The organism is Streptomyces sp. NPDC008150, assembly GCF_042956945.1.
Classification (GTDB): Bacteria; Actinomycetota; Actinomycetes; order Streptomycetales; family Streptomycetaceae; genus Streptomyces.
In genome coordinates this window covers 1-226,972 of sequence record NZ_JBIBHJ010000013.1, presented here as the reverse complement: position 1 = coordinate 226,972, position 226,972 = coordinate 1, and the positions used below count along the sequence as shown (strand labels likewise).

The window sequence follows — 226,972 nt, the reverse complement described above, 5'->3', positions numbered from 1 at the left end:
AGGAGCGCCCCGGGCAGCGGGGCGGGCCGGGGCGGTGTCCGGTCCTGGAGGGCCGCCAGGCGTTCGGCGTTGGCGCGGGCGGCGCCGGGGCGCAGGGAGTTGGCGCGGGCGGCCACCCGGTACAGATTCAACAAGGTGTTGGTCGCCGTCAGGGACACACTCAAGGGGCCCGCCTCTCCTGGTCGTACGCGTAACAGGTCCGCCTGCACGGATGTCCCGGAGCGGGCCCCCCACGCTCTGTCGGGGCAGGGATCATTATCGTGATCCGGTCCGGTCCGCGCCGTTCGCACGGGGCCGGGGCACCCCGGTGCCCCGCGCCGCCGTACGCGCCGGGGCGGCCGGGCCGCCGAGAGCCGGCGACGGAGAGAGGGGACCGGAACACCATGCCGACCATGCGCATCGAGGGTCTGGACTTCGCCTACGAGCGGCTGGGGAGCGGGCCCCCGCTGCTGTTCCTCAACGGTTCGGGCACCACGCTGGCCGAGGTGACACCGCTTCTGGGGCTGCTGGCGGAGGACTTCGAGGTGGTGGGATTCGACCAGCGCGGGATCGGCCGGACGGGTCTGCCCGGCGGGCCGTACACCATGGCGGACCTGGCGGCCGACGCGCTCGCCGTCGCGGACGGGCTCGGCTGGCGGCGGTTCCGGCTGCTCGGGGTGAGCTTCGGCGGGATGGTGGCGCAGGAACTCGCGGTCACCGCGCCGGAGCGCGTCGAGCGGCTCGCCCTGCTGTGCACGTCGTCGGGCGGCGCGGGCGGGTCGTCGTATCCGCTGCACACGCTGGCCGACCTGGACGAGGACGAGCGCGAACGGGTCTCCGCGCGCCTGTTCGGCACCCCTCCCGGACACCGGCGGCCCGCCGCCGGGGCTGCCGCCGCCGAAGGTGCCGCACTGCAACTGGCCGCGCGCGCGGGGCACGACGCGTTCGACCGGCTGCCCCGCATCGCCTGCCCGACGTTCGTCGCCTCCGGTTCGCAGGACCTGGTCGCCCCGCCGGAGCGCGGCGCCGCACTCGCGGGACGGATACCGGGAGCCGTTGCGCGGGTGTTCGAGGGCGGCCACCTCTTCCTGATCGAGGACCCGGACGCGCTGCCGGAGCTGCTCCGCTTCCTGCGCGGGGAGGAACACCCCGCGGCAGCAGGGGAGTTGCCGTCGGCCTAGGAGCCGGCACCACGCGCGGGAAGCGACCGGACGGGCCTGCGCGGCGCGACACGCCGTCCGTGCTGGGGCGTTGCGTGCGCGGTCGGCCCGCGACACGCGCGGCGGGGCGGGTGCGTCCGGGGGTGTCACCCCGGGCGCGGCCCGCACCCGGGGTCCCTCCCGTCAGACCGTCACGTGGGGCAGCCGGCGGTCCAGCCACCGCGGGAGCCACCAATTGGCGCCGCCCATCAGGAACATGAGCGAGGGCACCAGCACCAGGCGCACCACGGTGGCGTCGAGGACGACGCTGACGGCGAGGCCGAGCGCGAGCATCTTCACGACGACCGTCGGCGATCCGGTGAAGGAGAGGAACACCGCCGTCATGATCAGGGCCGCGCTGGTGATGACCCGGCCCGTCAGCGACAGTCCCCGGGCGACCGCCCGGGTGTTGTCGAGGGAGGCGTGCCACTCCTCGGCGATGCGGGAGAGCAGGAAGATCTCGTAGTCCATGGAGAGACCGAAGACGATCGCGAACATCATCATCGGCACGTACGACTCGATCGGCACCGGTTCGCCCATGCCCAGCAGGCTGTCGCCCCAGCCCCACTGGAAGACGGCGACGAGGACGCCGTAGGAGGCGCCGGTGGTGAGGAGGTTGAGGACCACCGCCTTGAGCGGGATCACCAGGCTGCGGAAGACCACGGTCAGCAGGACGAACGCCGCGACGAGGACGATGCCGACGATGAGCGGCAGGCGTTCGGTGACGGTGTCGCGGAACTCCAGGTTGCCCGCGGTGCTGCCCGTCAGGTAGCCGGTCGTGCCCGTGCCGCTGAGCGCGTCGGGCAGGGTGTGGTCGGTGAGGGTCGCGAACAGCGTGTCGGTCGCGGCGTCCTGGGGGCCGGAGTCCGGGGTGACCGTGGCGACGAGGACGTCACCGTCCTTGGTCGTCCTGGGAGTTGTGACGCCGGCCACGTCGTGCGTCCCGCGCAGGGCGGTCGCGAGGCCGGAGGCTATTCGGTCGGCGGGCTCGGTGGCGCGGCGGAGGTCCACGACGACGGTGAAGGGGCCGTTGGCGCCCGGACCGAACCCGGGGCCGTCGGCCTCGGCCGTCCAGTCGTACGCGTCGCGGGTGGTGCTGCCCGCCGGGTCGGCGCCGTCGTCGATGTGGCCGAGGCGCAGGGAGAACAGCGGGACGGCGCACAGGGCGACGACGGCCGTGCCCGCCGCCAGGAACCGCCAGGGGTGACGTGCGACGAGCGCGGCGTAGCGGTGCCAGGCGTCGTGGTCGCCGGAGCTCTCGGCCACCGGGCGCCGCCGGACGCGCAGCCGGTCGACGCGCTGTCCGACCAGGCCGCTCGCGGCGGGCACCAGGGTCAGCGCGGCCACCGCGGTCACGGCGACCGCGAGGGTGGCGGCGAGACCGAGGCGTCCGATCATGCTGAGTCCGCACGCGTACAGGCTGAGCAGGGCGACCGCGACGGTGACGGCCGCGACCACCACCGCCTTGCCGCTGGAGGCCGTGGTGCGCGCGACGGCCGACTCGGTGTCGTGGCCGTCGATCACGTCCTGCCGGAACCGGGTGGTGAGGAAGAGCGCGTAGTCGACGCCGACGCCGAGGCCGATCATCGTGGCGAGGGTCGGCGCGGAGGTGGCGAAGGTGAGGACACCGGCGACGCTGCCGACGACGCCCATGCCGACGGCGATGCTCATCAGCGCGGTCACCAGCGGCAGCAGGGCGGCGGCGACGCTGCCGAACGCCACGAGCAGGACCGCGAGCGCGGCGACCACACCGACGGCCTCGCTCACCCTGTCGTTGGCCGGCGCCCGCACGATCTCGTGCAGGTCGCCGCCGTAGCCGACGCCGACTCCGTCCTGCCGTGCGGGAGTTGTCGCACCGTCGAGCCGGTCGGTGTAGGCGTGGCCGAGGGACTTGAGGTCCTCGTCGAAGGTCACGGTGGTGTAGGCGGTGGCACCGTCGTCGCTGGTCACCGGGTCGGAGACACCGGTGACGTGGGGCAGGCCGCGCAGCCGGTCCAGGGTCTCGTCCACGGCGGTGCCGTGGTCGGACACCCTGCCCTTCCCGACGTGGAGGACTATCTTGCCGCTGGGGTCGCCGAGTTGGGGGTCCGAGGCCTGCAGCAGGTCACCCCCCGTCTCGGTCCGGCTGCCGGGCAGGCTCACCTCGTCGCTGTACGTGGCGCCGATCGCCGTGCGCGCGGCGAACGCGGCCACCAGTACCAGCAGCCACGTCGCGATCACCCACACCGGATGCCGGGCGCAGAAGGCACCCGTGCGGTACAGCGCGGATCGGCGGGCGGGGGAAGAGGACACCGGGCCTCCAGGACAGTGGAGTTGGGCGGTGGAGCACCGCGGGACTCCGGAAGTGGCAGGACTGCCACAACATAGCCGAGGAAGTGGCACGACCGTCAAATGGCACCGGTGTCAGGACGTGACCGCGACCGCCGCCCGTCCCGCACACCCGCCTGCCCGCACACGTGTGGACACACGCCGTCGACGTCACACCGCGCGGGACCGGGACCTCACCGCGCGGGACCGGGACCTCAGCCGCTCGCCGGGGGCGCGACCCGCCCGGGACGGGACGCGGTCCACGCCGCCCGCACCGCCCCGGCGCCGACCACCAGCCAGGCGGCCACCGCGATCCACAGCAGGACCTGCCCGAGTACCCGCAGCCACGCCTGGTCGAGTTCCGTGCCGACCGCCAGCGTCGCCACCGCCGTCATCCCCATCGGGAACACCGTGGACCAGCGGCGCACGTCGTAGGAGAGCCGCGGGCGGAGCACCTCCGCCACCGCCAGCACGACGTACACGCTCAGGTCGAGCACGAGCAGGACGACCGTCACGCGCCGCAGCGCGTCCGCGTTGTCGCTGTTCCACAGGTACAGCTCCGGCCCCTGGGCCAGCAGCAGGCGGGCGCCGGCCAGCGCCGAGATCGCGAGCGCTCCCCCGGCCACCCAGTGGTCGCCCGCCCCGGTCAGTACCTGGCGGACGTCGAAGCTGAGCAGCGCCAGCACGTAGAACAGCAGCCCGAGCCAGAACAGCACCATCGCGGCGCGGGCCATCCAGTCCACCGCCAGCGCCCCGGCGAGCGTGGCCGCGAGCACCGCGAGCCCCTGCGTCGCCACGCAGACCAGGAACACCGCGCCGGGCATCCGGCGCCGCCGGTGCCGCGACACGAGCGTCATCAGCAACGGCCACAGCAGGGCGGCCGTCGCGAGCAGCGCCTCCGCCAGGGTCTGCCGGCCGAGCAGTGACAGCCGGGTGCCCAGGACGCAGGTGGCCGCGACCGCCGTGAGCGCGGCCGGGCTCCTGGCCTCCTCCATCCATCGCTCCCGCTCCCGCAGCAGGCGGGCCACGAAGTCGGCGGCCAGGGCCACCCACGCCGCGGCGGCCAGGACCAGGGAGATCCGCGACAGGGTCTCGTAGCCCGTCAGGTGCAGACCGACGGAGACGATCCCGGTCGCCATCACGGCGGCACCGGCCGCCGGGGGACGCCGCGCCCACCAGGCGCGGAGGAGCAGCGAGCGGGAATCGCGCCGGCGCGCGGGCGGGGAGCTGGGCATGGGGCCGATGCTAAGTCCGCGCCTCCGCTTCCCCGCGGACCACGCGCGGGGTCCGTCGACGCGCGGCGGGACTGCGCGCGGGGCCGCGGAGGCGGTCCTTCCGCCCGGTTCCTACAGGGCGCAGGACGCGGCCGCGCCGCCCGTCCGACCCGCGGCGGCGGGCGCCAGCCGGAAGTCCAGGGCGAGGCCGTCGGCCGTGGCGTGGGCGCCGGTGAGTCGCGCACCGGCGGGCAGGGTGCCGATGTCGACGGTGCGGGGCCCGAGTCGGCCGGCGAGCCCGGCGGCCGCCGGGAGTGAGGACAGGTCGTCCACGGACAGGGTCTGCCCGAGGACCGATACCGTGCTGGGCGCGACGGTGACGGCGTGCGCGGTGGTGGTCAGGGTGGTCGTGACCGTGACGGGCAGGCCGAGCGAACCCACCGTGCCGGTCAGGACGAGGTGCTTGCCGTCGGTGCCGGGCGTCAGCCCGTCGGCGCCGGCCGGCAGCCGCTCGGCCAGTTGGCCGTAGGCGACGGTCGCGGTGGCGGTCCCGCCGGAGGTGCGGCCGTCGGTCGAGACGTCGTGCAGCGACGCGGCGACGTCCAGCTCGGTGCCCTGCCTGCGTACGCCGGACGCGTTGATCCGTACGGTGCCGACCGTGCCGGTGAGGGCCCGCAGGCCCGCGAGCCGGCTGTCGAGTCCGACGGACACCGTCTCGTGGGTGTCGAGGCGGCAGGCGGCGGTGCCGGCCACCCGGTGTTCCACCTTGTGCTCCACCACGATGTCGGTCACGGTCGCCGCGGCGGCCACGGCGACCAGGCCGAGGGACGCGGCCAGAAGGGTGCGGCGCTTGTTCACGAGGCCGGGGATCCGATCGTGGAGAGCATCCCGAAGGCGCGGGACAGGACGAGTTGGGGTTCCACCGCGAGGCCCGCCTGCCGGCGATTGCGCAGGGTGCGCAGCACCGCGCGGGCGGCGGACAGCGCGCAGTTGGCGGTCACGGCCGCCTCCAGGTCGGCGTCCGGCGCGTCCGCGGGCAGGCGCTCCCGGATCAGTTCCGCGAACCGCTCCTCGAACTCCGCGAACTGGCGGGACATCCCCGCGCGGGCCTGTTCGCGCACCTCGCCGAGAGGGTGCGCGAGTGCGGTCAGGGTGCTGGCGGCGAAGTGGTCCACGACGTCGTTCAGCGCCCCGCACGCGGACTGGAGGGGGGTCTCGTCCCGGGGGCGGGCGAGGAACGCCTCCTCGATGCGGGCGAAGAGCTCCAGGCCGTCCGGCAGCAGCAACGCCTCCTTGCCGTCGAAGTAACGGAAGAAGGTCCGCTCCGAGACGTTCGCCTCGGCCACGATGTCGGCCACCGTCGTCTGCGCGAAGCCGCGCTCGGCGAACAGCCGGGAGGCGGCGTCGCGCAGGTTGCGCCGCGTCTCGTCCTTCTTGCGGGCGCGCAGCCCGGGGCCCCCGGGAGGGGGCGGTGCGGATGCCGGCGATGGTGAGGGTGACATGCGGCCACCCTCACTTTTCCCGCCGCGTTCTGTCAATTGGCAGTCGTGCCATTTTTCGTCCCGCCGAGTCGACGCCGGACCGGCCACCGTCTCCCCAGGTCGGGGACACCCCGCCTCCCGGCATATGTCGCCGTGCGATATATATAGACGCGTGACTCAATCCACTGTGCAGGGCCCCGCCCTGCTGATCCTCACGGCCCTCGCGGACGCGCCGCGCCACGGCTACGGACTGATCCAGGAGATCGCCGCCCTCTCCGACGGCTCGGTGCGCATGCGGACGGGCACCCTCTACGGCGCGCTGGACCGCCTCCAGCAGCAGGGCCTCATCCGGCCCGAGCGCGAGGAGGTCGTCGACGGCCGGGCCCGCCGCTTCTACGCGCTGACCGAGGAGGGACGCGAGGCACTGGCCGCCGAGGCGGCCCGCCTGCGCACCGTCGTCGCCGAAGCCGAGCGCCGCCTGTCCGTCGGCCGCCGTCCGCGCCTCCAGGGAGGTGCGGCATGAGCGAGCGCCTCCCCCGCGCGACCGGCCCGGCCGGGCCCCCTCCCGTCCGCCCGCGGGCCCTGTCGTTCGCGCTGCGCGTGTACCCCGCGTCCTACCGGCGTGCGCACGGCGCCGAGTTGGCCTCCGTCTACGCGGACGCGACCGAGGGCGCGGGCACGGCCGAGCGGTACCGCGAGGCGGCCAGCGTCGCGGCGCACGCCCTGCGGCTGCGCACCCGGCTCACCGGCGACCGCTCGGCCGTGGGCCTGTCCGCCGTCGCGGCACCGCTCGCCCTCGCGGTCGCCGCGGGCCAGGGGGTGGCGCAGGTGGTGCGCCTGCCGGGATCCGCCCCGGGCAGCACGTTCCCGTGGCTGCACGTCGTCGGCGGCCTCCCGCGGACCTACGCCTGGCTGACCGCGCTGCTGTGGACTGCCTCGCTGGTCTGCGCCCTGGCCGGCAGGTGGCGCGTCGCGCGGATCCTGGCCGTCGCGTCCGCGGCCGTGTTCGTCGGCGTCCGGATCGACTACGTCAGCACGGCCTTCGCGGAGTTCGACGCGCTGCTCGTCCTGCAGAACCTGCTCTGGTTCGGCCTGCCCCAACTCCTGTGGGCGGCGGTGACGGTGGCCGCGCCGAACGATCTCGTGGACCGCTCGTGGCGGACCCGCGCCACGGTCGCCGCGGCGGCCGTGCTCACCTACCTCGCGGCGGGCGTGAGCTGGCAGCCGGGATGGCGGCACGCGGTGCTCGTGGTCGCCGTGGCGGCGGGCACCGGCCTCGCCGCGTACGCCGGTCTGCGGCGCCTCGCCTTCGCCGTTCCGCTGGCGGCGCTGCCGGTGCTGCTGTCGACGTACGGACCCGACCTGTTCGACCGGCTGTCCGAGACCGCCGTGGGCCAGCAGGGCGCGACCCTGGTCTTCACCGTGCCCCTGGCAGCAGTGGTGGTGGCCATGACACTCCTCAACACCCGTCGCACACAGGGTCGTTGACACACGCGGCGCCGCGCCCGGGGCGACACCCGGGCGCGGCGCCGCGCACCTCCCGGGACGGCGGGCGCGCCACCCCCGCCCGCGCCGCGCACTCTTACCTTGCCCGACCGGACGGCTCCCCCCGGTGCCGCGGTACTTAGGCTCCGCGCGGGACGCCGCCCCGGCTCCCCGGCGACGAAGGAGCTGCACGCATGACCGAACCGGCGAACCGTCCCGACCCCGGCGGGCAGGAACCGCGGGCCGAACTCGCCACGGCCACAAGGATTCTGGCCCGGCACGGCATGATCGGCATGTTCGGCCACGTCAGCCTTCTCACGGAGGACCCGGGACAGTACCTGATCTGTCCCGGCGCGGGCAGGCGCAAGGACAGGTGCCGCCCCGAGGACGTCCACGAACTCTCCCTCGACGCCGAGTTCGCGCCCGGCCTGCCGCTGGAGCTGTACATGCACGCAGCGATGCACCGGGCGCACCCGGAGATCCGGTCCCTGGTGCACGTGCACTCGCCGAACCTGACGGCGCTCGCGGCGATGGCGGAGCCGCCCGCCGAACTCCTCATGCTGCACGCCTCGTTCTGGCCGGAACACGTGCCGCTGTGGGAGCGGCCGGAACTGGTGACGGACCACGCGGCGGGCGACGAGCTGGTGAGGCTGACGGGTGACAGCGCCGTCGCGCTGCTGCGCTGGCACGGAGCGGTCGTCACCGGCCGCACGGTGCGCGAGGCGGTGTTCCGCACGGTCCTCGCCGAGTACCACGCGGGCGTGGTGCTGGCCTCGCTCGCCCACGGCCGCCCGCTCGCCCCGGTGCCCGTACCGCGCGACGAGTTGTACGCACGTGTCCTGCCGGCGACGACCCACGACATGAACTGGCGGTTCGAGAGCTCGTACGTGGAGCTGGACGACTGACCCGCCGCGCCGCCCGGCGGCAACGACCGTGCCCGGTCCGTCGGTTCGCGTCTGCGACAGACCGGGCACGGAACGGCGGTACCGCCTAGCGCCCGCCGACCGGCACCGTCAGGGTGCGCCGGACGTCGGCGACCGAGCGACCGACGTGTGCGGTGTACGCGCCGGGCGGGACCTCCCACCCGGCCGTGGCCGGGTTCCACACCTCGAACGCGCGGCGCGCCAGGCGCACTTCGGCCCGTACGGTCGCCCCCGTCCCGGCGCTGACGCGGGCGAAGCCGGCCAGCCAGCGGGCGGGGCGCTCGGGGCCGCCGGACGGGGCGGACAGGTAGACCTGCACCACCTCGGAGCCGTGCCGCGCACCGGAGTTGGTGACGTCGACGGCCACCGTGACCGTGCCGTCCTCCGCGTGCTCCCAACTCGCCCCGCCGTAGGCCCAGTCGGTCCAGCCGAGCCCGTGCCCGAAGGGCGCGGCGGGCTCGCGTCCCGAGCGCAGCCAGCCCCGGTAGCCCGGGTGCAGCCCCTCGGTGTAGGCGAGCACTCCCCCGGCGTCCGGGAGGACGGACGGCACCAGCGGGTCGGCGTCCGGGAGCGTCCAGGGCAGCCGCCCGGCCGGTTCGGTACGTCCGGTCAGCACGTCCGCCAGCGCGTGGCCGGCCTCCTGGCCCGGGAACCACGACCACAGCACCGTGGACGCCCGCCGCAGCCACGGGAGTTGGACCGGAGCGCCCGCGTTCACCACCACCACCGCGTCGGGGGCGACGGACAGCACGGCCTCCACCAGGGCGTCCTGGTCCCCCGGCAGGGCCAGCGACGTACGGTCCCAGCCCTCCGACTCGACCTCCTCGGTGGTCCCCACGACGACGACCACGAGGTCCGCGTCCCGCGCCGCGTCGAGCGCGGCGGACAGCAGCCGCTCCCGGCCGGGTGCCGGGGGGCCGTGGCGCAGCACACCGCGGAACATGTCGCCGAACTCCGCGGAGCGCAGGCGCTGGAGCTCCGCCACCACCCGTGCCGTGCGCGGGACGTCACCCACCTGGACGGCGTGGGCCGTTCCGTCGGGGAGGTTGGTGGAGGAGTTCAGCACCGAGGCGGTGCCGTCCGCCTCCTCGTCGCTCGACGAGACCAGGGTGCCGTCCACCTCCACGCGGTGCCGGCCCACGACGCCGACCTCGACGAGGTGCTCGCCGGGCTCCGTCAGGCGCAGTTCGGCGCTCAGCCGCAGTGTCTCGGCGGACGCGGCGTACGGTCCGAAGTCCCGCACCGTGCCCTCCCAGGACGCGAGCGGAAGAGTCCCGAGCACGGCGCCCGTGCCGTCCAGGAGTTCCACCAGCGGTGCGCCGCACAGTACGGCGGGGTCGACGGCCGGGAGTCTGCGCCCCGCGTCGGCCCCCTGTTCCAGGGTCAGGCGGGCGTCGGGGAACGCGGCACGCAGCCCCTCGTCGAAGCCGACCACGTAGGGCGGTTCGACGAACGCGCTGCCGCCGCCCTGGGCGAAGGCGCTGACCGCGTTCGGCCCGATCAGCGCGATCCGCCGGACGTCGGCGGGCGCGGCGACCGGCAGGGCGCCCGCTGCCGGGCGGCGCAGTACGACCATCGCGGAGGCCGCCAGTTCCCGGAGGCCGTCCGCGTATCCGGCGGCGCGGGCCGGGCCGGCGGCGCGCGGTGCGGGGTCCGCGGTCCGCGACCCCAGGGCGTACGCGGTGAATCGGCCCTGCGCGGCGCCCTGTTCACCGGGTGCGCCGAGGGCGCCGACCCGGTCCGCCAGCCGCAGCAGGCGTCGCACCTTGTCGTCGACGACGGTCTCCGGGACGGCGCCGGAGCGGACGGCGTCCGCCAGGTCGCGCGACCAGGGGCTGTCGGGTCCCGGCATGGCGAGGTCGAGGCCGCCGAGGGCGGGGGCGACGGCGGTGGTGGTGGCCGCCCAGTCGCTGACCACGATCCCGTCGAAGCCCCACTCGTCCTTGAGGACGCCGGTCAGCAGCCGGTGGTGGGAGCCCGCGGGGGACGACTCCACGCCGTCGTCGATCCCCGAGTAGGCCGACATGACGGTCCACACCCCGGCCTCCCGGACCACGTACTCGAAGGGGGCGAGGTAGACCTCGCGGAGGGTGCGTTCGTCGACGCGCGCGGTGTACGAAGTGCGGTCGGTCTCCGAGTCGTTGGCGACGAAGTGCTTGGCGCAGGCCGCCACTCCCCCGGACTGGAGGGAGGTCACGAGCGCGGCGGAGAGCCGGGCGGTGAGCAGGGGGTCCTCGGAGAAGTACTCGAAGTGCCGGCCGGCCACCGGCGTCCGCTGGAGGTTGACCAGCGGCGCCAGCAGCACGTCCACCCCGGCCGCGCGTGCCTCGGCGGCGAGGATCCGGCCCGCCCGCCGCAGCGCGTCCTCGTCCCAGGTCGCGGCGAGTGCCGTCGGGGAGGGCAGGGCGGCGGTGGTCCAGCCGGGGATCTCGCCGGTGCCGCGCACCCCGGCGGGGCCGTCGGAGAACACCAGCGGGCGCAACCCGGCCGCGGGCAGCGGGTGCAGGCGCCAGGGGGTGGCACCGGTGAGGAGCCGCACCTTGTCGTCGAGGGGAAGGGCGGCCACCGTGTCCACGGGCGCGGCCGGGTGAGCTGTCACGGCTGCAGGTCCTCCTCGACGGCGTTGGCGCGCGCGACCCCGCCGAGCCAGCCCAGGGACGGCTTGGGGGTGCGTACGAACGTCTCGCGGTCGACGGCTATCAGGCCGAACGTCGGCCGGAACCCGGAGGCCCACTCGTAGTTGTCGAGCAGGCTCCAGTGCAGGTAGCCGGCGACCTCGACGCCGTCTGCCATCGCCGCGTGCAGGCCGTTCAGCGCGCCGCGGGTGTAGTCGATCCGGCGGGCGTCGTCGGCGGTGGCCATGCCGTTCTCGGTGACGAACACCGGCACGCCGCCGGTCTTCTCCCAGGCCGAACGGACGCCCTCCTCAAGGGCCTTGGGGTAGTACTCCCAGCCGGTGAGGGTGGTCTCGACGCCTTCGGGCACCTGGCGCGGGCCGTCGGGGCCGATGACGGTGCGGGTGTACGCCTGGACGCCGACCCAGTCGTCGCCGCGGGCTGCCTCCAGGTACCAGTCGTCGCGCTGGTGACCGTAGTCGCGGGCGGCCTGCTCGCAGCCGGGCTCGGGCTGGAAGGCCTGGGTGGCGACGGTCCAGCCGGAGCGGACGCCGCCGACGCCGGACAGCACCTCGCGGGAGCGGCGGTGGCACTCCAGGAGGGTGTCGGCGACCTTGAGGTCGGGGTCGGGCAGGCCGTAGGCGACCAGGTTCGCCGGGTCCTCGCCGCCGGCGATCATGGCGGCGATGTTCGGCTCGTTGATGGTGCAGACCCACTTGACGTCGTCGCCGAGGACGGGCAGGGCGAGTTCGGTGAAGCGGGCGAACCGGTCGGCGGCGTCGGGCGAGCGCCACATGCCCCGGTCGGCGAACCAGCGCGGCACGGTGAAGTGCATGAGGGTGACCATGGGGGTGATGCCGAGTTCGAGGGCGGTGTCGACCATGCGCCGGTAGTGGTCGATGCCGGCCCGCGAGACGAAGCCCTCCTCGGGCTCGATGCGGCTCCACTCGATGGAGAAGCGGTACGTGTCGAGGCCCGCGTCGCGCAGCAGGGTCATGTCCTCGCGGAAGCGGTGGTAGCTGTCGCAGGCGTCGCCCGAGGGCTCGACGATGGTGGTGCCGGGGGCGTGCTCGCGCGGCCACCAGTCGTTGTTGAAGTTGTTGCCCTCGATCTGGTGGGCGGCGGTGGCGGCGCCCCACAGGAAGCCGTCGGGGAAGTGCAGCACGGAGTCAACCTCGTTCGAAATGTGGCGTGTTGGTGGGGGATGGGGGGGCGGGCGCGGTGGCGCCCCGCGCGGTCAGGACGCGGGCCGCCACCGCCCCCGGGCGGGGAGGGGCCGGTTCAGCGGGCCCAGAAGCCGTGGAGCAGCGCGGCCGTGGCGCCGGGGTTCTCCGCGTTGGGCAGGTGCCCGGCGTCGGGGATCACCTCGTACCGTCCGCCGAGCAGCGTGGCGGAACGGCGTTGCCACTGCTGCGGCCAGGCGGCGTCGTCGACGCCGTGCGCGACGAGCACGGGCAGGCCGGTGGCGGCCAGTGCCCCGGTGTGGTCGGCGGGGTCGGCCAGCACGGCGATGGCGCCGAGGAGTTGGTCGACGGGCGTGCGCAGGGAGCGTTCGCGCAGGAAGCGCTCCAGCGGGTCGAGGAAGCCGGGGTCGGTGTCGGCGCGGACCGCACGGCCGGGGTTGTCCAGGCTCCACAGGTCGACGCGTTTGGCGGCGGCCCGGAGTCTGCCCTCCTCGGCCTCCTTGCGGCCTGGCCAGCCGTGCGGCCCGGAGCACAGCAGCGTCAGGTCGGCGAACAGCCCGGGTTCGGCGATCGCGGCGGCCTGGGCGACGGTTCCGCCGAAGCTGTGGCCGAGCAGGTGCGCGCGCTCGTCGCCGGTCTCGGTGAGGACGAGCCGGGTGACGGCCACCGCGTCGGCGGCGAAGTGCTCCCGGGTGTAGTGCTCCTCGCCCGCCGGGCCGGCCGAGTCGCCCTGACCGCGCTGGCTGAACGCCCAGGCGTCCCAGCCGTGTTGGGCGAGCAGCGGGAGGAGTTCGTAGAAGTCCTCCTTGGAGCCGGTGAAGCCGGGCACGAGGAGCGCCGTGCCCCGGGCGGGGCCGGCGGGGCGGGCCCGCAGGGCGGTCAGGGTGCCGACGGGCAGCGACAGGTTCAGGATGTCGACGCCGTCGGGCACGGGCAGGACGGAGAACGGTGTGCCGGGGGTGGGGCCGGGGGTGCTCACTGGTCGCCTCCCTGACGGGGTGCCGGCGCGGACGCGGCGAAGCGGCGGGCCGGCTGCGGGATCGATTCGAGCAGTCTGGTCGTGTACTCGTCCTCCGGGAACCGCAGCACCCGCGCGGTGTCGCCGGACTCCACCACCCGCCCCTGGTGCAGCACCATGATGCTGTCGGTGACGACGCGTGCGGAGAGCAGGTCGTGGGTGATGTAGAGCAGCGACACCCCGAACCCGGCGCGCAGTTCCTCCAGGAGGGCGAGCACCCCGGCGCGCAGCGAGACGTCCAGCATCGAGACGGGTTCGTCGGCGATGAGCACCTGGGGGTCGCTGGCCAGGGCACGGGCGATGACCACGCGCTGGCGCTGCCCGCCGGACAGTTCGTGCGGGAGTTTCGCGGCGAACTGCTCGACCGGCGACAGGCCGACCACGTCGAGGAGTTCGAGGACGCGGCGCCGCGCGTCGGCGCCCCGGAGCCCGGTGAAGTTCACCACCGGCCTGGTCAGGGTGTACTCGACGGTGTGCAGGGGGTTCAGGGCAGCGTACGGGTCCTGGAACACCATCTGCACGTCGGTGTGCAGCCGCTTGAGCCCGCGGCGGCGCAGGGCGGTGACGTCGAGGTCGCCGAAGCGGATGCCGCCGGCGGTGGGCCGCTCCACCCCGGTGATCATCTTGGCGAGGGTGGACTTGCCGGAGCCGGACTGGCCGACCAGGGCCATGGAGCTGCCGGGCTCCAGGACGAACGACACGTCGCTGACGGCGGTGACGGCGGGCTCGCCCCGGCGGGGCGGCGGGTAGGTCTTGGTGACCTGCTCGACGACGATCGCGTCCTCGGCGGCGCGGCGGATCCGCGCGGACGCGCCGCGGGTGCCGCGGGTGCCGTGCGACGGGACCCCGCCGGTGCTCTCGGCCCCGGTCGCGGGGACGGCCCCGGTGGTGTCGCGGGAGGTCCCCCGCACCGCGAGGCCCGGCAGTTCCACGACCTCGGCGCGCGGGTCGGCGTAGTGCTCCAGCAGCATTCGCGTGTAGGCGTGCCGGGGGTTCTCGAAGATCTGCCGGGACGTGCCGTCCTCGACGATCTCGCCGTCCTTCATCACCATCACCCGGGCGGTGGACTCCAGGACCACCCCGAGGTCGTGGCTGATGAGGACGGCGGTGAAGCCCTCGGCGGCCTGGAGTTCGCGCACGGTGCGCATCACGGCGTGCTGCACCATCACGTCGAGCGCGGTGGTGGGCTCGTCGAACACCATCAGCCGCGGTTCGAGGGACAGGGCCAGCGCGATGGACACCCGCTGGCGCATGCCGCCCGACAGTTCGCCGGGGTAGCGGTCCAGCACGGAGGCGGGCAGTTCCACCTTGTCGAGCAGTTCGGTGGCGCGGGCCCGGCGCCGGGGGCGCGGTACGTGGCCGTGGGCGGCGAAGACGTCGCCGAAGTGCCGGGCGATCGTGCGCACCGGGTTCAGCGCGTTCATGCCGGACTGGAGCACCATGGCGAAGCCGCCGTGGCGCTGGCGGCGCAGGTCCTCCGCGCCGAGACGGGCGATGTCGGTGCCGTCGAAGAGGATCCGGCCGTGCTCGACACGGGCCGGCGGCTTGGCGAGCCGGGTGAGGGCGAAGCCCAGGGTGGACTTGCCGGACCCGGACTCGCCGACCAGGCCGACGAACTCGCCCTGCTCGATGCGGAACGACGCGTTCTTCACCGCGCGGGTCGGTTCGGCGCCCCGCGGTTCGTAGACGACGGTCAGGTCGTCGACCTCCAGCAGGCTCATCGGCCCGCTCCTTCCCTCAGACGCGGGTTGCTCAGGCCGTCGACCCCGAAGTTGACGAGGGTCATCGCGGTGGCCAGCAGGGCGACGCACAGGCCGGGGGCGAAGAGGACCACCCACTGGCCGGTGAGCAGGGCGTTGGAGTTCTGCGCCCAGTAGAGCATCGAGCCCCAGCTCACGGTGTTCGGATCGCCCAGGCCGAGGAACGACAGGCCGGACTCGGAGAGCACGGCGGCGGTCGCCGCGCCGAAGAACGAACCGGCGATCATCGAGGTCATGTTGGGGAGGATCTCCCGGAACACGACCCGGGCCGCGCTCTCGCCGCTGAACAGGGCGGCGGTGACGAAGTCGCGGGAGCGCAGGGACTGCGTCTGGGCGCGGAGCACCCGGGCGCCCCAGGCCCAGCCGGTGACGACGACCACCAGGACGATCATCGCGAGGCCTCCGTTCTGGAGGTAGGCGGCGATGATGATCATCAGGGGCAGGCCGGGCACCACGAGGAACAGGTTGACGACGAAGTTCACGACGTCGGCGAGCCAGCCGCGCAGATAGCCCCAGCTCAGTCCGACGAGGACGGCGACCAGGGTGGACAGTCCGCCCGCCACGAAGCCGACGGTGATGGACACCCGTGCCCCGTAGAGCAGTTGGGACAGGACGTCCTCGCCGGCGCCGGTGGTGCCGAGCAGGTGCGCGCCGCTGCCGCCCATGTTGCGGGCGAAGTCGTTGTCGTGCGGGTCGTAGGGGGCCAGCAGCGGGGCGAAGACGGCGATCAGCACGAACACCGCGAGGATGACCAGGCCGACCCGGGCCTTGCCGTTGCGCCAGACCGTCGCGAACGAACGGCCCGCCACACGAAGGGGGTTGGGGCGCCGGTAGACGGCTTCCTGGGTGTCGGTCATGGTGGTCCGCGTCTTCGGGGGCTGCTGGTCCGGGGCTGAGGTCTGGGCTGCCATGCCGGTCACCGCCTCGTCCGGGGGTCGAGAACGCCGTAGAGCACGTCCACGACGAAGTTGGCGATGAGCACACTGACGGTGATCATCAGGAACAGGGCCTGCATGAGCGGGAAGTCGTGGTTGGTGACCGCGTTGTAGAGGAGGTAGCCGACGCCCGGGTAGTGGTAGACCTGCTCGACCAGCAGCGAGCCGCCGACCACACCGCCCAGCGCCAGGCCGAACCCGGTGAGGTTGGGCAGCAGCGCGTTGCGGGCCGCGTAGCGCAGCGCGACGGTGCGTCCGTGCAGGCCGTTGGCCTCGGCGAAGGTGACGTAGTCCTCGCCCAGTGTGCCGATCATGGTGTTGCGCATGCCGAGGATCCAGCCGCCGACCGAGGTGACCAGGATGGTCAGCGCGGGCAGCCAGGCGTGGTCGAGGGCGTCGGTGACGAAACCGCCGGACCAGTTGGGCACGACGCCGGCGGAGTAGGCCCCCGAGGTGGGGAACCAGCCGAGGACGTAGCCGAGGAAGAACAGCGCGAGCAGGGCGGTCCAGAAGTAGGGGAAGGCCGACAGGAAGCTGCCGGAGAGGGTGGGCAGCGAGTCCATCCAGGTGCCCCGCTTCCAGGCGGCGGCGACCCCGATCAGCGACCCGACGAGGAACGCCAGGACGGTGACCATGCCGACCATCACCAGCGTCCAGGGCAGGGCCCCGGTGACGAGCGAGGAGACGGACTCCGGGAAGTAGCTGTAGGAGACGCCGAACCTGAAGTGGACGGTGTTGTTGAGGTAGTCCGTGTACTGGTGCCACCAACTGCCGCCCGGAACGCCGAGTTGGGCCTCGATGGCGGCCCGGGTCGCGGGGGACACCGGGCCGCTCTGCGAGAGCTTGGCGACGGCCGCGTCCGCGGGGGAACCGGGCATGAGCCGGGGCAGGAGGAAGTTGAGGGTGATCGCAGCCCACAGCGTCAGGAGCAGCAGCCCGAATTTGCGCAGCGCGTACCGCATGGGAACTCCGTGTCGATAGGGATCAGTTGGCGCGCTGGAGATGCGTCAGGACGAGCAGCGAGGTCGAGCCCCAGGTCATCAGCGAGGCGTAGGGGTTCTTGGCGGTGGGCCAGCCGGTGAAGTTCTTGTCGCTGCTCAGGCCCCAGAGACCGCCGTAGAAGAGGGAGATGGCGGGGAGCTGGTCGTGGACGACCTGCTGGAGCCGGTCGACGATCTTCCGCTGCTCGGCCGTGTCGGTGGTCGCCTTGAACTTCGCCAGCAGGGCGTCGGTCGCGGCGTTGCCGTAGCGCTCGAAGTTGGCGGAGGTGCCGGTGCCGACGGCTTTCTTGAAGCCGGAGTTGAGCAGGTTGTTGTAGTCCTGGTAGAGCGAGCCGCTGCCGCCGAAGGACCCCATGATCAGGTCGAAGTCGCCGTTCTGGAGGGACTCTTGATAGGCGGCGGCCTGCGGCTGGTTCAGGTTGACCTTGATGCCGAGGGCGGACAGCTCCTGGCGGACCACCTGCACACCGCGCAGGTAGTCGCTCCAGCCGTTGGCGGTGGTGATGCTCAACGTGAGCTGCTTGCCCGCGGAGTCGACGAGCTTGCCGCCCCGCCGGGTGTAGCCGGCCTTCTTGAACGCGGCGAGCGCCTTGCTCGTGCTCTGCGTGATCTTGCCGTCGTCCGCGATGGAACTGTTCAGCCAGTCCTGGTAGTTGGGCAGCAGCAGCCCGGTCTGCCCGGCGGCCTTCACGTAGCCCTGCTCGGCCTTGTCCGCGATCTTGTCCCGGTCCAGCGCGTAGGACAGGCCCTCGCGGAAGTCGAGGTTGTCGAAGGGTGCCTTGGTGAGGTTCGGCAGCAGGGAGACGGTGCCGCCCGGCGGGTACCAGTAGCTGTTGTGCTTCGCGTCCGCCTTCACCCAGGTGCTGTCGACGTCGCTCATGAACGTGTAGGCCCAGTCGTAGCCGTTGTTCACGATGTCGAGGTTGGAGTTGGCGGCGGGCGCCACGATCTTCTTGACCTGGACCTTGTCGGCCTGCCAGTACGTCGCGTTCTTGGCGAGCGTGTACTGGTTGGGCGTGAAGGTGTCGAGCGTGAAGGGGCCGGTGGCGACCGGGTTGGGGTTGGTCCACGTGGCCGGGTTCTTCACGTCCTTCCATATGTGCTCGGGCACGATCAGCACCTGGTCGAGCACCTGCGCGGCGGGCGCGTCGGCGGTCTTGAGGTGGAAGGTGACCGTGTCGCCGCTCACCGAGAGGGACTTGATGTGCTGCCAGGCGCCGAGTGTGTCGAGCGCCGCGTTCTTCTTCATCAGGTCGAACGTGAAGCGCACGTCCTCGGCGCCGAACGCCTTGCCGTCCGACCACTTGACGCCCTGCCGGACGTGGTAGACGACGGTACTGGTGTCCGGCTGCTCGACGGAGGAGGCCAGGAAGGGGGTGGCCTTGCCGTCCAGGTTGTTCACCACGGCCAGCGGCTCGTACATGTACGTGGTCAGGTTGCGCTTGTTCGCGGAGAACGGGTTGAAGTTCCGCGTGAACGTGGGCGAACCGTTGTCACCGCCGACCAGCAGCGTGCCGGGGACGGTCGAGCCGGACCCCGACGCGGAGACGTCGGCCGAGCAGGCGGTGGTGGCGAACAGGGCCGCCACGCCCAGGGCGGCGGCGAGCTGGGTCCGGGACACCCGGGACCGGGATGCGCGCTTCATCTGATGAAAAACCCTCCTCATTGAGGCCCTCACTACGAGGTGCGGCCGAGCCCGCGGCCCGTGCTGCGGTGGGAGTGTAAGCGCATACATTCACGCGTCACAAGAGGTCCGGACCCCGTAGGGCCGCGAAGTGAGGGGTTCCACATCGCCGTCACGGGCACCCGGGGGCCGCGTCCCGCCCCCTCCGCGCCGGGCGCACCCGGGGTGGACAATCCCCCCCCCCGCCACCTGAACACATGCTTCCACCTGCGACTTCTTCACAGAACCCGCACGCGGCCCAGCCCGTGCCCGCCGACCGCGCAGGTCGCGTGCGGGGGCGAGCAGGCAGGGCGCCGGGAGACCTCCCACCCGGAACCGGAATCGGAGTCCTTCACTCCGGAACAGCCCGTCCGGAAGCCACCCGCTCCACCCGGCACACCCCTGCCCCTCTCCCCCGCTCCGCCGGCACCGCCCGCTGACGCCCCGTCGGCGAATCGCCCCCATTTCCCCCGGCCGACGCCCCTGCCGCAGCACCCTCACCGCACGCGAACCTCCACCGGGAGGCTCCTCCGAACGCCCGGCACACCTGTAACCTGACGGCTGCGCATTTCGGGGAGGCACCCCGGCGTCCGGCCGTCGGGCAACGACGGAACGGCGTCCGGCCTGCGACGATCTGGGGGAAGTTGTGCACACCAAGGGCTCGGCCGCCGGACGGCAGGCCGCGAGAGGGGTGGGCACCGCGCCTCCCGCGCGCGCTAACCTGGACCCGCGCAATGACAGCGCATACATAGGCGGTCGGTCCAGCACGGGACCGCACGCCCGTCCCCTCCGTACGTCGAACAGGAACGGCAGGTGCAGCAGGTGAGCACCCCCACGGTGTACGACGTCGCCGAACAGGCCGGCGTCTCCATCGCCACGGTCTCCCGTGTCTACCGCACCCCCGACACCGTGCGCCCCGAGACCCGGGAGCGGGTCCTGACCGCCGCGCGGGACCTGGGCTACGTGCCCAGCGGCAGCGCGCGCGGGCTCGCCAGCCGGAGCACCGGGGTGCTCGGCCTGTGCTTCCCGGACTACACCGACCCCGAGACGGAGAACGCGGCCGGGGACGACGACGACGCGCAGGTCCTCTACGCGGACCAGGTCATCCGGGGCATGGAACGCGCGGCCCGCAGCGAGGGCTACGCCCTGCTGATCTCGGCCTCACTGCGCGGCGGCCCCTCGGACCTGCTGGGCCGGATGGCCGGGCAGGTCGACGGGTTCGCCATGATGGCCCGCACCGCCGAGGCGGCCGATCTGGAGGTCTACGCCAAGCGCCTTCCGGTGGTGGTCCTCGCGGGCCCTCCGGAGAACGAGCGCCTGGACCACATCGAGGTCGCGAACTTCGACGGCCAGCGCGAACTGACCCGGCACCTCGTCGAGGCGCACGGCCTGACCCGGCTCGCGTTCGTCGGCGGCCCCGCCGACTCCCCGGACGCCGAGGCCCGCTTCCACGGCTACCGGGCCGCCTGCCGGGACGCCGGCCTGCCCGTGCCCGACGAGCCCGACGTGCGGCGCGGGCTGACGAGGCAGGACGGCCGCGAGGCGGTCAAGCGCCTGGCCTTCCGGCCCGGCGGTCTGCCGCGCGGCATGCTCTTCGCCAACGACCAGATGGCGGTGGGCGGCATGGAGGAACTCGCGGCCAACGGTGTACGGGTGCCGCAGGACGTCGCGGTCACCGGTTTCGACGGCATCCCGCTGGGCCGCATGGTCCGCCCGTCGCTGACGACCGTCCGCCAGCCGATGCGCCGCCTGGGCGGTCTCGCGGTCGACCTGCTGATCAGGCGCCTCACCGACCGGGACCGGCCGCCGGAGTCGATCCTGCTGCCGGTGTCCCTGGCGCTGCGCGCCAGTTGCGGGTGCGTGGAGGCGTAGGACCCGCCCGGCGGAACGTGCCCGGGACGCGGCGCCGGTCTGCCCGGATCCGCACGGCCCGGCTCGTCCCACGCCGCCCGTGACATGCCCCGCGTCCCGCGCGGCCCGCCCACCGCCACCCCGCAGGGACTCGGCCCGAGGCACGCCCGTCCGACGCGGCGCGACACGCGAACCTCCGGGTACGCCCCGAGCGTGCGCCCGCCCCCGCGCACCGGACGCTTTCCGCCTCCCACGCCCACCCGGCGGTGGCGGCGACGCATCCGGGATCCGAGCGGCCCACCCCGCGCGCGGAGGACGCGGCGTCGAGGCCACGGCCCGCGACGTCACCGGCACGGCCCGGACTCGCACACGTCTCGGCTCGCACCCGGCGCCTGGCGCTCCCCGACCGCGACCCCGCACTTCCTCGCGCCCGCGCGCTCCACGGCACGCTTCGGGTACGGCGGCCGGACGGTGCCGGCGGCCTAACTCCCGCACGGCGCCCACGCCCAGGCACTCCCCATGACTGCGGCTCCACCCGCCCCCATGCCAAGTGCACGCAACTCCGCACGCCCGCGCCCCACCCGCGCGCCCGTCGCACCCCACGGCACACTCCGGGTACGGCGGCCGGACGGTGTCGACGGCCCAACTCCCGCACGGCGCCCACGCCCAGACGCTCCGCGACCGCAACCGCGCCCACACGCCCGCGCGCCCGTCGCACCCCACGGCACACTGCGGGTAGGGCGGCCGGACGGTGCCGGCGGCCCAACTCCCGCACGGCGCCCACGCCCAGACGCTCCGCGACCGCGACCGCGCCCGCGCGCCCGCGCGCCCGTCACACCTCACGCACGCTCCAGGTACGGCGGCCAGAGGGTGCCGGCGGCCCAACTCTCCACATCCGCGCCCTGCCCGCGCGCCCGTCACACCCCACGGCACCCTCCGGGTACGGCGGCCGGACGGTGTCGTCACGTCCGGCCACCTCTTCTCTCCCCGTCCGCTGCGAGCCCGGCCACGGCCGGGCCGGCGGCGGGCGGGGTGTCTCCGGCGGGCGTCACCCGAACGTACGGGCCGGCGGCGCCCGCCGGGGTCAGGGCTGGATCGGCATGCTCCAGCAGTTCGACACGGCGGCCTTGCCGTTGAGCCGGTCGGTGAGCCACGAGATGGCGTCGCCCTGGTCGGTGAGCAGCGGACCGAAGTGGTTGATCAGCGCGTCGCCCACGTTGGGCAGCACCACCGGCTTGTAGGTGACGTTCGCGCCCTTCTTGCACCAGTTGACGGCGAGGTCGCGCGCCTGCCCATGGGGCACGAGGTTGTCGCTGGTGCCCGTGGCGACACGGACCGGGCCGCTCGGCTTCAGCAGGCCGATGCGCTGGTCGTCGAGGAATGCCTGGATGGCGGGCTCGGCCGCGATGATGTCGCCGAGGGACTCGCCGTCGTTGGTCCACGCCGAGCTCTTGGTGAAGCCGTAGCCGAGCAGGGCGTCACCCACGCACATGGTGGACAGGTCGGCGAGGGCGGCCTTGCCCTTGGCGCTCAGGTGGGCCTCGGCGAGCGGCTTGAGGGCGGGGTCGGACTGGAGGAAGCCGTTGAGGGACCAGCCCAGGGCACCCGCGAGGTCGCTGCCGTCGATGGCCGCGGTGACCTTGGTGAGGTCGGCGGGCGGCGCACCGGCGTAGGTGCCGGAGAGGGTGATCTCCGGGGCGTACGTGGGCTGGAGTTCGGCCGCCGCGGCGGTCGCGCCGCCACCCTGGCTGTAGCCGAACAGGCCCACGCGGGAGGAGGAGTTGATCGACGCGCCGCCGACCGAGTGCGCCGCGCGCACGGCGTCCAGGACGGCGTGCGCCTCGTCGACGCGGTTGACGTAGGTGTGCAGCCGGTCCGTGGCGCCGAGGCCGACGTAGTCGGTGACGACGACGGCGGTGCCCTGGGCGAGCAGCCGGTAGACGGACAGGTCCTCGTAACCGACCGACACCGTCTGCCCGTTGAGCTGGAGGGGGTTTTCGAGGCCCATGGACGCGGCGCACTGGTCGCCCTGTCCCATCGTGCCCGGGGCCACGACGACCAGGGGGCGCGCGCCCGAGCCCTTCCAGGCGGCGGCGGGTTCGATGTAGGCGCCGGTGACGGCGACCGGCTGCCCGTTGGAGTCGGTGGACTTGTACATCAGCCGCGTCGCGGTGCCGGGCAGCGGTCCGCCCAGGCTGGGCAGGCTCAGCGCCAGCGGCAGGCGTTCGCTGCGGATCAACGTGCCGTTGGCGGAGGGCAGTTCGGCCGGCGGGTTGTAGAACGCGGGGATCGTGACTCCGCGGGAGACCTCCGTGTCCGATCCGGTGGCGGCGGCGGCCGGCACCGCCTGCGCGCCGAGGCACGTGGCGGCGGCGGCGATCGCGACGGCGAGCAGGCGTCTGCTGTGGGGCATGCGGAACCTCCTGGGAAGAGGCAGCCGGAACGGCCTTCCGGGCCGGACCGGGCGCGCGGGGGGCACGCCGGACGGCCCCGGGCACGGAGCGGCCGTTCGTCCAACGGCCGCCGCGCACCGCTCCGATGCGGGTTGCGAGGACCGTACCGACGACGTGTTACTCGCGGTAGCTCCCAGGAGATTACGGTTTAGTAATATGACGGCCCGTCAGTTCACGGCGGTCCGCGTGACGTTTCTGCGGTGAACCCTTTGCGCCGACGGGGTGAGCCGGGGCCGTCCGGGACGATTCACCGCGTTCGGTACAGAAATGATCTGTTCCCGGTAAAGGCCCGCCGTGTCGCGGTGCGCCCAGCCACCCTCCATGCCCCCTGAACCACATTTCGAGGAGCCCCCGTTGACCTACGGGAACAGGCTGCGCAAGCAGATCACCGCGCCGGGGACGACACCCCTGATCGGCGTGTACGACATGTACTCCGCGTCCGTCGCCGCACAGCACTACGACGGGATGTTCGTCTCCGGGTTCGGTTTCGCCGCGTCCTACTACGGGCTGCCCGACATCGGCTTCATCGCCTGGCCGGACATGGTGGCCTTCGTCCAGCGGCTGCGCGGGGCCTTCCCCGGGCAGCACCTACTGGTCGACATCGACGACGGGTACGTGGACGTCGAGGTCGCCTGCCACGTCGTGGAGTCCCTGGAGCGCGCCGGTGCCTCCGGCGTGATCCTGGAGGACCAGAAGCGGCCGCGCAGGTGCGGTCACGCCGAGGGCAAGCAGGTGCTGCCGCTCGACGAGTACCTGGACAAGCTGGAGGCGGTGCTGGCGATCCGGCGTGACCTGGTCGTGGTGGCCCGCACCGACGCCACCGACGAGGAGGACGCCCTCCGGCGCGCCAAGGCCGTCGCGGCCACGGCCGCCGACGTCGTCCTCGTCGACGGCGTGCGCAGTGTGGAGTGGATCCGGCGCATCCGTGACGTGATCGGCGACAAGCCGCTGCTGTTCAACCAGATCGCGGGCGGCAAGTCCCCCCGCCTGTCGCTCGGCGAACTGTCCGAGCTCGGCGTGGACGTCGCGATCTACAGCACCCCCTGCCTGTTCGCGGCGCACGAGGCGATGGACGCGGCGCTCAGCGAGCTGAAGGCCGCCGACGGACGGCTGCCGCTGGTGGAGCCCGGAAGCGGGGTCGGTGTGGCCGCGGCCACCCGCCTCCTCGAACGGAACGTCGCCCGCCTGCGCCCGGAGCCCGCGCGGGCCTGACGGCACGGCCCCCGCCCCGCGCCCCCGGCCCCGCCCGGGGCGGGGGCCCTGTCCGGGCCACCCGGTCCCGGTCGAGGTTCGCCGCGGAGCCCTACTACTCTGGCACCGTGACTCACTTCGATGTTCTCGTGCTCGGCGCCGGCCCCGGCGGTTACGTCTCCGCGATTCGCGCGGCCCAGCTCGGCAAGACGGTGGCCGTGGTGGAGGAGAAATACTGGGGCGGTGTCTGCCTCAACGTGGGGTGCATCCCCTCGAAGGCGTTGCTGCGCAACGCCGAGATCGCCCACATCATCACCCACGAGAAGAAGACCTTCGGCATCAGCGGCGACGCCACGATGGACTTCGCCGCCACGCACCAGCGCAGCCGGGGTGTCGCCGACGCCAGCGCCAAGGGCGTCCACTACCTGATGCGCAAGAACAAGATCACCGAGATCAACGGGTGGGGCACGCTCACGGGCCCGAAGTCCGTCGACGTGCGGGACGCCGACGGCAACACCTCCTCGTACACGTGCGACAACCTCGTCATCGCCACGGGCGCGCGCGTGCGCATGCTGCCCGGGATGCGGCAGAGCGCCAATGTCGTCACGTACGAGGAGCAGATCCTCGACGGGGACCTGCCCTCCTCGATCATCATCGGCGGATCGGGCGCCATCGGCGTCGAGTTCGCCTACGTGCTGAAGAACTTCGGCGTCGACGTGACGATCGTGGAGTTCCTCGACCGGATGGTGCCGACCGAGGACGCGGACGTCTCCAAGGAACTGTTCAAGCAGTACAAGAAGCTGGGCGTGAAGGTCCTGCTGTCGACCAAGGTCGAGTCCGTCGAGGACACCGGCTCGGGCGTGCGGGTCACCGTCAGCCCGGCGGCCGGCGGCGACTCCCAGGTGCTGGAGGCGGACCGGATGCTCGCCGCGTTCGGCTTCGCGCCCCGCGTCGAGGGCTACGGGCTCGACGCGGCCGGGGTGCAGCTCACCGAGCGCGGCGCCATCGCCGTCGACGCGCGGGGCCGCACCAACGTCGAGGGCGTGTACGCCATCGGCGACGTCACCGGCAAGCTGATGCTCGCGCACACCGCCGAGGCGATGGGTGTCGTGGCCGCCGAGACGATCGCGGACGCGGAGACCCAGGAGATCGACTTCGACATGATCCCGCGGGCGACGTTCTGCCAGCCGCAGATCGCGTCGTTCGGCTACTCCGAGGCGCAGGCCAAGGAGAAGGGCTACGACGTCAAGGTCTCGCAGTTCCCGTTCTCCGCCAACGGCAAGGCGCGCGGCATGGCCGAGGGCGTCGGCTTCGTGAAGATCGTCGCGGACGCCAAGCACAACGAGCTGCTCGGCGCCCACATGATCGGCCCCGAGGTCACCGAACTGCTGCCCGCGCTCACCCTGGCGCAGATGTGGGACCTCACGGCGGACGAGGTCGCGCGCAACGTGTTCGCCCACCCGACGCTGTCCGAGGCCATGAAGGAAGCGATCGAGGGCATCGCGGGACACATGATCAACCTCTGACCCGCCACGCGGTCGCCCGGCAGGGGCAGGACGGATTCCCGTCCTGCCCCTGCCGTCGTCCTGCCCCTGCCGTCGTCCGGGCCCGTGCGCCCGGCGCGGGGCGCGCCCGTGTCGGCCGACCGGGTGTATTGGCGGGGCGAATCGCGGCTGTCCGGTGGTGGCACACGGGGGACGGGCGCGGCGCGGCGGAAGCATGGGGGAACCGTGGGGAGACGTTTGCTCCCCCGGCTTGCCCAACAGCCGTCAGAGAGCGTGGACCCCCTCCTATGACAGAGATGCAGAACCTCCAGCGGGACACCGCGGAGCCGGAGCGGCGCCCAGCCCGGGGCGGATCCGTGGTGGTGAACTGGCTGACCACCACCGACCACAAGACCATCGGCTCGCTCTACCTCATCACGTCGTTCGTCTTCTTCCTCGTGGGCGGCGTCCTGGCACTCGTGATGCGCGCCGAACTGGCCCGCCCCGGCCTGCAGATCGTGTCGCCCGAGCAGTACAACCAGGCGTTCACGATGCACGGCACGATCATGCTGCTGATGTTCGCCACGCCACTGTTCTCGGGCTTCACCAACTGGATCATGCCGCTCCAGATCGGCGCGCCCGACGTGGCGTTCCCGCGGCTGAACATGTTCGCCTACTGGCTCTACCTGTTCGGCTCGCTGATCGCGGTGGGCGGCTTCCTCACGCCGCAGGGCGCCGCCGACTACGGCTGGTTCGCCTACTCCCCGCTCTCCAGTGCCATCAACTCCCCCGGCTGGGGCGGCGATCTGTGGATCATGGGGCTGGCCTTCTCCGGCTTCGGCACGATCCTCGGCTCGGTCAACTTCATCACCACGATCATCTGCATGCGCGCGCCCGGCATGACGATGTTCCGGATGCCGATCTTCACGTGGAACGTGCTGCTCACCGCGGTGCTGGTGCTCTTCGCCTTCCCGGTGCTGGCGGCGGCGCTGTTCGCCCTGGAGGCGGACCGCAAGTTCGGTGCGCACGTCTTCGACGCGGCCAACGGCGGGCCGCTGCTGTGGCAGCACCTGTTCTGGTTCTTCGGGCATCCGGAGGTGTACATCATCGCGCTGCCGTTCTTCGGCATCGTCAGTGACGTGATCCCGGTCTTCGCCCGGAAGCCGATCTTCGGCTACATGGGCCTGATCGGCGCGACCATCTCCATCGCCGGCCTGTCGATCACCGTGTGGGCGCACCACATGTACGTCACGGGCGGTGTGCTGCTGCCGTTCTTCTCGTTCATGACGTTCCTCATCGCGGTGCCGACCGGTGTGAAGTTCTTCAACTGGATCGGCACGATGTGGAAGGGCAGCCTGTCCTTCGAGACACCGATGCTGTGGTCGGCGGGCTTCCTCGTCACCTTCCTGTTCGGCGGTCTGACCGGTGTGATCCTGGCGTCGCCTCCGATGGACTTCCACGTCTCCGACTCGTACTTCGTGGTGGCGCACTTCCACTACGTGGTCTTCGGCACCGTCGTCTTCGCGATGTTCGCCGGATTCCACTTCTGGTGGCCGAAGTTCACCGGCAAGATGCTCGACGAGCGGCTCGGCAAGATCACCTTCTGGACGCTGTTCGTCGGCTTCCACGGCACCTTCCTGGTGCAGCACTGGCTCGGTGCCGAGGGCATGCCGCGCCGCTACGCGGACTACCTCGCGGCCGACGGCTTCACGGTCCTGAACACGATCTCGACGATCAGCTCGTTCGTGCTCGGCCTGTCGATGCTCCCCTTCATGTACAACGTCTGGAAGACGGCGAAGTACGGCGTGAAGGTCGACGTCGACGACCCGTGGGGCTACGGGCGTTCGCTGGAGTGGGCCACGTCCTGCCCGCCGCCGCGGCACAACTTCGTCACGCTGCCGCACATCCGCAGCGAGTCCCCCGCGTTCGACCTGCACCACCCCGACATCTCGGCGAGGGACGACTCCGGGGACAGGGACATCGTGGACTCGCACGGGTGACGAGGGCTGCGGACCACGTGGACGGTCAGACACACGACATCGCCGATGCGGTCAACCAAATGGAGGGCTACCTGCTGTGGCAGGCCCGGGTCTCGGAGGCGGAGCAGCGCGCCCGCGACTTCACCGAACCCATGGACTGGCTCACCACCTCGCAGCGGGCGGAGATCGAGCAGCGCTACGTCAGCGACTGCCTGGTGCGCGCCAGGAGCGACATCCGGCGCGTCGCGCAGCGGGCGATGTCCCTGCGCGGTGAGTACGAGAAGCGGTACCAGGGACTGCGGGTGCGCTGTGTGGCGCTGGTGGTCCTCACGATGACGGCCGCGGTCCCCGTGACCGTGCTCGCGGCGGCATCGGTGCGCTGAAGCGGCGGGGCCGCGCGGCGGCGTCCCGTACGACGACCGGAACCCCGGCACCCCGCCCTCCCGGGCGCGGCGGCCGGGGTTCTGCCGTGTCCCGGGAATTTCGTTGCCCAGGTTAATGAACTAAGGTAACGAACATGGCAGACGCGGAGATCCTCAGACTGTCCGGCGACCTGCGGGTCGCGTGCGCGCGCATCGCCCGGCGCACCCGCCTCGAAAGCGGCCAGGAGATCCCGCAGCACCTCTACTCGGTGCTGGTGCGGCTGGAGTCGGGGCCGAGCACCGCGCGCCAACTGGCCGACCTGGAAAGGGTTTCGCCGCCCGCGATGACCCGCTCGGTGAGCGCGCTCGACACCCTCGGGCACGTCCGCCGCGAGCCGGACACCGAGGACGGGCGCCGCACGATCGTCCGGATCACACCCTCCGGGCGCCGGGTGCTGGAGCGGGTGCGCGGCAACCGCGACGCGTGGATGGTGGCCCGCATCAGCCAACTGTCGGACCAGGAACGCGAGTTGCTGACCGCGGCGACGGCGGTGCTGCAGAAGATCGAGACGGCGTGAGCGCGGCCGGCACCGCGCGGCAGACACCGCCGGCCACGGGGCGCAGGGAACCCGTCTTCACCCTGCCGTTCGTGAACCTCATGGTGGCCAACGGGCTGCTGCGGGTGTGCACGTACATGCTGATCGCCCTCGTGCCGCTGTACGCGCTGGACCGCGGGGTGTCGACGACGGTCGCGGGGCTGACCACGACCCTCTACATGGGGGCGGCCGTCGTCCTGCGTCCGCTGTCGGGGAAGCTCGTGGACACCCGCGGCCGGTACGCCGTGATGGTGGTCGGCGCCTCCCTCTACTGCGCGGCGACCGGACTGTACGTACTGACGCTGCCCATCTGGGCGTTGCTCGCGGCGCGGGCGCTCCAGGGCTTCGGGTTCGCGCTCAACGGCACCGCCGTGATGACGCTCGCCACGGACCTCATACCCGAGAGCCGGATGTCCGAGGGCATCGGCTACCTGGGGGTGGAGCAGACCGTCGCCCAGCTCTTCGCGCCGTGGCTGGCACTGGAGTTGCGCGGGACGTACGGTTACCGGACCGCGTTCGCCGTGGTGTTCGCGCTCGGTGTGGTCAACCTGTTCATCCGGATCCCGCTGCGGACGGTGGCCCGGCGGCTCGACGCCCGGCGACGCGAGGAGGCGTCGCGGCAGGGGCCGGCCGAAGAGGCGGCGGAGCAAGGCGGCCCGGAAAAGGGCCCGTTGTGGAGCCGGATCGTCGACCGGGACGCCTGGCGGCCCTCGTCCATCATGTTCCTGCTGATGTTCGGCGCGGCCGGCATCAACACGTTCATGGCCGCCTACGCCACCGGCCACGGCATCGCCAACTCCGGCCCGTTCTTCACCGCGAGCGGGCTGATGGTCGCCGTCTCCCGGCTCACGGCGGGACGCCTCGGCCGGCGGTTCGGGACCGTGTGGGTCATCGCGCCCGGCATCGCGCTGATGGCCGCCGGCCAGCTCGGGATCTGGTGGTCGCCCGACCTGTCCGTGCTGATGCTCGCGGGCGCCGCGTACGGGCTCGGCATGGGAGCCGTGCAGCCCGGCCTGAACTCGCTCGCGGTGCTGAGCGCCGGCCGGGAGAGGCGCGGACGGGCCAACTCCACCTTCTTCATGGCGATGGACCTGTCGCAGGCGATCGGCGCGGTCGCCCTGGGCGCGGTGGCGGGCGTCGCGGGCACCGGTGCGGTCTTCCCGATCTCGGCGGGCCTGATGAGCGTGGCCTGCGTCGCGTACGTGGTCCTCCGGCGGCGGGGCTTCGTCGGGTGACGCCGGACCTGCGGGCGGGGAGTGCGCCCGCGTGCGCCCTGCCGCCGGGCTCCGGCCCGCCCTCCGACCCGGCCTCCCACGGCCCTTTTCCGGCGGATGTCCGCTTTCCTCGCAGAGCCCCGGAAAGCGGCCGCGACGCCGCGGTCCCGCTCCCGCCGCGGGCGGGAACACCAGGCCGGGACGGGTCGCCGCCCCGGCCGTCCCCGCCCGCCGACAGCCCAACCCTTCGGCGCAACAGCCCTGTTGGGGACGGCTTTCGGCCAAAAACCCGCCGCTGTCCGCGTCCTGGGGCCACGATCGCCCCGCACCTGCCGCGTTCCCTGGTCAGCCGGTGTCGCCAGGGCATAGGGTCGGCTGCGCCCCCCGAGAACATTCCCACTCCCGGAGGCCAGTAGGTGAGTCAACCGCCACCACAGCCCGCACCGCACGCGACGGCGCCCGCCCCCGGCCACGGGGCCCGCGGGACCGTTCTCCGTCGTCGCCCACGGGGCGGCGCATGACCAGGCAGAGTTCGCCGCGGCAGTTCCTCGCCCGGCTCGTGCGCGACACCGCCCGCACCCTGACCCCGCCGACGGAACCGAAGGCGTTCCTGCACGCCCTGTGCGCCACGCTCAGTCCGGGGCTGGACCGGCCAGTGCGGCTGAAGTTCGTGACCTTCCCGGCGGGCCTCGACGTGTCGGGCATGACCTTCGCCATGGCCGACGAGTACATCGTCGTCGTCGAGGAACGCGCCCGCGACGAGCACAAGTTCGTGATCGCCGGGCACGAACTCGGGCACGTCTACTACCAGACGCTCGGCGTCCACTACCCGGCCGGCGTGCCCGCCGCCGCCCGCCGGCTGCTGTCCCGGGCCGACGCCGACATCCCGTGGGACCGCGTCGTCGCCATGGCCACCCGCTCCGCCGCGGCCACCAGCCCGGAGGCCGAGTGGCAGGCCGAGGAGTGCGGACTGCGCCTCGCCGCGAAGTTCACCAAGGTCGTCGGCCCGCGTGCCGCCGCCTCCCGGCTCACCCAGGACACCCTCACCGACCGCCTCTCGTCGTCCCTGGGCAACGTCGGCGGACCCTGATGCGCTGGGACATCGCCGGCTACTTCTCCGTCTACGCCGTCGCGGCGGTGCTGCTGTGCATCGCCTTCGTGATCAAACTCCCGCTGCTGCGGCGAGCCTGGCAGGACCCGATCCTGCGGGCCACCGCGCTGCTGCTCGCCCTCGCCGTCGTCGTCTTCGTGTCCCTGCCCCCGGCGAACCTGCACCGCATCAACCGGATCACCGGCGTCCCCAACTTCGCCGGGCTGTGGGTGTATTCACTGCTCACCTGCTATTGCGGCGCCTGCCTGTGGCTCATCATCACCTGGCGCGAGCCGCCGTCCGCCGTCCGGCGGCGGCGCACCCGCACGGTGGGGGTCGTCTACGCCGTCATCGTCGTCGGCCTGTGGGTGACGTTCTTCCTCGCGCACACCCGCGTCGAGCGGCTGCGGGACCTGGACACCTACTACGCGAACACGCCGTGGATGCGCGAGAACGTGATGTTGTACCTGGTCGCGCACATGGTGTCCGCGTTCGTGGCGGCGGGCATCCTGTGGACCTGGTTCAAGGAGGTGCACGACACGTGGCTGCGCCGCGCGGTGGTGCTGCTCCAGGCCGCGTACGCGCTCGGGTTCCTCTTCGACGTCGCGAAGGTGACGGCGGTCGTCGCCCGCTGGACCGGACGCGACTGGGACTGGCTCTCCACCTACGTCGCGCCGCCCTTCGCGCTCGCCGAGGCCGTGCTCGTCGCGGTGGGCTTCATCGCCGGCCAGGGCGGCCCCGTCGCACAGGAACGGTGGCACATGCGGCGCACCCATCTCCGCCTCGAACCGCTGTGGCGGCTCATGCAGACGGTCAGCGCGCCTCCGGCCCCGGCGACCGGCCATGTCAGCGGCGTGGCACTCCAGTTGGGCCGGCGCAAGGCCGCCATCAACGACGGGCTGCTCAAGGTCGCGCCCCATCTGAACCCGGCCCGCCGGGCCACCGCCGCGCGGGCCGCCCTGGCCGCGGGGCTCACCGAGGAGACCGCGCGCGGCGTCGCCGGCGCGGTCGACATCCTCGTCGCGGTCGACACCCTCCGGACGGCCGACGGCGCCCGCCCGGACCCGCACGCCCCACCCGACGCACCCGCCCCGCAGGCGCCGGACAGCGAACTCGACTCGATCGCCCGCGCCCTGCGCTCCCACCTGCCCACCGTCGAAGCACTCCGCCGGCAGGCGGCCGCCACAGAAGGTCTCACCACACATGCCTGACAGCTCATTCGTCCGCGGCCGTCGCGCGATCGTCGTCGGCGGCAGCGTCACCGGGATGCTCACGGCGGCCGTCCTCGCCGACCGCTTCGACGAGGTCACCGTCGTCGAGAGCGACCGGCTGCCCGCCGGTCCCGAGCACCGCAGGGGTCTGCCCCAGGCACACCACGCCCACCTGCTGTGGTCCGGCGGCGTCGCGGCATTCGAGGACCTGCTGCCCGGCGTCACCGACGAACTCGTCGCCCGCGGCGCCCGGTTGATCGACATCATGACCGACCTGGTGAGCAAGGCGCCGTCGGGCGAGTGGTTCCGGCGGTTCACCGGGGCACGGCACCGCATGATCGTCTGCGGCCGTCCGCTCCTCGACTCCGTGGTGCGCGAGCGGGTCCTCGCACACCCCCGGATCACCCTGCTCGACGGGACCCGGGTCGCCGGGCTCACCGGCGGCGCGGAACGGGTGACCGGCGTGAGCGTGCCCGCCGCGACGGGCGACGGCGGCGGGACCCCGGCCGCGACCCGCGATCTCCCGGCCGACCTGGTCGTCGACGCGAGCGGTCGCGGCTCGCAGGCGCACCGCTGGCTGGAGGCCCTCGGCCTGCCTCCCGTGCAGGAACGTATCGTCGACGCGGGTGTCGCCTACGCCAGCAGGCTGTACGAGGCTCCGGCCGACACGACGGTGCTGCGCTTCCCCGTCGTCAACGTGCAGGCCGACCCGCGCAACGCGCCGGGACGCGGCGGAGTCGTCGTCCCGGTCGAGGGCGACCGCTGGCTCGTGACGCTGTCCGGCACGCGCGGTGGTCAACCGACCGCCGATCCCGACGAGTTCACCCGGTTCGCGCTCGACGGGCCGCCGCACCCGGTGATCGGTGAGCTGATCTCGCACGCCAAGCCGCTCACCGACCCGGTGACCACCCGCAGCACCGCCAACCGGCGGCGCTACTACGAACGGGCGAGGTCCTGGCCCGAGGGCTTCGCGGTGCTCGGTGACGCCGTCGCCGGCTACAACCCCGTGTACGGGCACGGCCTGTCCGTCGCCGCCCAGAGCGTGGTCGCGCTGCGCGCGGTACTGGACCGGTACGGCGCGGTGCGTCCCGGCAACGGGCGCCGCATCCAGCGGGCGGCGGCGCGGCCGGTCGGCAACGCCTGGAACCTCGCGGTCGGGCAGGACGCGTACTACCCGGACGCGGCGCCGGAACCGCCGAAGGCCGTCGAGCGGCTGCTGTCCGCCTACGTGGACCGGGCGGTCGCGGCCGGCTCGCAGAACCCGCGGGCGCTGCGCGGACTGCTCGACGTGATGAGCCTGAGGACCGCTCCGACCAGGCTCTTCGCCCCCGACATGCTGTGGTCCGTCGCCTTCGGGCCGCGCAAGGGACCGCTGGGCGGGCCCCCGCTGACCGACGCGGAACGCAAGGCCGCCGGGCTGGACTGACGGGCCGGACCGGGGACGGCCTCCGGGGCCGGGGTGCGCTCGACGTGCGGGCGGGTGGGAGCAGACCTAGCGTGGCTGGCGTACCCGCACGGACGACCTAGGGAGCGATCATGGGCGACAGCGCGATGGACAAGGCCAAGGGCAAGGCCAAGGAAATGGTCGGCAAGGCCACCGGCAACGACAAGATGGCCGCCGAGGGCAAGACCGACCAGGCCAAGGGCGGAGTGCGCGGTGCCGCCGACTCCGCCCGCGACAAGGCCGAGGGCGTACGCGACTCCCTCAAGCCCGACGACAAGTAGTGGCATGCGGCCGTGCACCGCACGGCCCGGACGGCGGGTCCCGGCGCTGTGCGCGGGGACCCGCCGTCGTGTCCGGGCGGTGCGCCTCGGGCGAGCCTGAACGGCGGTTCCCGGCAACGCAGTTGAGGGACCCGGCGTACTGCGCACCGCGGGGGTGACCACCGGTCGGCGGTCACCCCCGTGGTGCTGTGCCGCGGTGCTGCTCAGCCGGCGTCGCCGACCGCGCTCACCCCGGCCGGGTGGGTCGCCGCCGCGGCCTCGGCCGCGACGCCGGCGTCCACCGGCCTGCGGTTGCGGACGCCGATGAGGGCGAGAGCGACGACGGCGGCCACCAGCATGCCGATGCCTCCGACGAGCGCGCAGGTGTGGAGCGCGTCGGTGAAGCTCGCACCGTACGCGCTCAGCGCCCTGCCCGTCGCCTCGGGGGTCTTGAGCTGGAGGAAGGCGCCGGCCTGGATGCCGACGTTGTCGACGATGCCGATGACCTGGCCGCCGTCGGCCGCGCTGAGGCCGGACTGGCCGACGTGGGCGGGCAGCGTGTCCAGGGTGCGGTTGGTGAGGATGACACCGAAGATCGCGGGGCCGAGCGCACTGCCGATCTGGCGCAGCGCGCTGTTGGCGGAACCGGCCGTGCCCGCGAGGTTACGGGGCAGGCTGTTCATGGCGATGGTCGTGATGGGAGCCATCGCGAGGGCTATGCCGATACCGAGGACGGCGATGACCAGGGCGGCCTCACCGGTGCCGGTGTCGGCCTTGAAGAGGTTGACGAGCAGGGCGCCGATACCGCCGACGACGAGGCCGGTGACCAGCAGCAGGCCCGGGGAGAACCTGTTCATCAGGCGGCCGACGAGCGGGCTGAGGACGACGGTGAAGCCGTTGAGGGCGATCAGCCGCAGGCCGGTGTCCCACGTCGAGGCGTGGTGCACGAGGCCGAAGTACTCGCTGAGCGAGAAGACCAGGCCGACCTGGGCGAACAGGGTGACGGCCATGACCAGCGCGGCGCCGGAGAACGCGGGGGAACTGAACAGGCGCATGTCGAGCATCGGGCACGGGGACCGCAGCTCCGCCATGACGAAGCCGACGAGCGCGAGCGCCGCGACGACGAAGCCGACGACGACCTTGGGGTCGCCCCAGCCGTCGCTGCCGCCCTCGATGACGCCGTAGACCAGACCCGTGATGGTGAGGATGGCCAGGATCTGGCCGGGGATGTCCAGGTGACGCTCACGCTCGGCGCGGGAGTCCTTCAGGACGACGAACCCGACGGCGGCGACGACCGCGCCGATGACGACGGACGGCAGGAAGATCCAGCGCCAGCTCGCGTGCTCGACGATGAGGCCGTTGAACAGCGGGCCGAGCGTCAGACCCAGCCCCAGGGAGGCGGTCCACAGGGCGATCGCACGGGCCCGCTTGTGGTGGTCCGGGCACACGTGGCTGATGAGGCCGAGGGTCGAGGGCAGCAGGGCGGCGGTGCCGATGCCGGTCAGCGCCTGGCCGACGCACACCTGGACGACACTGTTCGCCGTCAGACACACGAGACAGCCGATGACGGCGAGCGCGAGGCCCGACAGGTAGATCTTCTTGCGGCCGAAGAGGTCACCGAGCATGCCCAGGGTCAGCAGCAGGGCGGCGGTCGGCAGGATGAACGCGTCGGTTATCCACTGGAGTCCGACGGTGGAGGCGTCGAGCGCCTGCTGGATCACCGGCAGGGCGGTGGAGACACCGACCACGGGGAGATACGAGACAAAGACTCCCAGGCAGGCCAGCGTGATGGTGGCCGCCGAGTACCGGGTCGCGGCCGATGACTCGGGCGACTCGGGCGATGCATGGGAAGCGATGGTCGACATGGCACCTCGATACGTCGTGGGTGGCGAGTTGGTTACTGACTGTGCGCGGCAGGGCGACGATCCGTCGAGCTCGGTGGTGCGGGGAAGCGTCGTTCTACAGCGCGGCTGACGGTGCCGACTCGGTCAGCGCTCTCTTGCGGCCGGGGCCGTGACGTCGAGGTGCTCTGCCGCCGAGAGGGGCGGCCGGTGTGACGGAAACCTGTGGGCCGTGCGACGGGCGCGCAGCGGTTTCGGCTTGAATCTCCATTGATGGAAGCCATTTCTGGTAAAGGGGGAAACCGCTTCGGACCGTATACCGGGCAGGGTGTCGGCGAGATGCCCTTGTACCTGCAAACTAAGGTGAACGAGCATGACCGCTCGGCCCCCGGAAGCCCTGTCCCCGGGGCGCCCCGGCCCTGTCCGCGAGACGCCGAAGGCTCGTCGGGCAGTCGTGTTTCCGCTGGTGGGGACCGTGGCACCGAGACACGTCACCAGACCATCGACCGGCGTTGATACGGCCGTCGTCAGCCTGTAACAAGGCACCCGGCAGAGCCCCTCGGTGAGGGCCGTGCCCATCTTTTTGCCCGTCCGCGGGCCTTGTCCGACACCTTCGGAACGCCCCCCGGGCGGTCCGCCCGCTCAACACGGCGCAGACATAAGCGCCTTGGCCGGATCAGCACCGTCGCGGAACACCCGCACGCCGCCCACGGCACGGCGACCGCCCGGGGCGAGGGCGGCGGAGGACGACGGGCACACGCGTCCGCGCGGCCGTGGGCGACGGGGATGCGCGGGGCCGGCGGGACGTCGCGGGGGCGGCCGGACGCCCGGCACAGCAAACACACAGAGTTACCGCGCGGCATGCCGCTCCGGGCTCCGGGCCGTCTCGCGCCGGGGGGCCGGCACGCGGGGCGCGACATGGGTCGCCCCTCGACTCCGGGCGGAGACCGAGGGGCGGGGTGTGCACACGTGCGCACGAGCGAGCGCGTCCGCCGGGGACCGGCTCGTGCCGCAGGCCGGTGAGGAGGTCGGTACCGGCGAGACCGGGGGGCGGGCCGTTTCCCTGCACTGCCGACGGGTGCGGCCGACCAGTCCGGCCGACCGCTCATGCTGGGTCAGTCCTGCTGGCCCGCCGTCTTCTCGGCCTGCTTGGCCTTGATGCGGACCGTCTCCTTGCGGACCTCGGCCTGGGTGGCGCGCTCCTTGGCCAGCCACTCGGGAGACTCCGTCTTGATCTCCTCGATCTGCTCCGTGGTGAGCGGCTCGGTGAGACCGGCGCGGGCGAGGCCGGAGATGGAGACCCCGAGCTTGTTCGCCACGACGGGGCGCGGGTGCGGGCCGTCCCGGCGCAGGTCGTTCAGCCAGGAGGGCGGGTCGGTCTGGAGTGCGGCCAGATCGGCGCGCGAGACGACGCCCTCCCGGAACTCCGCGGGGGTGGCTTCGAGAAGTACACCCAGCTTCTTGGCCGCGGTCGCGGGCTTCATGGTCTGGGGGCTGTGCTGCGACGTCATGGGTCCAGGGTATCGGCCGTTCGGGCCTCCGCCTCCCGCGCCCGGACCTGCCCCGCCCACGGCGGCCCGAGCGGGAAACGCCGAGGTGCCCGCCGGGTAGCCTGAGGGGGTGAGTGGCTCCGAGGTACCCCGTTCGTTCCGCCTCGCCTACGTTCCCGGCGCGACCCCCTCGAAGTGGGTCCGGGTCTGGAACGAGCGCCGCCCGGACACCGCCCTGGAGCTGGTCCCGGTGGCGCCGGGCGAGGCCGCCGGGCTGCTCGGCGGCGGGGAGGTGGACGCCGGGATCGTCCGGCTGCCGGTGGACCGCACGCGGTTCAGCGCGATCCCCCTCTACACGGAGACGACCGTGGTGATCGTCCCGAAGGACCACCTGCTCACCGCCGCCGACGAGGTCACCGTCGAGGACCTGGCCGACGAGGTCGTGCTGCACCCCCTCGACGACACCCTCGGCTGGGACGCCACCCCGCCGGGCGAGCCCGCCTTCGAGCGGCCCGCGACGACGGAGGACGCCGTCGAACTGGTCGCCGCCGGCATCGGCGTCCTGCTCGTCCCGCAGTCCCTGGCCCGGCTCCACCACCGCCGCGACCTGACCTACCGGCCCATGGGCGAGGACGTGCCGCGCTCCTCGGTGGCACTGTGCTGGCCCGAGGACGCCACCACCGACGACGTCGACGACTTCATCGGCATCGTCCGGGGCCGCACCGCCAACAGCACGCGCGGGCGCGACCGGACCTCGGGCACCGCGTCGTCCGACGGCGGGGGCCGAGGCGCCAAGGGAGCGCCGGCGCAGAAGGCGTCCCCGGCACGCTCCGGCGGCAGGTCCGGCGGCGGCAAGGCGGGGAACAGCAAGGCGGGAAGCGGCAGGGCGGGCGGTGGCAAGGCGGGCGGTGCCCGCCGGTCGTCGGGGTCGGGGTCCAGCTCGGGCTCGGGCTCGCGCGGCAAACCGCGTCGCCGCTCGTAGCGCGGCGACGGCCTCCGCCGCCGGTTTCTCCGTGGCGGCACCCTGACTACGTCCGACCGCTCCAGCGGTACTCCTGGTTGGTCGCTACACTTGTCATCCATCGATGACATCTGTTGGTGACATCCGTCGGTGACATGACCGGACGGCACATCCCGTCCGCAGCCGCAGGACCACATGACCGGCCCGTTCGCACCGCGCGGGATCCGTCCGGGAGGACCGAGCCAGATGACCGTGCAGGAACCCGCACCGAGGCCCGCGGGGGCCGCGGCGTCCGCCGACGCGTCCATACCCGGGGAGCACCCGCCCGGCAGGTCCGCACCCGGCAGGGCGCTGCTTCCCTCCCTGATGTTCACCGCCCTGACGGTGTCCGTGATCAGCACGCTCGGGGCGCCGATGGTGCCGACGATCGCGCGTGAGCAGCACGTCAGCCTGAGTGCCGCCCAGTGGATCCTCACCGTGACGCTGCTGGCGGGCGCGGTGGCCGGGCCCGTGCTCGGCCGGCTCGGGGACGGGCCCCGGCGGCGCGGAGCCATCCAGGGCGCGCTCGCCTGTGTGTTCGCGGGCAGTGTGCTCGCCGCCGTCGCGCCCGCGTTCGGTCTGCTGCTCGCGGGACGCGCGTTGCAGGGCATCGGTATGGGACTCATGCCGCTGGCGATCTCCGTGGCGCGGGAGAACCTGCCCGCCGACCGGATGCGGTCCGGAATCTCGTCCCTGTCGATCACGACGTCCGTCGGCGCCGGGCTCGGTTACCCCATCACCGGTGTCATCGCCCAGAACCTCGACTACCGGGCCGGGTTCTGCTTCGCCGCCGTCCTGTCCGCCGCGGCCCTCGTGGTCGTGACGCGGGTGGTGCCGCGCGGCTCCTCGGTCCCGCACCGTCCGCTCGACGTGGTCGGCGCGACGCTGCTGTGCACCGGCCTCGCGGCGGTACTGCTCGCCCTCAGCCAGGGCGTCGCCTGGGGCGCCACGGCTCCCGCCACCCTCACCTGCGTGGTGGTCGGCGTGGTGCTGCTCGCCGCCTGGGCCGTGCACGCGCTGCGGACCCGGCACCCTCTCGTCGACCTGCGCCTCATCCGCAACCGCGCGGTCCTGGCGGCCAACACGACCGCCCTGCTGATGGGCGTCGGCATGTACGCGACCCTGTCGCTGGTGAACCTGTACACCCAGGTTCCCGCCTCGGCCGGGTACGGCTTCAGCCTGTCGCTCACCGCGACCGGCCTGGTCCTCATGCCCCTCTCGCTGGGCAGTCTCACCGCCAACCGCGTCGCCTCCGGCCTCGTGTCCCGCGTCGGGCTCCTCCGGGTCCTGCCGCTGGGCGCGCTCGTGGTCACCGTGGACCTCGCGCTCCTCGCGCTGTGGCGCGGCCACCTCGGTGTGCTGATCCTCGGCACCTTCCTGCTCGGCAACGGCGTGGGGGCCGCGTACGCCGCGATGCCGGTCCTCATCGTGCGCAACGTCCCGGCGTCCGAGACGGGCAGCGCGACCAGCCTCAACCAGGTCCTGCGCACCATCGGCGGGTCCGTCGGCAGCGCCGCCATCTCCGCGATCATGCTGGGGTACACGCCCGCCGGCGGCTCCGTTCCGCGCGAGGGCGCGTACACCGCCGCGTTCCTGCTCACCGCGGGCATCTCCCTGCTCGGCGTCGTCGCGGCCGTCGTGCTGCCCGGCCGTCGCGGCAGGAGCGCGGACGCCGCCGGCACGGCGGCCCCGCGGGCGCACCGGCCGGTGGCGTCCGGCGGGGCGGTCACCGTGGGTGAGGTATCGTCCGGCGGGGCCGGGGCCGTCGTCGGCACCGCCGCCACGGACAGCGGACGCGAGGCTGAGGACGGGTCATGACCGCAGATGCGGAACGCCGGCACGGCAGACGGCGTGACGCGGACGCCACCCGCGCCGCCCTGTTGCGGGCGGCCCGCGACCTCTTCGGCCTGCACGGCTACGAGGCGGTGACCCTGCGGGACATCGGCGAGCGGGCCGGTGCGGACGCGTCCCTGATCGCCCGCTACTTCGGCAACAAGGCGGCGCTGTACCGCTCGGCGGTCGCCGAGGACGGCCGCGAGGTCCCCGCCGCTCCCCCGGTCTTCGACCTGACGGCGTACACCGCGCAGGCGCTGCGCCGCGTCGACGAACGGGGTACGCCCGGACCGCTCGTACAGTCCCTGGTCTCGCAGGGCGGCGCGCCCGAGGCCCGGGAGGCGGCGGCGAACGACGTGCGCACCCGGCTGATCGACCCGCTCGTCGACCACCTGACGGCGGAGGGCGTCCCGGACCCGGACGGTACGGCCGAGACGCTCGTCGCGTGCCTCATGGGCGTGATCGCCATGCGCCCCGGGGGCCTGTTCCCCGCACTGACCCGGGCGGACCCCGAGACCGTCGGCGCGCTCCTGCACGCCGCCGCGCGGTCGGCCGTGCCGTTCCTCACGCGAGGTGCGGCCGAGGACGTCGGCGAGACGCCGGAGACAGAGGGTGACATCGACGTCGCCCCGGAGAGCTGACTGCCGACGGCCGTGCACCTGTGATCGTCCGGCGGTCCGCCCGCGCCCACGGTGGACACTAAAACGGTCAGAAGCGCTTCAAGACCGACATACACGGCCGAACAGGTGCGAGAGACAGCTATGTTGACGCCTTCGTCGCTCAACACGGGGTCGCACCTTGAAAGTTCTCTGGATTCTGCTCGCTCTCCTGCTCTCCTACATCGTCCTCGACGCCGGCGTCGCCTGCGTCCGGGGCCGGACGCTGGAAACCGTGGTCGGCAACCTCCTGCTCATGTGGGTGAGCGGCTGGTACGCCGCGCTCATCTGGCGGCGGCTGCTGCCCCGGAGGTCCGCGCCGGCCGCCGCCCCCGCGGCCGACTGACGGCGCGCCGTCGCGCGGGAGCCGCAACGGCCGCCCGCGCGACGGCACCGGAGGGGGCGAGCAGGTCACGGGGTCCAGGGCGCACCCACGGCCCAACTCACGTCCGCCGCCCAGGAGGTGGCGCTGTCGAAGGCGTTCGTGCCGCCGTTGGACGCGATGTAGAGAGTGTTGTTGTAGTGGCGCAGGAAGCGCGTCGGGAAGTTGTACGACGCGAACGACGTGCCCGTCCCGCTCTTGCCGGTCGTCGGGCAGAACGTGGCGTCGGCGCGGAACAGGGCTGTCCCGTCCATGGGTTGGCGGTAGAGCTGGTAGTTGGAGTGGCGCAGGAAGTCGCCCGGATAGTTCCGCGACTCGAACGACACGCAGGACGAACCGGCCAGTCCGCGGCGGACGATCCACGAGGCGTCGCCCTTGTCCAGGGCGGAACTTGACGCGCCGACCACGCTGGTGACCACGCTGTTGTTCTGGTGCCGGACGTACCGGTCGGTGTACCCGGCGGTGGTCGCCCGCAGGGAGACGGTCGAACCGGGCGTGAGACTCCCGGCGGCGACGGGACTCGCCGCGCCGTAGCCGACCGCGACGACGTTGGCCTGGACGGAGTTGTCCGCCGCGTCGGTGGGCAGACCGCTGGTCATGACGCCCTCGAAGAACGAACCGATGGAACCGTTGGAGTTGTCGCCGCCGGTGCCCAGGACGATCGAACCCTCCTGGTGCATCGGCGAGTAGCCCGACGTCGTGGGCTCCGCGCCCGCGTATCTCGTGGTCAGGGAGCCCGCCTGGGCGTTGCCGTCCTTGAGCGCGAAGTAGTTCTGCCCGTTGTTCTTCAGCAACGCGGTGACGAACGGCGCGGAGTTGCCGGTGTTGGAGGTGTTGGTGCTGTGGCCGAGGTTCGACTGGAAGAGGCCGTTCTCCAGGTCGGCCTGGACCCAGGGGCCGGTGCCGTAGCAGGGCGCGAACCAGCACTCCGTACCGAAGTTGATCGCGTCCATGTGCCCGTTCCCGGTGTCCGCGATCTGCACCTCGGCGTTGCCGTAGTCGAAGCAGCAGGCGCTGTTCACGTGGGTGCCGGAGGTCACCATGTACATCCCCTCGGGCCGGCCGTTCACGGCCACACCCGCGGCCGCCGTGTGCCGGTAGCCCATCCGGCCGGAGAACGAGACGCCGTAGACCTGGTGTCCGCCCGCGGTGACCGGCAACGCGTCCGCCGGGGCACCGGAGTTGGCCGGGCCCGCGGTTCCCGCCGGTTCGATGAAGAGGTCGTTGTCGCGCGGCGACTGGTCGTAGATGACGTTGATGACGCAGGTCGTGCCGGCGCAGAAGCTGTCCTGCGCGGCCGCGTTGGCGTAGCCGCCGGTGGTGAGGAGCCCGACGTCGGCCGTGGCCCCGTCGGAGGCGCGCTTCACCTGGTAGAGCGCACCGCCGTACGAGGCGTAGAGGGCGCGCGTGGTGCTGTGGGCGGCGACGCAGGGGGTGCCCGCCGCCGCGTAGATGTCGCAGGGCAGCGAGGTCGCCGCCCGCGCGGTGCCCGCTCCGCCGCCGAGGGCGGCGACGAGTAACGCGACCGTCGCGAGCAGCGCGAAGAGCGCCTTTCTCAGGTGAGGGAGGGGTGTTCTGTGTGCCATGGATGCCATGTGGACCACTTGCGTCCTTTCGTGACCTGCGCGGGTTGCGGAATGTGCGTGGCACGGCCGGGGGTTCGCGGAGCGTTCGCGCTCCGGGGCCACGGGCCCCGAAGGGCGCTGATGATGACGTGCACCTGACATACATGCGGGGGCATTGCGCACGGACACCGCACGCCCCCGGCAACCGGGGACGCGCCGTTCGACTCCACGGGGCAGTTCGTTCGATATTTCGAATGTGGGTCGGCTCCGCGAACGCAACATAGGGAGGCGGGGAACGGACGTCAATGCTCCGAACGCAAGCGGCGTCAGCGGCCGACGGGCCGAACGAGAAGACCCCGTTGTGGCGCCGCCCGGTCAAGGGCGGTGCCACAACGGGGTCCTGGGCGCGGTCTCAGCCGACGGGGGATTCGGCGGGGGCCGGCTCGGCGGCCGGTTTCCGCCGGCAGTCCACGCACACTCCCCACCAGGTGATCTCGGCCTCGTCGATGGCGAACCCCTTGTCCTCCAAGGGATCCAGGCACGGTGCGGCACCGACCGCGCAGTCGACGTCCTCGACGCGTCCGCAGCCGCGGCAGACCAGGTGGTGGTGGTTGTCACCGACGCGCAGTTCGTAGCGGGCGGGCGAGCCCGCCGGCTCGATGCGGCGGACCAGGTGCACGCCGTCCAGGTCCTCCAGCACGTTGTAGAGACCCTGCCGGGACAGGGCGCCCGCGCCGGGGCCGGCGGCGATCCGCGCCTCCAGTTCGGACGCCGTGGAGTGCGGATGTCCGCGCAGGGCCTCCAGTACGGCACGGCGTTGCGCGGTGCTGCGCAGCCCCTTGCCCCGGAGCAGGTCGTCCACGCTCGGTGCCACGTCCACCACCACCCTCCTTCGGCCGTTCAGCCTACAACCGGCCCGTCGGCCACTGCCGGGGCGCCGGGCGGACCCCGCAGCTCAGTGGACGAGCGCGACCGGGCTGCAACTCGCGCACACCAGGCGGCGCACCGCGCCGCCCGAGGTACGGCCGAGGCCGTTCAGGCGCTGGACGTCCTCGCGGACGATCCGGGCGTGCTCGTCGCAGGCGAACAGACCACAGCGGGTGCAGGCGCCGATTCCGGCGGCGTTCTCGCGGCCCTCCTGGGCGCAGTCGTAGCAGTGCATCAATAACTCCAGATCAGGATGGGGACGGGAACGGACCGCACTGTCCTCCCTGACGTTTCCAGTCCCTCGAACGTAACCGCCACATTTGACACAGTCAAATCTAGCCGGGGGTGTGGGGCGGCGTACGGCCGTACGCTGGCCGACGTGTCCCCCCACGCCGACGCGCACCCCACCGCCGATTCGCCCGACGACTCCCCCGGCGCCGCGACCGCCCGCCTCACCGGGCGTTCGGTGACCGGGACACGACCGCTGCCGGGAGCGCTCACCGAAGTGACACTCGACGACGGGCGCACGGCCGTGGCCAAACGCGGTGCGGGTGCCGGGAGCCACGGAAGCGGGGCGCACGCGGACGCCGTGCGGGCCGAGGCCGCGGGGCTGCGCTGGCTGGCCGGGGCGGCCGCGGTGCGGGTGCCCCGGGTGCTCGGCGAGGACCGCCGGTGGCTGGTGACCGAGCGGGTGCCCGACGGCGCGCCGACCCCCGGCACGGCCGCACGGTTCGGCGCGGACCTGGCCCGGCTGCACGCCGCGGGTGCGGCCGCCTTCGGGGCGCCGCCGCCGGGCGGTCCCGAAGCCGCGTGCATCGGTCTCGCCCCGATGCGGAACGTGCCCGGCGACGACTGGCCCCGCTGGTACGCCGAGCACCGAGTGCTGCCCTACCTGCGCCGCGCGGTGGACGACGGCTCGGTGCGTCCCGCCGAGGCCTCGGTCATCGAGCGGGTCTGCGAGGAACTGCCCCGGCTGGCCGGCCCCGCCGAACCCCCGGCCCGGCTGCACGGCGACCTGTGGAACGGCAACGTCCTGTGGGACACCGGGGGCAACGCCTGGCTCATCGACCCCGCGGCGCACGGCGGCCACCGCGAGACGGATCTCGCCATGCTGCGGCTGTTCGGCTGCCCCCACCTGGACCGCGTACTGGACGGCTACGAGGACACGTCCCCGCTCGCGGAGGGCTGGCGCGACCGGGTCGGGCTGCACCAGCTGTTCCCGCTGCTCGTGCACACGGTGCTGTTCGGCCGCGGTTACGCCGGGCAGGCCCTCGCGGCGGCACGGTCGGCGCTCGGCGCCTGATCCACGCGACGGCCGGTGTTGGCGCGCGCCCGCGTCGCACGGTGCGCCCGGAGCCGGCATCGACATCGACATCGACATCGGCGGGTTCGCGCCCTCGGCCGGTGTCAGTCCTCGTCGCCCGTGACCAGCGCGAGGGTGAAGCCGTCGTACCCCTTGGCGCCGACGGTCTGGAGGGTGGTGGCCGTCAACCGGGGGTGTTCGGCGACGAGTTCGGTGAACCTGCGCACGCCCCGCACCCTGGGGTCGGGGTCGTCCGGGTCGGCGACGGCCCCGTCGCGGACCACGTTGTCGCCCACGATGACGCTGCCGGGGCGGGTGAGTTCGAGGGCCCAGCGCAGGTATTCGGGGTTGGACGGCTTGTCGGCGTCGATGAAGACCAGGTCGAAGGGACCGGCCCCCTCGGCGGCGAGCCGGGGCAGGGTGTCCACGGCCCTGCCGAGCCGGAGGTCCACGACATGGTCAAGTCCCGCTCGGGCCAGGGACGTCGACGCCGTCGCCGCGCAGGTCTCGTCGGCCTCCAGGGTGACCAGGCGGCCGCCCTCCGGCAGCGCGCGGGCCAGCCAGATCGTGCTGTAGCCGCCCAGGGTGCCGATCTCCAGGATCGAACGGGCGCCCCGGATCCGGGCGAGCAGATGCAGCAACTTGCCCTGGTTCGGCGCGACCTGGTGCGCCGGCAGTCCGGCGGCCTCGCTGTCGGCCACGGCCGCGCGCAGGGCGTCGTCCTCCTCGACCAGCAGGCCGTTGAAGTAGTCGTCGACGGCCGTCCAGGTGTGCTGCCCCATGTGAGTTCCCTTTCGATACTTACTTGTCACCGTTGAGACTAGCCGGTCGGGTCGGCCCGGTGGGCACGGCCCCTGAACAGGGGTTCCCCCACACTCGGCCGCATGCGGGAGCCGCCCGCGTGGGACACTCGGATACGAGGCCCTCGCACCTTCCTCCCCTCCCCCACCGCCCGCCTTCCTCGCCTCCCGCTCCCGGCGCGGTCCGCGTGCGCGAACTCGCCGACTTTCTCGGACAACCCGCGAACTTTTCCGCCCTACGCCGCATCGCACCTGATGAAAGGCGCGGCACCGTGGGACGGGCCGCACCGCACGACGCGAGAACGGAGTGTTCGACATGGCTGAGCAGCAGAGCCGGAACAACATCGGTACGGACGCCACTCCCCGGGGCCACGCACGACGGGCGGGCGGGATCGCACTGGCCGTCGCCACCGTCGCGGGGCTCGCCCTGGCGGGCGCGGGAGTCGCCCAGGCAGCGGGCACGAGCGCCGTCCCGACCTGCGCGAACAGCGGGCTGACCGCGTCGTTCGGGCAGCAGCTCGCGGGCGGGATGAACCACGAGGGTGTGGTGCTGAAGCTGACGAACAGCAGCGCTCACACCTGTGCGCTGCGGGGATACCCCGGCCTGGGCCTGGAGGACGCGGGGCACCGTACCCTGCCGTCGTCCGTGCACTGGGGCAGCACCTGGTACGCGGCCGACCCGGGCCGGACCACGCTGACGCTGAAGCCGGGCGCGAGCGTCGAGGCCGTCATAGCGTGGACCCACGCCAACACCGGGACGGCCGACGCCGAACACGCGGCCTACCTCCAGGTGACGCCGCCCGCCTCGACCACGCACAAGACACTGAAGTTCCCGCAGTGGGTCGACAACGGCGACCTGAACGTCACCGCTGTCGCCCCGCACATCACCGTCACTCCGTAACTCCCCTTCTCGGGGCCGGGGTTCGGCCGCCCCGGCCCGCGGGTCGTCCGTGGTGAGCAGCACCGTCGGGCCGATGCCCCACGGTGAGGGCATCGGCCGGCGATCACCAGCACCCGTCGCCCCGCGGCCTCGGCAGGGCGGCGCGTGCTGTACGGGTCGGGTGTCGCCGGGAGTTCGGGGCGGCCGACGACCGGGCCGCTCAGTCCGCGGTCAACGGCCCTCGTCTCGGCCGGACTTGGCGGTGGCTGATCCGCCACCCGGCGGGCCCCCGGACGATCGTGTCCTCGTAGACGACGCTTCCGCACGTCCCGTCGGCGTAGACGCCGATGCCCTTGGAGAGGGCGCTCACCCTGTCGGCCGTCGGGCCGCTCAGCACGATGTTGGTGACGTGGTGGCCCACCGGGTTGCCCTCGCCCAGGGCGAGGGCCGCGTCCCGCAGCGCCCCGACGCCGTGGAGCGGATCCCGGCCGAAGGCGGAGAGGTCGTAGACGACGTCGGCGGCGAACACCTCGTCCAGCCGGTCGAGTTCACCGTTGTCCACCAAGTGGCCGTGCAGTGCGATCAGTTCCGTGACGGTCGTGCGGTCCTCGGTGGTGAAGGCCATGCGTCTCCTCCGTGCTCGACGGGCCCGGCTCGTGCTCGGCGAAATCTACGGCACGTCAAACTGTGTGCACGTGCGCGCAGTTGGGGCGGGCGGGGCCGTCGTGACCTTACGTGCCGGTCCGGCGGAGCCCTTCGGCCAGATCCGTGGCCGAACCTCGTCCAGGGCGGTCCGGAAGGCTCCCGAGCGGGTATGCATGCGGCGCGACGATCCACGCGTGCGTTGGGGGGCTGGCCGTGGTGACGCACCAGTGGGAACCCGCGGCGTCCCGGTCACGGCGTTCGCGCCGCCGCAGGACCGTGGCGCGGCTGCGGGCGCAGGGCCGGTACGGGCCGCAGCTGCGCGAGGTGCTGCCCGCGCTCGTGGGCCTCGTGGTGACGGTGTGCGTCCTGGTGGCGGCGCTGGCGCTGCTGCACCGGTCGCTCGGCGGGAAGGGGCTGCTGCTGGGTCTTGTGCCGCTCGCGGCGGCCGGGGTGCTCGTACGGCGCCGGGCCAGACGTCTCGCGCGGCGCGGACGCGGTTTCTACAGTCGTCAGGAACTGGCCGAACTCGACACGCAGGGGCTGATGCTGGCGGTGTCGCGCATGCTCCGCCGGGACGGCTGGCGGGTGGCGCCGCCCACCTCGTACGGCCGTCCGCAACTGGACGCGCGGGACGCCCGCGGCCGGTCGCTGCACGTCGCCTTCCGTCCGGTGGCGGAGCCGCTGCCGGACGAGGACACGCCGCTGCCCGTGCCGAGCCGGCGCGACGGCCGGGCGCGTCCGCACATCCGGCTCGTGGTGCACCGGGGCTCGTTCACGCACCGGGACCATCTGTGGGCCCGGCACCAGGACGACCTGCACCTCATCGACGGCGACCGGCTCGGGCGCTGGGCACGCGGGACGCCGCTGGCCGAGGTCGACGCGACGGCCGCGCTGCCGCCGGGACGGGCGCCGGACCACGACTGATCGCGACCGGCGACGCACGGGCTCAGACCGGCAACCGCGGCACGCTGTCCAGCAGACGCCGTGTGTACGGGTGTTCCGGTGCGCCCAACACCCTTGCGGTGTCGCCCTGTTCGACCACTCGGCCGCGTTCGAGGACCGCCGTGCGCTCGCACAGGGACGCGACGACCGACAGGTCGTGGGAGACCATGACGAGGGTCAGGCCCTGCTCCTGCTTGAGTTCGGCGAGCAGGTCGACGACCTTGACGCGGGTCGTGACGTCGAGGGCGCTGACGGGTTCGTCGGCGAGCAGGATCCGCGGGTCGCAGACCGTGGCGCGGGCGATGGCGATGCGCTGGCGCTGGCCGCCGGAGAACTCGTGCGGGTAGCGGTCGGCGGTGTCGGCGGGCAGGCCCACCCGTTCCAGGGCGGTGGCCACCTTGGGGGCGGCCCCGGCGCGGCCGTCGATGCCGAGGGAGCGCAGCGGTTCGGCCACGATGGCACCGATCCGGCGGCGCGGGTCCAGGGAGGAGTACGGGTCCTGGAAGACGCACTGCACGCTGCGGCGGAACGCGCGCATCTGGGCGCGGTCGCGCAGGTTCAGTTCGGCTCCGTCGAAGCGGACGCCGCCCTCGGTGGGGCGGGCGAGGCCCAGGAGCAGCCGCAGCAGCGTGGTCTTGCCGGCGCCGGACTCGCCGACGAGGGCGAGGCTCTGTCCGGTCTCGACGGCGAGGGAGACGTCCTCGACGACGTTCGTGGCGCTTCCCCGGTAGCGGAGGGCCGCCCGGTCCAGTTCCAGTACCGGCGTCATGAGGTCCTCCCCAGGTCGAGGGCCGACTCCAGCCGGCGGGCGCTGCCCACCAGGGCCCTGGTGTAGTCCTCGCGCGGCGAGCGGACGATGTCGTGGACGGCGCCCTCCTCGACGGCGCGGCCGTCCTTCATCACGAGGGCGCGGTCGGTGACCTTGGCGACGACGGCGAGGTCGTGGCTGACGAAGAGCACCGACATCTCGCGCTCGCGGACGAGGGAGTCGACGAGGTCGAGCATCTCGGCCTGCACGGACACGTCGAGCGCGGTCGTGGGCTCGTCCGCGATGAGCAGCTTCGGTTCGCAGGCGAGCGCCATCGCGAGGGCGACGCGCTGGCGCTGGCCGCCGGAGATCTCGTGCGGGAACGCCCGGGTGACGCGGTCGGGTTCGGGCAGCCGGACCTGGTCGAGCACCTCCAGGACGGCCTTCTTCAGGGCGGCGCCCTTGATGCCGCGGCGGCGGCCGAGGGGCTCGGCGATCTGCTTGCCGACGCGCATCAGCGGGTCGAGGGCGGTCAGCGGCTCCTGGAAGACGACGGCGGCGTCCCGGCCGCGCACGCCGACGAGGTTCCGCTCACGGGCGCCGACGATCTGGGTGCCGGCGAGTTCGACGCTGCCGGTGACGGTCATGCCCTCGGGGAGCAGGCCGAGCACGGCGAGCGTGGTGAGGGACTTGCCGGAGCCGGACTCGCCGATCAGGCCGAGGCGTTCACCCGCGCCGACGGCGAAGGTGAGGCCGTCGACGAGGGTGCGTCCGTCGGAGCTGCGGACGGTGAGGTCGCGTACGTCGAGGATGGTCACGCGCGCCTCCTGCGGGTCGCCGGGTCGAGGGTGTCGCGCAGGCCGTCGGCGACGAGGTTGACGCCGACGACGAGCAGCACCAGCAGGATGCCGGGGGCGAGCGCGCCGGCCGGGGCGGTGGTGAAGGTCGCCTGTGCCTCCTGGAGCATGCGGCCCCACGAGGCGTTGGGCGGCGGCGCGCCGAGGCCGAGGTAGGAGAGGCCCGCCTCGGCGAGCACGGCGAGGCCGAACTGGAGGGCCAGGTTGACCACGAGGGTGGGCCAGATGTTCGGCAGGACGTGACCGGCGACGATGCGGGGCCAGGACGTGCCGGAGGTGCGCGAGGCGGTGATGTAGTCCTGGGACAGGACGCGCTTGACGAGGATGCGGACCAGCCGGGCGACGACCGCGCTCTGGGCGAGGCCGATCGCGAGGATCGCGGAGCTCAGGGTCGCGGAGCGGGCCGCGACGATCAGCATCGCGAGCAGCAGCGTCGGGAAGGCGATCAGGATGTCGAGGAACGCGGACAGCGTGTCGTCGAGCCAGCCCTGCGCGAACGCGGCGAGCACACCGAGCGTGACCCCGAGCAGGGCGGCGATCAGGACGGACCCGAGGCCGGCCTGCATCGCGATGCGGGCGCCCGTCATGAGCTGGGTGAACAGGTCGCGTCCGAGCTTGTCGGTGCCGAGGAGGTGGCTGGCGCCGGGGCCGTCGAGGCGCCCGCCGGAGGTGTCGTCGGTGGAGTACGGCAGCCAGAAGTACGACACCACGGCCAGCAGCACGATCAGGCCGGTCAGTACGCAGCCGACGACCAGGGTCGCCGACCGGCCGGAGGACGCCTTGGTGCGGCGGGTGCTTCCGGGGGCCGGGACCGCGGTTTCCTTGAGGTCGAGGTCGGTCATCGGCCACCTCCGGAGAGCCTGCCGCGCAGTCGCGGGTCGATGATCCGCTGGACCAGGTCGGCGGCGAAGCCGATCAGCAGGACCGCGAGGGTGGAGACGAACAACACACCCTGGATGACCGGGTAGTCGTGCTGGGAGATGCCGGTGGAGAGCATCGACCCGAGACCCGGCAGCGCGTACACCGACTCGACGACGACGGCGCCGAGGAGGGTGGAGGCGAGTTCGATGCCGAGGATGGAGATCACCGGGACCGACGCGTTGCGCAGGCCGTGGCGCCACATGGCCCGCCCGAAGGACGAGCCCAGCGCGCGGGAGGTGCGCAGGTAGTCGCTGCCCAGCACGTCGAGGGTCGCCGAGCGCACGTAGCGGATCAGGGACGCGCTCATCACGAGGGCGATCGTCACCACGGGCAGGACCAGCGAGCGGAACGCCTCGCCGAAGTCGTCCCAGCCGTCCTGCGGGAAGCCTCCGGCGGGGAGCCAGCCCGCGTTCAGCGCGAACACCGCCACGAGGATCATGCCGAGCCAGAACACCGGTACGGCGATGCCCAGTTGGGACACCCCGCTGAGCAACGCCCCGTACCAGGTGCGCCGCTTGTAGGCGGCGACGAACCCGGCGGGGACGGCGACGATCACGGCGAGGACGAACGCGGCGAGCGTCAGCGGGACGGTGACGTTGAGCCGGGTGACGACCTCGGGGCCCACGGGCAGGGAGCTGACGAACGAGGTACCGAGGTTCCCGCCCGCCAACTGCCCTATCCACGTGGTGAACTGCTGCGGCAGCGGCTTGTCGGAGCCTATGGAGTGCCGGGCCGCCGCGATCTGCTCGGGAGACGCGCCGACCGCGGTGAGCGCGTTGGCGGGGTCCCCGGGCAGCATGCGCAGCAGCACGAACAGCACCACGCTGGCGAGTGCCAGCGACACCACCAGGAAGACCAGACGGCGCGCGAGATAGCGCCCCATCAGTCCTTCTTCTTGATGTCGTAGGCGTAGAACTGCGAGTTGAGGCCGTTGAGCGGGTAGCCCGACAGGTCGGTGTTGGCGACGACGATCTGCGGATACAGGTAGAGCCAGTCGCTGGCCGCGTCCTCGGCGGTCTGGCGGTTGACCTTCTTCAGCAGCTCGGTCTGCTCCGCCGTGGTGGAGGCCGCCTCGGCCTCGTCGACCCACTTGGTGACCTGCTTGTTGTCGTAACCCCAGTAGAAGTCGGGGTTGCCGTACCAGACGAGGTCGCGGTCGTTGACGTGCTCCTGGAGCGTCGCCGTGAAGTCGTGGTTCTGGTAGACCTTCGTGTACCACTCGTCCGCCGTGATCGTGTTGATCTTGACGGTGATACCGACCTTCGCCAGCTCCGACTTCACGAACGTGGCGACCGTGGGGTGCGGGTCGTAGTTCGGGGTGTCGAGGGTGAAGCTGAAGCCGTTCTTGTAACCGGCCTCGGCCAGCAGCTTCTTGGCCTGGGCGGGGTTGTACGGGTTGACGCCCGTCAGGTCCTCGTACCAGGGGTCGGTGGGCGGCACCATCGAGCCGATGAGCTTGCCGTAGCTGCCCCAGATCGACTGGAGGAGCTTCTTGTTGTCGATGGCGGCGTCGACGGCCTTGCGCACCTTGACGTTGTTGAAGGGCTTCGCCTTGTCGTTGAAGGCGAGCAGCAGCTTGGTGGTCGAGTTGCCGTCGTTGACCTTGTAGCTCTGGTTGTTCTTGAACTGGTCGAGGGCGTCGGGCGACTGCTCGCTGGTGACCACGTCGACGGCGTTGGTCAGCAGGGCGTTGTTGAGCGCCGTGGCGTCCTTGTAGTAGTGGAAGACGACTTCCTTGTTCGTGGCGGCGTCGCCCCAGTAGCCGGCGAACCGCTTCAGGCTCAGCGCGGAACCGTGGCTCCACTTGTCCAGCGCGTAGGGGCCGGTGCCGTCCTCGCTCGTCTTCAGGTTCTTCGCCTGGGAGTTGATGATCCAGACGTAGGACAGGTTGTAGACGAAGGAGATCGACTTCTTCGACAGCGTGACCTTGACGGTCTTCGTGTCAGGGGTGGCGACGTCCTTGATGACCGCGAGATTGCTCTTGCGCGCGGACTGCGAGTCCTTGCCGATGACCTTTTCGAGGCTGTACTTGACGTCCGCGCTGGTGAGTTCCTTGCCGCTGTGGAACTTCACGCCGTCGCGCAGGGTGAAGGTGTAGGTGAGGCCGTCGCCGCTGACCTTGTAGTCGGTGGCGAGCTGCTTCTCGACCTTGCCCGCGTCGGTGAGCCTGAACAGGCCCTCGTAGACGTTGCCGTTGAGGGCCTCGGTGACGCCCTGGCCGCCGCCGGCCGTGTTGTCGAGGTTCTGCGGCTCGTACACGGAACCGATGTTGACGGTGGCGTTCTTGTCGTACGTGCCGCCGCTCGCGCCCGAACCGGACCCCCCGCCGCAGGCGGAGAGGGTGACGGCGAGCGCGGCGACGCCGGCTATGGCGTACAGGGACGTCTTCTTTGTACTCATGGCAGAGGGAGCCTTCGTGCTGCGAAGAGAAAAGGGGAGGTGAGCGGTCCGGCGACCGGCACCGCGGCCGGAGTCGCGCTCAGTGCTGCGCGAGGAAGCCGTCGCGGAAGACGGGGAGCTTCTCGCCGGCCTCGACGGGCAGGTGGAAGCGGTTCTGCCGCGGCGGCATCGGACAGTTGTACTGGTCGGAGAAGCCGCAGGGCGGTACGAAGGCCCGGTTGAAGTCGAGCACGACCCGGGCGGGGTCGTCGGTGCGCCGGACGAACAGGAAGCGACCGGCACCGTAGGTGACGGAACCGTTGGTGGGGTCGCCGAAGACGAGCAGCAGCGTGCCGTCGTCGTCGAAGGCGCTGAGGGTGTATTCGCGTCCGTCGACGGTGAGGCTGATGTCACCGGGCACCACGAGGTCGCGGCTGCCGCCGTTGTCGCGGATGTGCTCGAACGAGACCCGGCGCGCACCGGGGACCGCGGTGTACGAGGCCTCCAGCACCCATGCCGGGTCGTACGGGAACGTGTCGGTGCCCTCGAAGTGGCGGATGGCGTCGGACTCGGCGTCCCAGAACCGCAGGCCGTGCTCGGGCTCGCCGGAGACCAGGTCGTTGCGCTCCAGCGTGGTGACCGTCACGGAGCCGGGCAGGCCCGCGCGGGCGGCCTCGACGTCGGGCGTCTCGCCGGCGGGCAGCCAGCGGGTCTCGACGAGGGCGAGGTTGCCGGTGGGGGCCACGAGCGCCTCCCGCCGAGCCGCGCGCCACGCTTCCCAATCCCCCTGGGGATCGGCGGCGGACGGGGCGGTGGTGCTGGTGTGCGACACGGCGGTGCTCATTCGCGTAGGCCGGTGGTGGTCCGGCGGTTGGTCACGCCTCGAATGCGACGCTGCGTGAAGGATGGCCCAAAGCTCATCCTTTATCTTTCATAAGCCCATCTAATGTCAAATACGCCCGCCACATGGTGAGACGCATCCGTCCACTTGGCGGATGGGCCGCTCCGTGGCCCCGGGTTTCCGACCTGCGGCGACGGCGTCCGGCGGGGCCCGCGGACCACGCGGCGCCGTCCGGTACCGGACCCGTTCACCGCCCCGGTGGCGGGCTCGCCCCCGGGGCGGTGCGGGACGGGTCCGGCTCAGCGGGCGGTCGGGCGGCCGAGGTACCAGACCGGTGCCGGGTCGGGCACCGCGAGCTCCTCGAAGCCGAGGCGTTCGTAGAAGGCCCTCGCGGGCTTGTTGGCCCGGGACATGCACAGGTGCACGGCCGGGACGCCCTTGGCGTGCAGGGCGTCGAGGAACTGGTTCATGAGCGCCCTGCCGAACCCGCGGCCCTGCCACTCGGGCAGCAGGTCGATGTGCAAGTGGGCCGGATACACGGCCAGTTCGGGCAGCACCATGCGTTCGGGGCGGTGCAGCAGCACGGCCATCGACTCGCTCGGCGTCGTCGGCTCCCCCGTCGGCGCGGGGAACCTGTCGGCCACCTTCGGCAGCCACCGGGTCCTGAACTCCTCGACGAAACGGGGGGTGTCGGCGGTCCCGAGGACGTAACCCACCGCGTCCCCCCGGCCGTTGTCCAGGACGAAGACGAGGTCCGGCTCCAAGTAGGCGTACGGATGGGCGAAGATCGACGGCAGCAGCTCGTGGTCGGGGACGACGGACGAGGAGTCCTGTCCCTCGTGGCCGGTCCGGACGCAGATGTCGGCGAGTGCCTCGTGGTCGGACGGCCGGTAGGGACGGACATGGGGAAGTGTCGGCATGACGGGATGATCCCAGAAGGAGAGCGCTCTCATAAGGGGCCGCGTCGCCGCGTCACCTCAGCCGCTTCTCGAACCAATGATGGGCGTACGGCTCGTCGTTGAAGGCCGGGACCTCCTCGAAACCGTGCGAGCGGTAGAGCGCGACGGCCGCCGTGAGGGTCCTGTTGGTGTCGAGTCGCAGCAGTTCGCAGCCGTGCGCGCGGGCGCGGTCCTCCAGTTCGCCGAGGAACCGGCGGGCGAGGCCGAGGCCGCGGGCCCCGGGCGCCACCCACATGCGCTTGATCTCGGCGGGCGCGCCCTGCGGCAGCTTCAGCCCGGCGCAGCCGACGGGTTCGCCGTGCAGGCGGGCCAGGACGAACAGACCGTGCGGCGGCCGGAGCGCGCCCGCGTCGGGCAGCAGGCTCCGGGCGGGGTCGAAGCCGGTGTCGAAGGCGTCCTGGAGTTCGGTGAAGTAGGCGCGCAGGCACCACTGGGCGTCGGGGTGGCCGGGATCGACGGCGTCCAGCGTGACGGTGGCCGCGGTGAGCAGCCGGTCGACCTCGGCCATCGCCGTCACCAGGCGGGTGCGCTGGGCCGCGTTGAGCGGGGCGAGGAGCGACGCGGCGAGCTGGTCGCTGCGCCGGTCCAGCAGCGCGCGTTCCGCCCGCCCGGCGTCGGTGAGCCGGACGGTCCGCACGCGGCGGTCGCCGTCGCGCGGTTCCACGGTGACCAGGCCGCCGTCCTCCAGGGACCGCAGCAGGCGGCTGGTGTAACCCGAGTCGAGACCCAGCCGGTCGCGGAGTCCGCGCACGTCGGTGCCGGCGTCGTCGATCTCCCAGAGCAGTCTGGCCTGGCCGAAGGGCCGGTCCCGGCCCAGGTAGTTGTCGTGCAGGACACCCACACGCTCCGTCACGGTGCGGTTGAACCGCCTGACGCCGCCGATCTGCCCCTCGTCCATTCTCTGACTCTAGTCAGAGAATGGACGGAAGGGGAGACGGCTGCCGACTGCCTATTCGTCGTCCGGCTCGGTGGTCAGGTCGACGTCCAGGACGTCCTCGTCGCGGAACAGGTCGGTCGTGAGCTGCGCCGGATCGGCCCGGCCCTCCAGGCGCAGGAAGACCCGGGCGGCGGCGTCGGTGCGGTCCGGCAGCCGGTCCGCCCTGACCTCCAGGATGCGGAAGCCGCGCCGGGTGACCGTCTCCATGAGCTGGGGCAGCAGCGACCGGCCCGTGCGGTAGGTCAGGCGCACCTCGAAGGAGGACATCGCCGTGCCGGGCACCAGCCTGGCGGCGAGCGGGGGGAAGCCCCGGGCGACGAGGAAGTGCAGCGCGGTGACGATCACGGCGAGGATCGGCAGTCCGCCGCCGCAGGCCATGCCCACGGCGGCGGTCAGCCAGATCGTGGCGGCCGTGGTCAGACCGCGCACCGCGTCCCGTCGCACGAAGATCAGGCCGCCGCCGATGAATCCGATCCCGGAGACGATCTGGGCCGCCACCCGCGACGGGTCGAAGGAGACGTTCTCCAGTCCGAGGACGTCACTGAAGCCGTACTGGGAGACCACCATCATCAGCGCGCTCGCGATGCCGACGAGCGTGTGCGTGCGCAGCCCGGCGCTCTTCTGCCGGGCCGCGCGTTCCCAGCCGATGAGGCTCGACAGCACGAGTGCCAGCCCCAGTTCGGACAGTTGTCGCACTCCCTGGCCGTTACCCGGGTCCCACAGCGGGGCCGCAAGCCCTGACATTCCCAGCTCCCCTTTCCCCCCGCGAAGATCGACGGTTCTCGACTCGGACCCCACCCCCGGGTCGGATGGTAGTGATCCGGGGGCGTCCTGGGCCCGCGCCGGGCCACGCTCCGCCGGACCGGTCCGCGCCGGTTCGCGCACGGGCGTCCCCGGGCACGCGCTCCGCCCTGTCCGCGGCTGTCCACGAAACGGACACGGCAGCAGGTCGGTGCAGTGTTCATCTACCGTGCCCGAAGAGGGTCAGACAGGTACGCGGGAGGAGTCCGATGGGCCAGGACACCAAGGGGGACGGGCGCACCGTCGTCGCGCTGGACGACGTCAGCGTGCGCCGGTACACCACCGACCAGGTCATTCTCGACGGCATCGACTGGACGGTCCGCTCGGGCGAGCACTGGGCGCTGCTCGGTGCGAACGGCGCGGGGAAGACGACGCTGCTGCGTCTGGTCGGCGCGCTCATGCATCCGACGACCGGCACCGTGGAGGTGCTCGGCGCCCGGCTCGGCCGGGTGGACGTGCGGGAGCTGCGCGCGCTCATCGGGCTGGTGTCGTCGGCGCAGCGCGTGCCGCAGGACGCGACGGCGTTCGCGGTCGTCCTCACCGGGCACACGGGCACGGTCCAGCCGCTGTGGCGGATGTACGACGACGAGGTCCGCGAGCGGGCCGCCGCGCTGCTGGCCGAGCTGGACATCAAGGACCTCACCGACCGTCCGTACGGGGTGTGTTCGGGCGGTCAGCGCGCGCGGATCCTCATCGCCCGCGCGCTGATGGCCGACCCGGCGCTGCTGCTGCTGGACGAGCCGTTCAACGCGCTGGACCTGCCCTCCCGCGAGGACCTGATCGACGCCCTCGCCCGACTGGCCGCCGGGCGGCCGGAGTTGGCGACGGTCACCGTGACCCACCACCTGGAGGAGCTGTCCCCGGCGATCGGTCACGCGCTGCTGCTGCGCGAGGGCCGGGTGCTCGCCTCCGGTGCCGCCGGGGACGTGCTCACCGAGTCCTGGCTGACGGCCTGCTTCGGGCGGCCGATCGGCGTGAGCCGACGGGACGGCCGCTGGACGGCGTACTCGGTGCAGGGTCGCCCGGCGGAGTAGGCGCCCGTCGGCCACCGGCGCGGCGGACGGCCACGATGCGCCGGCCGGCCCGCCCATGCCGGCCCGCCCATGCCGTCACGCCCCGGCCGGCCCGCGGCCGTCACGCCCCGGCCGTCCGTGCCGCGGTCCGCGGGTCAGCCGGTGCCGGCGGGCGGTCCGTCGGGCGCGGGCCCGCCGGCGCGCAGGGCGGCCAGGCCGGTGTCGAGCGCGGCCTCCAGGTGCGTGATCCGGCCGGTCGACATCAGGATGCTCACGCCGCCCTGCACCCCGGCCAGCAGCGCGGCGGCGGTGCGGTCGGCGTCGAGACCGGGGGCCACGAGGCCGCCCGCCTGCATGCTGCGGACTCCCGCGCGCAGGGCGGCCTCCCACTGTTCGAGGAGACGTCCGGTGACCTCGCGGGCGGCCGGGGTGCTGCGGCCCACCTCGGTGATCAGCATGCCGAGCGGGCAGTTGACGCCCTGCTGTTCGTAGCGCCGGACCACCGCGTCCCGCCAGTCCTGCCACGACTGCCAGCTGTCGAGCCGCCCGAGGTGCGGCTCCTGGTCGGTGAGGACGCGGTCGGCCTCGTGCTCGGCGACCGCGAGCAGCAGTTCGTCCTTGCCGCCGGGGAAGTAGTGGAAGATCTGGCTCTTGCTGGTGGCGGTGCGGGCCCGGATGTCGTCGAGCGTGGCCGCGACCGCGCCGCGCTCGCGGATCTCCGCCGCGGCGCCCTCCACGATCCGGCGGCGCGTGGCGGCGCCCTTCGCGGTCAGCCGGGGCGGCGCCGGTGTGGTGGCCATGGCGGCTCCTCATCCAGTGGACTCGACGGTCCATTCTACGCGCGCCCGCGGCCGGTCCCCGGGGAAGTCCGTGGTTATCGCTCTCGCGCCGCCAGGTGGGCCTGGGACAGCACGCCGCTCATCAGCTCCGCGTCCAGGAAGGACAGATCGCCCTGGCGGGCGGCGCTGCCGTACGCCTGGAGCAGGGTCCGCGTCACGCGGACGGCCGCGGCCGGGCGGCGCAGCACCGGCCTGACCCAGGCCGCCACGGCCTCGTCCAGTTCCCCGGCAGGAACGATTCGCTGGAGTATGGACAGGTCGAACGCCTCGCGCGCCTCGACCGCCCGGCCGCTCAGGACGATCTCCCTGACACGTGCCGGGCCGACCTCGTTGATCAGCCGGGGCAGCAGGCCGCCCCAGGCCACCGGCAGCCCGAGGGCGAGTTCGGGCAGCCGGAACGAGGCGTTCTCCGCCCCGACGCGCAGGTCGCAGGCGAGCGCGAGGGCGAACCCCGCCCCCACCGCGCGGCCCTGCACACGGGCCACCGTGACCGCCGGGTTGTTGGACAGCGCGTCGCAGACCTGCCGGGCGCGGACCCCCGAGGCACGGATGCCGGCGCCCGAGGAGTCGTGGGCGAGGTGGTCGCCGAACTCGGAGCGGTCGCCGCCGAGGCAGAAGTCCTCCCCCGCCCCGGACAGCACCAGGACCCGGACGGAGGGGTCCTGGGTGCGCAGGACCTCGTGGAGCTCGTCGAGGACGTCGTCGGTGACGGCGTTGCCCTCGTCGGGCCGGTTCAGCTCGACGTGCAGCACGGGCCCCTGCTGCACGCATCTCAGGGTCTTCGGCATCGTGCGGAAGGCGGGTATCCCGGTCGGCAGGATGGTCATGTCGTCACTTTCAGGGAGGTCACGCGGCGGAACACCATGCGCGGCGCGTAGACCGGGCCGTCCACCAGCCGCAGGTCGTCGGATCTCTTCATGAGTCCGGTCAGCAGTGCGCGGGCCTCCAGCCGGGCCAGGCCCGCGCCGAGGCAGTAGTGCGCGCCGCCGCCGAAGGTGAGGTGTCCGCCCTTGCGGGACGGGTCGAAGGAGTGCGGGTTCTCGTTGCGGCGGGGGTCGTGGTTGGCGGCGCCGTACAGCACGTGGACCATCTCGTCGCGGGCGACGGGAACGCCCGCGAGGACCGTGTCCCGGCTGGCGACACGGGTGTTGAGGTGGATCGGCGGGTCGTAGCGCAGCACCTCGTCGATGAAGGCGTCGGCCGACTCGGGGCGCTCGCGCAGCAGCGCGGCCTGCTCGGGGTGACGGGCCAGCAGCCAGACCGTGTTGGTGAGCAGGGTCGACGTCGTTTCGAGCGAGGCGATGGTGATGAACATGGTGAGGTCGTAGAGGATCTGGTCGACTGCCGCGCGGTCGCCGGGACTTCGCTCGTCCCAGTGGCGTATCCAGCCGCTGATCGCGTCGTCGCCGGGACGTGCCCGTCTCTCGCGGAGCAACTCGGTGAAGTACTCGCGCATTTCCAGGGTGGCTTGCGCGGAGACCGTCAACTGCGACTTGTTGGGCAGCAGTTCCTGCGCGTAGACCTGTCGGTGGGTGAAGTCGAGTATGCGGTCGTGGTCCTCCCGGGGCAGGCCGAGCCATCCGCCCACCGTGCGGACGGGCAGCCGGTCGGAGACGAGGGACACGACGTCCGCCTCGCCGTGCTCGGCCAGTTCGGCCGCCAGGTCGTCGAGGAGTTCCGTGACGTGCGCCGTGACGGCTGGGGCCATGGCGGCGAGCGTCTCGCGGTCGAACAGGTTGCCCAGCGCGCGCCGTTGGCACGTGTGAGCAGGCGCGTTGAGGCGGGACAGGGTACGGCTCATCTCCCGGGTGGCCGGCGACTGCCAGCGTTCCGGGTTGGGCTGTCTCTCCTGCCAGGCGAAGTCGGGCGCGAGCCAGTCCCTGCCGCGCAGGACCTGGTTGCACACGTCGAACCCGGTGACGAAGTACCCGCCCCAGGGGGCGGGCACGACGTCACCGAGTGCGCGGATCTCGGCCCACACCGGGTGCGGGCTGTTCTGCCCGAGGGGCGAACGCAGGCGGCTGAGAAGCGAGGTGACGGTCCGACGGTCTGTTGGAGTGTCAAGCGGGGCGCCGATGACGGGCACGCGAAGCTCCTTCAGGCTGGGGTTACCAGTACCGGCGGAACCTACCCTTCCTCTCCTGCCTGTCATGCGCCTGTTGATGTTGCTCCCGTCACATGCGGTGCACGCTCAGACACGGAAGACGTCGAGGAAGGTGCTCCAGAAACCCTTCTTCCTGGTGGTCTCCCGCGGCTCGGCGGCCGGGCCGGCGGCCGGGGCCGTGCGCGCCGCGGCCGGCAGGTCCGCCCGGAGGTTCATCCCCGCCGCCATCCGCGTCGCCGGCGTCGGGCTGAACTGCACCGGCAGGGTGTTCAGCGCCCGGTGGAACGGGCCCGGCCGCCACTGGAGTTCGGCCGCAGGCACCGCGAGGGTCAGGTCGGGGAGCGCGTTGAGGATCCGCTCGATCGCGGTGACGGCGATGACCTGCGCGGGGTCCTTCGCGGGGCAGGCGTGCGAGCCGGCACCCCAGGCCAGGTGCGCGCCCTTGCTGCGGGCGCGGCGGGCCTCGGTGAGCGCCGGGTCGGTGTTGGCCGCGGCGAAGCTGATGACGACCGGGGTGTTGGCCTCGGCGCGCACCCCGCCGAGGTCGACGTCCTGCAACGGGTAGTGCGTCGCGTAGTTGGCGATGGGCGGGTTCTCCCACAGCACCTGGTCGATGGCTTCCTCGATCAGCATGCCCGAGCCGCGGCCGGAGGCGTCCCGGGACAGCATCAGCAGCAGGGAGCTGCCGATGAGGTTGCGCTCCGGCTCGACGCCGGCGCCCATCAGCATGACCAACTGGTCCTTCAGCTCACCGTCGTTGAGGCCGGCGGGGTGCTGGATCAGCCAGGACGTGACGTCGTCGCCCGGGGTGCGGCGCTTGATGGCGATGAGCTCCATCAGGCAGGCGGTGAGGTCGTCGTTGGCCCGCATCGCGTCCTTGCCGTCGAAGATGGCGGACATCGAGGTGGTCAGGGTGTCGCCGATGTCGGCCGGGCAGCCGAACAGCTTGTTGAACAGCAACAGCGGCAGCAGCTTGGCGTAGTCGTTGAGCAGGTCGGCACGGCCGCGCTCGCTGAACTGGTCGATCAGGTAGTCGGCGATCGGCTCCACGTCCCGGCGGATCCGGCTGATGTTGAGCCGGGCCAGGCTGTCGGTGACGGCCTTGCGCAGCCGCAGGTGCACCGCGCCGTCCGTGAACAGGCAGTTGGGCCGGTACGCCATCATCGGCAGGACGGGGCTCTCGAGGGAGACGCGCCCCTCGTTCAGCGCGCCCCAGCGGCGGGCGTCGCGGGAGAACAGCGTGGGGTTCTGCAGCACCCGCAGGGCCATCTCGTGCTGCACGACGAGGGTGGCGTCCACACCGGGGGCGAGCTCGACCGGGGCGGCGGGGCCGTTGCCCCGCATCCGGTCGTAGGCCTGCCGCGGGTCCGCGGCGAAGGCGGCGTCGTGCATCGGGCAGGTGGCGCCTGGGGCGGCGGCCGTGTGCTGAGTGTCCATGGGGAGTTCCTTTGTGTTCCCGGGGGTTGGCCGGGCGGGCGCCTGGACGGCGGGTCGGACCGCGTGGCCGTGGGGCGACGGATCAGGCCGCGCGGTCGAGGAGGTGGCGGACCAGGGCGACGAGCGCCGTGGCGGACGATCTCTGGTCACGGGCGTCGCAGTAGACGACGGGGGTGTCCGGAAGCAGGTCGAGGGCTTCGCGGATCTCCTCCTCGCCGTACCGGTCGGCCGTGTCGAAGCTGTTGACGGCGATGGCGTACTCCAGGCCGTACTCGTCGATCAGGTCGATGACGGGGAAGGTCTCCTCCAGCCGCGACGGGTCGACCAGCAGCAGCGCGCCGAGGGCGCCGCGGGCCATGTCCTCCCAGAGCTGCATGAAGCGCTGCTGTCCGGGGGTGCCGAACAGGTACAGCACGAGTTCCTCGCTCAGCGTGAGCCGGCCGAAGTCGAGGGCCACCGTGGTGGTCTTCTTGTCCGTCACCCCCCGCAGGTCGTCCACGTGGGCGGACGCCTGCGTCATCTTCTCCTCGGTGCGCAGCGGGGTGATCTCCGACAGCGAGCCGATGAAGGTCGTCTTGCCCACCGCGAAGTGCCCCACGACGAGGATCTTCGCGGCGGTGGTGACAGCGCTTGAGACGTATATGGAGCCGGTCGACGTCTCAGACGATGAGGGATTCGAGTCCATGCAGAACCTTCTCGAGGGTCGCTCTGTCAACGTTCTGGGCGCGCGGCGGTTCGGCACGGCGCAGGAGGTGTCCCTGCTCGGACAGGTCGGTCAGCAGCAGCCGCGCGACACCGACGGGCAGGGACAGGTGGGCCGCCACCTCGGCGACGGACAGGTAGCCGCCGGCGCACAGTTCCCAGATCGCCCGCACCTCGGGCGAGGACCCGAGCGGGACGGTCTGCTCGGGTGCGACGGTGACCAGGGTGTGCAGGGCCAGTTCGTCCGCTGCGGGCAGCCGTCGCCCGCCGGTGATGACGTACGAGCGGACGAAGTCACTGGTGACCGGCGCTTCCTCGCCGGGCGCCGTCATACGTTGGTACCTGTGTTCTGGCGCGGCGCCGCACTCATCGCCTTGCTGAGGGCGCCCACCGTCTTCTGCATCCGGAACGACATGGTCTCCATGTCGACGTCCAGGGCCGCGGAGACGGCCAGATAGGCACCGCTCCCCGCGGAGATGAGGAAGATCCAGCCGCCGTCGTACTCGATCAGCGTCTGCTTCCACACGCCCCGGCCGAGGCCCACGAAGGGCGCCACCGCCCGGCTCAGCGACTGCATGGAGCTGATGGCGGCCGCGTTGGTCTCGGCGTCGTCGCGCGGGATGTCGTCGGACCTCTGCATCAGCAGGCCGTCGGCGGACACGAGGATCGCGTGGCGGGCCCCGCGCACCTCGAGCACGTCGTTGAGCACCCACGACAGATCGGGATTCACTGGTCCTGAGATCCTTCCGTGTTGTCCGTGTCCCGCCCGAGCTGCGTTCCACGCGCGAACGCCCCGATGCGCAGTGCGGTTACCTGGCTGGTGTCCTTGGAATCGGCGGCGGGCTGGTCCGCCTGCGGTTCCGGTACGGCGGACACGGCCCCACTGCGGCGACGGCGCTTGGGGAGGCCGCCCGCCGTCTTGCCGACGACGAGGGTGGGTCCGGGGACCGAGACCGAGGCGAGGCGCTGCGGCGCCGTCTCCGTCTCGTCGGTGCCGTCCGTCCGGTCGGCGGGTTCGGGCATCTCCGTCGTCAACAGCTCCTCCGGGACACGGATCACCGCGCGGACACCGCCGTACGGGGAGACCGAGTCGGCGGAGACGGAGAACCCGTAGCGTGCGGCGAGCATGCCGCACACCGCGAAACCGAACCTGGGCGGGTCGCCGAGGCCGGTGATGTCCACCGCGCCGTCCGGGGACAGCAGGGCGACCGCACGGTCCTTGGTCTCCTGGCTCATGCCGACACCCGCGTCGTCGATGATCAGGACGATGCCGGTGGGAACGGTCTGGATGTTGACCTCGACCGGTGTTTCCGGGGCGCTGTACTTGGTGGCGTTGTCGAGCAGTTCCGCCAGCACGACGGCGACCGGCTCGACGGCCTTGCTGGTGACGGACACGCTGACCTGGGAGTGCACGCCGACCCGGTCGAAGTCCTTGATCCGGCCCTGCGCGCTGCGGGCGACGTCGTACACGCTGGCGTGCGTGTCACGGCGGCCGAGCCAGCCGCCGCAGAGCACCGAGATGCCCTTCGTGCGCCGGCTGACCTGCGCGCCGGTGTGGTCGACGGACATCAGGTCGGCGAGCACGCCGGTGTCGTTGCCGTACTTCTTCTGCAGCGCGTCGAGGAGGACCTGCTGCTCCTCGGCGAGGGACTGCAGGGTGCCCATCGCGGACTTGAGCACGGCCTTGGTGGCCGCCTCGGCGTCCGCGCGAACGTCAGCGAGCTCCGTGGAGTGCTGGGAGCCGAGCCGGGCGTGGTCCTCGTACAGGCGGCCCAGTTCGTGGCGCGCGGCGTCCTGTTCGCCGCGCAAGGCGCTGTTCTTCCGGCGCAGCGCCATGTTGGTTCTCCGGGCTCGAAGCACTGCGAAGATCGCAGCGACGAGCACAACAAGCAAGATCCACAACAGTGGATCCTGAATCACTGACGTCATGAGACTCTCTTCAAGTCGCCTCGCGAAGGAAGTGCCGACGGTCCGTGGGTCCGGCCGGTCGCCTGACGGCACCCGGTCGCGGACCCTGATGGCGGACCACCACCCACCCCTTCGCGATGGGGCCCTAGAGACTGTCCCCCGTACGCGCACATGACGCGCTTTCAGCCCACTGAAAAGTGGGATGATCTTAACAGTAATCAGGGGGTCAACAGGCCGCCAAGGACGTTCACTTGGCGGCACCTCCACGACCTCTTTCCGAACTCCTTTGGACACCTTGGCCGTTGTCCTTCCAGCACGGTCCGCGGGTCCGCGCCGCGTCCGCCGCCCGTGCCGTACCCGCCGGGGCCCGGTGCGCGGTCCCCGGAGGCGGGCGCGGGTCCGGACGGGCGCAGGGGCACGGCCGCCGGAGGGGGCCGCTGCCCGACGGGTCCGACAGCCGGTGAGCTGGCGCTACGGGCGCGCGGCGGCACCGGCGGCCGGCACCGCGCGGGCACGCAGGGGACACGGACCCGTGCCCGAGGGCGCCGCCGGACGCCCGTGGGCGGGCACCACGGGGACACGTGCCCGGGGCGGCCGGTGTGCGGGATTCGTCCCCGTACGGGAGGAGACGGCGCGAAGAAACGTCGCAGCTCCCGGCGGCCACGGGTCTCGGCCCGTTGTCCGGGACGTCACCGTCCTCCGCACCTGGGGCGAAGATGCCGTCATGGGCAGGGGGCGGAACTTCCATGATCTCCGCAGGACATTTACGTGGCCCACGGCGGTGCCGGGCGCGCGGCGGGCGTTCACACGTCCCAGGCGACCCGGAACCCCGTGTTGCCCGACGAGCTGTCCGGGCTGTTGCCGGTCCTGGCCGCGACGCGGTAGCGGTTGCAGTACGAGTCGTGGCACAGGTAGGAACCCCCGCGCATGACACGGGCCGTGCCGGTGCCGGGTCCGGCCGGATTGACGCACGCGGCGCGCGGTCCGTCGGGACCGGCGGGGGCGTCGGCGCCGTGGTCGGTGGCCCACCAGTCGGCGCACCACTCCCAGACGTTGCCGGCCACGTTGTACAGGCCGTGGCCGTTGGGCCGGTAGGCGGTGACCGGTGCCGTGCCGGTGTGGCCGTCCTCGGCGGTGTTCTGGAAGGGGAAGCGGCCCTGCCAGATGTTGCAGCGGTGCTCCCCGCCCGGGGTCAGCTCGTCGCCCCAGGCGTAACGGGCGCCCTCGAGTCCGCCGCGGGCCGCGTACTCCCACTCGGCCTCCGTCGGCAGCCGGGATCCCTCCCAGCGGCAGAACGCCTGCGCGTCGGCCCACGACACGTGCACCACCGGATGGTCGCCCCGGCCGTCGAGACCGCTGCCGGGGCCTTCGGGGGCGGCCCAGTACGCGCCCCGCACACCGCACCACCAGGGGGTCGCGTCGGGGCGCGGGGAGTCCCGCCGCAGCGGTCCGGGGAGGAACTTGGCGAACACGTACGACCAGCCGAAGACCTCGGCCTCGGTGCGGTGACCGGTGGCCCCGACGAACGCCGCGAACCGGTCGTTGGTCACGCAGTACGCGTCGACGGCGAACGGGCCGACGCTCACCTCGCGCACGGGGCCCTCGCCGTCTCCGGGGTTGGCGTCGGCGTCCTCGCTGCCCATCAGGAAGGTGCCGCCCGGCAGTTCGAGGCGTCGGCCCGCCGCGGCCGAGCCCGGACCCGGGTCCTGCGCGGCCGGCGGTCCGGGCGGGACCGGGGCGGCCGTCAGGTCGAGGGGGCCGCCGGTGCGGCCGGGCGAGCAGCAGTGCGAGGACACGTCCGGTGGTTCCTTTCCGCGGGTCGGACCGCGGCGAACGAGGCACGGGTCCCACGCCACCGAGCCTACTGTCACCCCCGGGACGGCCCTTCGGGCAGGTGGGGACCTCCTCGCCGGACGACCGGCCCGACCACCGCTCCGGGGGCACGGGTGCCCGGCGGCGCGGCCGGAGTCAGGGGCGGTCGGTGAGGGGCCGCTCCATGCAGAGCAGCCGCTCCCGGTCCTCCCACGACGGTGCGGTGCGAAAGCCGAGCCGTTCGTAGAGGGCGACCGCTCCGCCGCGCCAGTCCCACACCGTCAGCGCCACCGTGTGCGCGCCGTCGGCGCGGGCCCGGTCGAGGGCCGCGCCGACGAGACGGCTCGCGACGCCGCGGCCGCGGAACTCCGGCCGCGTCCAGAGGCGTTTGATCTCGGCGCGTCCGTCCACGGGTGCCGTCACCACCAGGCAGCCCGCCGCGGTCCCGGCCGCGGACGCGACGAGCACCGTGGCCCCCTGCGCGGCGAACAGGACCCCCGGGTTCAGCGCCTCGGCACGGTACCGCTCGGGCAGTTCCGACGCCGTCGGCACGGGCTCGCCCTTCTCGGCCTCGGTGCGCAGGTGGTAGTCGGCCAGCAGGGCCGCCACGGCGGCTTCGTCGGCGGGTGTCCCGTCCAGCGGGCGGACGAGGATCTCCTGTTGCGGATCGGACGCGTTCACCGGGCAAGCGTCGCACCGACCGGCACGCGGCTCGTGGCCGGGACCGCGCGTGCCCCGCGTGGCCGGTGCGCGACGATCGGGTAGTACGACCACACGTGTCAGTCACCTGCTCACCGGCCCTCGCGGCCGGTCAACGCCCTACGGAGCACACATGGCCTTCGACGTCGAAGCGATTCGCGCGCGGGTTCCCGCGCTCAAGTCCGGCACCGCCCGGTTCGACGCACCCGGCGGTACCCAGACGCCCCAGCCGGTCATCGACGCCGTGGCGGACGCCCTCGCCCGCCCGCTGGCCAACCGGGGCCGGACCACCGAGGGCGAGCGCAACGCCGAGGACCTGGTCGCCGGCGCGCGCGAGGCGATGTCCGACCTGCTCGGCGTGCCCCCCAACGGCGTCGTCCTCGGGCGCAGTTCCACCCAGCTCGCCTACGACCTGTCGCGCACGCTCGCCAAGGACTGGGGGCCGGGCGACGAGGTGGTGGTCAGCAGGCTCGACCACGACTCCAACATCCGGCCGTGGATCCAGGCGGCCGAGGCCGCCGGAGCGACCGTCCGGTGGGCGGACTTCGACCCGGGAACCGGTGAACTGCTGCCCGAACACGTGGAGTCGGTGCTCTCCGCCCGCACGCGACTGGTCGCGGTGACCGCCGCGTCGAACCTGATCGGCACCCTGCCCGACGTCCGTGCCATCGCCGAACTGGCCCACGGCGTCGGGGCGTTGGTGCACGTCGACGCCGTGCACTTCGCGTCGCACGCGCTCGTGGACCTGGCCGCCCTGGGCGCGGACACCCTGGTGTGCTCGCCGTACAAGTTCCTCGGACCGCACCTGGGTGTGCTGGCGAGCAGGCCCGAACTCCTGGAGACCCTGCACCCCGACAAGCTGCTGCCGTCCAGCGACGCCGTCCCCGAGCGCTTCGAACTCGGCACGCTGCCCTACGAGTTGCTGGCCGGTACCCGGGCCGCCGTCGACTTCCTCGCGGACCTCACGGTGTCCGCGGAGACCGGTCCGGGCGGCGCCGTGCCGGCGGCGGGCTCGCGCCGCGACCGGCTGCGCGCCTCCTTCGACGCCCTCGCGGTCCACGAGGAGGCGCTGCGGGCGCGCCTGGAGGGCGGGCTGGCCGCGCTCGACGGCGTCACCGTCCACTCCAGGGCGGCACGTCGCACCCCGACGCTCCTGTTCACGGTGGCGGGGCACCGCCCGGCGGACGTCTCCCGCCATCTCGCCGAGCACGGTGTCGACGCCCCGGCCGGCTCCTTCTACGCGTGGGAGGCGGCACACCGGCTCGGGCTGGGCGCCGAGGGCGGCGTGCGCGTCGGGCTGGCCCCGTACAGCAACGCCGACGACGCGGAGCGCCTGTTGGCGGCACTGGAGTCGCTGGGTCGGTAACGGGACAACGGGACGCGCCGGTCAACCAGCCCCCGATGCGGAGCGGTTGACCGGCGCTCGACGCCCCCGGCCGCCCGGCCGTCCGGCTGCGGTTCCGCCGTACCGCAGCGCCCGTACTACCCCCGCACGTCGAACTCCGGCCGCACGGTGAGCAGTTCGGAGACGTCCGAGCCGGCCGGCAGTTCCAGCGGAGGCGTGCCGCGGCGGAACAGCCGGGCCTCCCGCGCGCCGTCCACGTGGGCGCGGGTGCCGTCCACCCGCAGCCAGGAGCCCTCGCGCAGGCCGAGCACCGGCACGTCGTTCTCCTCCAGGAACTCCGTCAGCCGCTCCTCGCGGGTCTCCCCCTTGTGGGTGGAGCCGGGGTCGGGGTCCAGGTAGTGCGGGTTGATCTGGAAGGGGACCAGGCCCAGGGCCTCGAAGGAGGGCGGCTGCACGATCGGCATGTCGTTGGTGGTGCGCAGCGTGGGGGCCGCCATGTTGGTGCCCGCGCTGGCGCCCATGTACGGCAGCCCGTCGCGCACCCCGGCCGCGAGCGCGTCGCGCAGGCCGGTGCGGTACAGCGCGGACAGCAGCCGGAAGGAGTTGCCACCGCCGACGAACACCGCGTCCGCCTCCGCGAGCCGGGTGAGCGGGTCGCCGTCCTCGTGCACCCCGCGCACCTGGACGCCGGTCCCGTCGAAGGCTCCGGCCACCTTCGCCGTGTAGGCGTCGTGGTCGGCGAGCGCGTACGGCACGAACGCCAGCCGGGCCTTCGCCGGCAGGAACGCGGTCACGACGTCCAGGGCATGTTCCAGGTAACTCCGGCCGTACTGGGTGGAGTTGGACAACAGCAGCAGGTTCACGGGGTGGCTCCTCACGGTGGGGGTGCGGGTCAGGTGGTGCGCGGGGTGCGCATCCGGCGGGGGCGCTGCGGGGGCTGGGTCAGTCGCTGTTCGAGCAGCCGGGCGGCGCGGCGCAGGGCGTCCAGCCGGTCCTCGGGTCCGTCGGGGAACCGCTCCTTGGCGGCGCCGAGGCTGAGGCTTCCGTAGGGTTCGCGGCCGAGGAAGACCGGGACGGCGACGGTGCCGATCCCCGCGTCGTACTCCCCCACCGTCCAGGCGTACCCCTGGGCGCGCACCTGGAGGAACTCGCGCTCCAGCTCGTCGGGTTCGGTGACCGTGCGGTCGGTGAAGCGGGCCACCGGCCGGTCGCGGAACAGCAGACGGCGCTGCTCGTCGGGGAGGAAGGCGAAGTACGACTTGCTGGTGGCGCCCGCGTGCGCCGGGTACAGCTCGCCGACCAGGGGGTAGTAGCGCAGCGGCCCTTCCTCGCCCTCCACGGCGGCGACGCAGCGCATGTGGAAGTTGTCGGGCAGGCAGAACAGGACCGTGTCGCCGGTGGCGGCGCGCAGTTCCTCCAGGACGGGTCCGGCGAGCAGTTCCAGTGAGCCGGAGCGCTCCCAGAGCCGTCCGAGCCGCAGCACGGCCGGGCCGATGCGGTAGCGGCGGGTCGCCGGGTCGGAGACGAGGAAGCCGCGTCCGGCGAGGGTGGACAGCAGCCGCTGGGCGACGGACGTGTCCCAGCCGAACTCGGCGGCGACCTCGGTGACGCCCCAGTCGGGGCGCGTGCGTTCGAAGGCGAGCAGCACCAGCAGAGCGCGGTCGACGGTCTGCAGTGCGCCGGCCGGTGTCTTCCGGTCGAGCGAGATCTCGGCCACGCCACTCCTCGGGTTCGCGGGGTCCCGCTCCTGCGGTCGGGGTCCGGGGCCCGGTTCGGATTCGGGTCCGGGTCCATGGCCAGGTGCGGGTCCGGCACCAGCCCGGCCACCCGTCTCGACATCCGGATCCTCATTGCAGATAACGGGAAACAGTTGCGGAGAACGCTAACCGATCCCGACTCTGCTGTCAGCACCGCCCCCGGTGCGGATCAGGAGAAACCATCCATGCTCAAGTACGTCCTGGACATCATGGACCTGCTGGACGATCCGGACGCCGACGGCAAGCGCGTCGCCGCGCACCTCGACGGCGTCGCGGGCCCCGCGGGCTCCGGCGCGCAGGTCACCACGGTCAGCGGCGAGCGCGGCTCGACCGACTTCGTGCTCGTCCGCGTCCCCGGCCGGTCCGGCCGCACCGCGGGCGGCACCGCGCGCACCCTCGGCGTGGTCGGCCGGCTGGGCGGTGTGGGAGCGCGCCCCGAGATGACCGGCCTGGTCTCCGACGCGGACGGCGCGGTCGCGGCGCTCGCGACGGCGGCGAAGCTGCTGGACATGCGGCGCCGCGGCGACGTGCTCGACGGCGACGTCGTCGTGGCCACCCACGTCTGCCCCGACGCGCCGACCGCGCCGCACGACCCGGTGCCGTTCATGGACTCGCCGGTCGACATCGCGACGATGAACCGGCACGAGGTGACCGAGGACATGGACGCCGTGCTGTCCATCGACACCACCAAGGGCAACCGGATCATCAACCACCGCGGACTCGCGCTGTCCCCCACCGTCAAGGAGGGGTGGGTGCTCAAGGTCTCCGAGGGGCTGGGCGAACTGCTCGCCGTCGTGACGGGTGAGCCGTTGGTCACGTACCCGGTGACCACGCAGGACATCACCCCGTACGGTAACGGTGTACACCACATCAATTCGATCCTGCAGCCGGCCACGGCGACGGCGGCCCCGGTCGTCGGCCTCGCGGTGACCTCGGCCGCGGCGGTGCCCGGCTGCCAGACCGGCGCGAGCCACGAGACCGACATCGCGGCCGCCGCCCGGTTCGCCGTCGAGACCGCCAAGGGCTTCGGCGGCGGCCGTCTGGACTTCCACGACCGGACGGAGTTCGACCAGTTGCTCGCCCGCTACGGCTCGCTGGCACACCTGCAGACCCTCGGCCGCGAAACCAGGGAGTCGTGACATGGCCACCACCAAGAAGCTGGGCAGCGACGACTACTCGCTGTCCCGGGTCCCGCGCGACGAGCGCCTGGGCTTCGGCACGATGCTGCTCCAGTGGCTCGCCCAGTCCGGGTCCATCTCGCAGTTCACGCTCGGCGCCACCATCGGCGTCGGCATGTCGTTCGGCGGCGCGTTCCTGGCGTTCACCCTCGGTGCGGTGATCCTGGAGGTCGTCATCTTCGCGATCGGCCTGGCCGGCATGCGCGAGGGTCTGGCGACCCCGATGCTGACCCGCTGGGTGGGCTTCGGGCGCAACGGCTCGGCCCTGGTCAGCCTGGTGATCGCGGTCAGCCTCGTCGGCTGGTTCGGCGTGCAGAACACCATCTTCGGCGAAAGCGTCTCCGAACTCGTGGGCGGCCCGTCGTGGATGTGGTGCGTGGTGGCCGGCGCCGCCATCACCGTGCTCGTCATCTTCGGCTTCCGCTACATGGCGGTGTTCGCGAAGATCGTGACGCCCCTGTTCTTCGCGATGGTCGCCTGGTCCGTCGTAGACGCGCTCACCGACCACTCGTTCTCCGAGCTGATCCACTCCCCCGCGCCCGGACAGGCGGTGCCGCTCTCGGTCGCCGCGACGGCCATCGCGGGCGGCTACATGACCGGCGCGATCGTGGCTCCCGAGATGACCCGCTACAACAGGAAGGGCGCGCACGTCTTCCTGCAGAGCGCGTCCTCGATGATCCTCTCCGAGTACATCGTGGGCATGACGGGCGTGCTGCTCGGCCACATGGTCAGGAGCAGCCAGGTCTCGAACATCGTCCTGTCGACGTCCGGCGTCTTCGGCGTCCTGGTCGTCCTGATGTCCACCGCCAAGATCAACGACTGGAACCTGTACGGCTCCTCGCTCGGCGTCGTCAACTTCTTCCAGGTCGTCTTCGGCCGTCGGCTGCACCGGGGCGCGGTCACCATCGTGCTCGGTGTCGCGGGCACCGCCCTGTCCGCGGTCGGCATCATGACCCACTTCACGGACTTCCTGTCCGTGCTGGGCGTCGCCATCCCGCCGGTCGGCGGCATCATCGTCGCCGAGTACTGGATCGTGCGCCGCATGCGCAAGCCGCTCGACGAGACCCGCGAGGCGGGCACCCTGCCGGCCACCTCACCCACCTGGGTGCCGCTGTCCCTGGTCATCTGGGCCGCCGCGTTCTGTGTCGGCAAGTTCTACGACGGCGGCATCCCCGCCCTCAACTCCCTGCTGACGGCGTTCGTCCTGTACTCCGTGCTCGGCCTGGCCGGCTGGATCAGGACCTACGGCACCTCCACCCTCACCGAAGAGGCCGACGGGGCGGAAGCCGCTCCCGCCGTCCCCGGCACGGCCCCCGTAGGAGCGGCATGAGCACCACCGTCCCGTCCGTCGTCCCCGCCTCGGAAGAGGCGCAGCGCGAAGTCGTCGAACTGTGCGCCGAGTTGATCCGGTTCGACACCTCCAACCCGACCAGCGACGAGCGCGCCTGCGCCGACTGGGTGGTCGCGCGCCTCGCCGAGGCCGGCATCGACTCCGAGTTGGTGGAGAGCGCGCCGGGCCGCGCCAACGTGATCGCCCGCATCCCGGGAGCCGACCCCGCCCGCGGGGCGCTCCTGGTCCACGGCCACCTCGACGTCGTGCCCGCCGACGCCGCCGAGTGGCGGGTGCCGCCGTTCTCCGGGGAGATCGTCGACGGCTACCTCTGGGGCCGCGGAGCGATCGACATGAAGGACACGGTGGCCGTGATGCTGGCCACCGCACGCCACTTCGCCCGGACCGGCACCCGGCCGGCGCGGGAGATCGTGCTCGCGTTCCTCGCCGACGAGGAGGCGGGCGGCAGGTTCGGCGCGCACTGGCTGGTGGAGCACCGGCCGGAGCTGTTCGCCGGGGTGACCGAGGCGATCGGCGAGGGCGGCGGCTTCAGCTACGCGCTGGACGACACCCGGCGGCTGTACCCGATCGAGAACGCGCAGCGCGGCATGGCGTGGATGGAACTGACCGCCACCGGCCGCGCCGGACACGGCTCCTCCCCGAACGACGAGAACGCCGTCACGGACCTCGCCGAGTCGCTCACCCGGATCGGCCGGCACACGTTCCCCGTGCGGCTGATCGAGCCGGTACGGGCGCTGCTCACCGAGGCCGCCGGACTGCTGGGGGTCGACGTCGACCTGGACGCCGACGACCTGGACGCCGAACTGGCGAAGCTGGGCCCGGTCGCCGACTTCATGCAGGTGGTGCTCCGCAACTCGGCCAACCCCACCATGTTCTCGGCCGGTTACCAGACCAACGTCATCCCGGGGAAGGCCACCGCCCGGGTGGACGGCAGGTTTCTGCCGGGCCACGAGCAGGAACTGATCGACGCCGTCGACGCGTTGCTGCTCCCGTCGGTGACCCGCGAGTGGGTCAACCACGACATCGCCATGGAGACCACCTTCGACGGACCGCTCGTCGACGCCATGTGCGCGGCGGTGCGGGCGGAGGACCCGGACGGTCACCCCGTGCCGTACTGCAATCCCGGCGGCACGGACGCGAAGGCCTTCACGCACCTGGACATCCGCTGCTTCGGCTTCAAGGGCCTGAAGCTGCCGCACGACCTGGACTACGGGCGGCTGTTCCACGGCGTGGACGAGCGGGTCCCCCTGGAGGGACTGCGGTTCGGGGTACGGGTGATGACCCGCCTGTGGCAGGGCTGCTGACCGACGGCAGCGTCAAGTCCCCTACGGCCGGGGCATGTTGACCGGCCCGGTGGCCGGGAGCGTCGTCCCGGCCACCGCGCGGCGCGTGTCGCCCCCGGCGCCCAGCAGGCGTCCGGCGTTGCGCGCGGTGAGGGACCGCCAGGTGTCGGGCGCCGGCTGGGGTGCCGCGTCGATCGAGGCGACCTGGGCGAGCACTCCGGCGTCGGGCGTCCAGCAGGAGTCGCTGCCGTAGAGAAGCCGCTCGGTGCCGAACAGGGCCGTCAGAGCCGGGACTTGGCGGGGGAACGGCGTTCCCGCGGTGTCGAACCACAGCTCGCGCAACTGCTCGTGGACCGCTACGGACGGCGCGCCGGCCACGATCCCGCCCGCCCGGAACATCTCCATGCGGTCCGCGAGCAGGGGCAGCACGCCGCCGCCGTGCGTGAAGATCCACCGGATGTGCGGGAACCGCAGGAGCACGCCGTTGAAGACGAGGGTGCTCACCGCACGCGCCGTGTCGAAGAGGAACTCCGCCACGGGGCGCGGCAGTCCGCAGGCCACCTCCTCGGCGTGCGGGGGCGAGGTGGGGTGCACGAAGACCGTGGCCCGGCGCCGGTCGAGCTCGCGCCACAACGGTTCGAAGCGCGGGTCCCCGAGGTAGACGCCGTGCGCGTTCGTCTCCACCGCGAGCCCGTCCGCGCCGAGGCGGTCCAGCGCACGGGCCGTCTCCTCGACGCTTCCCCCGACGTCCGGGAGCGGCGGCGAGGCGAAGTGCCCGAAGCGGGTGGGGTGTTCGCGCCGGGTCGCGGCGCCGAAGTCGTTCATCTCCCGGGTGAGCGTGCGGGCCGCACGGTCGTCGCCGAAGTGCGTCCCCGGCGAGGACACCGACAGGTAGGCGCGGGCGATCCCGGCGCGGTCCATGAGGGCGAGCTGCCGCTCGACGCTCCACTCGGGCCAGCCCGGCATCCCGTCCGGACGGACGTGCCCGGCGGCGCGCGCCTCGGCCGCGTAGCGCTCGGTCACGAAGTGGGCGTGCACGTCGACCAGCCCGGGGGCTGCGGCGGCCGGCACTCCGGTGGTCTCCGGGTCCTGGGCTCCTGCGGTCATCTCGGGTTCCTTTCGCGGTCGGGGACGGCCGTGCCGACGGGGGCCGGCTCCACGGCACTCGGGGCGGGGGCGCCCACGGGATACGGGGCATCCGCCGCGCGGGGGCCGGACGGCCCGCCGGTCGTACCGCCCCGGGCCGCGTCCTACGCTAGGCGGAAGCACCACTGACCGGCATCACACGTTCCGCTCAATGGCACGGAGATCCCATGCCCACGGCAGTACCCGAACCGGCCCGGGGCCACCGCCCGCCCTCGGGCGACGGCGTCCTGGACCGGGCGTTCGCGCTGTTGCGCGCCTTCGACGCGGACCACCGGTCGCTGGGGCTCGCGGACCTGTCGCGCCGTACCGGCATTCCCCGCAGTACCGCGCTGCGGCTGGCGCGCACGCTCGTCGGCGTGGGCGCGCTGGAACGGCTCGACGACGGGCGGTTCGTGGTCGGGGTCGGGCTGCTGGGAATCGCCGCGCTCGCGCCGCGCGGCCACGGGCTGCGGGCCGTCGCGATGCCGTACCTGGAGGACCTGTTCCACGTCACGCGTCAGCACGTCCTGCTGGCGGTGCGGGACGGGGACGAGGCGGTGCTGGTGGAGCGGCTGTCCGCGCAGGACGCGGATCCGGTGCGGTTCCGGATCGGCGGCCGGATGCCGCTGGCGGAGAGCGGCGCGGGCCTGGTGCTGCTGGCGTTCGCCCCCGCCGACGTGCGGGAACGGGTCCTGGCGGACTTCAGGCCGGGCGAGGCGCTGGCCGGGGTCCGCGGTACCGAGGACCTGCGCCGCGCCCTGGCCGAGGTGCGGCGCGGCGACTACGCGGTGGGCAGCGGGCGGCTGCCGTGGCCGCGCAGCACGGCAGCCGCGCCGGTACGGGACGCGGACGGGGTGATCGCGGCGCTGTCGGTGGTCGCGCCGACGGACGGCTTCGACCCGGCGCGGTACGTGCCCGCCGTGCGCGCGGCGGCGCGGGCGGTCTCGCGGCAGTTGGCGGGAGCGCCGGGGCCGGGCTGACCCCGGTCACGGGCCGGGCCGGTCCGCCGTCGGCGTCGGCTCCGGCGCGGGCCCGCGCCCCGACGGCGTGGTCGCGTACGAGAACCAGGCGACCGCCGCCACGAGCAGCCAGATCGTCAGGACCGGCCGGCCCGTCTCCCCCACCGCGCCGACGGCCGCGCACACCGCGAGCGCGGGGACCGCCGCGAGCAGCAGGCGGGGGCGGGCGACCGGGCGGGTGAGGGCGCCGAGGGCGGTGGCGACGCACAGGTGGGCGCCGAGCGCGCAGGCCATGATCCAGGCGGTCTGTGCCGGGAGGCGTCCGTCGGCGTGCTCCAGCGCCGAGCCCAGACCGGCCGCGAACGCGGCGAGGGACCCCGCCACGAGGCAGTGCAGGCCCATGAGGGTGCGGGGACTGAGGGTCGTGGCCCCGGCCAACGGCACGCCCCCGAAGCCGCGTTGCAGCGACAGCCACCACAGCAGCACGACGGCGAGGAAGGCGGGGGCCGCCCCGGCGAACAGGGCCTTGCGCCAGTCGGCCTCCGACCCGACCTCCACGAGCTGGTACACGGCCTCGCCGAGCACGATCAGGACGAACAGCCCGAGCCGCTCCGCCAGATGCTCGACGTCGGTGCGCACGATCTCCACCGCCCTCCCCGGACCGCCCCCCGACCGCGAGCGGCGGCCGGGCACCTCGCGCCGGCTCTTCTCGTTCTCGCGCCGCACGTGTTCGTCGACCTGTTCCCGCAGGTGGCGGCCGGAGACCAGGAAGGTCAGTCCCAGGTCGATGGCGACACCCGCCGCCCACAGCCAGTAGCGGGCCGACTCCGGCACCCAGATGGACACCGTCCAGGGCAGGACCCCGGCGCCGATCTGGGCGACCGGCCAGTCCACCAGCGCCTGCCGCCGCGACTCCAGCACCTTGCTGCCCAGGACCCGTACGAAGACGTAGCCGATGGCGAAGGCCCTGGCGTGCTCGCCCTCCTGGACGCCGTGCACGGCCGCGGCCATCACCGTCAGGCCGAACATGCACAGCAGCACCGTGCTGACGTGGACGGTCTCCGCGGCGATGTTGCCGTACAGCGTCGTGCAGGTCCACGCGGACCAGAACGCCAGGAACAGCACCACGTACAGGCCCGCGTCGTGCCAGTCCGGGGCGCCGTGCAGCAGGTGGGCCAGCTGCCCCACCCCGGCGACGGCCACGAGGTCGAAGAACAGCTCCAGCCAGGAGGCGTGACGAGCGGCTTGGGGCGCCGTGAGCGCGTGTTTCGTTTCGGCCACGCGCCGACAGTACGCGGCGCGCGATCACCCGGTCCACGTGACGGCGCGGGCCGGTGGACCACCCGCCGGACACCGCAACCGGCCCTGCTGCCGCCGTCGGTGACGACCCGTCAGGTCGGCCTCGGGTCCCGCCGGAACCCGCTCCCCGGCCGGTGACCCACCCGGCCCGGTCCGGCCTCGTCTGCTCGCGGTCCCCGCCGCCCCGTCGCGGCAGGACGCACCGCTCGCACGGCGGCCCGCCGCCAGGAGGACGGCGGGGGCCGCCAGGACGTCGGTGAGGAGACCAGAAATTAACAAAGTGTCCCTTGTCCGCCTCCTGATCGACGCCTACAGTTCCGGCGTCTCTCAGAGAAGGACAGCGTCATGCATATAGTGACACCCGGGGATGCGGACGACACGTCGCGCCGTACCACCCGTCCACTGAGCACCGCGCTCAAGGTGCTCGCCCTGCTCGACTTCCTCGCCGACTCGGACGAGCCGGTCCGCGTCTCGGCCCTGGCCCGCGCCGTCGGCGCCTCCCGGGCCGAGACCCACCGCCAGCTGGTGACTCTCGAAGCCGCCGGCTGGATGGAGCAACTGCCCGACGGCTCCTACCGGTTGACCCTGCGCCCCGCCCATCTCGGTCACACGGCACTGCGCCAGGCCGGGATCGGGGAACGCACCTCCCCGTTGCTCGCCGAGGCCGCGCGTGCCTGCGGCGAGGTGGTCAGCATCGCGGTCCTCGACGCGGACACCGCGCGGGTGGTGCAGCGGGCCGAGCCCGGCCGGGCCCTGCACGCGACCCTGCTCCTCGGCGACCGGCTCAGCCTGCGCTCCAGCGCCTCCGGACGGCTGCTGTGCGCGCTGGCCGACGACGGCACGGCGGCGTCCCTCGCCCGCACGGGTGTCGCGCTGCCGACGGCGGACGACCTGGCGCTGATCCGCGCCACCGGCTGGGCGACGTCCACCGACGACGCCGAGGACGGCATCGCCGCGCTCGCCGTACCGCTGTGCCGCGAGGACGGCCGCAGCGTCGCCGCGCTGAGCGTGCACGGGCCGCGCGACCGGATCACCTCCGCCGGAGCGCTCGCCGTCCTGCGTCCGCTGACCCGGCGCATCGAACCCCTGCTCCGACTCGACGGCGGCGCCTCCTTCGGCCTGCACGCCTGACCGGCCGCAGCCCGTCCCGCCGGCTCCTCACCCGGCCGGCCCTCCCCCGCCCGCACGCCCCACAGCACCCGGAAAGCACTGATGAGCGCACCCGCAGCCCCCTTCGCCCCGCCCACCGAGACCGTTCCCCGGCCGCCCGGCCGGCTGCTGAGCCCCGAGCGTCTCGCCCTCCTGCCGCCCACCCGGCTGAGCGCCGGACGTGCCCTCGTGCACCGCATGGTCCGCGAGCGGTGGCGCGTGGAGTGTCTGGAGTTCGACGTCGACGCGGAATCGCGCGGCCGGGTCCGCTACCGCGTGCACACCCCGTCCGGCCCGCTGGACTTCGTGGCGTTCTCCTTCACGCCCAAGCTGGAGGGCCGCACCAGCCGCATCGTCGGCACCGACTGGGACATGACCGGCGCCCTCTTCGACGGGACCGCCGACGAGGCCGACCTGGAGCACACCCGGCGCGAGATGCCCAAGCTGTACGGCGGCCGGGCCACCGCGCACACCCTCGTCTGGTGCCGTTCCAACCGCAGCCTGCGGCTGTTCGAGCACGTCGTGGAGAGCCTCGCGGCCGGCGGGCAGCCCGACGCGGGGCGGCTGTGGGACGTCGGTTACCTGATGCGCAACACGGGCCTGGACGGCAACGGCACCTTCGGCACCCGCTCGTTCGCCGCGCTGCCGGACCACCACCCGCTGGCCGCGCCGCTGCACGCGCAGATGCTCGCCGCGTACCTGATGCGGGAGTTCTCCGCCGACCTCGCCGAGCACCTGGCACGGCACCGCAACCCCCAAGCACCCGCGCTCGACACCGAGTTGAGGCGCTGCCTGGGCCTGGGCAACGCGTCGGCGCTGGGCCTGGTGTTCTTCACCAACAACCACCCGCGGCTGGTGGACCGTTGGCTGGCCCTGCGCGAACAGGCCCTGGTCCGGGCGCTGTACGCGCGCCGCGGCACCGCGCACCTGGCCGCGGTGCGCGAGCGCATCGGGCGCACGGCCCGCTTCCACGAACAGGACCCCACCGTCTACGGGGAGTTCGAGCCGCCGGCCGAGCTGGCCGCCGCGCTGCACCGCGCCGCCGGACTGCTCGACACGCTCGACGCGCCCGACACCGACGACGCGCTGCCGCGCCTGTGGACACGGTGGAACCTCGAACTCGGACCGGCCGCCGTGGAGTCGCTGGCCGGCGTGCTGATCGACAGCGTTCCGGACCTCACCGACCCGCTGGTGGACGGGCAGCGCGTGGACGAGACGCTGACCGGCGACCCGGCCGCCTCCACGGCCGCCCTCCTGGCCCTGCTGGAGCGCGACTACGGCTGGGCCCTGGGCACCGACCTGACCGCGCCCTGCGCGCTGCGCCACGTCTGGTACAAGTCCCGGGCCGCCGAGGAACCCCGGCGCGGGCCCCGCGAGGAGGTCACCGAGGGCCTCGACTGGGGCCTCAACGTGCCGCGTTCGGTACAGGACCTCGCCGAGGACCTGCGGGCCGCCGACCCGGGCGAGACCGTGGGCGCCTTCTGCGTGCGCCACCCCGGGCACCGCGACACCGTCGCCCGCGTCCAGGGCCTGGCGGACGGCGCGCTGCACAGCCCGCACATGAACATCGCCGACGACGCGTTCCTGCCGGTGCGTGTCGTGCGGTTCGTCAACTCCGCCGTGCACGGCCTCGACAAGACCGCCGACTCCGCCGGCCGCAACGTCCTGGGCCTGCTGTTCCACGGCGCGCCCACCCGCCACACCCTGCACGACGACGACGCGGACGACTGGGCGCTGCCCGCCCGTCCCGCCGCCGCCCGGACCAGCGAGGAGACCTCGTGAGCACGACCGCCGTACGCACCGCAGCAGTTGGGTCCGCCGAGCGCCCCGGCGCCGTGGACACCGACGCCGACGTCCTCTCCGTGTCGGTCCGCGAGATGCGGCTGATGACCGGCCGGGTGATGCTGACCACGACCGTGCCGTTCGGCAGCGCCGCCGCCGCGCGGGACGTCGTGGTCGCGGCGGAGATACACGGCCTGGGCGGACTCGCGGGTCTGCTCGACGCCCTGCCCGCGCTGCGCGGTCCACACCTGCGCCCCGAACTCCGGTACACAGCAGCCGGGTTCGTCTTCCCCGACGCCCGCGCCCAGCCCCCGCTCGCGACCGCCGCCGACCTGCTCGACCTCGCGGTCGCCGCGGCACCGGCGGACGGTTCGGCACGCCTCGCCGCACCCGGCGGCGACTGGGCGGTACGGGCCCTGGTCCCGCTGGCCGCCCGGCACGGAGTGGAACTGACCGTCTCACGGGACGAGTTGACCGTGCGCCGCGCCACCGCGGGTCCCCGCACCGGGCCCGACGCCGCCGAGCACCGGGCGCTGTCCTACGGCGTGCGCGTGCCGGCCGCGCTGTGGCACCGGGTGGTCGCCGAGGCGGAGTCGGCGCTGACGCCGGACAGCCCGCTGTCCCGCACGCACGCCGGTGACTCCCTGTTCGGTCCCGGCGGGGAGATCCTCGCCGAGGTCGGCGAGGACGAACCGGTGGGGGTGGCCTCGTGACCGCCGCCGCGCCGCTCGTGATCGACGGCCTCCAGTGCGGGCCGTACGACCGGGAGGTGTTCGAGCAGTTGCGCGCGGGCGGCGTGACCTGCGCGACGGCGACCGTGGCCTTCTGGGAGGACGCGGTGGAGACGATGGACGCCCTGGCCGCGTGGCACGACCTGGTCACCGCCAACGCCGACCTGGTGCTGCTCGCGCGGAGCGCCGCCGACATCGGGCGGGCCCGCGCGGAGGGCCGTACCGCGATCCTGCTGGGGGCGCAGAACGCCAGCCCGTTGCAGGGCCGTCTCGGTTTCGTGCGGCTGTTCCACGACATGGGGCTGCGGGTCATGCAGCTCACGTACAACAACAACAACGAGTTCGGCGGCTCCTGTTACGAGGAGTCCGACCCGGGGCTGACCCGTTTCGGCCGCGAGGTCGTGCGGGAGATGAACGCGGCCGGCATGCTCGTCGACCTGTCGCACTCCGGGGACCGCACCCGGCGCGAGGCGATCGCGCACTCGGCGGCGCCGGTGGCGATCACGCACGCCAACCCCCGTTCCCTGTACGGCCATCCGCGCAACGCCGACGACGCCACGCTCAAGGAGCTGGCCGCGCGCGACGGGGTGGTCGGGCTCGCCACGTACCGCTCCATCTCCGGGCGGTACGCGGCGACCCTCGACGACTGGTGCGAGATGGCGGCCCGGACCGTCGAACTCGTCGGCGTCCGCCACGTGGCCATCGGCACCGACCTCAGTCCCAAGGCGGGCCCGGCGGAGTTCGCGTGGATGCGCAAGGGCCGCTGGACCCGCGGCGAGCAGCGCGGCGCCGACCTGGCGGTGCCCGCGGCCGAACCGGCCGAACCGGCCGAGCCGGCCGACGACACCGAGTGGCTCGCCGACGCGTCGGGGCTCGCCCTGGTCGCGGACCGGCTCACCTCGCGGTTCGGGTTCTCCGCGGCCGAGGCGGAGGCCGTCGTCGGGGGCAACTGGCTGCGGCTGTACACGACCGTTCTCGGTTCCGGGACCGGTACCTGAGCGAGGCCGGGCGGACCGCTGCAACGGTCCGCCCGGCCGCGACCCGCCCACCGACGGCGGCCCCCTTCCACGTCACGGACCGGGCCGCCCTCCAACCGAAAGGGCCGACGGGCCATGACATATGAGCACACCGGCAAGGAGCCGCGCACATCGGGCTCGGGCACCGCGACCACCTCCCCGCCCGTCCCGGCCGGCGAGGTGGCGGCACAGGAGCGCGCCGCACGGCTGACGGCGCGCGTCGACCGGCTCCCGATGACCTGGGTGCAGGGCCGGATCCTCTCGCAGGGCGGCCTGAGCACCACCCTCGACGGCCTCGACCTCGGCATCATGTCCTTCCTGCTGCCGCTGATCACCACCGCGTTCGCGCTGACCGGCACCGAACAGGGCCTGGTGGCGAGCGCCACCCTGGCGGGCGCCTTCCTCGGCGACCTGTCGCTGGCGGTGCTGGGCAACCGGGTGGGCCGCAAGCCGCTGCTGCTGTGGTCGCTGGCGCTGTACTGCGGCTGCACGCTGGTGTCGGCCGCGTCCCCCGACTTCGGGATGCTGCTGGCGCTGCGCTTCCTCGCGGGCGTCGGCGTGGGCGTGAACGTCAACATCGTGATCCCCTACCTCGCGGAGTTCGCGCCCCGCAAGGCCCGTGCCACGTACGTCGGTTCGCTGGCCGCGTTCTTCGGGCTCGGCTACGTGCTGGCGGCGCTCATCGGCACGTTCGTGGTGGCCAGGGTCGACAACGGCTGGCGCTGGGGGCTCGTCCTGGTGGGGCTGCCGGTGGCGCTCGCCCTGTGGTGGCGGCGCGGGCTGCCGGAGTCGCCGCGCTACCTGCTGCTGAAAGGGCGCGACGAGGAGGCGGAGGCGGTCGTCGCGGATCTGGAGCGGAAGGTGGCCGCCCGCACCGGCGTACCGCTGCCCGACCCCGAACCGCCGCAGCTCACCGAGCGGGACGAGGACCTGGGTTTCGTACGGCAGTTCACCGCGCTGTGGCAGGGGCCGTACCTGCGGCAGACCGTCGTGGTGTGGAGCATGTTCTTCGTCGCGAGCTTCGCCTACTACGGGTTCCTCACCTTCCTGCCGAGCATGCTGCTCGACCGGGGCATGAGCATCACCGACAGTTTCGGCTACTCGCTGCTGGTGGAGATCGCGCAGGTGCTCGGCTACTACCCGGCGGCGTGGCTGGCCGACCGCACGGACCGCAAGTGGAGCATCGTGGGGTGCCTGGCGGCGTCCACCGTCGTCGCGTTCCTGCTGTCCCAGGCGCACGCGGACGCCGCGGTCCTGGTCCTGAGCATCCTGCTGGGCTTCTTCCTCAACGGCCTGTACGCGCCGCTCTACACGTACCTGCCGGAGGTGTACCCGACCCGCCTGCGTTCGATGGCGGCGGCAACGTCGGACGCGTTCAGCCGGGTGGGCGGCATCGTCTCCCCGATGATCATCGGGAGCATGTACGCGACGCTGAAGTTCGGCGGGGTGTTCACCCTGATCTGCCTGGTGCTGGCGGCCGGCTGCGTACTGACCCTGACGCTGTCGACGGCGACCAGGGGACGTTCGCTGGAGACCCTGTCGGACTGAGACCGCGCACAACAGGAGCCGCCCGGCGAGGAGTTGACGCCGGGCGGTTCGTGCCGTCGGGGCGGGTCAGAGGTCGAGGTGGGCGCCGCCGAGGACGGTCAGCTCCGTCGCGTCGGAGTACCCGGCGATCAGCGGACGCGCCCGTTCGATCGCGGCCCGGGTCTCCTCCGGTTCCAGGGAGGCGTCGTGGGCCGCGCGGTCCGTCCACACCTCGGTGACCCACACCGCGTCGGGTTCGCCGGAGGTGCTCACGACGTACTGGAGACAGCCGGGAACCTTCTCCAGCGCCCCGGCCGCCGCGAGAAGCACTGCGACCAACTCGTCCCGCCTGCCGGGCCGCGCGGAGAACTTGCCGATGAGTCCATATGCCATGGGCACACAGTAGGAGCCAGCCGTGGCCGGGGCGTCCGGTACCCGCGAACGGGGACGGCGGGCGTGCCTACTTCAGGTAGCCCTCGCTGAGGATCCGACGGCCGATCGTCCGTCGTGCGCCCGCCAGTTCGGCCGCGATCAGCCGGTGCCGGCCGTCGTCCGCCACGACGACCGCCCGGAGGGGCCCGCTGCGGAGCAGCAGCTCCTGGCGCAGGGCGGCCGAGGGGTGGGTCAGGTCGAGCGAGTGTCCCCGCCGGAGCTCGACACGTCGGCACCGCTCGTATTCGTGCTCCGGTACCGACGCCGTGTGCGCGACGAACGCCTCCCACAGTTCGTCCGAGCGGGTTTCCGCCTCGCGGGCAGCGCCCGGCCCGCGAAGCGCCGCCCTGTTGGTCTCGCGGTGCAGGAATCCCGTCAGCGACCCGGCGACCAGAACCAGGCCGAGGAGCTGTGCGGCAGCCTCCGTCGAAGCGACACGGGCGGACTCGCGGTCGCCGAAGTACACGGCGCGCTGCACGTCCCGCACCGTCAGGTGGCGCAGCGTCACGAGGACACCGTGGACGAACAGGCAGGGCACCAGGCAGACGAGGTTCTGGAGGACTTCGAGCCAGTCGGACGGCTCCCCGTCCGGGAGCAGGTGACCGCGCCAGACCAGCAGCGTGTGGAAGGCCGACGCCGGCAGCCGGTGGCGGGCGTTCCCCTTCTTGTGGAAGCCGAGTTCGTGGCTGAGCACAGCGATCCGCTGCTGCGGTGTGGTGGCCTCCCACAGGGGCACGCCCAGAAAGAGGACCCGGCGTCCGCGGACACCGAGCGTCCCGATCCCGGCGTTGAACTCGGGGCCGAGAGCGACGGCGTCCACACCACGGCTGCCGACCGCGTCCGCCACCGCGTCGATCAGGGCGAACAACTCGGGTGCCTCGGCACGGCCCAGCACCGGTCTGTCCGTGGGCCACCGGGCGCGCCGCGGCCGGAGCACCCAGGCGAGCGCCAGCAGGAGGACGCCGAACCCGGGGCCGACGACACCCCAGGGGTGCGACACCACGAGCCAGCCTCCCAGGGCGGCCAGTGCCAGCGTCACACCGTGCACGGCGAGCGCGATGGCGTGGGCGAGCGCCAGGGAGGCGTCCCGTCCGGGGCGCAGTGTCCCGCCCGCGAGCGCCTCGGCGAACAGGCTCTCGCCGTGTCTGCGCGCCAGCGCGCGCCGGACCTTCTCCATCCGTCCCGGCCGTTGTTCCGCCGGACCCACCGGGTCCACGTTCCAGTCGCAGGCGGCGCACCAGGCGGTGAACCGAGCATCGGCCCGGATGCCGGCCCCGCACTGCGGACAGTTCCGTACGACTTCCCCGACGCCGGTGCCCACGGCCGCCCCTTCCCCCGCGGCCCCTCCCCAGGAACCGCCTGTTCATGACAGCACGAAGTTGATCATGCCGAGGGAGCCGGGGCAAAGCCGTCGCCCGGTTCGGCCCACGGAGCCCTCCGGAGTCGGGAGCCGCCCGGCCCGGCCCCTCCGCCGTGTCGGCGCAATCCGCGGCGGTGTCCTGCCGTCCGTTCCGCGCCCGGCCCCCGTCGGGTCGCCCCGGACCGGCCTGCGGGCGGCCCGGGGCGGTCGCGTCAGCGGGTTCCGGCTTCCGGGAGGCTGCCGTACGGGCGGGTGATGATCTCCATGCCGTGACCCGCCGGATCGCGGAAGTAGAGGCCCCGGCCGCCGTGGTGGTGGTTGATCTCGCCGGGCAGTGTCAGGTGCGGGTCGGCGTAGAAGGTGATCCCGGCCTCCCGGATGCGGGCGTGGGCGGCGTCGAACTCCTCGTCGGAGAGGAGGAACGCGTAGTGCTGCGGCGACAGGTCCGCGGCCGGGACGGTCGCGAAGTCCAGGGTGACCCCGTTCGCGGTCTCCACCGGGACGAACGGGCCCCACGGGGCGCCGGCCTCCAGGCCGAGGACGCGCGCGAGGAACGCGGCGGACTCCCGGTTGTCACGGGCGTGGACGATCGTGTGGTTCAACTCGACGGACATGGGTGGAATGCCTCCGTGGGCAGACTCACGGCACCTCCATGCCTCACCCGGACGGTGACCGGCACGCGATGCGGTGACCGAGCCTAGGGGCTGTCCGGCGGCAGCGGGCCCCACCGGTGCGCGCGGCCGCCGGTCACGCCCGCCGTCCGGGTGGACACCGGGCACGCTTTCCCGCGCGACAGGGGTGCGAGGGAAAGTCCGGGGAAGGTGCGTTACGAGTTCTGTTCGGGCGGGTTCGTCCGCGCCGGAGCGCCGACCGAGCCAGCCGTCGAGAGGACACGCACGCACATGACTGCGCAGACGCCCGGCGCGGCCGCACCAGGGAGGCGTCCCACGTCCGCCGGCTCGACCGCACGCACCGCGCTCCGCCGCGCGGGCGCCCGTACCCGGGTGCCCTCGGCCTGGTGGCCCGCGCTGCGGCGCACCCCCGTGTCGATGTGGAACGACGACATCACGGACTACGCGGCCGCCCTCACCTACTACGCGATCCTCGCCGTGCTGCCCGCGATGCTCGTCATGGTCATCTCGTTCGGACTGATCAGCCCGGAAACCGCCGAGCAGTTCATCACGCACGTCACCGACTACGCCCCGGCCGAGTCGGGCGCCGAACTCCACGAGGTCCTGACCCGGACCCTGCGCGCCGACTCGACGGCGTGGACGCTGATCGTGGCGGGTTCGGCGAGCGCGCTGTGGTCGGCGTCGAGCTACCTGGCGGTGTTCCGCCGGGCACTGCACCGGATGCACCGCGTGGGCGACCAGCGCTCCACGCTGCGGCGCGCGCACCGGATCGTGCTCACCGCGCTCGCGCTGCTGGGCCTGTTCGTGGTCAGCGTGCTGGTGCTGCTGCTGACGGGGCCGCTGGCCGAGGCCGTGGGACGCGTCCTCGGGCTGGGCGAGACGGCCGCCTGGGCGTGGAGCCTGCTGCGGTGGCCGTTGCTGCTGCTCCTGGTGGCCGTTCTCGTCGTGGTCGTCTTCCACACCGGCCCCGCGGCGGCCTACCGGCGGCGGCACAGCCTGCCCGGCGGGATGCTCGCCGCGGCCCTGTGGCTGACGGTGTCCGCCGGGTTCGCGTTCTACGCCTCCGCGCTGAGCACGTACAGCAGGCTCTACGGTTCGCTGGCCGGTGTGGTGGTGTTCCTGATCTGGCTGTGGCTGTCCAACCTCGCGCTGCTGTCGGGGGCGCAGTTCACCGCGGAGCTGGCGCACCACCCCCGCGCGGAGGCACCGGTGACCGCGGCCGCCGACGGGACCCTGCCGGAGGATGCCGCCGCACCCTCCCGGGGGCCGGCGGCGAACCCCGCCGCGGGCGTCCCGCGCCCCTGAGACCCCCTCCGCCGCAGCCTTCCCTTCTGTGGTGCTTCCGCGGGGAATACGTGGACGGACGGTGATCACCCACCCCGCGCCGGAGGCCCGCCCCGGGGTACGCTGCGTCCGCGTGACGGGACGTCGGGCACCGGCCCACGCGGCACGCGAGGTCACCGCGCGGTCGTCGCGGGAGCCGAACGGTGAATGCGGGTGAATGCGGGTGAATGCTGATGGAGTGGCGTGAGTTCGCCGAGCGGATGGCCGTGTTCTCCCGGCATCTGCTCGCGCAGGAGTCCGTGCAGTCGACCCTCGACGAGATCGCCGCGGCGGCCGTCGAACTGATCGACGGCTGCGAGGCCTCCGGCATCCTGGCCCTGCGGGGTGGACGCTCCATCACGCTGACCGCCACCGGCAAGCTGGTCGAGGAGTCGGACCGGCTCCAGGGCGAGCTGGCGGAGGGCCCCTGTTTCGACGCCGCGCGCCGCACCGACGGCGAGCGGATGTTCCGGATCACCGACCTCACGAAGCCGCAGCCGGACTGGCCGCGCTTCGCGCCCGCGGCGCGGGACCTGGGCGTGGCGAGCATGATGGGCTTCCTGCTGTACACGCAGGAGGAGGACTTCGGCGCGCTGAACTTCTACTCGCACCGCCCGGGGGCCTTCACCAAGGAGAGCGAGACGGCCGGCTGGCTGCTCGCCTCGCACGCGGCGGTCGCCCTCGCCAGCGCCCGTACGGTCGACCAGCTCGAACACGCGTTGGAGACCCGGCACGCGATCGGCGAGGCCATGGGCATCCTGCGGGAACGCCACCGGCTCAGCGAGGACGACGCCTTCGCGGTGCTGCGCCGCATCTCCCAGCACCACAACGTCAAGCTGCGCGAGGTGGCGCAGAACATCCGCGACAAGGCGTCCCCGCAGGGCTGAGACACCGGCCTCCCGGGGCCGGGGACCGATGCGCGGAGAGTCCGGGACCGCCCGCTCCGGAATCGTGCGCGATTTTCTTTCATGGCCGGCGCCAAGGTGGGAACTCGGCCTCTACGCGATCCCAATGCCGCGGAATTGGTCTCGCCAGGAGGCATGGTTCGACATGGAGCCATGACGCCGTTGGACACCGCGGCCGGCCATCGGAGCGTTTGCACGGCCGACCGGGGTGGCCGGGCGATCACCGGGTGGTTCTTCCGCTCCGGTGATCGTCCGGTGTCGGGGCGGGACCGGGCACGGCCGTGTCGTGCCCGGTCCCCTCCGTCACAGGTGACGTCCCGGCACCCGCGCCCCGCCGGGCGGCCGTCCGGCGTGCCGGGCGAGGGTCCGCAGGACGGGGCCGCGTCCCCGGTCCGGAACGGTCCACAGGGTCTGGCCGGCGACCCCCCACCGCTCCAGCAGCGCGTTCGCGGCGAGGAAGCCGCTGGTCGCCGCGCGTTCCATGAGGGCCACCGGCAGGCCGGTGCGCACCAGGTCGCCGGCGACCACCAGGCCCGGTTCGGCGGTCCGCACGGTCGGCCGGTCCTCGTAGCCGCCGACGGGGAAGAGCGGGCAGTCGGCGTGCCACTCGTGGTGGGCGTCGACGACCCCGGCGGTGCGCGTCTCCGGGTACACCCGGTGCAACTGCTCCACCAGCCGCTTCTCCTCGACGTCGCGCACGGCGTCCTCGGGGAGCGCGTAGGCGTGCAGTTCGACGACGGAACCGCCGGTACGCGCGGACCAGCGGGCCGCCTCGCCCTCCCAGCGCTCCAGCACGCTGACGTTGTCGAGGGTGCCGTAGCCGCTGGTGCCGAGGAATCCCGGCCGGGTGGGGTCGACCCGGCGGTCCAGCCACAGCCGGGACACCAGGAACGGCGGGGCGGTGCGCAGCCGCCCGATCCGCTCGCGCCAAGCGGCGTCGCCCAGTCCCGGGGAGGCGGCGACCAGGCCGCTCAGCCCGCGGGTGTCCAGGGCGAGGACGACGCCGTCGTAGCGGTGCTCCCCGTCCGCCGTCGCGACGGCGTACCGCCCGTCCCCCGTCGGTACGACGGCCTCGACCGCGGTCGAGGTGCGCAGTCGGGCGCCGTGGCCGTCGAGGTAGGCGGCGAGGGGGTCCCACAGGGCGGTCGGGAACGGCTCGGTGGGGACGTCGAAGAGGAGGCCCTCGGAGGAGCCGAGGAAGTAGATGTGGAACATCAGCACCATCTCGGCGGCCGACAGCAGCCGGGGGTCCGCGAAGAAACTGCGGGAGAAGACCTCGAAGGCCAGGTGGCGGGCGGCCTCCGGGAAGCGGATGGACTCCAGGAAGTCGTACGCGCTCGTGCGGTCCAGCCGCTCGTACACCTGCGGCACCCGTACGTCGAGCAGCGGCAGGGCGGCGACGGGGTCCATGCGGGCCAGGTCGCGCGCGCCGAAGGACGGGCTGAGGGCGACGAATCCGAGGGCGCTCCACGGCGGGGTGCGCGGCACCCGGCGGAAGCTGTCGCGCAGACCGCCGCTGTGCCGCAGCGGGTAGTCCGGCAGACCCGTCAGGCGCCGCAGGTCCGGGTCGGTGCGGCGCAGCAGGCCGCGCAGGTTGTAGTACTGCCGGAAGAAGGCGTGGAAGCCGCGGCTCATCGTCGCCGTGGAGCCGTCCGCCAGGCCGACAGGTCGGCCGGACAGGCGTCCGCCGAGGCCCGGTGCCCGTTCCAGGACGGTGACGCGGACTCCGCGTTCGGCGAGCGCGGTCGCGGCGGCGAGCCCGGCGATGCCGCCGCCGACCACGGCGACGGCGGGCGCGTCGGGGCCGGTGATCCGCCGGAGGCCGGGCGGCGCCGCGAGCACGCGGGCGCGCCGGTCGCGGCCGTGCCGGGTGCCGTCCGGCTGCCGTGCCGCCCGGCTCACCGGCCGCCTCCCGCGCGGGAAGGGCGCTGGACGGGTCGCGTCGGGCCGGCTCCGGGGAAGGGCCGTCGGGCCCGCTGTCCGGCGAGGCCGGGGACGCCTGGGAGGCCGGCGCCGGGTCCGGTCCGGTCGGGCGGGGCGGTGGGGGTCTGGTCGTGCGGCACGGTCATCCGTTCCTCTCGGACCGCGGCGGGCCCGCGGTGTGCGGGGCGGGGCGGGGCGGTCGGGGGGCGCCCGGCAGCGGGGCGGGGCGCCGGGGCAGGAAGGGCAGTTCGGCGGCGCTCCGCAGCATGGGGAGCACGGGCGTGCGCAGCCCGATGGACAGGTCCTCGTGCAGGCGGGTGCGTCCGTCGAGGAAGCGCAGCAGCCGGGCGGGCGGTACGCGCGCGAAGAGCCGGGTGAAGAAGGCGGCGCCGTCGACCCGGCCGCTGTCCAGGGCGCGCAGCAGCACGGCGTCCATGGCGCGGGAGCGGGCCGAGTGGGCGGGCGGCGGCAGCGGGTGGCGGCCGGCGCGCAGGGCCGCGGCGACGGCCCGGGTCTGGCGCTGCACGGCGGCGAAGGTGTAGCCGGTGGAGGGCCGGGTCGCGCCGCCCGCCGCGCCGATGCGGAAGACACCGGGGCCGGTCCGGCGGGCGAACGGGGCGTCGGTCATGGGGATCACACCGGTCTCGGTCGCCGTGATCGCGAAGTCCCGCTCGCGCAGGCGCAGCACCTCTCCCGTGTAGTGGCGCAGGGCCTTCTCGTAGGCCGGCGCGTCCAGGACGGCGGCGGAGAACTCGGTGTACTCCACGAGGGCCCGGCCGGTCCCCGTCGGCAGGACGTAGGCGAAGGACAGGCCGTGCGCGGGCTGCGGGGTGCGGAAGTCCATGAGGTCGACCACGTCGGGGTCGAACACCGGGCGGTCGTGGTGGACGAACCAGCCGTGGAAGTGCTGGAGGAGCGTCGTGCGGCCGGCCGGGAGACGGGCCGGCGGCCGGGAGTCGAACACCCAGCGGGCGCGGACCTGTCGGGGGCGCCCCTCGGCGGTGCGCGCGTGCACGACGGCACCGCCGTCGACCGCCTCGACCGACTCGGCGGCCGCCTCCAGCCGCCGCACGTCGGGACTGCGCTCCAGGTCGCGGGCGACCAGGCACTCATAGTCGTCGGAACGCAGCATCTTGTAGCGCAGCGGGTCGATGTCGCACTCGACCGCGGTGCCGTCGGGGCCGTGGACGCGCAGCCGCCGCCAGGACGCCGTGAGGGCGGCGTCGGCCGGGCCGGGGCCCGCCTCCCAGTAGCACCAGGTGCGGGGCGGGGGGCGCAGCGGACCGGGGGGCGCCTCGACGAGGACGACGGTGACCCGGCGTTCACCGGGCGCGCGGCGGGCCAGCAGGTGGGCCAGTGAGAGCCCCGCGGCTCCGGCCCCGACCACGGCGACGTCCGCCTCCAGCACCACCGTGTCGCTCCCTTCCGCTCCGCCTGCGTCCGCGCCCGTCCCGCGCACCCTCGCGGGATGCGCGGGCGTGCCCGTGCGTCCGACCGGAAGCATTCCGGTCGGCGGAGCGGGTCGGATGCAGACACGCGCGGGGCGGCGGCCGGGAGATGCGCGGGCGGTCGGGTGTTGTTCCGCCAGGACCCTCCGAACGGCTCAACCCGAGAACGCATCGATTGTGCGTCGTTGGCACGCTGCGTGAGTTCCGGGCGTCGTCGCGCGCTACTCCGCGCCGGAGAGGGCGCCGCCCTCCTCCAGGTGGCGGCCCAGGCGGTGCAGGCCGCGGCGGGCGTGGCTCTTGACCGTGCCGAGGGGCCAGCCCGTCAGCTGGGCGATCTGCGCCTGGGTGAGGTCGTCGTAGAAGGCGAGGCTGAGCACGCGCCGCTGCGGGGCGGGGAGTTTGGCCAGTTCGTGGCTGACGACCAGCCGGTCAAGCACCGCCTCCGGACGGGCGGCCGGGTCCTCCTGCGCCATGGACAGGGACGCCCCGGCGGCGGCGACCAGGTCGGCGCGCCGGGTACGCGCGGAGAGCGCGTCGGCGATCTTGCGCCGGGTGATGCCGACCAGCCACGCCGTCATCGCGCCGCGGTCGGGCGAGAAGCCGCCGCGCCCCCGCCAGGCCGCGAGGAACACCACCTGGACGACGTCCTCCGCCTCCCGGGGGTCCCCCAGGGAGCGCCGGGCCAGCGTGAAGACAAGGGCGCCCCACCGGTGGTAGGCGGCGGCCAGGCAGTCCTCGTCGCCGCGCACGAACCCGGCGGCGAGTTCCTCGTCGGTGAGCCGGGCACCGTCCCGGCCGGCCGCGAGGGGGGCCGGACTCTGCTCGACGGTCTGCTGTGCGGTCATGGCGACTGCTCCTCGTACCGGGCGGTGCCCGCCCCGGTCCCGGGGCGGACCTGCCCTCCTTGCCACTCGGTCGGGGGAACCCGGCGGACTCGGGGGACTCGTGCGGACTCGGTCGGACTTCTGAAGACGGTGCGGTGACACCTGGTCACTCTGAGAACTTCCAGTCCGGTCATCCTGCGAAGCCGGCACGGTCGGCGACAACTTGCATCGAATCTGCACCGTATTCCGGCGGAACCGTTCCGGCATCCGGGGGTGCCGCGGCTGCGGGGACCCCGCACGCGTCCGTACGGGCGCCGCCTTCCGGGGGGCCGGGCGCATCCAGAGCCGCCGTGTCCGCGGAATGCGGGGAGACCGAAACGGCTCCGGGCGCGCGAGAGGACCGCTGGATGCACTCCATGCAGGCGAGGGACCACCTGTCGGGAGAACCGGCGCCCGGCCCGTGCGGCGCGTTCGCGCGGGCCTCCTCCGCGCCCCTGGACGTCCGGGACTCCGCGGCCGCCCCGCACGCCTGGGACACGGCCCCGGACACGGCCCCCCGGGAGCGGGACACCCCGGCCCCCCGCGACGTCGACCGCGACGTCCCCGGCGCCGTCGAGCACCTGCTCCGGCGGCTGCTGGGGGAACGCCTGGCGGAGGCGTCCGCGCTCGACCCCGGGTTCGCCCGGGACCTCGCCGACCGCACCGCGCGGTTCACGCTGCGCGGCGGACGGCGGCTGCGGCCGCAGTTCGTGTGGTGGGCGCTGCGCTGTGCGGGCGAACCGGACGCCGACCGGGTGGAAACGGCCCTGCGGATCGGCGCCGCCCTCGAACTGATCCAGACCTGCGCGCTCGTCCACGACGACGTGATGGACGACGCCCCGCTGCGCCGCGGGCGGCCCGCGCTGCACGCCGCCGTGACCGCCCAGTACGATGCGACCGCCTCCCCCGGCCGGGCCGGGCCGCTCGGTGTCGCCGCCGCGATCCTCGCCGGTGACCTCGCGCTCGTGTGGGCGGACGACGTGGTCGCCGCGAACACGCTGCCGCCGGACACCGACCGCCGGGTGCGCCGGCTGTGGGCCGCGATGCGTACGGAGATGGTGGCCGGCCAGTACCTGGACGTGCACGGGCAGGCCACCGCCTCGCGCTCGGCGAGCGGGGCGCTGCGCGCGGCCCGGCTCAAGAGCGCCCTGTACTCGGTGGAACGGCCCCTCGCCCTCGGCGCGGCCCTCGCCGGCACCGGCCCGGCGGCGACGGAGGCCCTGTGCGCGGCGGGCAGGCACGTCGGCCTCGCGTTCCAGCTGCGCGACGACCTCGACGACGTGTTCGGCGACCCGGGCCGCACCGGCAAACCGTCCGGCGGCGACCTCCGCGAGGGCAAGCCGACCCTGCTGCTGGCCGTCGCCCGCGCCAGGGCGGCGGAGACCGGCGACCGTCACGCGCTCGGGGTGCTGGACGACCTCGTGGGACGCGCGGACCTCGCGGACGCCGGACTCGACCGCGTCCGGGACGTGTTCGAGGCGACCGGGGCCCATGCCGCGGTGGAGGAGCGGATCGGCCTGCTGCTGGCCCGCGGGCTGCGCAGGCTCGACGCGGCCCGACCCGCCCCCGAGGCGCACCGGCGGCTGCGCGCGCTGATGGGGGCGGTCGCCGCCCCGGCCGCCTCCGCGCCCGGGACCCCGCACCCGACGGGCGCCCCGCCGGGCCCGCCGCACGACGACGCCCGACCCCGTTCCGGCGCGACCGGGGGCCCGGCGCCCGCGCCGGCCCCCGTACCGCCCGCTCCCTGCGCGAGCGGCGCCGGTCCTGAGACGACCAGCCGATGACCCGACCGGAGGCGACCAGCCGATGACCCGATCACTGCCGGGGCGCACCGACCATGTCGTGGTCGTCGGCGCCGGCCTGTCCGGACTCGCCGCGACGCTGCACCTGCTGGGTGCCGGCCGTCGCGTCACCGTCGTCGAACGCGACCCGCTGCCGGGCGGGCGGGCCGGACGGCTGGAGCGGAACGGCTACCTGATCGACACCGGGCCCACCGTGCTGACCATGCCGGAGCTGGCGGACGAGGCGTTCGCGGCGGTCGGCGAGAGCCTGTACGACCGCGTCGACCTGGTGCCGCTGCACCCGGCCTACCGCGCGCGGTTCGCGGACGGCTCCTCGCTGGACGTGCACACCGGGGCGGAGGCGATGGAGGCGGAGGTCGAGCGGTTCGCCGGGCCGGGCGAGGCGGCCGGGTACCGGGAGCTGCGGCGGTGGCTGGAGCGGGTGTACCGGGCGCAGATCCGCTCGTTCATCGACACCAACTTCGACTCCCCCCTCCAGCTCGTGCGCCCCGACCTGGCGCGGCTCGCGGTGCTCGGCGGGTTCGGGCGGCTGGACGCGAGGGTCGGCCGGTACCTGCGCGACGAGCGGCTGCGCCGGGTGTTCACGTTCCAGTCGCTGTACGCGGGCGTCCCGCCGGCCCGCGCGCTGGCCGCGTACGCGGTGATCGCGTACATGGACACGGTCGCGGGCGTGTACTTCCCGCGCGGCGGCATGCACGCCCTGCCGACGGCGATGGCCGCCGCCGCCGCGGACGCGGGCGCCGATCTCCGGTTCGGGCAGGAGGTCGTCCGGCTCGAACGGTCCGGCGACCGGGTGACGGCGGTGGTGACCGCGGACGGGCGCATCCCCTGCGACGCGGTCGTGCTCACCCCGGACCTGCCGGTCGCCTACCGGCTGCTCGGCCGCGCGCCGCGCCGCCCGGCCCGGCTGACGCACTCGCCGTCGGCCGTCGTACTGCACCTCGGCGGCGACCGGACCTGGCCCCAACTCGCGCACCACACGCTGATGTTCGGGCAGGCGTGGCGCGGCACGTTCGACGAGCTGACGCGCACCGGCGAGCTGATGAGCGACCCCTCCCTGCTCGTGACGCGGCCGACCACCACCGACCCGGGGCTCGCGCCGTCGGGCCGCCATCTGCACTACGTGCTGGCGCCCTGCCCCAACACCGAGGTCGGCCCCGGCGCGACCGCGTGGGGCGACCTGGCGCCGCGCTACCAGGACACGCTGCTCGGGGAGTTGGAGCGGCGGGGGCTCGACGGGCTCGCCGCCTCCGTCGACGAGCGGTGCCTGGTCACGCCCGCCGACTGGCACGCCCGGGGGCACGCCGCGGGCACCCCGTTCTCCGCCGCCCACACCTTCCGGCAGACCGGCCCGTTCCGGCCCCGCAATCTGGTGCGCGGCACCGAGAACGCCGTGCTGGCGGGCTGCGGCACCACCCCCGGCGTCGGCGTGCCGACGGTCCTGCTGTCGGGGAAGCTCGCCGCGGACCGGGTCACCGGAGGGGGCCGCGGCAAGCCACGGGTGCGCGACGCGGCCCGCTCGCCCCGCACCGCGACCGAGGGGGCCGCCACGTGACGACGCGAGAACTCGACGCGGCGGGCATCACCGACCCGTCGCTGCGCGCCGCGTACACGCACTGCCGGCGGCTCAACGCCCGGCACGGCAGGACGTACTTCCTGGCGACGCGGCTGCTCACCGTGGAGCGGCGCCCGGCCGTGCACGCCCTGTACGGTTTCGCGCGCTGGGCCGACGACATCGTCGACTCCCTCGACGACGTGCCCGCCTCCGAGCGGGCCGGTGAACTGGCGCGCCTCCAGGCCGACATGGAGGCCGGTCTGCGCGACGGGCGGGGCGGCGAGCCGGTGGTCAGGGCGCTGGCGGACACGGCCCGCCGGCACGGGATCGACCACCGGCTGTTCGCCGACTTCATGACGGCGATGCGCAGCGACCTCGACGTCACCGACTACCCGACGTACGCGGACCTGCGGGCGTACATGCACGGTTCGGCGGCGGTGATCGGGCTCCAGATGCTGCCGGTGCTGGGCACGGTGGGGCCGTCCGAGGAGGCGGCCCCGTACGCGGCGGCGCTCGGCGTCGCCTTCCAGCTCACCAACTTCCTGCGGGACGTGGGCGAGGACCTGGACCGCGGCCGGGTGTACCTGCCCGCCGACCTGCTGCGCGCGCACGGCGTCGACCGTGAACTCCTCATCCGCAGCCGGGAGTCGGGCCGTCCGGACGCGCGGATCACCGCGGCGCTGCGCGAGGCGGAGGCGCTCACGCGCGGTGTCTACCGCGAGGCCGCGCCGGGGCTCGCGCTGCTCGACCCGGTGTCGCGGCCGTGCGTGCGCACGGCGTTCGTCCTGTACGGCGGCATCCTCGACGCGATCGCCGCCGACGGGTACACCGTGGTGCACCGCCGGTCGGTGGTCTCCCGTCGGCGCCGCGGGGCGGTCGCGCTCGACGGTCTGGTCCGGGTGGGCGCGGCGCGCCTCGCCCGCCGTGCCGCGCCCCGCCCGGCGGCACCGCCCCCGCCGCCGGCCCGTTCCCCGTCCACCGGCGCGCCGGTCACCGCCGGTACGCGGACGCCCGAGGAGGTCTCGTGAACCCCGCCGCCGACGCCACTCCCCCCGAGCCCGTGCCGCCCGCCCGGGGCCGGGTGCCGCTGCGGCTGCGCAGGCGGCCGGTGCCGTGGGACCGGCAGCGGCCGACGTGGCGCGAGGCCCGCCCGGCGGTCATCGGGGAGGCCCTGAAGCGCGCGTCGGCCCGTCCCTCGGGCAACTGGTACGTCGTCGGCGCCTCCCGCGACGTGCGCGACGACCGGCCGCTGGCGCGCACGGTCGCCGGGCGGGAGATCGTGGTGTGGCGCGACGCCGACGGCGTGCTGGTCGCCGGACCCGGCGTGTGCCCGCACCTGGGCGCGCCGCTCGGCAGGAGCCCCGTGCGCTGCGGCACCCTCGTCTGCCACTGGCACGGACTCGCCCTGGACGGCGGCCCGTTCGCGGGCTGGGAGCCGCTGCCCGCGCACGACGACGGGGTGCTGGTGTGGGTGCGGCTCGACGCGGTCGGCGGCGAGCGGCCGACGGACGCGCCGCTGGTCCCGGTGCGGCCCGAGGCGTCGGGTGCGGTGGCCGCCGTCTACACCGGGTTCGGTGTCTGCGAGCCGGAGGACGTCGTCGCCAACCGGCTCGACCCGTGGCACGGCGCCTGGTTCCACCCGTACTCCTTCGTGGACCTGTCCGTGCTCTCGGCGCCCGGTCCGGGCGCGTCCGGGGCCGACGACGGCTTCGCCGTCGACGTGTCCTTCAAGGTCGCCGGGCGGCTGGTGGTGCCGGTGCGGGCGGTGTTCACCGCGCCGGAGCCGCGCACGGTCGTCATGCACATCACGGACGGGGAGGGCCTCGGGTCGGTGGTGGAGACCCACGCGACCCCGGTCGGCCTCGACGACCGGGGCAGGCCGCGCACCGCCGTCGTCGAGGCGGTCGTGGCCGCCTCGGACCGGCCGGGCTTCGCGGCGGCGCGCTGGGCGGCACCGCTGCTGCGCCCGCTGATGCGGGCCGCCGCCGGGCGCCTGTGGCGCGACGACCTCGCGTACGCGGAGCGCCGCTGGGCGCTGCGCTCCACGGGGCGCTTCCCCGGGTGAGTCGCGGCCGGGGGCGGCGGGGACGCCGGGCGGCGGTTCAGAACCTCGGGACCGGTGCCTGGGCCTCCACCAGTTCCGCCGCCTCCCGGGGCGTCTCGACCGAGGGCGGGGAGCCGTCGAGCGGCTTGCGCGCGGTCTCCTTCATGCAGGCCACGGAGATCACGCCGACGAGCGCGGCGGCCATCGAGTAGTAGGCGGGCATCATGTCGGTCCCGGTGACGGAGATCAGCGCGGTGATCACCAGCGGGGTCGTGCCGCCGAAGAGGGACGCGGAGAGGTTGTAGCCGATGGACAGCGAGCCGTAGCGGACCTGGGTCGGGAAGAGGGCGGGGAGCGCCGCGGACATGGTGCCGAGCAGGCACACCAGGGACAGACCGAGGAGCAGCATGCCGGCCGACACGGCGATCAGGCTGCCCTGCTTGACCAGCAGGAACGACGGCGCCGACAGGACGAGGAAGCCGAGCATGCCGGTCATCAGCAGGGGCTTGCGGCCGAGCCGGTCGGACAGCTTGCCGACCTGGTTGATGATCAGCATGAGCACGACCATGGTGGCGAGCAGGATCAGCAGGCCGTGCGTCTCGCTGTAGCCCATCTCGTCCGACAGGTAGGTCGGCATGTACGACAGGAGCATGTAGTCGGTGATGTTGTAGGCACCGACCAGGCAGATGCACAGCACCAGGGTGGGCCAGTAGTCGCGGAAGATCCGGGCGACGTCGCCCTTCGCGGTGGTCTCCACGGCGGACGCCGCCTCGGACGCCCGGTGTGCGGACTGGTCGTCCAGCTTCCGGAACGCGGGCGTCTCGTCGAGCCGCAGCCGCAGGTAGAGGCCGATCAGGCCGATGGGTCCGGCCACCAGGAACGGGACGCGCCAGCCCCAGGAGTCCATGCCGCCGTCGCCCAGCGCGCCGGTCAGAACGGTGACCAGGCCCGCCGCCCCGACGTACCCGGCGAGGGTGCCGAGTTCGAGGAAGCTGCCGAAGTAGCCGCGCCGCCGGTCGGGGGCGTACTCCGCGATGAAGGTGGAGGCACCGCCGTACTCGCCGCCGGTGGAGAAGCCCTGCACCAGGCGGAAGAGGATCAGCAGGACCGGTGCCCAGAAGCCGATCGTGGCGTAGGAGGGGATCAGGCCGATGGCGAAGGTGCCGACCGCCATCAGGATCATGGTGAGCGCGAGCACCTTCTTGCGGCCGACCTTGTCGCCCATCGGCCCGAAGACCATGCCGCCGACCGGGCGCACGAGGAAGGACACCGCGAACGTCGCGAACGACGACAGGAGCTGAACCGTGTCGTTCCCGGACGGGAAGAACACGTGTCCGATGGTGACCGCGAGATAGCTGTAGATCCCGAAGTCGAACCACTCCATCGCGTTGCCGAGCGAGGCGGCCTTCACCGCGCGCCGCACGGACGCCTCGTCGGTGACAGTGATGTCGGTGCGCCGGAGCGGCGGATTTCTGCGCCTCCTGCCCGCCCTGAACAGGGTGCGGTGCCGTTTGACGGCCTCAGGGCCGGCAGCGGCCTCGACGGGGTCGGTCTCGGTGGCCGCCATGGACGGTTCCTTTCTCGCTGACGTTCCCGCCGGCTGCTCCCGACGGCGCGGAACCGCCTGCTCGGTCATGGCGAACGCAAACGGCCTGATGCCGGAGAGGGACGTTCGTCACTCTACGAACAGCGCGCCGAGGCGGTGGCCGCCGCTGGTCCGTCCGGGTGCGGGGGCGTGACGGCGGGCGCATCCTTGAGTGAGCCCGCGCGGCGGCCCAGGGACGGGGGAACGGAACACGGACCGATGACAGGGAGCGAGGGCGTGGACGGGATGACCGGACGGCTGGCCCCGCTGCTGACGGGGGCCGTGCGCGAGGCGGTCGGGGCGTCCGACGGCCGCGTGTGCGGTGTCTACCTGCGGTCGGGCACCCCCGGCGTGCTGCGCCTCGCGGCGCTCACCGGCCTGCCCGGACCGCTGTTCAGCAACTGGTGGCGCGTGCACGAGGACCGCCCGTTCCCGGTCTCGGACGCCCATCGCAACGGCTGCCGCGTCGTCCTCGCCGACGCCGCCGAGACGATGCGGCGCTACCCCCAGTTCGCGGCGAGTCTGCCGTACCAGTTCGGCTCGGTGTACATCCCGGTCACGTCGGGGGCGTCCGCGTACGGGGTGCTCGTCGTCATCCGTCCCGCCGCCCCGGAGCGCGGCGGGGAGCCGCCGGGGCTCGACCGGATCGGGCGCGCGGCCCGGCTGCTCGGCTCGGAGCTGCACACCCTGGAGGAGGCCGGGACGCCGGTCGTCTGGGACGAGGCCCCCGCGTGCGTGTACCCGCCCGGCTCGGGTGAGGAGGCGGGGCGGATCGGCCGGTTCTTCTGGGACGCGGGGGCCGACGTGGTCACCGCCGAGCCCGACCTGTTCGGCCTGCTCTCGCCGCCCGACGGGCGGGCGCCCACGACCGCGCGGGAGCTGGCGCGCGCGGTGACGGACTCCGAGGCGGACGCCCGGCGGGTGGACAGCGCGCTGAGCCGCACGTCGGCCGGCGGTCCCTCGCCCAAGCCGCTGCACGTGCGCGCGGCGGACGGCACCCTGCGGGTGCTGGAGCTGTGGGCGCCCACCCTCTCCGTCCCCGCCCCGGGCGGCCGGAGCCCGGTGGCCGGGGTGGTGCTGGACCCCGGACGCGGTCCGGCCGGCGACGCGGCGGCGGACCCACTGCCGGAGGGCGTGTTCCGGCTGGACCGCCTCGGTGTCGTGGTCTACGCGAACGCCCGCGCCGCGCAGGCGCTGCGCACGCCCCGCGACCGGCTGCTGGGCCGCCCGCTGTGGGAGGCGGTGCCGTGGCTGGGGCTGCCCGCGTTCGAGGACCAGCTCCGGGGCGCGCTGCTGGCGCCGGAACCGGTGCACTGCCACGTGCCCCGGCCGCCCGCCGCCGCCGGGGAGTCCTTCGAGGGCGACTGGGTGGCCATGTCCGTGTACCCCGGCCCGTCCGTGCTGACCTGCACGGTCGTGCCCTCCAACGCCGCCGCGGAAGCGGCCGCGTCCGGGGCGGCGGACCCCACCGGGCCCACGGTGCGGGCGGAGGGGACGGGGACGGGCGCGGGTGGCCCGCGGGACGAGGAAGCGGCCCCGGCGCACCAGGACGGTGTGACCTCACTGCTGTACCGGCCCATCGTCCTGGCCATCGCGCTCACCGAGGCGGTCACCGCGCGCCAGGTGTCCGCGGTGGTCATGCAGGAGCTGCTGCCCGCGTTCGGCGGCCGCCGGCTCGCCCTCTACCTGCTGCAGGACCGGCACCTCTACCTGGCGTGGGAGTCCGGCTTCCCGGACGGTCTCCTCGCGCCGTACGAGGGAATCGGTCTCGACGCCCGGCTGCCGGCGGTGGAGGCCCTCGCGACCGGCCGTCCGCTCTTCTACGACTCGTCCGAACAACTCGCCGCCGCCTTCCCCGGGGTGCCGCTCGACTCGTCGGTCGGCGCGCGCGCCTTCCTGCCGCTGATCGCGTCGGGGCGGCCGGTGGGCTCCTGCATCCTCGGCTTCGAGGGGACGCGGCGCTTCAGCTCCGAGGAGCGCACGGTGCTGACCGCGCTCGCCGGGCTGATCGCCCACGCGATGGAGAAGGCGCAGCGCTACGACACGGAGGCCGCGCTCGCCCGGGGACTCCAGCAGGCGCTGCTGCCGCGCCGCCTCCCGGCGCACCCGCTGGTGGAGACGGCCGGACGGTACCTGCCCGGCACGCAGGGCATGGACGTCGGCGGCGACTGGTACGACGTCGTCGAGTCGGGCGACGGTCTGGCGCTCGTCATCGGCGACGTCCAGGGCCACGGGGTGCAGGCGGCCGCCACGATGGGTCAACTCCGCAGCGCGGTAAGGGCGTTCGCGCTCGGGGACCGGCCGCCGGACGAGGTGCTCGGCGCCACCAACCATCTGCTGATCGACCTGGACCCCGGCCAGTTCGCGAGCTGCTGCTACGTCCGGCTCGACCCGGCCACCGGGCTGGCCCGCATCGCCCGCGCGGGGCACCCGCCGCCGCTGCTGCTGCGGGCGGACGGGCGCGCCCACCGGGTGGAGACGCCGGGCGGGGTCGTCCTCGGGGTGGACATGCGCGCCGACTACCCGGTGACGGACCTGCACGTGGCACCGGGCGCGGTCCTCGCGCTGTACACGGACGGCCTGGTGGAGCGGCCCGGCGAGGACATCGACGACGGCATCGCCGCGCTCCGCGAGGCGCTGTCCGCCGCCGGGGGTCCGGCGGACCGGCCCGGCGGGCGGGCCCTCGCGGTGGTCGCGGACCGGCTGACCGAGGGCGCCCGGCAGGCGGTGGACCGGCCCGACGACATCGCGCTCCTGCTGGCGACCCGCAGAACCGCGCCGCCGCCCCCACCCGCCTGACGGCCCGGACGGCGGCGGGCGCCCCGGGGGGTGCGGCCGGGTCGGGTCAGGTGGAGGCCTGGTCGCTGTCCTTGAACGCGCCCCAGCCGTGCCAGCGCTCCACCTCGATCCAGGCGTTGACACGGCCGCGGACCCGGTCCGGGTAGGCGTTGCCGGTGTAGTGGCGGGACACCCGGTCGATGCCGGCCAGTCCCTCGTCGTCCTTGATCTCGGTGACCCGCCCGAGGAGGGTGATGTGCGTGTACCAGTCGTCCCCGGCGAGGACGGTGAGGGTGACGCGCGGGTCGTTGCGCAGGTGGCCGAGGCGCTTGCGGCCCTCGTCGAGGTTGACCAGCACGCGGCCGTCGTCCTCCCACAGGTACCAGGTGGGGGTCGAGACGGGTGCGCCGTCGGAGCGCAGGGTGGCGATGACGGACGGGTTGGGCCTGCGCAGCAGGGCGACGGCGTCGGGCGGCAGCGGGGGCTTGGACATGGGGGCTCCTCCGGACGGTTCTGCCGGACCGGCACGCGGCCGGGGCCGGCGGGTACGCCGTAAACCGTACGACCGCGCGGCGGAACCGGCGGGCGCGACCCCGCGGGCCGGGCGGCACGTCGCCGCGAACGGGTGCACGCGGGGCTCCGAGGGCCGGCCGCGGTCGCGCCCGGCGTGCCCCGCCGGCCGCGGAACGCCTCCTGCCGCCCCGCGGTCGCCGCGCATGGGCGGGGCGGGGACGGGCAGAAGGGGTGCGGGCACGATGAGGGAACGGGCGCCGTCGTCCTGGGGAGGTGGACGGCGCCCGTTTCCGCGCCCGGAGTCGCGCGGTCCCCTCCGCCGTGCCGATGCCCGCGAACGCCGCGTGCCGGCCGGTGGAACCGGCCGGCACGATGCGGTGCGCGGAGGTCGCGCGGTCCGGGGACCGCGCGGCGGTCAGCCGCGGGGCGGCTTGACCGCGACGTCGAGGTAGAACGCGTCGATGCTGCGCACCGCCTGCTCGAACTCCGCGAGGTTGACCGGCTTGGTGACGTACGCGTTGGCGTGGTGCTTGTACGCGCCGGTCACGTCGTCGGGGGCGGCGGACGTGGTGAGCACGACGACCGGGATGGTCTGGAGCTCCTCGTCCTCCTTGACGATCGCGAGGAACTCGCGGCCGTTCATGCGCGGCATGTTGAGGTCGAGCACGATCAGGTCGGGGCGCGGGTTCTTGGGGTCCCGGAGGTAGTCCAGAGCGGCGACGCCGTCCTCGACCTGCGTGAGGTTGCGGGCGCCGCGGTCGGTCAGGGCGTCCTGGATGAGCATCGCGTCGGCGATGTCGTCCTCGACCAGCAGCACGTCGTAGGGGCGTACGGGGGCGGAGGCAGTCATGGTTGCGGGCTCCGGGGTGTGGGGTGGGTGGAAAGCTCGGGCGTACTGGCGGTCATGCTGTTGGTGATCAGTCCGGGCCAGCGGCGTCTGGCCCCCTGCCGGCTGAGGTTCGACGCCCTGCCGATCTCGGGGTAGGTGGCACCCGCCTCCGCCGCGGCCTCCGCCGCTCTGCTCTCCAGACGGTGCACCGCCTGTTCGAGATTGACCAGCACGTAGAGGTGTGCCAGGGCGCGGCCGCGGGCCGCGTGCTCGTCGTCCGACTCGTGCGCGGCCCCCACGAGGTCGTGGGCGAGACGGCGGGAGAGTTCGTCCACCGCGTCGGTCACCAGCAGGACGATCTCCCCTTCGGTCATCCGCGACGTGAAGTGGGCGCCAGTCATGGGACCACAGTAGGCGCCCGGCGGGAGCACGACAACAACTGTTGTCGTCCCGGGGGTAGAGTGTGCGTGCCGCGTACGCTTCAATGCGGCTCTGTCAGCCGAAGGAGCACGCGGGACCCCGATGAACAACAAGGTGACCGGCAGCAACGGTGTCATATCCGGGTGGACCACTCGCCGGTGGCTCCGGGTCGGCGTGAGTTCCGCCCTGGTCCTGCTGGCGGTGCTCGGCGCTCTGGGCACCTGGGCGATGGTCCGCACCTCCGACCTGACGACGCAGGTCGTCGACAGCCGCTCCCCCGCGCTGATCAACGCCGTGCGCCTGGAAGCCGCGCTCATCAACCAGGAGACCGGTATCCGCGGCTACGGACTGTCCGGCCGACGGGACTTCCTGGAGCCGTACACCGCGGGTCTCGCCGACGAGAAGGCCGCGCTGAGCGCCCTGCGCCCGCTGATCTCCGGCGACCCCCAGGCCCGCGCCGACCTCGCGGCCGTGACCGGGCTGGCGAACACCTGGCAGCGGCGCATCGCCCGGCCCATCGCCGCCGCGCCCGCGGGCGACCCGGTGCCGATCGCCTCCCAGCGCGCGGACGAGGGCAAGAACACCTTCGACTCGCTGCGCCGCGCGCTGAACAAGGAGCAGAGCCACCTGCGGGCCGCCCGCGAGTCGGCGGGAACCGCACTCGACGAGGCGTCCACCCTGCGGAACTGGACCTTCACGATCATCGCCCTGGTCATCCTGCTGCTGGCCGGCCTCGTCTTCGAGGGCCTGCGCCGGGGCATCACCGGTCCCCTCGACCGGCTCGGCGCCTCGGTGCGCGACGTCACCAAGGGCCGCTTCGACCGGCCCGTCACGCAGACCGGCCCCGCCGACCTGAGGCGGCTGGCGGCCGACGTGGACGCGATGCGCCAACGGCTCGTGGAGGAACTGTCGTTCACCGAGCGCTCGCGCCTGCTGCTCGACGAGCAGGCCGCCGACCTGAAGCGGTCCAACGCGGAGCTGGAGCAGTTCGCGTACGTCGCTTCCCACGACCTCCAGGAACCGCTGCGCAAGGTGTCGAGCTTCACACAGCTCCTGCAGCGGCGTTACGGCGACAAGCTGGACGACCGGGCCGACCAGTACATCTCGTTCGCGGTGGACGGCGCGAACCGGATGCAGGTGCTCATCAACGACCTGCTCGCCTTCTCCCGGGTGGGCCGCGTCCACAACGACCAGCGGACCGTGGACCTGGAGGACGTCCTGGACCGCGCGCTGGACAACCTGAGCGTCGCCATCGAGGAGACCGGCACGGTCGTCGAGCACGACCCGCTGCCCTCCGTCGTGGGTGACGCGACGCAGCTCAACATGCTCTGGCAGAACCTGCTGTCGAACGCCATCAAGTTCCACAGCCCCGACCGGCCGCCCCGGATCAAGGTCGAGGCCCGGCAGGACGGCGACATGTGGGAGTTCGCCGTCACCGACAACGGCATCGGGATCGACCCGGACTTCCGCGACAAGGTCTTCGTGATCTTCCAGCGGCTGCACACGCGCGAGGCGTACCCCGGCACCGGCATCGGTCTGGCGATGTGCAAGAAGGTCGTGGAGTTCCACGGCGGCACGATCGCCATCGACGAGCACAAGACCGACGGGACGCGCGTGGTGTTCACCCTGCCCGTCCAGGTTCCCGCACCGGCGGCCGACGTCCTGGAGCCACAGTCGTGACCACGTCCGGCACGGACCGCGAGACGCACTACCGGATCGTCCTCGTGGAGGACGACGACGGCGACGCGCTCCTGGTCGAGGAGCTGCTGTACGACACGGGCCTGCGGCACACGCTGGTGCGCTGCAAGACGTTCGCCGAGGCGCGCGGCGAGCTGACCGCGCGGCCCGCCGACTGCGTCCTGCTGGACCTGCACCTGCCGGACGCCTCCGGGCTCGGCACGGTCGGGGCCGTGCAGCGGATCGACGCCCACCCGGCGATCATCGTGCTGACCGGTCTCGCCGAGAGTCACGCCGGTGTCACCGCGCTCGCCGCGGGCGCGCAGGACTACCTCGTCAAGGGCAAGGTCGAACCGGACCTGCTGCAACGGGCCGTGCGGTACGCGGTGCAGCGCAAGCAGGCCGAGCGGGCCAGCGCCGACCTCCAGGCCAGCAGGCTGCGCGCACAGGAGAACGCCCGCCTGGAGCGCGGTCTGCTCCCCCAGCCGATCCTCGCGTCCCCGTCGGTGCTGGCAACCAGCCGCTACTACCCGGGCCGCGAACAGGCCCTGCTGGGCGGCGACTTCCTCGACGTCGTGCAGACGGGCGACGGCAAGGTCCACGCGATCATCGGTGACGTCAGCGGGCACGGCCCGGACGCCGCCGCTCTCGGTGTCTGCCTGCGCATCGCCTGGCGCGCGCTGACCCTCGGCGGGCACCGGGGCCACGAACTGCTGCATCTGCTGGAACAGATCCACGTCGCCGAGCGCACCCACAACGACCTGTTCACGACGGCCACCCTGATCACCCTGGACCCGGCCGAGGCGACCGCGACCCTGCATCTGGCGGGCCACCACGAGCCGTTGCTGACCACGCCGACCGGCACCCGGGTGGTGGACGCGGCGCACGGCGTCGCGCTCGGCATCTTCCCCGGGCTGGAGAAGTGGCCGGCGACGACGGTCGCGCTGCCTCCGCGCGGCGGGCTCATCGCGTACACCGACGGTCTGATCGAGGGCTACGAGGGGCAGTTCGACGGGCGGCTCGGCGTCGAGGGGCTGCTGCGCATCCTGGACGCGACACCCGTGTCCGACCCCGGCACGCATCTCGACCAGGTGCTCGCGCAGGTCCGTACGCTCAACGCGGAGCGGCACACCGACGACCTCGCGATCCTGCGGCTGGACTGGCAGCCGTCCGACCGCGGCGGCACCGGCCAGGTACCGCGCCCCGCCGAACGGGGACGGGCCCGCCGCAGCATGTCCTGAGCGGACGGCACGGCGAGGGAGGCACGCCCGCCCCGACGCCGCAGGGTTCGGCCCAACGGGCCTGCGGGGTACGGCTGTTCACGGCCCCCCACCCAACTCGCCTGCCGGGGGCGGCCGTTCACGAGCACCGCCCAACCCACGTACGCCGGGCGGCCGTTCACGAGCGCCCGACAACTCGGCGACCGCGCACGGCCGTTGCCGCACATGCCGTCGCGGCCGGCCTACCGCGCGCCCTCGTCGACGCCCCGCAGCCACCTCTCCGCGTCGGCGGGAGTGCGCAGGCGGATCACCCGGAGCGGGGCGAACCGGGGGTCGGCGGCGCGGCGGGCGATCTCGGCGCGGCGTCCCGCGTACTGGGACCACGCCCACCACACGGGGTGCTCGGCGCTGAACCAGCCGCCGAGGGTCTCCCTGTTCCCGCCGAACACCCGCTCCCGGCGCAGGGTGCGTGCCAGCGATCTGCGCAGGACGCGGAACATGACCACGCGCCGGGGGTGGTCGAGCCACACGACGGTGTCGGCGTGCTCCCACAGCAGGTCGCGGACCTCGGGGTAGCCGAGCGAGTCGAAGATCCAGCCGGGTGCGGCCGCGAGCCCGGCGACGCGTTCGGCGAAGCCGGGGTCGACGGTCCAGCCGGGGCCGGTGAAGTGGAGGGCGTCCATCTCGTGGAACGGCAGCCCGAGCCGCTCCGCCAGACGGGTGGCCAGGGTGGACTTGCCGGCGCCGGTCGAACCGACCACGAGGATGCGTTTCACGCCCGGATCGTACGGGCGGCCCCCGGCCGCCGGTCCTGGCGGGGTCTCAGCCCTGGCCCGCGTGGGTGTGGCTGTGGGAGACCTCCGGCGGGCAGGGGCCGTCCGGCGTACGGTCGCGGCGCCAGTCGACGACCGCCACGACGAAGGCGCACACGATGGCGAGGATGCCCGAGCCGACGGCCGCGGCCACGGCGGTGTGGTAGTCGCCGCCGGTCGAGCCGAGGACCAGGTAGAACAGCCCCGGCAGCGCGGCGGTGCCGACCGCCCCGCCGAGCCGCTGCCCGGTCTGCATGGCGCCGCCCGCGGCGCCCGCCATGTGCACGGGTACCTCGCGCAGGGTCATGGTGACGTTCGGGGAGATGACGCAGCCGCTGCCCAGGCCGCCGACGAACAGGGCGGGCACGGCGAACCAGGCGGCCCGGTCGCCGGGGGCGAACTCCAGGATCAGGGCGGTCGCCCCCAGGCCGGCCACGACGCCGACCAGCCCGATCACCGTCAGCAGCCGCCCGAACCGCTCGACCAGCCGTCCCGCGATCACGGCGGCGGACGCCGAGCCCACGGCGAACGGCGTGACGGCGAGGCCGGACTGGAGGGGGGTGTAGCCGAGGCCGTCCTGGAAGAACAGCGCGAACACCAGCCAGACCCCGCTGAACCCGACGAAGTACAGCGCGGCGAGGCCGGCGCCGGTGGCGTAGCCGCGCGTCTCGGTGAGCAGCCGGGGGTCGAGGAGGGGTTCGCCGTCGCGTGCGGCGACGCGGCGTTCCCAGCGGACGAACAGCACGAGGAGGGCGGCGCCCACGAGGAAGAGCCACCACAGGCGGCGCACCCCGCCCGACTCCGCGAGGACCAGGGGCAGCATCAGGGCGAGGACACCCGTGCCGAGCAGGGCGACTCCGCCGAGGTCGAGGCGGCCCCGGGCGCCGGCCGCCACGCGGGGCAGCAGCCGGCTGCCCAGCAGGAGGGCGACCACGCCGACGGGGACGTTGACGTAGAAGATCCAGCGCCAGCCGGTGGGGCCGGAGGCGAGGGTCAGGATGAGGCCGCCGGTGATGGGCCCGACGGCGCTGGAGATGCCGACGGTGGCGCCGAACAGGCCGAAGGCGCGGCCGCGTTCCTCGCCCCGGAACATCTGCTGGATCAGCGCCGAGTTCTGCGGCGCGAGGCAGCCCGCGGCGACGCCCTGGGCCAGCCGGGCCACGACGAGCCAGGTGATCGAGGGGGCCGCGCCCGCGGCGGCACTGCACACGACGAAGGCGGCGAGGGCGAGCAGGAAGATCCGCCGGCGGCCGGCCGCGTCGCCGATGCGGCCGGCCGTCACCAGCGCGAGCGCGAAGGCGAGGGCGTAGCCGGAGACGACCCACTGGACGGAGGCGGCCGAGGCGTGCAGGTCCCGCTGCATGGAGGGGAGCGCCACCGCGACGATCGTGACGTCGAGCAGGATCATGAACCCGGCCACGAGGGTGACCCACAGGGCCCGCCATCGGTTCGGGTCGGGACCGCCGGACCGCGGTGCCGCCTCCGGGTCGCGTCCTGCGGCCGGCGCAGAGGGTTTCACGCAGCGCTCCTTCCACTTCCGCGCGCCCCCTCGGCGGTTCCCGAGGGCGGCGGGTGTGACTGTCACGCTTCCACGCGTCACCCGTCACCAACACTCCAAACCGACACAAAGGGCACCACCGGAGAGTGACGGAAGGGACGTACGGGGCGGAGGTGCCGTCGGGGGTGAACGGCCGTCAACCGTGCGGGGCGGGGCCACCGGACCGCCACCCCGGCGATCCTCCATAGGAACAGACGTACGAGGATTGTCCCGTTCGGAGACCGACTGGTCCCGGGCCTCGCACGGATGTGAAGATGTCACGCATGCCATGCGATCTTCAGGCCACGGTGCGCGTCAAACACTGTGGTGACGTGTTCGAGATCGGCGTGTGGGGCGAGGTGGACCTCAGCGAGGACGACCTTCTCGCGGCCGCCTGGGACGAGGCCGACGAATGCCGGCTCCGCACGACGCTCGTCGACCTGTCGGGCGTCGTCTTCGCCGACAGCGCCCTGCTCAACTCGCTGATCCTCGCCCACTACCGGCACCAGCGGGACGGGCGCCGGTTCATCCTGGCCGGACCGCTGCACCCGGCCGTGGTGCGACTGCTGCGGGTCAGCGGGACCCAGGACCTCTTCACCATGGCCCGCGACCGGGAACGCGCGCTCGAACTCAGTCGCGAGGGCTGAGCCGGACGGGTGGTGAGGGGTCGCCCCGCGGCCCCGGAAACCACCGCCCGCGGCCGCGGCGGAGGGTCCGCCATGTGGTGAACGCGTGTGCGCCGGGTCCGCACCGGCGTGCTCCCGCACATCACCGGGTAGCCGGAGGGGACGAAAGCCCCCGACAGGATCCGGCACTCCGCACGTAAGGCAGACCCCATGTTCGTCCCGCTCGACCAACAGACCCACGGTGAGCCGGGCGTGGTCGCGGCTTCCGTCCCCGCGTTCAGCACGCGCTGGGCCGGAGCGGACTCGGCGCGCATCGGTGAAGCGCGCCGGGCCGTCGCCGCCTTCCTCGCCGACGCCGCCGCGTCGGGTCACCGCCGCCCAGGCGAACGCCAGCTCCAGGACGCCCAGTTGATCGTCAGCGAACTCGTCACCAATGCGATCCGGCACGCACCCGGCCCGTGCGGACTACGGCTCGAACTGTCTCCCGACGGCGCCCGTCTGCGCATCGCGGTCCGGGACGGCTCGCGGCAGGTCCCCCTCGTCCGCCCGGTCGACGGAAGCCGGGTCGGCGGCCACGGGCTGCGCCTGGTCACGGCACTCGCCGGCGACGTCCGTGTGATCCGCTTCGAGACCGGCAAGGAGGTCGTCGCGGACGTGCCGCTCACCGCCCCCGGGCACTGACCCGGTCACCGCGGGAGAGCCGCCCGGAACGCTCCGTGTCCCCCGGGTCGCGGAACGCGCGCGGAACGGGTTGCGTCCGCCCCTCGGGGTGCGAGACGGTTGCAGCACGGCAACTTTCCCTACGCAGAGAGGTGGTGGGGTGCGCACCATGCGTTCCCCCGCTTGTGGCTCCTTCATCGAGTTCTCCCGCCAGCCCGCGTGGTGCCGCAGTAAGCGTCGGCGCGGCGTGGGGCAACGCTCCCTATCCGGTCCTGGTCGTTGACCGAGACGGCGGTGTGGTCGACGTCAACGACGCCGGCCGCAGCCTGCTCCCGCACGTCTCCAGCGGCGACTGGCTGCACGAGACGGTCCCGGCCTGGCTGGCCGAGGCGCACCGCCGCATCACGGACGGAATGACGCGGCCGAACACCGGCCGGCGCTCCGGCCCCATAGGCGACCGCACCTTCGACGCCCACCCGACGGCCACGGAAGAGGGCGACATCGTCTGGTGGCTGATCGACGACACGGACCGCCGCCTCGCCGAACAGGCCCTCCTCACCGAGCAGGAGCGGACCGGGGTCCTCGCCGAGGTCTCCAGCGCGCTCCTCTCCTCTCTGAACGTCTCCCGATGCATGGAAGTGACCGCGCGCATGGCTGCCGACCATCTCGCGGACGCCGCCGTCGTCATCGCGCCCCCGCGCGGCCGCCGCTACCCCCTCACCCAGGTGCACTCGGGCGGCCCGGTCACCCAGGTCAGCCTCGCGATCGACCCGTCCGAGGTGCCCGGCCTCGCCGAGGCGCTGAAGGGCTTCCCGCCCGTCCCCACCCGGTGGATCAACCCGGACGACATCCCGGAGTGGGCCGTGCCCCCGGGCTTCGTGGGTCCGGTCGGCTCGGTCATCATCACGCCGCTGCCCGGACACGGGGTCCCGGCGGGCGCCCTGATCCTGCTGCGCTCCAGCACCGAGCGGGCCTTCACCGAGGGCGAGGAGGTCTTCGCCCGGCTGTTCGCGGCCCGCGCCGGCGCCGCGCTGTCGGCCGCCCGCATGTACGCGGAGCAGGCGACGATCACCTCCACGCTGATGCGTGAGCTGCTGCCGCCGACGCTCACGCGCGTCCAGGGCGTCGAGTACGCCGGCAGCTACCGCGCCTCGCGCGACACCGAGCGCGTCGGCGGCGACTTCTACGACGTGCACCCCGGCAGCGACAGCTCGCAGGAGACCCTGGTGGTCCTCGGCGACGTCGCGGGCAAGGGCCTGGACGCCGCCGTGCTCACCGGCAAGATCCGCAACACCCTGCACGCGCTGCTGCCGCTGGCCGGTGACCACCAGCGGGTCCTCAACCTGCTCAACAGCGCGCTGCTGACGTCGCACCACACCCGGTTCGCCACACTGGTCCTGGCGTCCGTGCGGCGCCGGGCGGGGCGCGTCAGCCTGCGCGTCACGTGCGCCGGCCATCCGCCGCCGCTGATCGTGCGGCGCGACGGGACCGTCGAGGCGGCGCAGTCGCGGGGCACCCTGGTCGGCGCCATGCCGACGGTGACGGCGAGCACCGCCGACGCGGTCCTCGCCCCGGGCGAGACGTGCTTCCTGTACACGGACGGCATCACCGAGGCACGCGGCGGACCGCTGGGCGACGAACTGTTCGGCGAGCGCAGGCTGCGGCAGGTGCTCTCCGAGTGCGCCGGGCTGCCGGCCGAGGCCGTGGTGGAGCGGGTGCAGATGCTCGCCGTCCAGTGGCTCGGCGGCGGCCGGCACGACGACATGGCCACCCTGGCCGTCAGCGCGCCGAAGTCGGGCGCGCTCCAGATGGTGAACGGCCGGGTACGGGGAAACGAGAGCACCACGTGGCGCGGGAGGAAAGGATGACGGGGACCGACGCGGGCGGGGCGCCGCCGTACGGGGACACGGGACTGCTCCCGTCCGTACGGGAGCGCCTGTGGGCGGCAGCGGTCGAGGGCGACGAGTACGCGGCGGCCGACGTCGTGTACGACGCCCAGGACGCCGGGATCGACAACGAGGCCCTGCTCCTCGACGTGATCGGCGCCGTGCAGGAACGGGTGGGCGTCGAGTGGGCCGCGGACCGGCTCACCGTCGCCCAGGAGCACGCGGTGACGGCGATCAACGAGCGCGTCGTCACGGCACTCGTCGAGCGCAGGCGGCCCCGGCCGGACGGCGTGCACGGCAGGGTCGCGGTGAGCTGCGTGGACGGCGAGTGGCACGCCCTGCCGGCCCGTCTCGTCGCGGAGGTCCTGCGGCTGCGCGGCTGGCAGGTGGACTACCTCGGCGCCCAGGTGCCGACCCCGCACCTGATCGCCCACCTGCACCGGACGAACCCCGAGGCGGTGCTGCTGTCGTCGTCGATCCCGACGCACCTGCCGACGGCGCACTCCGCGATCACGGCGTGCCAGGCGGTGCGCACGCCCGTCCTGGTGGGCGGTGCGGCGTTCGGCCCGCAGGGCAGGTACGCGCGGCTGCTGGGCGCCGACCGGTGGGCGGCGGACGCACGCAGCGCGGCCGACGTCATGGAGGCGGGCCTGGGCCGCGCCAACGCGACGGTGGCCCGGCAGGCCGTCGACGACCTGCCGCACCTGGCCGACCAGGAGTACACGATGGTCGTGCAGACGCGCCGCCAGCTCGTGAAGCAGACCCTGGTCGACCTGGAGGACGCCTTCCCCGCGATGCGCGCCTACGACGACGTGCAGCGCGAGCGCACGGCCGAGGACCTGGTGCACATCGTGGACTTCCTCTCGACCGCCCTCTACCTCGACGACGCGGACCTGTTCCGGCGCTTCCTCACCTGGACCGCCGACATCCTCACCGCCCGGCACGTCCCGGCGCACTCGCTGACCGCCGCCCTCACCGTCCTGGGCAGGCAGCTCCGCGACTTCCCGCGCTGCACCAGCCTGCTCCACCAGGGAACGGCCGCCCTCGCCGGGCACCGTCCCACCGTCCCCGTCCCCGGCCAAGAGACCGACGCATGACCGCCCTGCCTCCCAGAACATTCGACATCGCCGTGACCGAGCCCGCCGTCCTCACCGTGACGGTGGGCGGCGTGCTGGACTACGACACGAGCGACGAGCTCGTCAGTACGGTCACCGAACTCCTCGCCCGTCCGGGCGAGGACGGCGCCCCCTGGCGCGACCTGCGGCTGGACTGCGCCGGCCTCACGTGGCTCGACTCCATGGGGCTCGCCGCGCTGCTGATGATCCGCAGGCGGGCCGGGGCGTCCTCGGTGACGCTGCACCTGGACAACCGGCCCGGCTTCCTCGACCGGATGCTCGAACTCACCGACACGTTCGGCTACTTGACCGAGCAACCGGAGTCGGCCCGTGACGACGTGCCGGAGGTGTCCGACGTGGGCGCCAACTGAACGGTCGCGCGGCCGGACGGCGGTGCCCGCATCCCGGGCACCGGGAGCGCGCCGCCGTCCCCCGCTACCCCGTGACCTCCCGCATGTGCGGGACCGCGCGGGTCAGGCGCAGCACCCCCCACACCAGGAGGGCGACGCCGATCGCCTCGGGGAGCAGCCACCAGCCGGTGCGGATCTCCTCGTCGAACACCACGATGCCCAGGAACAGGCTCACCGTGGCGTCGCCGATGGTCAGCGCGGGCTGCGAGGCGGCGAGCGAACCGGCCTGCAGGGCGTTCTCCAGGAGCAGCACGGCGGCGATCCCGGTGAGGGCGAACCCGTAGGTCTGCCAGGCACCGAGGAACGCCTCCAGGCCGTGGTCCGCGAAGGTGCCGGTGGCGGACTTGAGCAGTGCGGCGGTCAGCGCGTTGGCGACGGCGGACGCGGTGCCGAGGGCCGCGGCACGGAAGAGCGGGGGCCTGCCGCGGCCGGCCAGCAGGGTGGCGGTCACGATCACGCCGAGGCAGACGATCAGGACCGGGATCCAGCGCACCATGGCCGCGTTGTCGTCGGCGCCGCTGGGGGCCGCCGCCGCGAGGACCAGCGCGAGCCCGCCGACCACGCCGAACACCGCCCACCACCCGGCGGGCGGCAGTGTGCGGTGCAGCAGCGGGATGGCGATCAGGAGGGCGAACGGCAGTTCCAGGATGAAGATCGGCTGGACGAGCGCGAGCGGACCGCTCACCAGCGCCAGCGCCTGGAACAGCGCGGCGCCGACCACGCCGCCGATGCCGATCAGCCAGGCGGGTCGCCGGGCCAGGTCGAGCAGCAGGCGCAGGGTGCCGCCGCGGGTGACGGTGGACGCCGCCTTGCGCTGGAACGCCGTGCCCACGGCGTTGCTCGCGGCTCCCAGGACGGCGAACACGACGGCCAGTACGATCACATGTCCACCATGCCCGACATGACCGGACACCGCGCTCGGGGAGCAACCGCCCCGGAGGGCGCACGCGCAGGTCACAGCGGTGCGCGGGGTGGCGGCCTGATCGCCATAAGGCCGCTTTATGATCTGATAGACCGGACCCCGGTACCAGCTTAGGTTTGCCTTAGTTTAGGCTTCCCGTCGAGTCGCCTGTCACCACTCGAAGGGAAGCCGATCATGTCCCGCCCTCTGCGGGTAGCCATCGTCGGAGCCGGTCCTGCCGGTATCTACGCCGCCGATGCACTGCTCAAGTCCGACGTGGCCACCGAGCCCGGGGTGTCCATCGACCTCTTCGAGCGCATGCCGGCCCCGTTCGGACTCATCCGCTACGGAGTCGCCCCCGACCACCCCCGGATCAAGGGCATCGTCAACGCCCTGCACCAGGTGCTCGACAAGCCGCAGATCCGCCTGTTCGGGAACGTCGACTACCCCGGTGACATCAACCTGGACGACCTGCGCTCGTTCTACGACGCCGTGGTCTTCTCCACCGGCGCGACGGCCGACCGCGCGCTGGACATCCCGGGCATCGAGCTGGACGGCTCGTACGGCGCCGCGGACTTCGTCTCCTGGTACGACGGCCACCCCGACGTCCCGCGCACCTGGCCGCTGACGGCCCGCAAGGTCGCGGTCCTCGGTGTCGGCAACGTCGCGCTGGACGTGGCCCGCATCCTGGCCAAGACCGCCGACGAGCTGCTGCCGACCGAGATCCCGCCGAACGTGTACGAGGGCCTGAAGGCGAACGAGGCGCTGGAGGTGCACGTCTTCGGACGGCGCGGCCCGGCCCAGGCGAAGTTCAGCCCGATGGAGCTGCGGGAGCTGGACCACTCCCCCAACATCGAGGTCATCGTCGACCCCGAGGACATCGACTACGACGAGGCGTCCATCACCACCCGGCGTTCCAACAAGCAGGCCGACATGGTCGCCAAGACGCTGGAGAACTGGGCCATCCGCGACGTCGGCGACCGCCCGCACAAGCTGTTCCTGCACCTGTTCGAGTCGCCGGCGGAGATCCTCGGCGAGGACGGCAAGGTCGTGGGCCTGCGCACCGAGCGCACCGCGCTCGACGGCACCGGTGCCGTCAAGGGCACCGGCACCTTCAAGGACTGGGACGTCCAGGCCGTCTACCGCGCCGTCGGCTACCTCTCCGACAAGCTGCCGAAGCTGCCCTGGGACCTCGCCACCGGCACGGTCCCGGACGTCGGCGGCCGGGTCGTCGCGGAGAGCGGCGAGCACCTCGCGTCGACGTACGTCACCGGCTGGATCCGGCGCGGACCGGTGGGCCTCATCGGGCACACCAAGGGCGACGCCAACGAGACGGTCGCCAACCTCCTCGATGACCACGCCAACGGCCGGCTGCCCGAACCGGCGTCGCCCGCGCCGGAGTCGGTGGAGGCCTTCCTGACGGAGCGCAACGTCCGCTTCACCACGTGGGAGGGCTGGCACCGCCTCGACGCCGCGGAGCGCGCGCTGGGCGAGCCGCAGGGCCGCGAGCGCGTGAAGCTGGTCGAGCGCGAGGACATGCTGAAGGCCAGCGGCGCCTGAACCGCGGCCGCCCGCGCGCACCCCGCGCGTCACGGCGGACCGCCCCCGCACCACCCCCGACGGGCCCGGAGCCGCCGCTCCGGGCCCGTTGCCGCGTTCGAACCGCCAACTCCCGTCACACGCAGGCCAGATGCTGTGCGAGACTACGTTGATCGAACGCGGTCGAAGATCAACTGATCGCCGTTCGGCCCGAACTGTTCCCGGTGCGACGGAGCTGCTGCCATGACCACGGACACGCCCGACTCCCCCCAGATCGACACCAGCAAGGCTCACCCCGCGCGGGTGTACGACTGGCTGTTGGGCGGCAAGGACAACTACCCCGTGGACGAGGCGGTCGGCAGCCAGCTGCCGCCCGAGGCGGCCGACGGGGCACGGCAGAACCGGCAGTTCATGCACCGGGCCGCCGCGTGGCTCGCCGCGCAGGGCATCGACCAGTTCCTCGACATCGGCACCGGCATACCGACCGAGCCCAACCTGCACCAGATCGTGCAGGGCATCACGCCCGACGCGAAGATCGTGTACGCGGACAACGACCCGATCGTGCTGCGGCACGCGGAGGCGCTGCTCATCAGCCGCCCCGAGGGCCTGACGGACTACATCCAGGCGGACGTGCGGCGGCCCGCCGAGATCGTCGAACACGCCCGCCACGTACTGGACTTCGACCGTCCCGTCGCCCTGTCGCTGATCGCGCTGATGCACTTCCTGCCGGACTCCATGGACGCGCACGGCATCGTCCGCAACCTGGTGAGCACCCTGCCGTCGGGCAGCTACCTGGTGCTGTCGCACGCCTCGTCGGACATCTTCCCGGAGCTCTCCGACCAGGTGACCGCCGAGTACGCGCGCGGCGGCATCACCCTCGGCTTCCGGGCGCGTCCGGAGGTGCTCCGGTTCTTCGACGGCCTCGAACTGGTCGAGCCCGGCCTGGTGACGGCCACCGAGTGGTACAAGGGGACGCCCGCACCCGAACCGGAGGGCAGCGGCATCTACGCGGCGGTCGCGCGCGTTCCGTAGCCACCGGCCGCGCACTACCGTCCGGGTCCCGGTCACCGCTCGCGCGGGACCGGGACCCGCGCCGTGTCAGGCCTCCGGACCGGGGGGCCGCGCGGCGGTGAGCCGGTCCCGGCCGAGCAGCAGCCGGCCGCTCGCGCCCGCGACGAGCAGACCGGCCACCATGCAGACCAGGCTCAGCCCCGGCCCGGACGTCCAGTCGACGTCACCGGCACGGCAGGCCAGGACGACGGCCAGGGCGAGACCCGTGCCGGGCAGGGCGAGCAGCGCGACGCGGGTGCGGGCCAGGTCGTCCTCCGCCAGGGAGCCGAGGACGCCGACACCGAGCGCGAGGGCCCACACACCGAGGGCCTGGGCGTCCGCGCGGTCGGTGGGCCAGGGGACGAAGTCCGCCCAGAAGCCCGGCCGGACCACCAGCCCCGCACCGATGCCGAGCCACGACGACCCGAGCACGGCCAGCGCGGGCCTGGACCAGGCGGGGAGCGGTGCCGAGCGCGGCGCGGACGGTCCGGCCGCGGTCAGGTACTGCGCCGCCAGGCAGATCACCGCGCTCAGGCACAGGACGCCGAGCACGAAGAGCCACCCGAGGCTGAACAGCACCGGTACGACGGAACCGCCGCGGGCGATGTACAGCCGGTGCACGTTGGCCACCGAGACCGCGAACAGCCCCACGACCACGATCACCGTGGGAAGGACCAGCGTCCGGGCCTCCTGCCAGCTCCGCGCCCGCCCCACCGCGAACAGTCCCGGCGACGTGCCGAGCATCGCCGCGCCGAGCAGCCCGGGGGTCAGGGACACCGGGGACGGCCAGGCCCCGAAGACGTGTCCGGTCACGCCCACCACGGCAAGGAGCCCGCCGACGAGCATGCCGACCACACCGACGGCGGTGGCGAGCATGGCGACACCGGCGGTGAGCGGCCGCCCGCCGGGACCGCCGCCGGGACCGCCATCGGAGGCGCCGGGCGGCGGTGCGGGGGTCACGGCCGGGGCCTGGAGGTGCTGGTCCGGGCGGTCCGGGGCCGGGCGGTCCGGGGCCGGGCGGTCCGGGGCCGGGCGGTCCGGGGTGTTCGGTGTCGGCATGGGCGGCGTCCGTCTCGGGAGAGGGAGGGAGTGCGGGAAGGAGGGCGGGGACGGGTTCCGTCGGGCGGCGCTACACGACGGACGCGCCGACGCGGGCGGGCGGCCTGTCCGCGGCGGGCCCGCCGCGCTTCGTCAGTTCCCGCGCGTACATGAGGCGCAGGCTCACCACGACGGTCGCGGCCACCGCGGTCGTGCCGCAGCCGACCGACACCCCCGCCAGGACGGCGGTGTACCTGCCGAGGTCCAGCGACCGTTCGCAGACCAGCGCCGCGACCACCGACACCACGGGTGCCAGGCACAGGGCGGTCAGATGGATCCGCCACTCCTCGCGGGCCCAGGTGCGGCCCTGCCGTCCGGCCCGGCGTGCGCGCAGCGCCGCCACGGCGTAGGTGACCGCGTAGGGCAGCAGGTAGGCGACGAGGAGGCGGCGCCCGGCGGTGCCGAGGTCGAGCCAGGAGGCAGCGATCCACCAGAGGGCGACGGCACCCGCCAGATGTGCGGCCACCAGGACGGGCAGCGGTGCCCAGGAACCCGACACGCCGCGCACCGCCGTACGCCGGTCCGCGGCGCGGGCCGCGACGAGCGCGCCGAACGCGACGACGGAACCGAGGTGGGTGATGGCCACCCGGTTGATCTCCGCCATGGGCAGCCCCGGCAGCAGCCACGGCAGGGCGCCCCACTCCAGCCGCAGCAGGGGCGCGGTCAGCAGGAAGCCGTAGCAGAGCAGCATCCAGCGGCGGTGCAGGTCGGGAAAGCGGCCGACGGCGGCGAGGATGCCGAAGGTCACGCTCAGCACGGTGCCCACCAGGATGGTGGCGAGCACGATCCAGAACGAGGCCCCGCCGAACGCGTCGCGGGGCGCGGTGCGGGCCAGGTAGGCCCCGGCGCCGGCCATCGAGGCGTACACGGTGACGGCGAAGACGACCCCGAGGACGCGGTGCGGCCGGGTGCGGCGGCGGGCGGCGGTGAGCAGTTGTGCCGGGCCCAGCAGCATGAGCAGGCCGCCCAGCACCGAGTGCAGGATCATCGGGACGAGGGTGTGCCGGTAGGGCCCGACGCGGGTGGCGAGGGCGTCGGAGACGTACCTGGGCGACACCGTGTGGGCCAGCAGCCACTCGCCGGGGGCGGGTGCCCCCGGGTGCGCGTAGGGCCACAGTTCGGTCATGGCGATCGGTGCGTAGGCGACGCACACGACCGTCAGCGCGACGACGGCGGTGCGGCGCCAGGTGCTGTTCGTCGGACGGCGCACGACGGCTCCCTGCTCGGCCCGGCCGGACTCCCGGCCGGGCGCTCGGCGGCCCGGTGCGGGAGTCGGGCACGACGGCCCGGCTCGATAGTCCAGTTAGGACTATCGAGACCGTAGGGGTGTCCGGCGGGCGGGGTCAATGGTCCGTGGGCGAGTTCGTCGCGCGGTCGTCGCGCCGTCCGACCCACTGCCAGAAGTCGACCATCATCGTCTCGTAGCGGATGCCGAACTCCAGCGCCTCGCGCTGGCCGGGGGTGAGCAACTCGCCCACCTCGTCCGCGAGTTCGCGGTACTCCCGCAACGTCCGCTCGTGTTCGCCGAGTTGGGAGGGGGCGAGCCGCTCGGGGCGGCCGCCGAACCAGAGTTTGAGGATGCCGCGCTCACGGGCCTCGACGGGGACGAACTCCGGGTCGTCGAGCCAGCCGCCGAGCGCGGCACGGCCCTCGTCGGTCAGCGCGAGCACCCGGCGCCCCCGTCCGCTCTCCTGCCGGACCTGCCGCAACAGGCCCGCCTCCAGCAGCCGTTCGCACTGCGCGTACACCTGCGCGTGCGGCACCGACCAGAACGGCGCGACCGTACGCGCGGCCTCGACCTTCACGTCGTACGCGCTGGCCTCACCCAGTTTGTCGATGACGCCGAGGACGAGGAAAGAGGAAGTGGTCAACCGAGCGTCCGCCATGGGGCGACCGTACCGTCCCCGGCCGGCCCGCCCGCCCGGCACGGGGGGCGAACGGGATCACTCCCGGGCGGCGCTGACGTCGCCGTTGACGGTCGTGAGCGTCAACGTGCGCCCGTCCGCCGGGTGTTCGGTCGGGACGGAGACGGTGGGCCGGCCGTTGTCGGTGGTCGCCCGCACCCGGTAGGCGGGGGCGTCGCGCGGCACGACCAGGTGGACCGAGCCGTTGGTGGTGGCCGCGGTGACGCTGGTGGGAGTGCCGGCGAAGGTGAGGACGACGTCGCCGTTGACGGTCCCGGCGTGCAGGTCCCCGCCGCGCAGGGACTCCGTGCGGACGGAGCCGTTGCGGGTGACCAGGCGCAGCGCCGCGCCGTCCCGGCCCGAACCGGTCACCGTCACGTCGCCGTTGACGGTGGTCAGGTCGAGGGCGGACGCCAGTCCGGCCACGTCGATGCCGGCGTTGCGCGCGGTCACGGTGACGGAGGCGCCGTCGGGCACGTCGACCTCGGGGGTGCGCGGGCAGTCGGCGTCGTCCTCGTCCGCGTCGTTCGCGCCGTCGGCGTCCTTGTCGCACGTCAGGTCCAGCACCCATGTGTCGTCGTGGTGGGACCAGTGGTGGTCGATCCGGGCGTCGAGTCCGACCTGGTGGCCGTCGGCGGGGCGCAGCCGCACGCCGTTGTCGGTGGTGATGACCAGGTGGGTGCCCGCGGACACCTCGGGCCGCATCGCCGCCGCCTGCGGCCCGCCGTCGTCGCCGTGCCCGCCGCAGGCCGCGACGAGGGGGAGAACGGCCAACAGCGGTGCGAGGCGCCGGACGTGGGCGGTTGTCGATGACTCCATGCCCGGACTGCTTCCCCGTGCGCGGGTGTTGATGGCACGCGGCGGGCCCGGGGGCGGAAGTCGCCCGCCTCCGGGCCCGTTCGGGCCGGCCGCCGCGCTCCCCCGTCGGGCGGCGGCCGGCCGCCCGCGGCCGCGCCGGTGCCGCGCGGCCCCGGCCGGACAGCAGCCCGCCCGCGACCGCGCGACAAGGTTGTCAGCGGGGCGCGGGCGGGGACATCGGCAGAAATACCGATGCCGCCGGCCGGATCCGGGGGCGAACCCGGGCCGGGCGGAGGGACGGTCAGACCGTCTCGTGGTGCTGCTCCTGACGGCTGGCCAGCGCCCAGATCACGAAGACGTCGATGGCCATCACGATCACGGACCAGACGGGCGCGTACGGCAGGAACAGGAACTGCGCGACGAGGCTGAGCACCGCGAGGAGGATGCCGACGAAGCGTGCCCACGCCATGTCCCGCAACAGGCACAGGCCCGTGACGAAGGCGAGCGCCCCGATCACGATGTGGATGACGCCCCAGCTGGTGAGGCTGAACTCGTAGACGTACGTGCCGATGCGCGCGTAGACGTCGTCGGACGCGGTGGCCGCGATGCCCTGGAGCACGGCGAGCGCGCCGGTGCAGATGAGCATCACGCCGGCGAAGACGACTCCGCCGGTCACCCAGCCGCCGCGCCCCGCGGTCCGCTGCTGGTTCTGCTGCCAGGTGCGGTCGGCGCCGCCCTGGGGTTCTCCGGTCGGGTGTGCGGCCTGGCTCATGAGCGGCAGTCCTTCCGTCGGGCCCCCGTGCGCTCCGGTGCCCGAGAGGGGCGCCGGACGTGTGCCCTTCGAGCTAACGGCCGCCGGTGACGGCAGGGCCATTCGAACTAGCCCGAACGAGTGACGCGCGGCCCGGGCGCCCGGCGGCCGGGGCGGGGCGGCGGCGGTCCGCGGCCGGGCGCCGGGTCACGCCCCGGCGGGCTTCACGACATGCGCACGGCGGACCGCGGCCCTTGACTGGTGGCCACGCAACGCGACCGACCGTGGAGGACAGCCATGACAGGAACCCGGCGGCCGACCGCGGCGGCCGTATCGCGGGCCCAGGCCGCGCGGGCCCCGGCCACGCGGGCCCCGGCCACGCCGGCCGCCGACCGGAGCCGGGCCGGGCTTCCGGGCGCACGGTGAGCGCGTCGGCCGGGGCACCTGCCGAGGCCGCGGGGCCGCCGCTGCGGGAGACCCTGCTGAGCGCCGGCTATCTGCGGCTCCTGCTGCTGAGCGTGCTGATCGGCGTCCCGGTGGCGCTCGCGTGCTTCTTCTTCGTCAGCTTCCAGCACGAACTCCAGCACTGGGTGTGGGAGTCGCTGCCGCGGCAGGCCGGCTACTCCGCCGCGCCCTGGTGGTGGCCGCTGCCCGCGCTGGTGCTCGCCGGGCTGATCCTCGCCCCGATCGTGACGCGGATGCCGGGTGCCGGCGGCCACCTGCCGGTGAACGGGCTGGGCGGCGCCCCCATCGGGCCGCGCGCGATGGTGAGCGTGGTGCTCGCGGCGCTGGCCACCCTTCCGCTCGGTGTCGTCCTCGGGCCGGAGGCGCCGCTGATGGCGGTCGGCAGCGGACTGGCCCTGCTCGCGGTACGTGCCCTGCGCCGTCCCATCGGCGCGAAGCCGACCGCGCTGGTGGCGACCGCCGGTTCCACCGCCGCCATCTCCACCATCCTGGGCGGGCCGGTCGTGGCGGCCGTCCTGGTCGTCGAGGCCGCCGCGCTCGGCGGGCCGCAACTGGTGATGCTGCTGCTGCCGTGCCTGCTGGCCAGCTCCGCGGGCGCCCTGGTCTTCACCGGGTTCGGCCACTGGACGGGCCTGAAGATCGGCGCGCTCAGCCTGCCCTCGGTGCCCCCCGACGTGAACCCGGACGCGGGAGACTTCCTGTGGGGGCTGCCGGCGGCGGTGCTGATCGCCGTCCTGATCACGGGCGCCCGGCTGCTGGGGCGGCGCACGGTCGCCTTCACCGCGCGACGCACCGCGACGCGGACCGTGTTGTGCGCGGCCGCGGTCGGGGTACTCCTGTCGGCGTACGGGCTGTCGACGGGCCGCTCGCCCGTCGACGCGGCACTCTCCGGGCAGATCGCGCTGGCCCAACTCGCCGCGCATCCGCACGCGTTGTCGGTCGGCACCCTGGTGCTGCTGGTGCTGTGGAAGGGCCTGGCGTGGGGCGTCGCGCTGGGTTCGCTGCGCGGCGGTCCGATCTTCCCGTCCGTACTGCTGGGCGCGGCGACGGCGTTGGCCTGCGCGGGGCTGCCCGGCTTCGGCGTGACACCGGCTCTGAGCGTCGGCATCGCGGCCGCCGCCGCGTCGGTCACCGGGCTGCCGCTGACCAGTGCCGTGCTCGCGGTGCTGCTGATGGGCAAGGACGCCCACGACCAGATGCCGTTGATCGTCGCCGCGTCGGTCGTGTCGTTCGTGGTGACCCAACTGCTCGGCAGGAAGGGCAGGTTGGCGGCCGAACCGCAGGAGCGGCCGGCCACCTGACGTGCCGGGCCCGGGAGTCCGGCCCGGGAGCGGCCGCTCAGCCCGGCAGCGTCCGCGTGCCGCGTTCGGTCGCCACGGCGTGCACGACGTGGGCCGCGGCGACGTCGAGGGCGGCGTGCCCGGTCGACTTGAACACCGTCAGGCCCGCCGGGTCGCGCCGGCCCGGGTGGTCGCCCGCCAGGACCGAGCCGAGGAGGGTGACGGTCCGGCCGGGCGGCAGCCCCTGGAGTTCGTGCGCGCCGGCGGGCGGCGGCTCGTCGGCGGCGCCGGGCCACTCGGCGAAGAGGTCGGCGTCGCGGATCGTCTCCGGGTCGAGCTCGGGTCCGTGCGAGCCGCCGACGGAGCTGACGTGGGTACCGGGCGCGAACCACTCGCGGCGCACCACGGGGCTGGTCGCGCCGGTGCAGCAGAAGACGGCGGCGGCGCCGCGCACGGCGGCCTGGACGGAGTCGGCGGCACGTCCGGCCGGGTGCAGCGCGGCGGTCGCGCGGACCCGGGCGGCGTCGCGGCCGGCCACGAGGACGGGGGTCGCGGGGTCGAGCGCGGCGAGCAGGCCGACCTGGGCGCGGGCCTGCGTGCCGGTGCCGACGACGGCCACCGGGCCGCTGCCCGCCAGGACGCGGGCGCCGAGGGTGGCGACGGCGGCGGTGCGCAGGGCGGTGAGCGGCTCGGCGTCCATGACGGCGAGCGGGCGGCCGTCCTCGGCGTCGAAGAGGGCGACGACGCCCTGGTGGGCGGAACGGCCGGGGCGTTCGGGGTCGGCGAACACGGATATCAGCTTGGCGGCGAGCCCGAGGCCCGGCACGTAGCCGGGCATGGCGCCGAGCAGGCCGGCCGGCGCGAAGGCGGCGATCCGCGGCGGGGCGGAGGCCTCCTGGCGGGCGACCGCGATCAGGGCGACGGCCAGCGCCTCCAGGAGGCGGTGCGGTTCGAGGGCCGCCTCGGTCCCGTCGCGGTCGAGCACCAGCAATCCGCTCACGCGGACACCTCCGTCTGTCGGTCGGGACCGGCCGCCGGGCCGGCCAGCAGGGAGCAGAGCGCGTCGGCCGCCTCGCGCGTCCGGCGGCACAGCACGGTCATCCGGGCGTCGTCGATCTCGGCGTCCAGGCCGACCAGGGTCAGCGCGCACACCGGGGCGCCCGGCGTGGGGACCACGGCCCGGCTGAGGGACGCGACGGGCTTCTCGTTGCGGCCGTGCTCGACGGCGAAGCCGGCGCGTTCGGTGCGCTCGACGTCCGCGAGCAGGCCGTCGGGGCCCTCCAGCGGGTGCCCGGCCTCCTCGGCGACGCGCAGGTAGGGGGCGCGGGCGGCCGGTTCGAGGGCCGCGACCAGGGCGAGGGGGCCGGCGAAGCGGTGCACGGGCAGCGCGCGGTCCTGGAGGCTGGAGATCATCGCCAGCCGGTCGGGGCGCACGACGTCGACGACGCGGGAGCGGTCGGTCTCCAGCACCTGGAGGTTGACCATCATGCCGGTGTCGGCGGACAGCGCCTCCAGCACCGGACGGGCCAGCGCGGCAAGGGAGTTGTGGGCGGCGGCGGCCGACATCCGCAACACGGCGGTGCCGGGCAGGTAGCGGTCGTCGGCGCGCAGGACCCAGCCGCGGCGGACGAGGTCGACCAGGATCCGGTAGGCGGTCGCCCGGTGCAGGCCGACCTCCTCGGCGAGGTCGGTCAGCCGCGGCGGCCGGGGCGAGCGCGCGACGGCCTCGACCAGGTCCAGGGCCTTGTCGACCGCGGTGCGCGGCGCTTCTGGCATGCCACTCCTCGAAGAGCCGCGGTCGACGGGGCCGCGGACGGAACGGAACGGACGGGGACCGTGGCCGGACGGCCGCGGCACGGGTTACAGTACCGAATGTTTCACGGAACGATACTCATGTTTCATAGAGCGTAACAACTGGTGAGGTGAGCATGGCGGACAACAACTCCGGGGCTCCGCAGCCCTACGCGCCCGCCGCGACGGGCACGGTCGTGGTCTACCGGGGCGCCACGCTGTTCGACGGCACCGGCGACCCGGTGCGTCCGGGCACGTCGATCGTCACGGACGGCGCGCGGATCAGCGCCGTGGGACCGGACGCGGAGATCGCCGCCGCGCTGCCCGCGGGCGCGGAGGTCGTCGACCTCGACGGCGCCCTCGTGGTCCCGGGTCTCGTCGACTCCCACCAGCACATCGCGACGCCGCCCGACCGGCCGCTCGCCGAGGCCGTGCTGCGCCGCCTCGTGTACAGCGGCGTCACCGCGATGCGGGACATGGCCGACGACGTCCGCCAGGTCGGCGACATCGCGCGCGCCACCCTGGTCGGTGAGATCCCGGGTCCGGACGTCCGGTACGCGTCCCTGATGGCGGGCCCCGGCTTCTTCGACGACCCGCGCACCCACCAGGTCACCCAGGGCGAGACGCCCGGCGAGGTGCCGTGGATGCAGGCGGTCACCGCGGACACCGACCTGCCGCTCGCGGTGGCCCTGGCGCGCGGCACGCACGCCGCGGCGATCAAGGTGTACGCGGACCTGGAGGCGCCCCTGGTCGCCGCGATCACCGCGGAGGCGCACCGTCAGGGCATCGCCGTGTGGGCGCACGCCACGGTGTTCCCCGCCTCCCCGGGCGAGGTCGTCGACGCCGGCGTGGACAGCGTGTCGCACGTGACGCTGCTCGGTTTCGAGGGCTGCGAAGAGGCCCTCAAGAGCTACAAGAACAAGCCGAAGGTCGACCACGCGCGGTTCGCCGGCGGCGACGACGCCGGTGTCGCGGCGCTGTTCGCGCGGATGAAGGCGCGGGGCACGGTGCTGGACGCCACCGCGGGCATGTGGGCCTCCGACGAACTGGCCGGCGAGACGCCCGAGGACGCGGAGAAGGCGCGCGCCAACACCGAACTGGCGGCGGTCCTCACCGCCCAGGCGTTCCGGGCGGGCGTGGACCTGTCCACGGGCACCGACTACGAGACCGACCCGAAGGACCCGTTCCCGGCGCTGTTCGACGAGATGGCGTTCCTGGTGCGGCGGTGCGGCGTCCCGGCCGCGCAGGTCCTGCGCTCGGCGACGCTCGTCGGCGCGCGCGCCGCGGGCATCGAGGACGTGGCGGGCACGGTCGCGGCGGGCAAGCTGGCCAACTTCGCGGTGTTCGCGCGGAGCCCGCTCGACGACATCGACAACCTGCGCACCGTCACCCTGACCGTCAAGCGCGGCCACCGTTACGAGCGCGCCGCGTTCGACGCCGCCCGTGAGGAGAACCGATGACCCGCACCCCGTTGATCGTCAACGCGCTCGGGCAGCTCGACAACCCCAACGCCCCGCACTCCGCCGAGGCGGCGAGCGAGCTGAACCAGTCGAGCGAGCAGCTCAGCGTGGACGCCCGCGCCGTCGCGGACGCGCACGCCTCCGGCATGACGGCGGTGAACATCACCCTCGGCTACACGATGGGCGACATGCCCCCGTACGAGCACACGCTGCACGAGCTGGACGTGTGGGACGGGATCATCCGCGACAACCCCGACGACCTGCTTCTCGTGCGCACGGCGGCCGACATCCGCCGGGCCAGGGCCGAGCACCGGATCGGGGTGATCTACGGCTTCCAGAACGCGGTGGCCGTGGGCGAGGACACCGGCCGGATCGCCACCTTCGCCGAGCGGGGCGTGCGGGTCGTCCAGCTCACCTACAACCAGGCCAACCACATCGGCGACGGCTCGATGGCGCCGGAGAACCGGGGGCTGACCCCGTTCGGCCGCGAGGTCGTCGAGGCGCTGAACGAGCAGCACCTCATGGTCGACCTCTCCCACAGCGGCGAGCGGACCTGCCTGGAGGCGACGCGTCTGTCTCGCGAGCCGGCGTCCGTCAACCACACCGGCTGCCGCGCGCTGGCCGACCTCCCACGCAACAAGACCGACGAGGAACTGCGGCTAGTCGCCGAGCGCGGCGGGTTCGTCGGCATCTACTTCATGCCGTTCCTCAACGTCTCCGGCCACGCGAGCGCCACGGACGTCGTGGACCACATCGCGCACGCCGTGAACGTGTGCGGCGAGGACGCCGTCGGCATCGGCACCGACGGCTCGGTGACCTCGATCGACGACCTCGACGCGTACCGGGAGCAGCTCGTCGAGCACGTCGCGCAGCGGCAGGCGGCGGGGGTCTCGGCGGCGGGCGAGCGCGCCGACACGCTGCCGTTCGTGATCGACCTGCGCGGCGTGGACCAGTTCCGGGAGCTGATCCGGCTGCTGGAGAAGCGCGGCTTCGGATCGGAGCGCATCGAGAAGATCATGGGGCGCAACTTCCTGGAGTACGCCGGTCGCGTCTGGGCCGCGTAGTCGATTCGGCGCCATTTCGCCCGCACCCGTGGTGCCGTCCTTCCCGGGCGGCACAACGGGTGCGGGCTTCGCCGTGTCCGTCCCGGAATCGGTCTGACAATGTGCTATGTGCCGATGATCCTTATATTGGTGGTGTGATCAGGCGGCTGGACATACTCGACAGCGCTGACGACAGCATCACCGAGAGCGAGGTGTTCCGGCTCGCCCTTCAGCAGTCAATGGCGGAGCTGGACTGTATCGGTGGATACGTACACCTGCGCGGGCCCATGTCGGCCCTGCGTCTGGTGACCTCGGCCGGTCTTCCGTCGTCGGCCGTCCAGGCGTGGGACATGCTCGCCCAGGACGCCGGGACGGCCACCTCGCGCGCCGTCGACTCCGGTGAACCGCAGTGGGACGCGCCGGACCCCGCCGACGGGTCCCTGCTGTCGGGCACCGGCCGGATCGCCGTGCCCGTGCTCGGCCGGCGCCGCACCATCGGGGTGCTGACGCTCCTGACCGGCAGCCCCGAGCGCCCGCCGCCCGAGCAGTGGGACTTCCTGCGCCGGGTGACCGAGTGGATCATCGAGCGGCTGCGCCGCATCCCCACGCCCGCTCCGCTGCCCGCGAGCGGCCAGGAGACCCCGATGGTGGGGTCGTGGGACTGGAACATCGACACGGCCGAACTGGTGTGGGACGACGCCGCGATGCTCGTCTACGACACCGACCCGGCGGACTTCGGGCACAGCGTCGAGAGCTGGATGAGGATCGTCCACCCCGAGGACATGCCGGGCGCCCTCGCCGCGGCGGAGCGCACCATCCGCACCCACGTGCCGTTCGAGGTCGAGTACCGCGTACGGCGCCGGCTCGGCGGATGGGTGTGGACGCGGGCGGCCGGACACGCGGTGCTGGACGGCGAGGGCAACACCGTCCGGGTGGCCGGCGAGTGCTGGGTGAGCGACGTGTCCCCGACCGCCCGGGACGCCCTGAACCGGGCCCTGCGCCACATGAGCGACGCGTTCCTCGCCGTCGACGACCACTGGGACGTCACGTTCGCCAACCTGAAGGCCGAGCAGCTCCTCGGATCCGACGAGGACGCCCCGCTCCCGGGCCGGCGCCTGTGGGACCTGCCCGCGCTGCGCCAGGTGCCCGACCTGGAGGAGCGGTTCCGCGGCCACGTCACCACCGACCGCGCGGTCGGCTTCGACATCACGCTGGCCGACACCGGCCGCGTCCACCACCTGCGCGTGGTCCCGGTGCCGGGCGGCCTCACGGTCTACCTCACGGACGTCACCGACGAACGCCGCCGGGAGACCGAGAAGGTCGAGACGATCCGCGCCGGCGCCGAACGGGCCACCCGTACGGCCGAACTGACCTCGGCGCTCGCGGCGGCCACCACCACCCAGGACGTCATCGACGCGGTGGCCCGCGGCGTGCTGCCGCCCTTCGACGCGCAGGGCCTGCTCGTGCTCGTCACCGAGGCGGACGACCGCATCGTGCACATCGGGTCCGTCGGCTACCCGCAGGACTTCCTGGACCGCATGAGCGGCAGCGGTGGGATGGAGGTGTCGGACGACAACCCCGTCGGCCGTGCCGTCCTCACCGGCGAACCCGCGTTCTTCCGCGACCGGGCCCAGTGGCTGAGCGCGTATCCGGACATCGACCGGACGGGCACCGAGAAGCACGCCTGGGCGTTCCTGCCGCTGACGACCTCGGGGCGCACCTTCGGGGTCTGCGTCGTCGCCTTCGACTCCGCGCGCAGCCTGGGCGCCGAGGAACGCACCCTGCTCATCACCATCAGCGCGCTGGTCGCCCAGGCCCTGGAGCGGGCCCGCCTCTACGACGCCGAGCTGAACCGCTCCCGCGAGCTCCAGCGCGAGCTGCTGCCCCGCCGGCTGCCCGACCTGGTGGAGACCACCGCGACGGCCCGCTACCTGCCCGCCGGGCAGTCCGCTGACGTCGGCGGCGACTGGTACGACATCATCCCGCTGTCCGCGGGACAGGTCGCGCTCGTCATCGGCGACGTGATGGGGCACGGTCTGCCGGAGGCCGCGACGATGGGCCGGCTGCGCACCGCGCTGCACACCCTCGCGGCACTCGAACTGCCCCCGGACGAGATCATGGGGCACCTCAACGAGATCGTCGCGGGCCTCGGCCCGCACGCGTACGCGACCTGTCTGTACGCGCTCTACGACTCCCCCACCGGCACCTGCACGGTGGTGCGGGCCGGTCACCCGCCGCCGCTGATCGTGCACCCGGACGGCGCCGCGCACTATCCGCACGTCACCTCCAACCCCCCGCTGGGCTGCGCGGAGCCGCCCTTCGAGACGACCGAGCTGACGCTGCCGCCCGAGAGCCTCCTCGTGCTGTACACGGACGGACTCGTCGAGTCGCGGCACCGGGAGATCGACGAGGGGATGGCCCAGCTCGCCGCCCTGGTGCCCGAGGTGGACGGCGAGAGCCTGGAGAAGCTGAGCGACGCCGTGATCGACGGGCTGCTGCCCGACGGGACGACCACGAGCGACGACGCCGCCCTGCTCGTCGCGCGGCTGCACGCCCTGTCCGATCGCCAGGTCGCCTCCTGGCAGCTCCCCGACGGTCCGGAGGCCGCCGGCGAGGCGCGCCGTCACGTGCGCGAGCAGCTGGCCGCCTGGGACCTGGAGGACATGGCCATGACGACCGAGCTGCTGGCCAGCGAACTCGTCGGCAACGGCGTCCGGCACGCCAAGGGGCCCATGCTGCTGCGGCTGCTGCGCACCAACGCCCTCATCTGCGAGGTGTCCGACACCAGCCTGACCATGCCCCGCATCCGCCGCGCCTCGGAGACCGACGAGGGCGGCCGCGGCCTCCAGCTCATCGGTGCCCTCGCCAGCCGCTGGGGCAGCCGCTTCAACCACGCGGGCAAGACCATCTGGACCGAGCAGGCACTGCCGTCGTGCGAGGGGCGGGACAACGGGTTCACCGGCGAGGGCCCGGCCGCCGGTACGGCGGGCGGCGGCGCCCCGGCGTAGGCGCGAGGGTCCGGAACGGTCGGCGTCGCCAGGCACCCCCGTTCGAACACGCGGCTGGCCGACGGCACCGCGGTCGCACTGACGTGCGGAACAAATGCGGGAACTGGGGCGGGACATGCGGTGTCGCAACCGTCCCGGAATCGGACGTCTCCGGCATGCTGATATCCGCCCCGTGCCGGGTAGACCTCCCTCAGCGCGAACTCCGCGCGAACTCACCTCTCCTACGAAGGACTTGTGGTCTTGGCTCTTGCGTACCCTGACGCGCCGTCATCCCGTCGTCCCGGACGCTCCTGGACGGTCCGGGTGACAGGCCACCGCGACCGTAGTGCCTCGGTCAGCTGTTCCTCGCCGTGCGGCATGCCCCCTCGTTCCCGCGACGTCGCCGCCCTGCGGCGCTTCGCCGAAGCCCACGCCCACGCCCACGCCAAGGCGGTGACCGTGCGGCCCGACGCCGCCTGCGGCTGCCGCCAGCAGCGGTGCGCCGCGCACGAGGGGACGCGCACCTACTGCGCCGGTTCCGTGGTGCTCGTCCTGCGCCACGACCCGGCGGTCGGCCAGGTGTGGACCCTCACCGAAGTCTGTTCCGCCTGCGCCCCGCTGATGACGCACGCCCGTGTCGTCGGCCGCGCCGTCCCGCACACCCGGCCCGCCCTCGTGGACGCGCCCGGCACCGACCCCGCGCCGGAGGACGCCGCCGACCGCGCGGCGCCCGCCCAGCAGCCGGTGGCGGTACCGGCCGGCGCCCCCGCCCGATCGGTGCCCGGCGGTTTCAGCGCCTCGGCCGCCGGACCGGAGGCGCCCCGGGAGGGGCGGCGCAGGCCCCGCGACCGCGACAGACCGGGCACCGGGAGCCGCGGCCGGAGCTGAACGGCGGGGGCGACCGCGGGCGGCCGGAACGGACCCGCGTGACACGCCCCCGCGAGGCACACGCCCCTCCGTGGGGCGCGCGGCCGGCCGGTCCCTAGGGTGGCTGTCATGCACGACGACACGAGCCCCCGCGACCTGACCGACCGGCTGACCAGGGACCTGCCGCCCGACCGGGTGCTGACCGACCCGGCCTCGACCGCGGGCTACGCCCACGACGAGGCCGAGTGGGCCCCGTACGGCACCCCCCTCGCGGTCGTCCGGCCGCACACGGCCGAGGAGGTCGCGCTCGCGGTACGGGCCTGTCTCGACCACGGCGTGCCGATCGTCACGCGCGGCGCGGGCACCGGGCTGTCCGGCGGCGCCAACGCGGTCGACGGCGCGGTGGTGCTGTCCACCGAGGCGATGAACGCGATCAAGGAGATCGACCCGCTGGAGCGGCTCGCCGTCGTGGAGCCGGGCGTCGTCAACGAGGACCTGCGCGCCGCCTGCGCCGAGCAGGACCTCTGGTACCCGCCGGACCCGGCCAGCGCCCGCTGGTCCACGATCGGCGGGAACGTCGCGACGAACGCGGGCGGTCTGTGCTGCGTGAAGTACGGCGTCACCCGCGACTACGTGCTCGGCCTCCAGTTCGTCACCGGCACCGGCGAGCTGGTCCGGGTCGGGCGGCGCACCGCGAAGGGCGTCGCCGGGTACGACCTGACGAGCCTGCTGGTCGGCTCGGAGGGCACCCTCGGCGTGATCACCGAAATCACCGTGCGGCTGCGTCCGCGCCGCGAGCCCGAGCACACGGTGGCCGGGTACTTCTCGTCGATCGTGGACGCGGGCCGGGCCGTCGCGGCGGTGGCCGCCGCCGGGGTCACGCCGTCCGCGCTCGAACTCGTCGACCGGCACTGCCTGGCGGCGGTCGACGCCTGGAAGAACATGGGCCTGTCCACCGAGGCGGAGGTCGTGCTCCTCGGCCGCAGCGACGCGCCGGGCGCGGCCGGCGAGGCGGAGGCCGAGGCGATGCGCGCGTGCTTCGCCGGGGCGGGCGCGACGTACGCCGTGCGCTCGACCGACCAGCAGGAGGCGGACGCCCTCTTCGAGGCGCGGCGGCTGGCGTACCCGGCGCTGGAGCGCCTCGGGCCGGTCCTGACCGAGGACATCGTGGTGCCGAAGGCGGCGGTGCCCGAGATGCTGGCCCGCATCCACGCGACCGGCGACCGGCACGACACCCTGATCGCGAACATCGCGCACGCGGGCGACGGCAACCTGCACCCCCTGCTGATCACCCCGGCCGGGGACGAGGCGGCACGGGCACGCGCCCAGGCCGCGTTCCACGACATCATCGCCGACGCCCTGGACCTCGGCGGCACGGTCACCGGCGAGCACGGCGTGGGCCTGCTCAAGCGGGACGGGCTGCGCGCCGAACTGGGTCCGGCGGTGCTGGGCCTGAACCGGGCGGTCAAGGACGCCCTGGACCCGCGCGGCCTGTTCAACCCGGGCAAGGTCGTCGCGACCGACGGCCAGGAGGGCTGACAGCCCCGGACCTGCCGGGCCCGTCCCGCCCGGTCCGGGACCTTCGGCCCCGCGCCGGGGGACCGTCGCCCGGTGCGGCATGCGGGGGCGGGTGGTCGAATGGAAGGGTGTCCAGCGCCAGCAGACGGCCGATCCGTCGCTCCCGGCCGTCCGGGCCCGCCCCGGTGAGCCGGGGCGGGCGCGGACTGCTTCCGGCACCCGTCGGCGGGCGCCTGCGGTCCGTCGAGGAGGTCACGCGCCGCGTCGTCGGAGGCCCCGCCCTGGCGAGGGCGGTGCCCGCCGTCGTGCTCGTCCTCGTGGTCGTGCTGGACTGGTTCACGAGCACCCGCTTCCAGGCGGGCAGCTTCCTGGCCCTCGTCCCCGGTCTCTCGGCGCTGCTGTGCGGCGTCCGGGCCACGGTGGTCTACGCCTTCCTCGCGGTCGCCGTCTACGTGCTGGACGTGAGCGCCTACGCGTCCTCCGAGGTGGACGGCTGGCCGGGTCTGATCCTGGTCGCGGTGTGCGGGCTCGGCGCGGTCGCCGTGTGCGCGGTGCGGATGCGCCAGCAGCGGCACCTGGCGCACGTCAACGAGGTCGCCGAGACGACGCGCGCGACCGTGCTGCGCCCCCTGCCCTACCACTGGGCGGGACTCGAACACGCCGCCGCCTACCTGCCGTCCGACGTGTCGGCGCGGGTGGGCGGCGACTTCTACGACATCCAGCCGTCCCCCTACGGCACCCGGGTCGTGATCGGGGACGTGCAGGGGAAGGGCCTGGACGCGGTGTCGGCGGCGTCGGCGCTGGTGAGCAGCTTCCGCGAGGCGGCCTACCACGAGAGCGAACTGCCCGCCGTCGCCACGATCATGGACATCAGGATGTGCCGACACCGGGAGTACGTCCGGTCGTTGGGCGGTGACGACGGTGACCGGTTCGCGACGGCCGCGCTCATCGGCTTCCCGTCCGCCCCGAGGCCGCCCGGCCCGCGGGGCGGGGGCGCGCCGGAGACGGTGGAGCTGGTCAACTGCGGCCACCTGACACCGCTGGCGGTGAGCCCGCGCGGCACCCGCGAGGTGTCGCCCCCCGCGAACCTGCCGCTCGGCATGTTCCAACTGACCGGTGAGAAGCCCCGGTCGGACCTGGTCACCCTCGCCGGCGACGAGACGCTGCTCCTGGTGTCGGACGGGGTGACGGAGGCGCGCGACCAGGACGGCACGTTCTTCCCGCTGGCCCGTTCCGTGGACGCGGCGGTGCGTGCCGCCCCGTCCGCCGCGGAGCCCCGGCGGCTCGTGGAACTGGTGCGGGACGCCGTGGTGCGCCACTCGGGCCGCAGGCTGGCCGACGACACGACGGTCCTCGCGGTGCGGCGCCTGACGGGCGCCTGACGCGGCGCGCGACGGCCCCCGCGACGCTGGTCGCGGGGGCCGGGCAGCGGCTCGACGGCGTTGCTCAGAGCTCCAGTTCGTTCTCGATGCGGCGCAACTGGTGGCGCGCCATCGCCAGGTTGGCCCGGCTGGAGTCGAGCACCAGGTAGAGGAACAGACCCTTGCCGCCGCGCCCCTTGAGCAGGCGGATCAGGTGGTACTGGGTGTTCAGCGTGATGAGTATGTCCTCGATCTCGCCTTCCAGGCCCAGGTGTTCCATGGTCCGCAGCTTGGAGCGCACGACGTCCGTGTTGCCCGCCGCGGCGACCTCCAGGTCGAAGTCCTTGCCGCCGCCGATCGTGCCGAGGGCCATGCCGCTGGTGTAGTCGACGAGGGCTGCGGCGCTGGCGCCTTCGATGGAACTCAGGCATTCCTTGAGCGAGGTTTCCAGGTTGGCCATGTCGCGTCCTTCCGTGAGGGATGGGGAACGTGCTTGCTGTGCAAGGGAGTTGTCACTGAACGCGGGCGTCCGTCATCGACACCGGGACGCCGCTCGGCGGGCCCGGCGCGGCTCGGCGCCCGGGGCCCCGGTCAGCCGCCGGTCTCGGGCCTGGGGCGTGCCCGGGGGCGGCCGGGGCTGCGCACCGGCAGGGTGCCCAGGGCACGGACCTCCCCCGGTGCGGCGGGCCGGGGTCTCGCGGCGGCCTCCTCGCGGGCGGCCGGGCCGGAGGCGGCCTGTTCGACGACCTCGGCGATGCGGGTGCCGCTGCGCCGGCCCTCCAGGTGCAGCCGGCCCACGTTGGCCCGGTCGTCGGCGAGGAGGGTGAGGACGGTGGTGGGCCCCGCGGAGTACGTCGCGACGTATCCGAGGGAGCCCCGGACCAGCAGTTCGCAGAAGTCCCCGCGGTCGGCGGCCTCCGCCATGCGGTGGGCGACGCCGAGGGCGGCGGCCGTCAGCGCGGCGAGGCCCTCCGGTTCGGCGTCCGGGAGGTCCTGGGCCAGCACGAGACCGTCGACGCTCGCCGCGAGGGATCCCGTCAGCAGGGGGACGCGGGTGCGCAGTCTTTTCAGCTCGTCCAGGACATCGGCCTCGACGGCCATGAGCAGTCTCCTTTCGGCACGCTGACGGCGTGCGCGGATCACAGTGCCTCCAAGGCGTCTCGAAGCCGTCGCAGCAGGGCCGTGTCGGGTTCCTCGGGCGGTCCGGTGCGCTGCTCGGGAACCCGGGCGGCCTCCCGGCCGCCGGGTGCGGCGGTGACGATCCCGTCGGCGGCGAGGCGGCGCAGTTCGACGAGGGTGGGGAAGGTGCGCCAGGCGAGGACGGACGCGATCTCCGCGGCCGTGCGGACGCCGTCGACCTGGGCGAGGGCCCGGCTGCGGCGGCGCGGCAGACAGCGGCCGGGGGCACCCGGCACCTTGACCAGCGGGGCGCTGTCGATGTCGGGCTCCGGCCAGATGCGCTGGAGCTGTTCGCGGCGGCGCTGCGACTCCCGTACGACGACGTCCACCGGGACGGGCCGTACCGCGCCGAGCCAGTGCCCGACGCCGGGGCGGAAGCGCAGCACGCGGTTGGTGTGGGTGAGGGCGAAGTAGGCGGCGTCGAACAGCGCGCCCAGATGGCACAGTTCGAGGGCGCCCGCGGTGAGCCGGCCGCTGTCGACGAGGGCGCGGGCGACGCGTTGCCGCGAGCCCGCCGCGCCGACCGCGTCCCACCAGCCGTCGGCGTCCACGGCACCGCTGCGCAGGAGCAGCAGCCCGAGGTCGGCGGCGACCGGCGACTCGACGTGGGCGACGCGGCCCGCCAGCAGGTAGACCGTGCCCAGTTCCGTGGTGAGGGCGCCGGTGGCGGCGTCCGCGGCGAGACTCACGAGCGAGGGGAGCACCGTCGTGTGCGGGGCGGGCGGCGGCGTCATCCCAGCACCAGACGGTCCGCCATCTCCGCGAGCCTGATGCGGGCCAGTGCGAGGTTGCCGTCGCGGCGGTCCAGCCACAGGTGCACGAAGACGCTGCTGTCGAAGGCGGTGCTGACGAAGCGGAGGACGTGGTAGGCGTCCGGCGAGGTGATGATCATGTCCTGCACGGGTGGCTCCCCGCCGTTTCCGGAACCCGCCGGTTCGCCGTCGGCCGGGGCGAACGTGCGGCTCTCCACCGTGAGGCGGGCGAGTTCCGCGGTCTCGGCGGCCGCCGTCTCGTGGTCACCGCCCGGGGCGTCGCCCACCGCTCCGAGCGCGAGTCCGCTGATCCAGTCGACCACCGAGACGCCTCGCGCCCCCGGCACCCGCATGGCTTCCAGCAAACTCTCGTCGATTCCGGGCACGCCGGATCTCCTCCCCTGCACGCCGCTGCACACCGCACCGCGAACGTGATCCCGACACTACGGAAAGTGTTCCGGGCAGGTGAGCCCTTTGGCATTTTCCTGCGGAACATGCGGAGGACCGGTCAGCCAACGGAACGGAATGCTCCGCAACACCGTCCGCGGCCCGCCCGGGGGTGCGGTCGCGACCGCGACGACGGGGGCCCCGCGGACGGCGCGCGGTCGACCGCGTCCCGGCGGTCAACAGGCGCGCAAACGGGACGTGTTCGCCCCGGGGGACGACGAACGCGGCGCCCGCCGGGCGGCCTTGGCCGACCCGGCGCGACGCCGCGGCCGTCGGTGTCCCCGACTACCGTGTCACCGGGCCGTGTTGCGCCAGTCCTGGTACTCCCGCCACAGCCGCTCGGCCCGCCCGCAGCGGCCCGTCTCCCGCTGGCAGACCCGACAGCTTCCGACGTGCCCGATGTAGGCGTCCTCCGGTGTCTTTCCGTGTTCCTGGCCCGGTTGTCGTCCCGGTCGCGAAGTCGTCATGGTGTCCCGACACCCGTTCTGCCGTGGTGAGCTGGCATCGTTACTTCCGGCGAGGTGCGGGCCACGGATGCACCCGGAACGTGTGATCACCCGTCATGGGCCGTTGTGCGAGGGCGACTTCGCGGCACGGAGGGGCGCGTGGCGACTCCGCACGAGGTGCGCGGGGGCCAGGAGGGTCCGGGAGGTCCAGGAGGATCCAGAAGGGTACGGAGGGGTCTACGGGAGGATCGAGTCGACGTAACCGCCGTCGACACGGACCGCGCCGCCCGTGGTGGCGGAGGCCTGGTCGGAGCTGAGGTACACGACCAGGTTGGCGATCTCCTCCGGCTCGATCAGCCGTTGCAGCAGCGACTGCGGGCGGTGCACGCGCATGAACTCCCGCTGCGCCTCGTCCCACGGCAGGTCGCGGTCGACCAGCTGGTAGACGAAGTCCTCGACCCCGCCGGTGTGCGTCGGCCCGGCGATCACCGAGTTCACGGTGACGCCACTGCCCGCGGCCTCCTTGGCGAACCCGCGGCTCACCGCGAGCAGGGCGGTCTTGGAGACCCCGTAGTGGATCATCTCGGCGGGGACGACCACCGCCGAGTCACTGGCGATGTACTGGACCCGGCCCCAGCCGCGCGCCTTCATCCCCGGCAGGTAGGCACGGGTGAGCCTGATCCCGGCGAGGACGTTGATCTCGAAGTAGCGGCGCCACTCGTCGTCGGGGATCTCCAGCGCCGGCTGGGCGCCGAAGATGCCGAGGTTGTTGACGAGGATGTCGACGTCGGGCAGCGTCGCGACGGCCTGTCCGGCGCCCTCCTCGGTGCCGAGATCGGCGGCCACCGCCACGAACCGGCCGTCCGGCACGTCGGCGCGCAGCCGCCCGATGCTCTCCTCCAGCCGTCCGGCGTCCCTGCCGTTCACGCCCACGCGGGCGCCCGCCCGTGCGAGGCCCGCGGCGATGGCCGCGCCGATGCCCTGCGAGGAGCCGCTCACCAGGGCGGTCCGGCCTTCGAGGTCCACGTTCATCGGGTCGCTCCTTGTCCCGCGGGTCCGCCCCGCGCGTCGTCCTCGGGTCCGCCGCCCTCGCGGCGCGGCGGACGGTGCCCTCCTGCCCACCTTCGCCGACGATCCACGTGGTCGCAGGCCGGATCCGCCCGCCGCGACGGGCCGCGGGCGGATCACGAAGGCGCAAGGGCGGACCGGCGTCCCGCATCGTGGACACCCGGGTGTCCCGGGCACAGGCCCACCGGCTTCCTGCCAGGTGGGAGGGGGTGCGCGGGCCCCAGGTCGAGGATCATGGCCGAAGGCGGTGATACTGGACGGGCACTCCGTCCCCGTTCCCCCTGGATCCATGCCGACCTCCTCCAGCGCCAGCACGACGATCCCTCCCACGGTGTGGCTGGCCCGCGGCCACCACGCGGGCCCCGAAGCGGCGGACGAGGTCGTCCGGACCACGCTGCGGCGCCTCGACGCCGACGGGACCGTCCACAGTTTCCTGGAGCTCCCGGCGGCGGACACGCCCGGACACCGGGTCTTCGAGGCGCGCTGGGAGGTCGCGGACACCGAGACCGTCACCGTGCGGGCCCGCCTCGTGCTCACCGACCGCCTCGCGGCGGAGGAGGCCCAGCGGGACCCGCGGCACGCGGCCCCGCATCCCGGCTGGGACTGGGTCCTGGCGGCGGAGGCCGAGCGTTCCTGGGACCCCCGCTGGCCCTCCCCCGCGGCCTTCTTCTGGCCGGCCGACACCCAGGCCGACTGGGACCACGAACCGGTGACCGGCCTGCGGTACGGGGCCCTCAACGACCTGCCCGGCGAGGACAAGGAACTGCGGCGCGTCCTGCGCAACGCCCGGCGCGACGGCTGGGGCGTGCACGTCGTCGTCCACGAGGCGATGACGCCGGACGCGCGGGGCCGCCGCCCGCTGGCCCCGATGCTGCCGCCGAGCCTGCGCCACCGCGTGGTGGAGCACCGGGCGGCGCCGCAGCAGTTCCGGTCGGTGAACTGGGCGCTGCGCGAGTTCGGCGTCCAGGTGCCGCGCGGCGGCGCGGTGGTGCTGCCGGGCACGCCCGCGCCGCCCGGATACGCCGAGAGCGACTTCTCCGTGCGCAGCGTGTTCCTGGACGGCTCGGAGCCCGTGGAGCTGATCGGGTCGGTCACGGCCTTCGTGTCGCTGTCGAAGCCGCTGCCGGACGGCGCGGCCGAGGTGCTGACCGCGCTGCGGGAGGACTGGCACCTGGTGACCATGGAGGAGGAGCTGAACCGCCAGCGGGAGCTCGTCGCCATGTACTCCCAGGCGCTGGAGGCCATGACGGCCTCGCGCGACCTGTACCGGGAGGCCGCCGAGCGGGCCCACGAGGCGCTGGCTGTCTACCGCGAGGGAGGGGGGGACGCCGCGGACCGGCCGCGGCCCGAGCACGAACGGCCGGCCCGTCCCGCCCTTCCCCCGGCGTCCCCGCGCCAGTCGTTCGCCCGTACCTTCGAGCGTCTGCGGGACACGGCGAAGTCGCTGCGTCCGGGGCCGGTCGACGACAGCACCGGTGCGGCGGGCGCGGCGGACGGCCCGGTGGACGACCCGGCCGCGACCCGCCCGCCCGAGGGGACACCCGGCACGTCCGGCACGCCGGAGCGGTAACAGCCGTGCGGAATACGGAAGTTGTACGGGCGGCTCAGCCGAACAGCGGGAGCCGGTCCGCGTCCGCGCCGAGGAGCGCCCGCTCCCGCTCGGTGGGTGCCGCACGCCCGGTGCCGACCCGCGCATAGCGCTCGTCGCTCCAGTCCGCGGCGGGGCGGTGCCCGAGCAGCCCGTCCAGGGTCGTGGCCACGGCAGCCAGGCAGCGCGCCGTGGGTCCCGGGGCGCCGGGGAGGTCCGTGACCAGGTCGAGGTGGTGCAGGGCGGCCTCGACGGCGAGGGTGGTCATCAGGTCGCCCGCCGTCAGGACGTGCCCCTGTGTGCGGACGGTACCTTCCGGAGCCACACGGGCGGCGGCGTGCGCCGCGGCGGCCAGGGTCTCCAGGTAGAGACCGCGCAACTGCCCGAGGTCGAGGAACATGCTCGCGCCGACCCGCGCCCACCGCCGCCCGTTGGCCGCGCCCGCGGTGCCGGGGGCCCAGTCCCGCCAGTACGTGACGGCGTCCCGGTCGGGCGGTCCCTGCGCGGGCGTGTGCAGGGCGACCAGGGCGCGCTGCGCGTCCTGGAGATGGTGGAACATCAGGTCGCGCACCGACCAGCCCGTGCAGCCGGTGGGCAGCCAGGACTCCTCGTCGCTCAACCCGCCCACCGCACCGGCCAGTTGCTCGTACGCCTCCGCCACCAGCCGTGCGGGCGGTGCGGGTTGGGGCCCGGCGGGGGCAGAGGCGCCGACGTGGTCGGCGGGGTGCGCAGCCATGCCCCGATGATAGGAACCCGCGCCCGGACGGGGACGCCGCCATCGCGTCGCACGGCGAACGTCCGCGCCCGGCAAGGAACGTGAAGGCGGGCGGGTCAGCCGGTGACGGTCTGCTTCGCGCCCCCGGCGGAGGCCACCGCGAGCTTCTTGAACGCGGGCCAGTCCACGTCCGGGCGTTGCAGGTTCCGGCGCTTGAGGTACGCGGCGGTGTCCCGGCGGGCGGTGCGCAGGGTGCGGACCAGGTCCCGGGGCCCGCCGGAGCCCGACGGCTCGACGACCCGGGAGGGCACCAGCAGCATGCCTCCGTCGCCGTGCGGCTTCAACTCGCCCCGGACGAGGGCGTTGTAGAGCCCGGAGAGCTTGTCGTCGTGGCGGTGGACCAGCAGCCCGGCGGGCCCGGCGGCAACGGCGCAGTCGGGTGCCGGGTCGACGAGGAAGCCGTCGGCGGTGGCGACCGTCCGGGTGCGGGACAGCACCGGGGCGCCCGACGCGTCGCGTGCCGCGAGCACGGCGGTCGGGAATCCGGCGAGCACGTCGGCACCGAGCGGGGCGGCCCCGGCCGGCGCCCGCGTCGCGGGCGCGGCGGTCCCGGCCGGTTCCGCGAGGGACGGCCGGGTGTCGACGGCGGTGGGGGTGACGGTGATCAGCAGGCGCAGGTAGTACCAGTCCATGAGCCACCGGGCGGGCGCGTCGACGTAGCGGCGGCTTTCGGGCTGCCGGTCGAAGAGCATGGACCAGTACGCCTCGTCGCCCGCGGGCGACGTGACGATCTCCTCGGGGCACACGGCGGTGCCCCTGACGAAGACCTGGTCGGGGCGGTCGAGACCGCTCGCCGTGGGGTCGGAGAACAGCAGCGCGACGCGGCCGTCGCGGCGGACGTTGAGGGCCTTGCGCGCGAAGGCGAGGGAGGTGGTGACGAGCAGGGTGCCGTCGTCCCTGCGGCCGACGGCGGTCGGCCAGGCCAGCGGTGCGCCGTCCCGCCCGAGCGTGACGAACTCGCAGGTGCGGTAGGCGTCGATGATCTCCCCGAGACGGGGATCAAGAGATATCACGCGCGCAACGTAGCGCGTGGCAGCGGCAGTTGAGAGACGGCGCGCGCGGCGGGGCCCGGCGACGCCGTCGGTGCGGGAGCACCCCGGGCGGGACCCGAGTCGGTCGTCGTGGACGGCGCGCGCCGCGCGCGCCCGGCACACCGACTGCGCGGACATGACGCCTCAACGTCCGGGACAGTGAAGGCACTTGGGCTCGCGGGACGTCTCCCGTACCGGCGGCGACGGTGCGGGCGCCGGGCCCCGCGCCGTCCGGACGCGGGACGCACCGCCGGGACGGCCGCCGCGCACCGCCCGCCCGGACCGTGACCGGTCGGGCGGGCGGTGCGCGGCGGGACGCGCGAGCGGCGACCGGTGCCGCCCGCGGGTCACTCCCGCGACGCCTGCACCTTGGCGCGTTCCGGCGGCGGCGATCCGGGGACCGCCCAGCGCGGCGCCAGGTGCACCAGGAGTGCCACCAGGGCGACGAGCGCGGCGAGTGCCGCGACGGAGCCCGCGGCCCACGACGGTGCCGCCGTGCTGCCGAGGGCGGCCGTCAGGCCCGGTGAACGCAGCCTGCCGTCCAGGAGTTGGGCCGCCGCGAGCGCGGCCGGAACCAGGACCGCCGCCGCCAGCACGACCACGCCGGCCCGCAGGGCCGACAGCACCGCCAGCAGCAGGCACAGGCCGGACGCCACGAGCGCCGCGACGTGGGCCGTGGTGGACACACCGTCGGTGCGGAGCGGGAAGTATGCCGCAGCGCACAGGACGAGCACGACGCACACCACGAGACCGGACCAGCGCGGCCGCAGCCCCGCCGGGGCGGGCGGGCGGCTCCGGTCCCGCGCCTCGGGCCGCTCCCGCGCCCGGGACGGCCGGGACGGGGCGGCCGACCGGGGCGGCGCGGACTCCCGGGGCCGCCGGTGCCCGGCGGCGGGAAGCGGCCCGCGGGTGTCGTCGGCGTCCAGCGCCCGGGAGGGCTCCGTCGGGGCGGCCTCCTCCCGCTCCTCCGCCGGGTCCCGGGTGACCGGGGACGGCGGTGGCCCCGAGCGCTCGGACGGCTCGGGCCCCTCGTCCCGGTCCCGGGCCAACCCGCCTATCAGCTCGGCGAGTTCGTCGACGGGGCGGCCGGCGGCGGCGGCCCGCACCGCCTCCTCGCCGCAGTGGGGCTCCAGTGGCGGCCGGTGCAACTGCGCCAGCAGCAGCGCCACTTCCTCGACGGGCCGGTGCCGGGCCGCGGCGTGGATCGCCGCGTCGGCGCTGTCGGGTTCGGCGGGTGGTTCGGTCAGCAGGGCGACGAGCCTGGTGACGTCCTCGACGGGCCGGTCGATGCCCGCCGCGCGCAGCGCGTCGGCCGTGGCCTCCTCGCAGCGCGGGGACTCCCGGAGGAGGTTGATGAGCTGGACGACCTCCTCCAGCGGCCGGCCGGCGACCGCGGTGTGGACCAGGGAGTCGACCGGGTCGCGGTACGGCTGGTCCGTCTCGTCGTCGGCCGCGGGCCGGCGGTCCGCCGGACCCGCGGGTGGGAGGTCGGTGACCTGTGCCGCGCCGGGTGGCGGTGCGGCGGTGCTCGCCAGGCCGGCGAGGGTCGATCCGGGTTGATTCGAATGTGGCGATGTTGAGCGGGTGGTCATGCTGAGCTCCATGAGATGGTGCGGCCGCTCCAGCGCCCCCGACGTGCGACACGCGACTTGACGTTGCCCATTAGTAGGGTCGGGGCGGACGCGCCGCCACTCGGGCGGACGACCGACGTGTCCCGTTACGCCCCCGTCCGCCCCGTTCCCGCGGTGCGGGCGGCCGGCCCGCGGGGCACAACTCGTCGCCCCGCAGGCGGTATCGGCGCCGTATCCGGGAATCCGTCGGGTACAGGAACCGGCGCACCGAAGGCGCGACACGGTTCGCCGCCGATGGGGTGGCGCACCGCCGCAAAGGAGGGTCCGTGGACTCGACCACCACGCTCATCGTCGTCGCCGCCGTCATCGCGGCGGCCCTGCTCGCCGTGGCCGTCGGCCTGCTGGTGCGGCTCGTCCGGGCGCGGCGCGGTCTGCAGCGCGCCGGACTGCCCACGGGACCGCGCTGGGTCTTCTGGGGCGCCGTCGCCTACCTGATCCTGCCGACCGACCTGCTGCCCGACCCGGTGTACATCGACGACATCGGCGTACTGCTCCTGGCACTGCGCTCGATGCGTCGACCGGCCGTCGCCATGATGGAACAGACAGTGACGAGGCGCGGTGGCCGCCGGGCCCGGAAGTCCGCCTCCTCCGGCACGTGACGCCCCGTCGGGCGGCCTGACAAGCGCCGGACAGAGCGGCCTCAGAATGTGAACAGGCCGCTCCGGTAAGGCGAACAGGTCGCCCGACGGGAATGCTCGGTTCAACCCCCTTGTGCGGCACGTCTCGTGCGGCAACTTCGCCTGCTCCGCGGCCGAACTCCCCGGCAATTACGCAGAGTAAGGAAACCATTCACTCGTTCGATTCGTATAAGTCTCTGGATGCCGTCGGTTCAGCGGCCGAGCGACGACGCCGGGCGGTGGCACCCGCGGGAGAGCAACAGCACCGACGAGGGAGAGACCATGCAACCTTTCGCGCTCAACTACGCACGGCCCGCCCCGGAGTCGGAGGTGACGGCCGCCTACGCGTACGACTCCGGCATGCAGTTGAACGTGCTCGCCGGCGGCGGCATCGCCGCCCGCGACCACGCGCTCCTGCGCGAGCTGGGGACGACCACCTCCACCGCCGGGTCGAAAACCCACTTCGACGACTGACGGCAGGGCGACAGCGATGACCGTGCTGATCCTGACCTGCGCGGAGGACGTCACGGCGGACATGGTGGTGGTCCACCTGAACGCCGGCGGTGTCCCCGTCGTACGGCTCGATCCCGCCGACCTGACGGAGGGGGTCGCGCTCTCGGGCGAGTACGCGCACGGCCGCTTCCGCGGCAGGCTGTCCGCGGCCGGCCGGACGGTGGGCGTCGACGACCTGCGGTCCGTGTGGGTGCGAAGACCCGGTGCGCCCGCCGCCCGCGCGAGCGAGCCGTCCCCGTGGCTGACCGAGGAGTCCTCGCAGGCGCTGTACGGGATGCTGCGCGGCTCGGGCGCCCGGTGGATGAACCACCCCGACGCGGCGGGCCGCGCCCGGCACAAGCCCTGGCAGCTCCGGCTGGCGCAGCGCATCGGGCTGCCCGTCCCGGCCACCCTGATCACGACGTACCCGCAGGACGCCCGCGCGTTCGCCCGGCGCTTCCCCGACCTGGTGGTCAAGCCGGTCTCCGGCGCGCATCCGCAGGACCCGCCGCGGGCGGTGCCGACCAGCAGGGTGGCTCCGGGCACCGACTTCGCCGCGGTCGCGTTCGGCCCGACGCTGCTCCAGCACCGGATCCCCAAGCGGGCCGACATCCGGCTCACGGCGGTCGGCGACCGGCTGCTCGCCGCGCGGATGCAGGCGGACCCGGACGCGCATCCCGACCTGGTCGACGTCCGGTACGCCCCCGCGACGACGCCGTGGCATCCGGTCGAGGTGCCGGCGCGGGTCGCCGCGGGCGTGCGCGCGTACCTGCGGGACGCGCGACTGGCCTACGGCGCCTTCGACTTCGCCGAGGACGCCGAGGGCACCTGGTGGTTCCTCGAGTGCAACCAGTCGGGGCAGTTCGGGTTCGTGGAGATCGACACCGGTCAGCCCATCGCGCGGACGATCGCCGAGTGGCTGGCGGACCCGGCGGGACCGCGGGGCCGGCATCTCAACGGCCGCGGGACGGCGGTTCCCTGACGGCTGCCCGCGCGTGCGAAGGCGAGCGACGCGAGCCGACCGTTCTCCCCCGGTCCGGCCTCCCCGCGTCACCCGCCCGCGGCGGCCCCCGCGCCGCCCGCACAGCAGGACTCAGGCGTGTCCGGTGCCGCTGCCCGGGGCCGCCGAGTGGACCCGCCCGCCGGTCGCCCGCGCCGACAGGGCGGCACCCGCGGCCCGGCGCCGCGCGTGGAGCGACTCCTGCGCGGCCTCCCTGGGGTGACGCCTGCGCCAGTACGGGTTGTCGTGCGGCAGCTTGCTGGAGACCCGGCCGTACATGCCGAAGGTCAGGATCACCAGGCCCATGATGAAACTGAAGATGACGTTGCTCATCCCGAAGTCGAGGAAGTTGGCCGGGCGGTCCAGGACGAACACGTGGGCGAAGCCGCTCAGCAGGAACAGCGTGCCGACGACCATGTTCACGATCGAGGCGATGTTGCCGCCGATGACGGCCCCCGCCACGAGCACCACCCCCACGATCACCGAGATGAGGCTCAGCACGCCGTTGCTGGACATGCCGGCGACGTGGTCCCCCTGCGTGTTGAACGGGGCGAGTTCGTCGGCGAACCCGAGGGCGCCGAAGGCCAGCAGGATCAGTCCGCAGAGCGCGGAGCCGTAGCGGTACACCGTGGCCAGTTTGTGGTCGACGGGCAGTTCGTCGCTCAACCTCATGGCGGACCTCTTCCGAGTGCGGAGGCGGCAGTCTCAGGGTCTATTCCACCAAAAGGGGACAGAAGGTTGCACCTCGGGAGCCGCTCGTCCGCCGTCGCCGGTCCGGTCAGCGGGGCCGGGGCCCGGGGAGCAGCGCCGTGCGCTGCCAGCCGTTGCCCGGGGACGCCGGGCGTTCGGGGGCGGCGCCGTGGTCGAGGGACCGCAGGGGCCGCAGGACGAGTTCCAGCTCCCTGCTGACGCGCTCGGCCTCCCTGCGCACCTGGGCGGGCACGTCGCCGCACTCCGCGACGAGTCGGTCGTAGATGGGGGAATCCTGGAACACCCGACAACGCACCTTTCGTGTCGTGGGCCCGTGTGCTGGGCACGGCTGCCGAGTGTAAGGGCCCGCACACGCTCCGGTGCGGATTCCGCGGGGGTACTTGCGTCACCCGGACGGATGCGGGATACGCCGTCGAACAGGCACGCGGACGGTGCCCGGACGGCAAAAACTCCGGGGGCACGTCGTTGTGTCCCCGGAGCGTCTGTCACCCCAGTTGCCCGTCTCCGGCGCGCACGCGCCCCGTCACCGTTCCCGGGGACGGCCGCGGTGCCGCGGAGGACTCACACGGCCAGCGACAGGCCGCTCTCGCCGTCCGCGTCGGCCGCCGCGTGCGCCGCCGCGGCCGTTGGCCGGCCTCCGGCGAGAAGCAGGGCGTCCGCCTTCGCGACCGCCTCGCCGACGCTGCTGGTCGCCATCATCACGCACAGGGTGTAGCTGACGTCCTCGAGCTCCCGCGCTGCCGCGGGAGTCTCCTTCTCCGCCTGAGCGATCCGCAACGATGCGTACCGGGTCAGTACTTTCCTGACGACCTTCGGGTCGGGAACCAGCACGAAGCGCCCCTCTCTCGAGTTTTGCTCCGTATGCCCGGCCGCGCCGCCCTCAATCCCCCGGCGCACTCCCCGGGCACGCCGAACGCGCCCCGAACGCCCCCAGAACGCCCCTTTCCGGCCACCTCGCGCCGTCCGGACGTGGCACTCAGTGCCGTTCGCGGGGCGGGTGGTCGGGGACGGTCGACGGTGGTCGCGACAGGCGACGACGACGGGGGCGGTGACGGCCGCCGCCGTCACCGCCCCCGTCGGTCACCGGCCTTTCGGTGACTTTCGGCCATCTTCGGCGAACAGCCCGGAAAGGGCCGTCGTTAGCCCGATTCGAGCCCGCCCGACGCCGTCCCGCGCGCGCCTCCGGGGAAGCCCGGCGTGGCACGGCGTGCCGCCGCGCCCGTCCCCGAGGGGGCGGGCGCGGCGGCGGCGGTCAGCGACCGCCGGACTTCCCGGTCAGGGGAACAGGGTGATCTTCGAGGGCACCGTGCTCGTTCCCGAGGTGGGTGCGCCCGTGTCGTTGACGACGTGGGCGTACTGACCCATGCCGCCCAGGGAGATGACCTGGATGTCGTGCAGCTTGACGCCGCTCTTCACCGGCACCTGGAAACCGTGTCTCTGCACGATCGTCGGGTCCGCGGTGAAGTTGCAGTAGCTGCCCAGTCCCCAGGCCTCGTGCGTGTTCACGGTGTCGGCGACCTTGTAGGCCGCGTAGCCGACGATCCCGTCGTGGGTGACCGCCGCCGCGTTCGGCACGTCGTAGGCCTTCTCGTTCTGGAAGAAGATCGTTCTTCCGCGTTCGCCGTTCCACAGCACGTCGTACTTGTTGAAGTGCTCGACGAACAGGCCGGTCGCCAGGACGTCGTCGCCGTTGACCACGAGGCCGTAGTCGGCCCTGTTGGTCTCCCAGCCGACTCCGGCGCCGTGGTCGGCTCTCCACAGCCAGGTGTGGTCGACGATCACGTCGTCGCTGTTGACGACCACGGAGTTGGTGGCGAGGCCGGGGCCGGCGCCGCCGATCCGCACGAACACGTCCTGCATGGTGGTCGGGTTGGCGGCGTGGTCGGCCGAGGCGCCCGCCCCGCCGATCTGGAGCAGGGTGTCGGAGTTCTTCGAGCCCGCGTCGATGAGGAACCCGGCGAGGCGCACTCCGTCGACGTCGGCGACGTGCATGGCGTCGACGCCGTTGTCCGGCACGATCGTGGCGAGGCCGAGGCCGAGCACCACGGTGTTGGCGCGGGTCACGTTGATGGTCTGGTCGAGGTGGTAGACGCCCGGCGTGAACAGCAGGTTGAGGCCCTGGGCGAGGGCGGCGTTGATGGTCGCGGCGGTGGCGCCGGCCTTGACGACGTAGAACTGGTCCAGCGGGAGCGAGGTGCCGGGCGTGTTGGGCCAGGACACTCCGCGGGCGTTGGTGCGCTCGTTGGGCACGAACACCTTGTAGGTGCTGCCGTCGAGGTACAGGAACGGCTTCTCGCGCGACGCGGGGGTGTTGTCGAGCGTGGTGTACGGGCCGGTGTCGAAGTTGGTCGCCGGGGCGCCCTGGACACCGGAGAACGTCATGTTCCAGACGCCGTTGGTCCAGCCGCCGACCGAGCTGTCGCGGGTGTACCACTGCTGCTGCGAGTACGGGCCGACGGTTCCGTCGATCTTGGAGTCGGCGATGTAGCCGCCGGAGGCCCAGCCGTAGCTCGCCGGGGCGAGGTTGAGACCGCCCTTGACGTGGATGCGGCGGAACGGCGCGGCCTGGGCGACGGCCCAGCGGTCGGTGCCGTTGGACGGGGTGATCGCGAAGTTCTCCGCCGAACGCCAGAAGTTCTGCGTGGCGTTGCCGTTGAACCAGCCGGCGTCGACGGTGACGTCACCGTTGATCTGGGTGTCGTCGGGGTTGATGCCGAGACCGGAGATCGAGGTGTAGAAGCCGATCTGGGCGTTGATGCCGTTGTAGGTGCCCGGCTTCAGCAGGAACTGGTAGCGGCCGGTGCCGAACTGGTTCGACTCCTGCTGCGCGAAGACGGAGTCGAACTTCTGCTGGAGGTTCGGCGTGGACGGGTCGACCACGATGACGTTCGGGCCGAGGTCGCCGCCGCCCTGGATCGGGCCGGTGGTGTCGGTGCCGCCCGTGTGGACCGCGAACTCCCAGAGGGAGTAGCCGTAGGCGGTCGCCCGGGTGGTGCCGAGGATCCGCACGTAGCGCCCGGAACCGCTGACGGTGTAGGAGGCGGTGCCGCCGGTGCCGTCGGTCACGGTCTTGAGCGTGGTCCAGGTCTGGCCGTCGGTGGACGACTGGAGGCTGAACGCCTTCCCGTACGCCGCCTCCCAGTTGAGGTCGATCTTGCACAGGCTCTGCGTCGAGCCGAGGTCGACCTGGAGCCACTGCGGGTCGGCCGCGGCGCTCGACCAGCGGGTGCCGGTGTTGCCGTCGACGGCCGCCGACGCGGGGGTGCCGGCGTTCTCGGTGGAGGACGCGGTGGCGGTCTTGCCCTGTGCGGCGTTGGCCGTCGAGCAGGTGGTGGGCGTGGTGGTGCCGCCCGTGCTGCCGAAGACCTGGAACTCCCAGAGGGAGTAGCCGTACTGGGTGGCCCGGTGCACGCCGGCCATGCGCACGTAACGGGCCGTTCCGGAGACGGCGACGGTGTCGGTGCCGCCGTCGCCGCCGGTGACGCTCTTGAGGTCGTTCCAGGTGCTGCCGTCCGTGGACCCCTGGATCTTGTAGTCCTTGCCGTACGCCGCCTCCCAGTTGAGGACGACCTGGGTGACGGTGGACGAGGCGCCGAGGTCGACCTGGAGCCACTGGTCGTCGGTCGCGGCCGAGGACCACCGGGTGCCGGTGTTGCCGTCGACCGCGTTGGCCGCGGCGGTGCCGGCGTTCTCGACGGACGACGCGGTGGCCGTCTTGCCCTGGGACAGGGGCGTTTCGGCCGCGACGGCCGGTCTGCTGGTCAGGGGCAGGGTGACGAGCGCCGCCGTGGCGGCGAGCGCGACACCCAGTGCTCTGAGTCTCATGGGAATGCTCCTGCGATGTGGGGCTGCGGATGCCAACCGCCTTCTCAGACGGCTTAGTTCATAGGTTGATTTAAGTGATGAGACATCCGGGGGACAACCCCCGTGAACGGAGTTCCTGTGCGGCGGCCGTTCACAGGGCGCCCGGCGCACCCGCCGTGTGGCGGTTCGCGGCATTGCGCCGTGCCCGCCGGAAGGGCACCCCGACTGCCGCCCCGCGGCGGGCATGGTCGCGGCGCGGGCAGGTATACGTACGGCGACGGGGCGCCCGTGCGCGGAGGGGCACACGGGTGCCGACGGCGGACGAGGTCCGCCCGGACGACGGTACGAACAGGGGCGGGACACGATGCTGGACACGACGACGCGGCAGGCCGGAACGGACGGACCGCTGGGCGCGACGCCGCCGCGCCCGGACACGGACGCCCGCAAACAGCGGCTGCGCAGACGACTTGAGCGGCTGATCGGCATCGCCGCGACCGAGGGGAACGAGCTGACGCCGCTGCGCAACGGCGACGCCATCTTCCCCGCCATGCTCGACGCCATCAGGTCGGCCGAAGAGACCATCGACATGATGACGTTCGTGTACTGGCGCGGCGACATCGCCCGGGAGTTCGCCGCCGCGCTCGGCGAGCGTGCCCGCGCGGGCGTACGGGTGCGGCTGCTCCTCGACGGGTTCGGGGCCCAGCGCATCGAGCGGGAACTGCTCGACTCGATGGACCGGGACGGCGTGCAGGTGGCGTGGTTCCGCAGGCCGGTACGGCTGTCACCGATGAAGCAGAACCACCGCTGCCACCGCAAGGCCCTGGTGGTGGACGAGCGGACCGCCTTCACCGGCGGGGTCGGCATCGCCCGTGAGTGGTGCGGCGACGCGCGCGGTCCCGAGGAGTGGCGCGACACGCACGTGCGGGTGTGCGGCCCCGCGGTGGACGGGATCGCCGCCGCGTTCGCCCAGAACTGGGCCGAGTGCCACGACGAGTTGTACGACGACCGCGACCGGTTCCGCGAGCACGAGCAGCCCGGTTCGGCGACCGTGCAGGTGGTGCGCGGCTCGGCCGGTTTCGGCTGGCAGGACATGCAGACCCTGATCCGCGTCATGCTGACGTCGGCCGAGGAACGGTTCCGGCTGTCGACGGCCTACTTCGCGCCCGACGACTACTTCGCCGACCTGCTGGTGGAGACCGCGCGGCGGGGCGTGCGGGTGGAGATCCTGCTGCCCGGCCCGTACACCGACCAGCGGGCCTGCCAGCTCGCGGGCCAGCAGCACTACCAGCGGCTGCTGGACGCGGGTGTGGAGATCCGGCAGTACCAGCCGACGATGATCCACACGAAGATCATGACGGTCGACTCGGTGGCCTCCCTGATCGGTTCCAGCAACTTCAACCGGCGGTCCATGGAGCACGACGAGGAGGTCATGCTCGCCGTGCTGGACGAGGAGTTCACCGCCGCCCTGGACGCCGACTTCGACGAGGACCTCAAGCACAGCGAGGTGATGGACGCCGCCCGCTGGCGGCACCGGCCGCTGCGCCAGCGCGTGGGCGAGGCCCTGGTGACCCCGATCCGCCGGTTCCTGTGACCGCGGTCGCCTGCCGCGCCCCCGCGGCGGGCGGCCGGCCTGCCGCACGACCCGCGCGGCGCGCGCAGTACGGCAGTCGACGGGCGGGGAGACTCCCTCGCCGCCCGTTCCCCCGGCGCCCCTCGCGCCGCCTCCGCCCGTGTCCGGCACGGGCCCGCCGCCTCGCGTGGGAGCGTCGAGATGGAAGAGCACACGTGGAACCTCATGGCGCCGGCCTCGGGCCCGGACGGTCTGCGGGACCTGGCCGGCCGTCTCGCCGCGGCCGGGACCGGTGACCTGATCGTCTTCGCGCACGACCGGCACGGCCGCTGGGACGAACCGGCCGCCGTGGAACGGCACTTCGGGCGGCTGCTCACCGCGGGGGCCGCGCCGCGGGCGGAGGGGGGCGTCGCCCTGCTGAACGTTCGCTGGCCCAGCATGCGCTTCCCGGACGAGCGCGTCCCGGCCTCCGGGCACGCGCCGCCCGACACCGTGCGCGACGCCGCGCCGGACCTGTCGGTCTTCCCTCTCGACGACCTGCTGGCGCTCTTCCCCGGCCGCGCGGACACCGTGTACGCGCTGGACGACGCCTTCCGCCACCGGCGCGCCCGGCACACGGACCTGGACGACGTGGGGCTGCTGCTGCGCCGGCTGGTGGCGCTGCCGTTGGGGGCCCCGGGCGGCGCGGCGGGGTCGGACACCACCGGCGAGATCGTGCCGCAGAGCGATCCGGCCATGCTGTTCGACCCGGCCGTGGAGGTGTGCGGGCGCTTCACGGACTTCCTGGAGCTGATGGCCGAGACGTGCGAGGAGGCGGACACCCGGCCGTCGGCGGACAACGCCGGTCCCGCCGAACAGGCCGCCCCCGAGCCGCTGTTGGAGGACCGCGGCGACCCTCCCGAGGTCCCGGACACCACACTGCGCGAGCCCGGCACCGTGACGAGCAGCGACGAACTGGACGCCGACCGCGGACGGCACTCCGTCCCGCACCTGTGGGACGGCGCGTACGAACTCCTGCGGCAGGTGACGTATCACGCGCTCCGGCGCCGGGCCGCGGTGCTGGGCCGGGAGCGGCTGGCCGCCGGGGTCCGGACGCTGCGGGCCGCCGCCCCCGGGACACGCGTCCACCTGGTCGGGCACGGCATGGGCGCGCGGCTCGCCGCGCACGCGCTGACCGAGGTGCGCACCGAGCGGGACCCGGCACCCGTGGCGTCCCTGACCCTGCTCCAGGCAGCCGTGTCCCACCACGTGTTCGCCCCGTCGATCCCGTGGCAACTGCGGGGCAGGGGGCGGCTGCACGACGTGGTGGAGGCGGTCGCCGGTCCCCTGGTCGTGGGCCACAGCGGCCACGACCTGCTGCTCGGGCTGATGTTCCCGCAGGCCACGAAGATGACCGGGGACGCCGCCGGGCACACCACCCCCGACCGGCGGTGGGGCGCGCTCGGCTTCGACGGGGCCCAGGGAGTCGACGGCGGGCCGGAGTTGACCCTCGCGACGGCGCTGCGGGCCGGGCTGCCGGAGAGCGGGATCGTCAACGTCGACACCTCGGCCGTGGTCCGTCGCGGCGGACCGCCGAACCCGGGGCACGACGACATCTGGCACGAGGACGTCGCCCGGCTCGTCCTCACGGCTGCGGGACTGGCGGGCCCGGCCTGAGATTCCCCAACCCGGTCCGTGCCGGGGCGACTTGGGGCGCGCCGCCCCGGCTCAGCCCTCGGTGAGGACCTGGGTCAGGAACGCGTCGAAGTCGGGCTGCTCCTGGCCGCTCGCGACCAGGGCGTACGTCCGGTTGAGGAAGGCCATGACGGGCGGCGCCCAGCTCACGATCTCGGCGCGCTCGCCGCCGCGGCCGTCCTCGTCGCCCAGCAGCGTGATGCGCAGTTCGTGCCGGTGGCCCTCCCACCGCGGGCCGAACCGGACGCGCCCCTCCCCCACGGCCCGGCGCAGACCGTCGGCGACCATGTCCCGGTCGAACCGCCATTCGGCCAGCACGGTGTCGTGCCGGCAGAACGCCATGGTGACCACGAACGGGTCGTCGGCCTCGTAGCGCAGACGGGTCAGGACGGGGGCGGTGAACCCGTCCCCTGCGTCCAGGTACATGCAGAGCGTGTCGCGGACAGCGGCACTCACGGGTCCTCCGGAGGGAATCGGGCAATGGGGTCTCCCTCCGGTGCCCCGTCCCTCGCGGTAGATGTGGGGCCAATGGGGTGAATGTGACTCGTGTGGCGTCCCCCGCGAGTGATCGGCCCGTCCACGGACGAACAGGGGAACCCCTTCCGGCGAACGCGTCGGCGCACCCGCTTCCCGGCCCGGCGAAAACAGTTGAAGCAAGGGCAAACCCTCCCCGACGAACGGTGGAAGTCCGTGAGCAGCTCCAGCCGTCTCCTCTGCGTCCTGTACGTCGCCACCAGTGCCGGTCTGGCCTGGACCGCGGTCCTCGAACTGCGGTACGGGCCGGTGTGGGCCGCCGGTCTGTTCGCGGCCGGGAGCATCGTGCCGGTCGTCGCGGTGGTGCGGGAGACGGTGCTCGGCGACCAGCGCCGCACGATCGCGGAACTGCGGGCGCGGCGGCCCGTGCCGGCCGTGCGGGAGGACGCGCGGGCCGAGGCGGTCGTGCGCGCGGAGCTGGACGCCGCGTGCTGCGAGCGCTGGTGGACGAGTTTCGGCACCGACCACGACGCGACGTGCGGGCACCGGCTGCCCCGGAGCAGCGCGGCGTGAGCGGTGCGTGCGGGACGTCCCGCACGCACCGCTCGTGTCCGGCGGGATGTGTCAACTCGCGCCGTACGTACGGACGTAGTCGAACCTCGCCGTCGCCCCGGACTTGTTGAGGGCGATCAGCCCGATGCGCAGGCTGCCCTTCACCGGCAGTGTCCACACTCCCGACGCCGACCAGTGCACGCCGTCGCGGCTGGTGGACGCGCGGACCTCGTGCTCGTTGTTCGCGGTGTCGAGGTGGTGGGTCAGACGCAGCCACATGGTGTCGGCCGTCGGTCCGCCGAACATGGGCCCGTTCGCGACCGCCGTCGGCGGTGTGGTGGTGGGCCGCTCGCCCTCCTTGGTGAACTCGGAGACGTTGAGGACCGCGCCGCCGCCGTTGTTCAACGGCAGTACGGAGTGGACGAGTTTGATCCACCGGTCGTCGTTCTCGTAGAGGATCAGACCGGCTTGCTGGTTGCCCGCCGCGGGGGCGAAGTGGATCTCCGTCTCCACCGTGTAGTCGCCGGTGGGCGCGGCCCGTGACAGCACGGACGCGGTGTTGGTGCCGAGGGCGAGTTCGGCGTCCTGGGTGGGCCAGGACAGCGCCCCGTCCGCGACCGCCGCTCCGGCCGCCGGGCCCCTGGTCCAACTCCAGCCCGCGTTCAGGCCGTTCTGGAACTCGTCGCCGTAGGACGCCAGTTGGGGGCCCGGCTGCGGTGCGGCGACCCGGGCGGTGACCGGCTGGTACAGGGCGACCGCACCGACGTTGTCCGCCTGGGCGCCCGCGCCGCGCGCCGCCGCGCCGACCGCCCCGGCCCGTACCGCGGCGGCGGGCAGGGAGCGGGTCTGCACGCCCACCGGGTCGCGCAGCCGGTCGTAGCCGACCTCGACGCTCATGGTGGTGCCGCGGATCTCGACGGACACGTTGTGCCAGGTGTCCCAGGAGTACCCGGTGGGCAGCGCCGAGGTCTGTTCGCCCTGGCTCACCCCGCCGACGACCACGTCGGTGGCCAGCACTCCGCGGGACCGGTCGAGCCAGACGGTGATCCGGTTGGCGGCGTCCGCGTGGGCGAGCGTCAGCCCCGCCGCGCCGGTCGCGGAGGTCACCCGCAGGTCGGCCTCGGCGCGCACCTGGGCGGGCGCGTCGGCGGTGGTCACCGCGAAGGCGGGCGTGCTGCCCGAGTCGGTGTGGGTGAGGTAGCCGCCGGCGTCCTGCTCGGTGGCGACGCTCCAGCCGGCGGTGCCGGAGCCGGCCGTGGTGAAGCCGGTGAGGCCGCCGGTGGTGAACGTGGAACCCGCCGTCCAGCTCGTGACGGGCGCGGCGACGGCGGTGTCCGAGGGCCCGGCACCCGCGCGCACCACGGGCCAGCCGTCGATCCAGTCGAGCCGGTCGACGAGCATCGGGCGGCGCGACAGCTTCAGGGTGCCGCCCGACGCGGGCGCGAGGTCGGGCGCGTCGGAGGGGATGCCGTGGTAGACGAGCCAGTCCTGGCCGGACAGGTCGGTCTGGATCGCGTTGTGGCCGGGGCCGGTCCAGCGGTCGCCGTTGGCGCTCACGACCACGCCGGCCTTGCTGGTGAGGGACATCAGGTCGGTGCCCTCGTCGTCGGTGAACGGCCCGCGCGGGCTGGTCGCACGGCCCGCCTTGACCTGGTAGCCGCTGAACGCGCCGTCGCAGCAGCCGCCGTCGGAGTAGAACAGGTAGTAGTAGCCGCCCCGGTGGACGACGAAGCCGCCCTCGACGCGGCGCCCGCGCGCGACCTGTGTGACGGTGCCGGTCACCCGGGTGCGGTCGCCGGTGAGCTGGGCGACGCAGATGGTGTCGTAACTGCCCCAGTAGAGGTAGGGGGTTCCGTCGCCGTCGGTGAACTGCGCCTCGTCGATGGAGCCGGACGGGCAGCCGCTCGCGGCGGGGAGCACCGCGCCCCTGTCGGTCCACGGACCGGTGGGGGTCGGGCCGGTGACCAGGCCGATGTTCCCGGCGCCGGGCACGGAGTAGTAGAGGTAGTAGAGCCCGAACGCGTAGTGGATGTCCGGCGCCCAGAGGCGGGAGCCGTTCGCCCAGGCCGGTTCGGTGGCGGGGGTGAAGACCTGGCCCGCGTAGGTCCAGTGGACCATGTCGGACGACCTGAGGATCGGCAGCATGCGCTCGCCGTCCTCGCCCTGGGACTGGAAGACGGGGTTCTGGGTGCCGTAGGCGTACCAGTAGCCGTCCTTGGCGCGGATCATCGACGGGTCGGGGAAGCTGTCGACGGTGCCCGCGGTGACCGGGTTGGTGTACGTGCCGGTCGCGGCGGCGGTCGTGCCGGCCGCCACCGCCGCGGGCGCCGCGACGCCCTGCGGCAGCAGCGCGGCGAACAGGGCCAGCAGGGTGACGGCGACGGCAGTGAGGGCCCGTCTTCGGGGTAAGGCGCGGGTGCCCGGTCTCATGGTGCCGGTGCCTCCTGGTGGTCGGGATCGGCCTGCCCGGTACCGGCGTTCTTGCCGGTACCGCCGTTCTTCTCGAACGCGCTGAGCGTCGGGTCGTGGTCGCTGTCGCCGACCTCGTACATCGAGGTCATCCAGTGGTAGAAGTTGTCGCCGCGCTCGCGCAGCAGGGTGTAGAGCCGGGCGGTGAGGCGGCGGCGCAAGGCGGTGAACTCCGGGTGCCGGTAACGGTTGTGGAGCTCGTCCGGGTCGGCGCTCAGGTCGTACAGCTCGTTCACCGACTCGGGGTTGACGATCAGCTTGTAGCGGTCGTCGCGGATCATGCGCTGCGGGTACGGGAAGTGGTGGCCGTGGTACTCGGCCACCAACTCCGTCGGCCAGTCGGGGTGTTCGCCCCGCACCAGGCCGAGCAGGCTGCGGCTGTCGACGGCGCCGGCGGTGTCGCAGCCGGCGAGTTCGAGGATCGTGGCGGTGCAGTCGGTGAGGCTGACCAGTTCGTCGCGCACCTGCGGCGGGGCGCCCGGCACCCGCACGATCCCCGGGATGCGGTAGATGTCCTCGTACATCGCCGGGCCCTTGTCGTGCAGCCGGTGCGCTCCGGTGAACTCGCCGTGGTCCGCGGTGAAGAAGACGGACGTGCTGTCGGTGAGCCCGAGTTCGTCGAGCCGGGTGAGGATGCGGCCGATCTGCTCGTCGATGAGGGTGACGTAGCCCCAGTAGACGGCGATGAGTTTGCGCGAGGTCTCCAACGGGAGCGTGTCGAAGGCCCAGTGGGCACTGTAGTTGCGCTGCACCGGCGGTTTCGCCTCGAACGTCTCCGCCGTGGACGCCGGCATCTCGACCAGCTCCGGGTCGTACATGTCGTAGTACTCGTCGGGCAGCAGGTAGGGCAGGTGCGGGCCGAAGAAGTGGGTGGCCAGGTAGAAGGGGCGGCCGTCGTCGTCGAGGCCCTTCGCGTAGCGCTCCAGGTGCTCGATGGCGCGGGTGGCGAGGTAGTACTCGAAGGTGGCCTCCACCGGCTGGTGCAGGCGTGCGGCGAGCAGGTTGCCCGGGTTGCCGTTGGGCAGGGTGCCCCGCACCGGTTCGGAGATCCGGTACGGGGGGAGCCCGTGCTCGTCGAGGTAGGCCAGGTAGTCGGGGTGGTCGACGGGGTTGTGCCAGCCCGGCAGGTCGGGGCCCTCGAAGCCGTAGTCGGCGGCGTTGCGCCGGGTGCCGCCGTGCCACTTGCCGATCAGGCCGAGCCGGTAGCCGTGGTCGGCGAGCGCCTGCGAGAAGGTGAACGTGCCCTCGGTGAGGTCCTCCAAGTACCCGACGTTGCGCTCGTAGTTGGCGAGCAGCCGGTGCCGGAAGGGGGCCTGGCCGGTGAGCAGGCTCGCGCGCGCCGGGGTGCAGATGGCGGTCGGTGTGTAGAAGCGGTCGAAGCGGGTCCCCGTGGCCGCCAGCCGGTCGAGGTGCGGGGTGGTCACGTGCGGATTGCCGTACGCCCCCAGCGTGTCGACACGGTGCTGGTCGGTCATCAGGAACAGCAGGTTGCTCACTTGGCCTGGGCCTTCGTGTAGAGGTCGCCCTCGTAGAAGGTCTCGGGGTCCTTGGCGGAGGGGAGCTGGCCCGTGGAGACGAAGAAGTCCTCCAGGTCCTTCAGCCAGCCGTCGACGGTGCCGTCCTTCGTCTTGGCCGCGAGGTCGGCGGTGGACATCGTCTTGACGTGCGAGGCGTCCGCCTTGACCTGCGACTCGTCGACCTTGAGCAGCTTGGCGGCCGCCTTGATGGACTCGTCGGGGTGCTCCTGGCGGTAGTCGTTGGCCTCCTGGAGGACCTTGACGACCTTCGCGCTCAGGGCGCTGCCGGTCTTCTGGCCGGCGACGAACGCGGTCGGGAACGCCTTGCCGGTGAAGTCCTCGGTGGAGGCCAGCTCGACGGTGTCGGGCTTCTGCTTCTTGATGGTGTCGATCGCCGGGTACCAGAACCCGGCCGCGTCGATCTTCCCGGAGACGAAGGCGGAGACCATCGTGGTGGCGTCCAGCGGCACCTTCTTGATGTCCTTCTCCGTCATCCCCGCCTTCTGAAGCGCGAGGTTGAGGACCATCTCGCCCGACGTGCCCTCGGGGACACCGACCTTCTTGCCCTTGAGGTCCTTGATGGACGTGATGCCGGGCTGGGCGATGACCCGGTCCGCGTAGGTGAGGGTGTCGATCGCCACGATCTTCGCCTTGCCGGAGGCGGGCAGCCAGACCGCGCCCGGACCGATGTAGCCGAAGTCGAGGTCGTTGGTGCCCAGTGCCTGGATCTGGAGCGGCCCGTTGGTGAACGTCTTGTAGTCGGCCTTGAGATGGGCCTTCTTCCACAGCCCCTCCTGGTCGGCGATCGCGAGCAGGGACGAGCCGTTGTAGTCGGCGATGTAGCCGAAGCGCACGGTGGTGGTCTTCGTGCCGTCGGCAGCGTCGTCCGAGTCGCCGCCGGAGCAGGCGCCGAGGGACAACGAGAGGACGACGGCGGCGGCGAGGGCCGGGAGGGCGGGCCGGTAGGAGCGCATGGCGAAGCTGTCCTTCGGGAGAGTGGGCGTGCGGAAGGGAACGAACGGGCAACCGGTGCGGGCGGGGAACGCGGTCCTCTCAGCGGGGCGAGGCGGCCGGACCCTGGTGGTAGACGGCGTGCCAGACCTCGTTGCGGATGCGGGCGAACTCCGGTGACAGGCGCACCTCTTCGGTGCGCGGGCGGGGCAGGTCCACCTCGACGACGCGGTCGACGCGGCCGGGGCGGGCGGCCATCACGACGACACGGTTGCCGAGGTACACGGCCTCGTCGACGTCGTGGGTGATGAACAGGACGGTGCGGCGGCGCTCGCTCCAGGTGGCGAGGAGCTGGTCCTGGAGCTGGACGCGGGTCAGCGCGTCGAGGGCGCCGAACGGCTCGTCCATCAGCAGGACGTGCGGGTCGGCGGCGTAGGCGCGGGCGATGGCGCAGCGCTGCTTCATGCCGCCCGACAGCGCCTTGGGCAGCACGTCGGCGAAGTCGCCGAGTCCGACGAGGCCGATGGCCTCCTCGGCGCGGGCCCGCCGCTCGGCGCGCGGAACATGGGCGAGGCGCAGCCCGAACTCGACGTTGCCGCGCACCGTGAGCCAGGGGAACAGGGCGTACTGCTGGAAGATCACGCCGCGTTCGGGTCCGGGTCCGGTGACCGGGGCGCCGTCGACGAGGACCTCGCCGCCCGAGGGCCGGGTGAGCCCGGCCGCCAGGTTGAGCAGGGTGGACTTGCCGCAGCCGGAGGGGCCGACGACGGTGACGAACTCCTCGTCGGCGATGTCGAGGGAGACCGTGTCGAGGGCGGTCAGCTCGGAGCCGCCGAGCGGGAAGGTCTTGGTCACCTCGCGGAAGGAGATCTTGGCGGTCACGGGCGGACCCTCCTCTCTGTGGGAACGGGGCGGTGCGCGCGCTGCGCGGGACCGGTGGGGACGGGGGCCGTCCGGCGGGCGGTCACCGGCGCTCCTGCCAGCGGGTGACGCGGCGTTCGGCGATCAGCAGCAGGCGGTCCATGAGCAGGCCGAGCACGCCGATGCTGATCAGCCCGACGAAGATGGTGGGCAGGTCGTAGTAGAGCTGGGCGTGCTGCATGCGGTAGCCCAACCCCTGGTCGGCGGCGATGAGTTCGGCCGCGACCAGGGTGGACCAGGACGCGCCGAGGCCGATCCGCATGCCGACCATGATGAACGGGGAGGCCGCGGGCACCACGACCCGCAGGAAGATCTGCCGGTCCTTGGCGCCGAGCACCCGGGCCGCGTCGATCAGCGTGCGGTCCACGGAGATCACGCCCTGGAAGGCCGCGACCACGCAGGACAGGAACGCGGCCAGGAAGATCACGGCGATCTTGGGGGTCTCGCCGATGCCCAGCAGCACGATCACGAGCGGCAGCAGCGCGAGCGGCGGGATCGTGCGGAAGAACTGCACGTACGGCTCGGCGAGCGCGCGCACCGCCGGGTACCAGCCCATCAGGAACCCGACGGGGACCGCGACCAGGGTGCCCAGCACGAAGCCGGTCACGACGCGGCGCAGGCTCGCCAGCACGTCGTCGCCGAGGGTGCCGTCGGAGGCGAGATCGCCGAACTTCCGGGCCACCGACAGCGGTCCGGGCAGGCCGGACACGCCGAGGTGGGCGAGCAGCGCCCAGGTGCCGACGCCCGCCGCGACCGCGACCAGGTTGAGCAGCAGGGCGGGGACCCGCGGCCGGGGCCGGCCGGGGTCGCCGGACCGCTTGCGGCGCGCCGGGCTCCCGGGCGCCTCCTTGGGCGGGGCGGACTTCTCGTGTACGTCAAAGACGCTCACGCGCCCTCACCTCTCGTTCGTGCCGGGCCCGCGGTGCGGGCGGGACTCGCGGTCCGCGCGGGCTGCCGGGCCGGCGGCTGTGTCCGCGGGGACGCGACGGTCGCGCGCGGGGCGGCGGCGCCCCGCCGGGCCGCGGGCTGTGCCGCCAGCACGGCGCGGTTGAGCAGCGGCGACTCGTGCAGGGCGAGCGCGATGCCACCGAGGGCTCCGGCCACCTCGCCGAGCGCGGCCGTGCGGACGACGACGCCGGGGCGGGCGGCGGGCATCATGCGGGCGTCGAGTGCCTCGCGGACGGGGACGAGCAACGCCTCGCCCGCCTCGGCCAGTTCACCGCCGAGGACGACCACCTCGGGGCCGACGGCCGTGCACACGGCGGCCAGTACGGCGCCGACGTGCCGGCCCGCCCCGGCGAGCACGGCGCGGGCGGACGGGTCGCCGTCGCGGACGGCCGCCAGGAGGGCGGGCAGGGTGCGCGCCGCGCCGCCGGCCGCCCGGTGCGCGGCGAGGACCGCGCCGACGGACGCCACCGTCTCCAGGCAGCCGCGGCCCCCGCACACGCAGGGGGCGCCGTCCGGCACGGCGGTGATGTGCCCGAACTCGCCGGACAGGCCGGCCGCGCCCCGGTGCAGGGCGCCGTCGATGACCAGGCCGCCGCCGACACCGTGCGACAGGCGCAGGTAGAGGACGTCGGGGCAGCCGGCCGCCGCGCCCCAGGTGCACTCGGACAGGGCGGCCAGACGCGTGTTGTTGTCCACGAGGACGGGGGCCCCGAACGCCTCGGCGACCAGTCTCTCGGCCTCCCCCGCGTCGCGCCGGACCGCGTCGGGCACCGGGCCGACCAGGCCGACACCGATCGCGCCGACCACCCCGAGGGCGTCGAGGCCGAAGCCGGGGCCGCCCAGCGAGCGCGCCAGCCGGACCGCGAGGCCGACCCGTTCGGACCACGACAGGTCGGGGCCGTGGGCGTGGCCGGCCGAACCGATGATCTCGTGCGCCACGTTGGCGGCGGCCACGTGCACGGCACGGCGGGCGAAGTCGATGCCGACGGCCTGCCCGGTCGCCGGGTTCAGCCGCAGCCGCTCGACGGGCCGGCCGCGTCTGCGCGGTTCGGGGTTGGCCTGTTCGCCGATGACGGCGCCGCTGGCCACCAGGTCTCCGACGATGTCGTACAGCGTGGTCCGCGACAGGCCGACCCGCTGGCCGAGTTCGGCGCGGCTCTGCGGTCCGTGTCTGCGCAGCAGCCCGAGGACCAGCTCCTCGTGGTCACGGCGCAGACGGCTCAGCGGACCTTCCTGTGTGTGCATGGGGAGCAGCATGGGACGCCGGGGATTTTTTGGTCAACGTCCCGGAAAAATTTTCATGTTCCCGCAATACCTGTGCGACGGGGCCGGTCAGGCGACCTGTCCGCCGTGCAGCGCGGTGTACGCGCCGCCGCGGCGCAGCAGTTCGTCGTGGGTGCCGGTCTCGCGGATCCGGCCCTCCTCCAGCACCACGATCCGGTCCGCGCCGCGCACGGTGGACAGCCGGTGCGCCACCACGAGGGTGGTCCGGCCGCGCAGCAGGCGGACCAGGGCCTGTTGCACCAGCGCCTCGGAGTGGGTGTCCAGGGCGGAGGTCGCCTCGTCCAGGATCAGCACCCGGGGGTCCCGGATGAGGGCGCGGGCGATGACGATGCGCTGCTTCTGGCCGCCGGAGAGCCGGGCGCCGTGCTCGCCGACGAGGGTGTCCGCGCCGTGCGGCAACCGGTCCACGAACTCCAGGGCGTTGGCGTCGCGCAGGGCCGCGCGCACGGTGTCGTCGTCGGCCTCGTCCATGCCGTAGGCGACGTTCTCGCGGACCGTGCCGTCGAAGAGGATCGGCTCCTGCGGCACCACGGACACGAAGCGCCGGTAGGTGCGCAGGTCGAGGGTGCCCATGTCCTGCCCGTCGAGCAGGAGGCGGCCGGCGGTGGGGCGGATGAACCCGATCACGAGGCTGAGGACGGTGGACTTGCCCGCCCCGGAGGGGCCGACGAGCGCGACGGTCTCCCCCGGCGCGACCGACAGGGAGAAGTCCCGCACGGCGGCCCGGCCGCTGTCCCCGTCGTAGCTGTGCCCAACGGCGTCGAAGGTCAACTCGCCGCGCAGTGACGTGAGTTCGGCCTTGTTTTCGTTGTCCTCCAGTTCGGGCGCCTGGAGCACCTCGCCGACCGAGCGCACCGACTCCAGGCCCCTGGTGATGACCGGCGCCAGACTGGCCAGCGTGGTCGTGGAGTTGGTGAGCGTGGTGAGGAACGCGCTGAGCATGACGACGTCGCCGGGCGTCACGCCCCACAGTCCGTGGTACGAGGCGAGGGCGGCGCCCGCGAGGACGAGCACGCCGACGGCGTTGAGCACGACCCAGGCGATCGAACCGAAGCGGCCGTTGAGCAGGTCGAGCCGCATGCCGGAGGTGAGCAGCCGGCGGAGTGTGCCGTCCATGCGGCGCAGCGCCTTGCCCTCCAGGCCGTGCGCGCGGGTGACGGGGATGAGCCGGGTCATCTCGGTGACCCGGGTCGACAGGGTCTCGACCTCGTGCCGGAAGTCCTCGTTGTGCACGCGGAGCCGGGCCCGGAGCCGGGCGACGACGAGCGTGACGGCCGGCACGACGACGAGGAAGACGGGCACGAACTCCGGTGTGCGCACGGCGATGACGACGAGTCCGCCGAGCAGCACGGTGATCGCGCCGAGGCCGGTCTCGGCGGTCTGCTGCACCATCTGCTCGACGGTCTCGACGTCGCGCACGACCTTGGCCTGGAGCACGCCCGCGCTGACCCGGGAGTGGTAGCCGATGGAGAGCTGCTGCATGCGGGTGCACAGCGCGGACCGCAGGGAGGTGCCCATACGGCGGACGCTGCCGTACAGGAGCCGGACGTAGAGCAAGTGCAGCGGGTAGTTGACGGCGAGGACGATCAGGATGAACCCGGTGCTCGTCCACAGCCGGCTCAGCGGCCGGTGCTGCACGACGGTGTCGACGATGGACGCGGTGATCAGCGGCAGCAGCCAGATCGGGCTGTGCTTGACGGTGAACACCAGCACGGCGAACGTCAGTCGGCGCCGGTCGGAGCGCAACAGGTAGGCCAGTGTGCGGACCGGGTGTTCGCCCCGGTAGTGGTGGTCGAGCGGTCTCTCCGGCAGCGCCATCGGCGGTGCTCTCCTCCCCGGGTGCCACGTCTCGGGCAAGCGATTTCCTATCCCGGGGCACCCGTGGGGCACAAGCCCCCCTCCCCCGCCCCGACGGGCCCGGACGGCGCGACGCCCGTACCGCGGCGGGGACCGCGGTACGGGCGGGTGACCGGCGGGGCCGGTCAACTGGCGTGTACTGAGGACCTGTTGTGGGACCGGCACGCCGGAGGACTCAGGTCGCCGAGCCCATGTCCTCGGCGAGCGCCTGCTGTTCGAGGTCGGAGAGCTTCTCGTTGGCCGGCGGCGGCCCGGCGGCCTCGTCCCGCTGGGTCTCCTCGGCGCGGGCGAGCAGCGAGTGGCCCGTCGACAGGACCACGATGCCCGCGGCGACCGCGGCGGCGCCGACGTAGAACGGGGCGTGCAGGCCGGAGTGTTCGGCGATCCTGCCCGCGACGTAGGGGGCGAGACCGCCGCCGATGAAGCGGACGAAGCCGTAGGCGGCCGACGCGGTGGGCCGTTCGACCGGGGACACCGTCATCACGGCCTGGGTGGTGATGGTGTTGTTGATGCCGATGAACGCGCCCGCCACGATGACGCAGACGATCAGGGTGGCGCGGTGGTCCGTCCAGATCGCGATGGCGAGCACGTCCAGCGCGAAGAGGGTGAGGTTGAGGTAGAGGGCCTTGGCTATGCCCAGCCGCGCCTGGAGCCAGGGTGCGCCGAACACCGAGAACAGGGCGACGAGCACGCCCCAGCCGGTGAAGACGTAGCCGAGCTTGTGGGTGTCGAGGTTCATCGGGTAGGGCGCGTAGCCGAGGACGGTGAAGAAGCCCCAGTTGTAGAGCAGCGCGGTGAGGCCCATGGTCAGCAGACCGCGGTGGCGCAGCGCCTTCAGCGGGTCGAGGACGGAGGCACGGCGTTCGGGTTTGGGCGTCGGCTCCACCAGGAAGACTGTGGCCGCCAGGGCGATGGCCATGAGGACGGAGACGCCGAGGAAGGGGCCGCGCCAGCTGATGCCGCCCAGTTCGCCGCCGAGCAGCGGGCCGATGGCGATGCCGATGCCGAGTGCCGTCTCGTAGAGGATGATCGCGCCGGCGAAGCCGCCGCTCGCCGAGCCGACGATGACGGCCAGCGAGGTGGCGATGAACAGCGCGTTGCCGAGGCCCCAGCCGGCCCGGAACCCGACGATGCCGTCGAGGCTGCCGGAGGATCCCGCGAGCGCGCTGAACACGACGATGATCACGAGGCCGGTGACCAGGGTGCGCTTGGCCCCGATTCGGCTGGAAACCCACCCGGTGCCCAGCATGGCGACCGCGGTGACCACCAGGTAGCTGGTGAACAGCAGGGAGACCTGGCTGGGCGTGGCGTGCAGGCTGCTGGCGAGGGACGGCAGGATCGGGTCGACCAGGCCGATACCCATGAACGAGATCACGCAGGCGAACGCCACCGCCCAGACGGCCCTGGGCTGCCGGAACGGGTGAGGGGATGTCTGTTGCCGGGACACGCGGAGCTCCTGTCGGCGTACTGGGTCGGGTCAGACGGTGGGCGGTTCGCCGAGGTGTTCGGCGCGCAGCGCGTTCTCCACGAGGCGGTGCAGCACGGGAGTGGCGGTGCGGGCGACGTCGGCGAGCACCTCGCGGTCCTCCTCGGTGAGGGTCGCGAGCAGCGCGTCGAGCCGGGAGATCCTGGCTCGTTGGCGTTCCGCGAGCACGGTGCGCCCGGCGTCGGTGATGCAGACCAGCACCGCGCGGCCGTCGTCGCGGTCGGCGGTCCTGCTCACCAGGCCCTGCCGGGACAGGCGTTGGACGAGCTGGGTCATCGACGGCTGGGACACGCCCTCGGCGGCGGCCAGCCCGGTCAGCCGGGTGGGACCGGTACGGGCCAGTCTGCCCAGGGTGGCGGCCGCGGTGATGCTGATCTCGCGGGTGCTCAGGTGCCGCACCGCGAGGATGCCCATGCCGTCCAACAGGGCTGCCACCGCTGGGTAGTTGTCGCTCTCCTCGCTCACACCGGCGTTTGTATCACGCACCTATGTAGCGTGGCCATACGCGTGTACGGGAAGACCGGTACCGCCCGCCGCCGGACGCGCCGGACGCACGAAGGGGCCGCCCGGACACGGTGGTCCGGGCGGCCCCTCGGGACGGCAGCACCCGCCCCCCAGCGTGGTGTTGCCGTCGTCCCCGCAATGATCCCGGGGCGCGGCGCGGGCTCCGGCCGTTTCGGGCCGCGCGGGCGCGCGCAGGTACTACGGGGAGTTCAGAGGTGTCGCGGGCCGGCGGGCGCCCGCGACGGGCAGCTCATTCGCCCAGGGCACGGGCGAGTTCGGCGGTGGCGCGGCTGATCTCGCCGTCCTCCTCCGCGAGCAGCCGGTCCAGGTCGGCCCGGCGGGCGCGCACGGCCTGGCGGGCGGCGCGCTCCCACACGACGTGGTTCTCACGGTGGTTGAGCAGTTTCGGGTAGACGGCGGCCGTGTTCTCCCACTGTCTGGCGTCGGCGATGTTCTTCAGCAGGTGGATGATCCCCGCGCGGCAGGACACGTGCGGGCTCTGGGCCAGCTCCCACAGGAACGGGACGGTGGCGGCCGTGGCCTGCTCGACCACGAAGTTGTACTGGCAGATCCGCCTGCGCAGATCCTCCAGGGCCTCGCCCGCGGTCTCGGCGTCGCCCCGGGCGACGCGGTCGAGCAGGTGCGGTATGCCCGCGGCCGAACCGGTCGAGTCCTTGATCAGATGCCACTTCACCTGCCCCAGCGCCTTGAGCGGTGCGCTCCTCGCCACCCCCGTGGGCGAGGAGCCACCGGCTGTGGGCTCGGTGCTCGGCTGGTCCGGCGAAGCGGTGCGCATGGCGTGGGGCCCTTCCGCTGCGGTCGTGTCAGTGGGGACTGGGGGCCGGGCGGGCCGGCCTCGTTCCGGGCTGCGCGGTCGTGCGGCGCCCGGAGTTCTCGGTGCGCGGGCGGGGACGCGAGGCCCCCTGGATCGACGTCAACTACGGCCGCCAACGTAGGGGTTGACGCCGGGACTATTATCCACGCTGAAGGCGTCGGCGTGCAATTGCACGGGAAATTGCGCGAGTTGTTTTCGGCCAGTATCGGCTCGGCGTGAGACCGGTCGCCGCCCGGAGGAACCCGTCCGGTGCGTGACGGGGAACGTGAACAGCAAGGAGACGGTGGTGCCACCAGTACAGAACGGCGTGCGGGCGAGCTCGTTGGACGTCCGCTGGGTCAAGAGCCGGCACAGCAACGCGGAGGGCAACTGCGTCGAGGTGGCGACACTGGCCGGCGGCGGCATAGCCGTGCGCAACTCCCGTGACCCCGACGGTCCCGCGCTCGTCTACACACCCGCCGAGGTGGCGGCCTTCGTGGCCGGCGCGAAGGACGGCGAGTTCGACCACCTGCTCTGAACGGACCGCCCGCCGCGGGGACTTCGGGGTCGGAGGGGGACGGGGAGGCACCGCACGGGGGCCGAAGCGGAAGTCGGCTCCCCACTTCTTCGGACGGATGCCCGAAGTCCCCGTCCGGTGGGATAGTTTGGCAGTCTGTTCTGCCGGTCCACGGGGAGTCAGGATGTCTGCCGAGTCGTCGCGCGTCTCCAGGCTCGAACCGTACCTGGAACGCCCCGAGCCCGCGCCCACACTGCTGAAAATGCTGGTCGGCGTCCAGCTGACCGGTTTCCGGGAGGACGCGGGGCTCGCCCAGGACCAGGCCGCCCGCGCCCTCGGGTTCAGCGCGGCGAAGCTGTCGCGCATCGAGTCGGGCAAGGGCCGCAGGCCCCCGACCGAGGGCGACGTCCGCGCGCTGCTCGACCTGTACGGGACCGACGAGTACGAGGCGTCCGTCCTGGTCAAGCTGCTGCACCGGGCGGGCGAGCCGGGCTGGTGGCAGCGCTACGACAAGCGGCTGATGCCCGAGTGGTTCGACCGTCTGGTCGGACTCCAGGAGGCCGCCACCGCCATCCGTACCTTCGAGATCCAGTACGTCCCCGGACTGCTCCAGACGCCGGCCTACGCACGCGCCGTCGTGGAGCGCGGCCTGCCCTCGGCGCCCGCGTCCGAGGTGCGCCGCAGGGTCGAACTGCGCACCCACCGCACGCAGTTGCTGGACAGGCCGGACGCCCCGCGGCTGTGGGCGGTCATCGACGAGTCGGCGCTGCTGCGCGTCCTCGGCGGCCCCGAGGTGATGCGCGCACAGCTCGCCCACCTGATCGAGATGGCCCAGCGCCCCCACGTGACCGTCCAGATCGTGCCGCTCGACGTCACGAACGCGTCGGCACCGGCGATACCCGTCACGTACCTGCGGTTCGGCGGCCTGGACCTGCCGGACGTCGTCTACCTGGAGCACATCAGGAGCGCGAACTTCCTGGAGGACCGGGACGAGACGGAGGAGTACCGCCTGGCACTCGACCGTCTCGCCGACGACGCCCTCCAGCCGCGCGCCACCCTGGAGTTGCTGCGCGCGACGATGGAGAGCCGCTACCCGGCGTCCTGACCGGAACGCGACCGGGCGCCCGTCGGCCACGGGAGCCCGTCGCCTACGGGACGCGCGCCACGCCGCCGAACTCGATCCACTCGTGCGTGAGTTGGCGGGGCGCCACCTCGGTGTCGGGTCGCCACGTGGACACTTCGACCAGGCCCGGCTCCAGGATCTCCAGCCCCTCGAACCACTCGGCGACGTCCTCCTGCCGGCGGACACGGCCCCAGTGGCCCTGGGTCACCTGGTCCATGAAGCCGGTGACGAACTCGCGGACCTCGGGGTCCTCGCTGACGAGCTGGCACATGACCATGCAGCTGCCCGGAGCGAGCCGGGCGGCGACCCGGCGGGCCACGTCGAGCGGGCCGTCGGTGTCACTGTCCGGAATGCAGTGCATCACCGAGTTGAAGAGCACCGCCACGGGCTTCGAGAAGTCGATGAGGCGCTTCGTGTCCGGGTGTTCGAAGATCGCGTCGGTCTCCCGCATGTCCGCGTGGATGACCGCGGTGCGCTCGTCCTGCTCCAGCAGGGCCCGGCCGTGGACCAGCACCATGGGGTCGTTGTCGACGTAGACGACGTGGGTTTCGGGGTCGATGCGCTGCGCGACCTGGTGCACGTTGTCCTGGGTGGGCAGGCCGCTGCCGTGGTCGAGGAACTGCCGTATGCCGTGGTCCTCGGCGAGGACACGCACCACCCGCTGGAGGAAACGGCGGTTGTTGACGGCGAGCACCCGGGTGCTCGGGACGACCTTGTCGAGTTCCTCGCAGGCCCCGCGGTCCGCCGCGTAGTTGTCCTTGCCGCCGAGATAGTGGTCGTACATACGCGCGGCGGTCGGAACCGTCGCGTCGATCGACGTGGACAGTTGCTTACCCGTTTGCATCGTTCCCCCAGCGTCGTCGCACGCCAACTGCACTGCCGTTACAGGGAGTACAGCTTAGGTTGGGTTCTCTCGCGCCGCCACGGTTCCGCCGAGTTCGCATCGCTTCGGCGGCGAGGGCCCCGTCGCGGGAACGTCGGGGGCCGCGGTCCGGCGCACGGACCGCGGCCCCCGACGACCGATCAGGAGCGCGTCTTCAGGTACTCCGCGACGGTCGCCGCCTCGTGGGCGTCCTCGACCTGCACCAGACCGCCGACCGCCTTCATGTCGGGGTGCAGCACGTAGGTCTCGTCGCTCGCGGGGCTGGAGACGTCGGAGAAGTTCTGCGGCGTGCCGAGCCCGTTGTCGAGCTTCGTCTGCGAACGGTGGGCCTTGACCAGACCCGCGCGCGTCAGGTCGCCGTTCTCGCACGCCTTCTTCAGGTCCGCGCCCATCACCTCGGCCGCGTTGTACCCGGACAGCACACCGGAGTCGACGGACTGCCCCGGGTACTTCTTCTGGTAGGAGGCGACCATGGCCTTGACCCCGGGCAGGTCCGAACTGACGGCCGGGGCGGCGCTGACCACGCTGAGCATCGCGACCAGCGCGGGCGCGGCCGGTGTCTTCAGGAGCTGCGGGGCGAACCCGGGCGCGCTGCTGACGACCGGCACCTTGAGCCCGACGGACGCCGCGACGCCCACCAGGGAGGCCGTCTGCGCGGGCCCGGCACTGATCAGGACCGCCTTGACGCCGGCCTTGCGCAGCGCGGAGACCTGCGCGGTGAGGTCGGTGTCGGTCGCCTTGATCTTCTGGCCGACGACGGTCAGGCCCGCCTTCTTCGCCGCGTACGTGGAGCCCTCCAGGGCGTTCTCGCCGTAGTCGCCCTCGAAGTACACGTGACCGATCTTGTCGCCCTTGGCCAGCCCCTTCGTGCGGGTCAGGTAGTCGACGGCGGTGATCATGTCGAGGTCGTACGTGGTGCCGAGGACCTGGACCGAGTCCTTGCCGAGCAGGGAGGCCGCCCACGCCTGCGGGAAGGTGAGCATCTTGTCCCGCTCGACGTCGTCGAGCAGGGCCGCGACCATGGGCGAGCCGATGACCTGGGAGAGCGCGAGGACGTCCGGGGAGATGTCGGCGTACGAGGTGACGGCGCGCTGGACGTCGTACCCGTGGTCCTTCACGACGATCCGGACCTTGCGGTCGCAGATGCCGCCCTTGGCGTTGACCGCGTCGGCCCACATCTTCTGGGCCTGCACGATGCTCTTGCCGAGGGTGGCGTACGGACCCGACAGGTCGGTCAGGGCGCCCAGGCTGATGGTGGTGTCCGTGACCCCGGGCCCTGACTTGATGCCGCCCGCGCCCTCGTCGGAGCTCTTGCTCTCCGCCTTGGAACTGCACGCGGTGCCCGTGGCCAGCAGGGCCGTCAGGGCCGCCGCGGCGACTGTCCGGGTGGTGCGGTTTCTGCGGTGCGTGGCGTTCACGGGGTGGGCTCCTTGGCTCGGGCGGAGGACGCGGGGGAACGGGTGGCGGGACTGCCGCCGGAGGGCGGCGGCGGGGCGGTCGGCCGGCGGCGCAGGCGGGCGCGCAGCCGGCCCGTGAAACCGTGCAGGCCGTCGGGTGCGTACAGCAGGATCACGACGATGGCGGTGCCGTAGAGGTAGCGGGCCGCCTCGGTGGGGCCGACCGTGCCCTCGGTGGAGCCCGGTGGGGTCACCCAGGGGAGCTGGTCGGCGTAGCGGGTCATCAGCAGCGGGAGGGCGGTGACGAACAGGGCGCCGACGGCGGCGCCCGTCACGGATCCCAGGCCGCCGATGACGATCATGGCGAGGTAGTCCACGGACAGGGCGAGCGAGAAGTAGTCCGGCACGACGCGGCGGAAGGCGAGCGCCAGGAGGACTCCCGCGAGGCCCGCGTACATCGAGGACACGACGAACGCGGAGGAGCGGTAGCGGGCCACGTTGACGCCCAGCACGGCGGCCGCCGTCTCGCTGTCGCGCAGGGCGACCAGCGCGCGTCCGGGCCGTCCGCGCAGCAGGCCGCGCGCGGTGAACAGGGCGAACGCGAACACGGCCAGGCTCAGGTACCACAGGCGTTCCTCGCCGCCGAAGGGCACGCCCAGCACCACCAGCGACGGATCGTCGGCGGTGAAGCCGAAGCCGCCGAGGTGAAGGGGCGGCACGGAACGGCCGTTGAAGCCGCCGGTGACGGAGTCTGCGGTGAGCAGCAGGTGGTGGCCGAGGAAGACCAGGGCGAGGGTGGCGACACCCAGGTAGATGCCCTTGACCCGGCCGGCGACGGGGCTGAACAGTCCGCCCGCGACGCCGGCGAGCAGGACGGCCAGCACGGCGGCGACCCCGGTCGGCAGTCCGGGACCCGGCTCCCCGGCGAGCCACACGTAGCCGTAGGCGCCCACCGCGAGGAAGAAGGCGTGCCCGAGGGAGAGCTGGCCGGTGGTTCCGGTGAGCAGGCCGAGGCCGATCGCGCCGACGGCCGCCGCCATGGCGAACAGGCCGATCCGCAGCCAGAACGCGTCCAGGTAGAACGGCAGGGCGCACAGCAGGAGCACGGCGGCCGGCCGTCCTGCCCAGCCCAACGCGCTTGTCTTGCGGGCGGGTTCAGACACGGGCCGCTCCCCTCGCTCCGAACAGCCCGGTGGGCCGCACCAGCAGGACGAGGATCATCACGGCGTACGGCGCGACGTCCGCGAACCCCTGTCCCAGGACGTGGAGTTCGGACTGGTAGCCGGCGACCAGCGCCTCGGTCAGCCCGATCAGCAGGCTGCCCGCCAGCGCCCCGGTCGGGGAGGCCATGCCGCCGAGGACGGCCGCGGGGAAGGCCTTCAGGGCGATCTGCCCGGTGGTGGCCTCCAGGCCCGGCGAGGGGAACGCCGCGAGGAAGACGGCGGCGAGCGCGGCGAGCGCCCCGGCCAGGCACCAGGCCAGCGTGCGCACCCGGCCCAGCCGCACGCCCATCAGGGCCGCGGCCTCCAGGTCCTCGGCGGCGGTGCGCAGCGACAGGCCCCAGCGGGTGAACCGGAACAGCGCGAACACGCCCGCGATCACCACGGCGGACACGGCGACGGCGGCGATCCGGCTGTCGGCGACGGTCACCGGACCGAAGGTGCTCACCGAGTCGCCCCAGGGGTCGCCGAGGGTCAGCAGGTCGCCGCCGATGCGCCGGGTCAGATCGGTGACCAGGACGATGTCGACGCCGATGGTGACGATGGTCTGCACGTTCGCGGCCTGCGGGTCGCGGTCGCCGCGCAGTGTCAGCAGCCGGTCGAGCGCACCCGCCGCGAGGGCGGTGGCCGCGAGGGCGACCGCCAACGCGCCCGCGAAGCCCAGGTGTTCGTGCAGGACGGCGGTGAGGTAGCCGCCCAGCAGGAGCAGCGAGCCGTGGGCGAAGTTGATGACGCCCGACGCCTTGAAGACGATGACGAAACCGAGCGCCACCAGGGCGTAGACCGAGCCGAGGGCGAGCCCGCCCAGGACGTTCTCCAGCAGGGTGGTCATGCCACGTCCTTTCCGGACAGTTCGGTGCCGAGGTAGGCGCGCAGCACCTCCGGGTCCCGGCGGACCTCGTCGGGGGTGCCGCGGGCGATGCGGCGGCCGAAGTCGAGGACGGTGACCTCGTCGGCGAGCCGCATGACCAGCCCCATGTCGTGCTCGACGAGGACGACCGACAGGCCGAGCCGGTCCCGTACGTCGCGGACCACCTCGGCGGTACGGGCGCGTTCGGAGGCGTTCATGCCGGCCACGGGCTCGTCGAGGAGCAGCACGCGCGGCTCCAGGCACAGGGCGCGCGCGAACTCGACGCGCTTGCGGTCGCCGTACGACAGGGAGGTGACCGGTGCGTCGAAGTGCTCGGCCAGGCCGGTGAGTTCGGCGATCTCCCGCACCCGGGCGAGGTGTTCGCGCTGTTCGCGGACCGCTCCCGGCAGACGCAGCGCGCTCGCCGCGAACCCGGCGCGGGTCAGCACGTGCCGGCCGAGCATCAGGTTGTCGGCGACGGTCCCCTCGGTGGTGACGATGTTCTGGAAGGTGCGGGCGACGCCGAGCGCGGCGATGCGGTGCGGGGCGAGCCGCGTCAGGTCGTCGTCACCGAGCCGGACGCTGCCCGAGGCGGGGCGGCACAGCCCCGAAAGGACGTTGAAGCAGGTGGACTTGCCCGCCCCGTTCGGCCCGATGACGGCGTGCACGGAACCGGGGGCGACGGTGAAGGAGACGGCGTCGAGGGCGGTGAGGCCGGCGAACCGCACGGTGACCTCGCGCACGGCGAGCACGGGGGGCGGGACGGCCGCGGCGTCGGGCCGGGTGCTGCTCACGCGGCCCCCCGTCCCGTCGCCGACTGCCCCTCGGGGGCGGCCTCTTCGCCGAGGTAGAGGCGGCGCACCGCGTCGGTGCGGGCCAACTCGTCGGCGGGCCCGGACAGTTTGAGTTCGCCCGTCTCCAGGACGTGGGCGTGGTCGGCGAGGGACAGGGCCATGCCGGCGTTCTGCTCGACCAGCAGGACCGCCGTGCCCTGGGAGTTGATCTCGCGGATCACCTCGGCGATGCGGTAGACCATCTGGGGCGCGAGGCCGAGCGACGGCTCGTCGAGGAGCAGCAGCCGGGGGGCCGCCATCAGCGCGCGACCGATGGCCAGCATCTGCTGCTCCCCGCCGGACAGCAGACCGGCCGCCTGGCCGGACCGCTCCGCGAGCCGGGGGAAGAGGGTGAGCACCCGGTCGCGCGAGGCACGTACGACGGCGGGACTGCGCCGGGCGAGGCCGAGGCCGCCCGCCCGCAGGTTCTCGTCGACGCTCAGCCCGGCGAACACCCGCCTGCCCTCGGGCACTTGGACGACACCCGCGCGGACGGCAGCGACCGGGTCCCGTCCGTCGAGGCGCGTGTGCCCGTAGCTGACCGTGCCGGAGGTGATCGCGCCGCGGTGCAGCCGCAGGGTGCCCGACACCGCGCGCAACAGGGTGGACTTCCCGGCCCCGTTGGCCCCGAGCAGGGCGACGACCCCGTCGGGCGGGACGCTCAGGGAGACGGATCGCAGGGCGGACTGGGCGCGGCCGTACTGCACGTCGAGGTTCTCGACGTGCAGGGCCGCACGGTCGTCCGGTGGTGCTTCGGGCATCGCGGCTCCTCGCGGCCCGTGCCGCCTGGGGCACGGGACTGTGGGCTGGGAGCCGCGAGGCCGGGGGCGCCGGTCCTCGACCGCAGGGCGCCCCTCGCGTTCGCGGCTCCGAAGGGGAGCTCACGACAACACGCGTGGCGACGGCGGGTACAGGCCGACCGGGCCGCACGCTGCGCCGTCCCAACCCGGAGCGCTCCCCCTTGTGCGGGCGCCCAGGGTCCGCGACGGGCAGGGGGCGAACGGGCCGGGGCACGGCACAGTGGAGGAGCCGGCACGGAGGGCCGGCCGCCCGGCCGGCCGTCGCGGGCAACGGAGTCGCCGCCCGCTGCGGCCGCCTCTCCGGCGTCGCGCCGGGTCAGTCCGCCAGCAGCCGGTGGGCCGTGAGCGCCAGGTCGATCTCGACGACGTCGCCCGGCCGCGCCAGGGACCGTCCGGTGAGCTGTTCGCAGCGGCGCAGCCGGTTGAGGACCGTGTTGCGATGACAGTAGAGCCGCTCGCCGGCCCGCTGGGCGGAGCCGTCGCAGGCGAGCCAGGCCACCAGGGTGTCCAACAGCACGTCCCTGTCAGCCGGTTCGAGCCTCAGCAGCGGGCCGAGCACCCGGTGGGCCAGGGTGCGGCCCAGGCCGGGGCTGGAGACGACGAGGGCCGCGGGCAGGTGCTCGGCGAGCCGCACCACGCCGCCGTCCGGCGGGCAGATGCTGAGCGCCGTGTCGGCCAGCCGCCGTGCGTCGCCGACGGCGGCCAGGCCCTCGACCACGCTGCCGACGCCGATCCGGGTGCCGGCGGGGCCGGGATTCGTCCGGGACAGGACGGCGTCGCCGTCGCCGACCAGGACGATCCCGTAGTCCGCGTCGGCCCCGGTGTGCCAGTGGGCGCGCAGTCCGGGCGGCACCGCGGCGGCGCGGGCGGCGGCGCCGGAGGACGGCTGGGCGCCGGCCACGGCGACGACGGCGTACCTGCCCTGCTCGGGGAGGCCGAGCGCCTCGGACGCCTCGGGCAGGTCGGAGATCCGGCTGGTGCCGTCGAGCAGCGCGCCGGTCAGCAGCCGTACCCGGTTCTCCCGCCGCCAGGTGAGCTGGCGTTCGACCTGCCGGTAGGCCTCGGTGACCACGCCGCAGTGCTCGTCGACGAAGTTCCACACGTCGGCCGCCACGTGCACCAGCAGCCGGACGTCCTCGGGGGCCGTCCGGGAGGTCTCCTCGACCAGGCCCTGCCACACCAGTGCCCCGCCGAGGCGGAAGGCGTGCAGCACCGCGTCGAGCGGGAGGCCCTGTTCGGCGCGGGCCGCGCCGATCGTCCAGGAGCAGCGGCGGGCCGCGTCCCGGACCCCGCGCGGGTCGAGCAGGGAGGACACGCTGTGCCGCAGCGAGCGGTGCACCTCCTGCCAGATCCCGGCGGGGTCGCGGGCCAGGGCGTCCTGGTAGGCGGGTTCCTGGTCCTGGAGGACGGCCACCAGCCGGTCGGTGAGGTCGGGCAGTTCTTCCATCATGGCGCGCGCCGCCCGGTGCAGGACACGCAGGGCGTCGGCGTCGATCAGCGACCGGACGCGCGGTGTCCGCGGATGCGGAACGATCGCGGGTCCGGAGCGGATCGCTGTTCGTGACCGTACGGCTCGGTGCATCACGGCCTCCCCCAAGGTCGGCTCTCCGGGCGGGTGTGCCCGTGGCGGACCGCCGCGGGTTCCCGGCCGGTTCCGTTGACCCGTGCGGCGGCTGCCACCTGACTCGTCCTGCCCCGCAGGATGACATACCGTCCGGTCGGTCAGTAGGTCTGTGCACCGGCCTTTTCGGCCTGTTCGACGAGCCGGGCCAGTTCGACCCGGGAGCGGACGCCGAGTGCGGCGAAGACGTTGCGCAGGTGGTAGTCGACGGTCCGGGCGCTGACCGACAGCGCGCGGGCCACTTCCCGGTTGGTGGCCCCCTCCGCGACGAGCCGTGCCACCCGCCACTGCTGCGGGGTGAGTCCGGCCAGGCCGGAGGTGTCCGCGGGGCGGGTGGCGCCGGGTGCGGCACCGTTGGCGCGCAGTTCCTCCCGGGCCTGTCCGGCCCACACCCCGGCACCGCAGTCCTCGAAGCCGACCAGGGCGGCGCCGAGGCGGGCGCGTGCCTCGCGGAGCCTGCGGCGGCGGCGCAGCCACTTGCCGTACAGCAGCTCGGTACGGGCACGTTCGAAGGTCCCGCCGCGCTCGTCGTGCAGCGCGAGGGCCCGCGCGTACAGGTCGTCGGCGCGGTCGGTGGGGGCCAACAGGGCCCGGCAGCGCGCCAGTTGGGCGGGCGCCTGGGGGTCCGCGCCGAAGGCTGCCCACAGTGCGAAGTCCTCGACGGCGGCGCGGGCCCCCTCCGGCTGCCCGGCCAGCGCGCTCGCCTCCACGAAGCACGGCACGGCGAGCATCCACACCGCGAAGTGCCCGCGCCGCGGTCCGGGCGCGACGAGCGGCCCGAGCCGGTCGACCGCCTCCAGGGGGTGCCCCCGCCCGAGGTCGACGCGGGCGGCCGCCCACTGGGCGAGGGTGGAGACCTGTGCCAGCCCGTGCCGACGGGCCGTCGCCAGCGCGGCGCCCACGTGCTCGGCGACGACCTCCGGTTCCCCCTCGATGGACGCGGCGAGCGCGAGCACCGCGTGGTGCTGCGCCTGCTGGTTGCGCTGCCCGTGCCGCTGGGCGATCCGCAGCCCCTCCTCGGCGTGGGCGCGGGCCTGGGCGTGGCGTCCCGCGCGCAGTTCGGCGTAGGCGAGGTACTCCAGCGCCTGGGGCGCGAGGGCGGCGGAGCCGAGGGTGCGGGCCACCGCCAGGGCGCGTGCTCCGGCGCGGCAGGCGGCGTCCACCTCGCCGAGGATCAGTGCCGCCGCGGCGGACCTGAGCAGGTCCTCCGGGCTCCGGCTCGTCGCCGCGGCGTCGACCACCCGGCGCAGCAGGCTCCCCGCGCGGTCGAACCGGACCTCCAGCGCCGCGCTCATGCCGTCCCGGTAGTCCCGCGCGACGGTCCGCCCCTGCGCGGGTTCTGCCCGGCACGGCTCCGCGCCGCCGGGGACGGGCCCGCTCGCGGAACGGGGCCGGGGAACGGCGGACGCGGCGGGTACCGCGGACGCGGAAAGGGCGGCGGGCGCGGGCAGGGCTCCCGGCGGGCCGGGGGGCACGGGCCCGCCGGCCCCCTGCCCGCCGGTCGCCGGGAGCGCGGCAGCGGCCGGGCCGCTTTCCGCGGGGCGGGCCCGGCCCGCCTCCAGCGCGCGCAGGCAGGCCGCCGCGTCGCCCGCGGCCCAGCCGGCGTCGGCCGCCGCCTGGAGGGCGAGTTCGGCCCGTTCCGGCGACTCGGCGGCGAGCAAGGACGCGGCGAGCAGCAGCGACTCGTGCGCGTCGCGGACCGGGCCGTCCCTCAACTCGGCTCGTCCCCGCACCAGTTCGCCGCGTCCTCGGATCACGGGCGGCATCGGTTCGTGCCGCTGCGCGGCGAGCAGCCGCAGGGCCCGGCGCGGACTGCCGCCGAGCAGCGCCTGTTCGGCGGCCGCCGTCCAACGCTCCGCGCGTACCGCCCCGTTGGCGGTCAGTTCGGCGGCGCGCACCAGCGCGGCCGAGCGCAGCCGGTGACTGGCGGCGACCTCCGTGTCCGTTGCCGCGCACGCCAGTTGGGACGCGAGCAGGGGCGCGGGGCCGGTGGTGGCCCAGGCGCGGTGGAGCAGTGCGCGCAGGGGCCGGCCGTCCGCCTCCAGGGCACGGGCGAGCGACCGGTGGGCGGCGCGGCGACGGTCGGCGCGGGCCCCGGCGTACACGGCCCTGCGCAGGAGCCCGCTCACGAAGCGGAACCGCCCGTCGGCGAGCAGGAGGGTGTCCGGCACCCGCTGATGGTCGGCCGCGGCGGGGCTGGAGCACAACTGCCGTGCGGCGCGCAGCACCAGGTCGGCGTCGGCACCGGCGTCCTCCGCGTCGCGGGCCGCGGCGGCCACCGCGAGCAGCAGGCCGTCGGCGGCGCCGGCCGGGCCGGGCCACGCGTCGCCCGCCACCCCGGCCAGCACCTCGGCGTCGGCCAGCGGCCACGGCAGGGGCCGCTCGCCCGCGAGTTCGGCGGGCGAGAGCCTGCGGACGAGGGCCAGCAGCAGCGCGGGGTTCCCGTCGGACTCCTCCACCAGCGCGTCGCGCACGCCGCGTTCGGCGGTGCGGCCGGTGACCTCGTCGACGAGCGCGGCGGCGTCCGGCGGGGACAGCGGGGGCACCGCGACGACGGGCAGTCCGGCGAACTCCCGGTCCACGGGCCGGTGTCCGGCGACGCCGAGCAGCAGCCGGATCCGGTCGCCGACGCCGAGCAGGCCGGCCGCGTGCCCCAGGACCGTGCGGGAGGAGGGGTCCCACAGATGGGCGTCGTCCAGGCACACCAGCAGCGGTCCGCCGTCCGCGGCGGCCCGCAGCGCGGCGACCGTCCGGGCCGGCGTCGCCGGTCCCGGCGGGGCCGCGGGACGTCCCGGGAACCCCGCGGCGGCGCGTTCGAGTGTGCGGAGGTCTCCGTACGGCGGTCTCGGTCCGCCCGGCGCGGCCCGCAGGCGGAGCACGCGGCCCGCCCCGAAGGAGCGGGCCGCCCGGTCGAGGAGCGCTCCCCGGCCGAGGCCCGGTTCGCCGGTCACCACGTGGGCGGGGCCGGCCGCGGCCAGCCGTTCCAGCAAATCTGTTCTGCGTCGCTCCAGGAGATCGTCAGCCGTCGTGCTGCGGGGGTTCCGGCTGTGGATCCGCGGGAGCGTCCTCACGGTCGTCTGTCCGGTCATCCCTGGGACGTTACTTGCGCGTAACGCCAGGCGGAAGGTGTACGTCCGCCCGCCAGAATCCCCGAATCCCGCCTGCCACCTGGGAGTTCGCGTCCGGTGCGGAAGGGGCGTCCTGTGCCCCGGCCCAACCGGGCGGCCGGGCCGGCGTGCGTCGGCACATCCGTGCGCGGGCTTGGCGGCCGTGTTACGCGCCCCGGGCCCGGCCGGCGGGCGGGGGCGCGCGCCGCGGGCGGCGGCCCGGGGGCCGGGTCGGCGGGCCTGGTTGGCACAACCGTTCGGCGTGATGTTAGGTTCGCCTAACCTCAGAGAACCGGATGGCTCCGTTCCGCAGTGCCGCACGGTACGGAACGGCGTCCTCGACAAGGAAACACCTCATGCCCCTCGCTCCCGTCGCCCCGCCCCGTCGCGCGCGACGTCCCGGCGGACCCTCGTGAGCGTCTCCGCGGCGCCCGCACCCGGGGCGCGGACGGACGCCGGCGCGAAGGTCCGGCGCCGGCACGGCGCACCCGCGCTGTCGGCCGGACTGGTCCTGCTGGCCGTGCTGCTGGTCCTGATGACGGCGGTCAGTCTCGCCGTCGGCTCGGGACACGTGGCGCTCCACGACGTGTTCCACGGGGTGTTCGACCCCGACCGCTCGGTCCGCGGGCAACTGGTGGTGCAGCAGGTCCGGGTGCCCCGGACCTGCGCCGGACTGCTCGCGGGCGTGGCCCTCGGCCTCGCGGGCACGCTGATGCAGGGCGTTACGCGCAACCCGCTCGCGGACCCGGGCCTGCTCGGGGTGAACGCGGGCGCCTCCGTCGCCGTCGTGTTCGCGATCAGCGTGCTGTCCCTCACCGAGCCGTCGCAGTACATCTGGTTCGGTTTCCTCGGCGCCTGCGTCGCGGCCACCCTCGTCTACGGCGTCGGCAGCCTCGGCCGCGAGGGTGCCACCCCGGTGAAGCTCGCGCTGGCCGGGGCCGCCGCGACCGCCGTGCTGGGCGCGCTGACCAACGTGGTGCTGCTGACCGACGACCAGACCTTCGACCAGTTCCGCTTCTGGCAGGTCGGCGCGCTGAACGGCCGTGACATCGATGTCGTCGAACAGGCGCTGCCCTTCGTGGTGATCGGGGCCGTCCTCGCCCTCGCGTCCGGCGCCCGGCTCAACGGCCTCGCCCTCGGCGACGACGTGGCGCGCGGCCTCGGCCAACGGGTCGCCGTCACCCGGGTGTTCAGCACGGCCTGCGTGGTCCTGCTGTGCGGCGCCGCGACGGCGGTCGCCGGGCCGATCGGCTTCGTCGGACTCGCGGTCCCGCACGCGGCCCGGCTGATCACCGGCCCCGACTACCGCTGGATCCTGCCCTACAGCGCCCTGATGGCGCCCACCCTGCTGCTGGCCGCGGACGTGATCGGCCGGCTGATCGCCCGGCCCGGCGAGGTCCAGGTCGGTGTCGTCACCGCCGCGCTCGGCTGCGTCCCGTTCATCCTGCTCGTCCGCCGCCGCGCGCAGGTGGAGCTGTGAACCGCCGCGCCCCGGCCGCCGGACCGGGCACCGTCGCACCGGCGGTACCGGCGGCGCGGACGGCCGCCGAGGACGCCGTGGCCCGTGTCGTGCGGGCACGCGGACGGGGCCGCGCGCGGTACGCCGCGGTGTGCTCCGTCCTGGCGCTGCTGGTGCTCGCCTCGCTGTGCACCGCCCTGGTCACCGGCGACGTCACGGTGCCCCTGCCGGACGTCCTGTCGGCGCTGTTCGGCGGCGGCGACCTCGGCACCCACTTCGTCGTCGTCGAACTGCGGCTGCCGCGCGCCCTGCTGGCGATGCTGATCGGCCTCTGCTTCGGCATGGCGGGCGCGGTGTTCCAGTCGCTGCTGCGCAACCCGCTGGCCAGCCCCGACGTGATCGGCATCAGCTCGGGGGCCAGTACGGCGGCCGTGCTGGCGTCGATGGCCTTCGCCGCGAGCGGGCTCGTGCTGTCCGCGACCGCGCTGCTCGGCGCGCTCGTCACGGGCACCGCGATCTACCTGCTGGCCTGGCGCAAGGGCGTCGACGGAGCCCGCCTGGTACTGGTGGGCGTCGGGGTGGGAACGGGGCTGACCAGTGTCGTCTCCTACCTGATGACCCGCTCGGACGTCACCGAGGCGCAGACCGCGTTCGTCTGGCTGGTGGGCAGCCTCAACGGCCGTTCCTGGTCGCAGTTCTGGCCGCTGCTGATCGCCGTGGTCCCGCTCGTGCCGCTCACGCTGGCCGCCTCCCGGAACCTGCCCGCCCTCCAGCTCGGCGACGACACGGCCACCGGACTCGGCGCCCGCACGGAACGCGGCCGGCTCGCGCTGCTCGCCTGCGCCACCGGCCTGGCCGGCGTGGCGACGGCGGCGGCCGGACCGGTCGGCTTCGTCGCGTTCGTCTGCCCGCCGATCGCCCGGCGGCTGCTGCCGGGGCAGGGCGCGGCCGTCGTCCCGTCGGCACTCGTCGGGGCCGCGCTGGTCTGTCTCGCCGACCTGGCGGGCCAACACCTGCTGCCGGACACACAGCTCCCGGTGGGCGTGCTCACCAGCATCATCGGCGCGCCCTACCTGCTGTGGCTGCTGGCCCGCGCCAACCGCGTCGGACAGGGCGGGTGAGCGCCGTGCGCCGGCAGCCGACCGCGCCCACCCGCGGCGCGCCCGCCGCGACCGACGGCACCGCCGGTCACCGTGCCCGCGCCGTCCACCGGGCCCGCGACCGCGCCCGCCAACCATCCGTGCACCACCGACCGAGGAGCCGACGGTGACGTCCCAGCACACCCTCCAGGCCCGGGAGGTCAGCCTCGGCTACGGGGAGCGCGAGATCATCTCCGGTCTCGACGTCGACCTGCCGCCGGGCCGCATCACCGTCGTCGTGGGCCCCAACGCCTGCGGCAAGTCCACCCTGCTGCGGGCGATGGCCCGGCTGCTGTCCCCGACGGCGGGCACCGTGCTGCTCGACGGCCGGGACATCCACCGGACGCCGACCAAGCAGGTGGCCGCGTCCCTCGGCGTGCTGCCGCAGACACCGGTGGCACCGGAGGCGATCACCGTCGCCGACCTCGTCGGCCGCGGCCGCTACCCGCACCAGGGCTGGTTCAGGCGCTGGACCTCCGGCGACGACGAGGCGGTGGCCGCGGCCCTGCTCGCGACCGACGTGCTGGACCTCGCCGACCGTTCGGTCGACGAGCTCTCCGGCGGCCAGCGCCAGCGCGTGTGGATCGCGATGGCGCTGGCCCAGGAGACGGACATCCTGCTCCTCGACGAACCGACCACCTATCTGGACATCAGCCACCAGCTGGACGTCCTCGACCTGCTGACCGACCTCAACCGCGAACGCGGCGTCACCCTGGCCGTCGTCCTGCACGACCTGAACCTCGCCTGCCGGTACGCCGACCACCTGATCGCGATGAAGGGCGGCCGGATCGTCACCGAGGGCGCGCCCTCCGACGTCGTCACGCAGTCCCTCGTCCACGAGGTCTTCGGGCTCCGCTCGACGGTGATCCCGGACCCGGCGTCGGGCACTCCCATGGTCGTCCCGCTGGGCCGCCACCACGTCACGCCGTCAGGCGCCGAACCGGTCCCGCCGACGGGCCGGCCCGCCGTCTGACGGCCGTCCGGCGCCCGTCCGCGGGACCGCACCGCGCTCGACCGCATCCCATCGCTCGCACCGCATCGCACCGCACAGAAGGAACCACCATGTCTCCGCACTCCCCCGCCCGTCCGCTGCGCCGGTTGTGGCGCGCCGGGACCGGCGCTCTGGCCGTCGTGCTCCTCGGCGCCCTCGCCGCCTGCGGCTCGTCCTCGGACGACTCCTCGTCGTCGTCCACCACGTCGACGGCCTCGTCGGGCGCGTTCCCCGTGAAGGTCGCCACCAAGTTCGGCGACGTGACGATCAAGTCGCAGCCCAAGCGGGTGGTCGCGCTCGGCTGGGGCGACGCCGAGACCGCCCTCGCCCTCGGGGTGCAGCCGGTCGGCGCGAGCGACTGGCTGGCGTTCGGCGGCGACGGCGTCGGCCCGTGGGCCAAGGGCCTGTACACCAAGAGCCCCGAGAAGATCGGCACCCTGGAGCCGGAGTACGAGAAGATCGCCGCGCTGAAGCCGGACCTGATCCTCGACACCAAGTCCAGTGGTGACAAGACCCGTTACGACACCCTCAGCAAGATCGCGCCGACGGTCGACGTGCCCCAGGGCGGCGACCAGTACAAGATCTCGTGGCAGAAGCAGACCACGATGGTCTCCCAGGCCCTCGGACTGGCCGACAAGGGCAAGCAGTTGATCAGCGACACCCAGAAGAAATTCACGGCGGCGGCCGCGGCCCACCCCGAGTTCAAGAACCGGACCATCACCATCGGCTCGCGCACCTCCAGCGGCTACGGCGCCTACGTCAAGGGCGACGACCGGGTCAACTTCGCCCAGTCGCTCGGCTTCAAGAACAACCCCCAGGTCGACGCCAAGGCCGGCTCCTCCTTCTTCGTCCCCGTGTCGGAGGAGAACCTGCAGATGCTCGACGCCGACCTGGTGGTGATGGCCCCGATCGGCATCTCCGCGTCCAAGATCTCGTCGGACCCGCTCTACAAGGACGTCCCGGCAGTGAAGAAGGGCCACTCGGTCGTCTTCGACGACCAGAACATCAGCCAGGCCTTCGCCACCAACTCGGTGCTCTCGGTGGGCTACGCGATCCAGCACGTGGTCCCGCTGTTCGCGCAGGCCCTCAAGTAGCAGTCCCGCGAGGGTCGTTCGGGCGGGTGCGGGAGAACGCGCCCGCCCTCCGGCCGGTCCCCGCCGCCGTCGCGGCGGGGACCGGCCGCGCCGACTCGGCCTCCCGGTACGGTCGGTGACCTCGGGCACGCCCGCACGACGCCGCAGGAGGACGACGTGACCGACGCACGGCGAGAGCCGGACCGGGCGGCCCGCGCCGACCCGCCGCAGCGGGCACCCGTCCCGTCCGCCACCCTGCGCGCCCTGCTCGCCTTCGACGACGGGGACGCCCTGCGCCTGTTGTGCGCGCCCGCCGACCACGATCCCGCCGTCCGCCGTGTCGCCGTCGGCACCGACGATCTCCGCCCCGGCCAGGACGGCACCCTGTTGCTCGCCGTGGGCGCCCCCTCGACCGCCGCGACGCTGCGACGCGCGGCCCGGCTCGGCGCCTGTGCCGTCGTCCTGGGCGACGCGACGGACGCGAGGGGTGCCGTTCGGCCCCAACTCGCCGCGGCGGCCGAGCAGTCGGGCCTCGCCCTGCTGGTCCGCGCGGAGGGCGCCGACTGGGCGGGCACCGCGGCGCTGCTGCGCTCGGCCGTCGCGTACCCGCACGCGGCGGTGGACCCGGCGGCCGGCCGGGCCGGCGGCGACCCCGTGTCCGGCGCCGGGGCGATCCCCTCGCTGGCCGCTCTCGCGGCCCGGACCGCTGCCCTGGTGCGCGGCTCCATCACCGTCGAGGACACCGAACTGCGGGTCCTCGCCCACTCGGCGACCGGTCCGGACGCCGACCCGCTGCGGCGTTCCACCATCCTCGGCGGCCGGGTCCCGCCGCACCGCGTCGCCGAACTGCGCCGCAGCGGCATCCTGCGTGCGCTGTGGACGTCGGAGGAGGTCGTCCACCGCCCCGCCGACGGAGCGAACCCGGAACGCCTGGCCGTCGCCGTACGCGTCGGCGCCGAGGTCCTCGGGTCCATCTGGGCCGCCGCGGACGGGCGGCCCCCGGCCCCCGACGCCGCACGCCACCTGCGGGCCGCCGCCGTGCTCGCGGCGCCCCTGCTCGTCGCGCAGCGGCTGCGCGAGAGCGGCACCGCGCGGCGGCGGGAGCACGCCCTGCGCGGACTGCTGCACGGCGTCGGCGACCGGCGCACCCACGCGTGGTCCCTCGGTCTGTCCGCGGACACGCCCTGCGCGGTCCTGGTCGCACGGCGGGCCCGCCCGGAGCACGACGGTGACCGCACCCTGGACGTGCTGTCGCTCCAGGCCGCCGCGCACCCCTCCGTCACCGGCGTGCTGCGCGAGGGCGACGGGGCGGCGCTGCTGGTCACCCCGGACGCCCGGGGCCCCGGCCCGGCGGCGGCCGTCCTCGCCCTGGCCCGCGACCTCGACGCGTTCACGGCCTCGCTCCCGGACGCCGTCCCGGTGTGGCTGGGCGCGGGGCCCGTCGTCGCCTCGCCCGCCGAGGCCGACGCGTCGTACGCGCGTGCCGCGCTGGTCGTGCGGGTCCTGCGGGACCGCGAGAGGCGGGCCGGGGCGGCGGGCCGCTCCCGGCCGCCCCGCTTCGCCGACACGGCCGGGGTGGGCCCCGCGCTGGACGTGCTGCGCGTCCTGGACGCGGCACGGCCCCTCTGGGACGCGGGCGCGGGCCCGGTGCACGAGATGGTCCGCGCCGACCTGGCCGCGGGCGGCGGACTCGTGCGGACCCTCGCGGCCTACCTGGACACGGGCGGCGACGTCCAGCGGGCCGCCGACCGGCTCGTCCTGCACCCCAACACCGTGCGCTACCGGCTGGGGCGGGTACGGGAACGCCACGGCGTGGACCTGGACGACCCGGACACCCGCCTGCTGCTCACCCTGGCGGTACGGCTGACGGCGGTGCGGGACGACACGTGACCGCGGGGGCGGGCCCCGGCGGCCTGCGGCGCGGCGGGGTGTTTCGTCGCGGCGCACAAGGTTCCGGGCGGTTCCTGTGGCGGTCGCCAAAGACACGGCGAGCCAGGTGGGGGACCCTGGAAGCGCGGCCTCCGGTGCCCCGGCCCGGGAGGACGCGCCCCTCCCCCAGCCCCGCACCCCCGAGGAGCCAGGACGTGATCTCCGCGCCGGACGAGAACACCCCGCCCCCGCCGCACGGGCCCGCCGTTCCCGTGGCCCGTGCCGTACGGCAGGCGGTCGCCGACGGGCTGGTGGGTCCGGGCAGCCCGGTGGCCGGTTTCGTCGACGTGCGGGGCGTGCGGGACTCCGTGAGCGCGCTGCACGCGGCGTTCGGCGGTGTCCCCGACGTCCTGCACACCTTCGCCGCGAAGGCCTGTTCGCTCGTCCCCGTCCTGCGGCTGCTCGCGGCCGAGGGCATGGGCTGCGAGGTGGCCGGCCCCGGCGAGCTGCGGCTCGCCCTGGACGCCGGGTTCGCCCCGGGGCGCATCGTCCTGGACTCGCCGGCGAAGACGCGGGACGAGATCGGCGAGGCGCTGCGCCTGGGCGTCGCGCTCAACGCCGACAACCTCGACGAGCTGGACCGCGTCGACGCCCTCCGGGCCCCGGACAGTGCGTCCGTGCTGGGTCTTCGGGTCAACCCGCAGGTCGGCGGCGGCTCCATCGGCGCGATGAGCACGGCGACCGCCCACTCCAAGTTCGGGGTGGCGCTGCGGGACCCGGGCGCGCGCGAACGTGTCGTGGAGGCCTTCGCGCGCAGGCCGTGGCTGACCCGGCTGCACGCGCACGTGGGCTCGCAGGGCTGTCCGCTCCCGCTGATCGCCGAGGGCCTCGCGGTCACCCACCGGCTGGCCGAGGAGATCAACGCGCGGGTGGGGCGCCGTCAGGTCACCAGCCTCGACCTGGGGGGCGGCCTGCCCGTGAACTTCGCCGACGACCGCGTGACCCCCACCTTCGCGGAGTACGCGGCGACCCTCACCGCCGTCGAACCGGCGCTGCTGGACGGGCGGTACGGGATCGTCACCGAGTTCGGCCGGTCCCTGCTCGCGAAGAACGGATTCGTCGCGGCGGTGGTCGAGTACACCAAGGACGCCGGCGGACGCCGTGTCGCGATCACGCACGCGGGCGCCCAGACGGCGACCAGGACCGTGTTCATGCCCGACGCCTGGCCGCTGCGCGTCTGCGCGTACGGTCCCGACGGCACCCCGAAGCGGACACCGCCGCTGCGGCAGGACGTCGCCGGGCCCTGCTGCTTCGCGGGCGACGTCGTGGCGCACGACCGCGAACTGCCCGAGCTGGCGGAGGGCGACGTCGTCGTCCTGCACGACACCGGCGCCTACTACTTCTCCACGCCCTGGGCCTACAACAGCCTGCCCCGGCCGGCGGTCCACGGGTACGGGTGCGCCGAGGCCGGCGGGAGGGTCCGGTTCGCCACCGTGCGGCCGGCGCAGACCGTGGCGGAGATCTCCCGCGAGAGCGGACTGGCCCAGGCGGACGCGCTGCTCACGTCGTTCGCGGCGGACCCGGCCGGCCGGGAGCCCGGGGCACCGGCCGGGGTTCCGTCCCGCGGGCCGTCCCCAGAAGTCGCCGGGCCGGGGCACCCCTGAGAATCTGAACGAGAAGATCCACTCCCGTCCGCCACCCCCTGAACGAGCGACAAGCACCAGGAGCACCCGTGCACGACTGCGACGCCCCGCCCCTCGACCTGCTGATCACCGGCGGAGCCGTGCATGACGGCACCGGGAGTCCCGCCGTCACGACGGACGTCGGCGTGCGCGCCGGGCGGATCGTGCACGTCGGCACGGTGCCCCGGACGGTGGCCGCCGCCGCGCGGCGGACCGTGGACGCCGCCGGTCTCGCGGTCGCGCCCGGCTTCGTCGACCTGCACTCGCACGCGGACTTCACGGTGCTCGGCGAGGCCGGTGCCGAGGCGTGCCTGCGGCAGGGCGTCACCACGCTGGTCACCGGCAACTGCGGCATGTCGCCGTTCCCCGCGCGCGACGCGGGACCGGGGACCACGGGTCCGTGGACCGCCCTCTCCGGCTTCGCGGCGGCGGTGGACGCGGCACGGCCGGGCGTGAACATCGCGCCCATGGTCGGGCACGGCGCCCTGCGCTCCGCCGTGCTCGGCGACGGGCGCCGCGCGGCCACCGAGGACGAACTCGCCCGGATGCGGGGGCTGTTGGCCGAGGCCGCCGGCCAGGGGGTGTTCGGTCTGTCCACCGGGCTGATCTACGCGCCCGGTTCCTTCGCCGACACCGCGGAGGTCGTCGCGCTGGCCACCGAGGCGGCCGCGCACGGCCTGCTGTACGCGACGCACATGCGCGACGAGGGCGACCACGTCCTCGACGCCCTGGACGAGACGCTGGCCGTCGGGCGCGCCTCCGGGGTCCGCGTGCAGGTGTCGCACCTGAAGGCGCTGGGGCCCGCCAACCACGGCAAGGTGCTGCCCGCCCTGGAACGCGTCGCCGCCGCCGTGCGCGAGGGGATGGACGTGGCCTGCGACGTGTATCCGTACACGGCCTCCTCCACCCGGCTCACCTCGCGGCTGCCGGACTGGGCGATGGACGGCGGCACGGCGGGGCTGCTGAAGCGGCTCGCCGACCCGGAGACGCGCGGGAGGGTGCTGGCCGACCTGCGCGACGCGGTGGGCCGCACGTTCCTGCCCGAGGGCGTGATCGTCTCCCAGGTGCCGGCCGGCGCGTACAGCGACCGGGTCGGGCAGAGCGTCGCGGACATCGCGCGGGACGAGGACGTCGAGCCGGCCGAGGCGGTGCTGCGGGTCCTGGAGGCCCACGGGGGCGAGGTGATGATCGTCAACCACGCGATGGCGGACGCCGACGTGGACGCGGTGCTGCGGTACCCGGACACCGCCGTGGCCAGCGACGGCTGGGTGCTGACCGCCCCCGGCGAGGGCCACCCGCACCCGCGCAACCTCGGCACCTTCGCCCGCGTGCTCGGCCGCTACGCGCGCGAGCGCGGCGTGCTGGGACTCGCCGACGCGGTGCGCCGCATGACCTCGCTCCCGGCGTCCCGGCTGCCGCTGCCGGGCCGGGGCACGGTGACCGTGGGGTCGGTCGCCGACCTGGTCGTGTTCGACCCGGCGACCGTCACCGACAACGCGACCTACGACGATCCGTGGCGGTACGCGACCGGCGTGCGGCACGTCTTCCTCGCGGGCGAACAGGCGCTGGAGGACGGGGTGGTCACCGGGGTCCGCGCGGGCCGGACGCTGCTGCGGGCGACGCGGTAGTCCCCGGCGCGGGCGGCCCGACGCCCCACGGACCGCGGATCGTCACCGATTCTTCACCGGCACCGGGGCCATCAACCGCGCGGTCGCGAGCATCCGCTTCCCTGTCGCTCGGTCGAGGGGATGCCGTGGTTGTCGTAGTCGCCGTTTCACTGCTGCCGTTCCTGGTGCTCATGCTGCTGGTCATGGACCGCATCGAGGACCGCATGCTCCACCCCGTGGAAACACCCCGACGGTACGGCCCCCGCCGGCCCCACCTGCGCCTGATACCCGGCGGTCGCCGGACCGCGGTCGCGGTGCCCGCGGTGGCGGAGCCCGCCGAGGTCACCCCGGCCGCCTGAACCGTCGCAGCCCGTAAGCGGATCGAGCCGGTGGACGTCATGTCCACCGGCCATTCGCGTGTGTGCCTTCGAGCGGTTCTCCCGCCACGCCTTGAAATGCGTGGGCAGTCGGGCAACGGAAGTGCAGGCACGGGCGTTTGCGAATTCGCCGGGCCCGCCCGCCCGAATATCTCGGCACACCGGAATGATCGGGCACGAAAAAAAACTCCGGCGTGCCCCGCCCGGAACCAGAATCAACTGGTTCCGGGCGGCGCGCGCCGGAGGACGACTCAGGGGCGGGACGGGCCCGTTGCCGGGCCCGTTGTCGCCCGTGCACGTCAGGCGTGACGGTGCGAGCGACGGTTGCCCGTGAAAACGCGGTACAGCACGAGGAGGATCAGCGAGCCGACGATGGCCGCGATCCAGGTCGACAGGTCGAAGAAGCCGTCGATCGAGTCGACACCGAAGATGACCTTGCCCAGCCAGCCGCCGAGCAGGCCGCCCAGGACACCGATCACCATGGTGATGATGATGCCGCCCGGGTCCTTGCCCGGAAGGAGCAGCTTGGCGATGGCGCCTGCCAGCAGGCCGATCAGAATCCAGGCGATGATGCTCACGTGTCCTCCACGATCCGTCGTAAGTGCGTTCCTCTACCGAATGCGCAGAGAACCCGAAGACAAACGCACGGGATCCCAACGGTTTGTGAAGACACCCTCAATTCCCTTTGGGCGCAAGGAAAATGAGGGTGCGACGGAACGGCACGGTCCGTCATGCCCCCGGGGCGGAACCCTCCGCGTCCTGGGGCCGGCGCGCCAGCAGCGAGGCGGCCGCCCCGGCGAGCGCGCATCCCGCGCAGAGCAGCCACACCAGTACGTAGGCCCCTTCGCCCGGCTTGCCGTGTCCGGGGCCCGAGTGCCGGGTGAGGGCGGCCGTCAGGGCCGCGATCACCCCGCCCGCGAGCGAACCGCCGAACGACTTCACGTTGTTGTACAGCGCCGTCGCCACCCCGCTGCGGGACTGCTCGGCGGACTCCACGACGACCGTGGGCATCGCGCTCAGGGCGACGCCCAGGCCGAGACCGGCGACGAGCTTGGCCGCCACGACCTGCCACAGCGCGGTGTGCCACCCCGCCTCCAACACGAAGCTCGCGCCGACCAGTGCGAACGCCCAGGCCAGCAGGCGCCGGTAGCCGATCCGCCGGGACAGCGCGACGGTGACGGCGGAGCCCGCGATCGCGGCGAGGATGGCCGGCAGCAGGACGAGCGAGATGCTCGACGAGGAGAGGCCGAAGCCGTATCCGGTGCGGTCGGGGTCGGCGGCCAGGAACGTGGTGTCGGGCGCCTGGCTCGCGAAGTACACGACGCCGAAGAAGCCCGCCGCGAGGTAGAAGGGTCCGGTGCGACGGGTCGTCAGATCCCGTACGTCGACCAGGGGTTGACGGGTGCGCAGCTCGACGCGCACCCACCAGGCAAGCAGGGCGACGCCCGCCACGAGGGCGAGCACCACCGCCGCCCCGGCCCCGGAACCCTCCTGCACCGCGGAGACGCCCAGGAGCAGCGCGGTCGCGCCGAGCGCCAGCAGCGTGAACCCCGGCCAGTCCACCGGGGTTTCGCCGCGGCCGGCGCACCGGGACTCGGGCACCGCGACGAAGGACAGCGGCACGCACACCGTGGCGAGCACCGCCGGGACCAGCAGCGCGCCCCGGACGCCGAGCGCACCGGCGGCGGCCCCCATCAGCGCGGCGCCGAGCAGTCCGCCGACGGTGAGGGCGCCGACCAGCCGGGCGATGGCGCGGCGGGCGTCGGGCACCGACAGCCGGCTGCGGACCAGCGCGATCTCCAGTGGGAGCAGGGCGACGAGCGGCCCCTGGAGCGCGCGTCCGGCCCACAGCAGGGCGGCGTCCGGGGCGACCGCGACCAGGTACGAGCCGAGGGCGACGCACACGAGTGCCACCCGCAGCATCCGCCGGTGCCCGTGCAGGTCGCCGAGCCGTCCGAAGATCGGTACGCAGACGGTGGCCGCGAGGAGCTGGACCGACTGCACCCAGTTCACGCCGGAGTCACCGAGGTGGTAGGCGGTGCCGATGTCGGGGAGCAGCGGGGTGATGCCCATCTGCGTGAAGCCGCTCATCACCTCGAACAGGACGAGGAGGCCGACGACGGCGGTCACGGACGTGCCGCCGGGCGCGGCGGTCCGCTCCGTGGCGGTGCCGGTCACGGCGCGACCGTCCCGGACCGGCGGTCGCGCGCGCCGTCGTCGTCCGAGCCGTCCTCGGCCGAACCGCCTTCTCCGGTACGGTCGTTCGCCGCGCGGGCGAGGCGGCGGGCGGCGAGGTCGGCGAGCAGGGCGGCGGCCGTGGGCAGGACGCCGTCGTCGTAGGCGGCCTCGGGCGAGTGGTTCATCGGGGCGGCGGCCGGATCGCGGTCGGCGGGGCAGGCGCCGACGCCGAGGAACGCGCCGGGCACCTCCTGGAGGACGAAGGAGAAGTCCTCCGAGCCGGAGATCGGCCGCGGCGCCACGAAGGTGCGCCCCGCGCCGAGCAGTCCGTCGGCGACGCCGGTCGCGAACGCGGTCTCGGCGGGGTCGTTGACGGTCACCGGGTAGCCGTCCTCGTAGTCGACGGCGACCTCGACGCCGTGCGCGTCGGCGATGCCCCCGAGCGTGCGCAGCACCGACGCCCGCACCTGCGCGCGGACGGGTTCGGACAGGGTGCGCACGGTGGCGCTGAACGTCGCGGTCTGCGGGATGACGTTGCGGGCGTCGCCGGCGTGGATCGCGCCGACGGTGACGACCGCCGGGTCGAAGACGTCGACAGTGCGGGTCACCATCGTCTGGAGGGCGAGGACCATCTCGCAGACGACGGTGACGGGGTCCTTCGCGGTGTGCGGGGCGGAGCCGTGGCCGCCGCGTCCGGTGACGGTGACGTCGAAGCCGTCGGACGCGGCGAGGATCGTGCCGGGCCGGGTGGCGACCAGTCCGGCGGGCAGTGTGTTGGCGAGGACGTGCAGCCCGTAGGCGGCGACGACGCGCTCGCCCGCGGCGTCGAGGACGCCCTCGTCCAGCATCAGGCGGGCGCCGCCGTGGCCCTCCTCCCCCGGCTGGAACATGAACACCACGTCGCCCGCCAGTTCCTCCCGCCGGCCGGCGAGCAGCCGGGCCGCGCCGACGAGGGCGGCGACGTGCAGGTCGTGCCCGCAGGCGTGCATGACGCCGTCGCGCCGGGAGGTGTACGGCAGTCCGGTGGCCTCCTGGACGGGCAGTGCGTCCATGTCGGCGCGGAGCAGGACCGCGGGCCCGGACCGCTCGCCGGGGCGTCCGCCGCGCAGCACCGCGGTGACGGAGCTGAGGGCCGTGCCGGTGGTGATCTCCAGGGGGAGGCCGTCGAGTGCGTCGATCACGGTCCGCTGCGTGTCCGGCAGGTGCAGACCGAGCTCGGGCTCGGCGTGCAGGGCGCGGCGCAGGGTGCGCAGGTCGTCGGTGAGGGCGGTGGCGTCGCTGAGCTGGAACATGGCGGATATCGTGCGACCGGTCAGCAGATGCCTCCCGTCAACGCCTGGATCCACCCATGTTCGATGATCATTTGCCTGAATCCGCCGCCCTGGACGAGCTGGACCTGCGGCTGGTGACCGTGCTCCAGGGCAGTCCGCGCGCGGACTGGAACGAGGTCGGTGCCGCCCTGGACGTCGACCCGTCGACCGCCGCGCGGCGCTGGGCCCGGCTGTCCGCGGCGGGAAACGCCTGGTTCAGCTGCTATCCGGTGAGCGTGGAGGCGATGCCGCTGATCGTCGCGTTCGTCGAGGTCGACTGCGCGCCGGGGCGGCTGTACGACGTGGCGGCACAACTGGCGGGCGATCCGCACGTGTTCACCGTCGAGCACGTCACCGGGGGCAGGGACCTCATGCTGACCTGCGTCTTCGGCGGCCTGGCGGAGCTGGCGCGGTACACGGGCCTGCGGATCGGGGCGCTGCCGGGTGTCGCGGCGAGCCGTACGCAGATCGCCACCGCGCTGCACACGGAGGGCAGCCGGTGGCGGCTGGACCGTCCGGCGCCCGGTTCCCGGTCCGGCCCGGTGCGTGTGGCGGGCGGCCCGGAGGCGGGTCGCTCGGCGGTGCGCCGGGAGGACCAGGCACTGGTGGCGGCGCTGTCCGACGACGCGCGGCAGAGCGTGGCCTCGCTGGCCCGCGCGACGGGGCTGAGCGACTCGACGGTGCGGCGGCGGCTGCGGCGGCTGGAGGAGTCACGGGCGCTGGTGTTCCGGTGCGAGGTCGCGCGCGGGCTCTCCGGCTGGCCGGTGAGCGTGAGCCTGTGGTGCGCGGCGCCGCCGACGGACATCGACCGCGTCACGGCGCACGTGTCCGCGATGCGGGAGACCCGGCTCGTCGCGTCGCTGTCGGGGCCGCACAACCTGCTGTTCGCGGTCTGGCTGCGGTCGCTGGACGACATCCGGGCGTTCGAGTCGCGGCTGGTGGCACCGTTCCCCGGACTGACCGTCGCCGACCGGGCGGTGACGCTGTGGCCGGTGAAGCTGGCCGGGCACCTGCTGGACCCGTCGGGGCGCCGGCTGGGGTCGGTGCCGCTGGGACGCTGGGACCCGACCGAGGTGGCGGAGGCGGAGGCGGCCCTGCTGGCCCGGCTGCCGCTCGGGGAACGGTGAGCCTTAAGACCGGCTCAAGAGCCCCTTAAGGATGGGCACTTCGTCGGCAGGCTTTGCCAAGTAGCGCCGGATCAGCGCAATTTGAGCCCGGCCGGACGGATTGACCGTGTGCCCCGGATGCGTACCATCGGGCCCTGCAAGCCTCTCCTGAGAGCGCTCTCAGCGCGCTCCCCGAGTTCCCCCACGCACCGCAGCACGGTCAAGTCCCTTGGAGGTACCCCCACATGACGCCTCGTCACCAGCGCAGCCACAGCCGCCGCCGGGTCCTGTTCGCACTCGGCGGCGCGGCGGTCGCCGTCCCCGCCGCCGCGGCCCTCGCCCCGTACGCCCTCGCCGACCCGAGCACCGGGCCGGCCCCCGCCGCGGCCGGCGCCCTGCCGGTGACGATCGTCAACAGCACCGGGGCCTACGACAACGCGTCGGTCCACGTCTACATCGTCGGCAACGTCAACGGCACCCAGGTCCGGGTCACCCCCGACGGCACCACCGCCCCGGTCGCCCTCGCCGACAACGGCGCCGACGGCTACACCGACTACGCGCTCTCCCTCGCGGGCAGCGGCGAGACCACGCTCTCGCTGCCGTACATGTCGGGCCGGATCTACGTGTCCCTCGGCGAGAAGCTGAAGTTCAAGGCGGTCGCCGACGGAAACGGCGACGCGGCGCTCCAGTACCCGGCGGGCTGGGTGTCCTCCGACCCCAACTACCCGGTGCTGCACGACTGCGCGGAGTTCACGTACAACTCCTCCGGCATGTTCTGCAACACGACGATGGTCGACATGTTCAGCGTGCCGATGGCCGTCCGGCTGACCGGCGCCGCCGACCAGACCACCGGCACGCTGCGCGCCGGCGGGCGGTCCGCCGCGTTCGCCGCGGTCCGCGCGGCCGACGGTTTCGGCTCCCTCGTCGTGGACGACACGAGGATCGTCGCGCCCGGACACGGGCTGGACGCGGGCCTGTTCGCGTCGGACTACCTCGCCCCGTACATCGACGAGGTGTGGAGCACCTACACGGGCAAGGACCTCACCGTCACCACCAACGCGGGGACGTTCACCGGCCGCGTGCGCGCCGGGCAGTTCACGTTCGCCGGGCCCGCGTCGGTCTCCTTCGCGAAGCCGTCCACACGAGACGTGCTGTTCTGCGACGGGGCGCTCGCCGCGCCCAACGACGGCACGACCGGGCCGGTCGCCGCGGTGCTCGGGGCGGGCCTCAACCGCTCGACCCTGCTGTCGGTGCCCGCGCAGCCCGCCACCGACGCGGCGACGTTCTACACCACCGCGCTCACCAACCACTACGCGAAGGCGATGCACGCGGCGACGCAGAACGGCAAGGCGTACGGCTTCGCCTTCGACGACGTGGCCGACTTCGCCAGTTACGTCCAGGACACGGCACCCACCGGCTTCCGGCTCACCCTCACGCCGTTCGACTGACCCCGCGGCGGACGGTGCCGGCGGCGCGGCCCCTCGGCAGGGGCCGCGCCCGCCGCCGTTCGCGGGCGGCTCAGCGCCGTTCGGCGCCGCCCTCGGTGTCGATGTGCGGCAGCACCCGGTCGAGCCACCGCGGTGTCCACCACGCGCGCCCGCCCAGCAGGGTCATCACCGCCGGGACCATGAGCAGCCGGACGACGGTGGCGTCGACGAGCACGCTCACCGCGAGGCCCAGTCCGAGCATCTTGACCACGATGTTGTCGCTGAGCACGAAGGCCGCGAAGACACTCACCATGATGAGCGCGGCGCAGGTGATGACGCGGGCGGTGATCTCCAGGGCGTGCGCGACGGAGTCCTTGGCGTCGCCGGTGCGCAGCCACGCCTCGTGCACCCGGGACAGCAGGAAGATCTCGTAGTCCATGCTCAGGCCGAAGACGATCGCGAACATCATCATCGGCACGTAGCTCTCGATGGGCACCTTGCCCGCCACCCCGAGCGCGGGCCCGCCCCAGCCCCACTGGAAGACGGCGACGACGACCCCGTAGGAGGCGGCGATGGACAGGACGTTCAGCACGGCCGCCTTCACCGCCACGAGCAGGCCGCGGAAGACGGCGAGGATGATCAGGAAGGCGAGCGCGACCACGACGGCGATGATGAGCGGCAGCCGGCTCGCGACGATGTCGCGGAAGTCGACCTGGGCCGCGGTGTTGCCGGTGACGTAGCCCGTGGCCGGGGTGCCGGAGACCGCGGCGGGCAGCGTGGTGTCCTTGAGCCGGTTGACGAGGTCCGTGGTGGCGGCGCTCTGCGGAGACCGCTCCGGGTACACGGTGCCGAACAGCACGTCCCCGTCCCCGGTGGCCCGCAGTTGCGTGACGGTGGCCGCTCCCGGCACCGCGTCCAGCGTCTTCTGCGCCTGCGACGCGAGGCCGGAGCGCTGCGCGGACGGTACGGAGCTCTGGTCGACGACGACGGTGAGGGGGCCGTTGGACCCGGGGCCGAACGCGTCGCTCATCAGGTCGTAGGCCCGCCGGTCGGTGAACGAGGTGGGGTCGGCGCCGTCGCCGACATGGCCGAGCTGGAGGGAGAACACCGGGATCGCGAGGACGACCACGACCCCGACCCCGGCGGCGAGGAACGTCCACGGCCGCCGCTCCACCCGCCGCGCGTAGCGGTGCCAGGTGCCGGTGGGTTCCGCGCCGGGCGCGGCGTCGGTCTCGGCGACCGGGCGGCGCACCCGGAGCCGGTCGACGCGGCGGCCGATCAGCCCGAGCAGGGCGGGCACCAGGGTCAGCGCGCCGGCCACCGCAGAGATCACCGTGATCGCCGCCGCGACGCCGAGCTTGCCGATGAAGCCGACGCCGGACACGTACAGGCCGGCGAGCGCGATGATCACCGTGCAGCCGGAGACGAGGACGGCCCGGCCGCTGGTCGCCGCCGCGTGTCCGGCGGAGCGCACGGGGTCGGTGCCGTCCATGAGGTTCTGCCGGTGCCGGGTGATCAGGAACAGCGCGTAGTCGATGCCGACGCCGAGGCCGATCATGGTGGCCAGGGTCGGCGAGACGGTGGCGAAGGTGAACGCGGCGGCGAGCAGCCCGAGGCAGGCGAGGCCGCCCACGACGCTGATCAGGGCGGTGACCAGGGGCAGGACGGCCGCGAGCACGCTGCCGAAGCCGACGAGCAGGACGACCACGGCCACCCCGAAGCCGATCAGTTCGCTGACCCGGTCGTTGGCCTCGGGCCGGGCGAGTTCGCCGAGCGGTCCCCCGTACTCGACCTCGGCGCCCGCGGCGCGCAGCGGGTGCACCGCGTCGTCGACCCCGTGGAGGTAGTCCGAGCCGAGTCGGCCGGGCTGCTCGTCGAAGCGGACGGTGATGTAGCCGGTCTTCTGGTCGGTGGACAGCGGGCCCACGTCCGGGTCGCCGCCGGAGCGCGCGGCCGCACCGGCCTGGCCGCTCCCCGAGGACGGCAGCGGGCTGGTCACCGACAGCACGTGGGGCAGCTTCTGGAGGTCCCCCACGGTTTCGGACATCGGGGTGCCGAGGCCGGTCAACGGCTTGTCGGCGTCGTGCACGACGATCTGGCCGGCGTAGCCGCCGGCCGCGGGGTCGTGCTCGGTGAGGACGTCGGAGCCGCGCTGGGACTGGGTGTCGGAGAGCGAGAAGTCGTCGGAGTAGTCGCCGCCGAAGGCCCGGTCCAGGAACTGGAGGGCGACCAGGGCCACCAGCCAGGCCACGATCACCAGCACGAAGTGCCGGGCGCACCACTCGCCGAGGCGCCGCAGTACTCCCCCGGACGCTCCCGCCTGCCGCCGCGCCCCGTGTCGGGTGGATGCCATACGCCTTGCCCTTTTCCGCCGGCCGGGACCTCGGACTCCCCCATGGAAGCCCGGTGCGGCCCGCGCGGCATCCCGGTGCGGGGCCGAACGGGGGGTGGCCCGCGCACCGCCGCCGAACAATTTTCCCCACGCGACATATTTCCCGTCGGGACTCATGTCCCACCGGGACACAACAGGTGTACGGTGAACGCATGAAGGCAACGGAGCGAACCCCCGCCGCCTCCGGCGGGACCGTTCCGGAGGACCGGCGTCGGCGCAGGTCGCGCCGGACGCGGGCCGCGCTGGCCACCGCGGCGCTCGACCTGATCCTGGAACGCGGCCTCGCCGCGACCACGGTCGAGGCCGTCGCCGAGCGGGCCGACGTCACCCGCCGCACCTTCAGCAGGCACTTCGCGAGCAAGGAGGACGCCGCCCTCGACTTCGTCCGGGGCGACGGCGACCGCATCAACGCCCTGCTCGCGGCGCGCCCCGCGGCCGAACCGCCGCTGCGCGCCTACCGCCTGGCCGTCCGCGCGTGGCTCGCCGACCGGGACGACCCGGCGTGGCACCTGCGGCCCCGCATGCGGCGGCTGCTGGCCCTGGTCGACACCGAGCCCGCGCTGTTCGCCGCGTACGAACGCATCCGCGTCGACGCCCAGGAGGAGTCGATCCGCCTGGTCGGCGCGCGGCTCGGCACCGACGACGTACGGGACGTCCGCCCCGCCGTCGTGGTCGACGCCGCCGCCGGGGTCCTCACCGCCGCGCTCCGCGTCTGGGCGCGACGCGCGGGCGGACACACCTCGGAAGCCGCAGACCTCGCCGCACTGGTCGAGCAGGCCTACGACTCCCTCCTCACGGAGGCCGCAGCCGCGGCCCCCGACAGCACTACCGAAGAGTGAGCGCACCATGAGCACCACCCCCGTCACCGACTACGCCACCGAGTTCGCCGGCCGTACCGCCCTCGTCACGGGCGCCGCGTCCGGCATCGGCCTCGCCACCGCCCGCCGCCTCGGCGCCGGCGGCGCCAACGTCGTCATCGCGGACTACAACGCCGAGGGCGCCGAGAAGGCCGCCGCCGAGCTGACGGCCGAGGGCGTCTCCGCCGCCGCCGCCGTGCGACTCGACGTCACGCGGCCGGACTCGGTCAAGGCCGCCGTCGCCTTCACCGTCGAGACCTTCGGCGGCCTGGACCTGGCGGTCAACAACGCGGGCATCGGCGGCCCCTCCGCCCCCACCGGCGAGTACGACATCGAGGCCTACGACCGGGTCGTCCGCACCAACCTGGACGGCGTCTTCTACTCGATGCGTCACGAACTGCCCGTGATCGAGGCGGCGGGCAGGGGCGGCGCCATCGTCAACGTGGCGTCCATCCTCGGCTCGGTCGCCTTCGCGGGCTCCCCCGCGTACGTCGCCGCCAAGCACGGCGTGATCGGCCTGACCAAGACCGCCGCCGCCGAGTACGCCGCGAAGGGCATCCGCGTCAACGCCGTGGGCCCCGGCTTCATCGACACCCCGCTGCTGCGGACCATGGACAAGGCCGCCTACGACGCCCTGGTCGGGCTGCACCCGGTGGGCCGGCTCGGCACCTCCGAGGAGGTCGCGGAACTGATCACGTTCCTGCTGTCGGACCGCGCCTCGTTCGTGCACGGCAGCTACCACCTGGTCGACGGCGCGTACACCGCCGTCTGAGCAGCCTCCCCGGCAGGGGACCACGGGGGACCAGCACCACATCCACGGAAGTACCGGCAGACGAAGGAGTCTGGCCATGAAGGCTTTGCAGTACCGCACCATCGGCGCGTCCCCGGAGGTCGTGACCGTACCCGACCCCGAGCCCGGTCCCGGGCAGGTCCTGCTCAAGGTGACCGCCGCGGGCGTGTGCCACTCCGACATCGCCGTGATGGGCTGGCCCGCCGAGGGCTTCCCCTACGAGCTGCCCCTCACCCTCGGCCACGAGGGCGTCGGCACGGTCGCCGCGCTCGGCGCCGGGGTGAGCGGCATCGGCGAGGGCGACGCGGTCGCCGTCTACGGGCCCTGGGGCTGCGGCACCTGCGTCAACTGCGCGCAGGGCAAGGAGAACTACTGCCTGCGCGCGGAGCAGCTCGGCATCCACCCGCCCGGCCTCGGCCGCCCCGGCTCGATGGCCGAGTACCTGCTGATCGACGACCCGCGCCACCTCGTGCCGCTCGACGGTCTCGACCCGGCCGCGGCGGTGTCCCTCACGGACGCCGGCCTGACGCCGTACCACGCGATCAAGGCGTCCCTGCCGAAGCTGGTGCCCGGCTCGACCGCCGTGGTCATCGGCACCGGCGGCCTCGGCCACGTCGCCATCCAGTTGCTGCGCGCCATGACCTCCGCCCGCGTGATCGCCCTCGACGTCAGCGAGGACAAGCTGCGGCTGGCCCGCGAGGTCGGCGCGCACGAGACGGTGCTCTCCGACGCGAAGGCCGCGGACGCGGTCCGGGAGATCACCGGCGGGCTCGGCGCGCAGGCCGTGTTCGACTTCGTCGGCGTCGCGCCCACCGTGAAGATCGCCGGCGCGGTCGCGGCGATCGAGGCCGACGTGACCATCGTCGGCATCGGCGGGGCCCCGCTGCCCGTCGGCTTCGGTCTGCTGCCCTTCGAGGTCTCGGTCAAGGCGCCCTACTGGGGCAGCCGCGGCGAGCTGATCGAGGTGCTGGCGCTCGCCCGCGCCGGAGCCGTCTCCGTGCACACCGAGACGTACTCCCTCGACGACGCGCCGCTCGCCTACGAGCGCCTGCACGACGGGAAGGTCAACGGCCGCGCGGTGATCCTGCCCCACGGCTGACCGACGGCCCGGCGACCGGTCACCGGCCGGTCGCCCATGCCGGGGCGGTCCTCGCTCGGGGAGGATCGCCCCCGGCGTGTGCCCTGCCGCACGGCTCCGCCCCGGGGCGAAGGCGCGACCGGTCCCCCGTTCCGGTCCCGCCCCCGCACGCGGGGAGACCGCCGGGTCGGACACCCGTGCGGTGCGCCGACCCTATGTTCGCGGGCCCGCCCTTGTGAACCGCGCCCGTGCCCGTTCGGGAGCCGCGCGGACTCACCCGTGCACAGGCGAGTCCGGAACGCCCCGGTTCGCCCCGTGCGGCGGCGGCGCCTCCAGTTCGCCGAGGGCCAGGTGCGCCAGGACCACCTCGTAGAGGTCGCTGCCTCCTGCCAGCAACTGCCGCTCCAGGACGGGCTCCGCGCAGCGCACGTGCTCGCGCACGGTCTGCGCGTGGAAGCCCAGCGTCTGCGCGGCGCGCTCCGCGTTGCCGCCGTCCACGATCCACGCCCGCACGGTGGTGCGCAGGTCCCGGGTGTCCGTCGGCAGCCGCCCGAGGAGGTGCCGCGCCCAGGTGCGCACGGCCGCCGCCGACAGAAGGTCGCCCAGCACGGCCGGCGGCGCGGTCCGGCCGGTCCGCCCCGGACCGGCGCCCGTCTCGCCCAGCCCCTCCTGCGAGTTGAGCGCCAGGTGGACCACCGCCCGCGCCCGGAGGTCGGAGAGGTCCGTGCCGAGCAGTCCGGCGAGGCGCTCCATCCGGGCCCGCACCGTGTTGCGGCTGACGCCGAGGATCTTCGCCGCGTTGACGGCGGTGAACTCCAGGCCGAGCCGGGTGGTGGCGAGCAGTTCCGCCCGGGTGTGGTGGGGCAGTTCGTCGAGCGGCCGCAGCAGGGCCGCCGTCCAGGACCGCAGCGCCTCGGGGGCCATCAGCCGCTCGGGGCGGGTGCGTTCGGCGTAGGCGGCGGCGCCGTCCGGCCGGAAGTGCGCGACCGCGAGGGCGCTCACCGCCTGCCCGTACGCGGTGGCGGTGCCGGACAGCCCGTGCCGCGCGCTGCCGCCGACGAAGGTCCCGGGATGCCTGGCGACCAGGGCCCGCAGTTCGTCGCCCGCGGCGGCGACCGGCGCGACGATGATGACGTGGGCGTCGAGCGCCGGGCAGGGCACGACCAGGGCGCGCCCGGCCAGCACGGCCCTGCACTCGGCGGCGAGCGCGTCGCGCTGCTCGGGGCCGCCCTCCACGACGTAGACGCAGGCGGTCTCGGTGTCGAGCAGGCCGGGCCACAGGCCGGCGGCGACGCGGCGCGCGGAGACGACGTCCTCGACCATGAGCAGTTGCAGGATCGCGAGGCGCAGGTCGGAGGCGGCCCGTTGCAGGCGGTCCCCGGCGGCGGCCGTGTCCCGTGCGCGCAGCAGGAGTTCGAGCACGGCGGCGGTGTGCGCGACCACGTCGGCCGTGCCGCGGTCGAAGGGTTCGGTGCGGGAGACGGCGAGCAGCGCGGACGGCAGATGGTCGGCGCGGGCCACGGCGACGAGCCGGACGTGCCGGCCGGCGGTCTCGACGGCCGCCGAGCCGAGGCGTCCGCCGGTGATGTCGGCGGCCAGCTCCTCGTCCAGGTCCAGCGCGCTCCCGGCGAGCCGGGTACCGGTGCCGTCCCGCAGGCAGACCGTGCCGCGCACGGTGTCCGCGAGCCAGGCGGTGATCCGGCCGATGTCGCGCCCGGCGGGCCTGAGGTGGTCGAGCAGTTCCTCCGGCCATCGCGCGCGCCCGCCGGTCCGCGCGGCGTCCGTCACGGTCCCGTCCTGTCGGCCGGCCATCCGCTCTCTCCCTCCGCCTTTCGCGCTCCGGGGCCCCGTCCGTCCCGCTCGGCGACGTTACCCCACCGGCCCGCGCGCCTCCCGGGACGAGAAGCACCCGCTGCCCTCCCGCCCGCGCGGACGGGAGGGCAGCGGCGGCGGGAGCCCTCGCGCGCCGCGCCTCACGCGCCGTCGCCGGGTGCCGGGCCCGGCTCGTCGCGGCGCAGGGTGACGGGGAAGTCGACGGTGCGGTAGGGGCAGGGCAGACCGGCCGCCACGGCCTTCTCCGGGTCGTCGACCGGCGTGAACTCGCGGACCAGGCTCTCCTTCACGCCGAAGACCGCGTCCGAGTCGAGGTAGGGGCTGCCGGCGACGAAGAGGTGGGTGGTGAGCGTGCGCAACCCCGGTGCGGAGACCTCCAGGTGGATGTGGGCGGGCCGGTTCGGGTGCCTGCGCGTGGCGCGCAGCAGCCGTCCGACGGGCCCGTCGTCCGGGATCGGGTAGTGGCGCGGCACGATCGTACGGAACCGGTACGCGCCGTCCGCGTCGGTGGTGAACAGCCCGCGCAGGTTGCCCGCCGGTGCCCCGCCCGGCAGTTGGACGTCGTAGTACCCCTCGGCGTCCGCCTGCCAGACGTCGACGAGGGCGCCGGCGACGGGGGCGCCCTCCGGGTCGAGCACCCGGCCGGTGAACAGGCAGGGCAGGCCGGCGCGGCCGTCGTCGTTGATGTCGTCGCCGAGCGCGCGGGGCGGGGAGGCGACGACGTGGAAGGGGCCCTCCACGGTGGACTCGGTGGCGTCGCCGAGGGTGCCGTTCGCGAGGGTGTCGACCAGCATGGACACCCCCAGCACGTCGGACAGCAGCACGAACTCCTGCCGGGTCTCGCCGCACGTGCGGCCGGTGTCGGTGAGGAACGCGATCGCGGAGCGCCATTCGGCGGGGGTGAGTCCGACGTCCTTGACGAACGCGTGCAGATGTCCGGTCAGCGAGGTCAGCACCTCCCGGAGCCGGTCGTCGGGCGTCCGGGCGAAGGCCGCCGCGACGACCTCGGCGGAGCGCTCCGCGCTGAACAGGCCGTCGTGCGGGGCGGGTTGGGGATCTCCGGGGTCGGCGACACCGCCGATCCCGGGCACGTGCGCGGCGGCGTCGGCGGTCTCGGTGTTCTCGTCCATGCGGTCCTGGCTCTCCGGTGGGCTGCCGGTCCGGGGCGGCGGCCGGGTGCGGACCCGGCGACGGTGCGCCCCGCCTTTCCGCGGACGGTACTCGCCGCGCCGTCCCGCGCGGGGCGGGACGGCGCGGGCGCGCTCCGCGGCCACGGCATAAGCTCGGCGAATGGCCAAGTACTTCGACGTTCACCCCGAGAACCCGCAGCCCCGGACGATCTCCCAGGTCGCCGACAGCGTCCGCGACGGTGCGCTCATCGCGTACCCCACGGACTCCTGCTACGCGCTGGGGTGCAAGCTGGGCAGCCGTGACGGCATCGAGCGGATCAGGACGATCCGGCAGCTCGACGACCGGCACCACTTCACCCTGATGTGCCAGGACTTCGCGCAGCTCGGCCAGTTGGTGCACATCGACAACGACGTGTTCCGCGCGATCAAGGCGTCCACGCCCGGCAGCTACACGTTCATCCTCCCGGCGACGAAGGACGTGCCGCGGCGGCTGCTGCACCCGAAGAAGAAGACCGTCGGGGTGCGCATCCCCGACCACGTCGTGACGCAGGCCCTGCTGGCGGAGCTCGGCGAGCCGCTGCTGTCGAGCACGCTGCTGCTGCCCGACGAGGAGGACCCGATGACGCAGGGCTGGGAGATCAAGGACCGGCTCGACCACGTGGTGGACGCCGTCCTCGACTCCGGGGAGTGCGGCACCGAGCCGACCACGGTCGTCGACTTCTCCGACGGCGAGGCCGTCGTCGTGCGCCGGGGAGCGGGCGACGCGTCGCGCTTCGAGTGAGCCGCGCGGACCGGCGCCCGGGACCGCCCGGCGCGGGGCGGGGGGGGGACCGGTGCATGGTGCACGGAGCGGCGTGCCACCATGCTCGCGGGTGCGGCCTCCGGGCCCGGACCCGTCAACACGACTCCGCAGAAAGGCAGTTCCACCCCCATGACCTCTGTTCAGGGAACGGACGTGGACATCCCCACCGAGGACGGTGTCGCCGACGCCTACCTCGTCCACCCCGCCGACGGCGCCCCCCACCCGGGCGTCCTGCTCTACATGGACGCCTTCGGGCTCCGGCCGCAACTGCGCTCCATGGCCGACCGTTTGGCGGAGGCGGGCTACACGGTGCTGGTGCCGAACGTCTTCTACCGCACCGGCCGCGCCCCCGTCCTCGATCTGCCCGACTTCATCGACGACGAGGCCCGTCCCGCGGTGTTCAAGGTGATCGGCCCGATCATCGGTTCCCTGACGCCCGACCTCACGATGCCCGACGCCGGCGCGTACCTGCGGTGGCTCTCCGCCCGCCCCGAGACCGCCGAGGGGCCGATGGGCGTGACGGGCTACTGCCTCGGGGCGCGCCTGGCGCTGCTCACCGCGGGCACCTACCCGGACCTGGTGGCGGCTGCGGCCGGCTTCCACGGCGGCGGGCTGGCCACGGACGACCCCAACAGCCCGCACCTGGTGGCGGACCACGTCAAGGCGGAGCTGTACTTCGGGCACGCGGACGGCGACCGGTCGATGCCGCCGGAGCAGGTGGAGCGGCTCGAAGAGGTGCTGACGGCCGCAGGGGTCCGGCACCGCGGCGAGGTCTACCCGGGGGCGTCGCACGGATACACGCAGGCCGACACCTCGGAGTACGACCGGGAGGCGGACGACCGGCACTGGGCGGCCCTCCTCGACCTGCTGGGCCGCACCCTCTGACACCCCCGCGGCCGGCGCCTTCCGGGCCCGCCCCGTCCGGCCGCGCCCGGGAACGCCGCGACGCCCGGGGACCGCGCGTCGCGCGCGGCGTCCCCGGGCGTCGTCGTGCCGCCCGGCCCTGCCCGGTGTCCCGCCGATCGCGGGACACCGGCCGGGTGAGGGTCAGCCCGTCGTCAGGGCGGTGTCGTCGACGACGAAGCTGGTCTGGAGCGACGAGTCCTCGACACCGGTGAACTTCAGGGTGACGGTGGACCCGGCCAGGGAGGACAGGTCGAAGGACTTCTGGGTGTACCCGGTGGCCTTGTTGAGGTTGGAGTAGGTCGCCAGGGTGGTCGAACCGGCGGTGACGGTGAGCTTGTCGTACGCGGTGCTCGTGGTCGTCTCGGCGGTGTCGACGTGCAGGTAGAAGGTGAAGGTGGCCTTGCAGCCGCTGGGGATGCTCACCGACTGGGACAGCGTGTCGGTGTGCGTGGCGCCGTAGCCGTCGAGCCACGCCTTGTACGAACCGCCGTGGGCCGCCTCGCCGGTGTCGGTGGTGATGACGCCGCTGCTGGCGGTCCAGGTGGTGTTCCCGGACTCGAAGCCGGCGTTGCCCAGCAACTGTGCCGCCGAGCAGGTGCCGCCGCCTCCGGAGGAGCTGACGGTCCAGGTGAAGGCCGCGGTGCCCTTCGCGCCGGTGCTGTCGGTGGCGGTGACCGTCACGCTGGAGGTGCCCGCCGTGGTGGGCGTTCCGGTGATCGCGCCGCTGGAGCTGATGGACAGGCCGGCCGGCAGGCCGGTGGCCGAGTAGGTCAGCGAGCCGCCGTTGGTGCTGCTGCCGGAGAGCTGGAGGCTCACGGCGGTGCCCACGACGGACGACTGGCTGCCCGGGTTGGTGACGGTCACGCCGGTGGTCGGCACGGTGATGTGGCCGCCGACCGCGATGCCCGCGAAGGCGTTGCCGACACCCGCGTACTGCGCGGACCCGGTGCCGTAGAGGGCCGCCGCCGCGTTGAGGGCCGCGGTGCGGGCGGACGCGTAGTTGGTGCTGGACGTCATGTACGTCGTCAGCGCCTTGTACCAGATCTGGAGGGCGGCGGCCCGGCCGATGCCGGCGACGGCCACGCCGTCCGCGGTCGGGCTGTTGTAGGTGACGCCGTTGATGGTCTTGCTGCCGCTGCCCTCGGACAGCAGGTAGAACATGTGGTTGGCCGGGCCCGACGAGTAGTGCACGTCGAGGTTGCCGACTCCGGAGTACCAACTGTCCGCGGAGCCGCCGTCCTTGCTCGGCTTGTCCATGTAACGCAGCGGCGTGCCGTCGCCGTTGATGTTGATCTTCTCGCCGATGAGGTAGTCGCCCACGTCGGTGGAGTTGTTGGCGTAGAACTCGACGCCGGTGCCGAAGATGTCGGAGGTCGCCTCGTTCAACCCGCCCGATTCACCGGTGTAGTTGAGGCCGGCGGTGTTGGAGGTGACGCCGTGGCTCATCTCGTGGCCGGCCACGTCGAGCGAGGTCAGGGCGTGGGTGTTGCCCGAGCCGTCGCCGTAGGTCATGCAGAAGCAGCTGTCGTCCCAGAAGGCGTTGACGTAGCCGCTGCTGTAGTGGACGCGGGAGTAGGCGGCGACGCCGTTGTTCTTGATGCCGTTGCGCCCGAAGGTGTTCTTGTAGAAGTCCCAGGTCTCCTGCGCACCGTACGCGGCGTCGGCGCCCGCGGTCTGGGTGTTGGAGCCCGCGCCGGTGCCCCAGACGTCGTCGGCGTCCGTCATCAGGGTGCCGGTGCCGGAGGTGGCGTTGTTCAGGCTGTACGTCTTGTGGCCGCCGCGCGTGGTGTCGTAGAGCTGGTAGGTCGACCCGGACAGCGTGGTGCTCAGGCTCACCGAGCCGCTGTACTGGGTGTTGCCCGTACCGGTCTTGACGTCGTCGTAGCGGTACAGCTCGGCGCCGCTCGCGGCGTCGGTGACGACGTGCAGCTTGCTGGGGGTGCCGTCGTCCTGGAGGCCGTCGACCACCGTCTCCCAGGCGAGCTTCGGGGTGCCGCTGCCGGCCCAGATCACCTTGCGGGCGCTGTCGGTGCTGGGGGACACCGCGTCGAGCGACTTGGCGGTCCTGAGGGCCTTCGCCGCCGCGTCGGCCTTGCTGACCTCGGCGGTGGTGGAGGACACCTTGACGGTGCGGCGGCCGTTGTTGAAGGTCGCGCCGACGGTGCCGGTCGCCTTCGCGGCGGGGGGCGTGTGCACGACGAGGTCGGCGCCGAGGACGGGCAGCCCGTCGTAGGTGCGCTCGTAACGGGTGTGCACCGTACCGTCGTTGTCCTTCACGACGTCCTTGACGACCAGCTTCTCCTTGGCGCCGAGGCCGAGGGTGCGGGCGGTGTCGTCGCTGTTCTGCGCGGCGCTCCTGACCAGGGCGGTGTGCTGGGCCGTGGTCAGCGGGGCCTCGAGCGCGCCCGAACGCAGCGGACTCGGGTGGGGGGCGGCGGCGGGCGCCGCGCCGGCCGGGACCGTCTGGACGCCGACGGCCAGGAAGACCGCGGCGGAGACCAGGGCGGCTCCGAGCGTGGTCCGGGTGTGGGGGATGCGTCTCACTCGTACTCCTCCTGCGGCGGCCGCGGGTGACGGCCGATGACAGACCGGCCAGACGGGTGTGCTGGCCGGGGAGAGCTGAGCTGTGCGGGGACCGCTTCCTGTGGACAGGCGGTGACGAACCTGTGCGACAGTCGGTGGGACACTGACAGGGTTGGCCTGCGCATGTCATCCCAATGGAGCGCATTCGAGGGTTATCCCTCTATGACGCGCGGGCCGACCCTCAACCCGCGTAGACCAAACCCCGGTTCGAGGCACACGGGCGGGCGACGGATCGGCCGGTCCGATCCCGTGGGCAGGGGGCGAGAACCGGCCACGCCACACCCGCCCGCGATGCGTATGTTCCGTTTGTGACGGAAGTTAGCCTCTGGTGATACAGAGTTAATCGGATAGTTAGTCGGATACTTTCGACAAGCCCTTGCTTCCTATGGTGTGGACGCATAAACCTGACTTCCACAACGAGGCCGAAATCGTTCGGACGGCTCGCGACCGCGACGCCCCGGGACGGCCCGCTCCGATCCCGTCCGATCCCCGCTGATCCGATGCGCTCCGGACGGCCACGGCCCCACCACGCCTCCCGGGGGAGTCGGTACATGCAAGGAACGGTCCAGGGGTTCCACTACGGCCTCGTGACACCCGTCGCGGCCTACGTGATGGCCTGCCTCGGCGGTGCCCTCGGGCTCCGCTGCATCACGCGGTCACTGCACAACGAGGCTTCCTGGAAGGGCGGTTGGCTCGCGCTCGGAGCCGCCGCGATCGGCTGCGGCATCTGGACGATGCACTTCATCGCCATGGTGGGCTTCCAGGTCGAGGAGGTACGGATCGGCTACGACGTCCCCCTGACCGTGCTCAGCCTCGCCGTCGCCATCGTCGTCGTCGGCATCGGCGTCTTCATCGTCGGCTACCGCGGCGCCAGGCCCGCGACGCTCGCCACGGCCGGCGTCGTCACCGGCCTCGGCGTCGCCGCCATGCACTACATCGGCATGGCCGCGATCCGCCTGGACGGGGACATCCGGTACGACGCGGCCACGGTCGCGGTCTCCGTCGTCATCGCGATCGTCGCCGCGACCGCCGCGCTCTGGGCGAGCGTGTCGGTCCACGGCTTCCTGCCGAGCCTCGGCGCCAGCCTCGTCATGGGCATCGCCGTCTCCGGCATGCACTACACGGGCATGGCCGCCATGAGCGTCCACCTGCACGCGACGAGCGGCGCGTCCTGGGACGGCGACTCCCCCACCTCCCTGCTGCTCCCCATGCTCATCGGGCCCGTCGTCTTCCTGCTGCTGGCCGGCGTGGTCGTGATGTTCGACCCGCTGCTCGTGCTCGGCGACGGCGACTGGAGCCGCGGGCCCGCGGCCGGGGACGCCCCGGCGGGCACCCCCGGTTCGTTCTTCGAGCCCGGCGCGCGCCGCTCCGAGCAGCAGCCGGTCCCGCCGCGCGACGGCGGCCGGTAGCCCCGGGCGCGCAGGCGGGCCGCGTGCCGCCGCTCCCCCGGCCGACGGCGCGGGCCGCCAACGCGGCCCGCGCGCGCGGTTGTTAGGGTTCTCACCGTGCCTGATTCGTCCCGTGACTCACTCGAAGGCGCCGGGTGGGGCAGCACCCGTCCGGGCCTGTACGAACGCGCCATGCCCGCCCGGGTGGTGAACCTCTCGTGGCTGGACCCGAAGACCCTGTGGGCGGCCCGCAACGGCGTGCTCGCGTCCTGGTTCGGCGACCCGACCGGCCGCACCCGGGCCCGGTGGGTGGAACGGGCGGCCGCCGCCGGGGCGCCCCCGGACAAGGTGGTCCGGCGCGACGAGCCGGACCGGTTCTCCTTCATGGTCATCGGCGACACCGGGGAGGGCGACGACCCCCAGTACGCCGTCGTGCCGGGCTTCCTGCGCACCGGCCGGGACACGAGTTTCGCGGTGATCGCCAGCGACGTGATCTACCCCGTGGGCCGCACCGAGGACTACGGCACCAAGTTCTTCCGCCCGTACCGCGACTACCCGGCCCCGCTGTACGCCGTGCCCGGCAACCACGACTGGTACGAGGACCTCACCGGGTTCATGCGGGTGTTCTGCGACACCGCCCCGCTGCCGCCCGAGCCGGCGCCCCGCTTCTTCTCCCGGGCCCGGCTGCGCTCCCTGCTGTGGCACCGCCCCGCCCCCGTGGACGAGCAACGCCTGGCGCAGTCGCGGGAGTTGCGCGGCGCCCCGGGCCAACAGGCGGTGCAGCCGGGGCCGTACTGGGCGATCGACGCGGGGCCGCTGCGGATCGTCGGCATCGACACCGGGCTGCTCGGCACCCTGGACGCCGAACAGGGCGCCTGGCTGCGGGAGGTGTCGAAGGGCCCCCGCCCGAAGATCCTGATCACCGGCTCGCCGCTGTACGTGGACGGGGAGCACCACCCCTGCCCCATCGACGGCGGCGGCACGGTGGACGACATCGTCCGGGACGCGGACCACCACTACGTCGCGGCGATCGGCGGCGACATCCACAACTACCAGCGCTACCCGGTGCAGGTGGACGGCCGCACCATCCAGTACGTGGTCGCGGGCGGCGGCGGCGCGTTCATGCACGCCACGCACGTCATCCCCCGGGTGTCGGTGGCGAACGTGACCGAGAAGGAGTTCCGCTGCTACCCGCTGCGCGGCGACTCCCTCGCCTTCTACAGCCGCCTGTACGGCGACCGGCTGCGGCTGCGCAGGTTCTTCACCCTGGACGAGTCCGACGCCCGCGCCGTGATCGCCGCCCGGCTCGGCGTGCCCCCGACCCGGCCCCAGGACGCGGAACGGCGGCCGGGGCTGCGGGCCCGGCTCGTCGCCTCGCTGCTCGGCGCGGGCGGGCGGCCGGACCGGCGGGGACGGTTCCGGCTGCCGGTGCGCAAGACCTACACGCAGCTCTTCTCGCCCGCGTCGGCGACGTACGCGCCGCCGTTCTTCAAGTGCTTCCTGCGGCTGGACGTCAGTCCGGGCAGCCTCGACATCCGCTGCTTCGCCGCGACCGGCAACCTGGAGCAGGAGCTCGACCCGCCGGTGGAGGACGAGGTGAGCATCCCGCTGGACCTGCCCGACGGCCCGACCGGCGCGGCGGAGTCCGCCCAGGCCGCCGACCCGGGGCGGTCCGGGGGCCGTTGACCGGTCGGGGGCGGGCGGGGGCGCCACCCCGGGCGGGCGGGGGCGCCGCCCGTTTGCCAGAATCGCGGGACGAGACAGGACCGACGCGCGGGGGCCCGCCGCCGCGCACCCTGGAGGACCCGTGCCGCCGAGCCCGCGACCGTTGCGCAAGCTGGGATTCCTGACCATCGGCCTGTTCGACGAGGCCGACCCACGACGCGGTCACGAGACCACGCTGGAGATCGTCGAGCTGGGCGAGCGGCTGGGCTTCGACAGCGCGTGGGTGCGCCACCGCCACCTCCAGTACGGGATCTCCTCGCCGGTAGCCGTCCTCGCGGCCGCCTCGCAGCGCACCAGCACCATCGAGCTGGGCACGGCGGTGATCCCGCTGGGCTGGGAGAACCCGCTGCGGCTCGCCGAGGACCTGGCGACGGTCGACGTCCTGTCCGGCGGGCGGCTGAACCCGGGCGTCAGCGTGGGCCCGCCCATGCACTTCGACCGGGTCAGGGACGCCCTCTACCCGGACACCGCCGAAGCCGAGGACTTCGGCCACGAGCGGGTGCGGCGGCTGCTGGACCTCGTGCGCGGCGGGAGCGCCAGCGACTTCGGCGGCACCGAGGGCTTCGAGGTCTTCTCCCACCGTGTGCAGCCGCACTCCCCCGGCCTCGGCTCGCGCATGTGGTACGGCGGCGGCAGCCTCGGCTCCGCGCGGTGGGCGGGCGAGCACGGCATGAACTTCCTGACGAGCAGTGTCGTCAAGGCGGAGGAGTCCGAGGACTTCGCCGCGGTCCAGCTCTCCCACATCCGCGCGTTCCGGGCCGCCCACCCCGACGGCGAGGCGGCCCGCGTCTCGCAGGGCCTCGTCGTCATACCGACCGACTCCGCGACCCCGGCGCAGCGCGCGAAGTACACGGAGTACGCCCGCGCGCGCACCCCGCGCACCACCACGCCGCAGGGTCCCGCGCGGCTGATGTTCGCGCCGGACATCGTCGGCACCTCGGCGGAGATCGCCGAACGGCTCGCGGAGCACGCCGCGTTCCGCGAGGTGGACGAGGTGGCCTTCGCCCTGCCGTTCAGCTTCGAGCACGAGGACTACGTGCAGATCCTCACCGACATGGCGACGGAACTGGGCCCGGCGCTCGGCCGGGAGCGGCCGGTCGCGGCGAACTGAGCGACCCGGGCGCCCGGCCGCGCCCGTACCGGCGTCCTGTCACCGGCACCTCGTCACCGGCGCCCCGTCACCAGCGTCCGGCCTCGGTGCCGACGAGGGGCGTCGACGGCCTGCCGTCCACGCCGACCGGCACGTCCCCGGTGAGCATCACCCGGTGCATGGTGCGCGGGAAGTCCAGGTGCGCGGTGTCGGACGGTGCCAGGTGGACGGTGGCCCGGTTGTCCCAGAAGGCCACACTGCCCGGCGCCCAGCGGAACCGCACCGTGTACTCGGGCCGGGTCGCCTGCTCCAGGAGCATCTCCAGGACGGCGGCGCTCTCCGGACGGGACAGCCCCTCGATCTGCTCCAGGTAGTAGCCGTTGACGAACAGCACCCGCTCGCCGGTCTCCGGGTGGACCCGCACCAGCGGGTGCACGCTCGCCGTCTGGTGCTCCAGCAGGTGGCGCACGTACGCGTCGTCCCCCGGGCGCGGCCGGTAGCCCACGCCGAGCCGGTGCTCCGCGCGCAGCCCGTCCACGAACTCCCGTACGGGCGCGGACAGTCCGGCGTACGCGGCGGCCAGGTTGGACCAGGTGGTGTCCCCGCCGTACGGCGGTACGGACTCGGCGCGCAGGATCGTGAAGGCCGGCGGGTCGACACGGGCGCCGTGGTCGCAGTGCCAGCCACGCAGCAGGGTGTGCCGGCGGCGGGCGAGCCACTCGTCGTGCTCCATGCCGAAGCGGCCGCCGAGTTCGAGCCGGTCGGCGGTCGTCTCGATCTCGGGCCACTCCCCCGGCGAGGCACCGCCCCGGCGGGGGAGCACCACCGGTTCGCCGAACCTGCGGGCGAAGGCCACGTGCCCGGCGTGGTCCAGCGTCTGGCCCCGGAAGAACACCACCTTCCAGCGCAGCACCGCCGCGCGGACGGCGGCCACCACGTCGTCGCCCAGTTCCCCGGCCAGGTCGACGCCCTCGATCTCCGCACCGGCGTGCCCCGCGACCGGCCGCACCTCGATGCCGGCGGCCGCCGCCTCCCTGTCGGCCGCCGCCCGGTCCGTCGTACCGCCGTAGGTAGTCATCGTCGTTCTCCCTCTGTCGCGTCCGTCGTGCCGCGTGCTCCGCGCAGCCGGCCTCCGCGGTGATCGTGGCAGCCTTTCGGCCGGGTGGCGACGGTGCCTCGTGGCGGACCGCCGCCCGCCGCGCGGGCGGTCCGGGACCCGGCAGGAGCGCCGCGCGGAACGCGCCCATACTGGACGTACCAGCACAGTCGAGGGAAAGGGCGATCGTGATCAGCATCCCGACGCACAGGCTCAACGACGGTACGCGGCTCCCCGCCGTCGGCCTGGGGACCTACCCGATGGACGACGCGGAGGCGGAACGAGCCGTGGCGCGGGCCCTCGAATCGGGCTACCGACTTGTCGACACGGCGACGAACTACGGCAACGAGGTCGGCGTCGGCAAGGGCGTCGCGGCCGGCGGGATCGCACGCGACGAGATCGTCGTGACCACCAAGCTGCCGGGCCGCCACCACGGCTACGAGGAGACCCTCGCCGCGTTCGAGGAGTCGCGCCGGCGGCTCGGCCTGGAGTACGTGGACCTCTACCTGATCCACTGGCCGCTGCCCCGCGTCGACAAGTACGTGGCGTCCTGGCAGGCCATGATCAAGCTGCGCGAGGAGGGGCTGGTCCGCTCGATCGGCGTCTCCAACTTCACCCGGGACCACATCGAGCGCCTGGAGCGCGAGACCGGTGTGCTGCCCTCGGTGAACCAGATCGAGCTGCACCCCTACTTCCCGCAGGCCGAGTTGCGCGCCTACCACGAGGGCAGGGGCATCCGCACCGAGAGCTGGAGCCCGCTGGGCCGCGGCAGCAAGCTGCTGGAGGACCCGGCGGTGACGGACATCGCGAAGGCCCACGGGGTGACCCCGGGCCAGGTGGTGCTGCGCTGGCACACCCAGCTCGGCGCCGTGCCGATCCCGAAGTCCGGGGACCCGGAGCGGCAGCGGCAGAACCTCGACCTCTTCGGTTTCGAGCTGGACGCCGACCAGTTGGCGGCGGTGGCGGACCACGAGCCGCGGCGCATCGGCGGCGACCCCGAGGTGCACGAGGAGTTCTGACGGCCCGACGGGGCGACGCGGCAAGGGAGTTGGCAGCGCCGTCGCCGCCCCGCCCGGACTCCGGGCGGGGCGGCGACGGGGTCCGCTACCGGCCCGCGTGCTCGCGGAGGGCGGCGAGCGCCCGGTCGGCGTGGCTGTTCATCCGCAACTCGCTGCGGACGACGTCGAGTACGGTGCGGTCGCGGCCGATCACGAACGTCACCCGTTTCGTGGGCGCGATCGAGAAGCCCCGCCTGACCCCGAACCGGTCGCGCACCGCGCCGTCGGTGTCGGACAGCAGCGTCATGCCGAGCGTGTGCCGGTCGGTGAACTCCCGCTGCTTGTCGACCGCGTCGCCGCTGATCCCCACGGGACGCGCGCCGACGGCGGCGAACTCGGCCGCCAGGTCCCGGAAGTGGCACGCCTCGGCGGTGCAGCCCGCCGTCATCGCGGCCGGGTAGAAGAACAGCACGACCGGGCCGTCCGCGAGGAGCGCGGACAGCGTGACCGTGGTGCCGCTCTCGTCGGGCAGCGAGAAGTCCTCGACCGTGTCACCGGTCCCGACACGGCCCGTCACGGCCGCTCCCCCGCCTTGCGGGCGACGTCACGGGCCCACAGCACGAGCGGCACCTGCACGGGCAGCCGTCCGTAGGCGGCGGCCCTGAGCGGCGCGGGGCGGTGGCGCCAGTCCCACGCCATCTTCACGTTGGCCGGGAAGACCCCGGCGAAGAAGGCGGCCGAGGCGAGTGCGGCGGCCCGGCGGGTGCGCGGCACCGCGAGCCCGGCGGCCAGCGCCAGCTCCACGGCCCCGCTGGCGTACGTCCAGGTTCTGGGCGAGCCGGGCAGGGAGCGCGGCACGATCGAGTCGAAGTTGCGCGGGGCGGCGAAATGGACGGTGCCCGCGGTGGCCAACAGGCCCGCGAGCAGCAGGGGTGAACGTTCGAGCCGGGGCACGGTTCCTCCTTGGATGGCCTGCCGCGCGATATTACTCGACAGTAAGCAGGCGCCGGCGGGCGGCCGGGGTCCGCTCGGCCCGGTGAGCGGTCCGGCGGACGCGGCAGATGCGCCCGGGGGCGGATCCGTTCAGGGGAAAAGCGGGCCCCGGGGGCGTGCCGGGGGCCGCTCCCGTCGACACCTCAGCCGTGACCCTCCCGTTGATTCCCCCGATGCTGGCCACCCCCGGCACCCTGCCGCCCGCCGCGCAGGACGGCCGCTGGGCGTACGAGACGAAACAGGACGGCCAGCGGGTGGTGGCCTACCTCGCCGGTGACGGCGGCGTGGTGCTGCGGGCCCGCTCCGGGGAGGACATCACCGCCGCCTACCCCGAACTCCAGTCCCTGGGAGCGGCGTTGGCGGGCACGCCGGCGGTGCTGGACGGCGAGGTGCTCGCGCTGGACCAACAGGGGCGCGCCGATTTCCAGTTGCTCCAGGGCCGGATGGGTCTGGCGCACTCCCCGGCGAGGGCCGCGCGCCGGGCGGGGCAGGCCCCGGTCCACCTCGTCCTGTTCGACGCCCTGAGTCTCGGCGGGCGTTCGCTCGTGCCGCTCACGTACACGCAGCGGCGCGGACGACTGGAGGAACTCGCCCTGAACGGCCCCTTCTGGTCGACCCCGGCCGCCCTGGTCGGACACGGCGAGCAGGCGCTGGCGGCCACGCGCGAACACGGCCTGGAGGGGCTGGTCTGCAAGCGGCTCGACTCGGTGTACGAGCCGGGCACCCGGTCCCGCTCCTGGATCAAGATCCGCAACCTGCGCACCGCGGACGTCGTGGTCGGCGGCTGGCTGCCGGGCCGGGGGCGCCTGGACGGGCTGCCCGGCGCGGTCCTGGTGGGCCGCCTCGCGGCGGGCGTGCTGCGGTACGCCGGCAGCGTGGGCACGGGCTGGAGCGACGCCGAACGGGTGGAGCTGGCCCGGTTGTTGAGGGCGGCGGCCAGTGACGTGTGCCCGTTCACGCCGGCGCCGCGGCAGGCGGGCGCGCGGTGGGTGCTCCCCCGCCTGGTCGGGGAGGTCGCGTTCAGCACCCGCACCCGGGCCGGACTGCTGCGGCAGCCGGTCTGGCACCGGCTGCGCGGGGACCTGACCCCGGAGGACTCGGCGGCGGACCTCACGGACGGACCGCCGGAGACCGGGGGCGGCGTCTGACGGTACGACAGCGCGACACCAGGGGCTCAAATCGCCTCCACGCACGCCGCGTTGCCCCACTGCGCGCTCGTGCGGCGGAGCGGGGGACGGGCCGGTCGGGCCCGCGGGTCACGCCCGGCCGGCGCGGGCGTGCCGGGCGGCGGCGCGGCCGTCGCGGAGGGTACCGGCAGCGGGAGGGACGGGGTGTGCGTCGAGGGGCAGTGGACGGGCGCACCAGCGGGACGGACTATCGTGTGCGCATGCCCGTGCCCGAGATGTCCGTGCCCGCGTTGATCCGTATCGTCTCCCGCGACTCGCCGATGGCGCTCGCCCAGGTGGAGCGCGTCCGTGCCGAGCTGGCGGTTCGCCATCCCGGCGTGCGCACCGAGGTGGTGCCGGTGCGGACCACCGGCGACAAGTGGCTGGGCGACCTGTCGCAGGTCGAGGGCAAGGGCGCGTTCACGAAGGAGGTCGACGCGGCGCTGCTCGCCGGCGAGGCCGACCTCGCGGTGCACTGCGTCAAGGACGTGCCGGCCGACCGGCCGCTGCCCGCGGGCACGGTGTTCGCCGCGTTCCTGAAGCGGGACGACGTACGGGACGCGCTCGTGCACCCGGGCGGGCTGACCCTCGACGAACTCCCCGACGGCACCAGGATCGGCACGTCGTCGGTCCGCCGCGTTGCCCAACTGACGGCCAGTTATCCGCACTTGGAGTGCGTGCCGTTCCGGGGCAACGCCAACAGGCGGCTGGAGAAGCTCGCGGCCGGCGAGGCGGACGCGCTGCTGCTGGCGGCCGCGGGGCTCGAACGCATCGGCCGCACCGACGTGATCACCGAGATCCTGTCGACCGAGACCATGATGCCGCCGATCGGGGCCGGCATCCTCGCCCTCCAGTGCCGCGAGGACGACACCGCGCTCATCGACGCGGTCAGCGCCCTCGGCGACCCGGCGACGCATCGTGAGGCGACGGCCGAGCGGATGTTCCTGCACGTGCTCCAGGGGCACTGCAACAGCCCGATCTCCGGGTTCGCCCGGGTGGACGCGGCGGGCGAACTGTCGCTGCGCGCCTGCGTGTTCACTCCGGACGGCAAGGTGCGGCTGAACGCCCACGAGTGGGCCGGCCGGCTGGACGCGGCGACGCTGGGCACCTCGGTGGCGGTGGCGCTGCTGCGTCAGGGGGCGCGCGAGATCATCGACGGCATCCCGCACTGACGGCGGCCGACCGCGCCGCCGCCCGTCAGGCCGTGCCCGACTCCGGCTGGTCGCGCAGGTAGTTGGCCACCTGGCGGGCGAGTCCGTCGTGGAGGGAGCCGCCCCGGGTGCCCGTGGCACCCGCGGGCTCACCGAGTCCGACGGCGCCGACCCACAGGCGGCGTTCGGTCCACTCCTCGTCGACGCGCAGCTGGATCTGGACGTCCACCTGGGAGAGGGCGTCCTCCGTGCCGGCCGCGAAGACCACGGCGGTCGCGCGGCGCAGCGGGTAGACGTCGAAGCCCTCGATGAACTGGGAGTTGCGCCAGTCCACGAAGGCGCCCTCGCCGTCCCGCCCGAGCCGCACGTCGATCTGACCGTCCTCCAGTTGCACACCGAAGTGACCGTCCCCGCGGTTCTCGACGGTCACGCGGAGACTGAAGTACGTCAGCCCCTCGGCTGCGTCGTCGCGTCCGCGCGGCGGTTCGGACCGCTCCAGGCGGTGGACACGGACCCGCAGCCCGGCACGCTCGCCGTACTCCTGCCAGTCCCCGACCACGTTCGGCTCGTACACAGTGCAGCACCCCTCGACCTCTCGGCCTGCTTCCTATCCGGGCGTTCCGTGCACTGTCAAATGACTCGAACAGGGCCGTGGCCAGGGATTTCCCGCGGGTGACCGGTGATCAAGCGCTGCGCAGCGACAATCGATCGCCGGGCCGGGCCGCGCGCTTCCCGGACGTGCCGCACATCACGTCCGGGAGCGGGACCCGCCGGGCGTCAGCGGGCGAGCCTGCCGAGCAGCGAGGAGGCGGCGAGGATTCCGGCCGCCGCGGCCACCACCAGCACCCCGTAGTCCGCGAGCAGATGGTCGTGCGTACCGAGCAGCAGGCCGCGCAGGGCGTCGACTTCGTAGCTCAGCGGGTTGACCTTGCTGACCACCTGGAGCCAGCCCGGCATCACCGACACCGGATACAGGGCGTTCGAGCCGAAGAACAGCGGCATGGTGATCGCCTGTCCGAATCCCATCAGCCGGTCGCGGCTCAGGACGATGCCCGCGATCGTCATCGACAGGCAGGAGAAGAACGCCGAGCCGAGGACCACGACGACCGCGACGCCGAGCAGTCGCAGCGGGTTCCAGGTCAGCGCGACGCCGAGGAGCGCCGCGATGACGATGACGACGACCGCCTGGATCAGCGACTTCACCCCGGCCGCGAACGCCTTGCCGGTGATGAGCGCGGAGCGCGGGGTCGGCGTGACGAGCAGCTTGTTGAGGATGCCCGCGTCGCGTTCCCAGATGATGTGGATGCCGTAGAAGATCGCGATGAACATCGCCGACTGCGCGATGATGCCGGGCGCCATGTAGTCGATGTAGGGGATGCCGCCGGTGGGGATCGCCCTGATCCGGGTGAAGGTCTGACCGAAGATCAGCAGCCAGAGGGCGGGCTGCACCGCCCGCGTGTACAGCTCGGTGCGGTCGTGGCGCAGCTTCTGCAGCTCGACCACGCACATCGCCACGACGCGGGCCGGCACCAGCCGCCAGCCGGCGCGGGGCGTGGGCGGCCGGAGCAGCAGGCCGATGCCGTCGGCGAGGGCGCGGTCAGCCGACGCGGTTCGCGGTGCGGCGGGTGCTTCGGACATCGCGGAATTCTCCTGACTGGTCGGTGAGGCCGCTGCCCGCGATGTCGCGGAAGACGTCCTCCAGCGTGGGCAGCGCGCCCGTGGCCGTACCCTCGGCGCGACGGCGCTCGCCGAGCCCCTCGCGCAGTTCGTCGGGGGTGCCGAGGGCCCGGATCCGGCCGCGGTGCATCAGGGCGACGCGGTCGCAGTACTGGTCGGCCTCGTCCATGTAGTGGGTGGTCACCAGGACCGTCATGCCGGTGACCGCGCGCACGGCGTTGATGTGCTCCCACACGCCGGTGCGGGCGATCGGGTCGAGGCCGATCGTGGGCTCGTCGAGGATCAGCAGGCGGGGCGCGCTGACCAGGGCCTGGGCGAGTTCGAGCCGGCGGATCATGCCGCCGGAGTAGGTGCTCGCGAGCCGGTCGGCGGCGTCGGTGAGGTCCACCGCGGTGAGCGCCTGGGCGACGCGCTCGGCGCGTTCGGCGCGCGGGATGTCGAAGACGCGGGCGAACAGGGTGACGTTCTCCCTGCCGGTCAACCCCCCGTCCGCGGAGAGCTGTTGGGGGACGTAGCCCAGCAGGCGGCGCACCGCCATGCGGTCGGTGGAGGTGTCGCGGCCGAAGACGCGGACCATGTCGGGGGGCACGGGCAGCAGGGTGGTGATGCAGCGGATCGCCGTGGTCTTGCCGGCGCCGTTGGGACCGAGCAGGCCGAAGATCTCGCCCTCCCGGACCGTCAGGTCGAGACCGTCCACCGCGTTCGTCTCGCCGAAGGTGTAGGTCAGCCCGGTACAGGCGACGGCGTCGGCGGGGGCGGCGGTGTCCGGTTCGGCGGGGTCGCGCGTCATGATTCCTCGGCTTCCTCGTGCAGTTCGACGGCCAGCTTGCGCAGGGCGGGGATCGCGGCACGCAGCGCTTCCCGGTCCGCGTCGTCGAGGCGGGTCACGTACCGGCGCACCAGTGCGGCGCGCCGTTCCTGCCAGGCGCTCAGCCGGGCCTCGGCCGCGGCCGTGGGCAGCACCCGCACGGCCCTGCGGTCGGCGGGGTCCGTCTCGCGGACCACGTAGCCGCTCCGGGCGAGGCTGTTGACCAGGGTGGACACCGAATTGCTCGCCAGGTACAGCTCCTTGGCCGCGTCCGAGACGCCGATGCCGGGGCGGGCGACGACGAGGCGCAGCAGCTCCGTCTCGGCGCCGCGCAGCGGCGGTGTGCTCATCTCGTTGCGCAGTCTGCGCCGGATCAGTCGCTGGACGCCGACGAGCGCGTCGGCCAGCTCCTCCGGGAAGGTCTCCGAGTCCACGGCCGAAAGATTACCTCTGCTTAAGAGGTAATTGCCCCAAAGGGAGGTCAAGCCGGGCCGCCACGCCCCTCACCAGCGAGAACCGTTCGACCGCACCCGGTCACCACATCGTCCTATTTGTTTCATAAGAGCCTTATTCGGGCATTCCCGACTTGGTGCTTCGGACAGGAGGCACAGCCCTGGGACACGGCCCCGCGACCCCGGCGGTCTCCGCCGGGCAGGTCCGCTCCCCCGCGTCCCGCACGCCCCCGAGAACCCGAGAACCCCGGCGCCCGCTGAGGGAGGAACGCCCGATGCCCGTCACCGGCAGGCAACACACCCGCCGCCCGCACGACGACGCCCCCGACACCGCCGAGTCCTTCGCACGTCTGTCCGGTCTGCCCGAAGGGGCGGAGCGGTCCGTGCTGCGGGACGAACTGGTCCGCGCCTGGCTGCCCATGGCCGAACGGATCGCCGTCCGCTTCCGCGGCCGCGGTGAAGCCCTCGAAGATCTGTACCAGGTGGCCGCGCTCGGCCTGGTCAAGGCCGTCGACCGGTACGACCCGGACCGGGGGCGCGCCTTCGAGGCGTACGCGGTGCCGACGATCACCGGCGAGATCAAGCGGCACTTCCGGGACCACATGTGGGTGCTGCACGTGCCGCGCCGGGTGCAGGACCTGCGGAACCGGGTGCGGACGAGCGTCAAGGAGCTGTCCCAGACCACCGAGGGCCGCACCCCCACCGTCGCCGAGATAGCCGAGCACGCGCAGCTCACCGAGGACGAGGTGCGCGCGGGCCAGGAGGCGCTGGAGTGCTTCGCGGCGCTGTCGCTGGAGGCCGAGATGCCCGGTACGGACGGGTACGCTCTCGGGGACGCGCTCGGCGAGAACGACCCCCGGTTCGACCTCGTCGTCGCGCGGCTGGCCGTCAAGCCCTGCCTGGAGGCGCTTCCCGAACGTGAGCGGACCATCCTCTACATGCGCTACTTCCAGGGCATGACCCAGAGCGTGATCGCCCGCCGGCTCGGCATCTCGCAGATGCACGTCTCCCGACTGCTCAGCGGCTGCTTCGACCGGCTGCGCGAGGAACTGCTCGCCGACGCGGGCTGAGACCGCCCGGCATTCCCGCCCGGCCGGCCGACGGCCGGCCCGGACCCCGCGGGGCGCGCGCCGCGCCGCGACGGACCGGGGGCATCCCGCGTCGCCCCGCGGGCACGCTGACATCTGACAGGTACCGGTGGCCGCCGGTGGACGGAGACGGGACACGAACTGCCATGAGCAACGACACGCCACTCGCGGGCAACACGACCGAGAGCGTCACCACCCGCACGGTGTTCGGCATCCCCTGCTGGGTGAGCCTGACCAGTCGTGACGTGCGGGCCTCCGAGGAGTTCTACGCCGACGTGCTGGGCTGGCAGTGGCGCCCGGCCAAGCTCGGCGACGACTTCCGGGTCGCCATGGCCGACGGCGTCCCGGTCGCGGGACTCGGCGCGGTCGCCTCCGTCTGGCAGATGGCGGTGGCCTGGACGCCGTACTTCGCGGTGGCGAGCGCCGACCAGGCCGTCTCCCGCGTCCGCGAGCGGGGCGGCACGGCCGCCGTCGGGCCGATCTCGCTGCCGCCGGGCCGGGCCGCGCTGCTGGCCGACCGCGACGGCGCGCCGTTCGGCATCTGGGAGGGCGAACTCGTCGCCGAGTGGGAGAACTGGTCGCACTCGGCGCCCGCGTTCCTGCGGCTGCACACCCGCGACGCCTTTGACGCCGCCATCTTCTACGGCGAGGTCCTCGACTGGGCGTCCGCCCGGCCGGGCTTCTGCGAGGTCCACTACGAGGGCAACGAGGTCGTGCTGCGCAGCCGCGGCGAGGTGGTGGCGCGGATCGGGTCGGGCGCGCTGGAGGCGGCGCCCGACCCGACGATCCGCCCGCACTGGCAGGTCCACTTCCGGGTGCCGGACGTCGCCGCGAGCGCGAGCGCCGCCGAGGCCCGCGGCGGCACCGTGCTCCAGTCCGGGAGCGACGAGTGCCTGCTGCGGGACCCCGACGGCGCACCGTTCACCGTGACGTCGCGCGACCCCCGCCACTGACCCGGCCCCGGCCGGACGCCTTCCGGCCGGACGCCTTCCGGCCGGCGGGCGTGCCGCCGGCCCCCCGCGAGGGGCGCGACAGCAGCACCAGGCTGCGGGACTCCACCCGGATGTCGGTGTCGGCCTTGTGCTCCGCCTCGTCCGGCGCGCCCTGCGCCTCCGAGGTGTCGATGAGCGTGGTCCACCGCTCGCCGTAGGCGACGCCGGGCAGGCGGAACTCGACCGGTTCCCAGTAGCTGTTGAGCAGCAGCAGGAACGAGTCGTCCGTCACCCGCCGGCCGCGCGGGTCCGGTTCGGCGATGGCGTCCCCGTTGAGGAACACCCCGATGGAGTGCGCGTCGGAGCGGTCCCACTCGTCGTCCGTCATCTCCCGGGCGTCCGGCCGCAGCCAGACCAGGTCGGGCAGCGGCTGCCCCGGGTGCACGGCCGTCTCGCCGCGGAAGTAGCGGCGGCGGCGCAGCACGGGGTGCTCGGCGCGCAGCGCGATGACGGACCGGGTGAAGTCCATCAGGTCGCGCTGATCGTCGGTGAGCCGCCAGTCGATCCAGGAGATCTCGTTGTCCTGGCAGTAGGCGTTGTTGTTGCCCCGCTGGGTGCGGCCGAGTTCGTCGCCGTGGCTCAGCATCGGGATGCCCTGCGAAAGCAGCAGCGTGGCAAGGAGGTTGCGCTGCTGACGGCCGCGCAGCTCCAGCACCGCCGGGTCCTTGGCCGGTCCCTCCGCGCCGCAGTTCCAGGACCGGTTGGTGGACTCGCCGTCCCGGTTGCCCTCGCCGTTGGCCTCGTTGTGCTTGTCGTTGTACGAGACCAGGTCGCGCAGGGTGAACCCGTCGTGCGCGGTGACGAAGTTGACGCTGGCGCGCGGCTTGCGCCTGCTGTGCGCGTACAGGTCGGACGAGCCCGTCAGGCGGGACGCGAACTCGCCGAGCGTGTGGTCCTCCGCACGCCAGAAGTCCCGCACCGCGTCACGGTACTTGCCGTTCCACTCCGACCACAGCGGCGGGAAGTTGCCCACCTGGTAGCCGCCCTCGCCGACGTCCCACGGCTCGGCGATCAGCTTGACGCGGCTGATCACCGGGTCCTGCTGGATGAGGTCGAAGAACGCCGAGAGCCGGTCCACCTCGTGGAACTGCCGTGCCAGGGTGGCCGCGAGGTCGAAGCGGAAGCCGTCGACGTGCATCTCGGTCACCCAGTAGCGCAGGGAGTCCATGATGAGCTGGAGCACGGACGGGTGGCGCATCAGCAGGCTGTTGCCGGTGCCCGTGGTGTCGTAGTAGTGGCCCCAGTCGCCGTCCACGAGACGGTAGTACGAGGCGTTGTCGATGCCCCGGAAGGACAGGGTGGGGCCGTTCTCGTTGCCCTCGGCCGTGTGGTTGTAGACGACGTCGAGGATCACTTCGAGGCCGGCGGCGTGCAGCGCCTTCACCATCGACTTGAACTCCGTCACCTGCTGGCCCCGGGTGCCGTGCGCGGCATAGGAGTTGTGCGGCGCGAAGAAGCCGATCGTGTTGTAGCCCCAGTAGTTGGACAGCCCGGCGTCCTGGAGCACGCCGTCCTGCACGAACTGGTGGACCGGCATCAGCTCGACGGTCGTCACGCCCAGCGAGGTGAGGTGCCCGATCACCGCGGGGTGCGCGAGGCCGGCGTAGGTGCCGCGCAGTTCGTCGGGCACGTCGGGGTGGGTGCGCGTGAGGCCGCGCACGTGCGCCTCGTAGACGACGCTCTCGGTGTACGAGCGGCCGGGCGGCCGGTCGTCGCCCCAGTCGAAGGAGGGGTCGATGACCACACCGAGCATGGTGTGCCCCGCGCTGTCGGCGGGGGACGGCCCGTCGGCCTCGCGTTCGTAGAGCGAGGCGTGGTTGTCGATCTGCCCGTCGACGGCCTGTGCGTAGGGGTCGAGGAGCAGCTTCGCGGGGTTGCACCGGTGGCCCGCCCCCGGGTCCCACGGCCCGTGCACCCGGTACCCGTAGCGCTGGCCGGGACCGACGCCCGGCAGATAGCCGTGCCACACGGAGCCGTCGACCTCGGTGAGCCGGATCTCGCGGTGGGTGCCGTCGTCGTCGACGAGGACCAGGTCGACGCGCCGGGCCACCTCGCTGAACAGCGCGAAGTTGGTGCCCTCGCCGTCGTAGGAGGCGCCCAGCGGGTACGGGAGCCCGCGCCAGGCGGGCCCGCTCCCCTCGGGGTGCTCCTCGGTCTTGTCGCGGTACGCGTCCACCGTCACCTCTCTCCGTCGAGGGCGCCGCGGCCGTTGTCGGCGCGGCCCGCCAGTACGGCGACCGGCACCGCGCGCGGGGTGGGTCGTCCCTCGCGCAGGCTGGGCGCCGGCGCCTTGGGGACCAGCGGCGCCCGCTCGTCCGCGCGGACGCGCTGCGAGAACCAGATGATCCTGCTGCCGTTGTCCGAGGCGCAGCAGCCCCAACCGTCACTCATGGCGGCGATGCCCGCCAGGCAGGCGCGCAGGTCCTGGTCGGGGCGCAGGCCCCGGTCGTCACCGCCGACGGCGGTGATGAGGTGGTGTCCGTTCCACCACAGCTCGATGGAGACGGTCCTCTCGGTGGCGTGTCCGGTGTGCGCGGTGTGCTGTTCGAGCGCCGTCAGCAGCATCGTGGTGCCGCGGCAGACGGGCTCGACGAGTTTGTCGAGGCGCCACAGCCGCAGGTGCGCGGCCAGAATGCGCCGGACCTGTCCGGTCCTGGCGGAACTGACGTCCACGTCGAGGTGGTAGTAGCGGGGGATTGCGGTCTTCATCTTCCTTGGCTCCTCACCGGCGAAGCCCTCGCCCGTTCCCGGCCTGACAGCCGGTCCCCGAACACGGTGCGCGAGCGGTGATCGCTCCTGAGTCACCACCACAGTGCGGCCGCTACGCCATTCGTGCAACACGAGACCCGTGAGCACCACATGAATGGTTGAAGAACCAACAAGACGCTGCGTGTCCCCGCGTGCACCATGGGTGAAGACCTCGATCGCCGTGCGGCCGCGCTTTTCAGCGGGCACGACGCCGCCCCGACCGTCGGGAGCCGAGCCCGTCGAGCGTCCCGGAAGGTGACCGGCGCCATGCTGCTACCCGACACACAGGACGTCGCCCGGCAGCTCAGGCGTTACCGCGTCTGGGAACGCCTGATGCTCGCGGCCCCCGGGGACCGGGCGATGCGCGCGGGTTTCGAGGAGTCGGGCGCCACCCTGTGCGCGCTGATGGGCACCCGCTGCGCCCGCGAGGCGGCCGAGGCCGCCGAGCGTCATCTCAGTGGCGACGCGGAGGCACGTCAGTACGAGCAGTGCGGTCACCCGCAGGTGAACCCTTCCCGCAGACGGGCCCACCGTCGCCGCTCGACCGGCGCGCCCCGATAGGAAGGAACGCCCCTTCCGGACAATGTGGATCACGAACCGGGAGTCGAGCCCGGTTCGAGACACGGCGGAGGTGAGACCCATGAGTGCGACCCCGGCCATCGGCCGCATTCCGGTACGTGACGTGCGCCCGGCCGTGGAGTGCGGCAAGCGCCCGGCGAAGGCGGTTGCGGGAGAGGCGTTCCAGGTCACGGCGACGGTGTTCCGCGAGGGACACGACGCCGTGGCCGCCGATGTCGTACTGAAGGACCCGCAGGGGCGGCGCGCGCCGCGGATCCCGATGCGGGAACTCTCACCCGGCACGGATCTTTGGGGCGCCGACGTGACCCCCACGTCCACCGGGCGGTGGACGTACTGGGTGGAGAGCTGGAGCGACCCCGTCGCGACCTGGCGCCACAACGCGCGTATCAAGATCCCGGCCGGCATCGACGTCGGACTGGTCCTGGAAGAGGGCGCGGAGCTCTTCGCGCGGGCGGCGAAGTGCGCGCCGGTACGGCAGCGGACCGCGGTGATCGCGGCGTCGGAGACCCTGGGCGACGACTCGCTGCCGGTGGAGACGCGGTTCGCCGCCGCCTTCACGGCGGAGGTCGACGCGGTCCTCGGCCGTTATCCGCTGCGGGAGTTGGTGACCCTGTCCCCCAAGCTCCCCTTGCTGGTGGAGCGGGAGCGGGCGTTGTTCGGGTCGTGGTACGAGTTCTTCCCGCGGTCGGAGGGCACGGCCGAGGAGCCGCACGGGACGTTCCGGACCGC

At 73.6% G+C, this 226,972-nt stretch carries 201 protein-coding genes (1 of these 201 cut by a window edge); 90 read left to right on the top strand and 111 right to left on the bottom strand.

Annotated elements, in window-relative coordinates; genetic code table 11:
- Positions 1 to 158 carry the start of an alpha/beta hydrolase fold domain-containing protein gene (locus ACFZA0_RS28595; protein WP_391022335.1) on the bottom strand. It extends 760 nt beyond the left edge of the window, so 158 of the gene's 918 nt are visible here — the first part of the coding sequence; its start codon is at positions 156 to 158; its stop codon lies off the left edge, out of view.
- 234 nt (positions 159 to 392) lie between these two features.
- Between ACFZA0_RS28595 and ACFZA0_RS28590 the strand changes: the two genes are divergently transcribed.
- The gene (locus ACFZA0_RS28590) at positions 393 to 1,160 is read left to right on the top strand and encodes an alpha/beta fold hydrolase (RefSeq protein WP_391022220.1); all 768 of its coding nucleotides are present in this window, start codon (positions 393 to 395) and stop codon (positions 1,158 to 1,160) included.
- Positions 1,161 to 1,322: 162 nt separating this feature from the next.
- Here the strand turns inward: ACFZA0_RS28590 and ACFZA0_RS28585 are convergent, their stop codons facing one another.
- The 4 genes from ACFZA0_RS28585 to ACFZA0_RS28570 all read right to left on the bottom strand — a co-directional run bounded on the left by ACFZA0_RS28585 (position 1,323) and on the right by ACFZA0_RS28570 (position 6,201).
- Positions 1,323 to 3,470 carry an MMPL family transporter gene (locus ACFZA0_RS28585; protein WP_391022218.1) on the bottom strand — a complete coding sequence of 716 codons (2,148 nt, stop codon included), beginning with the start codon at positions 3,468 to 3,470 and terminating at the stop codon, positions 1,323 to 1,325.
- Positions 3,471 to 3,700: 230 nt separating this feature from the next.
- The gene (locus ACFZA0_RS28580; protein WP_391022216.1) at positions 3,701 to 4,720 is read right to left on the bottom strand and encodes a tellurite resistance/C4-dicarboxylate transporter family protein; all 1,020 of its coding nucleotides are present in this window, start codon (positions 4,718 to 4,720) and stop codon (positions 3,701 to 3,703) included.
- Positions 4,721 to 4,831: 111 nt separating this feature from the next.
- Entirely contained in the window at positions 4,832 to 5,557 is a 726-nt protein-coding gene (locus ACFZA0_RS28575; RefSeq protein ID WP_391022214.1) for an LmeA family phospholipid-binding protein, read from the bottom strand.
- Positions 5,554 to 6,201: a TetR family transcriptional regulator gene (locus tag ACFZA0_RS28570; protein ID WP_391022212.1), complete on the bottom strand. Its 648-nt coding sequence runs from the start codon at positions 6,199 to 6,201 to the stop codon at positions 5,554 to 5,556. Before ACFZA0_RS28570 ends, ACFZA0_RS28575 begins: the two co-directional genes overlap by 4 nt.
- Before the next feature lie 151 nt (positions 6,202 to 6,352).
- On the opposite strand from ACFZA0_RS28570, the gene ACFZA0_RS28565 reads away from it, so the two are divergent.
- The 3 genes from ACFZA0_RS28565 (at position 6,353) to ACFZA0_RS28555 (ending at position 8,570) form a co-directional block, all read left to right on the top strand.
- Positions 6,353 to 6,703: a helix-turn-helix transcriptional regulator gene (locus ACFZA0_RS28565; RefSeq protein ID WP_391022210.1), complete on the top strand. Its 351-nt coding sequence runs from the start codon at positions 6,353 to 6,355 to the stop codon at positions 6,701 to 6,703.
- Complete coding sequence (locus tag ACFZA0_RS28560) at positions 6,700 to 7,668, top strand: hypothetical protein (protein ID WP_391022208.1); 969 nt, start codon at positions 6,700 to 6,702, stop codon at positions 7,666 to 7,668. The genes ACFZA0_RS28565 and ACFZA0_RS28560 overlap by 4 nt, the downstream gene beginning before the upstream one ends.
- Positions 7,669 to 7,859: 191 nt before the next feature.
- Complete coding sequence (locus tag ACFZA0_RS28555; protein ID WP_391022206.1) at positions 7,860 to 8,570, top strand: class II aldolase/adducin family protein; 711 nt, start codon at positions 7,860 to 7,862, stop codon at positions 8,568 to 8,570.
- An 85-nt stretch (positions 8,571 to 8,655) separates the two neighbouring features.
- Here ACFZA0_RS28555 and ACFZA0_RS28550 read toward each other — a convergent pair whose 3' ends face one another.
- From ACFZA0_RS28550 to ACFZA0_RS28520, 7 genes are all read right to left on the bottom strand, one after another.
- Positions 8,656 to 11,187, bottom strand: a complete 2,532-nt coding sequence (locus tag ACFZA0_RS28550; protein ID WP_391022204.1) for a glycoside hydrolase family 3 C-terminal domain-containing protein — start codon at positions 11,185 to 11,187, stop codon at positions 8,656 to 8,658.
- A complete protein-coding gene (locus tag ACFZA0_RS28545) occupies positions 11,184 to 12,368 on the bottom strand; it encodes a family 1 glycosylhydrolase (RefSeq protein WP_391022202.1) in 1,185 nt (394 codons plus the stop codon). The genes ACFZA0_RS28550 and ACFZA0_RS28545 overlap by 4 nt, the downstream gene beginning before the upstream one ends.
- Before the next feature lie 116 nt (positions 12,369 to 12,484).
- On the bottom strand, positions 12,485 to 13,366 hold the full coding sequence (locus tag ACFZA0_RS28540) for an alpha/beta fold hydrolase (protein WP_391022200.1): 882 nt from the start codon (positions 13,364 to 13,366) through the stop codon (positions 12,485 to 12,487).
- On the bottom strand, positions 13,363 to 15,126 hold the full coding sequence (locus tag ACFZA0_RS28535) for a dipeptide ABC transporter ATP-binding protein (RefSeq protein WP_391022198.1): 1,764 nt from the start codon (positions 15,124 to 15,126) through the stop codon (positions 13,363 to 13,365). Before ACFZA0_RS28535 ends, ACFZA0_RS28540 begins: the two co-directional genes overlap by 4 nt.
- Complete coding sequence (locus ACFZA0_RS28530; RefSeq protein WP_391022196.1) at positions 15,123 to 16,076, bottom strand: ABC transporter permease subunit; 954 nt, start codon at positions 16,074 to 16,076, stop codon at positions 15,123 to 15,125. Before ACFZA0_RS28530 ends, ACFZA0_RS28535 begins: the two co-directional genes overlap by 4 nt.
- Before the next feature lie 5 nt (positions 16,077 to 16,081).
- Entirely contained in the window at positions 16,082 to 17,062 is a 981-nt protein-coding gene (locus ACFZA0_RS28525) for an ABC transporter permease subunit (RefSeq protein ID WP_391022194.1), read from the bottom strand.
- Positions 17,063 to 17,084: 22 nt separating this feature from the next.
- Entirely contained in the window at positions 17,085 to 18,746 is a 1,662-nt protein-coding gene (locus tag ACFZA0_RS28520; protein WP_391022192.1) for an ABC transporter substrate-binding protein, read from the bottom strand.
- An 840-nt stretch (positions 18,747 to 19,586) separates the two neighbouring features.
- Here ACFZA0_RS28520 and ACFZA0_RS28515 point away from each other — a divergent pair.
- Positions 19,587 to 20,636 carry a substrate-binding domain-containing protein gene (locus tag ACFZA0_RS28515; protein ID WP_391022190.1) on the top strand — a complete coding sequence of 350 codons (1,050 nt, stop codon included), beginning with the start codon at positions 19,587 to 19,589 and terminating at the stop codon, positions 20,634 to 20,636.
- Positions 20,637 to 21,699: 1,063 nt separating this feature from the next.
- Here ACFZA0_RS28515 and ACFZA0_RS28510 read toward each other — a convergent pair.
- Positions 21,700 to 23,028 carry a lipase family protein gene (locus ACFZA0_RS28510; RefSeq protein WP_391022188.1) on the bottom strand — a complete coding sequence of 443 codons (1,329 nt, stop codon included), beginning with the start codon at positions 23,026 to 23,028 and terminating at the stop codon, positions 21,700 to 21,702.
- A gap of 394 nt (positions 23,029 to 23,422) precedes the next feature.
- On the opposite strand from ACFZA0_RS28510, the gene ACFZA0_RS28505 reads away from it, so the two are divergent.
- The 10 genes from ACFZA0_RS28505 to ACFZA0_RS28460 all read left to right on the top strand — a co-directional run bounded on the left by ACFZA0_RS28505 (position 23,423) and on the right by ACFZA0_RS28460 (position 33,920).
- Positions 23,423 to 24,280 carry an isocitrate lyase/phosphoenolpyruvate mutase family protein gene (locus tag ACFZA0_RS28505; protein WP_391022186.1) on the top strand — a complete coding sequence of 286 codons (858 nt, stop codon included), beginning with the start codon at positions 23,423 to 23,425 and terminating at the stop codon, positions 24,278 to 24,280.
- A gap of 107 nt (positions 24,281 to 24,387) precedes the next feature.
- Entirely contained in the window at positions 24,388 to 25,785 is a 1,398-nt protein-coding gene (gene lpdA, locus ACFZA0_RS28500) for a dihydrolipoyl dehydrogenase (protein ID WP_391022184.1), read from the top strand.
- Between the two features lie 275 nt (positions 25,786 to 26,060).
- On the top strand, positions 26,061 to 27,743 hold the full coding sequence (gene ctaD / locus ACFZA0_RS28495) for a cytochrome c oxidase subunit I (RefSeq protein ID WP_391022333.1): 1,683 nt from the start codon (positions 26,061 to 26,063) through the stop codon (positions 27,741 to 27,743).
- A gap of 17 nt (positions 27,744 to 27,760) precedes the next feature.
- On the top strand, positions 27,761 to 28,105 hold the full coding sequence (locus ACFZA0_RS28490) for a cytochrome C oxidase subunit I (protein WP_391022182.1): 345 nt from the start codon (positions 27,761 to 27,763) through the stop codon (positions 28,103 to 28,105).
- Between the two features lie 134 nt (positions 28,106 to 28,239).
- The gene (locus ACFZA0_RS28485; protein ID WP_391022180.1) at positions 28,240 to 28,662 is read left to right on the top strand and encodes a MarR family transcriptional regulator; all 423 of its coding nucleotides are present in this window, start codon (positions 28,240 to 28,242) and stop codon (positions 28,660 to 28,662) included.
- Positions 28,659 to 29,915 (top strand): MFS transporter, encoded by a 1,257-nt coding sequence (locus ACFZA0_RS28480; RefSeq protein WP_391022178.1) that lies wholly within the window; start codon positions 28,659 to 28,661, stop codon positions 29,913 to 29,915. The genes ACFZA0_RS28485 and ACFZA0_RS28480 overlap by 4 nt, the downstream gene beginning before the upstream one ends.
- A gap of 496 nt (positions 29,916 to 30,411) precedes the next feature.
- Positions 30,412 to 30,984 (top strand): hypothetical protein, encoded by a 573-nt coding sequence (locus tag ACFZA0_RS28475; protein ID WP_391022176.1) that lies wholly within the window; start codon positions 30,412 to 30,414, stop codon positions 30,982 to 30,984.
- The gene (locus ACFZA0_RS28470; RefSeq protein WP_391022174.1) at positions 30,984 to 32,195 is read left to right on the top strand and encodes an MAB_1171c family putative transporter; all 1,212 of its coding nucleotides are present in this window, start codon (positions 30,984 to 30,986) and stop codon (positions 32,193 to 32,195) included. Before ACFZA0_RS28475 ends, ACFZA0_RS28470 begins: the two co-directional genes overlap by 1 nt.
- On the top strand, positions 32,188 to 33,621 hold the full coding sequence (locus ACFZA0_RS28465) for an FAD-dependent monooxygenase (RefSeq protein ID WP_391022172.1): 1,434 nt from the start codon (positions 32,188 to 32,190) through the stop codon (positions 33,619 to 33,621). Before ACFZA0_RS28470 ends, ACFZA0_RS28465 begins: the two co-directional genes overlap by 8 nt.
- Positions 33,622 to 33,731: 110 nt before the next feature.
- Positions 33,732 to 33,920, top strand: coding sequence for a CsbD family protein (locus tag ACFZA0_RS28460; protein ID WP_391022170.1), 189 nt, complete (start codon positions 33,732 to 33,734; stop codon positions 33,918 to 33,920).
- 203 nt (positions 33,921 to 34,123) lie between these two features.
- Here ACFZA0_RS28460 and ACFZA0_RS28455 read toward each other — a convergent pair whose 3' ends face one another.
- Positions 34,124 to 35,764: a DHA2 family efflux MFS transporter permease subunit gene (locus ACFZA0_RS28455; RefSeq protein WP_391022168.1), complete on the bottom strand. Its 1,641-nt coding sequence runs from the start codon at positions 35,762 to 35,764 to the stop codon at positions 34,124 to 34,126.
- A gap of 1,091 nt (positions 35,765 to 36,855) precedes the next feature.
- The gene (locus ACFZA0_RS28450; RefSeq protein ID WP_391022166.1) at positions 36,856 to 37,251 is read right to left on the bottom strand and encodes a DUF5997 family protein; all 396 of its coding nucleotides are present in this window, start codon (positions 37,249 to 37,251) and stop codon (positions 36,856 to 36,858) included.
- A 109-nt stretch (positions 37,252 to 37,360) separates the two neighbouring features.
- Here ACFZA0_RS28450 and ACFZA0_RS28445 point away from each other — a divergent pair, with 109 nt between their 5' ends.
- From ACFZA0_RS28445 to ACFZA0_RS28430, 4 genes are all read left to right on the top strand, one after another.
- Positions 37,361 to 38,212 carry a LysR substrate-binding domain-containing protein gene (locus ACFZA0_RS28445; protein WP_391022165.1) on the top strand — a complete coding sequence of 284 codons (852 nt, stop codon included), beginning with the start codon at positions 37,361 to 37,363 and terminating at the stop codon, positions 38,210 to 38,212.
- Positions 38,213 to 38,437: 225 nt separating this feature from the next.
- A complete protein-coding gene (locus ACFZA0_RS28440) occupies positions 38,438 to 40,048 on the top strand; it encodes an MFS transporter (protein ID WP_391022163.1) in 1,611 nt (536 codons plus the stop codon).
- Positions 40,045 to 40,704, top strand: coding sequence for a TetR family transcriptional regulator (locus ACFZA0_RS28435; protein WP_391022161.1), 660 nt, complete (start codon positions 40,045 to 40,047; stop codon positions 40,702 to 40,704). The genes ACFZA0_RS28440 and ACFZA0_RS28435 overlap by 4 nt, the downstream gene beginning before the upstream one ends.
- Before the next feature lie 157 nt (positions 40,705 to 40,861).
- Entirely contained in the window at positions 40,862 to 41,065 is a 204-nt protein-coding gene (locus tag ACFZA0_RS28430) for a hypothetical protein (protein ID WP_391022159.1), read from the top strand.
- 65 nt (positions 41,066 to 41,130) lie between these two features.
- On the opposite strand, the gene ACFZA0_RS28425 is transcribed toward ACFZA0_RS28430, so the two are convergent.
- The 3 genes from ACFZA0_RS28425 to ACFZA0_RS28415 form a co-directional block, all read right to left on the bottom strand.
- Positions 41,131 to 42,687 carry an arabinofuranosidase catalytic domain-containing protein gene (locus tag ACFZA0_RS28425; RefSeq protein ID WP_391022157.1) on the bottom strand — a complete coding sequence of 519 codons (1,557 nt, stop codon included), beginning with the start codon at positions 42,685 to 42,687 and terminating at the stop codon, positions 41,131 to 41,133.
- A gap of 391 nt (positions 42,688 to 43,078) precedes the next feature.
- Entirely contained in the window at positions 43,079 to 43,540 is a 462-nt protein-coding gene (locus tag ACFZA0_RS28420) for a transcriptional repressor (protein ID WP_391022331.1), read from the bottom strand.
- Between the two features lie 81 nt (positions 43,541 to 43,621).
- The gene (locus ACFZA0_RS28415) at positions 43,622 to 43,828 is read right to left on the bottom strand and encodes a DUF2180 family protein (protein ID WP_391022155.1); all 207 of its coding nucleotides are present in this window, start codon (positions 43,826 to 43,828) and stop codon (positions 43,622 to 43,624) included.
- Between the two features lie 144 nt (positions 43,829 to 43,972).
- Between ACFZA0_RS28415 and ACFZA0_RS28410 the strand changes: the two genes are divergently transcribed.
- Entirely contained in the window at positions 43,973 to 44,896 is a 924-nt protein-coding gene (locus ACFZA0_RS28410; RefSeq protein WP_391022153.1) for a fructosamine kinase family protein, read from the top strand.
- A 104-nt stretch (positions 44,897 to 45,000) separates the two neighbouring features.
- Here ACFZA0_RS28410 and ACFZA0_RS28405 read toward each other — a convergent pair whose 3' ends face one another.
- Positions 45,001 to 45,678 (bottom strand): class I SAM-dependent methyltransferase, encoded by a 678-nt coding sequence (locus ACFZA0_RS28405; protein ID WP_391022151.1) that lies wholly within the window; start codon positions 45,676 to 45,678, stop codon positions 45,001 to 45,003.
- A gap of 334 nt (positions 45,679 to 46,012) precedes the next feature.
- On the opposite strand from ACFZA0_RS28405, the gene ACFZA0_RS28400 reads away from it, so the two are divergent.
- Positions 46,013 to 46,597: a DUF4232 domain-containing protein gene (locus ACFZA0_RS28400; protein ID WP_391022149.1), complete on the top strand. Its 585-nt coding sequence runs from the start codon at positions 46,013 to 46,015 to the stop codon at positions 46,595 to 46,597.
- Positions 46,598 to 46,796: 199 nt separating this feature from the next.
- On the opposite strand, the gene ACFZA0_RS28395 is transcribed toward ACFZA0_RS28400, so the two are convergent.
- Positions 46,797 to 47,201, bottom strand: a complete 405-nt coding sequence (locus ACFZA0_RS28395) for a nuclear transport factor 2 family protein (RefSeq protein ID WP_391022147.1) — start codon at positions 47,199 to 47,201, stop codon at positions 46,797 to 46,799.
- Positions 47,202 to 47,434: 233 nt separating this feature from the next.
- Here ACFZA0_RS28395 and ACFZA0_RS28390 point away from each other — a divergent pair, with 233 nt between their 5' ends.
- Positions 47,435 to 48,145 (top strand): hypothetical protein, encoded by a 711-nt coding sequence (locus ACFZA0_RS28390; protein WP_391022145.1) that lies wholly within the window; start codon positions 47,435 to 47,437, stop codon positions 48,143 to 48,145.
- Between the two features lie 22 nt (positions 48,146 to 48,167).
- Here the strand turns inward: ACFZA0_RS28390 and ACFZA0_RS28385 are convergent, their stop codons facing one another.
- From ACFZA0_RS28385 to ACFZA0_RS28345, 9 genes are all read right to left on the bottom strand, one after another.
- Positions 48,168 to 48,932, bottom strand: coding sequence for an ATP-binding cassette domain-containing protein (locus ACFZA0_RS28385; RefSeq protein WP_391022143.1), 765 nt, complete (start codon positions 48,930 to 48,932; stop codon positions 48,168 to 48,170).
- Positions 48,929 to 49,729 carry an ATP-binding cassette domain-containing protein gene (locus ACFZA0_RS28380; RefSeq protein WP_391022141.1) on the bottom strand — a complete coding sequence of 267 codons (801 nt, stop codon included), beginning with the start codon at positions 49,727 to 49,729 and terminating at the stop codon, positions 48,929 to 48,931. Before ACFZA0_RS28380 ends, ACFZA0_RS28385 begins: the two co-directional genes overlap by 4 nt.
- A complete protein-coding gene (locus ACFZA0_RS28375) occupies positions 49,726 to 50,610 on the bottom strand; it encodes an ABC transporter permease subunit (protein ID WP_391022138.1) in 885 nt (294 codons plus the stop codon). Before ACFZA0_RS28375 ends, ACFZA0_RS28380 begins: the two co-directional genes overlap by 4 nt.
- Positions 50,607 to 51,572: an ABC transporter permease subunit gene (locus tag ACFZA0_RS28370; RefSeq protein WP_391022136.1), complete on the bottom strand. Its 966-nt coding sequence runs from the start codon at positions 51,570 to 51,572 to the stop codon at positions 50,607 to 50,609. Before ACFZA0_RS28370 ends, ACFZA0_RS28375 begins: the two co-directional genes overlap by 4 nt.
- Positions 51,572 to 53,089 carry an ABC transporter substrate-binding protein gene (locus ACFZA0_RS28365; RefSeq protein WP_391022134.1) on the bottom strand — a complete coding sequence of 506 codons (1,518 nt, stop codon included), beginning with the start codon at positions 53,087 to 53,089 and terminating at the stop codon, positions 51,572 to 51,574. The genes ACFZA0_RS28370 and ACFZA0_RS28365 overlap by 1 nt, the downstream gene beginning before the upstream one ends.
- A 79-nt stretch (positions 53,090 to 53,168) precedes the next feature.
- Positions 53,169 to 53,912 carry a DUF1684 domain-containing protein gene (locus ACFZA0_RS28360; RefSeq protein WP_391022132.1) on the bottom strand — a complete coding sequence of 248 codons (744 nt, stop codon included), beginning with the start codon at positions 53,910 to 53,912 and terminating at the stop codon, positions 53,169 to 53,171.
- Positions 53,913 to 54,208: 296 nt separating this feature from the next.
- The gene (locus ACFZA0_RS28355; protein WP_391022130.1) at positions 54,209 to 54,829 is read right to left on the bottom strand and encodes a GNAT family N-acetyltransferase; all 621 of its coding nucleotides are present in this window, start codon (positions 54,827 to 54,829) and stop codon (positions 54,209 to 54,211) included.
- A gap of 52 nt (positions 54,830 to 54,881) precedes the next feature.
- Entirely contained in the window at positions 54,882 to 55,766 is an 885-nt protein-coding gene (locus tag ACFZA0_RS28350; protein ID WP_391022128.1) for a GNAT family N-acetyltransferase, read from the bottom strand.
- Positions 55,767 to 55,817: 51 nt separating this feature from the next.
- Positions 55,818 to 56,549, bottom strand: coding sequence for an MgtC/SapB family protein (locus ACFZA0_RS28345; RefSeq protein WP_391022126.1), 732 nt, complete (start codon positions 56,547 to 56,549; stop codon positions 55,818 to 55,820).
- Between the two features lie 266 nt (positions 56,550 to 56,815).
- On the opposite strand from ACFZA0_RS28345, the gene ACFZA0_RS28340 reads away from it, so the two are divergent.
- Entirely contained in the window at positions 56,816 to 57,640 is an 825-nt protein-coding gene (locus ACFZA0_RS28340; RefSeq protein WP_391022124.1) for an ATP-binding cassette domain-containing protein, read from the top strand.
- Between the two features lie 134 nt (positions 57,641 to 57,774).
- Here ACFZA0_RS28340 and ACFZA0_RS28335 read toward each other — a convergent pair whose 3' ends face one another.
- The 10 genes from ACFZA0_RS28335 to ACFZA0_RS28290 all read right to left on the bottom strand — a co-directional run bounded on the left by ACFZA0_RS28335 (position 57,775) and on the right by ACFZA0_RS28290 (position 67,102).
- Complete coding sequence (locus ACFZA0_RS28335; RefSeq protein ID WP_391022122.1) at positions 57,775 to 58,419, bottom strand: TetR family transcriptional regulator; 645 nt, start codon at positions 58,417 to 58,419, stop codon at positions 57,775 to 57,777.
- A 74-nt stretch (positions 58,420 to 58,493) separates the two neighbouring features.
- Entirely contained in the window at positions 58,494 to 59,285 is a 792-nt protein-coding gene (locus tag ACFZA0_RS28330; RefSeq protein WP_391022120.1) for an enoyl-CoA hydratase-related protein, read from the bottom strand.
- A complete protein-coding gene (locus tag ACFZA0_RS28325) occupies positions 59,282 to 60,544 on the bottom strand; it encodes a cytochrome P450 (protein ID WP_391022118.1) in 1,263 nt (420 codons plus the stop codon). Before ACFZA0_RS28325 ends, ACFZA0_RS28330 begins: the two co-directional genes overlap by 4 nt.
- Positions 60,545 to 60,649: 105 nt before the next feature.
- A complete protein-coding gene (locus tag ACFZA0_RS28320) occupies positions 60,650 to 61,954 on the bottom strand; it encodes a cytochrome P450 (RefSeq protein WP_391022329.1) in 1,305 nt (434 codons plus the stop codon).
- 127 nt (positions 61,955 to 62,081) lie between these two features.
- A complete protein-coding gene (locus ACFZA0_RS28315; protein ID WP_391022116.1) occupies positions 62,082 to 62,684 on the bottom strand; it encodes an ATP/GTP-binding protein in 603 nt (200 codons plus the stop codon).
- Positions 62,659 to 63,033: a DUF742 domain-containing protein gene (locus ACFZA0_RS28310; RefSeq protein ID WP_391022114.1), complete on the bottom strand. Its 375-nt coding sequence runs from the start codon at positions 63,031 to 63,033 to the stop codon at positions 62,659 to 62,661. Before ACFZA0_RS28310 ends, ACFZA0_RS28315 begins: the two co-directional genes overlap by 26 nt.
- On the bottom strand, positions 63,030 to 63,431 hold the full coding sequence (locus tag ACFZA0_RS28305; RefSeq protein ID WP_391022111.1) for a roadblock/LC7 domain-containing protein: 402 nt from the start codon (positions 63,429 to 63,431) through the stop codon (positions 63,030 to 63,032). Before ACFZA0_RS28305 ends, ACFZA0_RS28310 begins: the two co-directional genes overlap by 4 nt.
- Positions 63,428 to 64,630, bottom strand: a complete 1,203-nt coding sequence (locus tag ACFZA0_RS28300) for an ATP-binding protein (RefSeq protein ID WP_391022109.1) — start codon at positions 64,628 to 64,630, stop codon at positions 63,428 to 63,430. Before ACFZA0_RS28300 ends, ACFZA0_RS28305 begins: the two co-directional genes overlap by 4 nt.
- Positions 64,631 to 65,412: 782 nt before the next feature.
- Entirely contained in the window at positions 65,413 to 66,405 is a 993-nt protein-coding gene (locus ACFZA0_RS28295) for an SUMF1/EgtB/PvdO family nonheme iron enzyme (RefSeq protein ID WP_391022107.1), read from the bottom strand.
- Positions 66,406 to 66,577: 172 nt separating this feature from the next.
- Positions 66,578 to 67,102, bottom strand: coding sequence for a GNAT family N-acetyltransferase (locus ACFZA0_RS28290; protein ID WP_391022105.1), 525 nt, complete (start codon positions 67,100 to 67,102; stop codon positions 66,578 to 66,580).
- A gap of 151 nt (positions 67,103 to 67,253) precedes the next feature.
- On the opposite strand from ACFZA0_RS28290, the gene ACFZA0_RS28285 reads away from it, so the two are divergent.
- The gene (locus ACFZA0_RS28285) at positions 67,254 to 68,486 is read left to right on the top strand and encodes a cysteine desulfurase-like protein (protein ID WP_391022103.1); all 1,233 of its coding nucleotides are present in this window, start codon (positions 67,254 to 67,256) and stop codon (positions 68,484 to 68,486) included.
- Positions 68,487 to 68,602: 116 nt separating this feature from the next.
- Here ACFZA0_RS28285 and pepE read toward each other — a convergent pair whose 3' ends face one another.
- Both pepE and ACFZA0_RS28275 read right to left on the bottom strand, forming a co-directional pair.
- On the bottom strand, positions 68,603 to 69,328 hold the full coding sequence (gene pepE, locus ACFZA0_RS28280; protein ID WP_391022101.1) for a dipeptidase PepE: 726 nt from the start codon (positions 69,326 to 69,328) through the stop codon (positions 68,603 to 68,605).
- A 29-nt stretch (positions 69,329 to 69,357) separates the two neighbouring features.
- Positions 69,358 to 70,182: an IclR family transcriptional regulator C-terminal domain-containing protein gene (locus ACFZA0_RS28275; RefSeq protein ID WP_391022099.1), complete on the bottom strand. Its 825-nt coding sequence runs from the start codon at positions 70,180 to 70,182 to the stop codon at positions 69,358 to 69,360.
- A gap of 225 nt (positions 70,183 to 70,407) precedes the next feature.
- Between ACFZA0_RS28275 and ACFZA0_RS28270 the strand changes: the two genes are divergently transcribed.
- Genes ACFZA0_RS28270 through ACFZA0_RS28260 form a run of 3 tightly spaced genes read left to right on the top strand, consistent with a single transcriptional unit; the run spans position 70,408 to position 74,055 of the window.
- Positions 70,408 to 71,361 carry a DUF1177 family protein gene (locus ACFZA0_RS28270; protein WP_391022097.1) on the top strand — a complete coding sequence of 318 codons (954 nt, stop codon included), beginning with the start codon at positions 70,408 to 70,410 and terminating at the stop codon, positions 71,359 to 71,361.
- A 1-nt stretch (position 71,362) separates the two neighbouring features.
- Positions 71,363 to 72,730 (top strand): cytosine permease, encoded by a 1,368-nt coding sequence (locus tag ACFZA0_RS28265; protein WP_391022095.1) that lies wholly within the window; start codon positions 71,363 to 71,365, stop codon positions 72,728 to 72,730.
- Positions 72,727 to 74,055: a M20/M25/M40 family metallo-hydrolase gene (locus tag ACFZA0_RS28260; RefSeq protein ID WP_391022093.1), complete on the top strand. Its 1,329-nt coding sequence runs from the start codon at positions 72,727 to 72,729 to the stop codon at positions 74,053 to 74,055. The genes ACFZA0_RS28265 and ACFZA0_RS28260 overlap by 4 nt, the downstream gene beginning before the upstream one ends.
- A 21-nt stretch (positions 74,056 to 74,076) precedes the next feature.
- Here the strand turns inward: ACFZA0_RS28260 and ACFZA0_RS28255 are convergent, their stop codons facing one another.
- The gene (locus ACFZA0_RS28255; protein WP_391022090.1) at positions 74,077 to 75,141 is read right to left on the bottom strand and encodes an amidohydrolase family protein; all 1,065 of its coding nucleotides are present in this window, start codon (positions 75,139 to 75,141) and stop codon (positions 74,077 to 74,079) included.
- 206 nt (positions 75,142 to 75,347) lie between these two features.
- Here ACFZA0_RS28255 and ACFZA0_RS28250 point away from each other — a divergent pair, with 206 nt between their 5' ends.
- Positions 75,348 to 76,139: a helix-turn-helix domain-containing protein gene (locus tag ACFZA0_RS28250; protein ID WP_391022088.1), complete on the top strand. Its 792-nt coding sequence runs from the start codon at positions 75,348 to 75,350 to the stop codon at positions 76,137 to 76,139.
- A 6-nt stretch (positions 76,140 to 76,145) separates the two neighbouring features.
- On the opposite strand, the gene ACFZA0_RS28245 is transcribed toward ACFZA0_RS28250, so the two are convergent.
- Positions 76,146 to 77,399 (bottom strand): low temperature requirement protein A, encoded by a 1,254-nt coding sequence (locus tag ACFZA0_RS28245; protein WP_391022086.1) that lies wholly within the window; start codon positions 77,397 to 77,399, stop codon positions 76,146 to 76,148.
- 363 nt (positions 77,400 to 77,762) lie between these two features.
- Here ACFZA0_RS28245 and ACFZA0_RS28240 point away from each other — a divergent pair, with 363 nt between their 5' ends.
- From ACFZA0_RS28240 to ACFZA0_RS28220, 5 genes are all read left to right on the top strand, one after another.
- The gene (locus ACFZA0_RS28240) at positions 77,763 to 78,548 is read left to right on the top strand and encodes an IclR family transcriptional regulator C-terminal domain-containing protein (protein ID WP_391022084.1); all 786 of its coding nucleotides are present in this window, start codon (positions 77,763 to 77,765) and stop codon (positions 78,546 to 78,548) included.
- 81 nt (positions 78,549 to 78,629) lie between these two features.
- On the top strand, positions 78,630 to 80,348 hold the full coding sequence (locus ACFZA0_RS28235; RefSeq protein WP_391022082.1) for a hypothetical protein: 1,719 nt from the start codon (positions 78,630 to 78,632) through the stop codon (positions 80,346 to 80,348).
- Positions 80,345 to 81,061: a hypothetical protein gene (locus ACFZA0_RS28230; protein ID WP_391022080.1), complete on the top strand. Its 717-nt coding sequence runs from the start codon at positions 80,345 to 80,347 to the stop codon at positions 81,059 to 81,061. The genes ACFZA0_RS28235 and ACFZA0_RS28230 overlap by 4 nt, the downstream gene beginning before the upstream one ends.
- Entirely contained in the window at positions 81,058 to 82,077 is a 1,020-nt protein-coding gene (locus ACFZA0_RS28225) for a membrane dipeptidase (protein WP_391022078.1), read from the top strand. Before ACFZA0_RS28230 ends, ACFZA0_RS28225 begins: the two co-directional genes overlap by 4 nt.
- 114 nt (positions 82,078 to 82,191) lie before the next feature.
- Positions 82,192 to 83,643: an MFS transporter gene (locus ACFZA0_RS28220; RefSeq protein ID WP_391022076.1), complete on the top strand. Its 1,452-nt coding sequence runs from the start codon at positions 82,192 to 82,194 to the stop codon at positions 83,641 to 83,643.
- Positions 83,644 to 83,709: 66 nt separating this feature from the next.
- Here ACFZA0_RS28220 and ACFZA0_RS28215 read toward each other — a convergent pair whose 3' ends face one another.
- The 3 genes from ACFZA0_RS28215 to ACFZA0_RS28205 form a co-directional block, all read right to left on the bottom strand.
- Positions 83,710 to 84,015: an antibiotic biosynthesis monooxygenase gene (locus ACFZA0_RS28215; RefSeq protein ID WP_391022074.1), complete on the bottom strand. Its 306-nt coding sequence runs from the start codon at positions 84,013 to 84,015 to the stop codon at positions 83,710 to 83,712.
- 67 nt (positions 84,016 to 84,082) lie between these two features.
- Positions 84,083 to 85,375 carry a M48 family metallopeptidase gene (locus ACFZA0_RS28210; protein ID WP_391022072.1) on the bottom strand — a complete coding sequence of 431 codons (1,293 nt, stop codon included), beginning with the start codon at positions 85,373 to 85,375 and terminating at the stop codon, positions 84,083 to 84,085.
- Between the two features lie 251 nt (positions 85,376 to 85,626).
- Positions 85,627 to 86,028, bottom strand: a complete 402-nt coding sequence (locus tag ACFZA0_RS28205) for a VOC family protein (RefSeq protein WP_391022070.1) — start codon at positions 86,026 to 86,028, stop codon at positions 85,627 to 85,629.
- Between the two features lie 435 nt (positions 86,029 to 86,463).
- Between ACFZA0_RS28205 and ACFZA0_RS28200 the strand changes: the two genes are divergently transcribed.
- Both ACFZA0_RS28200 and ACFZA0_RS28195 read left to right on the top strand, forming a co-directional pair.
- A complete protein-coding gene (locus tag ACFZA0_RS28200; protein WP_391022327.1) occupies positions 86,464 to 87,351 on the top strand; it encodes a YhjD/YihY/BrkB family envelope integrity protein in 888 nt (295 codons plus the stop codon).
- Positions 87,352 to 87,563: 212 nt separating this feature from the next.
- Positions 87,564 to 88,256, top strand: a complete 693-nt coding sequence (locus ACFZA0_RS28195; protein WP_391022068.1) for an ANTAR domain-containing protein — start codon at positions 87,564 to 87,566, stop codon at positions 88,254 to 88,256.
- 321 nt (positions 88,257 to 88,577) lie between these two features.
- Here the strand turns inward: ACFZA0_RS28195 and ACFZA0_RS28190 are convergent, their stop codons facing one another.
- From ACFZA0_RS28190 to ACFZA0_RS28180, 3 genes are all read right to left on the bottom strand, one after another.
- Positions 88,578 to 90,176, bottom strand: coding sequence for an FAD-dependent oxidoreductase (locus ACFZA0_RS28190; RefSeq protein ID WP_391022066.1), 1,599 nt, complete (start codon positions 90,174 to 90,176; stop codon positions 88,578 to 88,580).
- Positions 90,177 to 90,339: 163 nt separating this feature from the next.
- Positions 90,340 to 91,605, bottom strand: a complete 1,266-nt coding sequence (locus ACFZA0_RS28185) for a lycopene cyclase family protein (protein WP_391022325.1) — start codon at positions 91,603 to 91,605, stop codon at positions 90,340 to 90,342.
- A 261-nt stretch (positions 91,606 to 91,866) separates the two neighbouring features.
- Entirely contained in the window at positions 91,867 to 92,490 is a 624-nt protein-coding gene (locus ACFZA0_RS28180) for a sigma-70 family RNA polymerase sigma factor (protein ID WP_391022064.1), read from the bottom strand.
- A 386-nt stretch (positions 92,491 to 92,876) separates the two neighbouring features.
- On the opposite strand from ACFZA0_RS28180, the gene ACFZA0_RS28175 reads away from it, so the two are divergent.
- From ACFZA0_RS28175 to ACFZA0_RS28160, 4 genes are read left to right on the top strand one after another with little or no spacing between them, the layout of a single operon-like run.
- Complete coding sequence (locus ACFZA0_RS28175) at positions 92,877 to 94,292, top strand: polyprenyl synthetase family protein (protein WP_391022061.1); 1,416 nt, start codon at positions 92,877 to 92,879, stop codon at positions 94,290 to 94,292.
- A gap of 22 nt (positions 94,293 to 94,314) precedes the next feature.
- The gene (locus ACFZA0_RS28170) at positions 94,315 to 95,865 is read left to right on the top strand and encodes a phytoene desaturase family protein (RefSeq protein ID WP_391022059.1); all 1,551 of its coding nucleotides are present in this window, start codon (positions 94,315 to 94,317) and stop codon (positions 95,863 to 95,865) included.
- Positions 95,862 to 96,893, top strand: coding sequence for a squalene/phytoene synthase family protein (locus ACFZA0_RS28165; RefSeq protein WP_391022057.1), 1,032 nt, complete (start codon positions 95,862 to 95,864; stop codon positions 96,891 to 96,893). Before ACFZA0_RS28170 ends, ACFZA0_RS28165 begins: the two co-directional genes overlap by 4 nt.
- On the top strand, positions 96,890 to 97,930 hold the full coding sequence (locus ACFZA0_RS28160; RefSeq protein ID WP_391022055.1) for a DUF5914 domain-containing protein: 1,041 nt from the start codon (positions 96,890 to 96,892) through the stop codon (positions 97,928 to 97,930). Before ACFZA0_RS28165 ends, ACFZA0_RS28160 begins: the two co-directional genes overlap by 4 nt.
- Before the next feature lie 37 nt (positions 97,931 to 97,967).
- On the opposite strand, the gene proP is transcribed toward ACFZA0_RS28160, so the two are convergent.
- Complete coding sequence (proP, locus tag ACFZA0_RS28155; protein ID WP_391022053.1) at positions 97,968 to 99,476, bottom strand: glycine betaine/L-proline transporter ProP; 1,509 nt, start codon at positions 99,474 to 99,476, stop codon at positions 97,968 to 97,970.
- A 237-nt stretch (positions 99,477 to 99,713) separates the two neighbouring features.
- Between proP and ACFZA0_RS28150 the strand changes: the two genes are divergently transcribed.
- Positions 99,714 to 102,293 (top strand): SpoIIE family protein phosphatase, encoded by a 2,580-nt coding sequence (locus ACFZA0_RS28150; protein ID WP_391022051.1) that lies wholly within the window; start codon positions 99,714 to 99,716, stop codon positions 102,291 to 102,293.
- A 46-nt stretch (positions 102,294 to 102,339) separates the two neighbouring features.
- On the opposite strand, the gene ACFZA0_RS28145 is transcribed toward ACFZA0_RS28150, so the two are convergent.
- The 3 genes from ACFZA0_RS28145 to ACFZA0_RS28135 form a co-directional block, all read right to left on the bottom strand.
- Positions 102,340 to 102,765 (bottom strand): TIGR03618 family F420-dependent PPOX class oxidoreductase, encoded by a 426-nt coding sequence (locus ACFZA0_RS28145; protein WP_391022049.1) that lies wholly within the window; start codon positions 102,763 to 102,765, stop codon positions 102,340 to 102,342.
- Positions 102,766 to 103,200: 435 nt separating this feature from the next.
- Positions 103,201 to 103,635, bottom strand: a complete 435-nt coding sequence (locus tag ACFZA0_RS28140; RefSeq protein ID WP_391022047.1) for a response regulator — start codon at positions 103,633 to 103,635, stop codon at positions 103,201 to 103,203.
- Positions 103,632 to 104,015: a hypothetical protein gene (locus ACFZA0_RS28135; protein ID WP_391022045.1), complete on the bottom strand. Its 384-nt coding sequence runs from the start codon at positions 104,013 to 104,015 to the stop codon at positions 103,632 to 103,634. Before ACFZA0_RS28135 ends, ACFZA0_RS28140 begins: the two co-directional genes overlap by 4 nt.
- A gap of 121 nt (positions 104,016 to 104,136) precedes the next feature.
- On the opposite strand from ACFZA0_RS28135, the gene ACFZA0_RS28130 reads away from it, so the two are divergent.
- A complete protein-coding gene (locus ACFZA0_RS28130) occupies positions 104,137 to 105,714 on the top strand; it encodes an ATP-binding protein (RefSeq protein ID WP_391022043.1) in 1,578 nt (525 codons plus the stop codon).
- On the top strand, positions 105,711 to 106,952 hold the full coding sequence (locus ACFZA0_RS28125; protein WP_391022041.1) for a SpoIIE family protein phosphatase: 1,242 nt from the start codon (positions 105,711 to 105,713) through the stop codon (positions 106,950 to 106,952). Before ACFZA0_RS28130 ends, ACFZA0_RS28125 begins: the two co-directional genes overlap by 4 nt.
- Before the next feature lie 221 nt (positions 106,953 to 107,173).
- Here ACFZA0_RS28125 and ACFZA0_RS28120 read toward each other — a convergent pair whose 3' ends face one another.
- Complete coding sequence (locus ACFZA0_RS28120) at positions 107,174 to 107,707, bottom strand: AAA family ATPase (RefSeq protein WP_391022039.1); 534 nt, start codon at positions 107,705 to 107,707, stop codon at positions 107,174 to 107,176.
- A 46-nt stretch (positions 107,708 to 107,753) separates the two neighbouring features.
- Positions 107,754 to 109,262 carry a DHA2 family efflux MFS transporter permease subunit gene (locus ACFZA0_RS28115; RefSeq protein WP_391022037.1) on the bottom strand — a complete coding sequence of 503 codons (1,509 nt, stop codon included), beginning with the start codon at positions 109,260 to 109,262 and terminating at the stop codon, positions 107,754 to 107,756.
- A gap of 350 nt (positions 109,263 to 109,612) precedes the next feature.
- Between ACFZA0_RS28115 and ACFZA0_RS28110 the strand changes: the two genes are divergently transcribed.
- The 5 genes from ACFZA0_RS28110 to ACFZA0_RS28090 all read left to right on the top strand — a co-directional run bounded on the left by ACFZA0_RS28110 (position 109,613) and on the right by ACFZA0_RS28090 (position 113,938).
- Complete coding sequence (locus ACFZA0_RS28110) at positions 109,613 to 109,927, top strand: STAS domain-containing protein (RefSeq protein ID WP_391022035.1); 315 nt, start codon at positions 109,613 to 109,615, stop codon at positions 109,925 to 109,927.
- 189 nt (positions 109,928 to 110,116) lie between these two features.
- Positions 110,117 to 110,587 carry an ATP-binding protein gene (locus ACFZA0_RS28105; RefSeq protein ID WP_391022033.1) on the top strand — a complete coding sequence of 157 codons (471 nt, stop codon included), beginning with the start codon at positions 110,117 to 110,119 and terminating at the stop codon, positions 110,585 to 110,587.
- Positions 110,588 to 110,751: 164 nt separating this feature from the next.
- Positions 110,752 to 112,434 carry a SpoIIE family protein phosphatase gene (locus ACFZA0_RS28100; protein ID WP_391022031.1) on the top strand — a complete coding sequence of 561 codons (1,683 nt, stop codon included), beginning with the start codon at positions 110,752 to 110,754 and terminating at the stop codon, positions 112,432 to 112,434.
- Positions 112,431 to 113,549 carry a cobalamin-dependent protein gene (locus ACFZA0_RS28095; RefSeq protein ID WP_391022029.1) on the top strand — a complete coding sequence of 373 codons (1,119 nt, stop codon included), beginning with the start codon at positions 112,431 to 112,433 and terminating at the stop codon, positions 113,547 to 113,549. Before ACFZA0_RS28100 ends, ACFZA0_RS28095 begins: the two co-directional genes overlap by 4 nt.
- Complete coding sequence (locus tag ACFZA0_RS28090) at positions 113,546 to 113,938, top strand: STAS domain-containing protein (protein ID WP_391022027.1); 393 nt, start codon at positions 113,546 to 113,548, stop codon at positions 113,936 to 113,938. Before ACFZA0_RS28095 ends, ACFZA0_RS28090 begins: the two co-directional genes overlap by 4 nt.
- 64 nt (positions 113,939 to 114,002) lie before the next feature.
- Here the strand turns inward: ACFZA0_RS28090 and ACFZA0_RS28085 are convergent, their stop codons facing one another.
- Positions 114,003 to 114,860 (bottom strand): DMT family transporter, encoded by an 858-nt coding sequence (locus ACFZA0_RS28085; RefSeq protein WP_391022025.1) that lies wholly within the window; start codon positions 114,858 to 114,860, stop codon positions 114,003 to 114,005.
- A gap of 213 nt (positions 114,861 to 115,073) precedes the next feature.
- On the opposite strand from ACFZA0_RS28085, the gene ACFZA0_RS28080 reads away from it, so the two are divergent.
- Both ACFZA0_RS28080 and ACFZA0_RS28075 read left to right on the top strand, forming a co-directional pair.
- Positions 115,074 to 116,438, top strand: a complete 1,365-nt coding sequence (locus ACFZA0_RS28080) for an FAD-dependent oxidoreductase (protein ID WP_391022023.1) — start codon at positions 115,074 to 115,076, stop codon at positions 116,436 to 116,438.
- Positions 116,439 to 116,660: 222 nt separating this feature from the next.
- Positions 116,661 to 117,449: an SAM-dependent methyltransferase gene (locus ACFZA0_RS28075; RefSeq protein ID WP_391022021.1), complete on the top strand. Its 789-nt coding sequence runs from the start codon at positions 116,661 to 116,663 to the stop codon at positions 117,447 to 117,449.
- 66 nt (positions 117,450 to 117,515) lie between these two features.
- On the opposite strand, the gene ACFZA0_RS28070 is transcribed toward ACFZA0_RS28075, so the two are convergent.
- The 5 genes from ACFZA0_RS28070 to ACFZA0_RS28050 all read right to left on the bottom strand — a co-directional run bounded on the left by ACFZA0_RS28070 (position 117,516) and on the right by ACFZA0_RS28050 (position 122,039).
- On the bottom strand, positions 117,516 to 118,526 hold the full coding sequence (locus ACFZA0_RS28070) for a hypothetical protein (protein ID WP_391022019.1): 1,011 nt from the start codon (positions 118,524 to 118,526) through the stop codon (positions 117,516 to 117,518).
- Positions 118,527 to 118,596: 70 nt separating this feature from the next.
- Positions 118,597 to 119,775, bottom strand: a complete 1,179-nt coding sequence (locus ACFZA0_RS28065) for a DUF2306 domain-containing protein (RefSeq protein ID WP_391022017.1) — start codon at positions 119,773 to 119,775, stop codon at positions 118,597 to 118,599.
- Positions 119,776 to 119,908: 133 nt separating this feature from the next.
- A complete protein-coding gene (locus ACFZA0_RS28060) occupies positions 119,909 to 120,451 on the bottom strand; it encodes a helix-turn-helix transcriptional regulator (RefSeq protein WP_391022015.1) in 543 nt (180 codons plus the stop codon).
- A 57-nt stretch (positions 120,452 to 120,508) separates the two neighbouring features.
- Complete coding sequence (locus ACFZA0_RS28055; protein WP_391022013.1) at positions 120,509 to 121,288, bottom strand: DUF4097 family beta strand repeat-containing protein; 780 nt, start codon at positions 121,286 to 121,288, stop codon at positions 120,509 to 120,511.
- A gap of 280 nt (positions 121,289 to 121,568) precedes the next feature.
- A complete protein-coding gene (locus tag ACFZA0_RS28050; RefSeq protein WP_391022011.1) occupies positions 121,569 to 122,039 on the bottom strand; it encodes a hypothetical protein in 471 nt (156 codons plus the stop codon).
- Between the two features lie 401 nt (positions 122,040 to 122,440).
- Here ACFZA0_RS28050 and ACFZA0_RS28045 point away from each other — a divergent pair, with 401 nt between their 5' ends.
- Positions 122,441 to 123,784, top strand: coding sequence for a chloride channel protein (locus ACFZA0_RS28045; protein WP_391022009.1), 1,344 nt, complete (start codon positions 122,441 to 122,443; stop codon positions 123,782 to 123,784).
- A gap of 37 nt (positions 123,785 to 123,821) precedes the next feature.
- Here the strand turns inward: ACFZA0_RS28045 and ACFZA0_RS28040 are convergent, their stop codons facing one another.
- Both ACFZA0_RS28040 and ACFZA0_RS28035 read right to left on the bottom strand, forming a co-directional pair.
- Positions 123,822 to 124,763, bottom strand: coding sequence for an ornithine cyclodeaminase family protein (locus tag ACFZA0_RS28040; RefSeq protein ID WP_391022007.1), 942 nt, complete (start codon positions 124,761 to 124,763; stop codon positions 123,822 to 123,824).
- Positions 124,760 to 125,539 (bottom strand): helix-turn-helix domain-containing protein, encoded by a 780-nt coding sequence (locus tag ACFZA0_RS28035; protein ID WP_391022005.1) that lies wholly within the window; start codon positions 125,537 to 125,539, stop codon positions 124,760 to 124,762. The genes ACFZA0_RS28040 and ACFZA0_RS28035 overlap by 4 nt, the downstream gene beginning before the upstream one ends.
- A gap of 152 nt (positions 125,540 to 125,691) precedes the next feature.
- On the opposite strand from ACFZA0_RS28035, the gene ACFZA0_RS28030 reads away from it, so the two are divergent.
- The 6 genes from ACFZA0_RS28030 (at position 125,692) to ACFZA0_RS28005 (ending at position 134,811) form a co-directional block, all read left to right on the top strand.
- Positions 125,692 to 127,014, top strand: a complete 1,323-nt coding sequence (locus ACFZA0_RS28030) for an amidohydrolase family protein (protein WP_391022003.1) — start codon at positions 125,692 to 125,694, stop codon at positions 127,012 to 127,014.
- Positions 127,011 to 128,078 carry a membrane dipeptidase gene (locus tag ACFZA0_RS28025; protein WP_391022001.1) on the top strand — a complete coding sequence of 356 codons (1,068 nt, stop codon included), beginning with the start codon at positions 127,011 to 127,013 and terminating at the stop codon, positions 128,076 to 128,078. The genes ACFZA0_RS28030 and ACFZA0_RS28025 overlap by 4 nt, the downstream gene beginning before the upstream one ends.
- A 134-nt stretch (positions 128,079 to 128,212) precedes the next feature.
- Positions 128,213 to 131,065, top strand: coding sequence for a SpoIIE family protein phosphatase (locus ACFZA0_RS28020; protein ID WP_391021999.1), 2,853 nt, complete (start codon positions 128,213 to 128,215; stop codon positions 131,063 to 131,065).
- A 357-nt stretch (positions 131,066 to 131,422) separates the two neighbouring features.
- On the top strand, positions 131,423 to 131,932 hold the full coding sequence (locus ACFZA0_RS28015) for a hypothetical protein (RefSeq protein ID WP_391021997.1): 510 nt from the start codon (positions 131,423 to 131,425) through the stop codon (positions 131,930 to 131,932).
- Between the two features lie 108 nt (positions 131,933 to 132,040).
- Positions 132,041 to 133,450 (top strand): FAD-linked oxidase C-terminal domain-containing protein, encoded by a 1,410-nt coding sequence (locus ACFZA0_RS28010; protein WP_391021995.1) that lies wholly within the window; start codon positions 132,041 to 132,043, stop codon positions 133,448 to 133,450.
- Between the two features lie 107 nt (positions 133,451 to 133,557).
- A complete protein-coding gene (locus tag ACFZA0_RS28005) occupies positions 133,558 to 134,811 on the top strand; it encodes a SpoIIE family protein phosphatase (protein ID WP_391021993.1) in 1,254 nt (417 codons plus the stop codon).
- A gap of 64 nt (positions 134,812 to 134,875) precedes the next feature.
- Here the strand turns inward: ACFZA0_RS28005 and ACFZA0_RS28000 are convergent, their stop codons facing one another.
- The 6 genes from ACFZA0_RS28000 to ACFZA0_RS27975 all read right to left on the bottom strand — a co-directional run bounded on the left by ACFZA0_RS28000 (position 134,876) and on the right by ACFZA0_RS27975 (position 138,646).
- Complete coding sequence (locus ACFZA0_RS28000) at positions 134,876 to 135,250, bottom strand: hypothetical protein (protein WP_391021991.1); 375 nt, start codon at positions 135,248 to 135,250, stop codon at positions 134,876 to 134,878.
- A 131-nt stretch (positions 135,251 to 135,381) separates the two neighbouring features.
- Complete coding sequence (locus ACFZA0_RS27995; protein WP_391021989.1) at positions 135,382 to 135,891, bottom strand: roadblock/LC7 domain-containing protein; 510 nt, start codon at positions 135,889 to 135,891, stop codon at positions 135,382 to 135,384.
- Positions 135,892 to 135,929: 38 nt separating this feature from the next.
- On the bottom strand, positions 135,930 to 136,703 hold the full coding sequence (locus tag ACFZA0_RS27990) for a hypothetical protein (protein ID WP_391021987.1): 774 nt from the start codon (positions 136,701 to 136,703) through the stop codon (positions 135,930 to 135,932).
- On the bottom strand, positions 136,700 to 137,107 hold the full coding sequence (locus ACFZA0_RS27985; RefSeq protein WP_391021985.1) for a hypothetical protein: 408 nt from the start codon (positions 137,105 to 137,107) through the stop codon (positions 136,700 to 136,702). Before ACFZA0_RS27985 ends, ACFZA0_RS27990 begins: the two co-directional genes overlap by 4 nt.
- A gap of 354 nt (positions 137,108 to 137,461) precedes the next feature.
- Complete coding sequence (locus ACFZA0_RS27980) at positions 137,462 to 137,635, bottom strand: hypothetical protein (RefSeq protein ID WP_391021983.1); 174 nt, start codon at positions 137,633 to 137,635, stop codon at positions 137,462 to 137,464.
- A 216-nt stretch (positions 137,636 to 137,851) separates the two neighbouring features.
- A complete protein-coding gene (locus ACFZA0_RS27975; protein ID WP_391021981.1) occupies positions 137,852 to 138,646 on the bottom strand; it encodes an SDR family oxidoreductase in 795 nt (264 codons plus the stop codon).
- Positions 138,647 to 138,971: 325 nt separating this feature from the next.
- Between ACFZA0_RS27975 and ACFZA0_RS27970 the strand changes: the two genes are divergently transcribed.
- The gene (locus ACFZA0_RS27970; protein ID WP_391021979.1) at positions 138,972 to 140,252 is read left to right on the top strand and encodes a hypothetical protein; all 1,281 of its coding nucleotides are present in this window, start codon (positions 138,972 to 138,974) and stop codon (positions 140,250 to 140,252) included.
- Positions 140,253 to 140,286: 34 nt separating this feature from the next.
- Here ACFZA0_RS27970 and ACFZA0_RS27965 read toward each other — a convergent pair whose 3' ends face one another.
- From ACFZA0_RS27965 to ACFZA0_RS27955, 3 genes are all read right to left on the bottom strand, one after another.
- Positions 140,287 to 141,006 (bottom strand): maleylpyruvate isomerase N-terminal domain-containing protein, encoded by a 720-nt coding sequence (locus ACFZA0_RS27965; RefSeq protein ID WP_391021977.1) that lies wholly within the window; start codon positions 141,004 to 141,006, stop codon positions 140,287 to 140,289.
- 95 nt (positions 141,007 to 141,101) lie between these two features.
- The gene (locus ACFZA0_RS27960; protein WP_391021975.1) at positions 141,102 to 142,058 is read right to left on the bottom strand and encodes a pyridoxamine 5'-phosphate oxidase family protein; all 957 of its coding nucleotides are present in this window, start codon (positions 142,056 to 142,058) and stop codon (positions 141,102 to 141,104) included.
- 365 nt (positions 142,059 to 142,423) lie between these two features.
- Positions 142,424 to 143,668, bottom strand: coding sequence for a hypothetical protein (locus tag ACFZA0_RS27955; RefSeq protein WP_391021973.1), 1,245 nt, complete (start codon positions 143,666 to 143,668; stop codon positions 142,424 to 142,426).
- A 305-nt stretch (positions 143,669 to 143,973) separates the two neighbouring features.
- Between ACFZA0_RS27955 and ACFZA0_RS27950 the strand changes: the two genes are divergently transcribed.
- The 3 genes from ACFZA0_RS27950 to tgmB all read left to right on the top strand — a co-directional run bounded on the left by ACFZA0_RS27950 (position 143,974) and on the right by tgmB (position 145,798).
- Complete coding sequence (locus ACFZA0_RS27950; RefSeq protein WP_391021971.1) at positions 143,974 to 144,306, top strand: DUF1232 domain-containing protein; 333 nt, start codon at positions 143,974 to 143,976, stop codon at positions 144,304 to 144,306.
- Positions 144,307 to 144,606: 300 nt separating this feature from the next.
- Positions 144,607 to 144,798, top strand: coding sequence for a putative ATP-grasp-modified RiPP (gene tgmA / locus ACFZA0_RS27945; protein WP_391021969.1), 192 nt, complete (start codon positions 144,607 to 144,609; stop codon positions 144,796 to 144,798).
- Between the two features lie 16 nt (positions 144,799 to 144,814).
- Positions 144,815 to 145,798, top strand: coding sequence for an ATP-grasp ribosomal peptide maturase (gene tgmB, locus ACFZA0_RS27940; protein WP_391021967.1), 984 nt, complete (start codon positions 144,815 to 144,817; stop codon positions 145,796 to 145,798).
- A gap of 111 nt (positions 145,799 to 145,909) precedes the next feature.
- On the opposite strand, the gene ACFZA0_RS27935 is transcribed toward tgmB, so the two are convergent.
- From ACFZA0_RS27935 to ACFZA0_RS27920, 4 genes are all read right to left on the bottom strand, one after another.
- Entirely contained in the window at positions 145,910 to 146,488 is a 579-nt protein-coding gene (locus tag ACFZA0_RS27935) for a DUF4383 domain-containing protein (protein WP_391021965.1), read from the bottom strand.
- A gap of 106 nt (positions 146,489 to 146,594) precedes the next feature.
- Entirely contained in the window at positions 146,595 to 146,810 is a 216-nt protein-coding gene (locus ACFZA0_RS27930; protein ID WP_391021963.1) for a hypothetical protein, read from the bottom strand.
- A gap of 278 nt (positions 146,811 to 147,088) precedes the next feature.
- Positions 147,089 to 147,358, bottom strand: a complete 270-nt coding sequence (locus tag ACFZA0_RS27925; protein WP_391021961.1) for a DUF5133 domain-containing protein — start codon at positions 147,356 to 147,358, stop codon at positions 147,089 to 147,091.
- Positions 147,359 to 147,802: 444 nt separating this feature from the next.
- Positions 147,803 to 150,352 (bottom strand): discoidin domain-containing protein, encoded by a 2,550-nt coding sequence (locus ACFZA0_RS27920; protein WP_391021959.1) that lies wholly within the window; start codon positions 150,350 to 150,352, stop codon positions 147,803 to 147,805.
- A gap of 343 nt (positions 150,353 to 150,695) precedes the next feature.
- On the opposite strand from ACFZA0_RS27920, the gene ACFZA0_RS27915 reads away from it, so the two are divergent.
- Entirely contained in the window at positions 150,696 to 151,922 is a 1,227-nt protein-coding gene (locus tag ACFZA0_RS27915) for a phospholipase D-like domain-containing protein (RefSeq protein ID WP_391021957.1), read from the top strand.
- 180 nt (positions 151,923 to 152,102) lie between these two features.
- Positions 152,103 to 153,557: an alpha/beta hydrolase gene (locus tag ACFZA0_RS27910; RefSeq protein WP_391021955.1), complete on the top strand. Its 1,455-nt coding sequence runs from the start codon at positions 152,103 to 152,105 to the stop codon at positions 153,555 to 153,557.
- 51 nt (positions 153,558 to 153,608) lie between these two features.
- Here the strand turns inward: ACFZA0_RS27910 and ACFZA0_RS27905 are convergent, their stop codons facing one another.
- Positions 153,609 to 154,031 (bottom strand): SsgA family sporulation/cell division regulator, encoded by a 423-nt coding sequence (locus tag ACFZA0_RS27905; protein WP_391021953.1) that lies wholly within the window; start codon positions 154,029 to 154,031, stop codon positions 153,609 to 153,611.
- Positions 154,032 to 154,265: 234 nt separating this feature from the next.
- Between ACFZA0_RS27905 and ACFZA0_RS27900 the strand changes: the two genes are divergently transcribed.
- Entirely contained in the window at positions 154,266 to 154,622 is a 357-nt protein-coding gene (locus tag ACFZA0_RS27900; protein ID WP_391021951.1) for a hypothetical protein, read from the top strand.
- Between the two features lie 51 nt (positions 154,623 to 154,673).
- On the opposite strand, the gene ACFZA0_RS27895 is transcribed toward ACFZA0_RS27900, so the two are convergent.
- From ACFZA0_RS27895 to ACFZA0_RS27850, 10 genes are all read right to left on the bottom strand, one after another.
- Positions 154,674 to 157,031, bottom strand: coding sequence for a family 43 glycosylhydrolase (locus ACFZA0_RS27895; protein WP_391021950.1), 2,358 nt, complete (start codon positions 157,029 to 157,031; stop codon positions 154,674 to 154,676).
- The gene (locus ACFZA0_RS27890; RefSeq protein WP_391022322.1) at positions 157,028 to 158,545 is read right to left on the bottom strand and encodes a sulfatase-like hydrolase/transferase; all 1,518 of its coding nucleotides are present in this window, start codon (positions 158,543 to 158,545) and stop codon (positions 157,028 to 157,030) included. Before ACFZA0_RS27890 ends, ACFZA0_RS27895 begins: the two co-directional genes overlap by 4 nt.
- A 17-nt stretch (positions 158,546 to 158,562) precedes the next feature.
- Positions 158,563 to 159,561 (bottom strand): aliphatic sulfonate ABC transporter substrate-binding protein, encoded by a 999-nt coding sequence (locus ACFZA0_RS27885; protein ID WP_391021949.1) that lies wholly within the window; start codon positions 159,559 to 159,561, stop codon positions 158,563 to 158,565.
- A 79-nt stretch (positions 159,562 to 159,640) separates the two neighbouring features.
- Positions 159,641 to 160,420: an ATP-binding cassette domain-containing protein gene (locus ACFZA0_RS27880; protein WP_391021947.1), complete on the bottom strand. Its 780-nt coding sequence runs from the start codon at positions 160,418 to 160,420 to the stop codon at positions 159,641 to 159,643.
- A gap of 82 nt (positions 160,421 to 160,502) precedes the next feature.
- Positions 160,503 to 161,348, bottom strand: a complete 846-nt coding sequence (locus ACFZA0_RS27875) for an ABC transporter permease subunit (protein ID WP_391021945.1) — start codon at positions 161,346 to 161,348, stop codon at positions 160,503 to 160,505.
- Positions 161,345 to 162,664, bottom strand: coding sequence for an ROK family protein (locus tag ACFZA0_RS27870; protein ID WP_391021944.1), 1,320 nt, complete (start codon positions 162,662 to 162,664; stop codon positions 161,345 to 161,347). The genes ACFZA0_RS27875 and ACFZA0_RS27870 overlap by 4 nt, the downstream gene beginning before the upstream one ends.
- Positions 162,665 to 162,739: 75 nt before the next feature.
- Positions 162,740 to 164,509 carry an ATP-binding cassette domain-containing protein gene (locus tag ACFZA0_RS27865; protein WP_391021942.1) on the bottom strand — a complete coding sequence of 590 codons (1,770 nt, stop codon included), beginning with the start codon at positions 164,507 to 164,509 and terminating at the stop codon, positions 162,740 to 162,742.
- 214 nt (positions 164,510 to 164,723) lie between these two features.
- Positions 164,724 to 165,995, bottom strand: coding sequence for an MFS transporter (locus ACFZA0_RS27860; RefSeq protein WP_391021940.1), 1,272 nt, complete (start codon positions 165,993 to 165,995; stop codon positions 164,724 to 164,726).
- Between the two features lie 30 nt (positions 165,996 to 166,025).
- Complete coding sequence (locus ACFZA0_RS27855; RefSeq protein ID WP_391021938.1) at positions 166,026 to 166,499, bottom strand: MarR family transcriptional regulator; 474 nt, start codon at positions 166,497 to 166,499, stop codon at positions 166,026 to 166,028.
- A 289-nt stretch (positions 166,500 to 166,788) separates the two neighbouring features.
- On the bottom strand, positions 166,789 to 167,334 hold the full coding sequence (locus ACFZA0_RS27850; protein WP_391021936.1) for a hypothetical protein: 546 nt from the start codon (positions 167,332 to 167,334) through the stop codon (positions 166,789 to 166,791).
- A 325-nt stretch (positions 167,335 to 167,659) separates the two neighbouring features.
- Here ACFZA0_RS27850 and ACFZA0_RS27845 point away from each other — a divergent pair, with 325 nt between their 5' ends.
- Positions 167,660 to 167,890, top strand: a complete 231-nt coding sequence (locus tag ACFZA0_RS27845) for a DUF397 domain-containing protein (protein ID WP_391022320.1) — start codon at positions 167,660 to 167,662, stop codon at positions 167,888 to 167,890.
- Between the two features lie 163 nt (positions 167,891 to 168,053).
- Complete coding sequence (locus ACFZA0_RS27840) at positions 168,054 to 168,974, top strand: Scr1 family TA system antitoxin-like transcriptional regulator (RefSeq protein WP_391021934.1); 921 nt, start codon at positions 168,054 to 168,056, stop codon at positions 168,972 to 168,974.
- A gap of 43 nt (positions 168,975 to 169,017) precedes the next feature.
- Here the strand turns inward: ACFZA0_RS27840 and ACFZA0_RS27835 are convergent, their stop codons facing one another.
- The 8 genes from ACFZA0_RS27835 to ACFZA0_RS27800 form a co-directional block, all read right to left on the bottom strand.
- Positions 169,018 to 169,836 carry an SAM-dependent methyltransferase gene (locus ACFZA0_RS27835; protein WP_391021932.1) on the bottom strand — a complete coding sequence of 273 codons (819 nt, stop codon included), beginning with the start codon at positions 169,834 to 169,836 and terminating at the stop codon, positions 169,018 to 169,020.
- Positions 169,837 to 170,015: 179 nt separating this feature from the next.
- Positions 170,016 to 171,293 (bottom strand): ABC transporter substrate-binding protein, encoded by a 1,278-nt coding sequence (locus ACFZA0_RS27830; RefSeq protein ID WP_391021930.1) that lies wholly within the window; start codon positions 171,291 to 171,293, stop codon positions 170,016 to 170,018.
- On the bottom strand, positions 171,290 to 172,405 hold the full coding sequence (locus ACFZA0_RS27825; protein ID WP_391022318.1) for a branched-chain amino acid ABC transporter permease: 1,116 nt from the start codon (positions 172,403 to 172,405) through the stop codon (positions 171,290 to 171,292). Before ACFZA0_RS27825 ends, ACFZA0_RS27830 begins: the two co-directional genes overlap by 4 nt.
- Positions 172,406 to 172,427: 22 nt before the next feature.
- Positions 172,428 to 173,324, bottom strand: coding sequence for a branched-chain amino acid ABC transporter permease (locus ACFZA0_RS27820; RefSeq protein WP_391021928.1), 897 nt, complete (start codon positions 173,322 to 173,324; stop codon positions 172,428 to 172,430).
- Positions 173,321 to 174,136 (bottom strand): ATP-binding cassette domain-containing protein, encoded by an 816-nt coding sequence (locus ACFZA0_RS27815; RefSeq protein ID WP_391021926.1) that lies wholly within the window; start codon positions 174,134 to 174,136, stop codon positions 173,321 to 173,323. Before ACFZA0_RS27815 ends, ACFZA0_RS27820 begins: the two co-directional genes overlap by 4 nt.
- Positions 174,133 to 174,936: an ATP-binding cassette domain-containing protein gene (locus ACFZA0_RS27810; RefSeq protein WP_391021924.1), complete on the bottom strand. Its 804-nt coding sequence runs from the start codon at positions 174,934 to 174,936 to the stop codon at positions 174,133 to 174,135. The genes ACFZA0_RS27815 and ACFZA0_RS27810 overlap by 4 nt, the downstream gene beginning before the upstream one ends.
- A 355-nt stretch (positions 174,937 to 175,291) precedes the next feature.
- Positions 175,292 to 176,557, bottom strand: coding sequence for a helix-turn-helix domain-containing protein (locus tag ACFZA0_RS27805; protein WP_391021922.1), 1,266 nt, complete (start codon positions 176,555 to 176,557; stop codon positions 175,292 to 175,294).
- Positions 176,558 to 176,697: 140 nt separating this feature from the next.
- Positions 176,698 to 179,685, bottom strand: a complete 2,988-nt coding sequence (locus ACFZA0_RS27800) for a LuxR C-terminal-related transcriptional regulator (protein WP_391021920.1) — start codon at positions 179,683 to 179,685, stop codon at positions 176,698 to 176,700.
- A 430-nt stretch (positions 179,686 to 180,115) separates the two neighbouring features.
- On the opposite strand from ACFZA0_RS27800, the gene ACFZA0_RS27795 reads away from it, so the two are divergent.
- The 8 genes from ACFZA0_RS27795 to ACFZA0_RS27760 all read left to right on the top strand — a co-directional run bounded on the left by ACFZA0_RS27795 (position 180,116) and on the right by ACFZA0_RS27760 (position 189,882).
- Positions 180,116 to 181,183 (top strand): iron chelate uptake ABC transporter family permease subunit, encoded by a 1,068-nt coding sequence (locus ACFZA0_RS27795; RefSeq protein WP_391021918.1) that lies wholly within the window; start codon positions 180,116 to 180,118, stop codon positions 181,181 to 181,183.
- Positions 181,180 to 182,283 (top strand): iron chelate uptake ABC transporter family permease subunit, encoded by a 1,104-nt coding sequence (locus tag ACFZA0_RS27790; RefSeq protein ID WP_391021916.1) that lies wholly within the window; start codon positions 181,180 to 181,182, stop codon positions 182,281 to 182,283. Before ACFZA0_RS27795 ends, ACFZA0_RS27790 begins: the two co-directional genes overlap by 4 nt.
- Positions 182,284 to 182,428: 145 nt before the next feature.
- The gene (locus ACFZA0_RS27785) at positions 182,429 to 183,274 is read left to right on the top strand and encodes an ATP-binding cassette domain-containing protein (protein ID WP_391021915.1); all 846 of its coding nucleotides are present in this window, start codon (positions 182,429 to 182,431) and stop codon (positions 183,272 to 183,274) included.
- Between the two features lie 89 nt (positions 183,275 to 183,363).
- Positions 183,364 to 184,386, top strand: coding sequence for an ABC transporter substrate-binding protein (locus ACFZA0_RS27780; protein WP_391021913.1), 1,023 nt, complete (start codon positions 183,364 to 183,366; stop codon positions 184,384 to 184,386).
- Positions 184,387 to 184,542: 156 nt separating this feature from the next.
- Positions 184,543 to 186,255: a helix-turn-helix domain-containing protein gene (locus tag ACFZA0_RS27775; protein WP_391021911.1), complete on the top strand. Its 1,713-nt coding sequence runs from the start codon at positions 184,543 to 184,545 to the stop codon at positions 186,253 to 186,255.
- A gap of 194 nt (positions 186,256 to 186,449) precedes the next feature.
- A complete protein-coding gene (locus tag ACFZA0_RS27770; RefSeq protein ID WP_391021909.1) occupies positions 186,450 to 187,898 on the top strand; it encodes a diaminopimelate decarboxylase in 1,449 nt (482 codons plus the stop codon).
- 68 nt (positions 187,899 to 187,966) lie between these two features.
- Positions 187,967 to 189,544 carry an amidohydrolase family protein gene (locus ACFZA0_RS27765; protein ID WP_391021908.1) on the top strand — a complete coding sequence of 526 codons (1,578 nt, stop codon included), beginning with the start codon at positions 187,967 to 187,969 and terminating at the stop codon, positions 189,542 to 189,544.
- Between the two features lie 125 nt (positions 189,545 to 189,669).
- Positions 189,670 to 189,882 (top strand): hypothetical protein, encoded by a 213-nt coding sequence (locus ACFZA0_RS27760; RefSeq protein ID WP_391021906.1) that lies wholly within the window; start codon positions 189,670 to 189,672, stop codon positions 189,880 to 189,882.
- A 317-nt stretch (positions 189,883 to 190,199) separates the two neighbouring features.
- Here the strand turns inward: ACFZA0_RS27760 and ACFZA0_RS27755 are convergent, their stop codons facing one another.
- The 3 genes from ACFZA0_RS27755 to ACFZA0_RS27745 form a co-directional block, all read right to left on the bottom strand.
- Positions 190,200 to 190,478: a GlsB/YeaQ/YmgE family stress response membrane protein gene (locus ACFZA0_RS27755; RefSeq protein ID WP_391021904.1), complete on the bottom strand. Its 279-nt coding sequence runs from the start codon at positions 190,476 to 190,478 to the stop codon at positions 190,200 to 190,202.
- A 151-nt stretch (positions 190,479 to 190,629) separates the two neighbouring features.
- Positions 190,630 to 192,078, bottom strand: a complete 1,449-nt coding sequence (locus tag ACFZA0_RS27750) for an MFS transporter (RefSeq protein WP_391021902.1) — start codon at positions 192,076 to 192,078, stop codon at positions 190,630 to 190,632.
- Positions 192,075 to 193,370 (bottom strand): amidohydrolase, encoded by a 1,296-nt coding sequence (locus ACFZA0_RS27745; protein WP_391021900.1) that lies wholly within the window; start codon positions 193,368 to 193,370, stop codon positions 192,075 to 192,077. Before ACFZA0_RS27745 ends, ACFZA0_RS27750 begins: the two co-directional genes overlap by 4 nt.
- Positions 193,371 to 193,441: 71 nt before the next feature.
- Between ACFZA0_RS27745 and ACFZA0_RS27740 the strand changes: the two genes are divergently transcribed.
- The gene (locus tag ACFZA0_RS27740; RefSeq protein ID WP_391021899.1) at positions 193,442 to 194,515 is read left to right on the top strand and encodes an AsnC family transcriptional regulator; all 1,074 of its coding nucleotides are present in this window, start codon (positions 193,442 to 193,444) and stop codon (positions 194,513 to 194,515) included.
- A gap of 224 nt (positions 194,516 to 194,739) precedes the next feature.
- The gene (locus ACFZA0_RS27735; RefSeq protein ID WP_391021898.1) at positions 194,740 to 195,942 is read left to right on the top strand and encodes a beta-1,3-glucanase family protein; all 1,203 of its coding nucleotides are present in this window, start codon (positions 194,740 to 194,742) and stop codon (positions 195,940 to 195,942) included.
- Positions 195,943 to 196,012: 70 nt separating this feature from the next.
- Here ACFZA0_RS27735 and ACFZA0_RS27730 read toward each other — a convergent pair whose 3' ends face one another.
- Positions 196,013 to 198,274 (bottom strand): MMPL family transporter, encoded by a 2,262-nt coding sequence (locus ACFZA0_RS27730; RefSeq protein ID WP_391021896.1) that lies wholly within the window; start codon positions 198,272 to 198,274, stop codon positions 196,013 to 196,015.
- A gap of 191 nt (positions 198,275 to 198,465) precedes the next feature.
- Between ACFZA0_RS27730 and ACFZA0_RS27725 the strand changes: the two genes are divergently transcribed.
- The 3 genes from ACFZA0_RS27725 to ACFZA0_RS27715 all read left to right on the top strand — a co-directional run bounded on the left by ACFZA0_RS27725 (position 198,466) and on the right by ACFZA0_RS27715 (position 201,059).
- Positions 198,466 to 199,152, top strand: a complete 687-nt coding sequence (locus ACFZA0_RS27725) for a TetR family transcriptional regulator (protein ID WP_391021895.1) — start codon at positions 198,466 to 198,468, stop codon at positions 199,150 to 199,152.
- A gap of 7 nt (positions 199,153 to 199,159) precedes the next feature.
- Positions 199,160 to 199,942 carry an SDR family oxidoreductase gene (locus tag ACFZA0_RS27720; protein ID WP_391021893.1) on the top strand — a complete coding sequence of 261 codons (783 nt, stop codon included), beginning with the start codon at positions 199,160 to 199,162 and terminating at the stop codon, positions 199,940 to 199,942.
- Between the two features lie 76 nt (positions 199,943 to 200,018).
- A complete protein-coding gene (locus tag ACFZA0_RS27715; RefSeq protein WP_391021891.1) occupies positions 200,019 to 201,059 on the top strand; it encodes an alcohol dehydrogenase catalytic domain-containing protein in 1,041 nt (346 codons plus the stop codon).
- Between the two features lie 252 nt (positions 201,060 to 201,311).
- Here ACFZA0_RS27715 and ACFZA0_RS27710 read toward each other — a convergent pair whose 3' ends face one another.
- Together ACFZA0_RS27710 and ACFZA0_RS27705 are read right to left on the bottom strand one after the other, a co-directional pair.
- The gene (locus ACFZA0_RS27710) at positions 201,312 to 202,850 is read right to left on the bottom strand and encodes a helix-turn-helix domain-containing protein (RefSeq protein WP_391021890.1); all 1,539 of its coding nucleotides are present in this window, start codon (positions 202,848 to 202,850) and stop codon (positions 201,312 to 201,314) included.
- A 161-nt stretch (positions 202,851 to 203,011) separates the two neighbouring features.
- A complete protein-coding gene (locus ACFZA0_RS27705) occupies positions 203,012 to 204,001 on the bottom strand; it encodes a dioxygenase (protein WP_391021888.1) in 990 nt (329 codons plus the stop codon).
- Between the two features lie 160 nt (positions 204,002 to 204,161).
- Here ACFZA0_RS27705 and ACFZA0_RS27700 point away from each other — a divergent pair, with 160 nt between their 5' ends.
- Together ACFZA0_RS27700 and ACFZA0_RS27695 are read left to right on the top strand one after the other, a co-directional pair.
- Positions 204,162 to 204,782 carry an L-threonylcarbamoyladenylate synthase gene (locus ACFZA0_RS27700; RefSeq protein ID WP_391021886.1) on the top strand — a complete coding sequence of 207 codons (621 nt, stop codon included), beginning with the start codon at positions 204,162 to 204,164 and terminating at the stop codon, positions 204,780 to 204,782.
- A 150-nt stretch (positions 204,783 to 204,932) separates the two neighbouring features.
- Positions 204,933 to 205,688, top strand: a complete 756-nt coding sequence (locus tag ACFZA0_RS27695; protein WP_391021884.1) for a dienelactone hydrolase family protein — start codon at positions 204,933 to 204,935, stop codon at positions 205,686 to 205,688.
- Between the two features lie 162 nt (positions 205,689 to 205,850).
- Here ACFZA0_RS27695 and ACFZA0_RS27690 read toward each other — a convergent pair whose 3' ends face one another.
- Positions 205,851 to 208,253, bottom strand: coding sequence for a M4 family metallopeptidase (locus tag ACFZA0_RS27690; protein WP_391021882.1), 2,403 nt, complete (start codon positions 208,251 to 208,253; stop codon positions 205,851 to 205,853).
- Positions 208,254 to 208,843: 590 nt separating this feature from the next.
- On the opposite strand from ACFZA0_RS27690, the gene ACFZA0_RS27685 reads away from it, so the two are divergent.
- The 3 genes from ACFZA0_RS27685 (at position 208,844) to ACFZA0_RS27675 (ending at position 212,516) form a co-directional block, all read left to right on the top strand.
- Positions 208,844 to 209,701 (top strand): MHYT domain-containing protein, encoded by an 858-nt coding sequence (locus tag ACFZA0_RS27685; protein ID WP_391021880.1) that lies wholly within the window; start codon positions 208,844 to 208,846, stop codon positions 209,699 to 209,701.
- Positions 209,702 to 209,797: 96 nt separating this feature from the next.
- Entirely contained in the window at positions 209,798 to 211,366 is a 1,569-nt protein-coding gene (locus tag ACFZA0_RS27680) for a metallophosphoesterase (RefSeq protein ID WP_391021878.1), read from the top strand.
- Between the two features lie 121 nt (positions 211,367 to 211,487).
- The gene (locus ACFZA0_RS27675) at positions 211,488 to 212,516 is read left to right on the top strand and encodes an LLM class flavin-dependent oxidoreductase (RefSeq protein WP_391021876.1); all 1,029 of its coding nucleotides are present in this window, start codon (positions 211,488 to 211,490) and stop codon (positions 212,514 to 212,516) included.
- 67 nt (positions 212,517 to 212,583) lie between these two features.
- Here the strand turns inward: ACFZA0_RS27675 and ACFZA0_RS27670 are convergent, their stop codons facing one another.
- Complete coding sequence (locus ACFZA0_RS27670) at positions 212,584 to 213,573, bottom strand: TauD/TfdA family dioxygenase (RefSeq protein WP_391021874.1); 990 nt, start codon at positions 213,571 to 213,573, stop codon at positions 212,584 to 212,586.
- Positions 213,574 to 213,779: 206 nt separating this feature from the next.
- On the opposite strand from ACFZA0_RS27670, the gene ACFZA0_RS27665 reads away from it, so the two are divergent.
- On the top strand, positions 213,780 to 214,610 hold the full coding sequence (locus ACFZA0_RS27665; RefSeq protein ID WP_391021872.1) for an aldo/keto reductase: 831 nt from the start codon (positions 213,780 to 213,782) through the stop codon (positions 214,608 to 214,610).
- A gap of 85 nt (positions 214,611 to 214,695) precedes the next feature.
- On the opposite strand, the gene ACFZA0_RS27660 is transcribed toward ACFZA0_RS27665, so the two are convergent.
- Positions 214,696 to 215,166 (bottom strand): redoxin domain-containing protein, encoded by a 471-nt coding sequence (locus ACFZA0_RS27660; protein WP_391021869.1) that lies wholly within the window; start codon positions 215,164 to 215,166, stop codon positions 214,696 to 214,698.
- Positions 215,163 to 215,543 (bottom strand): MauE/DoxX family redox-associated membrane protein, encoded by a 381-nt coding sequence (locus tag ACFZA0_RS27655; RefSeq protein WP_391021868.1) that lies wholly within the window; start codon positions 215,541 to 215,543, stop codon positions 215,163 to 215,165. Before ACFZA0_RS27655 ends, ACFZA0_RS27660 begins: the two co-directional genes overlap by 4 nt.
- Positions 215,544 to 215,731: 188 nt before the next feature.
- On the opposite strand from ACFZA0_RS27655, the gene ACFZA0_RS27650 reads away from it, so the two are divergent.
- Both ACFZA0_RS27650 and hemC read left to right on the top strand, forming a co-directional pair.
- Positions 215,732 to 216,730 (top strand): ATP-dependent DNA ligase, encoded by a 999-nt coding sequence (locus ACFZA0_RS27650; protein ID WP_391021866.1) that lies wholly within the window; start codon positions 215,732 to 215,734, stop codon positions 216,728 to 216,730.
- A 254-nt stretch (positions 216,731 to 216,984) separates the two neighbouring features.
- Positions 216,985 to 217,920 carry a hydroxymethylbilane synthase gene (hemC, locus tag ACFZA0_RS27645; protein WP_391022316.1) on the top strand — a complete coding sequence of 312 codons (936 nt, stop codon included), beginning with the start codon at positions 216,985 to 216,987 and terminating at the stop codon, positions 217,918 to 217,920.
- A 25-nt stretch (positions 217,921 to 217,945) separates the two neighbouring features.
- Here the strand turns inward: hemC and ACFZA0_RS27640 are convergent, their stop codons facing one another.
- The 4 genes from ACFZA0_RS27640 to ACFZA0_RS27625 all read right to left on the bottom strand — a co-directional run bounded on the left by ACFZA0_RS27640 (position 217,946) and on the right by ACFZA0_RS27625 (position 220,818).
- Positions 217,946 to 218,473: a hypothetical protein gene (locus tag ACFZA0_RS27640; RefSeq protein WP_391021864.1), complete on the bottom strand. Its 528-nt coding sequence runs from the start codon at positions 218,471 to 218,473 to the stop codon at positions 217,946 to 217,948.
- A gap of 203 nt (positions 218,474 to 218,676) precedes the next feature.
- A complete protein-coding gene (locus tag ACFZA0_RS27635) occupies positions 218,677 to 219,537 on the bottom strand; it encodes an ABC transporter permease (RefSeq protein ID WP_391021862.1) in 861 nt (286 codons plus the stop codon).
- Complete coding sequence (locus ACFZA0_RS27630; RefSeq protein WP_391021860.1) at positions 219,497 to 220,366, bottom strand: ATP-binding cassette domain-containing protein; 870 nt, start codon at positions 220,364 to 220,366, stop codon at positions 219,497 to 219,499. Before ACFZA0_RS27630 ends, ACFZA0_RS27635 begins: the two co-directional genes overlap by 41 nt.
- Positions 220,363 to 220,818, bottom strand: a complete 456-nt coding sequence (locus ACFZA0_RS27625) for a MarR family transcriptional regulator (RefSeq protein ID WP_391021858.1) — start codon at positions 220,816 to 220,818, stop codon at positions 220,363 to 220,365. Before ACFZA0_RS27625 ends, ACFZA0_RS27630 begins: the two co-directional genes overlap by 4 nt.
- Positions 220,819 to 221,111: 293 nt before the next feature.
- Between ACFZA0_RS27625 and ACFZA0_RS27620 the strand changes: the two genes are divergently transcribed.
- Together ACFZA0_RS27620 and ACFZA0_RS27615 are read left to right on the top strand one after the other, a co-directional pair.
- Positions 221,112 to 221,906 carry a SigB/SigF/SigG family RNA polymerase sigma factor gene (locus tag ACFZA0_RS27620; protein ID WP_391021856.1) on the top strand — a complete coding sequence of 265 codons (795 nt, stop codon included), beginning with the start codon at positions 221,112 to 221,114 and terminating at the stop codon, positions 221,904 to 221,906.
- 164 nt (positions 221,907 to 222,070) lie between these two features.
- The gene (locus ACFZA0_RS27615; protein WP_391021854.1) at positions 222,071 to 222,877 is read left to right on the top strand and encodes a VOC family protein; all 807 of its coding nucleotides are present in this window, start codon (positions 222,071 to 222,073) and stop codon (positions 222,875 to 222,877) included.
- Here ACFZA0_RS27615 and glgX read toward each other — a convergent pair.
- Together glgX and ACFZA0_RS27605 are read right to left on the bottom strand one after the other, a co-directional pair.
- A complete protein-coding gene (gene glgX / locus ACFZA0_RS27610) occupies positions 222,846 to 225,098 on the bottom strand; it encodes a glycogen debranching protein GlgX (RefSeq protein WP_391021852.1) in 2,253 nt (750 codons plus the stop codon). The two genes, ACFZA0_RS27615 and glgX, sit on opposite strands and share 32 nt — an antisense overlap.
- Positions 225,095 to 225,625 carry a pep a2 gene (locus ACFZA0_RS27605; RefSeq protein ID WP_391021850.1) on the bottom strand — a complete coding sequence of 177 codons (531 nt, stop codon included), beginning with the start codon at positions 225,623 to 225,625 and terminating at the stop codon, positions 225,095 to 225,097. Before ACFZA0_RS27605 ends, glgX begins: the two co-directional genes overlap by 4 nt.
- A gap of 306 nt (positions 225,626 to 225,931) precedes the next feature.
- Between ACFZA0_RS27605 and ACFZA0_RS27600 the strand changes: the two genes are divergently transcribed.
- Together ACFZA0_RS27600 and ACFZA0_RS27595 are read left to right on the top strand one after the other, a co-directional pair.
- On the top strand, positions 225,932 to 226,225 hold the full coding sequence (locus ACFZA0_RS27600) for a DUF5133 domain-containing protein (protein ID WP_391021848.1): 294 nt from the start codon (positions 225,932 to 225,934) through the stop codon (positions 226,223 to 226,225).
- Between the two features lie 79 nt (positions 226,226 to 226,304).
- A partial coding sequence (locus tag ACFZA0_RS27595; protein WP_391021846.1) for a maltotransferase domain-containing protein occupies positions 226,305 to 226,972 on the top strand: 668 nt, incomplete at its 3' end.

What these genes read in the sequence shown, in the direction of transcription:
- ACFZA0_RS28590 (WP_391022220.1), top strand. Translation starts at nt 393, where the DNA reads ATGCGCATCGAGGGTCTGGACTTCGCCTACGAGCGGCTGGGGAGCGGG.
- ACFZA0_RS28580 (WP_391022216.1), bottom strand. Translation starts at nt 4,720, where the DNA reads ATGCCCAGCTCCCCGCCCGCGCGCCGGCGCGATTCCCGCTCGCTGCTC.
- ACFZA0_RS28570 (WP_391022212.1), bottom strand. Translation starts at nt 6,201, where the DNA reads ATGTCACCCTCACCATCGCCGGCATCCGCACCGCCCCCTCCCGGGGGC.
- ACFZA0_RS28560 (WP_391022208.1), top strand. Translation starts at nt 6,700, where the DNA reads ATGAGCGAGCGCCTCCCCCGCGCGACCGGCCCGGCCGGGCCCCCTCCC.
- ACFZA0_RS28555 (WP_391022206.1), top strand. Translation starts at nt 7,860, where the DNA reads ATGACCGAACCGGCGAACCGTCCCGACCCCGGCGGGCAGGAACCGCGG.
- ACFZA0_RS28535 (WP_391022198.1), bottom strand. Translation starts at nt 15,126, where the DNA reads ATGAGCCTGCTGGAGGTCGACGACCTGACCGTCGTCTACGAACCGCGG.
- ACFZA0_RS28530 (WP_391022196.1), bottom strand. Translation starts at nt 16,076, where the DNA reads ATGGCAGCCCAGACCTCAGCCCCGGACCAGCAGCCCCCGAAGACGCGG.
- ACFZA0_RS28525 (WP_391022194.1), bottom strand. Translation starts at nt 17,062, where the DNA reads ATGCGGTACGCGCTGCGCAAATTCGGGCTGCTGCTCCTGACGCTGTGG.
- ACFZA0_RS28520 (WP_391022192.1), bottom strand. Translation starts at nt 18,746, where the DNA reads ATGAAGCGCGCATCCCGGTCCCGGGTGTCCCGGACCCAGCTCGCCGCC.
- ACFZA0_RS28510 (WP_391022188.1), bottom strand. Translation starts at nt 23,028, where the DNA reads ATGCCCCACAGCAGACGCCTGCTCGCCGTCGCGATCGCCGCCGCCGCC.
- ctaD (WP_391022333.1), top strand. Translation starts at nt 26,061, where the DNA reads ATGCAGAACCTCCAGCGGGACACCGCGGAGCCGGAGCGGCGCCCAGCC.
- ACFZA0_RS28485 (WP_391022180.1), top strand. Translation starts at nt 28,240, where the DNA reads ATGGCAGACGCGGAGATCCTCAGACTGTCCGGCGACCTGCGGGTCGCG.
- ACFZA0_RS28475 (WP_391022176.1), top strand. Translation starts at nt 30,412, where the DNA reads ATGACCAGGCAGAGTTCGCCGCGGCAGTTCCTCGCCCGGCTCGTGCGC.
- ACFZA0_RS28470 (WP_391022174.1), top strand. Translation starts at nt 30,984, where the DNA reads ATGCGCTGGGACATCGCCGGCTACTTCTCCGTCTACGCCGTCGCGGCG.
- ACFZA0_RS28465 (WP_391022172.1), top strand. Translation starts at nt 32,188, where the DNA reads ATGCCTGACAGCTCATTCGTCCGCGGCCGTCGCGCGATCGTCGTCGGC.
- ACFZA0_RS28460 (WP_391022170.1), top strand. Translation starts at nt 33,732, where the DNA reads ATGGGCGACAGCGCGATGGACAAGGCCAAGGGCAAGGCCAAGGAAATG.
- ACFZA0_RS28455 (WP_391022168.1), bottom strand. Translation starts at nt 35,764, where the DNA reads ATGTCGACCATCGCTTCCCATGCATCGCCCGAGTCGCCCGAGTCATCG.
- ACFZA0_RS28450 (WP_391022166.1), bottom strand. Translation starts at nt 37,251, where the DNA reads ATGACGTCGCAGCACAGCCCCCAGACCATGAAGCCCGCGACCGCGGCC.
- ACFZA0_RS28440 (WP_391022163.1), top strand. Translation starts at nt 38,438, where the DNA reads ATGACCGTGCAGGAACCCGCACCGAGGCCCGCGGGGGCCGCGGCGTCC.
- ACFZA0_RS28435 (WP_391022161.1), top strand. Translation starts at nt 40,045, where the DNA reads ATGACCGCAGATGCGGAACGCCGGCACGGCAGACGGCGTGACGCGGAC.
- ACFZA0_RS28425 (WP_391022157.1), bottom strand. Translation starts at nt 42,687, where the DNA reads ATGGCACACAGAACACCCCTCCCTCACCTGAGAAAGGCGCTCTTCGCG.
- ACFZA0_RS28415 (WP_391022155.1), bottom strand. Translation starts at nt 43,828, where the DNA reads ATGCACTGCTACGACTGCGCCCAGGAGGGCCGCGAGAACGCCGCCGGA.
- ACFZA0_RS28405 (WP_391022151.1), bottom strand. Translation starts at nt 45,678, where the DNA reads ATGGGGCAGCACACCTGGACGGCCGTCGACGACTACTTCAACGGCCTG.
- ACFZA0_RS28400 (WP_391022149.1), top strand. Translation starts at nt 46,013, where the DNA reads ATGGCTGAGCAGCAGAGCCGGAACAACATCGGTACGGACGCCACTCCC.
- ACFZA0_RS28395 (WP_391022147.1), bottom strand. Translation starts at nt 47,201, where the DNA reads ATGGCCTTCACCACCGAGGACCGCACGACCGTCACGGAACTGATCGCA.
- ACFZA0_RS28385 (WP_391022143.1), bottom strand. Translation starts at nt 48,932, where the DNA reads ATGACGCCGGTACTGGAACTGGACCGGGCGGCCCTCCGCTACCGGGGA.
- ACFZA0_RS28375 (WP_391022138.1), bottom strand. Translation starts at nt 50,610, where the DNA reads ATGACCGACCTCGACCTCAAGGAAACCGCGGTCCCGGCCCCCGGAAGC.
- ACFZA0_RS28370 (WP_391022136.1), bottom strand. Translation starts at nt 51,572, where the DNA reads ATGGGGCGCTATCTCGCGCGCCGTCTGGTCTTCCTGGTGGTGTCGCTG.
- ACFZA0_RS28365 (WP_391022134.1), bottom strand. Translation starts at nt 53,089, where the DNA reads ATGAGTACAAAGAAGACGTCCCTGTACGCCATAGCCGGCGTCGCCGCG.
- ACFZA0_RS28360 (WP_391022132.1), bottom strand. Translation starts at nt 53,912, where the DNA reads ATGAGCACCGCCGTGTCGCACACCAGCACCACCGCCCCGTCCGCCGCC.
- ACFZA0_RS28355 (WP_391022130.1), bottom strand. Translation starts at nt 54,829, where the DNA reads ATGCCGACACTTCCCCATGTCCGTCCCTACCGGCCGTCCGACCACGAG.
- ACFZA0_RS28350 (WP_391022128.1), bottom strand. Translation starts at nt 55,766, where the DNA reads ATGGACGAGGGGCAGATCGGCGGCGTCAGGCGGTTCAACCGCACCGTG.
- ACFZA0_RS28345 (WP_391022126.1), bottom strand. Translation starts at nt 56,549, where the DNA reads ATGTCAGGGCTTGCGGCCCCGCTGTGGGACCCGGGTAACGGCCAGGGA.
- ACFZA0_RS28340 (WP_391022124.1), top strand. Translation starts at nt 56,816, where the DNA reads ATGGGCCAGGACACCAAGGGGGACGGGCGCACCGTCGTCGCGCTGGAC.
- ACFZA0_RS28335 (WP_391022122.1), bottom strand. Translation starts at nt 58,419, where the DNA reads ATGGCCACCACACCGGCGCCGCCCCGGCTGACCGCGAAGGGCGCCGCC.
- ACFZA0_RS28330 (WP_391022120.1), bottom strand. Translation starts at nt 59,285, where the DNA reads ATGACCATCCTGCCGACCGGGATACCCGCCTTCCGCACGATGCCGAAG.
- ACFZA0_RS28320 (WP_391022329.1), bottom strand. Translation starts at nt 61,954, where the DNA reads ATGCACGACGCCGCCTTCGCCGCGGACCCGCGGCAGGCCTACGACCGG.
- ACFZA0_RS28315 (WP_391022116.1), bottom strand. Translation starts at nt 62,684, where the DNA reads ATGGACTCGAATCCCTCATCGTCTGAGACGTCGACCGGCTCCATATAC.
- ACFZA0_RS28310 (WP_391022114.1), bottom strand. Translation starts at nt 63,033, where the DNA reads ATGACGGCGCCCGGCGAGGAAGCGCCGGTCACCAGTGACTTCGTCCGC.
- ACFZA0_RS28300 (WP_391022109.1), bottom strand. Translation starts at nt 64,630, where the DNA reads ATGACGTCAGTGATTCAGGATCCACTGTTGTGGATCTTGCTTGTTGTG.
- ACFZA0_RS28285 (WP_391022103.1), top strand. Translation starts at nt 67,254, where the DNA reads ATGGCCTTCGACGTCGAAGCGATTCGCGCGCGGGTTCCCGCGCTCAAG.
- ACFZA0_RS28270 (WP_391022097.1), top strand. Translation starts at nt 70,408, where the DNA reads ATGCTCAAGTACGTCCTGGACATCATGGACCTGCTGGACGATCCGGAC.
- ACFZA0_RS28265 (WP_391022095.1), top strand. Translation starts at nt 71,363, where the DNA reads ATGGCCACCACCAAGAAGCTGGGCAGCGACGACTACTCGCTGTCCCGG.
- ACFZA0_RS28260 (WP_391022093.1), top strand. Translation starts at nt 72,727, where the DNA reads ATGAGCACCACCGTCCCGTCCGTCGTCCCCGCCTCGGAAGAGGCGCAG.
- ACFZA0_RS28255 (WP_391022090.1), bottom strand. Translation starts at nt 75,141, where the DNA reads ATGACCGCAGGAGCCCAGGACCCGGAGACCACCGGAGTGCCGGCCGCC.
- ACFZA0_RS28250 (WP_391022088.1), top strand. Translation starts at nt 75,348, where the DNA reads ATGCCCACGGCAGTACCCGAACCGGCCCGGGGCCACCGCCCGCCCTCG.
- ACFZA0_RS28240 (WP_391022084.1), top strand. Translation starts at nt 77,763, where the DNA reads ATGCATATAGTGACACCCGGGGATGCGGACGACACGTCGCGCCGTACC.
- ACFZA0_RS28235 (WP_391022082.1), top strand. Translation starts at nt 78,630, where the DNA reads ATGAGCGCACCCGCAGCCCCCTTCGCCCCGCCCACCGAGACCGTTCCC.
- ACFZA0_RS28220 (WP_391022076.1), top strand. Translation starts at nt 82,192, where the DNA reads ATGACATATGAGCACACCGGCAAGGAGCCGCGCACATCGGGCTCGGGC.
- ACFZA0_RS28215 (WP_391022074.1), bottom strand. Translation starts at nt 84,015, where the DNA reads ATGGCATATGGACTCATCGGCAAGTTCTCCGCGCGGCCCGGCAGGCGG.
- ACFZA0_RS28205 (WP_391022070.1), bottom strand. Translation starts at nt 86,028, where the DNA reads ATGTCCGTCGAGTTGAACCACACGATCGTCCACGCCCGTGACAACCGG.
- ACFZA0_RS28200 (WP_391022327.1), top strand. Translation starts at nt 86,464, where the DNA reads ATGTGGAACGACGACATCACGGACTACGCGGCCGCCCTCACCTACTAC.
- ACFZA0_RS28195 (WP_391022068.1), top strand. Translation starts at nt 87,564, where the DNA reads ATGGAGTGGCGTGAGTTCGCCGAGCGGATGGCCGTGTTCTCCCGGCAT.
- ACFZA0_RS28180 (WP_391022064.1), bottom strand. Translation starts at nt 92,490, where the DNA reads ATGACCGCACAGCAGACCGTCGAGCAGAGTCCGGCCCCCCTCGCGGCC.
- ACFZA0_RS28175 (WP_391022061.1), top strand. Translation starts at nt 92,877, where the DNA reads ATGCACTCCATGCAGGCGAGGGACCACCTGTCGGGAGAACCGGCGCCC.
- ACFZA0_RS28170 (WP_391022059.1), top strand. Translation starts at nt 94,315, where the DNA reads ATGACCCGATCACTGCCGGGGCGCACCGACCATGTCGTGGTCGTCGGC.
- proP (WP_391022053.1), bottom strand. Translation starts at nt 99,476, where the DNA reads ATGGCGGCCACCGAGACCGACCCCGTCGAGGCCGCTGCCGGCCCTGAG.
- ACFZA0_RS28150 (WP_391022051.1), top strand. Translation starts at nt 99,714, where the DNA reads ATGACAGGGAGCGAGGGCGTGGACGGGATGACCGGACGGCTGGCCCCG.
- ACFZA0_RS28145 (WP_391022049.1), bottom strand. Translation starts at nt 102,765, where the DNA reads ATGTCCAAGCCCCCGCTGCCGCCCGACGCCGTCGCCCTGCTGCGCAGG.
- ACFZA0_RS28140 (WP_391022047.1), bottom strand. Translation starts at nt 103,635, where the DNA reads ATGACTGCCTCCGCCCCCGTACGCCCCTACGACGTGCTGCTGGTCGAG.
- ACFZA0_RS28135 (WP_391022045.1), bottom strand. Translation starts at nt 104,015, where the DNA reads ATGACTGGCGCCCACTTCACGTCGCGGATGACCGAAGGGGAGATCGTC.
- ACFZA0_RS28130 (WP_391022043.1), top strand. Translation starts at nt 104,137, where the DNA reads ATGAACAACAAGGTGACCGGCAGCAACGGTGTCATATCCGGGTGGACC.
- ACFZA0_RS28105 (WP_391022033.1), top strand. Translation starts at nt 110,117, where the DNA reads ATGTTCGTCCCGCTCGACCAACAGACCCACGGTGAGCCGGGCGTGGTC.
- ACFZA0_RS28095 (WP_391022029.1), top strand. Translation starts at nt 112,431, where the DNA reads ATGACGGGGACCGACGCGGGCGGGGCGCCGCCGTACGGGGACACGGGA.
- ACFZA0_RS28090 (WP_391022027.1), top strand. Translation starts at nt 113,546, where the DNA reads ATGACCGCCCTGCCTCCCAGAACATTCGACATCGCCGTGACCGAGCCC.
- ACFZA0_RS28080 (WP_391022023.1), top strand. Translation starts at nt 115,074, where the DNA reads ATGTCCCGCCCTCTGCGGGTAGCCATCGTCGGAGCCGGTCCTGCCGGT.
- ACFZA0_RS28075 (WP_391022021.1), top strand. Translation starts at nt 116,661, where the DNA reads ATGACCACGGACACGCCCGACTCCCCCCAGATCGACACCAGCAAGGCT.
- ACFZA0_RS28070 (WP_391022019.1), bottom strand. Translation starts at nt 118,526, where the DNA reads ATGCCGACACCGAACACCCCGGACCGCCCGGCCCCGGACCGCCCGGCC.
- ACFZA0_RS28060 (WP_391022015.1), bottom strand. Translation starts at nt 120,451, where the DNA reads ATGGCGGACGCTCGGTTGACCACTTCCTCTTTCCTCGTCCTCGGCGTC.
- ACFZA0_RS28055 (WP_391022013.1), bottom strand. Translation starts at nt 121,288, where the DNA reads ATGGAGTCATCGACAACCGCCCACGTCCGGCGCCTCGCACCGCTGTTG.
- ACFZA0_RS28050 (WP_391022011.1), bottom strand. Translation starts at nt 122,039, where the DNA reads ATGAGCCAGGCCGCACACCCGACCGGAGAACCCCAGGGCGGCGCCGAC.
- ACFZA0_RS28035 (WP_391022005.1), bottom strand. Translation starts at nt 125,539, where the DNA reads ATGCCAGAAGCGCCGCGCACCGCGGTCGACAAGGCCCTGGACCTGGTC.
- ACFZA0_RS28030 (WP_391022003.1), top strand. Translation starts at nt 125,692, where the DNA reads ATGGCGGACAACAACTCCGGGGCTCCGCAGCCCTACGCGCCCGCCGCG.
- ACFZA0_RS28025 (WP_391022001.1), top strand. Translation starts at nt 127,011, where the DNA reads ATGACCCGCACCCCGTTGATCGTCAACGCGCTCGGGCAGCTCGACAAC.
- ACFZA0_RS28015 (WP_391021997.1), top strand. Translation starts at nt 131,423, where the DNA reads ATGCCCCCTCGTTCCCGCGACGTCGCCGCCCTGCGGCGCTTCGCCGAA.
- ACFZA0_RS28010 (WP_391021995.1), top strand. Translation starts at nt 132,041, where the DNA reads ATGCACGACGACACGAGCCCCCGCGACCTGACCGACCGGCTGACCAGG.
- ACFZA0_RS28000 (WP_391021991.1), bottom strand. Translation starts at nt 135,250, where the DNA reads ATGGCCAACCTGGAAACCTCGCTCAAGGAATGCCTGAGTTCCATCGAA.
- ACFZA0_RS27995 (WP_391021989.1), bottom strand. Translation starts at nt 135,891, where the DNA reads ATGGCCGTCGAGGCCGATGTCCTGGACGAGCTGAAAAGACTGCGCACC.
- ACFZA0_RS27990 (WP_391021987.1), bottom strand. Translation starts at nt 136,703, where the DNA reads ATGACGCCGCCGCCCGCCCCGCACACGACGGTGCTCCCCTCGCTCGTG.
- ACFZA0_RS27980 (WP_391021983.1), bottom strand. Translation starts at nt 137,635, where the DNA reads ATGACGACTTCGCGACCGGGACGACAACCGGGCCAGGAACACGGAAAG.
- ACFZA0_RS27975 (WP_391021981.1), bottom strand. Translation starts at nt 138,646, where the DNA reads ATGAACGTGGACCTCGAAGGCCGGACCGCCCTGGTGAGCGGCTCCTCG.
- ACFZA0_RS27970 (WP_391021979.1), top strand. Translation starts at nt 138,972, where the DNA reads ATGCCGACCTCCTCCAGCGCCAGCACGACGATCCCTCCCACGGTGTGG.
- ACFZA0_RS27965 (WP_391021977.1), bottom strand. Translation starts at nt 141,006, where the DNA reads ATGGCTGCGCACCCCGCCGACCACGTCGGCGCCTCTGCCCCCGCCGGG.
- ACFZA0_RS27955 (WP_391021973.1), bottom strand. Translation starts at nt 143,668, where the DNA reads ATGACCACCCGCTCAACATCGCCACATTCGAATCAACCCGGATCGACC.
- tgmA (WP_391021969.1), top strand. Translation starts at nt 144,607, where the DNA reads ATGCAACCTTTCGCGCTCAACTACGCACGGCCCGCCCCGGAGTCGGAG.
- tgmB (WP_391021967.1), top strand. Translation starts at nt 144,815, where the DNA reads ATGACCGTGCTGATCCTGACCTGCGCGGAGGACGTCACGGCGGACATG.
- ACFZA0_RS27935 (WP_391021965.1), bottom strand. Translation starts at nt 146,488, where the DNA reads ATGAGGTTGAGCGACGAACTGCCCGTCGACCACAAACTGGCCACGGTG.
- ACFZA0_RS27920 (WP_391021959.1), bottom strand. Translation starts at nt 150,352, where the DNA reads ATGAGACTCAGAGCACTGGGTGTCGCGCTCGCCGCCACGGCGGCGCTC.
- ACFZA0_RS27915 (WP_391021957.1), top strand. Translation starts at nt 150,696, where the DNA reads ATGCTGGACACGACGACGCGGCAGGCCGGAACGGACGGACCGCTGGGC.
- ACFZA0_RS27910 (WP_391021955.1), top strand. Translation starts at nt 152,103, where the DNA reads ATGGAAGAGCACACGTGGAACCTCATGGCGCCGGCCTCGGGCCCGGAC.
- ACFZA0_RS27895 (WP_391021950.1), bottom strand. Translation starts at nt 157,031, where the DNA reads ATGAGACCGGGCACCCGCGCCTTACCCCGAAGACGGGCCCTCACTGCC.
- ACFZA0_RS27890 (WP_391022322.1), bottom strand. Translation starts at nt 158,545, where the DNA reads ATGACCGACCAGCACCGTGTCGACACGCTGGGGGCGTACGGCAATCCG.
- ACFZA0_RS27885 (WP_391021949.1), bottom strand. Translation starts at nt 159,561, where the DNA reads ATGCGCTCCTACCGGCCCGCCCTCCCGGCCCTCGCCGCCGCCGTCGTC.
- ACFZA0_RS27870 (WP_391021944.1), bottom strand. Translation starts at nt 162,664, where the DNA reads ATGCTGCTCCCCATGCACACACAGGAAGGTCCGCTGAGCCGTCTGCGC.
- ACFZA0_RS27865 (WP_391021942.1), bottom strand. Translation starts at nt 164,509, where the DNA reads ATGGCGCTGCCGGAGAGACCGCTCGACCACCACTACCGGGGCGAACAC.
- ACFZA0_RS27850 (WP_391021936.1), bottom strand. Translation starts at nt 167,334, where the DNA reads ATGCGCACCGCTTCGCCGGACCAGCCGAGCACCGAGCCCACAGCCGGT.
- ACFZA0_RS27840 (WP_391021934.1), top strand. Translation starts at nt 168,054, where the DNA reads ATGTCTGCCGAGTCGTCGCGCGTCTCCAGGCTCGAACCGTACCTGGAA.
- ACFZA0_RS27835 (WP_391021932.1), bottom strand. Translation starts at nt 169,836, where the DNA reads ATGCAAACGGGTAAGCAACTGTCCACGTCGATCGACGCGACGGTTCCG.
- ACFZA0_RS27820 (WP_391021928.1), bottom strand. Translation starts at nt 173,324, where the DNA reads ATGACCACCCTGCTGGAGAACGTCCTGGGCGGGCTCGCCCTCGGCTCG.
- ACFZA0_RS27810 (WP_391021924.1), bottom strand. Translation starts at nt 174,936, where the DNA reads ATGCCCGAAGCACCACCGGACGACCGTGCGGCCCTGCACGTCGAGAAC.
- ACFZA0_RS27805 (WP_391021922.1), bottom strand. Translation starts at nt 176,557, where the DNA reads ATGCACCGAGCCGTACGGTCACGAACAGCGATCCGCTCCGGACCCGCG.
- ACFZA0_RS27800 (WP_391021920.1), bottom strand. Translation starts at nt 179,685, where the DNA reads ATGACCGGACAGACGACCGTGAGGACGCTCCCGCGGATCCACAGCCGG.
- ACFZA0_RS27780 (WP_391021913.1), top strand. Translation starts at nt 183,364, where the DNA reads ATGTCTCCGCACTCCCCCGCCCGTCCGCTGCGCCGGTTGTGGCGCGCC.
- ACFZA0_RS27745 (WP_391021900.1), bottom strand. Translation starts at nt 193,370, where the DNA reads ATGTTCCAGCTCAGCGACGCCACCGCCCTCACCGACGACCTGCGCACC.
- ACFZA0_RS27735 (WP_391021898.1), top strand. Translation starts at nt 194,740, where the DNA reads ATGACGCCTCGTCACCAGCGCAGCCACAGCCGCCGCCGGGTCCTGTTC.
- ACFZA0_RS27730 (WP_391021896.1), bottom strand. Translation starts at nt 198,274, where the DNA reads ATGGCATCCACCCGACACGGGGCGCGGCGGCAGGCGGGAGCGTCCGGG.
- ACFZA0_RS27725 (WP_391021895.1), top strand. Translation starts at nt 198,466, where the DNA reads ATGAAGGCAACGGAGCGAACCCCCGCCGCCTCCGGCGGGACCGTTCCG.
- ACFZA0_RS27720 (WP_391021893.1), top strand. Translation starts at nt 199,160, where the DNA reads ATGAGCACCACCCCCGTCACCGACTACGCCACCGAGTTCGCCGGCCGT.
- ACFZA0_RS27715 (WP_391021891.1), top strand. Translation starts at nt 200,019, where the DNA reads ATGAAGGCTTTGCAGTACCGCACCATCGGCGCGTCCCCGGAGGTCGTG.
- ACFZA0_RS27710 (WP_391021890.1), bottom strand. Translation starts at nt 202,850, where the DNA reads ATGGCCGGCCGACAGGACGGGACCGTGACGGACGCCGCGCGGACCGGC.
- ACFZA0_RS27705 (WP_391021888.1), bottom strand. Translation starts at nt 204,001, where the DNA reads ATGGACGAGAACACCGAGACCGCCGACGCCGCCGCGCACGTGCCCGGG.
- ACFZA0_RS27700 (WP_391021886.1), top strand. Translation starts at nt 204,162, where the DNA reads ATGGCCAAGTACTTCGACGTTCACCCCGAGAACCCGCAGCCCCGGACG.
- ACFZA0_RS27695 (WP_391021884.1), top strand. Translation starts at nt 204,933, where the DNA reads ATGACCTCTGTTCAGGGAACGGACGTGGACATCCCCACCGAGGACGGT.
- ACFZA0_RS27685 (WP_391021880.1), top strand. Translation starts at nt 208,844, where the DNA reads ATGCAAGGAACGGTCCAGGGGTTCCACTACGGCCTCGTGACACCCGTC.
- ACFZA0_RS27670 (WP_391021874.1), bottom strand. Translation starts at nt 213,573, where the DNA reads ATGACTACCTACGGCGGTACGACGGACCGGGCGGCGGCCGACAGGGAG.
- hemC (WP_391022316.1), top strand. Translation starts at nt 216,985, where the DNA reads ATGTCCGTGCCCGCGTTGATCCGTATCGTCTCCCGCGACTCGCCGATG.
- ACFZA0_RS27635 (WP_391021862.1), bottom strand. Translation starts at nt 219,537, where the DNA reads ATGTCCGAAGCACCCGCCGCACCGCGAACCGCGTCGGCTGACCGCGCC.
- ACFZA0_RS27630 (WP_391021860.1), bottom strand. Translation starts at nt 220,366, where the DNA reads ATGACGCGCGACCCCGCCGAACCGGACACCGCCGCCCCCGCCGACGCC.
- ACFZA0_RS27620 (WP_391021856.1), top strand. Translation starts at nt 221,112, where the DNA reads ATGCCCGTCACCGGCAGGCAACACACCCGCCGCCCGCACGACGACGCC.
- ACFZA0_RS27615 (WP_391021854.1), top strand. Translation starts at nt 222,071, where the DNA reads ATGAGCAACGACACGCCACTCGCGGGCAACACGACCGAGAGCGTCACC.
- ACFZA0_RS27605 (WP_391021850.1), bottom strand. Translation starts at nt 225,625, where the DNA reads ATGAAGACCGCAATCCCCCGCTACTACCACCTCGACGTGGACGTCAGT.
- ACFZA0_RS27600 (WP_391021848.1), top strand. Translation starts at nt 225,932, where the DNA reads ATGCTGCTACCCGACACACAGGACGTCGCCCGGCAGCTCAGGCGTTAC.